Source organism: Caballeronia sp. NCF2, from assembly GCF_023631205.1.
Classification (GTDB): Bacteria; Pseudomonadota; Gammaproteobacteria; order Burkholderiales; family Burkholderiaceae; genus Caballeronia; species Caballeronia zhejiangensis.
The window spans coordinates 56,981-283,432 of the sequence record NZ_JALQDN010000001.1 but is presented as its reverse complement, the minus strand read 5'-3'; the positions used below and the strand labels follow the sequence as shown (position 1 = coordinate 283,432).

Below are 226,452 nucleotides of genomic sequence, written 5' to 3'. Positions count from 1 at the left end.
CCATGACCTGCATCGCGTCGAGTTCTTCGGTGACGCGCATCACGCCGATCTGCGCGGTGATCGCCGAACCCGAGCGGCCCGCGACGAGAATCGCGGAAAGCACCGGCCCGAGCTCGCGGATCACGGAAAGCCCGAGAATATTGACGATGTACTGGTTCGCCCCGAACGCCTGCAACTGCTGCGCGGACAAGTAGCTCAACACGATGCCGATCAGGAACGCGACGAGCGCGGTGATCGCGAGCGCCTGTGCGCCGGCGCTGTAGATGTTCGCGGAGATTTCCGTCCACGGAATGCGCTGCGGGCGCCGCACCAGCCCGATGAGATCGAGCACGAAGGCGCCGAACATCGCGAGGCCGCCGTACAGGTGATCGAAGAAACCGAAGATGAGCTGGCCGAGCCGCGTGACCGGATCGACGCGATCGACGGCTTCGGGTTCCTCGCGTTCGGCGTCGAGCAGCGCGACGCGCTCGAAGATTTCGCGCTGCGTGTCGGACAGCGCGATGGTCGCGGGCATCTTGCGTCCCCACACGCGCCAGAGCGCCTGGCCGCCGACGTGATCGAGCCGCTCGACGGAAAGCAGATCCCACTGGCTGATCGCCTCGCGCCCGATGGCGCGCAGACGCCGCGTGACGCCGCTCTTCGCGCGATCGCGAGCGAGCGCGAGCGCGGTCCACTGGCCCGATAGCCGGACCACCTTGCCCTGCAGACCGGCTTCCACTCTTAGGCGCGGCGGCGTGTCGAAGTCCAAGGATCGATGGCGCGATGAGACGCGGTTAAAGGGGAGAGGACATTGTAGCGAAGAGTGTCGGGGGGACGCGGGGATGGTGGCAGGCGGGTTTCGGCTGGAAGGCGCAAGGATCGGAATTTCCGTGTTGCGGTGCACTTGAGTCGCTGAGCCATCATGGTTTCGACAACTCTGGTGCAACCGCAATGGACAAACGACTCGATCCGCTTATTTCCGAACTCGGATTCGCTCGAAGAGGCTGAACTGTATGACGCCTGGTTCCGCGCGGAGGTAGAAGCGTCACTTGCGGACCCGGAGCCGTCGATTCCCAACGATCAAGTATTCGCGGAAATGGATGCGCTCGTGGCGGCCAAGCGAAAGGCACGGAATGCTCGTTGATTGGCGGCCGCGCGCACGGAGACAACTCAGGGAAATCTACGAATACATTGAAGAGCGTGATCCGCAAGCGGCCGACAATCTACTTTCGATGAACAGGGAAGCAGTCCGGACGTTAGCGGATGTTCCATACATCGATCGTCACGGGGGGGTGTCGAATACCAGAGAGATGGTGGTTCATCCGAATTACCTGGTGGTTTACCGTGTGACGCACCGCGTCACTGTACTCGACTCGCTGCATGCACGGCGGCGGTATCCAAGCGACAAGACGCGCTGAAGCGGAGTTTCACGGGCTTCGAACACGCATCCCACGGCTACAATACCCGCCATGACCCCCTCTCCTTTCGCCCCCTTCGCCCCCGACGCGCCCTGGCGCATCGACCGCTCGCGGCTTGCGACGCTTGCCGAGCGGCCCGCTCGCGACTGGACCATCGACATCGTCGACGAAACGGGCTCCACCAACGCCGACGTTTTGGAGCAGTTGCGCGCCTCGCGACGCGACGGCACGCCTGCACCCGTCGTCCGCGTCGCGTACTCGCAATCCGCCGGTCGCGGGCGGCGCGGGCGCGCGTGGCTCGCCGAACCGGGCAATGCGCTGCTGATGTCGGTCGGCTGCGTGCTGCGGCGGCCGATCGAAGGGCTGTCGGGTCTGAGTCTCGCCATCGGCACCGCCGTCCTCGATGCGCTCGCGCGTCTGCCGCTCACGCCATCCGCGCGTCCTGCGCTGAAATGGCCGAACGACGTCCTGCTCGACGACGGCAAGCTCGCCGGGATTCTCATCGAAACCGCGTGGAACACGCCTGACGCGACCGCGGTCGTGATCGGCATCGGCATGAATCTGCACGGCGCGGAACAACTCGCCGCGCAGGTCGACGAAGCCAACCGGCTCGCCGCGCAATCCGCGCCCGGCGCCGCGCCGGCAGCGCTCGCGCGGGCATGGCCCGACGCCAATCTCACCGACACTCTCGCCGCGCTCCTCAACGCGCTCGACGCAGCGCTGCCGCGCTTCGAAGCCGAGGGCTTCAGGCCGTTCCGCCAGCGCTGGCTCGACGCGCACGCGTGGGCCGGACGTGAAGTCGCGCTGATCGACCAGGGCATGGAAGTGACGCGCGGCATCGCATCGGGCGTCGACGAGGGCGGCCAGTTGCTGATCGACGCGCCCGAAGGCCCGCGCGCCGTCACGACCGGCGAACTCACGCTGCGCCTTGCGAAGGAACGTCCGTGAACGCGTCGGGAACCGAGGCGCCGTATCTGCTCATCGATGCGGGTAACAGCCGCATCAAATGGTCGCTCGTCGATGAAGCCGGCGCGTCGCTCGCGAACGGCGCATTCGAGCACGCGCATCACTCGACCGTCGCCGACGACGCCGCGCTCGACGATTGGTCCGAACTTCCCGCGCCGGCGAGCGCGTGGATTTCGAACGTCGCGGGCATGCCGGTACAGAACCGCATCCAGCGCCTGCTCGACGCGCGCTGGCCGACGCTGCCGCGCACCGTGGTCCGCGCGCGCGCCGAGCAGTGCGGCGTGATCAACACCTATGCCGATCCGGCCCGACTCGGCAGCGACCGCTGGGCCGGCATGATCGCAGCGCGCGCGGCGTATCCGGGCGAGCATCTGCTGGTCGCGACCTTCGGCACGGCGACGACGCTCGAAGCACTGCGCCCCGACGGCGTGTTCACCGGCGGCCTCATCGCGCCCGGCTGGTCGCTGATGATGGAATCGCTCGGCAGCCATACGGCGCAATTGCCGACGCTCGACGCGGCATCGGCGCGTGAGGCGCTGAGTCAGACGCGCAGTCTTTTCGCCACCGACACCGCCGCCGCGCTATCCGCCGGATGCCTGCTCGCGCAGGCGAGCCTGATTGAGCGTGCGTGGCGCGACCTCAAGGCCGACTGGCGCGCCGACGTCCGGCTCGTGCTGGGCGGCGGCGCGGCAAATGAAATCGCGGGCGCGCTCGACGTGCCGCACACCCGACACGATTCCCTCGTGCTGTCCGGCCTCGCGCTCATCGCGCGCGACGCGACGGCGCGCCACTCATCCTGACTTTTCTGATTTGATTGACGGACGGAGCCCAAGAATGCTGCGCTGGCTGATCGCCCTTCTGATTCTCGCCAACTTGCTGATGTTCGCGGTCATGCGCGGCATGTTCGGCCCGCTTCCCGCGGCCGGCGTGCGCGAACCGCATCACTTATTGCAGCAGGTTCATCCCGAGGCGCTCGCGACGCGCCCGCTGAGTCCCGAAGAAGCGTTCGATCAGCCGCGCGTCGGCGGACCGGCGCCTGCCGCCAACGTGCAGACCGCGCCGCTCGGGCAGTGATCGCGCGCGTGCGAATCAGCTCTGCGCGCGGACTTTCTTGAGGAGCGCGGTCGTCGATCGATCGTGCTCGAACGCGATGGCGAGCGCCTTGCCGCCCCAGCCGCGCACGAGTGCCGATTCGGCCAGCTTGTCCATGTCGTAGTCGCCGCCCTTCACGAGCACGTCGGGGTGCACGGCTTCGATCAATTGCAGCGGCGTCGTTTCCTCGAACTTCACGACCCAGTCGACGCTCTCCAGCGCGGCGAGCAGCGCCATGCGGTCATCTTCCCGATTGATCGGGCGATCGTCGCCCTTGCCTAGCGTGCGTACCGACGCATCGCTGTTCACGCCGACGATGAGCGTCGCGCCGAGCGCTTTGGCATCAGCGAGATAGGTCACGTGGCCGCGATGAAGGATGTCGAAGACGCCGTTGGTGAAAACGACGGGACCGGCGAGCGTCGGACGGCGCGCGGCGAGCACTTCGCGCGTGATGATCTTGCGTTCGAAAATAGCGGGCATGACGGCGCTCGTTGCGATGTGCTGAAAGCGCGCATTGTGCCACGGCGCTTCGCACGGGAAAAATGCAAAACGGCTCGCCGGTGCTGACCGGCGAGCCGTCCGTTCATCGAAGCCGAAACTCAGGCCGGCTGTTCAGCCCCGCCGCCCGGCGCGGCCTGCAGGCGCTGCGTCACTTCCTTGCGATAGCGATTCAGTTCCTGCGCGGTCACGAACGAACGCTCGAACAGAATCGACAGGTTGTGCAGAATGCGCTCGACGACCTTCTTCTCCCAACTGTCGTCGAAGCGGATCTGGTCGTCCAGCCAGCGCTCGAGCCATTCGGGATCGGGCAAACGCGACTGCACGGTGTCGCGCGGGAAGAGCGCCTGATTCACATGCAGGTTGGTCGGATGCAGCGGCTTTTCCGTACGGCGCGCGGACGCCATGAGCACGCCGATCTTCGCGAACGCCGCACGCGCGGTGTCGCCGGCGTTGACGAGCGCCTTCTTCATGTAACGCAGATACGCGCCGCCGTGACGGGCTTCGTCGCGCGAAATGGTTTCATAAATGTGCTTGATGACGGGTTCCGTGTGCCACTCGGCCGCGCGGCGATACCAGTGATTCAGGCGGATTTCGCCGCAGAAATGCAGCATCAGCGTTTCGAGCGGCGGCGCCGGATCGAACTCGAAGCGCACCGCGTGCAGCTCTTCTTCGCTCGGCACCATGTCGGGCTTGAAGCGCCGCAGATACTCCATCAGCACCAGCGAATGCTTCTGCTCCTCGAAAAACCACACGCTCATGAACGCGGAGAAATCGCTGTCGTGGTGGTTGTCACGCAGGAACATTTCGGTTGCGGGAAGAGCGGACCATTCGGTGATCGCGTTCATCTTGATGGTTTTGGCCTGCTCGTCGGTGAGCAGGGAAGCATCGAATTTGTCCCAGGGAATGTCCTTCTCCATATCCCAGCGGACGGATTCCAGCGATTTATAAAGTTCCGGATAAAGCATGGTGTTCATAGTCCACCCCTGATGCCACTTATGCGACGTTATATCTGTATTGACTTTCGGCCGGAACGTGCAGACATGCCTTGCACGCGCGCAGCCAAGCTTTCAATTTTACGCGGGATTCGGTCGGCCGAAGACGAAATGCGACAACGAAGCGCGACATTCGGCGCTGCGGCAACGCGTCGCGTCCCGCGTAAACACTGCACTCCCCGTGCAAATGTTGCTGTTGTGCGTCTTGTTCTACCGTGGGTGAGGAGCGAAACCTGTGCCTGAGGTATGTTCAAGTGGCGCCGAACTGCCGCCGGAACCGCGCCGGCCGCGCAGTATGACGTGCGCGCATGACAACGATGCGATGCGCGCTTGATGCGGATTTCCGCGCCAATGCCCGACGTTTCGGGCGTCGTCGATCATAGCACGGTGGATTGACGCCAATCCGCGACGGTCTCATCGATCGGGGTCAACCCCGCGATGTGATGCACGCCGTCGTCGAACTTGCGGCGCAGCGCCGGGCTGCTGCCGCCAACCCAGATGCGGACGTGCGGCGGCAGCAGGTTGCGCAGGTCGGTCAGCCCGTTCGAAATGGACTGCGCCGGCAGCACCGCCGTGAACGACAGCGCGACGATATCGATCTTGTGCACCGACACGGCATCGACGATATCGTGCAGCGGCGTCTGCAATCCCAGTTGCACGCATTCGCACTCGGATAGCGTGAACATCGCCTCGGCCATCAGGATGCCGAGGCCGTGACCTTCGCCGGAAAGCGTCGTGAGCAGCACGCGCGGACGGCCGTTGCGCCCGCGCACGGCATCCGAGAGCGGACGTATCAGCGTGCGCAGCGTCGACTGGATCGCCTCGCTGAACAGATGTTCGTGATAGACCTGCAACGTGCCCGCCGCCCACGCATTGCCGATGCGTGCCGACAGCGGCGCCGCGACATCCAGCACGAAGCGTTCGAGGCCGTCGCGCGTTGCGCGCTTCAGCAGGCCGAAGCGGAAATCGTCATAAGCGCCCGCGCGCAGCAGTGAGATCAGATGGTCGAGCTCGGCGTCCGGCGCGTCCTGGCCGACGCCCGAGCTTTCGGCCAGTTGCTGCAGCGCGTCGATCGATTGCCCGAGCACTTTGCTCGGCCGATGTCCCGCGTCGAGCAATCGCTTCACGAGCCGCAGCTTCGTCACCTGTTCCTGCGGATACAGCCGCTCCCCGCCGGAAGTGCGCATCGGCTGCGGAAATCCATACCGGCGTTCCCAGACACGCAAAGTGTCCTTCGTCAGACCAATCTCCTGAGCGATGGCGCCGATGCCTATGCCGGTCGCGCCCGCCGTTGCGGCGCTTGGCGGCACGGGTTCCGGACGCTCGGGGCCATCGGAGATCGAATCCGAATCGAAATCTTGTTCTGATGAATTTGTCATGGACAGATCGGTTCGAACGAAATATCGCATTCGATGCAGATTGCGTGCCCAACGCCGATGGATGGACAAAGATTCCGCACCGTCAAGCTTTCATCATAGACAAAATCGAAATGTGCGTCGGTGCTGAGATGCGTTTCGGCTACGGAAATGTGCGCGTCGAGGGGAATTGGCGAGCGCGGCGGCGCTATGCGCGCCGCCGGTCGTAGTGAGGGAAGTGAGCGCGCCGGAACGCGCGTAGTCAGCCGGGTTTCTTGCGCGGCGCCGTCTTGCGCGCGGCCGCCTTCTTCGCGGCCGCCGCGTCGGGCCTTTCATCGGCGTCGTTGGCGGGCTGCTCCGCGGCGCTCTCACCAGCGGCGGCCGGCTGCGCGCCCGCGGCGCCCATCGGGTGGAGCGGGCCGCTCATGCCGGGCTGAATCATCGCGAGATGCGCAAGCTGATTGAACTGCGATTGCAGCACGTTCCACCAGCCGGTCGGATCGAAGCCGGGCGGCGGCGCTGAAGTCTGCCCCGAAGCGTCTTCGCCTTCAGCCGATGCCTCGCTCGCGGGCGCGGCGCCCGACGCTTCCTGCTTCGGGGCATCGGTCTTCGCCGCGCCGCCCATCGGCCATCCGGCTGACGCGGCCTTCGCATTCTCCGCCGCCGCGGTGTGCGCGCTCTCGACGGACGTCTGAGCGAACGCGCCGAACGCGCGCAGCGTCGCGAGCGTCGCGCGCTGCACTTCGAGCGCCTGAATCGCCGATTGCAGCATGTTGAGATTGAGCTTCAGCCAGTGCTCGACGGCGCGCATGTCGGTCACGCGCTTGTCGAGTTCTTCGATGTTGGTGAGCGGAGCGAGCATGTCGGACATCATCGAGAGGGAGGGGCCCATGCCCTGCCCGCCGCCGGGCATCGCGGCGGCGAACGGATTCAGGCGCATCAGTTCCCACATCTTGCCCATCATGTCGGCCTGGCCGAATCCGGGAAAACCGGGAATCGTGTAGGGCGGCGTGCCGCCGGCGTTATCGGTCATTCGACTCTCCTTGTTTTCGTGTGAGGTTCGCGCGGTTCAGAACGGCGCGCCGCCCGGGAAATCCGGCGCGCGCCGTTCGCGCAGCGATCGCATGCCTTCGTGCACGTCCGGCCCCGCGAAGCCCATGAATTCGAGCGCGAGCGACGTATCGAAAGTCGGCCCCGCCGAGCGCAGCCAGTTGTTGAGCGCGTACTTGGTCCAGCGAATCGCGGTCTGCGAACCTTGCGCCAGACGGTTCGCCACTTCGATTGCCTTCGGCATGAGTTCGTTCTCGTCGACGGCGAGCGACACCAGCCCGATGCGTTCCGCTTCCTCGCCGCTCACCGGCTCGCACAGCAGCAGATAGTACTTGGCCTTCGCCATGCCGCACAGCAGCGGCCAGACGATCGCCGCGTGATCGCCCGCCGCGACGCCGAGCCGCGTATGCCCATCGATGATGCGCGCCGACTTCGACGCGATCGAAATATCGGCGAGCAAGCCCGCGACCAGCCCCGCGCCGACCGCCGCACCGTGCATCGCGGAGACGATCGGCTTGCCGCAGTTGATCACGTTATAGACGAGATCGCGCGCCTCGCGCCACACGCGCGCGCGCACGTCGAAATCGTTCGCCATCTCTTCGACGAGCCCGAGATCGCCGCCCGCCGAAAAGCCCTTGCCTTCGCCGCGAATGAGCGCGACGCGCGTGTCCGGATCGCGATCGATGTCGCGCCAGATATCCGCGAGCTCGCGATGCATGTTGGCGTCGGCGGTGGACAGGCCGCTCTTGTTCGCCCCCGCGCCGGGCATGACGACTTCGAGCACGCCATGCGGATGGCGGCGCAGTTCGAGCGACTTATAGCCCGAATACATGGATAGATCGCTCATGGTCTCGTCGATTGAAGGTTAGCGCGGCTGATAGACCCACTTGCCGTCGCGGATCTCGACCATCACGCGCGCGCGCTGATCGAGGCCGATGTGATCGTTGGGCGACATGTTGACCTGCCCGTTGGTGTCGGAGAAATTCTTCGTGCCTTCGAGCGCATCGCGCAGCGCAGCGCGAAACGCCGGCGTGCCGGGCGCGCCCGCTTTCATCGCGATAGGCACCGCGCGATTGAGCAGCATGCCCGCGTCCCACGCATAGGAGCCGAACGCCGAGACCGTGCCCGCGCCCTGCTTCGCCTCGTACAGTTTGATGTATTCGAGTGCGAGCCGCTTGGCCGGATGGTCGTCGGGCAACTGCGCGGCGACGAGCACCGGGCTCGCGGGCAGGAACGTGCCGTTGCAATCCGCGCCGCACACGCGCAGGAAGTCGCGGTTGCCGACGCCGTGATTGTGATAGACCTTGCCTTTGAAGCCGCGCTGCGCGAGCGTTTTCGGCGGCAGCGCGGCGGGCGTGCCGGCCGCGCCGACGACCACCGCATCGGGCTTGGCCGCGAGAATCTTCAGGATCTGCCCGGTCACGCTCGGATCGGTGCGATTGAAGCGTTCATTCGCGACCACTTCGATCTTGTGCAGCTGCGCGAACTTCGCGACTTCGGCGTAGAAGGTCTCGCCGAGCGCGTCCGCCTGGCCGATGTACGCAAGCGTCTTCACGCCATGATTGCTCGCATGCGCGATGATCGCGGAGGCCATCATCGCGTCGGTTTGCGGCGTCTTGAAGACCCAGCGGCGCTTGTCGTCGACAGGCTCGATGATCTTCGCCGACGACGCCAGCGAGATCATCGGCGTTTGGCCTTGCGCGACGACATCGATCATCGCGAGCGAGTTCGGCGTGATTGACGAACCGATGATCGCATCGACCTGATCCTCGCTGATGAGCTTCTTCGTGCTTTGCACGGCCTGCGTGGTGTCGGAGGCGTCGTCGAGCACGATGTAGTCGACGGGCTTGCCACCCATTTCCTTCGGCAAGAGCGCGACGGTATCGCGCGCGGGAATGCCGAGCGACGCGGCCGGCCCCGTAAGCGACAGCACGAGACCGATCTTCACGTGCTGCGCCGTCTGCGCGAATGCCGCCGTTGCCACCGTCGCGGCGGTGAGCGCGAATGCCGCGCCCGCCAGAAATTTCCACTTGCCTGCCGCCATCGAAGTCTCCTTTTTTTGATCGTTCTTGTGCTGCCCGAAGAGCAGCCCGGCAAAGTGTAAGGCGAGGCTTGGGCGCGCCGCATCGGGCGAAACCCGTTCAATGCTCCGGTTGCACGACCGCCTGATCGATTGCGCCGAAGATCGACTTGCCTTCTTCGTCGAACATTTCGATCTTCACGCTGTCGCCGAATTTCATGAACTCTGTCTGCGGCGCGCCGTGCTCGATCGTCTCCAGACAGCGCTTCTCGGCGATGCAGCAGTAGCCGCGCTTCGTGTCCTTGTTCGAGATCGTGCCCGAGCCGACGATCGAGCCCGCGCGCAGATTGCGCGTCTTCGCCGCGTGCGCGATGAGCTGGCCGAAGTGGAACACCATGTCGGTGCCGCAGTCCGGCTGGCCGACTTTCCTGCCGTTCCAGTGCACGATCATCGGGCGATGCACGCGCCCTTCGCGCCACGCGTCGCCGAGTTCGTCGGGCGTCACGGCAACCGGCGAGAACGCGGTCGCGGGCTTGCTCTGGAAAAAGCCGAAGCCCTTCGCAAGTTCGGCGGGAATGAGATTGCGCAGCGACACGTCGTTGACGAGCATCAGCAGGCGCACGCTGCGAAGCGCTTCGTCGGGCATCGCGGCCATGTGTACGTCGGACGTGATGACGGCGACTTCCGCTTCGAAGTCGATGCCATACGATTCCGTCGCGCACACGATGTCGTCCGTCGGGCCGATGAAGTCGTCGCTGCCGCCTTGATACATCAGCGGATCGGTCCAGAATTCGGGCGGCATTTCCGCTTTGCGCGCCTTTCGCACGAGCTCGACGTGATTCACGTACGAGGAGCCGTCCGCCCACTGGAACGCGCGCGGCAACGGCGCCATGCAGGCTTTCGGATCGAACGAAAAGCTGTTGCGCGCGCGGCCGGCGTTCAGCGCTTCGTAGACTTCCATGAGTTGCGGCGCGTAAAAGGTCCAGTCGTCGAGCGCGCGTTGCAGCGTCGAGACGATTCCATCGGCGATTGCGGCCGTGCGCAGGTCGCGCGAGACGACGATCAGCTGGCCGTCGCGCGTGCCGTCCTTCAAGGTTGCAAGTTTCATGGAGCAGTGCCGGGTGAGCGTGGTGACGCGGGTGACGTTAAAGGAAATGTATTTTACGATGGTGAATCCGCCGCCGGCACTCGGCCGAACGGCATAGGCCTTTTCGCACATGCAACCCACCTCTCTCACCGACGACGAAGACACCAGCGACGCCGCCGAAGAAAAAACGCGCTCCGGCATTCAGTCGATCGAAGTCGGCTTCCGGCTGCTCGACGTCCTCACCAACGAGCCGCGCGCGATGATGCTGCGCGATCTCGCCCAACGCGCGGGCATGAGCCCGGCAAAGGCGCATCGTTATCTGGTGAGTTTTTTGCGGCTCGGCGTCGCATCGCAGGATCCGGTTTCCGGGCGCTACGAACTCGGCGGTTTCGCGTTGCAAATGGGCCTCGCGCGGCTTGCGCGCGTCGATGGCGTGCGGCTGGCGCGCATCGCGCTCGCGGAACTGCGCGACCGGCTGGATCAGACGGTCGGCATCGCGGTGTGGGGCAATCAGGGGCCGACCGTCGTGCACTGGATGGAATCGAGCCATCCGGCGAAGGCATCGCTCAAGCTGGGCGACGTGATGCCGCTGCTTTCATCCGCGACGGGTCTGCTTTTCGCCGCGTATCTGCCGCGCAGCAAGACGCAGCCGATGCTCGATCGCGAGCTCGCCGCAATGAAGCAGACGATGGCCGATGTCGAGCCGCTTCTCGCCGAGGTGCGCGAGCACGGCGCGGCGCGCGTCGAAGGCATGCTGCTGCCGACGATCCACGCGTTCTGCACGCCGGTCTTCGATTCGACGGGCGAACTCGCGCTCGGTCTCATCGCGCTCGGGCACGAAGGCACGTTCGACACGCGCTGGGGCGGCGAAATCGACTCTGCCTTGCGCGAGTGCGCACGCGGCCTGTCGTACGAATTGGGGCACAAGGCGAGCGAGCGCTGAAAACGTCCGTCGAAGGGCCCAGGAACATCGTTTCCCTCGCGCATGTCTTATGCCTTTCGCCCGATCGTCCGTAACACGCGCTTTTCACGCTTTCCACGATGTCACTGTTTCAATTCCGCCGTCCTCGCCCCGCGTCCGGCGAGCCGCCCGATGCCGCTATCGAATCCGCCGCGCCCCGCCGCTGGGGACGCTGGGTGCTGGCCGTGCTCGTCGTTGCGGGCCTGCATCTGAGCGCGATGCGGTGGATCGAGCACAACCGTCAGCCGGCGAGCGCGCCGCCCGAAACGCCGCCCGTGCAGGTGGAATTGCTGACGCCCAAGCCGATCGCGCCGCCCGCGCCGACGCCGCCCGCGCCGCCGAAACCGGCCGCGTCTCCGGAACCCGTCGCGCCTCCGAAGCCCGCCGCGCCTGCGCCGAAGCCTTCGCCCGCTCCGGTGCTGAGCGCTGCGACGCCAGAGCCCGACGCGCCCGCAGCCGCTTCCGCTCCCGCGCAAATGCCGCAGGCTCAAGCGCCGTCGCTCGCTTCGCAGACCGCGCCGCAATCCAACGCTGCATCGGGCGACAAGTTCAGCGTCCCGCCCACGGGCGATTTACGTTACGACACGCTCGTGAACGGCATGATGAATCAGACCGGCACGATCCACTGGAGCAACGACGGCCAGCATTACGAAATGATCGTCTCGATCCCGCTGCCTTTCGTCGGTCCGTATGTGTATTCGAGCAAAGGCCATATCGACGGCTTCGGCATCGCGCCGGAACAGTATTCGGAACAGCGCGGCCGCCGTGCCGCCGATATCGCCATCTTCAATCGCGAAACGAAGCAGATCGTCTACACGAAAACGCCGCAAAGCCAGCCGCTCGCGGACGGCGCGCAGGACCGCTTCAGCGTCGTCATGCAGTTGGCGAGCCTCGTGCGCGGCGCGCCGGACAAGTACAAGCCGGGCGTCACGCGGCAATTCAGCGTCGCGGATAACGACAGCAACGAAATCTGGCCGATAGAAACCGTCGGCGACGAAACCGTGGAGGCGCGCGGCGGCTTTACGACGGCGCGCCACTTCACGCGCCTGCCGCGCAAGGAAGGCGACCGCCGCAAGCTCGATATCTGGCTCGCGCCGTCGATCGGCTGGCTGCCCGTGCGGATTCTGCAAACCGAGCCGAACGGAATGCAAATCGAACTGCTCTGGGCAGGCAAGCTCGCCGCGCCGCCGGCGGCGGCACAGGATGTCACCTCGGGCACGCAAGCTGCGTCTGATGAATCCGCGCCCGCCATGCCGAGCACGCCCGCCGCGGACAAACCGTAACGGGGCCGTCACACTCCGTCATGTCAGGCACGAGCGCATTCTTTACGGAGCCGATATGCAGTTGACGATCAATCGCATCGATACACGCTATGTTCTCGACAACGAAGGCGGCGGTCCCTGGCTCGTCTTCATCCATCAGCTCGCCGGCGATCTTTCGATCTGGGATCAGATGGCCGGCTACTTCCGCGACGACTTCACCGTGTTGCGCTACGACCTGCGCGGACACGGCGAAACGACCGTGTCGCCGGATTCGTTCACGATCGACGATCTCGCCGACGATCTCGCGCAACTGCTCGACAAACTCGGCGCGCCTTCGGCGCATGTGGTCGGGCTGTCGATAGGCGGCATGGTCGCGCAGAAATTCGCGATCAACCATGCCGACAAAGTGGATTCGCTGACGGTCGTGGGCGCGCCCGCCTTTATTCCCGAGGACGCGCGTCCGACATTCGCGCAACGTGCAGCATCCGTGCGCGAACACGGGACAGCGAGTATCGTGGAAGCCACGCTCGAACGCTGGCTCACGCCGGAGTTCCGCAAGGCGCACCCTGAAGTGACCGAGCCGATCGCGGACACGATCGCGCGCACGCCCGTCGAGGGTTTCGCGCGCGCGGCGGAGGCGATCAGCCGTTTCGATGCGCGAGATAAACTGGCTTCCGTGAAGCAGCGCACGCTCGTCGTCGCGGGTGAAAAGGATGTTGGCACGCCGCATGCTGCTTCAAAGGTTGTCGCAGACACGGTGCCGGGCGCACGCTTCGAATTACTTAACGCCGCGCACCTTGCACCGGTGGAGGAATCGCAGCGCTTCTCCGCTTTATTGGGGAACTTCTTGCGCGGTTCGAGTTGATTCTTCCTGTTTTTGTTGCAAAAGAAAGCCTCGATACAACCGGCATCACGTCGAGGCCACCCCTTGAATTCCAACCCAATCGCTCCAACTACGATTCAGGATTGCCACGGAGCAAACAAGGAATAAGGAGTGTCGCCATGCAAATGATCTACAACAGCCCCAACTATTGCGTCGTCGAATTTCCGCCGCAAGACAACCACCTCGCCATGAAGGCGGGCGGCTACGAGATCGTCGACAAGAACACGCAGCGGGAGATCTTCATCGACGGCGCGCTCGCGGCGAAGTTTCGCGAGCACGTGCAACAGTTGATCGCCGAAGAGCCGTCGCTCGAGGATGTCGATGAATTCCTCGGCCAGTTCGATATCTTGATGAATCAACCCGTCGTGCTTCACTGATGCATGCACGCGCGCGTGCGGCGCCATGCCGCTCGCGCCCGCCGCCGCCCGGACCAGCGGCACAGGCGACACTCGCCACTTCCCAAAGACCCCGCCCGCGCCAGGCGGGGTTCTTTTTTTGCCCGCCCGGAATCGCGCACGCGCCCGCCCATCGGGAGCGACCGTTGCGCGCTGCGGCTACAATGTCAGGCTATTTCACATTTGGTGCAGGCCTCGTCCGTCATGACCCAGAACGCCATTCCGAAAGCCCCCGCGCGCGCCTATACGCGCGGCGCCGCGCTGCCCGCGCTGCTGCAAAAGCGCATCCTGATTCTCGACGGCGCGATGGGCACGATGATCCAGCGCTACAAGCTCGACGAAGCCGCGTATCGCGGCGAGCGCTTCAAGGACTACGGCCGCGACATCAAGGGCAATAACGAACTGCTGTCGATCACGCAGCCGCAGGTGATCCGCGAGATTCACGAGCAGTATCTGGCTGCGGGCGCGGACATCCTCGAAACGAACACGTTCGGCGCGACGCGTGTCGCCCAGGCCGATTACGGCATGGAAGACCTCGCCGCCGAGATGAACATCGAGTCGGCGAAGCTTGCGCGCGAAGCCTGCGACAAATACTCGACGCCCGACAAGCCGCGTTTCGTCGCGGGCGCGATCGGACCGACGCCGAAGACCGCGAGCATTTCGCCCGACGTGAACGATCCGGGCGCGCGCAACGTGACCTTCGACGAACTGCGCGACGCGTACTACGAGCAGGCGAAGGCGCTGCTCGATGCGGGCTGCGATCTGTTCCTCGTCGAAACGATCTTCGACACGCTCAATGCAAAGGCCGCGCTGTTCGCGCTCGATCAACTGTTCGAGGACACCGGCGAACTCGTGCCGATCATGATCTCCGGCACCGTCACCGATGCATCGGGCCGCATTCTCTCCGGGCAAACGGTCGAGGCGTTCTGGAACTCGCTGCGTCACGCGAAGCCGCTCACGTTCGGCCTGAACTGCGCGCTCGGCGCGGCGCTGATGCGTCCGTACATCGCCGAGCTGGCGAAGCTGTGCGATACCTACGTGTCCTGCTACCCGAACGCGGGCCTGCCGAATCCGATGAGCGACACCGGCTTCGACGAGACGCCGGACGTAACGTCCGGATTGCTGAAGGAATTCGCGTCCGCCGGGCTCGTCAACGTCGCGGGCGGCTGCTGCGGCACGACGCCGGAGCACATCGCGGAAATCGCGAAGGCGCTCGCCGAAGTGAAGCCGCGCGCTTTCCCCTCGCAATACCGCGACGCCGCCTGAATCAGAGAAGAGAACAAGACATGACCGATCACACGATGCGTCTTTCCGGCCTCGAGCCGTTCAACGTCACCGAGGGCTCGCTTTTCATCAACGTCGGCGAGCGCACGAACGTGACCGGCTCGAAGGCGTTCGCGCGCATGATCCTGAACGGCCAGTTCGACGAAGCGCTCGCCGTCGCGCGCCAGCAGGTCGAGAACGGCGCGCAGGTCATCGACATCAACATGGACGAAGCGATGCTCGATTCGAAAGCCGCGATGGTGCGCTTTCTGAATCTGATCGCGTCGGAGCCGGATATCGCGCGCGTGCCGATCATGATCGACTCGTCGAAGTGGGACGTGATCGAAGCGGGCCTGAAATGCGTGCAAGGCAAGGCGATCGTCAATTCGATCTCGCTGAAGGAAGGCAAGGAGCAGTTCGTTCATCACGCGAAGCTGATTCGCCGCTACGGCGCGGCATCGGTGGTGATGGCCTTCGACGAGCAAGGCCAGGCCGACACGTTTCAGCGCAAGACGGAAATCTGCAAACGCTCTTACGACATTCTCGTGAACGAAGTCGGCTTCGAGCCCGAAGACATCATCTTCGATCCGAACATCTTCGCAATCGCGACGGGCATCGAAGAGCACAACAACTACGCGGTCGATTTCATCGAAGCGACACGCTGGATCAAGCAGAACCTGCCGCACGCGAAAGTGAGCGGCGGCGTGTCGAACGTGTCGTTCTCGTTTCGCGGCAACGATCCGGTGCGCGAGGCGATTCATACCGTGTTTCTGTATCACGCGATTCAGGCTGGCATGGACATGGGCATCGTCAACGCGGGCCAGCTCGGCGTGTATGCCGATCTCGACGCCGAGTTGCGCGAGCGCGTGGAAGACGTCGTGCTGAATCGTCGTGAGGACGGCACCGACCGTCTGCTCGAAATCGCGGACAAGTTCAAGACCGGCGCCGCGAAGAAGGAAGAAAACCTCGAATGGCGCAATCAGCCGGTCGAGGCGCGTCTGTCGCATGCGCTCGTGCACGGCATCACGAACTTCATCGTCGAAGATACGGAAGAAGTGCGGCAGAAGATCGACAAGGCCGGCGGTCGTCCGATCAACGTGATCGAAGGCCCGCTGATGGACGGCATGAACATCGTCGGCGACCTGTTCGGCGCGGGCAAGATGTTCCTGCCGCAAGTCGTGAAGTCGGCGCGCGTGATGAAGCAGGCGGTCGCGCACCTGATCCCGTTCATCGAAGAAGAGAAGAAGCGTCTCGCCGATGCCGGCGCGGACGTGCGGCCGAAGGGCAAGATCGTCATCGCGACCGTGAAGGGCGATGTGCACGACATCGGCAAGAACATCGTGTCGGTCGTGCTCCAGTGCAACAACTTCGAAGTGGTCAACATGGGCGTGATGGTGCCCTGCGCGACCATCCTGCAGAAGGCGAAGGAAGAAGGCGCGGACATCATCGGGCTGTCGGGACTGATCACGCCGAGCCTTGAAGAGATGGCTTATGTCGCGTCCGAAATGCAGCGCGACGAATACTTCCGCGGCAAGCAGACGCCGCTGCTCATCGGCGGCGCGACGACTTCGCGCGTGCATACCGCCGTGAAGATCGCGCCGCATTACGAAGGGCCGGTCGTGTACGTGCCGGATGCGTCGCGTTCGGTATCGGTGGCGTCGAGCCTGTTGTCGGACGAAGGCGCGGCGAAGTATCTCGACGAACTCAAGAGCGACTACGAGCGCATCCGCACGCAGCACGCGAACCGCAAAGCGCAGCCGATGGTCACGTACGACGAAGCGCGCGCCAACAAGACGAAGATCGACTGGAGCGCCTACGCGCCGAAGAAGCCGAGCTTCATCGGGCGGCGCGTGTTCAAGAACTACGACCTCGCGGAACTGGCGAATTACATCGACTGGGGTCCGTTCTTTCAGACGTGGGATCTCGCCGGTCCCTATCCCGCGATTCTCAATGACGAGATCGTCGGCGAGTCGGCGCGGCGCGTGTTCTCCGACGGCAAGTCGATGCTCTCGCGCCTCATTCAGGGCCGCTGGCTGACGGCGAACGGCGTCATCACGCTTTTGCCCGCCAACACCGTGAACGACGACGACATCGAGATCTACACGGACGAATCGCGCTCGCAAGTGGCGATGACGTGGCGCAATCTGCGTCAACAAAGCGTGCGTCCGGTCGTCGATGGCGTGATGCGCCCGAACCGCTCGCTCGCCGATTTCGTCGCGCCGAAGGATTCGGGCGTGAAGGACTACATCGGCATGTTCGCGGTGACGGCGGGCATCGGCGTCGATAAAAAGGAACAACAGTTCGAAGCCGATCACGACGACTACAGCGCGATCATGCTGAAGGCGCTCGCCGACCGTTTCGCGGAAGCCTTCGCCGAAGCGCTTCATGCGCGCGTGCGCCGCGAATTGTGGGGCTACGCCGCGAACGAGACGCTCGACAACGATGCGCTGATCGCGGAGAAGTATGTCGGCATTCGTCCGGCGCCGGGTTATCCGGCGTGCCCGGATCACCTCGTCAAGCGCGACATGTTCGAAGTGCTTCAGGCGAACGAGATCGGCATGAGCGTGACCGAATCGCTCGCGATGCTGCCGGCCGCGAGCGTCTCGGGCTTCTATATCGCGCATCCGGACAGCACGTACTTTTCGGTGGGCAAGATCGGCGACGATCAGCTCGCGAGCTACGCCGAACGCATGGCGATCTCGACCTCCGACGCGGAACGCGCGCTCGCGCCGTTGCGCTAAGGCATCGTGAAAACGACATATCGCGCAAGTGATAGCCGGAATATGCACGGAACAGGCGGGAAATTTTTGAATTCCGTAGACTTGTCAGCGCGATAAGCCGTCGACATGACGGCCAACGCATTCTTTTCGTCAACGGAGAAAGTCGCATGAAGAAGATGACGTCCGCCGTAACCGTAGCGATCACCGCGGCTTTGCTCGCCGCGTCGAGTACCGCCGCTTTCGCGCAGGCGAGCAGCACCGAGGCTTCGTCGTACTCGCCGCCGCAAACCGAGCACAAGAAGAAACCGAAGAAGCCGAAGAAGCAACATCCGCCCGCGAAACCCGCCGGGCCGGAAGGCGGCCAGTCGCAGTAACACGCCGCAGCGCGACTGAAGCCGTCAGACGTTTCGTCGGAAGAAAAAAACCCGCATCGGAAACGATGCGGGTTTTTCTTTGTGTCGCTGCGAATCGCGCGCCTCAGACGCCCCAGAGAATGTCCTTGTCGTGCTTTTGCGCTAGGCGAAGCATGTCGAGGAAAGGAAACGCGCGCTGCGCGAGCCCGATGGGAAGCTCGTGCGGCTCATGTCCTTCTTCGCCTTCATGAAAACGGCCGTCGTGCTCGGCGCGCTCTCTCTTGTCGGTGACGACCGCCGCTTCGAGCTTCTGAATGGCGGCGGGAATTTCATCGTGCGTGATGACGCCCCGCGCCGTGAGCTGCTTGCCGATGATGCCGAGCAAGTACTCCGCGAGGTTCTCGAGCATGATGACATCCGGTGCGGCCGGGGATTTGAATGTGATCAGCATGGCATGGTCCTTTTGTTTATGTTGGGTCATAGGCGGTTTGCAAACGAAACGCGCAGACGAGCCGGTCTCCCTGACAACATGACGACACCCTGATTCGACATATTAGCACCTGCTAAAATCCCCGCTTTATGTGGTGGCCGGTTCCGTTCGCCTGCCAACACCACATGCGGGGCCAACGCGTCGCGAAGACGTCCTTCCGAGCCGGCATGCACGCCGGAACGCGCCCCGTCAGCCCTCGCTCCACTGGATCACATTCAGCATGCTGCCCGCACATAAACACACTCTCGAAACGCTCATCACCGACGCGGTCAAGCAGGTCGCGCAAGCCACGCAAGGCGCCAGCGAAGCGGCCTTCGTCACGCCCACGATCGTCCTCGAACGACCGAAGGTCGCGGCGCACGGCGACGTGGCGTCGAATGTCGCGATGCAGCTCGCCAAGCCGCTGCGCGCGAATCCGCGTCAGCTCGCGCAGCAGATCGTCGATGCGGTGCTCGGCCTGCCGGCCGCGAAGGGTCTCGTCGAGAGCGCCGAAGTGGCGGGTCCGGGCTTCATCAATCTGCGTCTTTCGGCGACGGCCAAGCAAGACGTGATCCCGGCCGTGCTCGGCGAAGCCGCCGCGTTCGGCCGTTCGACGCGCGACGCCGGCAGGCACGTGCTCGTCGAATTCGTATCGGCGAACCCGACGGGCCCGCTGCATGTCGGCCACGGCCGTCAGGCGGCGCTCGGCGATGCGCTCTCGAACCTGCTTGAAACGCAGGGCTACGACGTGCATCGCGAGTTCTACTACAACGACGCGGGCGTGCAGATCGGCAATCTCGCCACGTCCACGCAACTGCGCGCGCGCGGCCTCAAGCCGGGCGACGAGCAGTGGCCGGAAGCGGCGTACAACGGCGAGTACATCGCCGATATCGCGCGCGACTACATGGCGGGCGAAACCGTCGCGGCGAAGGACGGCGAACCGGTGAAGGGCAAAGGCGACGTCGAGGACCTCGAAGCCATCCGTCATTTCGCGGTCGCGTATCTGCGTCACGAGCAGGACATGGATCTCACCGCGTTCGGCGTGAAGTTCGACCAGTTCTATCTGGAGTCGTCGCTGTACAAGGAAGGCCGTGTCGAGAAGACGGTCGCGGCGCTCGTCGATGCCGGCAAGACGTACGAGCAGGACGGCGCGCTGTGGCTGCGCACCACCGACGACGGCGACGACAAGGACCGCGTCATGAAGAAGTCCGACGGCACGTACACGTACTTCGTGCCGGACGTGGCGTATCACGTGACCAAGTGGGAACGCGGCTACACGAAGGTCATCAACATCCAGGGCTCGGACCATCACGGCACGATCGCGCGCGTGCGCGCCGGCTTGCAGGGACTCGGCATCGGCATTCCGAAGGGCTATCCCGACTACGTGCTGCACAAGATGGTCACCGTCATGCGCGACGGCCAGGAAGTGAAAATCTCCAAACGCGCGGGCAGCTACGTGACGGTGCGCGATCTGATCGAATGGTCGGGCGGACTCACGCCGGGCCACGAAACCGCGCCCGATCAGATCGACGAGGACACCATCCGCCGCGGCCGCGATGCCGTGCGCTTCTTCCTCATTTCGCGCAAGGCCGACACCGAATTCGTGTTCGACATCGACCTCGCGCTCAAGCAGAACGACGAGAATCCGGTCTATTACGTGCAATACGCGCACGCGCGCATTTGCACGATCCTGAACGACTGGAAGGAGAAGTTCGGCGGCGACATTTCGAAGGCAGCGCAGGCCGATCTCTCGCCGCTGTCGAGCGACCGCGCAATGGCGCTGCTCAACAAGCTCGCCGAATTCCCCGAAATGCTCGCGCACGCGGCCGACGAACTCGCGCCGCACGCCGTCGCGTTCTATCTGCGCGATCTCGCTGGCGAATTTCACTCGTTCTACAATGCGGAGCGCGTGCTCGTGGACGACGAAAAGGAACGCACCGCGCGCATCGCGCTGCTCGCGGCGACGCGTCAGGTTCTCGAAAACGGTCTCGCGACCATCGGCGTTTCCGCTCCTCAAAAGATGTGACCCTTCTGCCGCGCACGCACGAATTCAGAATTTTCGGCGTGCGCAAGCAGATGCCTGGCGCGGGCTTGTCTTGAGCCGCCGCTATAATCGTCGCCCAACCAGAAGACTTTCTCGCAGGTGATTCATACGATGGCAAAACCACGCCGCACATCGAAGCAGTCGAAGCAAACGGGGGGAACGTTTATCGGTATCGTGCTGGGCCTGATCGTCGGCCTCGCGATTGCCGTAATCGTCGCGCTGTACATCACGCGTGCGCCCACGCCATTCGTGGCGAAGGTCGCGCCGCCGCCGTCCGAGGCCAACTCCGCGCCTGCCGCCGCGCAACCGTACGATCCGAATCGTCCGCTGCAAGGCAAGACGCCGGGCCAGGCGGTGCCGCAAGCCGCGCAGCCCACGCCGCCCAACACCGCGCCGGGCCAGACCAACAATCAGACGCAGTCGTCGGGCATGCTCGACGAGCCGCAGATCGTCGAAGTACCGCCGTCGGGCGCAACGGCATCGGCTCCGAAGACCGCGAGCACGGCGCCCGCGAAGAAGCCCGAAGCCGCACCGGGCGCGCCCGCCGCGACGAGCAACGCGAACGCCACGCCGCCGAAGGGCGGCTCGGCGCCCACGACGGCGAAGACCACGCCGCCCGCGCCCGGCGAGCCGAACACGGGCTACTTCCTGCAAGTCGGCGCGTACAAGACGCAGGCGGATGCCGAACAGCAGCGCGCGCGTCTCGGCTTCCAGGGCTTCGAATCGAAGGTCACGCAGCGCGATGCAGGCGGCGTCACGTACTATCGCGTGCGGATCGGGCCGTTCGCGAAGTTCGAGGACATGAACACCGCGCGCCAGCGTCTGTCCGATGCGGGCGTCGATACCGCCGTCATCCGTTTCTCGAAGCAATAACGCAGCAAACGAAGTCGAAGCGCCGCGACGCTTAAGCGTGGCTTAAGCGTCGTATGTCCCACTTATGGGCCTGCTTTTGTTCCGTCGCGTTTCCATTGCGTATCTCTTCAATCATGAAAAAAATCTTTAGCGCGTTGGCTCTCTCCCTCGGCATCGCAGCCGCATCCCTGAGCGTCGCGAATTCCGCGATGGCCGCGCCCACCGCCGGCAAGGATTACACCGTGCTGCAGGCGGCTCAGCCGATCGCCGCGCCTGCGGGCAAGGTCGAGGTCATCGAGTTCTTCTGGTACGGCTGCCCGCATTGCAACGAGTTCGAGCCGTACATCGAGGCATGGGCGAAGAAGCAAGGTCCGGACGTCGTGTTCAAGCGCGTGCCGGTGGCATTCCGCGACGACTTCATTCCGCACTCGAAGATGTATCACGCGCTCGACGCGCTCGGCGTCGCGGAAAAGGTCACGCCGGCCGTGTTCAACGAAATCCACGTGAAGAAGAACTATCTGCTGACGCCGCAGGCGCAGGCGGACTTCCTCAAGACGCAGGGCGTCGATCCGAAGAAGTACATGGACGCGTATAACTCGTTCTCGACGCAAAGCGCCGTGCAGCGCGACGCCAAGCTCCTGCAGGACTACAAGATCGACGGCGTGCCGACGGTCGTCGTGCAGGGCAAGTACGAAACCGGCCCGGCGATGACCAACAGCCTGCCGGGGACGACGCAGGTCATGGACTTCCTCGTCCAGCAAGTCCGCGACAAGAAGCTGTAAGCACCGACGCTCCGCATGACCGCAGTTCGTTTGAAGGTCTTTATCACCGGGGCGTCGAGCGGCATCGGCCTTGCAATGGCCGAAGAGTATGTGAAGCGCGGGGCCATCCTCGGCCTCGTCGCCCGCCGCGCCGATTCCCTCGCCGCATTCGCGGCCCGTCATCCGCAAAGCTCCATCTCGATCTATCCCGCCGATGTGCGCGACCCCGACGCGCTCGCCGATGCCGCGCGCCGCTTCATCGCGGAGCACGGCACGGCGGATGTCGTCATCGCGAACGCGGGCATGAGCCGCGGCGCGCTGACGGGCCACGGCGATCTCGACACCTTCCGTGCAGTGATGGACGTGAACTATTTCGGCATGGTCGCGACGTTCGAGCCGTTCGTCGCGTCGATGACGGCCGCGCGGCGCGGCACGCTCGTCGGCATCGCGAGCGTCGCGGGCGTGCGCGGGCTGCCCGGCGGCGGCGCGTACAGCGCGTCGAAATCGGCGGTGGCGAAATATCTGGAATCGTTGCGCGTGGAGATGCGCCCGCTCGGCGTGGCCGTCGTCACGATCGCGCCGGGCTACGTGCGCTCGGAGATGACCGCGCACAATCCGTATCGCATGCCGTTCCTGATGGACGCCGACCGCTTCGCCGCGAAAGCCGCCGACGCGATCGAACGCAAGGTGCGCTACGCGACGTTTCCATGGCAGATGCGCGTCGCGGGCATGCTGATGCACGTCCTGCCGCGCTGGCTCTACGACGCGCTCGCCGAACGCGCGCCACGCAAACCACGCGCGGACGAATGACGTAAAAAAACCGGCTGCGCGCAAACGCAGCCGGTTTTTTATCGGGCGAACGTCCGAACGGTCAGAACGCGACGTAGGCCGAGCTGTTCGGCAACTGGTATCCGACGTAGACATGCCGGCCGAAGAAGAACGGCAAGCCGAAGTCGAAGAAGTTCGACATGCCCAACTGACCGCCGAGACTGTTGAAGGCGAACTTGTTCTTGCCTTGCGTCAGCGTGCTCGCGTTGGCGAGCAGGAACGGCACGGTGGCGCTGTTGCCTTCGCTGCCTTTGATCGTGGTCGACAGCGACTGCGTCGCGCTCGGGCAATAGAACGCCGACGATCCGTTGCACAGCGGAAAACTATCCTGGAAGAAGTTGCCGTTCGACCCGGTGTCGAAGAACGTCTTGTACGTCTTGCCCTTGTACGTGCCGGTCAGGTCGCCATAGGGATCGGTGCCGTACTTCGTCACGTTGCTGATCCCGTTGTTGCTCTGCGTGCCGATGCCGAATATCAGCACGCCGGTCGCGGTGGCCGCGCCGTTATCGGCAACGGGCGGCAATTGCACGATCACGCCGTTGTTGTTGACCGCGAACTTGGTGACCGGATTCGTCACTTGCTGCGCCAGCGGCACCGCGACACCCGAGCAATTCGCGCCGTTGGTGCACGAGAAGTACATCGCGTTGAGCGCCGTGCTCGCGCAGCCGTCGCCGCAGTCGTAGGCCTGCGGGCCGATGCCGAGAATGCCGTTCGCGCCGATGTCGGCGGTCGAATTTTCGTCGCTGCCGGACGGACAGCCGTTGTCGCCGGTCGGCGCCGCGGATGCACTCAGATCGCCGATGATCTGAATCGGCACGCCCGACGCCACTTCCGTGCCCATCTTCACGTCGGCCGTGCGGACGGTGCCCCACGTGTAGCCGTCGGCGAAACCGGCGCATTCGGCGAGCTGCCCGCCGTTCGACGCGCGCGAGGTCGGCAGGCTGCCGAGCACGTTCTGCGCCGCCGATCCGAGAATGCGCAGGCCGAAGGACGCCGTGTCGACCTGAATGTTGTCGATCGTCTGACACACCGACGAGCCCGGCGCGCACACCGTCACCGATACGTTCGGAATGTTGACGAAGCCCGCGGCGCCGGAGTTGACGTTGATCGCCACCGCGTTCGTGCCGTTGGGCGCGATCGGCTGCGCGTTCGCGGTGCTCGTGGTCGAGCCGCCGCCGCTGGAACCGCCCGAGCCGCCGGAGCCGCCCGACGAACCGCCGCCGCTGCTGGAACTGGAGTCGTCGCCGCCGCCACCGCCGCAGGCCGCGAGCATGACAGAAAGGCAGAGCACGCCGAGCCAGCGGGCAAGGCCGCCGCGCCGGGACGAAGAGAGAGCGGGATGGCCGAGTGTCGTTCTATGCATACTGGGTCTCCCGTCGCTTACTGGATGTCGCTGGCGGACACGCCGGCAGGCAACGATTGCGGCAAATACGCGCTGCCCGCGAACGAGCCCATGTGACCGCCCGAATCCACGACGAGTCCGGAATCCTGCACGCTGACCGGCCCGCGGCCGCCGCGCGCGGCGCGTTGCGCCTTCAGGCCCTGCTGATACTGCGGGAAATAGCTGCCGAGCAGGCTGGCGAGATCCGGCATGCGGGGACCGTGCCACGCGATGCCGAACACGACGCCTTCCGTCGACAAATATTCGTTGATGACCGTTCCGCTCGCGAGCGTGGTCGTGCGAACGGTGTAGTTCGACGCCGATGTCGTCGATGCGCTCGATGCGCCGCTTGCGACGGCCGCACGCGCGACCGCGGCCGTGGATGATTCCGCCGTGGCGCCTTGCGGCGCTGCCATCGGCTGGCCGCCGAGCACGGCGTAGGCGGGCGCTGCCGCGCTCACGCCGAGCGCGCCGGCAACGATTGCCAACGCGCTCATGAGATGCCCATGACGGGATTGCTTCGGTGCCTTCACTGGGCCTCCTATCGGTTATCCGCCGGCCCCGCCACTTGATTCAGAGACCGGTGCTTGACGATTGAGTGACAGATGCGCCACCGCCTTTCGCCCCAAAATCGTGCGGGCGCGAACATCGTCAGTATGCCAGCCAGGTGGAACCGTCCTAACGTTCGCAAGCGCACGAAATAAAAGACGCGAAGCGCAATGGTATGCGCTTCGCGTCATCTCGCAACTTCGATGCCGGCCTAAGTTACGAAGGCTTACAAAATCACCCTCAAAATCCCAGGCTGGCGAGCAGATCGTCCACTTGTGACTGATCCTGCACGACGTCGCTGCGTCCTTCGGTATTGATTTGCGGACCGTTCAGCAGGCTTTCCGGACTGCCGGTCGACACTGCCGACATCAGCGCCGCCGCCGATGCAGCGAACTGCTCGCGGCGTTCCGGCGCGATGTTCTCGAGCAAAACGCCCAGCAATTGCTGCTCGATCAGATACACGACGTCCGTAATCTTTTTGATGACCTGGCCGGTCAGATCCTGGAAATCCTGCGCGAGCATGATTTCGAGCAATTGGGCATTGGTCGCCTGCGTGCGCTCCGGCACGCTCTGCAGGAACGAGCGCGTCTGCGCGAGCAGTTCCCCCGCCTCGCCCTGCGCGAGCGGCGCGCCGTACCACTTCGCCCAGCGCGCGTCGAGCGCCTGCGCTTCGGTTTGCAGCGATTCCTGCATCGGCTTGGCAAGCTCGATCGCGTTGAGCGCGCGCTCGGCGGCCTGCTCGGTCATCGTCGCGACATATTTCAGGCGGTCGCGCGCGTCGGGCACGGCTTGCGCGGCGGCCTCGACCTGCTTGTCGAGGCCGAGCTCGCGCATCGAATCGCGCAGCGTGCGCGTCAGTTGGCCGATGCGCGCGAGAATGCGGTCGCTCGACGGATCGCCTTCGCTTTCGGCAACCGCGGCGACCGCGGCTGCGAGTTCAGTGGTCAGATCGTTCAAGATCAGCTCCCCGCTTTGGCCATCTTCTCGAGAATCTTGGTGAGCTTCTCGTCGAGCGTGGCGGCCGTGAAAGGCTTCACCACGTAACCGTTCGCGCCCGCTTGCGCCGCCGCGATGATGTTTTCCTTCTTCGACTCGGCCGTCACCATCAGCACCGGCAGATGCGAGAGCGTCGCGTCCGCGCGGATCTGCTGAAGCATCGACAGGCCGTCGAGGTTCGGCATGTTCCAGTCGGTGATCACGAAGTCGAATCCGCCGCCGCGCAGACGCGCGAGGCCCGCCGCGCCGTCTTCGGCTTCGTCGACGTTGCCGTAGCCCAGCTCCTTGAGCAGGTTACGCACGATACGGCGCATCGTCGGAAAATCGTCGACGACGAGGATCTTCATGTTCTTGTCCATCATGACTCCAGTGTGTTCTCAATGCGGCGGCGCCGCTTAAATCCAAAGTTCAGACGCGCTGTACGCGTTCGCCCATCGAGGCAAGCCGCGCCATCACGCGCCGGCTCATTTCAGAGAGCGGCGCGATTTCGCTCGCACCGCCCATTGCAATCGCTTCGCGCGGCATGCCGAACACCACGCAACTCGCTTCGTCCTGCGCGAGCGTGTAAGCGCCCGCCTGCTGCATGTCCAGAAGACCGGCGGCGCCGTCGCGGCCCATGCCGGTCAGGATCACGCCGATCGCGTTCTTGCCCGCGTGCTGCGCCGCCGAACGGAACAGCACGTCGACCGAAGGCCGATGCCGGTTCACGGGCGGCGCATCCGACAGATGCGCGACATAGTTCGCACCGCTCCTCGCGAGCACCAGATGCGCGTGGCCGGGCGCGATGTACGCGTGGCCCGGCAACACGCGCTCGCCGTGCTCGGCTTCCTTCACGGTGATGCGGCACAGCCCGTTCAGGCGCTGCGCGAACGACTTCGTGAAGCCCGGCGGCATGTGCTGCGCGATGAGCACCGCGGGCGCATCGGGCGGCAGCGGCACGAGCACTTCGCGGATCGCTTCCGTTCCGCCCGTCGAAGCGCCGACGATCACGAGCTTTTCCGTCGACACGAGCGGATTGTTGAAATGCGGCGCGGGCTTGTGCGTCGCCGCGTTCGCCGGCGCGCTCGCCGCGTGCGTCGTCTGCTTCACGCGTGCCCGCGATGCGGCGCGCACCTTGTCGGCGAGCTTTTCCGCGTAATCGAGCATGCCGTCGCGGATGCCGACTTTCGGCTTCGTGACGAAATCGACCGCGCCGAGTTCCAGCGCGCGCAGCGTGATTTCGTTGCCGCGCTCGGTCAGCGACGACACCATCACGACCGGCATCGGTCGCAGGCGCATCAGCTTTTCCAGGAAGTCGAGGCCGTCCATGCGCGGCATTTCGACGTCGAGCGTGAGCACGTCCGGGTTATGCAGCTTGATGAGCTCGCGCGCGACGAGCGGATCGGGCGCGGTCGCGCAGACGTGCATGTCGGGCTGCGCGTTGATGATCTCGGTCATCAGGCTGCGCACGAGCGCCGAATCGTCGACGCACAGCACTTTGATCTTTGGCGCTGTGTTCATGCTTCCTCCACGGTCTTGAGACGCGACGTGAACAACTCGACGCGCGGGCGCTTCGCCGCCGATGCATTCGTCGTGAACGACTCCACACGCGGTTTCGCGTTCGACTGAAACAGCTCGACGCGCGCACGCGCTTTCGCGAGCCGCTCCGCGCGCTCTTCCGGCGTGCGCTGCACGAGCGCCTGCTCGCGCTCGACGACCACCGGGTCATGCGCCGTCTTCAGCTTCTTGACCATCACCTGACCCGAGCGCGGCATGAACGCGACCTTGCGCGGATGCGCGCCCTGCAAGTCCTCGGCGACGATGCGAATCTTTTCCAGCGCGAGATAACGCCGCACGAACTCCGAATTGCGATCGCCGATGTTGATGGTCGTCATGCCCGCGAGCACCGCGCCGCCGCCGAACACCTTCGCTTCGAAGCGCTCGCGCCGTCCGCCGCGCTTGATGAGCTCGTTGATGAGCACTTCCATCGCGTACGCGCCGTAGCGCATCGAATCCGACGATGCGTGCGACGCGTCGGAACCGTCATCGGGCAGCATGAAGTGATTCATGCCGCCGATGCCCGCCGTGCGATCGTGGATGCACGCCGCCACGCATGAACCCAGCACCGTGACGAGCACCATGTCTTCGCTCGTCATGTAGAACTCGTTCGGCAGGAGCTTCACGCCCTGCTTCTTGAAGTGATTGTCGAAATAGAGATTCGACGCCATTGGCAGACCGCTCATGCCGGCTCTCCCGCGAGCGCGCGCTTCGATCCGCTCGCAACCTTCGTATCGCGCGTGAGTTCGTACACGGTCTGGCCGCGCAGCCTGAACGCCTGCGACACATACGTGAAGTTCTCCGAATGCCCCGCGAAGAGCAGCGCGCCCGGCTTCATCAGCGGCTCGAAGCGCGTGAGCACCTGGCCCTGCGTCGGCTTGTCGAAGTAGATCATCACGTTGCGGCAGAAGATCGCGTCGAACGGGCCTTTCACGTCGTAGCGCGCTTCGGTCAGATTCACGCGGCCGAAGTTCACCATCGCGCGCAACTCGGGGCGCACTTTGACGAGACCCGCGTGCGCGCCCGTGCCCTTCAGGAAGAAGCGCTTGAGACGCTCGACGGGCAATGCCTTCACCTGATCGAGCGAATACACGCCCGCTTCGGCTTTCGCGAGCACTTGACTGTCGATGTCGCTCGCGAACACCGTGCACTGGCGCGCGGCGTGTTCGCCCAACGCTTCGACGAGCGTCATCGCGATGGAATACGGCTCCTCGCCGGTCGACGCCGCCGAGCACCACACCGAGAACGGCTGCTGCCGGCGCTTCACGAAGTCCGCGAGAATCGGAAAGTGATGCGACTCGCGGAAAAACGCCGTCAGGTTCGTGGTCAGCGCGTTGACGAACGCTTCCCATTCGGCGTTGTCGTCGTTGGTTTCTAGACGGTCGAGATACTGCTTGAACGTATCGATGCCGCAGGCGCGCAGCCGGCGCGCGAGGCGGCTGTACGCCATGTCGCGTTTGTGGTCCGACAGCGAGATGCCTGCGCGGCGATGAATCAGCTCGCGAATGCGGGCGAAATCCGCCGATGTGAATTCGAAATCGCGCTCGACTTCCGTGCCGCGCACATTGGCGGGCAAGTCGACGCGCGCGTTGCGCGTTGCCATCATGATGTTTCGTGCTTCCTTGACGTCGTCCCCGACGTCCGATGTGGCGTGTTCGTCGCGCTCGACCATGCGGACTCGCGCTTTTCCTGCGTGTCGATCGTGCTGCGCGATGCCTGCATGGCCGTTTTCGTTCCGGTCCGGTTAAAAGGTTTCCCAGTCGCCGTCGTCGGCGGTCGTCGCTTTCGCACGCGGTGCCGCAGCGAGCTTGGCAACGCTCGCCGGCTTGATCGCCGGCTTGACTGTTTCCTTGACTGCTTCCTTATTAACGGCCGCTTCCGGCGCAACTTTTGGCGTCTCGACAGCTTTCGCTTTCGCTGCAACCGAAGACGTCGACGGTTCGACGCGCGCCGCCGGCGCAAGACGCGCCACGGCCGTCGATGCGCTCGTGCGCGCCGGCGCTGCCGCCGCGCCTTGCACGCGCCATTGCGCGACCACGTCCTTCAGCTGACGCGTCTGCTCTTCGAGCGATGCCGCAGCGGCGGCCGCCTGCTCGACGAGCGCGGCGTTCTGCTGCGTCACGCTGTCCATCTGCGTGACGGCGCGATTGACCTGCTCGATGCCATCGGACTGTTCCTCCGACGCCGCGCTGATCTCGCCCATGATGTCGGTCACGCGGCGCACCGCCTGCACGATCTCGCTCATCGTCTGACCGGCGCGCGCGACGAGTTCCGTGCCGCTGTCGACCTTCGCGGCCGAATCGCCGATGAGCGCCTTGATTTCCTTCGCCGCCGCCGCGCTGCGTTGCGCGAGCGAGCGCACTTCGCCCGCCACGACCGCGAATCCCCGCCCTTCCTCGCCCGCGCGCGCCGCTTCCACGGCCGCGTTCAACGCGAGAATGTTGGTCTGGAACGCGATGCCTTCGATCACGCCGATGATGTCCACGACCTTGTTCGAGCTCGATGCAATGGCGTGCATCGTTTCGACGACCTGCTCGACGACTTCACCGCCGCGCGAAGCGATATCCGACGCGTTCACCGCGAGCTGGCTCGCCTGGCGCGCGTTGTCGGCGTTCTGCTTCACCGTGCTCGTGAGCTCTTCCATGCTCGACGCCGTTTCCTGCAGCGACGCCGCCTGCTCTTCCGTGCGCTGCGACAGATCCGTGTTGCCGCTCGCGATTTCATGCGCGCCGACATCGATCGATTCCGCGCCGCGATGCACCGCGCCGACCATCGTCGTCAGATTGCCGCGCATGCGCTCGATACCCGCGAACAGGCGGCCGATTTCGTTGCCGCTTTCGCTCTGCGCGGACTGCGTGAGATCGCCGCGCGAGATGCGGTCGAAGTGATCGACGGCCTCGTTGATCGGCTTCACGATCAGGCTGGAGAGCGCCATGCGCGTGCCGATCAGCATCAGCACCGCGAGCACGAGCACCGCGCCGATCGTCATGTTGAGCGCCGCGATATTCGACGACGTGCTGGCGCGCGAGCTTTCCGCGTGCGCCTGATGCGACGCGACCGCAGCCGTCACGGCCTGATCGAACGCGACGAACATCGGGCTGATCTTCGTGTCCGCGATCGCGTGATACGCGGCCAGGTCGTTCGCCCGGATCGCGGTGAATTCCGGCTCCACTCCGGTCTTCACGAGCGTCTCGTGCTGGGCGACGAGCGCATCGAGCGTGTCCTTCGGGAGCATCGGCTTCGGCGTATCGAGATAGAGCTTCCAGTTCTCGTTGCTCTTGTCGAGCAGATACTGGCCGCGATCGATCGCCTTCTTCGCTTCTTCCGTATTGCCCGCTTCGGCGAGCGAACGCACGCGGTCGAGTGTCACGCGCGAGCGCAGCAGATACGACGACGTTTCTGAAAGCGCGCGCATCGCGACCATGTCTTCCTGCGCGAGCGACGCGAGCGACGCATTGGCCGAGTTCAGTCCGACGAGCGCGAGTGCGCCGATGAGCGCCGCGCAACCGACGAACAACAAGCCGACGAGCGTGAGCGTCGTGCGGATCGACAACTTCTTCAGCATGGCTTCTTCCTGCTTCCTGAATACGTTTTTATGCGCCGACGGAGTCGATCAACTCCATCTCGCGGCTCGTCATGAGCTTCTCGATGTCCATCAGGATCAGCATGCGGCCGTCGACCGTGCCGAGGCCCGTCAGATATTCGGTCGCGAGCGTGCCGCCGAATTCCGGCGCGGGCATCACCTGTTCCTGCGTGAGCGTGAGCACGTCCGACACGCCGTCGACGACCATGCCGACCACGCGATGCGCGACGTTCAGGATGATGACGACCGTCTGGTTGTCGTACTCGACGCGGCCCAGATTGAACTTGATGCGCATGTCGACGATCGGCACGATGATGCCGCGCAGATTGATCACGCCCTTGATGAACCCGGGCGCATTCGCGATGCGTGTAACGTTGTCGTAGCCGCGGATCTCCTGCACTTTCAGGATGTCGATGCCGTATTCCTCGGCGCCGAGCGTGAACACGAGGAATTCCTGTCCGGCTGCTTCCGTGTTTTGCGTGTCACGACGCGAAGGCGCAGCGGTTTGAATCGATTGAACGTCTGCCATGAAAGACTCCTTCGGTATTAGTGAGCGTGCGCGCCGTGCTGTGCGCGCGATTCGCGGTTGAGCGCGGCCACGTCGACGATCAGCGCGACGCTTCCGTCGCCCAGGATGGTCGCGGCGGAAATGCCGTGCACCTTGCGGTAATTCGTTTCGAGGTTCTTGACGACGACTTGCTGCTGGCCGACGAGCTCGTCGATCAGCATTGCGAAGCGGCGTCCTTCCGTCTGCATGATCGTGACGATGCCCTGCGTCGGCTCGGTGCGCGCGCCTTCGACATCGAACACGCGATGCAGCGCGACGAGCGGCAGATATTCGCCGCGCACGCGCACGACGCGCTCGCCGTTCGCGACCGTGTAGATGTCCTCGGCGACCGGTTGCAGCGACTCCATCACGAAGTTGAGCGGCAGAATGAAGATCTCGTTGCCGACCTTCACCGACATGCCGTCGAGAATCGCGAGCGTGAGCGGCAGCACGATCTTCGTCGTCGTGCCCGCGCCCTGGCGCGACATGATTTCGACGTGGCCGCCCATCGACTGGATGTTGCGCTTCACCACGTCCATGCCGACGCCGCGGCCGGAAATGTCCGTCACTTGTTCGGCGGTCGAGAAGCCCGGCATGAAGATGAGTTGCCAGACTTCTTCGTCGCTCATCGATTCGGAAACCTGCATGCCCTGCTTCTGCGCCTTCGCGAGAATCTTGTCGCGGCGCAGGCCCGCGCCGTCGTCGCTCACTTCGATCACGATGTTGCCGCCGTGATGCGCCGCCGAGAGCACGAGCTGGCCGGTCGTCGACTTGCCCGCCGCGCGGCGCGCTTCCACGGTCTCGATGCCGTGATCGAGCGAGTTGCGCACGAGGTGCGTGAGCGGATCGATGATGCGCTCGATCAGGCTCTTGTCGAGTTCGGTCGCCTGACCGAACGTGACGAGTTCCACTTCCTTGCCGAGCTTGCCGGCGATGTCGCGCACGAGGCGCGGGAAGCGGCTGAAAACGTAATCCATCGGCATCATGCGGATGGACATGACGGCCTCTTGCAGATCGCGCGCGTTGCGCTCGAGCTGCGCCATGCCGTTGAACAGGCGGTCGTGCAACGCGGGATCGAACGTGCTCGTGGTTTCCGCGAGCATCGCCTGCGTGATGACGAGTTCGCCCACCAGGTTGATGAGCTGATCGACCTTCTCCACGCCGACGCGAATCGAGCTGCCTTCCGCCGATGCCGCAGCCTGGGGGCGCGCTTTCTTGTCCGCGTCGCTTGCTGCGGACTTTGCCGGCTGAGCGACGGACGGGTCTTTCGAGCCCGCCGCCGTCGCCGCTTCTTCCTTCACTGCTTCCTTGCCAGCGGCGGATGCGGGCGCCGCGTGCGCCTGCGATTGCTTCGGCTCTTCGTGTATCGTGGGTTGCGCAATCTGCGTGGCCGTCGCTTCCAGGCGCGCCGGCTGGGCTTCTGCGGATTGCGCCGCTGCATCGCCGCGGCCGATCGTGATCTGCTTTTCATCGATCACGAAGCAGCACACAGCGACGATATCGTCGGCGGGGACGTCCGAGTCGAGCCATACCACGTACTCGGCGTCCGCTTTCTTTTCTCCGACGATGCTTCCCAGGTTCCCCAGCTCCTCGATCAGAGTCGCCAGGTCCTTCTCGCCCACCCCCCGTAGCGTAATTTTCAGGTGGGGTCCAACTTCCGCGTGCGGCGCGCCGGTGTGTCCCGGCGTCGCGGCAGCGGTTCCTGCATTCGTTCCATCGGCGAGCTCGAACGCGCCGTCCCAGTTGCCGTCGTCCTCGATCGCGTCCATCGCCTGCGAAAGCACGTGGGCGGGCGGCGCATTCGGGCCGTCGTAGGCCGGCGCGGCGTTCGCGCTCGCGGCGGACGCGACGTTCGCGTCGGCGCCCGGCAGCGCGGGCGGCTCGATCCGGCCGGACGGTGCGCCTTCGGCCTGTTCGTTCTTCAGACGCTCGAGCTTCGCGCAGATCGCGGCGGCCGCGGCCGCATCCGGCTCCGCGCTCGCGCGATACGCGGCGAGCTGATCCGACAGCACGTCCTTCGTCGCGAGGAACGTGTCGATCATGTCGCGGCGCAGGACGAGTTCGTTGTTGCGCGCGCGGTCCAGCAGCGATTCGAGGATGTGCGTCGTTTCGGTGAGCGCGGTGAAACCAAACGTCGCCGCGCCGCCCTTGATCGAGTGCGCCGCGCGGAAGATCGCCGCGAGGTCTTCCGGATCGGGATTCGCGATGTCCAGAACGAGCAGCAGTTGCTCCATCTGCGCGAGCAGTTCGTCTGCTTCGTCGAAGAAGGTCTGGTAGAACTGGGTAATGTCGAGTGTCATGCTTGAGTCACCATCGGCGCGTGCGTGCGCGAGTTGTCTTGTGCGTTCGCTTTAGTGCTGCGTTTCTTCGGAGAGCGCGGCGACCAGTTCCGTCAGCAGGTCCGGATCGAGCGGCTTCTCGATCCAGCCTGTCGCGCCCGCCGAGCGCGCCGCGTCCTTGAACGGCTCGCCGCCTTCGGTCGTCAGCACGAGAATCGGCGTCGCCTTGTATGCGGGATTTCCGCGCAGCGCCACGATCAGATCGAGCCCGCTTCTGCCCGGCATGTGCTGATCGGTCAGAACCAGATCGAAGCGCTCCGCGAGCGCCCACTCCAGCCCCTCGTCGCCGTCCGACGCAACGGTCACTTGGTAACCCGCCGCCGCCAGCGTCGCCGAGAGGATTTGCCGCATCGCGGCTGAATCGTCGATTGCCAGAATGTGTTTGATCATGTTTGTCTCTTGCCGGGATGACGGTCGAAACGTGTCGACACTTGAGCGTCTTTTTCGAGGTTTTTGCTCACTTCGCCGCGGGTCTCACCGCGACGCCGGGAATGAGCTGGCCGAGCGCCGACGACGGATTGCCGTTCGCGTCCGTGCCGTTGTCGAGCGTCGCGCCGCGTGAGCCGTCGTCGCGCAGCATCGACAGCTCCGTCTTGCGATTGAGCACGATCACGCTGATGCGCCGGTTCTCCGGATCGAGCGGATCTTTCTTGTTCAGGTTTTGCGTCGATGCGAGTCCGAGCACGCGCATCACCTTTCCTTCGTCCATGCCGCCCGCGACCAGCTCGCGCCGCGACGCGTTCGCGCGGTCCGCGGACAGCTCCCAGTTGCTGTAGCCCTTGTCGCCGCCCGCGTACTTCACGGCGTCTGTGTGTCCCTGCACGACGATGTGATTCGGCACGTCGTTGAGCGAGCGGCCGATCTCGCGCAGGATGTCGCGCATGTACGGCTGCACGGCGTCGCTGGAGAGCGCGAACATCGGGCGCTTCTGGGTATCGACGATTTCGATGCGCAAGCCCTGTTGCGTCGATTCGATGCGGATCTGCTGCTTGAACTGGCGCAGCGTCGGATTGGCCTCGATCGCGGCCATGAGCTTCACCTGAAGGTCGTGCAGGCGCACCTGCTCGCGCCGTTCGAGCTCGCCCTGCGCGGACTTGAGCAGTTCTTCGTCGGTGTCGGACGAGGCGCGCTGCGCGAGCTGCGTGGCGCCATCGGTCTTGCGCGCGGCGCCTGCGTCGGTGCTGGAAATGTCGCGGCCGCCGCCCATGATGATGCTGTTGTCCATGCCGACGGTCTTGCCGCCGACCATCGCGGCCTTGAGCGGCATCTGAAAATATTCGGCGATGCCGCGCCGCTGCACCGGCGACGTCGACGAAAGCAGCCACATCAGCAGGAAGAACGCCATCATCGCGGTCATGAAGTCCGCGTAGGCGAGTTTCCACGCGCCGCCGTGATGGCCTTTCTTGCCCGCGACGACGCGCTTGATGAATATCGGGCGATCGGTATCGTTGCTCATCGCTGTGTCTCGACTATGGCGGAAGTCACTTCGACTTGACCTTGCGCACGTGTTCTTCCAGCTCGGAGAACGACGGGCGCTCCGTCGAGAACAGCACCTTGCGGCCGAATTCCACCGCGATCGCGGGGGCGTAGCCATTCAGGCTCGCGAGGATCGTCACCTTGATGCACTGGAACATCTTGGTCTGCTCCGCGACGCGCTGTTCCGCGACGTTCGCGAGCGGTCCGATGAAGCCGTACGAAAGCAGAATGCCGAGGAAGGTGCCGACGAGCGCCTGCGCGATCATCTCGCCGAGAATCGCGGGCGGCTGATCGGCGGAGGCCATCGTGTGCACGACGCCCATCACCGCCGCGACGATGCCGAACGCGGGCATCGCGTCGCCGACCTTGGTGAGCGCGTGCGCCGGCGCTTCGCCTTCGACGTGATGCGTCTCGATTTCCTCGTCCATGAGGCTTTCGATCTCGAACGCGTTCATATTGCCGCTCACCATGAGGCGCAGGTAATCCGTCAGGAATTCGACGATGTGATGGTCCGCGAGAATCTTCGGGTACTGGCTGAACACCGGGCTCTTCGCCGGATCTTCGATATCCGCTTCGAGCGCGAGCGTGCCTTCCTTGCGCGCTTTCGCGAGCAGCACGTAGAGCAGGCCCATCAGCTCCATGTACATGCTCTTGTCGTACTTCGCGCCCTTGAAGAGCGTCGGCAGCACCTGAATCGTCGCCTTGATGGTCTTGACGTTGTTGCCGAGGATGAACGCGCCGACGCCCGCGCCCGCGATCATCAGAATTTCGACCGGCTGCATGAGCGCGCCAAGGTGGCCGCCTTCGATGGCATAGCCGCCGAAGACGGACAGCAATGTCACGAGCGATCCAATGAAAATCAGCACAGTCGAGTCCTCACGTTTGATGCGGTAAGACCGCCGTTAAGTGGTTTACGGCACTCGACCGGAAAACTTTGGGGCACGGTCAAACCGCTGTACGTTCCGTGCGGTTTGCCGCGCGGCCTTCTCGCTGTTTCGCAAAATCTGCGTCTCAATCGCTGAAATCTCGAACTTTTCCTAACGGCGAAACAAAATTTTCCCGTTCGACACGAAACATCACATTTCCTGCCGATAATACGAACGCGCGTTCAGTTTTGTTGGAGACGCGAAGTCGTGAAATCGGAGAGAACGATGACAAGACCAATGAAACAGGCCAGCGCGCTCGCGCTGACAGTGACCGCGAGTTCATTCGCGCATGCGGGTTTCGACTGCAGCGGTTCGCGCGGCGGCTGGCGTATGCAGACATCGGATAGCTGGACCGGCTCCGACAAACTTGCCCACGTGGCCGCGTCCGCGCCGTTCGGCGCGCTCGGCGCCTATTTGACGCGCGGCTCGGACCATCCGGTCGTCTACGGCACGTTGATCGGCACTGCGCCGGGCTTGGTGAAGGAAATCGTCGACGGAACCTGCCGCACGGACGGCTTCTCCTACAAGCATCTGGCCGCCGACGCGCTGGGTGCGTGGATCGGCGCATCGGCGACGCATTGGGCGATCATGTATCAGCGCACGCCGCACGGGATGACCGTCGGGCTTTCGTACCACGATCGCTTTTAGACGGACGCGGGCGCGGATCAGGCGGCGATCCGCCCCGCTTCGCGGTCCGCGCCCGCCTTGCGCGTCTTGCCCGCGCGCGATGGCGGCTGGCAGAGGCCGCACACGTAACCGGCGCGCAGTTCGTATGCATGTGCGACGAAACGTCCGCGGCAGCGCGTGCAGACGTTGGTCTGGAGCATGCCGGATTCGAAGTAGCGCACGAGCGTCCACGCGCGCGTGAGCGACAGCACGGGTTCGTCGCCGTACAGCGCCGCGTGTTCGAGATAGAGGCGGTAGCTTTTCACGATCGCGTGAATCGTCGGCTGGCTCTTGTCGTTGGCCGCCATGAAGCGATAAATGCCGTTAAACAGCGACGAATGGATGTTCGGCTGCCACGTCATGAACCAGTCCGTCGAGAACGGCAGCATGCCCTTGGGCGGCGACACGCCTTTCAGTTCCTTATAGAGCTTGATGAGACGGTCGCGCGACAGGCTCGTTTCCGCTTCGAGCAGTTGCAGGCGCGCGCCGAGCTCGATCAGCTCGATCGCCAAAGTGATTTCGCGGACCTCCGCGACCACGCTTTTCGTCGCCATCGGGCTTCGCGCGCGGCGTCAGCCGATCTGCTCGACGGGACTGTCCGCCAGCACAATCGCCGCGTGGGCGTGCGCGAGCGCCGCGCTGCGGTCCTTGTCGGCGAGCGAAGAAAGGATCGCGTGGTCATCGAAACGAAAGCGGCACAGCAAATGGCTCGACGACGCCACTTTCACTGCCTGCGCGAGCGTCAGCGAAGCCAGAACTTGCGCAACCTGCTCCGAAAGGCCCAGGCGATACATCGCCGAGATGCGGTCTTCCTGAAGAAGCCGCTGAGCGAGGAGTAAGTACGACAGGTTCACCTCGCGGATTTCCGCGAGCGTACTCGTAGTGCTGGTCGTCATCTTTTTCCCCGAATCGAAACGTGGCTGGTCAGGCCCGGCGGGAACGTTTGCTCGAATTCGCAAAGAAACGCGAATGCGGCCCCGCGCGTGTTGTCTGTTGTCGATTCGATTGTCGCCGATGCCCGCCGCCGCGCCTGTCGGATAAAGCATCCGACGCTGCGACGGAGTTTCGCGAAGAATCGTGTAGGAAAATTTCTTACAAGCCGGCCGCTTCGATGCCGCTCGGCAGACATGCGTTATCGGCACGTATTCGTCTGGCTTAATAGCCGCGCCCCGTATTTTTACGACGGGCGCGCGCTGTCGCGCCTTTCAGGCCGCAGGAACGCGAATTGCTCATTCACGCCGCCCGGCGCGTCCGACGCTTCAAATCCGCCCTCATCGCCGCCATCGATGCAATTTCTGACTTCGTAACAGCACATGTATCGCGCTGTAACAACGATAAGCGATTGAAAAATGAAGTGAAATGCCGGTCTCGATCCCGATAATGATCGGTAAGGGATAACCCGGTCGCGATGTTTTTTCATCTCCGGGCCTGTCTCGGGCGGCGTCCAACCACACGCGGCCCGCCCGAATGGCATGCGTTGAGCGCTCGACCGGAGCGTGACTGCAATGCCTTACCTACATGGAGAGTCACGTTATGCGAATCGCACAAATTGCACCGTTGCACGAAGCAGTTCCTCCGAAGTTTTACGGCGGCACTGAGCGCGTCGTGTCTTATCTGACGGATGCGCTCGTCGAACTCGGCCACGATGTAACGTTGTTTGCCAGCGGCGATTCGCAAACCAAGGCGACGCTCGAACCCGTGTGGCCGCGTGCGTTGCGTCTCGATCCGACCGTGCGCGACGCGCTCGCGCCGCACATGCTGCTGCTCGAAACCGTCCGCCAGCGCGCGCACGAGTTCGACGTGCTGCACTTCCACCTCGATTACATGCCGTTCCCGCTGTTCACGCAGATGGACACGCCGTTCGTGACGACGCTGCACGGCCGGCTCGATCTGCCGGAACTGCAGCCGATCTTCAACACGTTCACGAAGGCGAACGTCATTTCGATCTCGGACAATCAGCGCGGGCCGCTGCCGCAGGCGAACTGGCTGAACACCGTTTATCACGGTCTGCCGAGCCAGTTGCTGACGCCGCAGCCCCACAAGAAGCCGGAATATCTGGCGTTCCTGGGCCGCATCTGCCCGGAAAAGCGCGCCGATCTCGCAATCAAGATCGCGGCCCAGAGCGGTCTGCCGCTGAAGATCGCCGCCAAGGTGGACAAGGTCGACCAGGAATACTTCAAGTCGACGATCGAACCGCTGCTTTCGCAGGCGCACGTCGAGTTCATCGGCGAGATCAATGAAGCGCAGAAGCCGGAATTTCTGTCGGGCGCGAAGGCGCTGCTCTTTCCGATCGATTGGAACGAGCCGTTCGGCCTCGTGATGATCGAGGCGATGGCCTGCGGCACGCCGGTGATCGCGTTCAATCGCGGTTCGGTGCCGGAAGTCATCGACCACGGCGTGACGGGCTTCATCTGCGAGGACGTGCAAGGCGCGGTCGGCGCGCTGCAACGTCTCGACGAGCTGTCGCGCACGGAAATCCGCGCGCAGTTCGAGCGCCGCTTCAGCGCGCAGACGATGGCGCAGAACTACGTCGAAAGCTACACGGCGATGCTTCAGGCGGCGAAGCGCCCGGTGTTGCGTCAGGTCGCGGTGGGCTGATTGCCTTCCTGACCAGATTTGCTGGAACTGCCGCCCGCTTGCCGGGCGGCACTTTTTTTGCGCGCTTGTTAAGACATTCGCTAAGGAATGATCCGAAGTTTCGGTGCAATGCCCGTGAATTGAGAGCCGATCGACCATTTTTGACAGTTCGCCAAAGACACCGCGCTTAAACTGCGCTGCGCAAAAGCGCGTCACGCGTTCTTGTTTGAAATCAACGGCTTTTCATCTTTTTCACGAAGGCAGAATCATGCATTTGTCGAAGCGTCTCGGCGCTGAAATTTTCGGTACTTTCTGGCTCGTGCTGGGCGGCTGCGGAAGCGCCGTGCTCGCCGCGGCCTTTCCTGAACTCGGCATCGGATTCGCCGGCGTTTCGCTGGCATTCGGTCTCACCGTCCTGACGATGGCCTACGCCATCGGCCACGTCTCGGGCTGCCACCTGAACCCGGCCGTGAGCATCGGGCTCGCGACGGCGGGCCGCTTTCCGGTGCGCGATCTCGTGCCGTACATCGCGGCGCAAGTGATCGGCGCGACGCTCGGCGCGTGGGTAATCTATCTGATCGCCACGGGCAATCCGAGCTTCGACTTCGCGTCGAGCGCATTCGCCGCGAACGGTTTCGGCGAGCACTCGCCGGGGCATTTCTCGATGGCCGCCGCGCTCATCGCCGAAATCGCGATGACGTTCTTCTTCCTCTTCGTGATCCTCGGCGCCACCGACGAGCGCGCGCCGAAAGGCTTCGCGCCGCTTGCCATCGGCCTGTGCCTGACGCTCATCCATCTGATCTCGATTCCGGTCACGAATACGTCGGTGAATCCGGCGCGCTCGTCGAGCCAGGCGTTCTTCGTCGGCGGCTGGGCGCTCGATCAGCTGTGGCTGTTCTGGATTGCGCCGATCGTCGGCGCGATTCTCGCGGGCGTGCTTTATCCGTTGCTGACGCGTCAGAAGTAAGTCACGGCGGCAGCAAACGGCGGCAAGCAAAACGGGCGCGAAATGCGCCCGTTTTTGTTTTTGCGCCACAGCGCGCATACGAAAGATTAAACGCGCGCGACAAATGTAATGCCGAATTACGCAGCCTGCTTATGAATTTCCGTCACGCGATGCCAAGGATCATTTCGCGCGCCGCCGAAGGCTTGAAGGATAAGGCTTCCAGCGATGTCGACGGCGCCGCCGCGCTTGCGAACTCCCTTACGCCGTCCTTGCACACGGTAACAAGTCCTCGAAGCATGTAAGACGGCGGGCGCTTAAATTGGACCCATGCGACACACGTCGCCTTAAAGGAGAAACACAATGAAGCGCATCGTCACCCACATGCTTGTCGCGACTGGTCTTGCTATCGGTGCTGTCGGCGCGGCTCAGGCTCACAGCGATCTGCACATCGGCGTCTCGCTCGGCGCGCCGGCTTATGTGGCGCCGGCTCCGGTGTACGTGCGTCCGGCGGTTCCGGCGTATCGCGCGCCGTACTATCGCCACGAAGCGCCGCGCTGGTATGGCCGCGATCATCGCGACTATGGCCGATACGACCGCGCGGGCTGGAACCACGGCGGCTACGGCAACAACTGGGGCCATCGCGGATAAGCGGGACCGACCGCGGATCGAGGTCCGCGGCCCGCCGTGACGGATATCAGTCGGGCGTCTGTCCCGGCGACGCGAGTTCGTCGCGAATGTCGAACAGCTTGCGCAGCTGATGCGCGACGCCCGCCTCGAAGTTGTACCCAATACGCGGCACGTTCGGCAGGCGCTTGATCAGATCGGGGTTCGCGTTGTTCATCATGAACGGATGCCCGGCGGTTTCGAGCAGATCGATATCGTTCATGTTGTCGCCGAACGCGACGCATTGCGCGGTATCGACATCGAGCCGCTCCAGCACGAAACGCAGCGCGCGCCCTTTCGATACGTCCGACGTCATCACTTCCAGACAGTCCGGCAGCGAATACGTGACGTAGAGCGAATCGCCGAACTCCCGTTCGAGGTTCGCGGCGGTCACCTTCAGATCGGCCGGATCGCCGATATACAGCACTTTCGCGATGTTCTCGCCATCATGCTCGCGCAGATCCATCACTTCGTACTTGAAGCCGGAATCCTGGTGGAAGACCAGCAACTCGGGCGCGTGACGGTCGATGAGCCAGGCGTCGTCGGCAAAAAGATTGACGATGACGCGCTCGCTGCCCGCGATCTCGGGCTGCACGAGACGGCGCACGGCGGCGGGCTCGAGGTCGCGCGAATAAATGCGCTCGTCGGCCGGCGTATGCACGCGCGCGCCGTTGGACGTGATGAGATACGCGTCGACGCCGAGCACATCGCGAATGCCGGCGACGTCGCGATAATGCCGGCCCGTCGCGATGACGATAGGCACGCCGCGCGCCGCGAGCGCGCGCACGGTTTCGGCGGTGAAGGGATCGAGCTGGTGGTCGCTGTTGAGAAGCGTACCGTCGAGATCAGTAGCGATAACCGAATACATGACTGCCTTTGTGGTGCCGCGAAGGTCGGTATTTTATCGCGCCGCACCGTCCGCAGCCGCGAAAGCGGACGCCGCGCGTCGCGCCAGTTCGAGCGCGCCCGCTGCGGAATCGGCGCGTGGCGCACGCATGCGTTCGCGCAACATGGCCGGCACGAATGGCTCGTAAGGCGCGGCCAGCCCGCCGCACAGCGCGACGGGCAGCACGCCGGCGGAATCGAGCGCCGCGACGAATTTCGCGATTTCCTGCCCCGCCTGATCCAGCAGACGCGCGGCCTCGGGATGGTCGCGGAACTCGAACACGGTGGGCGCAAGCGTCGCATAAGCGGTTTGATTCGCGGCGCACAGCCAGACGACGAGACTGTCGCGATCCGTCGCGCCAGTGTGGGCGAGCATTGCGCGCGACCAGCCATCTGCGGGCGCGCGGCCGTCGAGCACGCGCTGCAGATGCACCACCGCGCGCAGGCCGAGCCACGCGCCGCTGGCTTCATCGCCGCTCGGAAAGCCGTAGCCGCCCGCGATTCGGCAAACGCCCGATTCGTCCAGCGACGCCGCGATGCTGCCCGTGCCGAGCGCGACGATCACGCCGGATTCCCCGCCGTGCGCGCCGAGCACGGTCGTATAGGCGTCGCTTTCCACGCTCAACGCGCGCACGTCCGGCGCCGCGCCGAGAAACGCGGTGAGCCAGTCCGCGTTGTTGACGCCCGCCAGGCCACAGCCGAGTGCGCAGTTGCGCCAGTCGAACGGCAGCGCGGCGGCCTCGAATGCGCGCGCGCACGCGTCGCCGATCGATTGCCACGCGCGCGCCACCCCGAGCCCGAGCCCCGAAGGTCCGCCGCTCGCGCGCGCCAGTTCGTTGCCGTGCGCGTCGGCGAGAATCACGCGCGTGCCGCTCCCGCCGCCGTCGATGCCGAGCAGGAAGCCGTCAAATGCCGAAGTCGAAGATGTAGTCATGGGCCCAAGCTTACCGGCGGCCGCGACGCGCGCCAATTGGCCGAATGGCATAGATGGCGCGATACGGGCGATCCGTTATGCTGACGCGATTCAAAATAATGATGAGGACTCGCAATGGCAGACGCCGAACACACCCGCTGCGCCTGGGCCACGACCGACGCGATGATCGAATATCACGACGGCGAATGGGGCGTGCCGTCGCACGACGACCGGCATCTGTTCGAAATGCTGGTGCTGGAAGGCGCGCAGGCGGGCCTTTCCTGGTCGACGATCCTCAACAAGCGCGAGGGCTATCGCGCGCTCTTCGCGGGCTTCGACATCGACAAGGTGGCGCGCTTCACCGAGAAGGACGTCGAGCGGATCGTGCAGGACGCGCGCATCGTGCGTAACCGGGCGAAGATCGGATCGGCGGTGCTCAATGCACGCGCCGTGAAGCAGATCCAGCAGGAGCACGGCTCGTTCGCGGATTTCGTCTGGTCGTTCGTCGACGGCAAAACGATCGACACGCCGCGCGATGCGAAAAATCCCACGCCCGCGTCCACGCCGGAATCGGACGCGCTCAGCAAGGCGCTCAAGAAATACGGCTGCAAGTTCGTCGGCACGACGATTTGCTACGCGTTCATGCAGGCCACCGGCATGGTCAACGATCACGCCGTGGGTTGCATGTCGCGAGAAAAACCTAAGACAAAACGGAAGACCGTTGCAAAAACCCCGCTTTGATCGATTCCTATGCGGAAAAATTTTGCCTTTTGACAACATCGTGTAGCGTAATTTACGCGATCTAGGGTAAATCCTTATAGATGACGGTTTTTTTGCAGTGAAGCACGGGCAATTGCCCGAACTGCAAGGCTTTTGGCCGGGTTTTCCGCACTGCACGAACGTACGAGCCGTGTAAAAATGGCTTCCTCGCGTGCGCTGGCGCACCTTTTTACCGTTCCGAACCGTTATAACTGACGGTGTACGGATCGTCACTGAGTGTAGAAATCCGACGCGAGCACACAGGGCGCAGTCAGACCACACGCCCAGGCCGGGAAAACCGCCGTGCTCGGAGCAGAGGCCGGGCGGCGAGCGTCGATTCTGTTGCGCCATATTTGCAACGACGCTGCCGCTTTCGGTAAGCAGGTGCAGGTTCTCGAATACTTAAACGTATGGCCGCTGCGCAGGGGCGCAGGGGAGAAGATCATGAAAAGCTTGAACTTCCTGACGCATCAGGAGATTTTCAACAGCGCAGTCCAGCATCTTTTCGGACAAGGGCAAGCGGCTTTGCTGCCGCGGGGCGGCGGCGCCTATCGCGGATACTGCGGCGGCTGCCCTGTCGGGAGCTTCATCAAGCCGCGCGACTATGTCACCGCGATGGAAGGCGTGCCCATTCGCTTCATCGCGAAGCCGCCCGAGCAGCTGCCGGCGTACATGGATGTCGGCGTCGTGGCGCTGAAGCGGGCGCTGCTCCGTTCGCGCATCAACGTGTTCGATCCCAACACCGTCGAGCTGCTGTCGTGCCTGCAGAACGTGCATGACGTCTTCGGCAAATGGGAATGGCGCGAGCGTTTGACGTCGATCGCGCGTCAGTTCGGGTTGTCAGCCGAACTTCTTAAAACGGCCGCGTGATATTGCAGGTGCTGTGATGTTGAGCCCTATTACGATGTTGAGCCCGAAGGACATTTACGAGCGCGTCAGCGAGCACTTGCTGACGCAGCGCGCGGTCTCGGAAGACGACAACGGTTCGTGCAGGCTTCGCAGTCCGGAAGGCCGCAAGTGCGCGATCGGGTCGCTCGTGCGCGACGATGTGTACGAGCCGGAGCTGGAAGGCGTCGGCATTTCCTACTATCGGCATGCGCGGGACGGCGGTCTGCTGCGGGCGCTCTACGCATCGAACGTGAATGCCTACGATCCGAACATCATCGATCTGCTGATCGAGCTGGAGGAAGTTCACGACTACGCCGAAATCGAAGAGTGGCCGGCGTTGCTCGCGGCGCTTGGCAGGCGTCACGCGTTCGTCTGAACGCCCTCGCTAAAAAAGGCAATAGAAACGAAAACGGCGGTGCGCCCTTACGGGTCGCACCGCCGTTTTGCCGTTCGGCGCGAGGATCCGAAAACCCTCGCCCGAACAAGACGCTTAGTGCATCTTCTTCGGCAGCATCTGGCTGCGCAGGCGCTTGCGCAGGCGCGCGACAGCGGCGGCCTTCTTGCGCTTGCGCTCGGTGGTCGGCTTTTCGTACGACTGGCGCTCGCGCAGTTCGGCGATCAGGCCATTGCGCTCGATGGTGCGGCGGAAACGCCGAATCGCGACATCGAACGGCTCGTTTTCTTTGAGGACGATAGTGGTCATGTAAATCCTGGTTTGCTAAACGTATTTTCAAGCGCGCGACGACTGCGAGTTGCCGCGCCCCGGCACTCCGATCGTCCGCCGGACGTGAGAACGGCGCGACGGACACGAGCAAAGCGGCCACGGAGGCCGGAAAAGAGAGCGTTGAGATTCAGCCGCGGAAGCGGCAGGCGCTTTCGAAAGAACCACACGAAGGCGCGTTTCAGAGCCGTTCGCCGCTGTTGGTTGACGTTGTCATTTTCAGCGGCGAAGGCAGGAAATCGGGCACATTTCTCGATTCGGGCGCGATGTTACCAGAACACCGCGCCATTGCCAACTCCCGCGCGCCGGCCAACTCATTGATGCAACAGAACTATTTCTGCCACGCGCTGGCTTCGTCGAGCAGATGGATATCGTCGGCTGCGAGTTGCAGGCGCGTCGCGGCGGCCAAGCTCTCCAGTTGCGCGACCGACGTGGCGCTGGCGATCGGCGCCGTCACGCTCGGGCGCGCGATCATCCACGCGAGCGCGACCGTCGCGGGCGCCGTGTCGTTGCGTTTCGCGACTTCGTCGAGCGCGTCGAGAATCTCGAGGCCGCGCGGCGTCAGATACTTTTCGACGCGCGAGCCGCGCGCCTTGTGCTGCGTGTCCGCCTTCGACCGATATTTGCCCGACAGAAAGCCGCTCGCGAGCGCGTAATACGGCACGACGGCGATCTTGTGCTGTTCTGCCACCGGTTCGAGACCGGTCTCGTAGCCCCCGCGGTCGTAGAGGTTGTATTCGGGTTGCAGAATCTGATACGCCGGCAAGCCCGAATCCTTCGCGACTTTCAACGCCTCTTCTAGCCGCTCGCCCGTGTAGTTCGACGCGCCGATCACCCGCACCTTCCCCGCCTTGATGAGCGTCTGATACGCGTCGAGGGTTTCGTCGAGCGGCGTGGTTTCGTCGTCGTAATGGGAGAAATAGACGTCGATGTAATCGGTCTTGAGACGCCGCAGCGAATCGTCGACGGCCGCCGCGATGTTCGCCGCCGAGAGCCCGGCGCGCGTGGACAGCTTGCCGACTTTCGTCGCGAGCACGACCTGGTGGCGCTTGCCGCTTTCCCTGAACCACTTGCCGATGATCGTCTCCGATTCGCCGCCCTGATGCCCGTCGACCCAGGCGGAATAGACGTCGGCCGTATCGATGAAATTCAGGCCGTGGTCGACGAACGCGTCGAGGATCGAGAACGACGTGCGCTCGTTGGCAGTCCAGCCGAACACGTTGCCGCCGAAGACGAGCGGCGCAACTTTCAGTTCCGATGTGCCGATATTGCGTGTCTGCATGTGCGCTCCGAATGCGTCTAGAGGGACCAAAAAGCATACGCGCGAAATCGGCGCCTTGCCGGGCAAGGCTTCGCGGCCTCGCAACAGAATTCGTTACACAAATCGTTTGCGCGGGCCTTAAGTTTTTTTCGAGGGGCCCGATAACCACAAGTAGGCGGCCGGCTATCACCGAGCGCAGGACCGCCAGGCAACTTACTCGGTGCTTTAGCCAAAGCCAGATACAGTCTCCCAGGAGAGAACAAAATGATCGGTATCAACAGCAACATCAACTCGCTGGTTGCACAGCAGAACCTCAACGGCACGCAAAGCGCGCTGTCTTCGGCGATCACCCGCCTCTCGTCGGGCAAGCGCATCAACAGCGCTGCTGACGACGCAGCAGGTCTCGCGATCTCGAACCGGATGCAAACGCAGATCAACGGCCTGAACCAGGGCGTTTCGAATGCGAACGACGGTGTGTCGATTGCCCAGACGGCTTCGAGCGCGCTTTCGTCGATGACCTCCAGCCTGCAGCGTATCCGTACGCTGGCCGTGCAAGCCGCTAGCGGCTCGCTCTCGTCGAGCGACCAGGCTTCGTTGCAGAAGGAAGTTTCGCAGCAGATCGCCGAAGTGAACCGTATCGCTTCGCAAACGACGTACAACGGCCGCAACATTCTTGACGGTTCGGCTGGCAGCCTGAGCTTCCAGGTCGGCGCGAACGTCGGTCAGACGATCAATCTGGACCTGAGCCAAGACATGGGCGCGAACTCGCTCGGCGGCGGCATGGTGCAGAAGGGCAACACGCTCGGCACGTTCTCGAACCTGTCGCTGTCGTCGAGCGGCGCCTACGCCTCTTCCGGCGCGACGATCACCTCGATCAACGTGCTGTCGGACGGCAAGGGCGGCTTCTCGTTCACCGACCAGAACAACGTCGCGCTGAGCTCGACGGCCGTCACGGCCATCTTCGGCTCGGGCACCGCAGGCACGGGCACGGCTGCAGCACCGCACGAAAACACGCTGACGTTCAGCACGAGCATTGCCGGTTCGATGGGCGCATCCGTGAGCTCCGCGATCACCACCCTCAACGCGTCGATCAACAAGATCAACAAGCCGGACACGGTCGCGAACCTCGACATCAGCACCACGACGGGCGCCAACGTCGCGCTGGTCTCGATCGACAACGCACTGCAGACGCTGAACAACGTGCAGGCAACGCTGGGTGCAGCCCAGAACCGTCTGAGCGCAATCGCTTCGTCGCAGCAAGCCGAATCGACCGACCTGTCGTCGGCTCAGTCGCAGATCACCGACGCGAACTTCGCGCAGGAAACGGCGAACCTCAGCAAGGCTCAAGTGCTGCAACAGGCTGGTATCTCGGTGCTCGCGCAAGCGAACTCCCTGCCGCAGCAAGTTCTGAAGCTCCTCGGCTAAGCGGTACGCCAAGGTAGCACCCGACGCCGGATCTTCATCCCGAAGATCCGGCGTCGGGCCGTCCCGGCGACGAAACCACGTTTCGATCTCTTGCGTGTGCGCCCGCGTTCACGAGCGCACACGCAAGAGTTTGTTTCCCGCAACGAGCAGTTGACTGCGATCACGCGCAATCAGGCGACAGCGCGATACACGGAGTTACCCGATGTCCACGATCAGTACGGCCACCACGGCGGCGACCGCCGCGCAGACCCAGGCGTCCGCGAACGCGGCGCTTGCCGAAGCAGCGCAATCCATCATCAGCGGCGCGACGGGCAACTCGTCGATGGACGTCAACGCGCTCGTTACCGCGATGGTCAACGCGAAAACGGCCGGCCAGAGCGCATCGCTCGCCGCCGCGCAATCGAACGACAACACGAAGCTCTCGGCGATCGGCACGCTGTCGTCGGCGCTCTCGACGCTGCAAACCACGATGACGAGCCTGACCGACGGCTCGCTGATGTCGACCTTCACGACCAACGTGACGGGCACCGGCATCACCGCATCGGGCGCCGCCGGCGCCGTGGCGGGCAGCTACGACGTGACGGTCTCGCAGATAGCGAAGGCGCAATCGCTGACGTCGACCGGCTTCGCGACGGACGAAAAGCTCGGCACCGGCACGATGCAGATCAGCGTCGGCTCCAAGTCGATGTCGCTCAACATCACGAGCAGCAACAACACGCTTTCGGGCATCGCCGCCGCGATCAACAACGCGTCCGGCAATCCGGGCGTGAGCGCGACGATCGTGACCGGCACGGACGGCCAGCATCTGGTGCTCAACTCCACGACGACGGGCGCGTCGAACGTCATCTCGACCACGATCACCGGCGCGGCCAGCGGCAGCGACCTGAACAAGCTCGGGGTCTCGTCGACGGCCGGCGCAAACGGCGCGGCGTCCACGATTTCCGACGATTCCGTCACCAACGGCTGGTCGCAAAGCGCGACCGCGCAGGACGCGATGTACAAGGTCGGCGGCGTCGCGGGCACGAGTTCGAGCAACACGGTCACGAGCGCGATCAAGGGCGTGACGCTGAACCTGACGGCGGCGGCGGTGACGACCCCGGCGAGCACGCAGACGGTCACGATCTCGCAGGACACGTCGTCGATTTCGAGCGCGATTTCGAACTTCGTCAGCCTCTACAACACGGTCGTCTCGACGATCAACTCTTATACGTCGTTCAACAGCAGCGCGTCCGCGGGCTCGCAGGGCGGCGTGCTGCTCGGCAACTCGGCGGTCAACACGATCAAGAATCAGCTTTCGGCGATCATCGGCAGCGCGGTCGGCAAGGGCAGCGGCTCGATCTCGCTGGCGTCGCTCGGCATCAGCCAGGTTTCGTCGCTCGATGCGACCGCGGAGCAGCCGGCCGGCACGCTGACCATCGACAGCGACAAGCTCACCGACGCGCTGACGAACAACGCAACCGGCGTGTCGCAGCTTTTCAACGCGATCAACGGCGTCGGGGCGCAGCTGACCGACAAGATTTCGAGCTATCTCAGCACGGGCGGCCTGCTCACGTCCGAGACGGATTCGATCAACAAGGATCTCGCCAACATCTCGACGCAGCAGACGACGCTGACCAACTACGCCGCGCAGCTCACGTCGGACTACAACGCGCAGTTCACGGCGCTCAATACGCTGATGGCGAGCATGAACCAGAACACGCAATATCTGACGGCGCTCTTCGGCGGCACGAACAGCGCGGGCGCGATGGCGACCAACAAGTCCTAAAAGCGGAGAACCGGCACGATGAACCAGGACGCTCTCGTCGAACAACTGTTCGCACTGACGAAAGACATGGAAACGGCGGCCACGCTCGCGGACTGGCCGCGCGCAGCGGAGCTCGATGCCGCGCGCACGCCGCTTTTGCAGGCGCTGACGCGCGAGCAGAGCCCGCAGGCGCTCGCGAAAATCCGCGAAATCCAGGGTATCGACGCTGCCGTGCTCGCGGACGCGAGCGCGACCCGCACCGGTCTCGCCGCCGAATATCACGCGGCGATGAAGCGCGTGAACGCCGTCAACCGCTACCAGCAAGGCGCGCGGTTCTAGAAACACCGCGCTTTCGCTTCAGTTTTCCCCCGATGCCCGCTTCACGCGGGCATTTTTTCGCCCGCTGGCGATCCCCCGAATTACGGCGGCTTTCCCGCTCATCTCCGCGCTTCGGTTTGGCGGCCTCGCTTGGATAATCAGTTCAATCGCAAGGAGCACGCCGAAGATCATGAGCATTTCCCTACAGGTTCCGGACGCCACGACGCTGACGCCGGAGCAACAGTTCGAGCAGGACATCGCGACCGTCATGCAGTCGGCGCTGGAGAATCATCACGCCGGAAATCATGCCGACGCCGAAGCGCTCTATCGCGCGATTCTCGATCACAAGCCGGATCACGCGGACGTGCTGTACAACCTCGCGGTTCTCTTTATCCAGACGCAACGTCCGGACGACGCGGTGCCGCTGTTCGAATCCGTGCTCGGCCTGCGTCCGGACAACGGCCAGTACTGGGTCTCGTACATCGACGCGCTCGCGCGCACCAATCAGACGCAGGCTGCCTGGTTCGCGGTTGAAATGGCGCAGCAGCGCGGCGCGCGCGGTCCGGCGATGGACGGCCTGATCGAGCGCCTGTCGCACCCGAATGGCTACGCGGCGGCCGTGCTCGCCGAGGCCTCGCAGCTCGCGCGCCTCGCGCCGAAGACCGTCGATGGCAGCGCGGACGACGCGTCGCAATCGACCGCCGGCAAGCGCGGCAATCCCACGCCGCAGGACCTGAACCAGTTCGCGTCGCTCTACAACAAGGGCCGCCACGAGGAAGCGATCAAGCTGGCGCGCGTGCTCGTCGAACGTTATCCGCATCACGTCGGCGCGCAGCGTTCGCTCGGCCTGGCGCTGTACTCGCACGGCCGCTTCGTCGAAGCCATCGAGCCGCTCGGCCGCACGGTCGAGCTGGAGCCCGCGGACCAGCATTCGCGCATGCTGTTCGCGAGCGCGCTGCAGGTTCATGGCGACAACGTCGGCGCCGAGCGGCAGTGCCGTCTGGTGATCGCGCGCGACCCGAATCACGCGGAAGCGCATCGCGTGCTCGGCGTGTCGCTGTCGGCGATGCGCCGTCACGCCGAAGCCATCGAAGCCTGCGAACGGGCGATCGAGCTCGCGCCGAAAAACGGCGACATGCACGGCGCGCTCGGCGTCGTGCTGATGGACGACGGTCAGATCGCGCGCGCCGAAGGCACCTTCCGCAAGGCGCTCGAGTGCAACCCGATCGACTTCATTTCGCACAGCAATCTGCTGTTCTGCCTCACGCACCGTACCGATCTGACGCCCGTCGCGCTCTTCGACGAACATCGCGAATTCGACCGCCGTCACGGCGATCCGGCGCGCCGCCTGTGGCGCGCGCACGAGAACGCGAAGGATCCGCACAAGACGCTGCGCGTCGGTCTCGTGTCCGGCGACTTGTTCCGCCACGCCGTCGCATCGTTTCTGGAACCCGTGCTCGCATTGCTCGCGAAGGATCCGGGCATCGAGATTCACGTCTACAGCACCCATGCGCGCGAGGATTCGACGACGCAGCGCCTGCGCGGCCACGCGCCACGCTGGAACGTCGTCTCGGGCTTGCCGGACGATGCGTTCGTCGAGAAAGTGCGCGCCGACGGCATCGATATCCTGATCGACCTGTCGGGCCATACCGGCCGCAACCGCCTGCGCGCCTTCGCACGCAAGCCCGCGCCGGTCCAGGCGTCGTGGATCGGCTATCCGCAGACGACCGGCGTCAGCGCCATCGACTATTACTTCGCGAACCGCACGCCGCATTTCTCGCCGATCGACGACCAGTTCGTCGAAAAGATCGCGTACCTGCCGGCGGCGGCGCCGTTCCTGCCCGATGCGAATTCGCCGCCGGTCAATCTGCTGCCCGCGCTCCACAAGGGCTACGTCACGTTCGGCAGCTTCAACCGCGTGTCGAAGCTGCGCCGCGAAGTGATCGCGCTGTGGGCGCGCGTGCTGCACGCCGTGCCGGATTCGAAGATGCTGATGGGCGCGATGCCCGACGACAGCGCCGTCGCCGAACTGGGCAAGTGGTTCGCCGAAGAAGGCATCGCCGCGGACCGGCTTTCGCTGCTCAAGCGCTCGAACGTGTCGGTGTATCTGCAGCAGCATCATCAGGTCGATCTGTGTCTCGACACCTTCCCGTATGCGGGCGGCACGACGACGCTGCACGCGCTCTGGATGGGCGTGCCGACGCTGACGCTGCTCGGCGACACGATGCCCGGCCGCGCGGGCGGCACGTTGATGAGCCAGGTCGGACTCGAATCGTTCATCGCACGCGACGCGGATGAATTCGTCGCGAAGGGCGTCGCGTACGCAAGCGATCTGAATGCGCTCGCGGCCCTGCGCACCGGCATGCGCGAGCGCTGCTCGGAATCGGCGCGCTTCCGTCCGGACGTGATCGCCGCGAGCATGAGCCACGCGCTTCGTCACATGTGGCAGCGCTGGTGCGCCGGCCTGCCCGCCGAATCTTTCGATACCGAACTCCTCGCCGCCGCGCCCGCCGCAGCGAATTCAGCAGCCACCACGCAAGGTTGATCATGAGCGCCATTCCTCTCTTTCGCGAGCAGCCCGCCATCGACGAGCGTATCTTCGTCACGCAGCCGCATCTGCCGCCGCTCGACGAATTCGTTCCGTATCTCGAGAAGATCTGGGAAAACAAGACGCTGACCAACGGCGGCCCGTTTCATCAGCAGCTCGAACAGGCGCTGTGCGAATACCTCGGCGTGCAGCACCTCGCGCTGTTCTCGAACGGCACGATGGGTCTCGTCACCGCGCTGCAGGCGCTGCGCATCACGGGCGAAGTGATCACCACGCCGTATTCGTTCGTCGCGACCGCGCATTCGCTGCTGTGGAACGGCATCAAGCCGGTGTTCGTCGACGTGGACCCGGTCACGCTGAATCTGGATCCGCGTCAGATCGAAGCCGCCATCACGCCGCAGACCACCGCGATCATGCCGGTGCACTGCTACGGCCAGCCGTGCGACGTCGAAGCGATCCAGGCGATCGCCGACAACTACAACTTGAAGGTGATCTACGACGCCGCGCACGCGTTCGGCGTGCGCAACGAGGCGGGCAGCATCCTCACGCACGGCGACCTGTCGGTGCTGAGCTTCCACGCGACGAAAGTCTTCAACACGTTCGAGGGCGGCGCGATCGTCTGCCCGGACGCGAAGGTGAAGCAGCGCATCGACCATCTGAAGAACTTCGGCTTCGTCAACGAGACGACCGTGGTCGCGGCCGGCATCAACGGCAAGATGAGCGAAATCAATGCGGCATTCGGCCTGTTGCAGCTTCAGCACATCGATCGCGCGCTCGCGCGCCGTCAGGAGATCGACGCGCTGTATCGCACCCTGCTCGCCGACGTCGACGGCATCGTGCCACTGCCCGGTCTCGCGGGCGGCGCGACGAACCACTCGTATTTCCCGGTGCTCGTGCAAAGCGACTACAAGCTGACGCGCGACGAGCTGTATCAGCGTCTGCGCGATCACGAGATTTTCGGCCGCCGCTATTTTTATCCGCTGATTTCGGATTTCCCGATGTATCGCGGCCTGCCCTCCGCGCAGCCGAGCCGACTGCCGAACGCGCAGGAAGCATCGCGCAAGGTGCTGTGCCTGCCGATCTATCCGGCGCTCGCGGACCGCGACGTCGAGCGCGTCGTGGACGTGATCCGCGCGGCCAACGTCTAAGGCCCAGCAGCCCGGCGCACGCAGGATCGACCCATGCACGTGTTTCTTCTCTTCAGCGGCACCAACGATCGCGCCGTCGTCGCGCTGCTGCGCGCGATCGGCAAGCTCGGGCAACAGGCGGCGGTGATCGCGCGTTCGGCCGCCGATCCGGTTCTGTCGAGCGCGTATCGCGATCTCGTGGTCGCCGTGCGCGAAAACGACACGCTCTCGGTCCCGCTGCTCGCCGGTTATATCGCGCAGGCGAAGGCGAAGTTCGGCGCGCGCCGCGTGACGCTCGTGCCGATCTCCGAATTCTTCAACACCTTCCTGCTGAATCACAAGGAAGCGCTGGAATCCATCGACGGCGTGCATGTGCCGCTCGTCGATCCGTCGCTGTACGCGAAGCTCACGAACAAGGCGAGCGCCACCGAGTTCTTCGCGCGCGAAGGCATCGCGCCGCCGCCCGAATACGCGGGCATCGACGATGCCGTGGTGCCTTTCGTCGCCAAGCCGAAATGCAACGTCGACGGCAAGCGCGTGCTTTATCCGGTGCTCGTGAAAAGCGACGCGGACCTCGCCGCTTTCAAGGCGAGCGAAGATCCGTCGCACTATTTCTTTCAGCACTTCGTGACGGGACGCAGCTTTTATCTGCTCGCCTATTTCGCGCGCACCGGCGAAGTCTTCTGCTCGTCGCAGGAAAACCTCGCGCAGCAGCCCGGCGGCAAGTCGATCGTGCTCGCGCGCACCGCCGATTTTCATGCGAGCGATATCGGCGTGAAGCTGCGGCAGGCGCTTTCGCAATGCGGCTATTTCGGCTTCGCGATGATCGAATGCATCGTCGGGGACGACGGCGCGTACTTCATCGAAATGAATCCCCGTCCGTGGGGACCGCTCGACCTGTGCCTGAACCACGACTGCGGCATCGTCGAAGCTTTCGTGGGCGACTGGGCGACGGAAGATGCAACCGCTTATCAAGGCCGGCGCCTTTCGCGCGCACGCCACGCCACGTATCTGTGGACGGGCGGCATCGTGAACACATGGCGCCGGCGCCGGACGACCGTGCATCGCTATGGCAGCGAAGCGCGTCTCGCGGGCGCTGCGTTGCGCGCCCTGGCCGGCGACGTCTATCTCGCAAGCGACAGCTGGCGAATCTTTTACAAGGAACTATGGAAATGACCTCTGGCGCCACCGCAGTCAAGGAGCGGCTCGCTCAACTCTACGGAGAAGTCTCCAAGCACTCGGGGTATCAGACGATCCCCGACTTCGTCGCGAGTACGCTCGGTTATCAGGAGACCATTCAGAGCCAATGGCGCGGCGACCGCAACCGCCTCGACTGGATTCTCGCGCATCGCGCGCCGCAAGCCGGCGAGCGCTGGGCCGACTTCGGCGCGAATACGGGCTTCTTCACGTACACGATCGCGCATGCGCATCCCGATGCGCGCGTGACGGCGATCGAAGCGAACGCCGAACACGCGAGGTTCCTGCGCGAACTCGGCGACGCCTTCTCGATCGGCAATGTCGACGTGCATCACGAAGCGCTGCCCTTCGATGGCCTCGACAAGCTGTCGGACATCGACGTGCTTTTGCATCTGAATGTGCTGCATCACGCGGGCGCGGATTTCGACCGCGAATATGTGACCGGCGCGCACGACTTTCCGGCGTATGCGGTCGCTTATCTGAAGAAGCTGCGTCAGGCGTCGCGCTCGCTCGTGTTCCAGCTCGGCTGCAATCTGTGGGGCGACAAGACGCATCCGCTGCAGCCGGGCGCGACCGATGCGGAGCGTCTCGCGTATGTGTCGAAGCTGCTGACGGACGCCGGCTGGCGCATTCGCGATCTCGCGTACGCGAAGAAGACGACCGACGCGCCGATCGCCTATGCCGATCTCGGCAAGGACGTCATCGAAGCGCTGAACGGCCAGCACGGACAAGCCGAACTGCGCCTCTTCGCCGACGCGCTCGCGCCGTATGCGCTGGAACAGCACATCGGCGAGTTTTATCGGCGCGCGATTTACATCGTCGATTAATTGACGGACGGCACTAAAGTTATCGGCGCACCTGCCGATAACCCCTATAAGAACAACAAGAACGACGTGCCGGTTTTCTCGGCGCGCTGCTTCGCTCTTCGATGCCCGCCTCGCGCGGGCATTCTTCTTTGTGCCGCAGCTTTGTCAGCGCCCGAGCGTCAACGCGAGATAGGCCGCGTACAGCACGCCGTTGCCGAGCAGCGCCCACAGCACGACGCCGTTCTCCTTCGCATTGAAGCGCAGCCACGCCGCCGCCGCGAGCGTGATGAGCACGCCCGTCAGCACTTCGATACGCGGCTCCCACGGCGTCAGCATGATGCCGATGGCCGGCAGCAACGTCCCTTGAAACACCATCGCGCCGGTGATGTTGCCGAACGCGAGCGTGTCCTTTCCTCGGCGCGCCCACAGAATGCTGTTCACTTTCTCGGGCAGTTCCGTCGCGATCGGAATGATGATGAGCGACAGCAGCAGCGCCGAAATTCCCAGCGCATGCGACACGCCCTCGACGCCGTGAATGAAGCCCTTCGCGCCGCCGACGAGCAGCACGATGCCGAAGAAAAACTGCAGCATGATCGTGCCGAGCGACGTTTTCAAACCGAGACGCGAAGCGAACAAGGCCTCGGGCGCTTCCGTTCCGTGTCCGCCCTCGACGAGCTTCGCCGAAGCCTTGAACGTCGAAATCACATAAACGATATAGAGCGCGACGAGCCCGACCGCGAACAACGCGCGCACTTGCCACGCGTGATGCGGCACGAACATCGCGGCGCACGCGATGAGAAACGCGACCAGAAAGAAGTTCAGATCGCGCACGAAGCCGCTGCGCTCCGGCACGATGCGCCCGCTCATGCCGCGCGACTTGAGGATCGCGAACGTCATCAGACACGTCGAAAGCGTCGCGAGCATAAGCGGCGCGCCGAGAATCGCGCCGACGCCGATCTCTTCGTTGACCGCACGGCTCGTCGTGCCGCCGAGCAGCGCGATGATCGGCACCGTCGTCTCGGGCAATGCCGTGCCGACCGCCGCGAACAGCGATCCGGTCACGCCTTCGGAAATGCCGAGCCGTTCGCCGAGATGTTCGAGCGCATTCGTGAATAGCTCCGCCGCGACCAGGATGATCGCGAGCATCAGCGCGAGTTCGAGAAAGAGCATCGTCATGCGGCACCTCGCATCGAAACATGCGACGGGTGCGCGAGCGTGCGCGGGAAACGGGGATGTTGTAGTTGTGGGGACACGATGATTCCACGGCCGGACGTCGAGCGAACCACGATGCGCCACGCGCCGTCCGGCCAGGAACGACATAGCGCATCGATGGTCTCGCCAAACCGTTCCGGTCGAACGCGCCACGGCAGCAGGGCCGAGGATGTTGACGCGTTCTCCTTCGCTCGCGAAGGAAGGCTACTCCCCAAAGAAGGCGCAAGTTTAGCCCGATGCGCCCCGTTTCGGCAACCCGCGGAATAAGCGTATGCCGATCGGATCGTTGTCGTCGACGGATGCATCCGCTAATCTGGCCGCGCCGGGCGCGTCGCTTGCTGCGCGTGCTCAAGCTCATCCACGAACAAAAATGAAGATCACGGGAGATCTCATGCGTCTGAAACTCTTCGCCGCGGCCGCCGCGATGGCCATGCTCGCCGCGCCGATGCTCGCGATGTCCAAGCCGCTCACCGTCTGCACCGAATCGAGCCCGGACGGCTTCGATGTCGTGCAATTCAATTCGCTCGTAACGACCAACGCATCGGCGGATGTCATCTTCAATACGCTCGTCTCCTACGACGAAGCCGCGAAGAAGGTCGTGCCCTCGCTCGCGGAAAAGTGGGACGTGACGAGCGACGGGCTCACGTACACATTCCATCTGCGCCCGAACGTTCAGTTTCAGACGACCGATTACTTCAAGCCGACGCGTCCGCTCAATGCCGACGACGTCGTGTTCACGTTCTCGCGCATGCTCTCGGACGACAATCCGTGGCACAAGATCGCTGGCGCGAGCGGCTTTCCGCACGCGCAGTCGATGGGCCTCGTGAAGCTCATCAAGGCCGTATCGAAAGTCGATGACCATACCGTGAAGTTCGAGCTCAACGAGCCGAACGCGACCTTCGTGCCGATCCTCACGATGGGCTTCGCATCGATCTATTCGGCCGAATATGCGGACAAGCTGCTGAAGGCGAACCAGCAGGTCGATCTGAACAGCAAGCCGATCGGCACCGGCCCGTTCGTGCTGAAGAGCTACACGAAAGATTCGGTCATCCGCTACGACGTGAATCCGTCGTACTGGGGCGCGAAACCGAAGATCGACCGGCTGATCTACGCGATCACGCCCGACGCCGCCGTGCGCGCGCAGAAGATCAAGGCGGGCGAATGCCAGATCGCGCTGTCGCCGAAGCCGCAGGACGTCATCGACGCGAAGAAGGACAAGTCGCTGAAGGTGAGCGAAGCGCCCGCATTCATGACGGCGTTCGTCGCGCTCAACACGCAGAAGAAGCCGCTCGACAATCCGAAGGTGCGTCAGGCGATCAACATGGCCTTCGATCGCACGACCTACATGAAGACCGTGTTCGACAACACGGCGACGCAAGCGGTGAATCCGTATCCGCCGAATACGTGGAGTTACGACAAGAGCATCGAGGCGTACAAATATTCATCCGCCGATGCGAAGAAGCTGCTCGCCGATGCGGGCTTTCCGAACGGTTTCGACACGACGATCTGGGTACGCCCGAACGGCAGCGTGCTCAATCCGAATCCGAAGGCGGGCGCGGAATTGCTGCAAGCCGATCTCGCGAAAATCGGCGTGAAGGCGCAGGTGAAAGTGATCGAATGGGGCGAACTCATCAAGCAGGCGAAGCAGGGTCAGCACGACATGCTGTTCATGGGCTGGGCGGGCGACAACGGCGACCCGGACAACTACATGTCGCCGCTTTTCAGTTGCAACGCGGTGAAGTCGGGCATCAACTTCGCGCGCTATTGCGATCCGCAACTGGACAAGCTCATCGCCGATGGCAAGTCGACCGCCGATGTCGCCAAACGCACGAAGTCGTATGTCGATGCGCAGAAGATCATCCACGATCAGGCGCTGTGGATTCCGCTCGTCTATCCGACGGCGGCGGCGCTCACGCGCGCGAACGTCAGCGGCTATAACGTGAGTCCGTTCGGGCGCGTGAATTTCGGCGCTGTTTCCGTGCAGTAAGCGAAGTCAGGCCGGCGTGAAGCGGATCACGCCGTCAGCGCCGGTCTGACGTTTCAGCGTGCCATCGAGCCAAAGCAGATTCAGATGCGCGAGCGCTTCGCCGAGCGCGAACGTCATCTGATGGATATCGAGCTTGCGCTTGAACATGAGCGGGACGATGTCTGCGGCGCTGCATGGCTTTTGAGCGCACGCGTCGCGCACTTCCGCCAGCCGCGCGCGATGATGCTCGCGCAATTGCCCGATGCGCGTTTGCACGCCGCGAAACGGCTTGCCGTGTGAGGGCAGCGCGAGCGTATCGGCGGGCATGGTTTCGTAGCGGCCGAGCGATTCCAGATACAGCGCAAGCGGATTGCCTTCCGGCTCGACCGCGAACACCGACACGTTTGTCGAAATGCGCGGCAACACCATGTCGCCGGAAATGAGCAACTTGTCGGCGGCGCAGAAAAGCGCGCTGTGCTCCGGCGAATGGCCGTAGCCCGACACCACTTCCCAATTGCGCGCGCCGATACGCATGACATCGCCATCGCGGATACGCCGATATTCCGGCGGAATCGACGGCACGAGCGTCGGGTAATAGCTATCGCGCTTGCGCAGCGCATCGAGCGACGCTTCGTCGGACAGGCCGTGCGCCGCGAAATGCGCCGCCGCTCGCTCGCCGCCCGCGTTCGAGCCGTCGCCGGCGGCCATCACGCGGCCCATCGCGTATTCGCCGAGCGACATCCACAGGCGCACGTTCCATCGATTCTTGTCGCCGCCCGTGCAGATCCAGTCGGCAAGTCCCAGATGATCCGGATGACAATGCGTGACGATCACACGCAGCACCGGCTTTCCATCGAGCACGGAATCGAACACGCGCTCCCAGTTCGCGCGGATCGTATCGCTCGAAATGCCGCAATCGACGACGGTCCAGCCTTTCACACCGTCGATTTCATCGGCGAGCAGCCACAGATTGATGTGATCGAGCGCGAACGGCAGCGGCATGCGCAGCCAGAACACGCCCGGCGCCACTTCCATGACGCCGCCCGATTCGGGCAGCCGGTCCGCGAAAACATAGTCGAGCTGGTGTTCGAGTGCGTTCATTCGGTGCCTGCCTCCGGGTTTGCGCCGCGTTGCAATTTGGCCAAGTTGACGATAACGTAAACGTCCATTCTAACGTTGCGCGCGCATTTGCGCTGCCGGCCGGCAATGACCCAACCGACGCATTACACGATCACCGAACTGGCGCGCGAGTTCGACATTACGCCGCGCGCCATTCGCTTTTACGAAGATCAGGGGCTGCTCGCGCCGAAGCGCGAAGGCTCGAACGGCCTGCGGCGTGTGTATTCGGCGCGCGATCGCACGCGCCTCAAGCTCACGCTGCGCGGCAAGCGGCTCGGTTTCACGCTGTCGGAAATCCGCACGCTGCTCGATCTGTATGACTCGCCTACCGGCACCGCGACGCAGCTACAGGCTTTCGTCGATACGATCGCGGCGCATCGCGAAGTGCTGCAGCGTCAGCTCGAAGACTTGAACACGACGCTCGCCGAACTTTCCGCGTATGAGGAACAGGGCCGCGCGCTGCTCGCGGCGGGCGCGGAAAAGCGTGCGCGCAAACCCAAAGCGGCATAACGCGTGACTCCCGCACAGGAAGCGCAGGGTCGATATGAATCATTTCCCCAAGCTGCTCTCGTCGCAAATCGGCTTCGATGTCGCCAAGACGATACTCGAAGGCTTCGAGCATCATTACCGCGTGTTCCGCGAAGCCGCGATCAAGGCGAAGGAGCTATTCGAGCGCGGCGACTGGCTCGCGTTGCAACAACTGGCGCGCGATCGCATCGCGTCGTATGACGATCGCGTCACGGAATGCGTGACGGCGCTCGAAGACGAATACGACGCGGAGAATATCGAGGACGACGTGTGGCAGCAGATCAAGCTGCATTACATCGGCTTGCTGACGACGCATCGTCAGCCGGAATGCGCGGAAACGTTCTTCAATTCCGTGTGCTGCAAGATCCTGCATCGCTCGTACTTCAACAATGACTTCATCTTTGTGCGGCCGGCCATTTCGACGGAATACATCGAGAACGACGAGCCCGCCGCAAAGCCGACGTATCGCGCGTATTACCCGGAAAAGGACGGCCTCGCCGCGACGCTCGAACGCATCGTCACGAACTTTCAGTTGGAACCGCCGTTCGAGGATTTGCCGCGCGACGTGCAATGCGTGATGCAGGCGCTGCGCGAAGCCTTCGGCGATATCACGCCCGCGCCGAACTTTCAGATTCATGTGCTTTCGTCGCTGTTCTTTCGCAACAAGGCGGCGTATGTCGTCGGGCGGATCATCAACGGCGATGCGCTGCTGCCCTTCGCCATCGCGATCCGGCATACGAAGCCCGGCTTGCTCGCGCTCGATACCGTGCTGCTCTCGCGCGAGCAGGTGCTCATCATCTTCAGCTTCTCGCATTCGTATTTTCTCGTCGATATGGAAGTGCCGTCGGCGTTCGTGCAATTTCTGAGCACGATCATGCCGCGCAAGCCGAAGGCCGAAATCTATACGTCGGTCGGTTTGCAGAAGCAGGGCAAGAACGATTTCTATCGCGACTTGCTGCATCATCTGTCGCATTCGAGCGATAAGTTCATCGTCGCGCCGGGCATCAAGGGACTCGTGATGATCGTCTTCACGCTGCCGTCGTTTCCTTACGTGTTCAAGCTCATCAAGGACGCGTTTCCGCCGCCGAAGGAAACCACGCGGCAGAAGATTCAGGACAAGTATCAACTCGTGAAGCGGCACGATCGCGTTGGCCGAATGGCCGATACGCTCGAATATTCGAGCGTCGCGCTGCCGGTCGCGCGCCTCGACGACGCGCTCATCCGCGAACTCGAAAAGGAAGCGCCTTCGATGATCGAATACGAAGGCGACAAGCTCGTCATCCGACATGTGTATATCGAGCGCCGCATGGTGCCGCTCAATCTCTTCCTGCAGAACGGCAACGCCGACGACGTCGATCACGGCATCAAGGAATATGGCGACGCGATCAAACAGCTGATTCAGGCGAACATCTTCCCCGGCGACATGCTGTACAAGAACTTCGGCGTGACGCGGCACGGTCGCGTGGTGTTCTACGACTACGATGAAATCGAGTATCTGACCGATTGCAACGTGCGCCGCGTCCCTGCGCCGCGCACGGAAGAGGACGAGCTGTCCGGCGAACCGTGGTATACCGTCGGGCCGCACGATATCTTTCCCGAAACGTACGGCACATTTTTGCTCGGCGATCCGCGCGTGCGCGAAGCGTTCATGCGTCATCACGCGGATTTTTTCGATCCCGCGTTCTGGCAGCATCACAAGGAACAACTGCTGCGCGGCGAACTCGCCGATTTCTTTCCCTATGACCGGGACGTCCGATTCTGCATCCGTTACCCGGAGCGTTTCGACGAGCCCGGCCGATCGGACGCGCGCGCCGCGTGAAGCGCGCGGTCCGGCTTTTGACTTTCGAACATGAAACACATTGACGATAAAACGCCGCTTGCTCACCTGTTCGCAAACAATCAGGAATGGGTCGAACGCAAGCTCGCCGAAGACGCCGCATTCTTCGAGCGCCTCGCGCATCAGCAGACGCCCGAATATCTGTGGATCGGCTGCGCGGACTCGCGCGTGCCGGCCAACGAGATCATCGGCTTGCCGCCGGGCGAAGTCTTCGTGCACAGAAACATCGCGAACGTCGTCGTGCACTCCGATCTCAATTGTCTGTCGGTGATCCAGTTCGCCGTCGATCTGCTGAAGGTGAAGCACATCATGGTCGTCGGCCATTACGGCTGCTCGGGCGTGGGCGCGGCGCTCGTCGGGCGGCGCGTCGGTCTCGCCGATAACTGGCTGCGCCATGTCGAAGACGTGCGCGAAAAGCACGGCGCGCTGCTCGACGAATGGCCGATGGGCGACGCGCGCCATCGCCGTCTCGTGGAGCTGAACACGATCGAGCAGACCATCAACGTCTGCCGCACGACCGTCGTACAGGACGCATGGGCGCGCGGACAGGAGCTCACCGTGCACGGCTGGACCTACGGCGTGCACGACGGCCGCCTGCGCAACATGGGCATGATGATCGGCGCACCGGCCGAGATCGATCCGGTTTATCAGTCGTGCGTTGCCGCGATGACTCGCAGCGGCGCGCATTCCGCGGAAAACGATGTCCTCGCGTCAGATGCGGCACTTGCCGAACGCTTGGGCGACGTTCCCGAAGTGATCAAGGGCGTCATCAAGGAGCTGAAACATGAGTGAGACAAGGAACGATCCGATCGTCATCGTGTCAGCGGCGCGCACGCCGATGGCGGCGTTTCAGGGCGATTTCGCGTCGCTGACCGCGCCGCAGCTTGGCGCTGCTGCGGTGAAGGCGGCGGTCGAACGCGCGGGATTGAAACCCGAGCAGATCGACGAAGCCATCATGGGCTGCGTGCTGCCCGCCGGTCAGGGTCAGGCGCCCGCGCGTCAGTCGGCGCTCGGCGCGGGCTTGCCGCTATCCACCGGCTGCACGACGATCAACAAGATGTGCGGCTCGGGCATGCGCGCGGCGATGTTCGCGCACGACATGCTGCTGGCCGGATCGGTCGACGTGATCGTCGCGGGCGGCATGGAAAGCATGACGAACGCGCCGTATCTGCTGCCGAAAGCGCGCGGCGGCATGCGCATGGGTCACGGTCAGGTTCTCGATCACATGTTCCTCGACGGCCTCGAAGACGCTTACGAAAAAGGCCGTCTGATGGGCGCGTTCGCGGAGCAATGCGCTTCGTCGTATGCGTTCTCGCGCGAGTCGCAGGATGCGTTCGCGGTCGAATCGTTGCGGCGCGCGCAGCGAGCGAACGACGATGGCTCGTTCGACTGGGAAATCGCGCCCGTGACGGTACAGGGCAGGAAGGGCGATACGGTGATCGGGCGCGACGAGCAGCCGTTCAAGGCGAACATCGAGAAGATTCCGTCGCTCAAGCCCGCGTTCGCGAAGGACGGCACGGTGACGGCCGCGAATTCGTCGTCGATTTCCGATGGCGCGGCGGCGCTCGTGATGATGCGCGAATCGACCGCGATGCGGCTCGGCGTCACGCCGATCGCGCGTATCGCCGGACACAGCACGTTCGCGCAACAACCGGCCTTGTTCACGACGGCGCCCGTCGGCGCGATCAGCAAGCTCTTCGAGAAAAACGGCTGGCGCGCGGGCGATGTCGATCTGTATGAAATCAACGAAGCGTTCGCCGTCGTGACGATGGCCGCGATGCGTGAGCACGATCTGCCGCATGACAAGGTCAATGTGAACGGCGGTGCGTGCGCGCTCGGGCATCCGATCGGTGCGTCGGGCGCGCGGATTCTTGTGACGCTGCTCGGTGCGTTGAAGGCGCGTGGGCTGAAGCGCGGGGTGGCGAGCTTATGTATCGGCGGTGGGGAGGCGACGGCGATGGGGGTGGAGTTGGTTTGAGTGTTCCGGGCCGGTCCGGCGCGAGCCGGGCCGCATTCATTCCTATTCGAAGGGATTCAGCATCTCGACGCCCATTCGCTCGAAGTCTCTGACGTTGCGCGTGACCACCATCAAATCCGTGGAAAATGGCCGTTTCGCCTATGCGCTTGTCCAAAACGGGCTCAGGGTGCGGCGCGCGCAGGTTTCCCCATAGCCTGACGATCTCCTTGCCCGCCGGCAGGATTCTCGTGTCGTATTCTCGCAGGACGTTGTTCACCCACGATTCGAGCTTTTCGGCCTGCCGTTTATCGCCTCTTCGGCGCACCCGCTCGACGCCCTGTCGAAGTTCCGCGACAGTCACGACGGAGAGATGAACGCATCTCTTATCGAGCTTGGCTTGCCGGAAGAACACGCGAACGCCTTCATTGGCGCGTTCTTCGAGTCTCGTTTCACTGATCACGTTCGTATCAGCCAGATACATCGGAGGCTCCTCGTTTCGGATGACGATCGAAGAAGTCGTCCTCCACGTCGAGTTTCGGAAAGTTCAGCAGATGATCGATGAAACGGCTGTTGTACTCGGGACTGTCGATGTATTCCTCGGCCGTCCCTTTGCGGCTTTCGATCTCGAGCTTGCGACGGATGGCAGCCTGTTCCGCGTATTCGCGAATCTCCTCGGCGGTTATATTCCAAGGTAACTCGGCCTTGATGATCTTGAACATGCTCGGCTCCTTATCGATGTTGCGACAGTCGTCACTCTATCGAATTCAATAAGCACGACTAGTCATCCAAACGAAATAAGCGAAATCTCACTCACCCCGCCAGCGACATCGCCACGGCCCGCTTGAACGGCGTCAGCTTCTCTCCGATCCGCAGCATCGCATCGCGCGCGATCCGCGCCGGCAACGAGTCGCGCGTATAAACCTCCGTGATGAATCGCGTGATCAGATAAAGCGGACGCGTTTCCTGCCGATGCTTCGCTTCATATCGCGCGAGCAGCCCATCGCCGGCGATGTCGAGCCCCGCCGCCTGCGCGTCGCGAATCGCGCGCGTGAGCGTCTCGATGCCGGCCAGCCCGAAGTTGAACCCGTGCGCCGTGACCGGATGCATGCCGACCGCCGCATCGCCGACCGTCGCAAAACGCTTCGCCACGAAGCGCTTCGGATAAACCGACACCAGCGGATAAACATGCCGCGTCGTGCGCAGCGCCATCGTTCCGAGTCTGCGCTCGAAGCGGCGTTCGATCTCGCGATTGAACGCATCCTCGTCGAGCTTGCTCAGGCGCTCGATGTCGCGCGCCTCGAGCGTCACCACAACCGACGACCGATGCGCGCCCGTCTCCGGATCCGGATTCATCGGCAAGAGCGCGAGCGTCTGCCGGTGGCCGAACCATTCCCACGCCGCGTGATCGTGGGGCACGTCGTGCGTCATGCAGCAGACCAACATCGACCTGCCGAAATCGTGCATGTCGGCGGCGATGCCCATCATGCGGCGCGTCGCGGAGAACCGGCTGTCCGCCGCGACGACGAGCCGCGCCGCGATCGTCTCGCCGCTTTCGAGCCGCACGCGCGCGCCACATGCGTCGGTATCGAGGTCGGTCACGCGTTCGGACGTCATGATGCGGACGTCCGCGCTCACTGCTTCGAACGCGGCGCGCCGGATCAGATGATTCGACACGAGCCAACCGAGCTCGTCGTGACCGGAAAGCGCATGACCGATTTTCATCGCGAACGGCGACGATCCGTTGAAAACGCGCGCATCGGCCAACTGCGATTTCGCGTGCGCGTCGATGCGCTCCCACACGCCGAGCGTCTTGAGAAACGCGACGGATTTCTGCGTCAACGCGATCTCGCGGCCGTCGAAGGCGGGCTCGCGCAGCGCGTCGTGGCTTTGCTGCTCGACGAACACGATCGACAAACCCGCGCCGCTCAGCGCGTTCGCGAGACACAAGCCCGCCGGCCCCGCGCCGACGATCACGACATCGGTTTGCATCATCTTTCCGATCCTGCTGTTTGAAAGCGCACAACGATAGCCGAAAGGCCGAACGGCGATCCGCGACAGCGGGTCGCGCGTTATATTCACGAAGTCTGTTCACACAAGGAACATGTCGCTCATGAAAACGGTTCTGATCGTCGGCGCGTCGCGCGGCCTCGGCCACGAATTCGCACGCGAATATTGTCGCGACGGCTGGCGCGTGCTCGCCACGGCCCGCGATAAAACCTCGCTCTCGGCGCTCGACGCGATGGGTGCGCAAACCTTCCCGCTCGACGTCACGCAGCCCGAGCAGATCGCCGCGCTGGCCTGGCAACTGGACGAGGAAAAGCTGAATGTCGCGATCGTCGTGTCGGGCGTGTATGGACCGCGCACCGAAGGCGTCGAGACGATCGGCGCGGAGGACTTCGATCAGGTCATGCACACCAACGTGCGTGGTCCGATGCAACTGATCCCCGTGCTCCTGCCGCTAACCGACGCCGCGAACGGCGTGCTCGCGGTCGTGTCGAGCAAGATGGGCAGCATCGCCGAGACGAGCGGCACGACCGGCTGGCTGTATCGCGCGAGCAAGGCGGCGCTCAATTCCGCGCTGAAGGTGGCGTCGCTGGAATCGCGGCATTCGGCGTGCATCGCGCTGCATCCGGGCTGGGTTCGCACGGAAATGGGCGGGCCATCGGCGGCGATCGACGTCGCGCGCAGCGTCGCCGGCATGCGCGCGGTGATCGCCGAAGCGGGCGCGCTGCGCGAGGAATTCAATGGGACTTTCGTGCAGTACGACGGCACGAAGATCGAATGGTGAACAAGGAGTGAATGTGACCTATCAGGTACACGGCGTTTCGGCATCGGGCAACTGTCACAAGGTTCGCCTCGTCCTCGAACAGCTCGGCCAGCCTTATGTCTGGCACGAAGTCGACATGATGAACGGCGCAACTCGCACCGACGAATTCAAAAAGCTGAATCCGAACGGCAAGGTGCCGGTGCTCGTCATCGACGAGAACACGACGCTCTCCGAATCCGACGCGATTCTCTGCTATCTCGCCGACGGCACGCCGCTCATGCCCGACGACCGGCTCGAACGCGCGCAAGTGCTGCAGTGGATGTTCTTCGAGCAGTACAGCCACGAGCCGTATGTCGCGGTGGCGCGCTTCATCCTGCAGTTTCAGAAGAATCCCGGCGACGCGCGTCTGCCGGAGAAGATCGCCGGTTCGTATCGCGCGCTCGACGTGATGGAACGGCATTTGTCGACGCGCACGTTTTTAGTCGGCGAGCGCTACACCGTCGCCGATATCGCGCTGTACGCGTACACGCATGTCGCGGATCAGGCGAATCTCGATCTGTCGCGCTATCCGGCGATCCGCGCGTGGCTCGAACGCGTGCGCAGCCAGCCGCGCCATGTCGTCATGCCGGGTGTCGATCAATGAAGTTCGTGGAATGTCCGTGCGGCGGCGCCGCGCCCGGCCAGCGGCCTGACGCGCGCGCGCCGCGTTACGACGCGTGTTGCGGACGATTCATCGAAGGCGGCGAAAAGCCCGCGAACGCAATGGAACTGATGCGCTCGCGCTACACCGCCTACGTGCTCGGCGACACCGCGTATCTGCGCGCGACCTGGGCCGAAGCGACCTGCCCGCCCGATCTCGACGCCTCCGACGCCGGCACGCGCTGGCTCGGCTTGCAGATCAAACGCCACACGCCGACCGACGCGAATCACGAGGAAGTCGAGTTCGTCGCGCGCTACAAGGTCGGCGGGCGCGCGCATCGTTTGCACGAAGCCAGCCGCTTCACGCGAGACAGCTTCGGAAACTGGATTTATGTCGATGGTCAGATTAAAGAAAACTAAATATTCCTTTAAGAAATATGCTGTGGCACGCGGTATTAATTTCCTAAGAATTTCCTTACAGATTAAACAGTTACGGGGTTTCTCTTATTGTGCAGTGCAATTTTGAACGGTTAATCTGTGTTCACGTCAGGGCGCTGTCATTCCCGTGCCCGGACACTCGCAGCGAAGCCCCGTTTTGAAGCCAATTGTCATGCCTTTTCAGGGCATGACTCCCGGAATCCGCAGCCGATACTGCTCTCATCGAGCAGCGCGATAGGTTTGTGACTTCAAAAAGACGTTCGGGGCTCGCCGTATCAACGTCCTTTGGAAGCGCAGTCGGAGTTCACGGATGGCGATCAGAACCTGGTTGGTCGGATGCAGCATGGTGTGCGCGCTCGCGGCATCGCTCGTCACGTCCGCCGTGCGTGCCGAACCGGTCGGCGGCGTGCGTCAATCCGAAGGTCTACAGGCGCCCGCATTCGGCCAGACGCTCTCGCAGATTCCCGATTCGCTCGATGCCGGCCTGCCCGTCGTCGCGATCGGACTGAACGAAAGCGTCATCGAGATTCCCGAAGCCGACATCTCGCTCGAAACCACCGTGTTCAAGCCGGACGGCGCCGGCCCGTTCCCGATGATCGTCTTCAATCACGGCAAGCTCCCCGGCGATTCGCACGCGCAACCGCGCAATCGCCCGGTCGCGCTCGCGCGTGAATTCGTGCGCCACGGCTATGTCGTCGTCGTGCCGAACCGGCGCGGCTTCGCGGGCTCGGGCGGCGATTACACCGGCCACGGCTGCGACGTCGAGGCGAACGGGTTCGCGCAAGCGCAGGACGTCGCCGCGACCATCGCCTATATGAGCCAGCAAGCGTATGTCGACAAGACGCATATCGTCGTCGCGGGCACGTCGCACGGCGGTTTGACGACCATCGCCTACGGCGCGCGCGATGCCGTCGCGGCGCCCGGCGTGCGCGGTCTCATCAATTTCTCGGGCGGGCTGCGTCAGGACGAATGCGGCGACTGGCGGAAGAATCTCGTCAACGCCTTCGGCGATTACGGGCAGAACGTGCGCCTGCCGTCGCTGTGGCTCTACGGCGACAACGATTCGGTCTGGGACGGCGACTTGTCCGCGCAGATGTACACCGCGTTCACCGCGCACGGCGCGCGCGCCAACATGGTCGATTTCGGCAGCTACAAGAACGACGCGCATCGGCTCGTCGGCGACCGCGACGGCGTGCAGATCTGGTGGCCGCGCGTGAAGGCCTTCCTCGCGCAGATCGGCATGCCGACCGCCGTGCAATATCAGGTGGCCGAGCCGCGCATGCCGAACGCGACGCACTTCGCGGACCTCGATTCCGTGCAGGCCGTGCCGTTCGTCGATGAAAACGGCCGCGCCGGTTATCGCAACTTCCTTTCGCAGTATTCGAGCCGCGCGTTCGCCGTGTCCGATTCGGGCGCGTGGTCGTGGGCCGAAGGCGGCGACGATCCGATGGCCGTCGCCATCGCGAGCTGCCAGAAGCAGAGCGCCGATCCGTGCCGGCTGTACGCGGTGAATAATCGCGTCGTCTGGAACGATCAGGCCGCCGAGACGCAGACGGCGTCACGCTAGAACACCTTTTCCGCCTGTCGGGAACGCCGGCCTTCGCGCCGGCGTTTTTGCGTCGATCGCACGTTAAGCGACCCATTTGGCCGACGTTGCACGCGATAGCGCGTTTTCGCATTTCCATTGCGCGCGCACGCATGTCCAAAAAACCTTCCGAATACGGAAGGTCGGCCATGTTTTAGGGATAATTGACTCGCGCAGTTTTCACGCAGTTTCCCCGTAACGCAGGCGCCTGGCGCTTGCCCGATGTATCCGGCCCGCATCGCGCGCGCGGGCCTGGGAGCCGTTTTTGAACACAGAAGCCAATCAGGACTGGGTTGCCCGCTCGCTTGCGGCCGTGTGGCATCCGTGCACCCAGATGAAACATCACGAGCGCGTGCCGCTCGTGCCGATCGCGCGCGGCAAGGGCGCGTGGCTCTACGACCACGAAGGCCACCGCTATCTCGATGCGATCAGTTCGTGGTGGGTCAATCTCTTCGGCCACGCGAACGACGACATCAACCGCGCGCTCAAGGATCAACTCGACACGCTCGAACACGCGATGCTCGCGGGCTGCACGCACGCGCCGGCCGTCGAACTGGCCGAGCGTCTTTGCGCGCTCACCGATCGCACGCTCGGCCATGCGTTTTTCGCGTCCGATGGCGCGTCGGCGGTCGAGATCGCGCTGAAGATGAGCTTTCACTTCTGGCGCAATCGCGGCGCAAGCGAGAAGCGCGAATTCGCGTGTCTCGCGAACAGCTATCACGGCGAAACGATCGGCGCGCTCGGCGTGACGGACGTCGCCATTTTCAAGGACGCTTACGATCCGCTGATCCGTCACGCGCATGTGGTCGCGTCGCCGGCGGCGGTCGGCGTCGACGAAGCCATCGCCGCGATGCGCGCGCTCTTCGGGCAGCGCGCGTCGCAGCTTGCGGCCGTGATCGTCGAGCCGCTCGTGCAGTGCGCGGCCGGCATGTCGATGTACGACGCGTCGTATCTCACGCGTTTGCGCGCGCTGTGCGACGAATTCGGCGTGCATCTGATCGCCGATGAAATCGCGGTCGGCTGCGGGCGCACCGGCACTTTTTTCGCGTGCGAGCAGGCGGGCATCTGGCCTGATTTCATCTGCTTGTCGAAGGGCATCAGCGGCGGATACTTGCCGCTTTCGATCGTGCTCACGCGCGACGACATCTACGCCGCGTTCTACGACGACGACGTCACGCGCGGCTTTCTGCATTCGCATTCGTACACGGGCAATCCGCTCGCGTGCCGCGCCGCGCTGGCGACGCTCGATCTGTTCGACAGCGCGAAGGTGCTCGCGGAAAACAAACGCAAATCGGCGTTGCTGGGCGAGGCGTTGCGCGCGCGCGTCGGCGAGCACGAACGCGTGAAGAATCTGCGCAATCGCGGCACGATCTTCGCGTTCGATGTCGATATCGACGACAAGACGTTCTCGCGCCGCTTCTTCGCAAACGCGTTGCAGCGCGAACTGCTGATGCGCCCCATCGGCACGACGGTCTACATGATGCCGCCGTACATCCTCTCCGACGACGAACTGCTGCTCCTCGCGCAACGCACGCGCGAAACGCTCGACGCCACGCTCGCGGGGGTCGCAGCATGAGCACGACAGCGAGAGCGCTGTACGAAACGCTCGAACAGGGCTTGAACGATATCGATGCGCGCGGCCTGCGGCGTCGCCGCAAGACGATCGACGGCGCCTGTTCCGCGCACATGACCGTCGATGGCCGCGCGATCGTCGGCTTCGCGAGCAACGATTATCTCGGCCTCGCCGCGCACGATGCGATTCGCGCGGCGCTCGCCGAAGGCGCGTCGCTTTTCGGCGCGGGCAGCGGCGGCTCGCATCTGCTGGGCGGCCATTCACGCGCGCACGCGCAACTCGAAGACGATCTCGCCGCGTTCTCGGGCGGTTTCGTCGACAACCCGCGCGCACTTTACTTCAGCACCGGCTACATGGCGAACCTCGCGGTCGTCACGGCGCTCGCCGGACGCGGCACGCTCGTGTTTTCGGACGCGCTCAATCACGCATCGCTGATCGACGGCGTGCGCCTGTCGCGCGCGCAAACGCAGATTTATCCGCACGCCGACATCGACGCGCTCGACGCGATGCTCGACGCCTCCCGCGACGAAACAGCGACGAAGCTCATCGTCACCGACACGGTGTTCAGCATGGACGGCGATATCGCGCCGCTCGCGCGTCTCGTCGAGCTTGCGGAGAAGTACGGCGCGTGGCTCGTCGTCGACGACGCGCACGGCTTCGGCGTGCTCGGCCCGCAAGGACGCGGCGCGCTGGCGCATTACGCACTGCGCTCGCCGCATCTCGTCTATGTCGGCACGCTCGGCAAGGCGGCGGGCGTGTCGGGCGCGTTCGTCGCGGCGGATGAAACCGTCATCGAATGGCTCATTCAGCGCGCGCGTCCGTATATCTTCACGACGGCGTCCGCGCCGGCGGTCGCGCATGCGGTGTCGAAGAGCATCGAAATCATCGCGGGCGATGAAGGCGACGCGCGCCGCGCGCACCTCGCGTCGCTCATCGACACCACGCGCGCGATGCTGAAACGCACGCGCTGGATGCCGGTCGATTCGCATACCGCCGTTCAGCCGCTCGTGATCGGCGGCAACGACGAAACGCTGGAAATCGCCGCCGCGCTCGACAAGCAAGGCCTCTGGGTTCCGGCGATTCGTCCGCCGACGGTTCCGGCGGGCACGTCGCGCCTGCGCATTTCCCTTTCCGCCGCGCACAGTGAGGACGATCTCGCGCGGCTCGATCACGCGTTAAACGCTTTGAATACGCTATGACCGCTTTATCCCTGTTCGTCGCCGGAACCGATACGGAAATCGGCAAGACGCTCGTCTCTTGCGCGCTGCTGCACGGCTTCGCGCGCGCGGGCCTTTCCGCCGCCGCGATGAAGCCGATCGCGTCGGGCGCGGTCGAGCGCGACGGCGTGCTGCACAACGAAGACGCCGATCAGCTCGACGCCGCCGCGAACGTCGCGCTGCCGAACGACATCCGCACGCCGTTCATGATGCGCGAGCCGATCGCGCCGCATATCGCTGCGGCGCGCGAAGGCGTGGCGCTCGACATCGGGCGCATTGTGCGAGCGCATCAGTTCGGGATGACGAAAGCGGATATCGTCGTGGTGGAAGGCGTCGGTGGTTTTCGCGTGCCGCTCACCGACACGCACGACACCGCCGATCTCGCCGTCGCGCTGAATCTGCCGGTCGTGCTCGTCGTCGGCATGCGGCTCGGCTGCATCAGCCATGCGTTGCTGACGGTCGAAGCCATCGCGTCGCGCGGCCTGAAGCTCGCCGGCTGGGTGGCGAATCGCGTCGATCCGAATATGCTGTATCCCGACGAAAACATCGCAACACTGAAACAACGCATCAAGGCGCCGCTCATCGGCGTGATTCCGCATCTCGCGGCACCCGATGCAACGCGCGCCGCCGATTCGCTCGATATCGGCGCTCTGACCGACTCGCTTCATCAAAAGGATTGAATACATGACACAGCAAATCGCCACTGAGACCACCTCGAAAACCACGCCGCAACCGATGCAGCGCTGGCGCGTCGCCGATGTCGTCGCGCTGTACGAACTGCCGTTCAACGATCTGCTCTTCCGCGCGCAGACCGTGCATCGCGAACACTTCGATCCGAACGCGGTGCAGTTGTCCACGCTGCTGTCGATCAAGACGGGCGGCTGCGAGGAAGATTGCGCGTACTGTCCGCAGTCGGTGCATCACGACACCGGCCTCAAGGCCGAAAAGCTGATGGACGTCGATGAAGTCCTGAAGGCAGCCGAAGTCGCGAAGTCGAACGGTGCGACGCGCTTTTGCATGGGCGCGGCGTGGCGCAATCCGAAGGATCGCCATCTCGAGCCGATCAAGGACATGATTCGCGGCGTGAAGGCGATGGGCCTCGAAACCTGCGTGACGCTCGGCATGCTCGAAGCGCATCAGGCGCAAGGCTTGCGCGACGCCGGCCTCGATTACTACAACCACAATCTCGACACGTCGCCGGAGTTCTACGGCCAGATCATTTCGACGCGCACGTATCAGGATCGCCTCGATACGCTCGAACACGTTCGCGACGCGGGCATCAACGTGTGCTGTGGCGGGATCGTCGGCATGGGCGAATCGCGACGCGAACGCGCGGGACTGATCTCGCAGCTCGCGAACATGGAGCCGTATCCGGAATCGGTGCCGATCAACAATCTCGTGCAGGTCGCGGGCACGCCGCTCACCGGCGTCGACGCGCTCGATCCGTTCGAGTTCGTGAGGACGATCGCGGTCGCGCGCATCACGATGCCGAAGGCGATGGTGCGTCTGTCCGCCGGACGCGAGCAGATGGATGAAGCGTTGCAGGCGCTGTGCTTCGCGGCGGGCGCAAACTCGATCTTCTACGGCGATCAGCTTCTGACGACGAGCAACCCGCAAGCCGAAGCCGACCGCAAGCTGATCGAGCGCCTCGGCATGCGCGCGGAAGCCGCGCAGAACGCCGGCGCGCCGGAAGCCGAACGCGGTTGCGGACACAAGCACGCGAACTAAACGGAAAACGGACGCGGCCATGAAAATCATCTTCTACGAGAAGGGCGCCGATATCGACGCGTGGCTCGGCGGCCTGAAACGCGAGTTGCCCGATGCGGACCTGCGCGTATGGGAGCCGGGCGACACCGCGAGCGCCGACTACGCGATCGTGTGGCGCGCGCCGCGCGAGCTCTTTGCGAATCGTCCCGATCTTCAGGCCGTGTTCAATCTCGGCGCGGGCGTCGACGCGATTCTCGATGTCGAGCGCCGCGAACCCGGCACGCTGCCGCCGAACGCGAAGCTCGTGCGTCTCGAAGACACCGGCATGGCGCAGCAGATGGTCGAATACGCGACGTACTGCGTGCTGCGCTACCTGCGCCGCTTCGACGAATACGACGCGCTGCAACGCGAAGGCCGCTGGGAAAAACTGCCGCAGCACGCGCGCGAATCGTTCACTGTCGGCGTGCTCGGGCTCGGCGTGCTCGGCGCGGAAGTCGCGAAGGGTTTGCTGAAACTCGGCGTGCCCGTGCGCGGATACAGCCGCACGCCGAAGACGATCGAAGGCGTCCACGTTCACGCGGGCGCGGACGAATTCGACGCGTTTCTCGACGGCGTAAAAGTGCTCATCAATCTGTTGCCGCACACGCCGGACACCGAAGGCATTCTGAACGCGCGCACGTTCGGCAAGCTCGCGCGCGGCGCGTATCTGGTGAACGTGGCGCGCGGCCCGCATCTCGTCGATGCCGATCTCATCGCCGCGCTCGACAGCGGCCAGATCGCCGCCGCGACGCTCGATGTCTTCCACACCGAGCCGCTGCCGCAGGAACATCCGTTCTGGACGCATCCGCGCGTGTCGGTGACGCCGCATATTTCGGCGGAAACGCTGCGCGAGGAAAGCATCGTGCAGATCGCCGGCAAGATCAAAGCGCTCGCGCGCGGCGAGCCGATCAGCGGCATCGTCGATTTCAAGCGCGGGTACTGAGACCACATCGAAAGGAGACAGAGACATGATTCCGTCAAAAGTGAAAATCGTCGAAGTCGGGCCGCGCGACGGCCTGCAGAACGAAAAGGAATTCGTGCCCACCGAAACCAAAATCGAGCTCGTGAACCGGCTCGCGCGGGCGGGCATCGTGAACGTGGAATCGACATCGTTCGTGTCGCCGAAATGGGTGCCGCAAATGTCCGACGCCGCCGCACTCATGGCCGGCATCGAGCGCCGTCCGGGCACGATCTACTCCATGCTCACGCCGAACATGCGCGGCTTCGAAGGCGCGCTCGAAGCCAAAGCCGATGAAATCGTGATCTTCGGCGCGGCGAGCGAGGCGTTCTCGCAGAAGAACATCAATTGCAGCATCGCGGAGAGCATCGCGCGCTTCGAGCCGGTCGCGAAAGCCGCGAAGGACGCCGGCATGCGGCTGCGCGGATCCATCTCGTGCGCGCTCGGCTGTCCGTATCAGGGCGAAGTGAGCATCGAATCGGTCGTGGATGTCGTCGAACGCATGAAAGCGCTCGGCTGCGACGAGATCGATATCGCCGATACCATCGGCGTCGGCACGCCCAAACGCACGCGCGAAGTGCTCGCGGCAGCGCAGAAAGCGTTTCCGCGCGAGCGCCTTTCCGGACATTTCCACGACACGTACGGGCAAGCCATCGGCAACATTTATGCGGCGCTGCTCGAAGGCATCGAGATCTTCCACGCGTCGGTGGCGGGGCTCGGCGGCTGTCCATATGCGAAGGGCGCGACCGGGAATGTCGCGACCGAAGACGTCGTGTATCTGATGAACGGGCTCGGCATCGAGACCGGCGTCGATCTGGATCAGCTCGTCGATATCGGCGATTTCATTTCGCGCGCGATCGGCAAGCCGAGTTCGTCGCGTGCAGGAAAGGCGATCTTCACGAAGAAACGCGACGGCGCCGCCGCCTGCGTCTGAACAACAAAGGACAAAGATGATCGATCAATTGCCCGATTCCGCGCGCCGCGTCGCGCTTTTGTTGAAGGAACGCGGCCATCCGCATGACGTCGTGATGCTGCCCGAAACCGGCAAGACGTCGGCGGAAGCGGCGGCCGGCCTCGGCTGCGAGGTCGCGCAGATCGCCAAGTCGATTCTGTTTCGCCGCAAGGAAGACGACGCGCCCGTGCTCGTGATCGCGAGCGGCGCGAATCGCGTCGATGAAGCGAAGGTCGCGGCGCGCGTCGGCGCTCTGGCGCGCGCGGACGCGAAGTTCGTGCGCGAGAAGACCGGCTACGCGATCGGCGGCGTGTGCCCGATCGGCCATGCGGTCACGCCGGTCACGCTCATCGACGAAGACCTGCTCGCGCTCGACAGCCTGTGGGCGGCGGCCGGGCATCCGCACGCGGTGTTCAATCTGTCGCCGCAGGAATTGATCGAGCTGACGGGCGCGCCGGTCGCGGACGTCGCGTTGCGCGAGACGGCGGAATCGTGACGAATGTGACGGACATTGCGTCGCCGTGCGTCGATGTATGCCGCATGAATCCGGAGACCGGTTTCTGCGACGGCTGCTTTCGCAACATCGGCGAAATCGCCGCGTGGTCCTCCCATGACGATGACGCGAAACGCGCGGTGCTCGCGCGCGTCGAGAGCCGTCGTCAGGGCGCGCGCGTGGTGACGCTCGGCGAATCGTTCGACGCGACGCTCGCGCTGCCGCCCGATTCGATCAAGCACTTCGCGACGCTCGTCAACGATCTCAACCCGCTGCATCACGACGACGCCTACGCGCGCGCAAGCCGTTTCGGTGCGCTGATCGCATCGGGCACGCAGCCGACCGCGCATCTGATGGCGATGCTCGCCACGCACTTCTCGCAATACGCGCAGCCGCTCGGACTCGAATTCGGCATCAGGCTGACGCGCGCGGTGAAAGCGAACGACGTGCTCGCGATGTCCTGGCGCGTGACCGAAGCGAAGTGGAAAGCGAGTCTGAACGGAGATCTCGTGAAGCTGGAAGGCGACGCGCGCAATCAGCTCGGCGAAACGGTGATGAAGGCGACGGCGACCATCGTCGTGATGCCGCTGGAGACACGCGCGTGAGAACGCTGCCGGAGTCGATGACGGTCTTCGAGCGCGGCTGGCTCTCGTCGAACAACGTGCTGTTCAGAAGCGCCGAAGGCACCGCGATCGTCGATACGGGCTATGTATCCCACGCGCCGCAAACGCTCGCGCTGGTCAAACAAAAGCTCGGCGCGCGCAAGCTCGATCTGATCGTCAACACGCATCTGCATTCGGATCATTGCGGCGGCAACGCGCTGCTCCAGCGCACGTACGCCTGCGACACGCTGATTCCCGCAAGCGAAGCGCACGCGGTGCGCGCGTGGGACGAAGACGCGCTCACGTTTCGCGCGACCGGCCAGCGCTGCGATCGCTTCGATTTCACGGGCACGATCGCGCACGGCGCGACGCTCGCGCTCGGCGGCTTCGACTGGAACGTGCTCGGCGCGCCGGGCCACGATCCGCATTCGCTGATGCTCCATTGCCCCGAGACGCGCGTGCTCATCAGCGCGGACGCGTTGTGGGAAAACGGCTTCGGCGTGATCTTTCCCGAACTCGAAGGCGACAGCGGTTTCGCGGAAGAACGCGCGGTGCTCGAACTCATATCGACGCTCGACGTCGATATCGTGATTCCCGGCCACGGCGCGCCGTTCACGGACGTTGCGCGCGCGCTCGAGGTCGCTTCGTCGCGACTCGATTACTTGCAGGCCGATCCCGCGCGCAACGCGAAGAACGCGCTCAAGGTGCTGATCGTCTTCAAGTTGATGGAAGTGCGCACGATGACGCTCGATGCGCTCGTCACGATGACGCAAGACGCCCGCGCGATGCGCGCCGCCGCCGATGCGCTCGCGCCATCGGGCGAATGTCATACGCTCGTCGAGAAAATCGTCGGGGAACTGGCGCGCGGCGGCTCGGTGAACGTGAGCGGCGAAACCGTGTCGGTGGCCTGAACCGCCCGAGTGCACAAAAAGAAAGCCGCTTGTCAGCTACGGCAAGCGGCAGAATCATATGGACGTGATCAACGTCCCAAGTATCGTATCGCGACACTATTTCACGTGCATCGGTGCTTTCCCTACAAAATTGTAACGACACCTGAATTCACGTAAAGCCCAATGCCGGCGCGGGTTTCAGGGCGCATCTGCCTCGAAGAACGCGAGCATTTCCGCGAGCAGCATGTCGGGCTGTTCCTCGGGAATGTAGTGCCCGCACGGCAGCGCGCGGCCGCTCACGTCGCGTGCGACGCGCCGCCATTCGTCGAGCGCGTCGAAGCGCCGTCCGATGACGCCTTGCTCGCCCCACAGCACGCGCAGCGGACAGGCGATCTTCATGCCGCGTTCGAGATCGGCGCGTTCGTGTTCGAGGTCGATGCCCGCCGACGCGCGATAGTCCTCGCACGTCGCGAAGATCGCACCCGGCGCGGCAAACGCGTCGCGATACGCCTGCAACGCATGCGGCGCGAAGGGCGCAAATCCCGCTTGGCCACTGCCCAATAGCCGATCGATATATGCGTCCGGGTTGCCGCCGATCAGCAATTCCGGCAGCGGCGACGGCTGGATCAGCATGAACCAGTGGAAGTTTGCAGTCGCGAATTCGCGGTCGGTAGCGTCGTACATCGCAAGCGTCGGCGCGATGTCGAGCAGCATCAGACGATCGACGGCGTCGGGGAAATCCATCGCCATGCGATGCGCGACCCGCGCGCCGCGATCGTGCGCGCAGACGAGAAACTGTTCGAAGCCGAAGTGACGCATGACCGCGACCTGATCGCCGGCCATCGCGCGCTTCGAATACGGCGTGTGATGCGTGTCGCTTTCCGGCTTTCCCGACGCGCCGTAGCCGCGCAGATCGGTGGCGATCACCGTGAAGTGCTTCGCAAGCTCGCCGGCGCACTTGTGCCAGATCTCGTGCGTTTGCGGATGTCCGTGCAGGAGCAAGAGCGGCGGCCCGTCGCCGCCTTTCATCCCGGCGATCTCGACGCCGCCCGCATCGACGCGAAACGGCTCGTAGTCTTTGAACGACATTGTGTTTTCTTGTTCGTGGCGTTGCGGACCATTGTAGGCGCGCTCGCGCAGTCGCCGATGCCGCGGGGAGCGTGGAAACGCCGAAACCGAATACTTCTTCGGGAAATGGCGGATGTTTCGGCGGCGATGTCGTGCATATAATCGAACGATCGTTCGCTGGCCACGCGTGCCTTCCGGAAAATGATCGTGCGTGCCGGATCGCGCGCCAGTTCTCTAGAATGGTTTAACGCTGCTCGGACACACTCAGGAGATTCGTGCCATGGCTCTGCCCGCCATCTTGCAGCACCTCAGCTTGCCCGTCGTCGGCTCGCCGATGTTCATCGTCAGTTATCCCGAGCTCGTGCTTGCGCAATGCAAGGCGGGCATCGTCGGCTCTTTTCCGGCGTTGAACGCGCGTCCCGCCGAACTGCTCGACGAATGGCTCACGCAGATTCAAAGCGAGCTCGCCGCGCACAAGGCCGCGAATCCCGATGCCGTGATCGGGCCGATCGCGGTCAATCAGATCGTTCATCAGTCGAATGCGCGGCTCGAACAGGACGTGCGCGTGTGCGTCGAGCATGAGGTGCCGATCTTCATCACGAGCCTGCGCGCGCCGGTCAAGGAGATGATCGACGCCGTGCATTCGTACGGCGGCATCGTGCTGCACGACGTCATCAACTTGCGGCACGCGCAGAAAGCGCTCGAAGCGGGCGTCGACGGCCTCATTCTCGTCGCGGCGGGCGCGGGCGGTCACGCGGGGACGACGTCGCCGTTCGCGCTCGTCGGCGAAGTGCGGCGCATGTTCGACGGCCCGATCGTGCTGTCGGGCGCGATCGCCAATGGCGGCTCGATCCTCGCGGCGCAAGCGATGGGCGCGGACCTCGCCTACATGGGCACGCGCTTCATCGCGACGAAGGAAGCGCACGCGCTCGAGGAATACAAGCGCGCGATCGTCGATGCAACCGCCGCCGACATCATCTACACGAATCTCTTCACGGGCGTGCATGGCAACTACATCCGCGAGAGCATCGTCAATGCGGGACTCGATCCCGATGCGCTGCCCGTCTCCGACAAGAACGCGATGAACTTCGCCGAAGGCACGAGCAAGGCGAAGGCGTGGAAGGAAATCTGGGGCGCGGGCCAGGGCGTCGGGCTGATGGAGGACGTGCCGAGCGTCGCGGAACTGGTCGAGCGTCTGAAGCGCGAATACGACGACGCGAAGGCGCGCCTCGCGATCGGCTGATTTTTTGTGCCGCAGAAAGCAAAACACCGCGCCCTTGAGCGCGGTGTTTTCGTTCGATGCGAAACGCTTTAGAACTTCGCGCGGAGACCGACGCCGAAGGTATCGCCCGTCGACATACCCGTGTACTTGTCGTTCAGGTACGCGGCGTAGACGTCGGTGCGCTTCGACAGCGGATAGTCGTAGCCGAGCGCCCAGCTCTTGTGCGTCTGATCGAGACCGCCGTTGCTGCGCGAGTACGCATACGACGCCATCACCGTGCCCGGGCCGAGCGGAACCGTCACACCGCCTTGTCCGGTGTTGACGTGGAACGTGCCGGGGCCTTCGTAGTCGTTCTTCGTGTACATGTACTGCGCGAAGAACTTGACGTACTTCATGTCGTACGACGCGCCCAACTGGCCGACGCTCTGGCTCTTGTAGCCCGGCGAAGCGAAGCCGTCCACCGACGTCAGATCGCCCGGGGTGTTGTTGAAGTTCACGTACTGATAGACGCCCGTCGCCGCGAACGGACCGTGGAAGTACAGGAACTGCGCGCTGTACTTCTTCGAGCGGCCGTCGCCGGCGGTGTTGCCGAAGCTGTACATCACGCTGCCCGACAGACCGTTGAAGTCAGGCGACGTGTACTGGACCGAGTTGTTCCAGCCCGAATCGCCGATCACGCCCTGATCCGTGCGGTACGTCGGGAATGTGCCCGCGCCGAGGAACACGTGATAGACCATCGGCGAGAAGACGTACGAATCGACGAACGGGTTGAACAGGATCGTCGAGACGAAGAGTTGCGTCGTCAGGCGGCCCGCGGTGAACGTGCCGATCGGACCTTGAATGCCGACGTATGAGTTGCGCGCGAAGAAGGTGTCGCCCTGGAAGCGTCCGTACTGACCGTTCTGCGCGCGGAAGAAGCTTTCCAACGTGAAGATGGCCTTGTAGCCGCCGCCGAGATCCTCGGCGCCCTTCAAGCCCCAGTACGACGTCGACATGCCGCCGCCGCTCACGTTCCAGGCACGATCGCCGCCGGGAAATTTCTGCGCGCCGACCCATTCGTCGACCTGTCCATATAGCGAAACGCTCGATTGCGCGTGCGCCGTGCCCGCGGCGAAGAGGCCGAACATCGCTGCGGCGACCGCGGTGGCCTTGACCGTTGTTTTCACCGTAGTCATTGCACGGTTGACGGTTGACTTCATGAACTCTCCTGTTCTTTGTCGAAAATTGAAATCTTTGCGGGCGAGTTGCGTTGCGCTCGCCTCGTCTGACCGGCATAACGGTTTAGTGGGCGAAGAGGCATCGCGTGTGGAGCGGCACCATCTTTACGGACCATTTTTCCGGTCAAAAATGTTTTTGGTTATTGCGGGTATAGCGGTTCGAATACTTCCCGCCCCGCCCGCGCGCAGGAAGGGACGCTTTGCCTCAGGCTCGCGATGGCCGGATCGACAACCGGCGAGATGCGCAGCGAGTACCGGCGCGCCTCTCCAAGCGTCGAAAGGCGTTTGAAATTAAGAATTTCGGACATTTTCCCGCGCAGGCCGCATTGTCCTTGCGCGGAAAAAAGAGCGGAACGTCTGGGGGAAATTCGATGCGCAACTGTGGCGAGATTACGTCATCGTGACAGCGAAGCTAGACGCGCAAACAGTTTTGCGCTCCGCGCGGTGAACGCGGCGAAACGGAGGTCAGCTCAGGAAGACTGCGGAGCGTTCAGTTGCGGTAGTTCGCGTTCGTCGGCGCGCGACCGTCGTCGGCCGGACGGCCGGGGGGGCGCGGCAGGCTGCGCTCTTCGTTGTAGCGCGTGATGTCGGCGCGAATCGAGCCCGCGCCACGCAGCGGCACCGTTTGATCGCCCCGCGGGCCCGGACGCACTTCGGCGCTAACGGGCGTCAAGCCGTCTTTGGCGGCGACCGGCGTGTAATGCAGCGATTGCCTGCTGGCGCCGGAATCGGTGAGGACTGTCGACGGCAGCCACTCGACGCGCGGCCCGGCAAGCGCGAGCGAACCCGCCACCGCGAGCGCGCCAAGCGCTACGGATGCGAAAAGCCGGGTAGTGTTGCGAATGCCTGTGAGCGCCATGTCGAAACAGCCTGCGTCCGACCGATATTTCCGTCCGTGAATGGAAAGCGGAGACTTTCGCTTCAGGCGGACAACCGGCGGCAGTCGGAACATTCGGGGCCTTGCATCGAGCGATGCATAAACCCGCCAACCGGTGTATTCAACAATTTATTTCGCGCCGGGAAAGCAGTCGAGCCAAAAAGTGTTAGGCCCGCTCGATGGTTGTAACACCATGTTACGTCAGAGTTTTTCGCTGCCGCCGAGCATTTCGGACGACCAAACATATGAAGAACAAATGTGCTGGACAGAAGAATCTGAAAGCCGCGAGATTGGCTCGCGCGCGGCCCGAGTTTTGCTGCAGCGGTCATTCGGCCTGCCTCGTGCACAGGTCGTTTCATGTGGACGTGTCATCAATCGATCCAGTAAATGAATTTGCCAATTTAATCGGGTGCGAGCGAAAATCATGGTTTTTCCTGACTTGACGCAAAAAACGCCCCGCCCAGCGGCCGGCGTGTCCAAGTACGAGACTCTTTGATGGCACGGCCCAAACTTCTTCCCGACAACTTTACGCTGGCGCTCGTCGGCACCGTCATCGTCGCGAGCTTTCTGCCCTGCCGCGGCGGCGCGGCGGTCGCATTCAACTGGATCACCGATATCGCCATCGGCCTCTTATTCTTCCTGCATGGCGCGAAGCTTTCCCGCGAGGCGATCATCGCCGGCGCGACGCACTGGCGGCTGCATCTCGTCGTGCTGCTCAGCACCTTCGCGCTCTTTCCACTGCTCGGGCTCGCGCTCAAACCGGTGCTGACGCCGCTCGTGACGCCGGCGCTCTACACCGGCATCCTGTTTCTGTGCACGCTGCCGTCCACGGTGCAGTCGTCGATTGCGTTCACGTCGATGGCAAAGGGCAACGTGCCGGCCGCCGTGTGCAGCGCGTCCGCGTCGAGCCTGCTCGGCATTTTCATCACGCCGGCGCTCGTCGGGATCGTCGTGAGCAATCACGGCGCGACGACCGGCTCGCCGTGGCACACCGTCGGCAACATCACGCTGCAACTGCTCGTGCCGTTCATTGCCGGGCAATTGCTGCGGCCGGCCATCGGCAAGTGGATCGACAGGCATCGCGCGATGCTCAAGTTCGTCGACCAGGGCTCGATTCTGCTCGTCGTGTACGTCGCGTTCAGCGAAGCCGTGAACGAAGGCATCTGGCATTCGATTTCGCTCGGGACGCTCGCGGGGCTGCTCGCGGTCAATATCCTGTTGCTGGCGGCGGCGCTGTTCATCACGGCGTTCACGGCCAAGCGCCTCGGCTTCTCGCGCGCCGACCAGATCACGATCATCTTCTGCGGTTCGAAGAAGAGTCTCGCGTCCGGCATTCCGATGGCGAAGGTGATTTTCGCGTCGCACGCGGTCGGTGCGGTCGTGCTTCCGCTCATGCTTTTCCACCAGATTCAATTGATGGTGTGCGCGGTGCTCGCGCAGCGTTGGGGCGCACGCAAGACTGCGCCCGAAGCCGCGCGCGAGAACAAGGCCGTCGGAGCGCCCGCCCGCCGCTGATTCACGCCCGTCCGCGAACGGCGCCCGCTGGTTCGCCATATTCGATCCCTTTCCAGAAGGCCGCCGCGTGCGGCCTTTTGCGTCATTTGAACCCGGCCACGCTCAAGCGACCATTCAGCCAAGCGGCATAAGCCAGAAAGCCTGACTTTTCACATCGATTCGTCGGAACGCGTTGCCGCGCGTCCGGCACTTTGGCCTACGTCTTTGGGCTGAATGGTGCTCGGGCATGTCCCTTGCCACACTCTTGTTCAAAACCGGGCAGAAACGGACACGGCGCGCCATGTGGACACAACGCATCAAACTTAAACAGCGGATGGACCGATGAACTGCGTCGAACAGCATGCGACGGCCTCCGCCTTGCGCGACTTTCTCGGCAAGTTGCCGTTTCAACGCGGCAACGCCGAAGAAACAGGCCGCGCGCTTCATGCGCTGATCGGCGCGGGTCTCGATCGCCTTCCCTTGCCGGGCCGGGAAAACACGGCTGAGCGCTGGCGCGCGTTGGGCGCGGTCGCAGCCTTCGACCTCTCTTTGGTCAAGCTCTACGAAGGCCACACGGACGCGCTCGCCATCCTCGCCGAACTGGGCGGCCCGCCACCCGACGACGGCAGCGCGTGGGCCGTCTGGGCAGCCGAACCGCCGAGTGCGCGCTTGTTGGCGCTGGGTGACGCCGGCTCACAGATCGTCGCGCTGGACGGCACGAAGGCATGGTGCTCCGGAGCGGCATCGGTCACGCATGCGCTCGTAACCGCGTGGAACGAGCGCGACGAACCGGTTCTCGCCGCCGTCGATCTGCGGCAGAACGGCGTGAAAGTCACCGGTTCCGGCTGGCAAGCGGTCGGCATGGAGGCGAGCGCGAGCGTCGACGTGCGCTTCGAGCGAGTACGCGCGCAGTTGGTCGGTCCGCCGCGTGGTTATCTCGAGCGCCCTGGTTTCTGGCAGGGCGGCGCGGGCATTGCCGCGTGCTGGTTCGGCGCGGCATCGGGCATTGCAGCGTTCGTCGCGCGCGATACAAAGCATCGCGCGGGGCCGCACAAGCTCGCGCATCTCGGTGCGATCGATACGGCGCTATCCGCGACGGCCGCGTTGCTGCGCGAGACGGCGGCGTTCATCGACCGCGAGCCGCAGGCCGACGCCATGGTGCCGACGATGCGTGCGCGCCTCGCGGCCGAACATGTGGCAACGCTGGTCGTGGAGCGCGCGGGCCGCGCGCTGGGCGCCGGCCCGCTCTGCCGCGACGCGCACTTCGCGCAGTTGATGGCCGATCTGCCGGTTTTCATTCGACAAAGCCACGCCGAGCGTGACGAAGCATCGCTCGCCGAGCACGTCATAGAGGAGGGAAGGATTTCATGGCAAGTGTGACCACGCAAGCGCCTACCGACGAAACGGCCACTGACCGCGCCATACGCGGCGAAGGCACGCCCGAAGCCGCATGGCAGGGATGGGCGCGTCTGAATGCGCTGCCCGAAGTGGATCCGGCGGAACTGGTGCCGCTCGGCAGCCGGGCCGTCGTCGTTGCGCCACACCCCGACGATGAAATCCTCGGCACCGGCGGCCTGCTCGCTCGACTGTCGGAGATCAGCCGGCACATTCTCATCATCGCCGCAACAGACGGCACGGCAAGTCACCCGAAGTCATCCGAATGGCCGCCGGAACGTCTTGCACGCGTACGTCCGCAGGAAACGAGGGCTGCGCTGCAACGGCTGCATCTGCGTCAGGTCCAGGTAGTCCGGCTCGGGCTCCAGGACGGCGATCCTGACCAGATCGAATCGAGTTTGTCAGGATGCCTGTCGGAGTACCTTCAACCGGGCGACATAGTTTTCACGACATGGCGCTATGATGGTCACCCCGACCACGAGGCGGCCGGGCGCGCCGTTCAGTCCGCGGCACAAGCGCTCGATCTGCCTTGTGTGGAGGTGCCGCTCTGGACCTGGCACTGGGCGTCGCCGGACGATACGCGCGTGCCATGGAGCCGTGCTCGCCGCATCGTGCTCGACGGCGCCACGCATGCCCGGAAGCTCCGGGCCGTGCAGGCTTTTCGGAGCCAGCTCGACCCCGACGCCACCACCGGACAAGCGCCAGTGCTGCCCGAGCATGTGCTGGCAAGGCTTACACGGCCTTTCGAAGTCGTACTCATATGAACAACACCAACAACAATACTAAGCAGTACTTCGATACTCTTTATCGAGATAACGACGATCCCTGGAAAATCAGGCATCGATGGTATGAACGGCGCAAACGCGCGCTCCTGCTCGCCTCGCTTCCGCACGAACGCTATGCGCGCGCATTCGAGCCAGGCTGCGGCAACGGCGAACTGACGGCGCTGCTCGCGCCACGCTGCGACGAGCTGATCGCAACCGACATCGCCGAGGACGCCGTCGCGCTCACGCGGCAACGCGTCGCGGAATATCGGAACGTCGATGTCCGGCAGATGCTGCTGCCCGACTGCTGGCCCACCGGCAAGTTCGATCTCGTCGTGATCAGCGAGATCGGCTATTACCTCGACGAGCCGCAGCTATGGCACATCGTCGAGCACATACATCAAAGCTTGTCGCATGACGGCGCGGTCGTCGCGTGTCACTGGCGTCGGCCGATCGAAGGCTGGCTTCAGAACGGCGACGAAGTCCACGCAAAGCTGCGCGGCCGCATGAGTCTGCCGCTGCTAAGCCACTATTGGGACGACGATCTGATCCTCGACGTATGGACGCCCGACAAGCGCTCGGTTCACGACCGCGAAGCCTCGGCGTAATGTTTCCATATTTTTACTAAACAAACAATTCGCAAGGAATCGCATATATAACAATGGCCTACTGGTTTTCTCCAATCTTCGCGGACGCTAAGTTCGAGGCTTTTACTATACAATCGCCTCGAACAAGTGAACCTGCCGGGCGCGCGCAACATCGCGCCTGAGCGGCAAACAGCCGAGAAAAGCGGAGACAGAGAACACCACGATGGCCACCACCATTCGCGATGTCGCGCGCGCGGCAAGCGTCTCGATCGGGACGGTTTCGCGCGCGCTCAAGAATCAACCAGGCTTGTCCGAGGCGACGCGCGTGCGCGTCGTCGAAGTGGCGCAGCAACTCGGCTACGATTCGGCTCAGTTGCGCACGCGCATTCGTCGCGTGACCTTTCTGCTGCATCGGCAGCACAACAATTTCGCCGTCAGCCCTTTCTTTTCCCATGTGCTGAACGGTTTCGAGGAAGCGTGCCGCGAGCGGCGGCTCGTGCCATCCGTGCTCACGGCCGGTCCGACGCACGATCTCGCGCAGCAGATGCGCCTGCACGCGCCGGACGCCATCGCGGTCGCGGGTTTCGTCGAGCCGGAACTGCTCGCGCATCTTCATTCGCTCGCGCGGCCCACCGTGCTGATCGACCTGCGCGCGCCGGGATTCCGCTCCGTCAACATCGACAATGTGACCGGCGCGTCGCTCGCGATGCAGCATCTGTTCGCGCAAGGGCGGCGGCGCATCGCGTTCATCGGCGGATCGCTCGCGCATTACAGCATCGCGCAACGCGCGCTCGGCTATCGGAAAGCATATTTCGATGCCGGCCAGCTTTTCGATCCGACGCTCGAGGTCATGACGCAGCCGGGTCTGACCGCCGATCAGGCCGCCGCCGACGCGATGGAACGCCTCATCGCGGAAGCCCGCGCGCAATCCGGTCCCCTGCCCGACGCCGTTTTCGCCTATAACGATGCAGCGGCCCTCGCCGCGATGCGCGTCTGTCTCGCGCACGGCTTGCGCGTGCCGGACGACATCGCGTTCGTCGGTTTCGACGACATTCCGGCCGCCGCCCAAAGCACGCCGCCGCTCTCGACCGTGACCGTCGACAAGGAAGCGCTCGGGCGCCGCGGTGTCGAATTGCTGTTGGAAGATCAATCGAGCCCGCCGAGCCAGGCCGACACGCTCGTCGCCGTCAATTTCGTTCCTCGCGCGAGCTCGGGCACGAAACAGGACATCAGCACGCCATGAACATGACCGCCTCACCTGCCCTCGCGGAACCGGCGCCAGCAGAACGCGCGATCGATTTCCGCAGCCGCGACTTCCTGCTCTCCCACGTACGCGACACGCTCGCGTTCTACGCGCCGAACGCGCGCGATCCGTCCGGCGGTTTCTTTCATTTCTTCAAGGACGACGGCAGCGTCTATAACCGCACGACGCGCCATCTCGTCAGCAGCACGCGCTTCGTCTTCAACTACGCGATGGCCTTCCGCCACTTCGGCGACGCGCGCTATCGGGACGACGCGCATCACGCGTTCAGATTCCTGCGCGACGCCCACTGGGACGCCGCGAACGAAGGTTACGACTGGGAAATCGAGTGGCACGACGGCCAGAAGCGCACGCTCGACGGCACGCGCCACTGCTACGGCACGGCGTTCGTGCTGCTCGCATGCGCGCACGCGGCGATGGCGGGCATCGACGAAGCCAGGCCGATGATCGACGAAACCTTCGCGCTGATGGAAAAGCGTTTCTGGGACGCCGACGCCGGCCTCTACGCCGACGAAGCCACGCCCGACTGGCGGCTTTCGGACTATCGCGGGCAGAACGCGAACATGCACGCGACCGAGGCGCTGCTCGCGGCTTACGAGGCGACGGGTCACGTCAATTATCTGGATCGCGCGGAAAAGATCGCGGGCAACATCACGCTGCGGCAGGCGAAGCTGTCGCACGGCATGGTGTGGGAGCATTTTCATCGCGACTGGTCGGTCGACTGGCATTACAACGAATCGGACAGTTCGAACATCTTCCGTCCGTGGGGTTTTCAGCCGGGTCATCAGATCGAATGGGCGAAGCTGCTGCTGATTCTGGAGCGGCATCGCGCGCTGCCGTGGCTCTCGGCGCGCGCCGTCGAACTGTTCGACGCCGGCTTCAACCGCGCGTGGGACAGTCGTCACGGCGGCCTCTACTACGGCTTCGGCCCGGACGACACCATCTGCGACCACGACAAGTATTTCTGGGTGCAGGCCGAAGGCTTCGCGGCGGCGGCGCTGCTCGGCGCGCGCACGGGACGCGAGCGTTTCTGGGATTGCTATGACGAACTCTGGCGCTATAGCTGGGAGCACTTCGTCGATCACGAATACGGCGCGTGGTATCGCATTCTGACGTGCGACAACCGCAAGTACGGCGACGAGAAAAGTCCCGCCGGCAAGACCGACTACCACACGATGGGCGCGTGCTACGAAGTGCTGAACGCGCTGGCCCCGACTTCGACTCAACGGTGACAAGCATGGCAAGCGAGCAAACCACTTTTCCGCAATTCGTTTCCGCGGGCGACATCCTCACCGACATGATCCGCACGGACGTGTCGAGCTGGCTTTCGCGTCCGGGCGGCGCGGGCTGGAACGTCGCGCGCGCGGTCGCGCGGCTCGGCCTGCCGACGGCCTGCGCCGGCTCGCTCGGCACGGACAATTTCTCCGACGATCTGTGGGACGCGAGCGTCGCTTCGGGCCTCGACATGCGCTTCATGCAGCGCGTCGAGCGTCCGCCCTTGCTCGCGATCGTCCACAAGACGCAGCCGCCCACGTACTACTTCATGGGCGAGAACGGCGCCGATCTCGCGTTCGATCCGTCGCGGCTGCCGCAAGGCTGGATGGAGCGCGTGAAGTGGGCGCATTTCGGCTGCATCAGCCTCGTGCGTCAGCCGCTCGGCGCGACGCTTGCCGCGCTCGCCCGTCAGTTGCGCGAACACGGCGTGAAGATCAGCTTCGATCCGAACTATCGCAATCTGATGGAGCACGGCTACGAGCCGATCCTGCGCAACATGGCGGGCCTCGCCGATCTGATCAAGGTGTCCGACGAAGATCTGCACATGCTGTTCAAAGGCATGCCCGAAGCCGACGCGCTCGCGAAAATCCGCGCGATGAACCGCCAAGCCACCGTGCTCGTCACGCGCGGCTCGTCGGAAGCCACGCTCTATGCCGGCGACGAGCAATACAGCGCGCGTCCGCCGAGCGTCGAAGTGGCCGATACGGTCGGCGCGGGCGATGCGTCCATCGGCGGATTGCTCTATAGCTTGATGGCGCGTCACGGCGAATGGCCCGAACATCTGAAGTTCGCGCTCGCGGCGGGCGCGGCGGCGTGCCGTCATTCGGGCGCGCATTCGCCGTCGCTGGATGAGGTCGAGGCGTTGCTGAAATAAGCGTCGCACGCGTTACATATCAGCGTGCTAGCATGGATTCGTCCTTGCCTGGAGGCGAATCCATCATGGAAGACACCACCTACACGAAAGGCATCTACACCGCGACGATCGGCGTGCGCGCCATCGACGGCGGTCAGTACCAGGGCCTCGTCTCGCTCGCACGCGACGACGGCGAAGATACCGAAGCGACGCTCTACGAAGTGGAAGCCGCGTCGGGCAACGAAGAAGAAGCGCTCAACGAAGCGCGCGCGCTCGCGCACCGCATCCTCGGGGAAATCGAGTTGTAGCCACGCTGCATGGCCGCATCGGAGGACAACATGCCGGAGCAGATCTTCCTTTATGGCGTCTACGCCATCCACGTGAGGCCGGTCGAGCTGCAGGGCTCGCGCTGGGACGCGGAGTACGAGATCCGTCATCACGACAAGGCGGTGCAGACGTGGACGACCGTCGGCGGCGACGACGGTCTCGCCGATCGCGCCGAAGCCGTCGAGCTGGCGCATCGGCGCGCGGTGTCGGATATCGAAGCCGGCGCGGGCATTCCCAAGCCGCGCGCGTTTCCCTAACTCTCGCTCGACGAATGCACGACGCCCGCGTGGCTGTTCAGCGCCAGCCGCTCGGCCTCGCGATGATCGATCGCTGACGCGCGCTCGTAGCCCTCGCGCCCGAGCGCGCGTTCGACGTAATCGAAAAGCACGCCCTGCGGCTCGATCAGCTTCGCCTTGAACGCGATCTGCAGCGTGCTCGCCGCGAGAATGTCCGCGGCGGTGAATTGCTCGCCGAGCAGCCACGGCCCCTCTTCCAGCGCGTTTTCGATCGCGTGCTCGACGCGCGCGAGATCGCCCCATCCGAAACTCACCGTGTTGCCTTGCGCGCCGGTCACGCGTTCGGCCATCGCGGGTTCGAGACACGAACCGGTGAAAAACATCCACTGCAGAAAGCGCCCGCGCGACGGATCGTGCAGCGGCACGCCGAGCGTCGTTTCCGGATAGCGATCCGCCAGATACAGCAGCACCGCGCCCGATTCGGCCACGCGCACGCTGCCGTCTTCCAGCGCGGGCAGCTTCGACATCGGATTGACGCGGCAGAAGTTCGGATCGTTCTGCGCGCCGGCTCGGATGTTCACGAACTCGAGTTGATACGGCACGCGCATTTCTTCGAGCATCCACAGCGCGCGAAAGGCGCGCGTCTTCGGCCAGTAAAAGAGCTTCATCGGCTGCAATCGGGTTGGCTGTCGAGGCATTCAGGTTAGCCCTTTCGCGCGCCGACGCCCGATCCGGGTTTACGCGAAGCACGGACAGATCGAGGAAATTTCTCTCGCGTATCTCGAAAATCAGCCCGATGTTTCTCGGCGCGACGGTATTCGCTGCGAGTAAGCAAAAACATTCCGCTTTTGTCGGCAAAGAATGTCGCATTGCCTCGCATACCTACAAGACACGGAGATCTCATGAACGCGCGCGTCCCCGCCGATGCCTTTTTTCCTCCCGCGCTGTCGGACTATCAACTCGGCGACAACCTCTCCGCCACGAAAGGCCGGATCTTCCTCACCGGCACGCAGGCGCTCGTGCGTCTCGTTTTGATGCAGCGCGAACTCGACCGCGCCGCCGGCCTGAACACCGCTGGCTTCATCAGCGGATATCGCGGCTCGCCGCTCGGCATGGTCGATCAGCAATTGTGGAAAGCGAAGAAACTGCTCGCGTCGCACGATGTGCGCTTCTTGCCCGCGATCAACGAGGAACTCGGCGGCACGGCCGTGCTCGGCACGCAGCGCGTCGAATCGGACGCGGAACGCACCGTCGATGGCGTGTTCGCGATGTGGTACGGCAAAGGCCCGGGCGTCGATCGAGCAGGCGATGCGCTCAAGCACGGCAACGCGTACGGCTCGTCGCCGCACGGCGGCGTGCTCGTCGTCGCGGGCGATGACCACGGCTGCGTGTCGTCGTCGATGCCGCATCAGAGCGATCAGACGATGATCTCCTGGCACATGCCGGTGGTGAATCCGTCGAACGTCGCTGACATGCTGGAGTTCGGCATCTACGGCTGGGCGCTGTCGCGCTTTTCGGGCGCGTGGATCGGCTTCAAGGCGATTTCGGAGACGGTCGAATCCGGCTCGACCGTCGATCTCGATGCGCTCAGGCTCGACTGGCAAGCGCCGCAAGATTTCACGCCGCCGGCGGGCGGCCTGCACAACCGCTGGCCCGATCTGCCGAGCCTCACGATCGAAGCGCGTCTCGCGGCGAAGATCGAGGCCGTGCGCCACTTCGCGCGCACGAACAGCATCGACAAATGGATCGCGCCGAGCCCGCGTGCGAACGTCGGCATCGTGACGTGCGGCAAGGCGCATCTCGATCTGATGGAAGCGCTGCGCCGCCTCGATCTCACCGTCGACGATCTCGACCGCGCGGGCGTGCGGATCTACAAGGTCGGGCTGTCATATCCGCTCGAAACGACGCGGCTCGAGACCTTCGTCGAAGGTCTGAGCGAAGTGCTCGTCATCGAGGAGAAAGGCCCGGTCATCGAGCAGCAGATCAAGGATCATCTGTATAACCGCGTCGACGGCGCGCGGCCGATCGTCATCGGCAAGAACGCTCGCGACGGCGCGCAACTGCTTTCCGCGCTCGGCGAATTGCGTCCGTCGCGCGTGTTGCCGGTGTTCGCGGACTGGCTCGCGCGTCACAAGCCGGCGCTCGATCGCCGCGACAAAGTGGTCGATCTGGTCGCGCCGCAAATCCTGTCGAATGTCGCCGATGCCGTGAAGCGCACGCCCTATTTCTGCTCGGGCTGCCCGCACAACACCTCGACGAAAGTGCCGGAAGGCTCGGTCGCGCAGGCGGGCATCGGCTGTCACTTCATGGCGTCGTGGATGGAGCGCGACACGACCGGTCTCATCCAGATGGGCGGCGAAGGCGTCGACTGGGCGTCGCACTCGATGTTCACGAAAACGCCGCACGTCTTTCAGAATCTCGGCGACGGCACGTACTTTCATTCCGGCATTCTCGCGATTCGTCAGGCCGTGGCGGCGAAGGCGAACATCACGTACAAGATTCTGTATAACGACGCCGTCGCGATGACGGGCGGCCAGCCCGTCGACGGCAGCATTTCCGTGCCGCAGATCGCGCGTCAGGTCGAAGCCGAAGGCATCGCGCTGCTCGTCGTCGTGAGCGACGAGCCGGAGAAATACATCGGTCACGAAGATCAGTTTCCGCGCGGCACGACGTTTCATCATCGCGGCGAGCTGGACGACGTGCAGCGCCGTCTGCGCGACACGCCGGGCGTCACCGTCCTCATCTACGATCAGACGTGCGCCGCCGAAAAGCGCCGCCGCCGCAAGAAAGGCGAGTTTCCCGATCCGGACAAGCGGCTTTTCATCAACGAAGCCGTCTGCGAAGGCTGCGGCGATTGCGGCGTGCAATCGAATTGCCTGTCGGTCGAGCCTGTGGAAACGGAACTGGGACGCAAGCGCCGCATCGATCAGTCGTCGTGCAACAAGGATTATTCGTGCGTGAACGGCTTCTGCCCGAGCTTTGTCACGGTCGAAGGCGCGAAGCTCAAGAAGGCCGAAGGCCACGCGTTCGATCCCGCCGAACTCGCGCGCCGCGTCGATGCCTTGCCGCTGCCGCAAGGCCAGCTCGATAACGCGCCGTACGACATCCTCGTGACGGGCGTCGGCGGCACGGGCGTCGTGACGGTCGGCGCGCTCATCAGCATGGCAGCGCATCTGGAAGGCAAGAGCGCGTCGGTGCTCGATTTCATGGGCTTCGCGCAGAAAGGCGGCTCGGTGCTCTCGTTCGTGCGCTTCGCCGCGACCGATGCGCTGCTCAATCAGGTACGCATCGACACGCAACAGGCGGACTTGCTGCTCGCGTGCGACATGGTCGTCGGCGCGAGCCCGGAAGCGCTGCAGACGGTGCGGCACGATCGCACGAAGATCGTCGTGAACACGCACGCGATTCCGAACGCGAGCTTCGTGCAGAACCCCGAAGCGAATCTTCACGCGGATGCGCTGCTCGACAAGATGCGTCACGCCGCCGGCCCCGCCGCGCACGACGCGATGCGCAGTTGCGACGCGCAAGCGCTCGCCCAGCGTTTTCTCGGCGACACCATCGGCGCGAACATTCTGATGCTCGGCTTCGCGTGGCAGCTCGGCCTCGTGCCGCTGTCGCTCGCAGCGTTGATGCGCGCGCTCGAACTGAACAACGTCGCGGTCGCGGCGAACAAGCTGGCGTTTTCGATCGGCCGTCTCGCCGCGCACGACATGAAAGCGCTCGAATCGCTGACCGCATCGACCCAGCAGAAGCGCATCGTCATGGCGGATATGCCGCTCGCGGAACTCATCGGCGATCGCGAAGCGCGCTTGCTCGCGTATGGCGGCAAGAAGTTCGTCGGGCGCTATCGGTCGCTGCTCGCGAAGGCATCGGCGAATGAGGACGTGAAGCGCGCCATCGCGATTTCGTTTTACAAGCTGCTCGCCGTGAAGGACGAATACGAAGTCGCGCGCCTGCACGCGGACCTGGCGTTCCGCGCCGCGCTCGGCGCGCAGTTCGAAGGCACGGCAGGCTCGGATTACGCGGTGAAGTTCAACTTCGCGCCGCCGGTTCTGTCACACGGCGCGCCGAAGAAGAAAGTGTTCGGCCAGTGGATGTGGCCGGTGCTCGACGGCCTCGCGAAGTTTCGCGCGCTGCGCGGCACCGCGCTCGACGTCTTCGGACGCACGCTCGAACGCCGCATGGAGCGTCAGCTCGCCGACGACTTCGAGATCACCATGACGCGCGCCTTGTCCCGCCTGAACGCCGACAACGCGAAGGACGTGCAAGCCCTCGCCGCGCTGTTCGAGAAAGTGCGCGGCTACGGACACGTCAAGCTCACGAACGTCGCGATGGTCAAGCGCAGCGAACGCGACATCGCGGCGCGCATCGGCATCGAAGCGGCGACGGGCGACGCGGTGCGCGCCTCCATCGATTCGATGAAGGGCGCGGCATCGCTGAAGGGGATTCCGGTCGTCGTGGCGAAGTAATCAGTCGATATCGTCGGGCAGCCAGTCGATATCGCCGCACAGCACGCAGCGCTTGCCCTGCGCGCGCGTCTCCACGGAGAGCGTGACGCAGGGCATCGCTTCGTTGATCGACAGATACGGCTTCGTCACGTGCACGCGCTCGGGATCGCCGAGCGCCGCGCGGAAGTACGGACGGCGCAGCCAGTTCGCGCCCTGCGCATCGATGAGCGGCAGAAAGCGCGCTTCGTGCGCGGCGCGGTCGGCGCGCAGCACGACGTTGCGGCCGGCCTGCTTGCCGTTCTGATCGAGCAGAAAACAGCGCGCGGCGTTATCGAGCGCGAGGAAATTCCAGCACACTTCTTCGAGCGGCTCCCCCGCCGCGAGCCGCTCGGCCGCGCGCTCGAACGCGCGGATATACGGCTGAAGCCTCGTCGCGACGCGCCGTTCGCGCGCTTCGGTCTGCAGTCGGTAGCGCTCGGTCAACTCGCCGATCACGTTTTGCGCGTGCGCGCTGTCCGCGAGACCCGGATGCGGCCGCGCGAAGAAAAATCCCTGCACGAAATCCGCGCCGCTCGCGAGCGCGAGTTGCGCCTCGTGCTCGGTCTCGACGCCTTCGATCAGCACGAGCTTGCCCGCCTGATGCAGCAACGACACGATGCCCGACAGCACCGCCTCCATGTTCTGCCGCTGCTTGAGCGAGCGAGCGGACAGCGGCGCGTGAACGTTGTGGCCGGCGTGCGAAAGCATGACGCGATCGAGTTTGACGATGTCCGGATCGAGCTGCCAGATCCGTTCGATGTTCGTATGTCCCGCGCCGAAATCGTCGAGCGCGATGAGAAAGCCGTGGTCGCGGAACTGCTGCACCGCGAGCGCGAGCCGCTCGATATCCTCGGCGCTTTGCTCGAGCACTTCCAGCACGACGCGGCGCGGCTCCAGATTCAGGCGCTTCAGATTCGCGAGCAGCGCGGCGGCGTGATACGGCTCGGTCAGCGCGCCCGGATGCACGTTGAGAAAGAGCCATTCGTCCTTCGCGCCGAGCATCCTGAAGTTTTCCAGATGCAGCGCCTGCGCGAGCCGGTCGATCTGCAACGCCTCGCCGACGCGCGATGCCTGCCCGAACACATCGAGCGGCGACACCGGGCGATCGAGCGCATCGTGCGCGCGCAGCAAGCCCTCGTATCCGACGGCGCGCATGTGCGACAGACTGAACACCGGCTGAAAGACGCTCGATAACGTCAACTCGCCGTGTTCGACCGAATAGCGATCGAAGCCCGATGTCACGCCTAGCTCGAAGCTGCGCGCGGAAACCGTCGTCTTCTCGGGATTTGCGATCATCATGCCGATGCCCTCGCCTGAACGCCGTGGCGAAACGCACTCGGCTGCGTGATGCCCCATACCATTGTCATAAGAACTGCCCTCGGTGATCTCGCCGGGAGTCTCTCTGTCCCGTGGCTTTCGGTAAAGCAAGCTCCATGCGCAGAGCGCGCTGCGCGCAGCCGGTGTTTTGCGTCCCGCGTGCACCGTCAGCAGGCGATTTCAGGTGCACGCGCACCGTCGCGGTGCGAAAGCCGGCGGCGCGTCCGCTGCCCGCATCGCGAGCAAACGCTAAACTTTGCGCTCATCGAAACAATGCTAGACGCCGCGCGCACAGCCGTTCGTGCGTCTGGTGCAGTAGCGCACACATGGAAATCGTTTTTACCGTTCTCATTCTTCTGCTGGCTGTCGCGCTTTCGGGATTCGGACTGAGCCTGCTTCCGATCAAGCTGCCGCTGCCGCTCATCCAGATCGCGATCGGCGCGTGCCTCGCGTGGCCGGGCTTCGCGCTGCACGTCACGTTCGATCCTGAACTTTTCATGCTGCTCTTCATTCCGCCGCTGCTGTTCGCGGACGGCTGGCGCATACCGAAGCGCGAGCTGTACATGCAGCGCCGCGCGATCCTGATGCTTGCGCTCGGGCTCGTGTTCATCACCGTCGGCGTGCTCGGCTATTTCCTGCACGCGATGATTCCGTCGATGCCGCTGCCCATCGCGTTCGCGCTCGCCGCCGTGCTTTCGCCGACCGATGCCGTCGCGTTGACGGGCATCGCCGGGCGCAACCGGATTCCCGCGAACCTGATGCACGTTCTCGAAGGCGAGGCGCTGATGAACGACGCGTCGGGCCTCGTCGCGCTCAAGTTCGCGATCGCGGCCGCGCTGACGGGCGTGTTCTCGCTGCGCGACGCGACGGTCAGCTTTTTCATCATCGCGGCGGGCGGGTTGGCGATCGGCGCGGCGATCAGTTGGGCCGTCACCGAGATTCCGTCGCGCCTGCTGAAATTCTCCGACGACGACGATCCCGCCGCGGGCGTCATCCTCACGATCCTGATTCCGTTCGCGTCGTACGTGATGGCCGAGCACGTTGACTGCTCGGGCATTCTGGCGGCGGTGTCGGCGGGCATGATGATGAACATTCAGAGCTTGCGCGAAGGCATTCCGAGCGCGGTGCGCGTGCGCATGACGAGCACCTGGACGATGATCGAATTCGTCTTCAACGGCATGGTGTTCATCCTGCTCGGGCTGCAGTTTCCGCACATCATCGGGCAGGCGCTGATCGAGGCGCATCACGACGGCAACGCGCAGGTCGGACTGCTCATCGGCTATGTGTTCGCGACGCTGATCGCGCTTTATGCGTTGCGTTTCGTGTGGGTGTATTCGCTGCGCTGGGTCGCCGCGCGCCGTACGGCGAAGCAGGGCCTCGACAGCGCCGCGCCCGGTTTTCGCACGCTGGCGCTGACGACGATCGGCGGCGTGCGCGGTGCCGTGACGCTGGCGGGCGTGCTGTCGCTGCCCGTGACGCTCGCCGGGCGCGATCTGGCGATTTTCATCGCGTCGGCGGTGATTCTGGCGTCGCTCCTGATCGCCGTCGTCGGCTTGCCGCTGATGCTGCGCGGCATCGAGCGCGAGAAGAATCCGCATGCGGTGGAGGAGCGCATGGCGCGTCGTCGCGCGGCGCAGGCCGCGATTCGCGCGATCGACGATACGCATGATGAGCTCATCGAACAGATGGACGAAGCCGCGTCCGCGCGTTGCGCCGATTCGACCGCGCGCGTGATGAGCATGTATCGCAGACGGCTGGAATCGCTCGGCGATGAAGAAGCGTCGCGCAAGGCCGCGAAGAAGAGCGAAATGGTGGAGACGCGGTTGAAGATGGCGGCGTTGCGGGCCGAGCGAGCGGAATTGCTGAAGCTGCGCTCGTTGCAGCATATCAACGATGAAACGCTCAATAAGCTGATGCGGGAGGTGGATCTTTCGGAGACTGCTATTGTGAATCGGAAGCGGGGGGCGGGGGCGTAGGGGTTTGGGGCTTCTTGTCGCGATCTTGATTTTTATTGGCCTCGTTTCTGTGCGGCGCAAAGCAGGAATTTTTCTATCTTCCTTACATGGGCCATGCGAATTCCCGAATAGATACGACTAACGCTGAGTAAAAAGTTCGCAACGCGCGAGACGCTAAAGCGAGTTACGCTTTCCCTTGCGACTGTCTCGCCTCGCCTGAGCGCGCAAGAACAATCTGATTCTCTCGTCCGGCGCGGGCGATTGATCTTCGCAAGGGCGGTGCGTCAAGAATTGACACACATATCAAGCGGCTTGCGCTACCCTTCGTAGGGCTAACGAGTCTGATCGGAAACAATGGCAACTTCGGACTAGGAAAGCGCGGCTTCTCGCGTACGTCATCGTCTGAATCAACGACGCTCCGAAGTTAAGCACTGCTTCTGACTCGCCAACGGCGGTTTTTTTTATGCCGGTTACGTGCGTTCAGCCACGAAGGAGGAATACTTGAATCGAAGCGACGAATACTTTGAAAGGCGTGACCATGCCTTTCAAGGACAGCATCAACCTTATTTTCTGGAGATACGCAGCGCACAAAGCTCGGCCATTGCCGACGTTTTCAGTATCGAGGGCGAAGAAGCGATCGGACGCGAGAGCCGCTACACAATCCAGTTCACGCATACCTCGCACGATTTGTCTCAGCGTGAATATCTTGGCAAGCGCGGCTCGTTGCTTATTCAGCCGCCGCGACGACTCAGACCCGAACCGCCACGTCACAAATACGGCGTCGTGACGGGCTTCTCCAAACTTTCGACCTCGAAGAACCAAAGCGTCTACGAAGTCGTATTGGAATCGCGGCTCGCGCTTCTGCGAAACACGCCGAAGGTTCGCTTCTTCTTCGACAAGAGCGAGCCCGAGATCATGCAACAACTCTTGCAGGAGCACGGCTTCAACAAGATTTGGGCGCGCGTCGAAATGAAACTGTATCGGACGTATGGAAAGCGGCGCATCGTCACGCAGTGGAAAGAGTCTGATCTGGCATTCCTCAAGCGGATGTGCGAACGCACCGGCATCTGGTTCGTCTGCGAGGAAGGCGAAGACTGCGAAGTCGTGCGCTTCGGCGATGACTTCACGCATTATCGCCGTGATGCAGCGCGTGATAATCGCGCGTTTGGATTACCGTTCCGTCCTGAAGCCGGCATGGACACACAGGGTTCGGAATCGGTGAAGTCGTTGGAAATGCACGCAGTGAGCATTCCGACTGCCTATCACGTGCGCAGCTATAACTACCGGCAGGCGCCGTACCCGATCGAGGCGACCGAACAGATTCGCGCCAAGACGGACGACACCAGCACTTACGGCGAGGCGTCGACGGCCAGTCTGGCCATCGAAACCAAAGAGGACGCACGGTGCGAAGCACTATTGCGTCGCGAAGCCGCAGAAGCCGCGCAGATCGAATATCGGGGCACGGGCGATGCGTTGGATGTCACGCCCGGCACAGTCATCGCGTTCACCAATCACACGCTCGCGGATGCGAAATATGGCTTGCTGATCGTGAGCATGAAGTGCAGCGCTTCACGCACGCAAGGATATAAGGTCGAATTTACCGCGATGCCTTCCGATCGCCTGTATCGGATGCCTTTGCGTGAGTCGGAATGGCCGCGCATCCAGGGCACGATAACCGGAACGATTGCGTCGACGGAAGGTTATAGCGGTCCTTACATCGATCCGCACGGCGAATATATCGTTCAGTTCCACGATGACCGGGAGAAACGCGTCGCGGGTCTGAATAGCTGTCTGCTGCGACTCGGCAAGCCTTTCGCGGGGAAATGGCAGAGCGGCTTTCATATGCCCTATATACCGGGTACGGAGGTGGCCGTCGCGTTTTTCGCGGGTAATCCGGATCTGCCATATATCCTGCATGCGCTGCATAACTCGCAAGATACCGACCCGGTTCATCAGCAACACAAGTGGCGCACGCGTAACGTCGTCATCCACACGATTCGCAATAACACGATTCAAGTCGAGGATCGGGAGAATCAGGAACACATCAAGATTGCGACGGAGCCAGGTAAGTCGCAACTGAATCTCGGGCATACGGTTAGTAATGGGGACCAGGTTCGCGGACTCGGTTTTGAGCTGCGCAGCGATGCGAAAGGAGCCGTTCGAGCGGGTCAGGGGCTGTTGATTTCCGCCGAGGCGCAAAGCAAAGCGCAAGGACAGATCACGGATACGGCCGGTGCAACGGCATTGTTCGAACGCACGCAAGCGCAAGCCGATGCGTTGGCGCAAGGTGCGGTTGCATCGAAGGCGGAAGTCGCGGATTTGAAGGCCGAGAATCAATGGCTCCGGAACGAACTCGCCGACATCAAGAAGCAGGTTATTGCGCTGTCCGCGCCGCATGGGATCGGGCTCGCTACGCCGGATCGCGTGATGATCGGCGCGGGTAAAGACGTGAGTGTGGCGACTTCTCGCGGATTCAATGTCAGCGCGTTCAAGAACGTGGCGATTGCCGCACACAATGCGGCAGTATCGTCAAAGCGACGACGCAAGGAATGGACATCGCATGAGCATGGATTGGCGCATTCCTTCCATACCCGAGTTCAAGCACTGGAAATACCCTTCGCCGTGGATTCCGGCCGTTGCACTAATCGTTGTCGTCATCGCGGGCTTCATCCTCACGATCCTGAACTGGAAACAGGGCGAAGCGATCTTATCGGGCACGTTCTTTCTCTTCGCGTTGGTGGTGCCTTTACTGCTGTGGGGCGCGTTCTGCGCCTTGCTGTATCAGTCCTACGAGGATTGGAACACGCGTGTCGACTGGTGGAACTACCTGTGCAAGGACCATTTCGCCGACTGGCGTGATTGGGCGCGCTGGGATCTGGCCTTGCTCGATACCGTGACGCTGACGCCTGAAGTGCAACTCGCTGAACGCATGGCCGCGCTGGACGGGACGCCGCCCGCGAACGGCGGCAAATCGCCGAAGCTGGCGCAGCGCGACTTCGCCGCGTTGCTTACGCAGCTTGTCGAACCGTTGATGCCGCATCTCGCGCGCTTCGCAGGGAAAAGCACCATCCACATTGCGCTTCAGACGTCACATGAGACGCACGTCGCGCAACTTCGCGGCGTGCTGCAAGCGCTCGAAGTGCCGAACCTCGAGCACATCGCTGTGAGCCGCGTCGAAGCGAACGAGTGTTCGGCGTTGCTCGATACGTGGATGACGAACCAGACCGTCCGCTATGACTACGACCATGACCGGCGCAAGAGAACGCCGGACCTGTGCCTTCTGCTCGCGTGTCAGCTTCAGGAGGAAGGCGCGGCACCTTGCACGGAAGCGGCCGTCGCGCTGCTGTTCGCTTCATGGAATCTGCTTCGCGCGAAGAAGCTCAAGCCCAAGGCGCGGCTCTTTCGCTCGATGCCCACGACAACAGACGACATACCTGACGCCATCAAGACGCTTGTCACTGCCGAGCCGACACCGGTCAAGCGCCTGAAGCACATGTGGATAAGCGGTCTGTCCAAACCCGACGGGCACGTGATGCGCGCAGCGGTGAAGGACAGCGAGCCGGAATTGACCTTGCTCGACCTCGAGCATGCAATCGGCCTTCCGGGACCGGCCAGCCCGCTGCTGATGCAAGCACTCGCGGCTGAATTGATGCAGTACGGGCAAGGTCCGCAGGTCGTAGTCACGCCTGCCGCCGAAGGTGTCCGGCTGAATTTGATCGGCAAGGACTATGCACCGATCGCGCGCGCCGTCGAGCCGAACCTGAGCCTGATTCAAATGTCGACTTCATACGGCTTCGTTTGCCTGACCGTGTTGCTGCTGATCTTGGGCGAAGCGGGCGAGTTCGGCCCTGGCTGGTTTTGGGGTATCGCGGCCGCGGGGCTAGTCTTTCTGTTGATAGTTCAGCCCGCTGCGCAGATCTTCAAGCGGCGCGCAGTGACTCAGGAGTTCTACGAGCGAGCGCGTTCGGGGGGATGAAATCGATCAGGAAGTGCGGATGGATCGGCTGAGGTGGCGACGCGCGCTGTGGCGCGTCGATCGCTGAGCCAGCGCGTCTACGACGGACGCGCTTGCGCGGTTTGAGGGACGTCATCCACCGATGCCGCCCCGTACGAGCGCAATGTCCTCAAACCCAAGAAATTGAAACCGAGCGGCAAAAGCCCTCAAACCACTCCCGCCCCCCGCCGCCGCAACAGCGCATAAAAGATGATAGCGCCGAACGTAGCCGTCCCGATGCCACCGAGAGCGAACCCACCGAGCTTCAGCGTGAAATCCCCGGTCCCGAGCACGAGCGTCACCGCCGCAACGATCAGATTCCGGTTATCCGAAAAATTCACCTTGTTGACGACCCAAATGCGCGCGCCCGTCACCGCGATCAGCCCGAACACGACGATCGACACACCGCCGAGCACCGGCCCCGGAATCGTCTGAATCAGCGCGCCGAACTTCGGCGAAAACCCGAGCACGATCGCGAACAGCGCCGCGATCACGAACACGAGCGTCGAATAGATCTTCGTGACGGCCATCACGCCGATGTTCTCGGCATACGTCGTCACACCGGTGCCCCCGGCAAAGCCCGATGCAATCGTCGCCAGCCCGTCGCCGATGAACGCGCGTCCGATGTACTTGTCGAGACTCTTGCCGGTCATCGCGCCGACAGCCTTGATGTGCCCGAGATTCTCCGCGACGAGAATGATCGCGACCGGCGCGATCAGCGTCATCGCCGGGGCTTCGAAGACAGGCGCGGTGAAGTGCGGCATGCCGAACCACGCAGCGTTCGCGACGATCGAAAAGTCGATCGGCTTGCCCATGCCCATCCCGTTCGTGAGCGCCGCATAAATGATGTACGCGATCGCGAGACCGATCAGGATCAGCAGCCGCTGCGCCATCCCGCGCGCGAACACCGCGACGCCGCCCACGCACAGCACGGTGACGAGCGCCATCCACGATTCGAAGCTGCTGCCCATCACGCCTTTCACCGCGATCGGCGCGAGATTCAGCCCGATCACGCAGACGATCGCGCCCGTCACGACCGGCGGCATCAGCGCTTCGATCCACTTCGTGCCGACCGCCGCAACGATCAATCCGATGATCGTGTAAGCCACGCCGCACGCAATGATCCCGCCGAGCGCCACCGGTATGTTCAGGTTCGGGCCATGACCGCTGTATCCCGTCACCGCGATCACGAGGCCGATGAACGCGAAGCTCGAACCGAGATAACTCGGCACGCGCCCGCCGACCAGCACGAAAAACAGCAACGTGCCGATGCCCGACATGAAGATGCACAGATTGGGATCGAAGCCCATCAAGAGCGGCGCGAGCACGGTCGAGCCGAACATCGCGACGACGTGCTGAATGCCCATCGCGATCATCTGCGGCCAGGCGAGGCGCTGGTCGGGCCCGACGACGCGACCCTCCTGGGCGTCCGGCTGGACCGGCCAGCGCGGGAAATAGGAATCGGACATCGGCGGGGCTCCTTGGCGGCGGTGAGGCGCCGCTCCGTGCGGCGCGCTCGATCTGAAAAAATCAGGCGCGAGTGTACGGAGCGGGCTCTCGGGTGGCAAGCGAGCCGATATTACGACCGTTTGGCCGTCGCATGCCCGCGACGCGTCACACTTTTCCCGCGCCGGAGACGTCGCGCTCCAGCTCGAAAACCGCGACCGCGCTCTTCAATTGCTCGGCCTGATCGGCCATCGCGCCCGCCGCGGCGGCGGCCTGTTCGACGAGCGCCGCGTTCTGCTGCGTCACCTCGTCCATCTGCGCGACCGCGCGATTCACCTGCTCGATGCCCGCGCTCTGCTCATGCGATGCCGACGAAATCTGCGCCATGATGTCCGTCACGCGCTGCACGGCCTGCGTGACTTCGGCCATCGTCGCGCCGGCACGCTCGGCGAGCGCCGCGCCGCTGTCCACGCGCGCCGTCGACGCTTCGATCAGCTCCTTGATTTCCTTCGCCGACGTCGCGCTCCGCTGCGCGAGCGAGCGCACTTCGCCCGCGACCACCGCGAAGCCGCGCCCTTCCTCGCCGGCGCGCGCCGCTTCCACGGCCGCGTTCAGCGCGAGTATGTTCGTCTGGAACGCGATGCCTTCGATCACCGCGATGATGTCCGTCATGCGCTTCGAGCCCGACGCCAGTTCCCGCATGTTGTCGACGACCTCGCCCACGAGCTCGCTGCCGCGCGCCGACACATCCGACGCGCCGCGCGCGAGCCCGCTCGCTTCGTCCGCGTTGCTCGCGTTCTGCCGCACGGTCTGCGTGAGCTGCTCCATGCTCGACGCGGTTTCTTCCAGCGACGCCGCCTGCTCTTCCGTGCGCTGCGACAGATCGGTGTTGCCCTGCGCGATTTCGCGCGATGCGTACAGGATCGAATCGCTCGAATGCCGAATCCCGCCGACGATGTCCGCGAGCTTCGCGCTCATGTTGCCGAGGCTCGCGAGCATGCTGCTGTCGTCGCCCGGACGCGTGGCGACGCGCGTCGCCAGATCGCCGCGCGCGATGCGGTCGGCGATATCCGCCGCGTACGCCGGCTCGCCGCCGAGTTGCGCCGACAGACGCCGCCCGATCAGCACCGCGAGCAACGCGCCCGCGACCATCGCGCCGAACACGAGCGCGAGCATCACGACGCGCATCGTTTCATACTCCGATGCCGCGCTGCTGCGCGCCTCGGTCGCGCGCTTGCGCTTGAAGTCGGCGAGACGCTCAAGCGATTCGCGCGCCTTCTCGCTCGCGGCGATCGCGCGCGCGATGAGGCCCATCTGATCGACGTCGACGGGCATCGCTTTCTTACCCATCTGCATCAGCACGATGTCTTCCCACGCGGCGACGGACTTGCTGGCCGCATCGTAGAGCGCGAGGCTTTCTGCCGAGCGCATCGTCGGGCGCATGCGCTCGAACGCGCGGTGCATGCTGTCGAGCGATCCGGCCATGCCTTCCTTCAGCTTTTCCTTGCCGGCATCGTCGGCGAAAGTGAGGTTGGCGGCGGCGAGATCCGTGTTGAGCTTGTGCTTGTTGATTTCCTCGACCCAATAGAGGCCGTCCATGTGACGGTCGCCGATTTCCTCGATCAGGAAGTTCATCTTCGAGAGCGAAACCACGCCGGTGGCGCCCACGCACGCAGTGAACAGAATCACGACCGCGAAAGACAGCAAAAGCTTGCTGAGCACGGACAGGCGGTCAAACCATTTCATCGAAGTCTCCTCTTTCACGCCCCGCGGACGACGCCCGCGGACGGCGCGGCGCAAACTTCGGTTCGCGCACAGAGTGGCTCTACGGCGCTCGCTGCAAAATTCTTGAGCGCGTATGAAGGAGATAACGCCGGCGAAATGGACGCTGAAACGAGGACGAAAGAACCGCGAAAGCTCGTCCGAAAGAAATCCGCAAATTGCTGCTAAGTAGCAGACAACCTAAGCAAATTCCTAATTGGGAATTTTCTGATTTGGGCGCCCAACGCTGCAACGTATGCTTTGTCCATGCGTGTTCCATGTACGCGCATGTCGTTGCAACTCTCCGATTTCCGCCCTTGGCACCCGGCTTGGGCGGTTCTTTTTTTTGGGCGCCCGTTTTCGTCGATGCGATTTTCGAACGCATCGATATCGAACCGACGCCCGAGCTTCCTCGGGCGTCATCCGCCTTACTGCCGCACCGGTTTCTTCGCCAATTTGCGCTGCAGCGTGCGCCGATGCATGTTGAGCGCGCGCGCCGTCGCGGAAATATTGCCGTTGTTCTCCGCAAGCGCGCGCTGGATGTGCTCCCATTCGAGCCGCGCAACCGAAAGCAGCGTCGGGTTCTCGATCGCCTCTTCGGCCGTCTGCTCGCTCGCCTGCTCGTGCAGCGCGGAAAGAATCGATTCGACGTTCGCCGGTTTCGCGAGATAGTTGTCCGCGCCGTCCTTCACCGCCTGCACGGCCGTCGCGATGCTCGCGTAGCCGGTCAGCACGAGAATGCGCGCGTCCGGTTGCAGGTCGCGCAGCGGCGCGACGAGGCGCAGGCCGGAATCGTTGCCCAAGTGAAGATCGACGGTGATCATGCCGAATTTGTGCTGGTTGGCGAGCTTCAGCGCTTCGTCCGCATTGTGTGCCTGATGCGGCGTGAAACCGCGCCGTGTCAGGCCGCGGGCGAGAATGCCGGCAAAGACTTCATCGTCGTCGATGATCAGGAAGTTGGTATCGCTCATGTGTTTCTTCTCCAAAATGCCGCTCGCGTGCGCCTGAGTTCGAGTTCAGGCCGCGCCGCTTCGTTCAGTTCTTGCCGTCTGCGCGGGCGCCGCCACCGCGCCGCGATTCGGCAGGCGCAACACGGCGCACGTGCCGCGCGGCTTGCCGTCGATCAGTTCGATCGAACCTGCGAGCCGCGCCGCCGCCGCAAACGCCAGATATAACCCGACGCCGTGTCCGCCCTGCGTGCTGTCCACCGGTCCGGCGCCCAGCGTGCCGCGCAGCGCGGCAGGAATGCCCGGACCGCGGTCGCACACGTCGAAGCGCACGTAATCCAGTTCGTCGACGGTTTCCGCCGACGCCTGCAGCGTCACCGATTCGCTGCTCGCGCGCGCGGCGTTGTCGAGCAGGATCGTCAGAATCTGTCCGACGGCGACGGCATCGTCGATCGACGCATCCGCGGGCGTCCGGTCGATTTGCGCGAATTTCACCTGCGGATGCCGCAGACGCCATTGCTCGATGAAACTCGACAGCCACTCGTCGAGCGCCTGGCGGCTCGACGGCCCGGTCGCGCGGCTGCGCAGGCGCGCGAGCGCGGACGTGCACAAAGCCATCTGCTGTTCGAGCAATTCGAAATCGGCCGCGTAGGGCGCGAGGTTCTTGTCGTGCGCGGCGGAATCGCGCAATTCCTCCGACAGCATCGCGATGGTCGAAAGCGGCGTGCCCATTTCGTGCGCGACGGTCGCCGCCTGCACGCCGAGCGCGACGGCCCGCTCATCGCGAAGATGACGCTGCTGCGCGTCGGCGAGCGCGGCGTCGCGCACGCGCAGCGCCCGCGACATGCGCGCGACGAACCAGCCGATCAGCACAACGCTCACCATGAAGTTGACCCACAGGCCCGTGCGGAAATAATCGAACAGATTGGCCGGATTCTCGATGTTGAGCGGCACATAGTTGTAACTAAGCAGCGCGTAACAGGTGACGGCGAAGAGCGCGAGGCAGGTCATCATCGTCCACGGCAGGACGGCGGCGGCGATCGCGAGCGACGGCAGATAAAGCGTGACGAACGGATTGGTCGCACCGCCGGACAGGAACAGCAGCGCCGACAGCGCGCCGAGGTCGACGAGCATCTGCCCGAACAGTTCGAGATTGGTTTCCGGACGCGCCCGCGCGACGCGCATCCAAGTGAGGCCGTTGAAGACCATTTCGAGCGCGATGACGAGCAGCATCGCGGGCAGCGGAAGCTTCGCGCCGAAGAATATCTGGACGACGGCGATGGTCGTCAGCTGGCCGATGATCGCGAGCGAGCGAAGCCAGAAAAGATGACCGAGATTGACCCGTCCGGTGTTGGTTATGCGATGCATCTGATTGAGTGCGTGTTAGCGCGTGCGCGCTCCGTGCGACATTATCCCGTTTGCATCCCGCCTGCTGCGACATCTGGCGCGATTTGTCGCACCTCGGCACGCGCTCTGCTAACTGGAAGTCGTGCCGCGCCCGGCTTCCGTTGTGAGACACGCGGGACACAGACAACGAATGCCGGGCCGCAATCGATCCAGCGGCAACGCGGGCAGCGACGCGCACCAGCAGGACGCATCGCCCGCGAGCGCGCCGCAGCGAAACGTCGCGCCGCAGCGTTCGCAAACCTGCGCGCCCGGCGCTTCGCGTTCGTTCGTTTCCGTGGATGGGTTCATCATCTTGTCATCAATCTGCCGAAACGATGATCGCACGCCGGAACGCCCGCCGGAAAACGTGGCGCGACCGCGGCAATTCGTCCTGCCGCGGAGCGTCGGTCCTGTACAATTCGGCGTGTTTAAACGCTCCTCGCCTCATTTGCCGCCATGTCCGAGCTACCCGACCTCACGCAAATCGCGCCGACCCTGAAGGCTGAAATCCTGGCCGAGGCGCTGCCCTACATCCGTCAGTATCACGGCAAGACGGTCGTGATCAAATACGGCGGCAATGCCATGACCGAAGAGCGCCTGAAGCAGGGCTTCGCGCGCGACGTCATTCTGCTGAAGCTCGTCGGCATCAATCCGGTGATCGTGCATGGCGGCGGCCCTCAGATCGATCAGGCGCTGAAGAAGATCGGCAAGCAGGGCACCTTCATTCAAGGCATGCGCGTCACCGACGAAGAGACGATGGAAGTCGTCGAGTGGGTGCTCGGCGGCGAAGTGCAGCAGGATATCGTCACGCTCATCAATCACTTCGGCGGCCACGCGGTCGGTCTGACCGGCAAGGACGGCGGCCTGATCCACGCGCGCAAGCTGATGATGCCGGACCGCGACAATCCGGGCCAGTTCATCGACATCGGTCAGGTCGGCGAGGTCGAGGCGATCAATCCGGCGGTCGTCAAGGCGCTGCAGGACGACGCGTTCATCCCGGTCATTTCACCGATCGGCTTCGGCGAAGACGGCCTCTCGTACAACATCAACGCGGACCTCGTCGCGGGCAAGCTCGCCGTCGTCCTGAACGCGGAGAAGCTCGTCATGATGACGAACATCCCCGGCGTGATGGACAAGGAAGGCAATCTGCTCACCGATCTTTCCGCGCGCGAGATCGACGCCCTCTTCGCCGACGGCACCATCTCCGGCGGCATGCTGCCGAAGATTTCGTCCGCGCTGGATGCCGCGAAGAGCGGCGTGCGCTCGGTGCACATCATCGATGGCCGCATCGAACATTCGGTGCTGCTCGAAATCCTGACCGAGCAGCCGTTCGGCACGATGATCCGCTCGCATTGAGCTTGTTCCCTTGCTAAAGACGCCCGCCTTCGCGCGGGCGTTCTTACGATAACGGCGCACGATGACCGCGCAACGCATTTCCCGCCGACGCCGCGTCAAGACGCGCGGCCCCGTCTGGCTCTTCGATCTCGACAACACGCTGCATCACGCGTCGCACGCGGTGTTTCCGGCGATCAATCGCGGCATGACGCAGTACATCATGGATCGCCTGAACGTCGACGTCGACGAGGCGAACCGGCTGCGCGTCGGCTATACCGTGCGTTACGGCGCGACGCTGCTCGGGCTCGTGCGGCATCACGGCGTCGATGCCGCCGACTTCCTGCACGAGGTGCACACGTTTCCCGATCTTGCGTCGATGCTGCGCGCCGAACGCGGCCTCACGCGCATGCTGCGCGCGCTGCCCGGACGCAAGATCGTGCTCACCAACGCGCCGACGCTCTACGCGCGCACGGTGCTCGCGGAACTGGGCATCGCGAAGCTGTTCGAGCGCGTGATTGCCATCGAAGACATGCGCAGCGGCCACCATTGGCGCGCCAAGCCGGATGCGCCGATGCTCCGCCACGCGATGCGCCGCGCGCACGTGCGTCTCGAGGACGCGATTCTCGTCGAGGACACGCGCGGGCATCTGAAGTCGTATCGGCGGCTCGGGATTCGCACCGTGTGGATCGTCGGACATCTGCCGGTCGCGAAAACGTCAAACGGCGGGCTGTCGATTCGCAAGCCCGGTTCCGGGCGGCCGCACTATGTGGATCGCACGGTGCGCTCGCTGCGCGCGCTGACGCAATCGCGCCGATTGCCGCTACATCCGAAATAAGCGGCGCGCGAGTATGTCCTCGAGGTCCGAGCGTGCATCGACGACGAGATGCACGTAAATCGTGTCGCCATCGACCTTGTAGATGATGCGGTTCGTGCCGCTCGGCACTTCGTAATAGCCCGACATGCGAAAGTCGACGAGCTCGGGCGGCGTCGAGCCGTTGCGCGGCGCGGCTTCGATCTCGGCAATGGTTTCCGCGAACTTGTTGCGCGTAGCGGCCCACGCCGTGCCGCCGAACTTGTTGATGACATAGCGCCGGAAATCCTGCAGATCCCGACGCACCGGATCCAGGAAAACGGTCTTCATTTGAAGCCTTCCTCGCGGTCCATGCGCTCGATCTCGGCGAAGACATCGCCGGCGCTCACGCAGTGGCCGGCTTCGATGGTCTTCTGTCCCATCGCGAGAATCTTCAGCAAGGCAAGCGTCTGATGCAGGTCTTCATAGGACTGCACATCCTGCACGACGACCCTGCCTTCACCGTTCTGCGTGATGAGCATCGGCTCGCGGCTCTCGACGATATTGCGGATCATCTCGGCCGCGCGGCTCTTCAGGTGACTGAGCGGTCTGACCCGGCTCGGTTTCATGTCCTTTCCTCGGGACGACGAGGCGATTAGACAATATAGACGCTAAAGCGGGCCGCATCCAAGGCGCGGCAGATGGCGGCATTATTGACGGCGTTATGACGTTTTCCGCTATACTTCCCCGCTAACGAGATTTTCTCGAACATGAACAGTGCGCCGATTTGCTGACTCGATTGCGGGCGCGCGAACCTCAGTGATCTTTCGCGGGGTTCACTATAAATGCGGCTAAAGAGGTCGTCAGCCGCGCTCGATTTCTCAGGCAGCGCATCGCCGACACCGTTTAGCCGCCAGGTCAAAGGCGGAATGAATGGAATCGATCGGCATCGTCACTCCCCAAACAATGCGCTTCACCGAGCCGCTGCGGATGCAGAACGGCTCGTCGCTCGGCGACTACGAGCTCGTCGTCGAAACCTATGGCGAACTGAACGCCGCGCGCTCGAACGCCGTGCTCGTGTGCCATGCGCTGAACGCGTCGCATCACGTCGCCGGCATTCACGCCGATAACCCGAAGAACGTCGGCTGGTGGGACAACATGGTCGGCCCCGGCAAGCCGCTCGACACGAACCGCTTCTTCGTCATCGGCGTGAACAATCTCGGCTCGTGTTTCGGCTCGACCGGACCGATGAGCATCGACGGCGCAACCGGAAAACCGTATGGCGCGAGCTTTCCCGTCGTCACCGTCGAGGACTGGGTGAACGCGCAGGCGCGTCTCGCGGACCGCTTCGGTATCGAGCGCTTCGCGGCCGTGATGGGCGGCAGCTTGGGCGGCATGCAGGCGCTCGCGTGGAGCATGATGTATCCGGAGCGGCTCGCGCATTGCATCGTGGTGGCGTCGACGCCGAAGCTGTCCGCACAGAACATCGCGTTCAACGAGACGGCGCGCTCCGCGATCCTCTCGGACCCCGACTTCCACGGCGGCGATTACTACGCGCACGGCGTGAAGCCGCGCCGCGGCTTGCGCGTCGCGCGGATGATCGGCCACATCACGTATCTGTCGGACGACGACATGGCCGTGAAATTCGGTCGCGCGCTGCGCCGTGCCGAAGGCGCGCTCGACGCGTACAACTTCAATTTCGATGTCGAATTCGAAGTGGAGTCGTATCTGCGCTATCAGGCCGACAAGTTCGCCGAATACTTCGATGCGAACACGTATCTGCTCATCACGCGCGCGCTCGATTATTTCGATCCCGCGAAAGCCTTCGACGGCGATCTAACGAAAGCGCTTGCCAATACATCGGCGAAATATCTCATCACCAGCTTTACGACCGACTGGCGTTTCGCGCCGGCGCGCTCGCGCGAGATCGTGAAGGCGCTGCTCGACAACAAGCGCACGGTGAGCTACGCGGAAATCGACGCGCCGCACGGCCACGACGCCTTCCTGCTCGACGACGCGCGCTATCACAATCTGATGCGCGCCTACTACGAACGCATTGCCACGGAGATCGGCGCATGAACCAGCACACTCTCGATTCCCTCGCGCTGCGCTCGGACTTTCGCGCGATCGCCCGCTGGGTCGAACCGCGCTCGACGGTGCTCGATCTCGGCTGCGGCGACGGTTCGCTGCTGTCGCTGCTCGGTGAAGAACTGGAAGTGAAGGGCTACGGCATCGAAATCAACGATGCCGGCGTGCTCGCGTGCGCGCAAAAAGGCGTGAACGTGATCCAGCAGAATCTCGAAGACGGCTTGCGTCTCTTCGAAGACGACAGCTTCGACTTCGCGATCCTCTCGCAGACGCTGCAGACGATCCATCAGACCGCCGCGATCCTGCGCGAAACGGTGCGCGTCGGACGCGAATGCATTGTGTCGTTTCCGAATTTCGGTTACTGGCAGCATCGGCTTTCGGTGATTCAGGGACGCATGCCGGTGTCGAAATCGCTGCCTTATCAATGGCACAACACGCCGAACGTGCGCGTGCTCACGATCAAGGACTTCGAGGCGCTCGCGCCGGAAGTGGGCATCGAGATTCTGGATCGCGTGGTGCTGCACGGCGGGCAGTCGGTCCGTTGGGGCGCGAACTGGCGTGGTAGTCTTGCGGTCTATCGCGTGAAGCGCCGGTAACATCGACCGGCGGGTTCCCGCATCGACAACTGCCCGTTATCTGACATGCCCGATACGCCACACGAGGCGCCCGCTCTAACTGCTCACGAAGATCATCCCGGATGGCGCGCGTTCCTCAACAAGCGCATCCTCATTTGCGTCTTTCTCGGCTTTACGTCCGGATTGCCGCTCTTCACGCTTTATAGCCTGTTGCAGGCGTGGCTCACGACCGCGCACATCAACGTCAAGGAGATCGGTCTCTTCGCGCTGATCGGACTTCCGTACACGTGGAAATTCGTCTGGTCGCCGCTGATGGACCGTTTCATTCCGCGCTTTCCCGGCTGGAGTCCGGGCAGGCGGCGCGGCTGGATGTTCGTCACGCAAGTGCTCGTGATGATCGCGATCGGCTCGTTCGGCTTCTTCTCGCCCGAGCAGAATCTCTGGGCCGTCGCCGCGATCGCCGCGCTCGTCGCGTTCTTCAGCGCGAGTCAGGATATCGTCATCGATGCCTATCGCCGCGAGCTCCTCGCCGACACCGAACAAGGGCTCGGCAACGCGGTGCACGTCAACGCATATAAGGTCGCGGGACTCGTGCCCGGTTCGCTGTCGCTGATTCTCGCGACCGTCCTGCCGTGGAAAAGCGTCTTTCTGATCACCGCCGCGTTCATGCTGCCGGGGCTCATCATGACGCTCGTCGTGAAGGAGCCGCAGATTCATGGCGCGCCGCCGAAAAATCTGCGCGAGGCGATCGTCGAGCCCTTTCACGAGTTCGTCACGCGTGACGGCTGGCGCGCGGCGCTGCTCGTGCTCAGTTTCATCTTCCTGTACAAGCTCGGCGATACGATGGCCACCGCGCTCGCGACGAAGTTCTTCATCGACGTCGGATTCTCGCTCGCGCAGATCGGCGTGATCGCGAAAGCGGTCGCGTTCTGGGCGAGCATCGCGGGCGGCTTGCTCGGCGGCATCGCGCTCGTGAAGATCGGCATTGCGCGCGGCTTGTGGATCTTCGGCATTCTGCAGATCGTCGCGACGCTCGGCTTCGCATGGCTCGCGAAGATCGGGCCGTCGCCGTTCGCGCTCGGCGTGCTGTACGGCTTCGAAACCTTCGCGACGGGTCTCACGCTCGCGACCTTCACGGCGTATATCGCGAGCACGACCGACCCGCGCTACACCGCGACCCAATTCGCGCTCTTCACGAGCCTCGCGGCCGTGCCGCGCACCTTCGCGGCGGCGGGCAGCGGCTACATCGTGAATGAAACCGGCTGGTTTCCGTACTTCATGATCTGCGTCGCGCTGTCCATTCCGGGCATGTTACTGTTGCCCAAGATCGCGCCCTGGAGAATTCGACGATGACGGTTTCTTTCAAGCTTCGCGCCTTGGTTTGCGCATGGACATGGGCGTCGCTCGCGCCTTCGTCCGCGCATGCCCAGGACGAACAAAAGACGCCGCCGCCGTACTCCGCACCGAACAACCAGATCCGTTTCGGCAATACGGCGCTGTTTCGCAACCTGATTGCGCCCGCGACGCTCGAAGCGCAGGCCGCCGACGAATACGCGCAGGTCATCCACGATGCCGAGCGCAACAAGACGCTGCTCCCCGATACCAACCCGCTCGTCAAACGCGTGCGCGATATCGCGAATCACGAGATTCCGTTCGCGCTCAAGTGGAACGATCGCGCGAAGAGCTGGAAGTGGGAGATCAACGTCATCAAGTCGGCCGACGAGCGCATGGTCTGCCTGCCGGGCGGGAAGATCGTCGTGTACAGCGGGCTGATCGACAAGCTGCATCTGAACGACAACGAGATCGGCATGATGATCGGCCATGAAATCGCGCACGCGTTGCGCGAACATGCGCGCGAGCGGCTCGGGCGGCAGCAGGCGGCGCAGCTCTCGTCGAACGGCATGCCGCAGCTTTTCGGCTTTTCGAATTACGCGTCGCAGCAGCCCGATATCGGCGATGAACTGCTGACGATGCGCTATTCCCCCGCCGACGAAACCGAAGCCGACGTGATCGGCAGCGAGATCGCGTCGCGCGCGGGCTACGATCCGCGCGCGGCCGTCACGTTGTGGAACAAGATCGATTCGGGCACGCGCCGCGCGGACGATGGCTTCATCTGGCTACATCCGTACGGGCCGGATCGCCGGCAGGATCTGCTCAAACGCATGCCGGACATGATGCCGCTCTATGCGAAGGCGGTCGGCAAGACCATCGATCAGTTGCCGAATTACGCGGGAATGGGGCGGTTCAAGAAGAGCGGGCGCTAGCTCACTTCTTCTTCGCGATCTTCCAGTCGTAATCGATCGTCAGCGGCGCGTGGTCGCTGAACTTGATATCCCGGAAAATCGACGTCTTCTTCGCGGTCGCGGCGACTTCCTTCGTCGCGATCTGATAATCGATACGCCACCCGACGTTCTTCGCATACGCCTGGCCGCGATTGCTCCACCACGTATATTGCTCGGGACGCTGATCGAGCGTGCGGAATACATCGACATAACCGACGTCCTCGAAAAGCTTCGTGAGCCACGCGCGTTCTTCGGGCAAACAACCGGAATTCTTCTGGTTGCTCTTCCAGTTCTTGATGTCGATTTCCTTGTGCACGATATTCACATCGCCGCACAGGATGACTTCGCGCTCCTTCGAAAGCGCGTCCAGATGCGGCATGAACTCGTCCATGAAGCGATACTTCGCCTGCTGACGCTCGTCGCCGCTCGAACCCGACGGCACATACACCGACACGACCGACAACTTGCCGAAACGCGCTTCGACATAGCGCCCTTCCGGATCGAACTCTTCCGAACCGAAGCCGATGATCACGTCATCCGGTTCGTGGCGCGTGTACAGACCGGCGCCGCTGTAGCCCTTCTTCACCGCGTGCTGGAAATAGCCCTGGAAACCGTGCGGCGCGAGAAATTCCGGCGTCAGATCGTCCTGCGAGCATTTGATTTCCTGAACGCACACGACGTCGGATTTCTGCTCTCCGAACCAGTCGAAGAAACCTTTCTTGGCGGCCGAACGGATGCCGTTGAGATTGGCGGTTATCACGCGAAACATGTTCTTCCTTTTTGATCTTGATTATTCGACCTTCACGCCCTTCAGCGATTCTTTCGCCGGCGGGAATTCGAGCTTCATGTCCTGCATCGTGCGCAACAGCAGCTCTGCGACCATCACGTTGCGATGCGTCTTCGAATTGCCCGGAATGATGTACCAAGGCGCGTAATCCGTCGATGTCGCCGCGAGCGCGTCGGCGTATGCGGCCTGGTAGTCGTCCCATTGCTTGCGCGCTTCGAGATCGGAGACGTCGAACTTCCAGTGTTTCGTCGGATCGTCGATGCGCGCCTGCAGTCGCTCGCGCTGCTCGTCCTTCGAAATGTGCAGGAAGCATTTGACGATGGTGGTGCCGCTGTCAGCGAGCAGCGCCTCGAATTCGCGAATATGCCGATAACGCCGTTCGCATTCGTCGGCATCGATCGACTTCAGCACGCGCGGCACGAGCACGTCTTCGTAGTGACTGCGGTTGAAGATCGCGAATTCGCCGGCCATCGGCGCCTGCGCGTGCACGCGCCACAGAAAATCGTGCGCGGCCTCGCGCTCGGACGGCGCGCGAAACGGCACGATGCGCAAGCCGAGCGGATCGACATCGTGAAACACCGCGCGCACCGTGCCGTCCTTGCCGCTCGTGTCCATGCCCTGCAGCACGAGCAGCACGCGCCGGCGGCGCTGCGCGTGCAGTTTCTCCTGAAGATCGTCGAGCTGCACGCCGATCGCCGTGAGACGCTCGCGGTCGATGTCCTTCGTGCCGCTGGAAAACGGCTTCGCGGACGGATCGATCGCGCTCAGGTCGAATGGCTTGCGCTTCTTGCCGGCGTCGAAGAAAGGCACACGGAAGTCGTCGAGTTCGGGTTTTTTTGCCATATTTTTGTGATCACCAAAAAGAAAGGCCGTCGCCTAGCTTAACCGGCAACGGCCCTGTCTTTCACGCACCGAAACAATCAGCCGAGTTTCTTCTTCAAAAGCTCGTTCACCTGCTGCGGATTCGCCTTGCCCTTGGTCGCCTTCATCGCCTGACCGATCAGCGCGTTGAACGCCTTCTCCTTGCCCGCGCGGAATTCCTCGACGGACTTCTGGTTTGCCGCAAGCACCTCGTCGATGATCGCTTCGAGCGCGCCGGTGTCGGAAATCTGCTTCAAACCCTTCGCGTCGATGATGCGATCCGCGGCGGCCTCGTCGGTCGCCTTCTCTTCCCAGATCGTCTGGAAAATGTCCTTCGCGATCTTGTTGGAGATGGTGCCATCGGCGATGCGCTGAATGATGAGCGCGAGCTGCGCGGCCGATACCGGCGATTCGCTGATATCGAGCGATTCGCGATTCAGTTGCGCGGAGACGTCGCCCATCATCCAGTTCGCGGCGATCTTCGCCTGGGCCGCGCCCGCCTTCTGCACGAGCGCTTCGAAGTAGGACGCCATCGCCTTCGACGAAGTCAGCACGCCCGCGTCATACGGCGTCAAACCGTACGTGTCGACGAAACGCTTCTGCATGTCCGCCGGCAGCTCGGGCATCTCGCCCTTCACGCGATCGATCCACGATGCATCGATCACGAGCGGCATCAGATCGGGATCGGGAAAATAGCGGTAATCGTGCGCGTCTTCCTTGCTGCGCATCGAACGCGTTTCGCGCTTGTCCGGGTCATAAAGACGCGTTTCCTGAACCACCGTGCCGCCGTCTTCGATCAGCTCGATCTGACGGCGCACTTCGTACTGGATCGCTTCTTCGAGAAAGCGGAACGAGTTCAAGTTCTTGATCTCGGCGCGCGTGCCGAATTCCTTCTGGCCGACCGGGCGCACCGAGACGTTCGCGTCGCAACGGAACGAGCCTTCCTGCATGTTGCCGTCGCAGATGCCGAGCCACACGACGAGACCGTGCAGTGCCTTCGCATACGCGACCGCTTCCGCGGCGCTGCGCATTTCCGGCTCAGTGACGATTTCGAGCAGCGGCGTGCCCGCGCGGTTCAGGTCGATGCCCGTCATGCCCGCGAAGTCTTCGTGCAGCGACTTGCCTGCGTCCTCTTCGAGGTGCGCGCGCGTCAGGTTGATGGTCTTCTCGTACGCTTCCTTGCCCGCCTTCTCGTTGGCCGGCACCTGAATCGTGATCTGCCCGCCCTGCACGACCGGAATCTCGTACTGGCTGATCTGATAGCCCTTCGGAAGATCCGGATAGAAGTAGTTCTTGCGCGCGAAGATGCTGCGCGGCGCGATGTGCGAACCGATCGCGAGACCGAAGCGGATCGCGCGCTCGACGGCGCCGCGGTTCATCACAGGCAACACGCCGGGCAACGCGAGATCGACGGGGCTCGCCTGCGAATTCGGGCTCGCGCCGAACTGCGTGGGCGCGCCGGAAAAAATCTTGGAGACGGTGGAAAGCTGCGCGTGCGTTTCCAGACCGATGACGACTTCCCACTGCATGTTCACACTCCCGATGCCAATGCCGATGCAGGTGCCTTGCGGTGCCAGTCGGTCGCGCGCTGATAAGCGTCGGCGACCTGGAGCATCCGGGCTTCGTTGAAATAGTTGCCGATGATCTGCAGACCGACCGGCCGATTCGCATTCGCGCCCGCGCCGAAACCGCACGGCACGCTCATGCCGGGCAGGCCCGCGAGGCTCACGGAAAGCGTGTAGATATCGGCGAGATACATCTGCACGGGATCGTCGGCCTTCTCGCCGAGATTCCACGCGACCGACGGCGCGACCGGTCCCATGATGACGTCGCACTGCTTGAACGCTTCCTGGAAATCGCGCGCGATGATGCGGCGAATCTTCTGCGCCTGCAGGTAGTACGCGTCGTAATAACCGTGCGACAGCACGTACGTGCCGACGAGAATCCGCCGCTTCACTTCCGGCCCGAGGCCTTCCGCGCGCGACTTCTTGTACATGTCGAGCAGATCGCGGTACTCGGCCGCGCGATGCCCGTAGCGCACGCCATCGAAGCGCGACAGATTCGACGATGCCTCCGCCGGCGCGATGATGTAGTACACGGGAATCGAAAGCTCGGTCTTCGGCAGCGACACTTCGACGAGCGTCGCGCCGAGCGCTTCGTATTGCTTCAATGCGGCGTCGATGGACGCGCGCACGTCGTCGGCGAGACCCGCGCCGAAATACTCCTTCGGCATGCCGATGCGCAAGCCCTTCAGCGGCTTGCCGGCATCATCGCTGCCGTTCCACGTCTTGCCGAGATAGCGCGTGTAGTCTTCGTTCTCGCGTTGAAGGCTCGTGGAGTCGCGCTCGTCGAAGCCGCCCATCGCGTTCAGGAGCAGCGCGCAGTCGTGCGCCGTTTGCGCCATCGGGCCGCCCTGATCCAGCGACGACGCGAACGCGATCATTCCATAACGCGAAACGCGGCCATACGTCGGTTTGATGCCGGTGATGCCGGTGAACGAAGCGGGCTGGCGGATGGAGCCGCCGGTGTCCGTGCCGGTCGCCGCGGGCGCGAGACGCGCGGCCACGGCAGCAGCCGAACCGCCCGACGAACCGCCCGGCACGGCCTTCATATCCCACGGATTCTTCACCGCGCCGAAGTACGAATTCTCGTTGGACGAGCCCATCGCGAACTCGTCCATGTTGGTCTTGCCGAGCGTGACCATACCGGCGTTCGCGAGGCGATCGACGACGGTCGCATCGAACGGACTCGAATAGTTTTCGAGCATGTGCGAGCCGGCGGTCGATGTCCAGCCGCGCGTGACGAAGACGTCCTTGTGCGCGATCGGCAAGCCGGTGAGCGCGCCCGCGCGGCCTTCGGCGATGAGCGCGTCGGCGGCTTTCGCCTGTTCGAGCGTGAGCGCGGCGTCGACGCCGATGAACGCGTTCAATTCCTTCGCGCCCTCGATGCGCCGCAGATACGACTGCGCCAGTTCGACCGCGGATACTTCCTTCGAGTCGAGCGCGGCGCGCAGTTCGGTCAAGCTTTTCTGATGCATTGCAGTTTCCTGATGAGCGCGGTGTGAATCACGCGCTGACGCTGAATGTTTGATGCTTATTCGATGACTTTGGGCACGAGATAGAGTCCGTCTTGCACGGCGGGCGCGCAACGCTGGAACTCTTCGCGTTCGACACGCTCTGAGACAGCGTCGTCACGCAGACGCAGCGCGACTTCCTCGATCTGCTCGATCGGGTGCGCGAGCGGCTCGATGCCGGTCGTGTCGACGGCCTGCATCTGCTCGACGAGACCGAAAAAATCGTTGAGCCGCGTGAGCGTGGGCTCGGCTTCGTGGTCGGGCAATTCGAGCCGCGCGAGGTGCGCGATGCGTTTTACGTCGGTCAGGGTCAAAGACATGGATTCACCGGAGAAAGCGTGGACAGCCTCAATCTCGAAAACTTTCGCTGCAGCAGCCAGTTGCGATCTTGAAAGGAGCCCTCGGAAACAGGTCTGGCGATGGCAAAAACTGCCATCCTTTTCCTATAGATACCCACAAATTATAAGGTATCATTACACGTTCGACTCACCTCTGGAACGGCTTGTCGGCGGCTTTCTCCCGCATTTGATGGATTCCGAGAAACGTTTGCGTCCAGCGTTCCGTTCTGCAGTAGATTTCTTCCCGGATTTGCCCTTCCCGGCGAGCGTTCGCCGCCCCGGCAAACCGTTATTTTTTCCGCTGCCGTCCCCGGCGCTCCTCGCGACGAACGGCCACCCAGCGAGACAGGATTTTTGAATGTTCGGTTTTTTGCGCAGCTATTTCTCCAACGACCTGGCGATTGACCTCGGCACCGCCAACACGCTGATCTACATGCGCGGCAAGGGCATCGTCCTCGACGAACCTTCGGTCGTTTCGATTCGCCAGGAAGGCGGCCCCAACGGCAAGAAGACCATTCAGGCGGTCGGCAAGGAAGCCAAGCAGATGCTCGGTAAAGTGCCGGGCAACATCGAGGCCATCCGCCCGATGAAGGACGGCGTGATCGCCGACTTCACCGTCACCGAGCAGATGATCAAGCAGTTCATCAAGACCGCTCACGAATCCCGCATGTTCTCGCCGTCGCCGCGCATCATCATCTGCGTGCCGTGCGGCTCCACTCAAGTCGAGCGCCGCGCGATCAAGGAAGCGGCACACGGCGCGGGCGCCTCGCAGGTCTATCTGATCGAAGAGCCGATGGCCGCGGCAATCGGCGCGGGCCTGCCGGTTTCGGAAGCAACGGGCTCGATGGTCGTGGACATCGGCGGCGGCACGACGGAAGTCGGCGTCATCTCGCTGGGCGGCATCGTGTACAAGGGCTCGGTGCGCGTCGGCGGCGACAAGTTCGACGAGGCCATCGTCAACTACATCCGCCGCAACTACGGCATGCTGATCGGCGAGCAAACAGCCGAAGCCATCAAGAAGGAAATCGGCTCGGCGTTCCCCGGCTCCGAAGTGAAGGAAATGGAAGTCAAGGGCCGCAATCTGTCGGAAGGCATTCCGCGCAGCTTCACCATTTCGAGCAATGAAATTCTCGAAGCGCTGACCGACCCGCTGAACCAGATCGTGTCGTCGGTGAAGATCGCGCTCGAACAGACGCCGCCGGAACTCGGCGCGGACATCGCGGAGCGCGGCATGATGCTGACGGGCGGCGGCGCGCTCCTGCGCGATCTCGACCGCCTGCTCGCGGAAGAAACCGGCCTGCCGGTGCTCGTCGCCGAAGATCCGCTGACTTGCGTGGTGCGTGGCTCGGGCATGGCGCTCGAGCGCATGGACAAGCTCGGCAGCATCTTCTCGTACGAGTGATCTGCTGCTTCGGGCGTCCGGATATCGACGCAACGCCGAAGCACGCTTGCAAGCACCCGCGTAACGCGACGCGCGCACGGCCCGGCCTCTGTCCGGGCCGTTGTCGGAACAGCGTAGGGCAGGTTTCGCCGCCGGCGAAGTGACCTGCAGCATCGATCCATCCGTTCACGCCCTCGGCGCCGACCATGGAATACAGTCCGCCGCCCCTTTTCAAGCAAGGCCCTTCCGCGCTCGCGCGCCTGATTTTCTTCGTGGTGCTCGCCATCGCGCTGCTCATCTCGGACGCTCGCTTCAGCACGCTGGAAATCGTTCGCGGGATGCTCGGCGCCGGGCTGTATCCGTTGCAGCGCGCGGCGCTGGTGCCGCGCGACATCTTCATGGGCGCCGCCGATCTCGCCGTGACCAGCGCGACGCTGCGCAGCGAAAACCGCAAGCTCAGCGACAAGAATCTGGAGCTTTCCGTCAAGGCGGGCGACGCGGCCCAGCTCGCCATCGAGAACGCGCATCTGCGCGCGCTGCTGAATCTGCAATCGCGCGCAACGACCGAAGAAACGCCCGCCGAAATTCAATACGACACGCGCGATCCGTTCACGCAGAAAGTCGTGATCGGCAAGGGTTCGCAGCAGAATATCCAGGACGGCGCGCCCGTCGTCACCGAAGACGGCGTGATCGGTCAGGTGACGCGCGTGTTTCCGCTGCAATCCGAAGTCACGCTGCTCACCGATAAAGACCAGGCCGTGCCCGTCCAGATCTCGCGCACCGGCTTGCGCAGCGTGATTTACGGCACGCCGAAGGGCGACACGCTCGATCTTCGCTTCGTGCCGATCAGCGCCGACGTCCAAGCCGGCGACGAACTCGTGACGAGCGGCCTCGACGGCATCTATCCGCCGGGACTGCCGGTCGCGAAGGTGCTGCGCGTCGACAAGCAGGCGGATACGGCGTTCGCGCGCGTCGTCTGCGTGCCGATCGCGGCCGTGCGCGGCGCGCGCCAGTTGCTCGTGCTGCACTACAACTTGAATCAGCCGCCGAATCCGGTCGAAGTCGAAGCAGCCGCGGCCGCCAAGGAAGCGAAGGAAAACAAGGGCAAGAAGAAGCCCGCGCCGAAGGCTGCGGCCGCAACGGGCGCGAGCGGCGCTTCCGCTCCGGTGCCGGGTTCTGCGCCAGCGGCTGCAACACCGGCAGCGCCCGCGCCCGCGAAGCCGTCGGAGAAGGCGGCCGAGCCGAAAGCTGCATCGGGCGCGGCGGCGAAACCGTCGAAGAAGGCGCATGCGCCGAAACCCGCATCATCGGGAGCCGCGCGATGAACCGCCCGCAATACATCCTGCAGCCGGTCAATCCGTACTTCATCACGTTCAGCCTGGCCGCCGCGTTCCTGCTGAACCTCATGCCGTGGGGACGGCTCATCGGCGTGCCGGATTTCGTCGCGCTCGTGCTGCTGTTCTGGAACGTGCATCAACCGCGCAAGGTCGGCATGGGCATCGCGTTCATGCTCGGCATCCTGATGGACGTGCACAACGCGAATCTCCTTGGCGAACACGCGCTGGCCTACACGCTGCTTTCGTACGGCGCGATCACGATTCATCGCCGCGTGCTGTGGATGACACTGCCCGTGCAGATGTTCGTCGTCGCGCCGCTGCTGGTGGGCGCGCATCTCGTGCCTTTCATCATCCGCCTGATGACGGGCGCCGCGTTCCCCGGCTGGAGCTATCTCATCAACGGATTCGTCGAAGCGCTGCTCTGGCCGATCGCGAGCTTCCTCCTGCTGATGCCGCAACGCCGCGCCGCCGACCCGGACGATACGCGTCCAATCTGAGTCTTGCCGCGCGGCGCCGGGTCGGCGAAAAAACCGCCGCGCGCGAACTACACTTGAATCGCGAGCACACCGCGAAAGCTGCATGACCGAAATCAAGAACACCGAGCAACAGTTGTCGAAGTTCCGCCTGCGCGTCGCGGCGGCGGGACTGTTCGTGTTCATCTGCTTCGGGCTGATCGGGCTGCGCTTCCTCTATCTGCAGGTCTGGCATTTCAGCAAATACTCGTTGCAGGCAAACGAGAACCGCATTTCGGTCGCGCCGATCGTGCCGAATCGCGGGATCATCACCGACCGCAACGGGGTCGTGCTGGCGAAGAACTATTCGGCGTACACGCTCGAAATCACGCGCTCCAAGATCAACGGCACGCTCGACGAAACCATCGACGAGCTGTCGCAAGTCATTCCGATCGACGCGCGCGACCGCCGCCGTTTCAAGAAGCTTCTCGAAGACTCGAAGAATTTCGAAAGCCTGCCGATTCGCACGCGTCTTACCGACGAGGAAGTCGCCAAGTTCACGGCGCAGCGTTTCCGCTTTCCCGGCGTCGAAGTGCGCGCGCGCCTGTTCCGCCAATATCCGCTCGGCACGACCGCAGCGCATGTGATCGGCTATATCGGGCGCATTTCGCAGCGCGATCAGGAGCGCATCGACGACGCGAGCGACGCCAACGACGAAAGCTCGGATCACTATGATCCGCGCCTCGACGCCAACAACTACAAGGGCACGGATTACGTCGGCAAGATCGGCGTCGAGCAGAGCTACGAAACGGAGCTGCACGGCCTGACCGGTTTCGAGGAAGTGGAAGTGACCGCGGGCGGCCGTCCGGTACGCACGATGTCGCGCACGCAGGCGACGCCGGGCAACAATTTGCAGTTGTCGCTGGATATCGGCTTGCAGCAGGTCGCGGAGCAGGCATTCGCGGGCAAGCGCGGCGCGCTCGTCGCGATCGAGCCATCGACCGGCGACGTGCTCGCATTCGTCTCCGCGCCGAGTTTCGATCCGAATTCTTTCGTCGACGGCATCGATCAGCAAACCTGGGACGCGCTCAACAATTCGCCGGATCATCCGCTCTTGAATCGTCCGCTGCACGGCACGTATCCGCCGGGCTCGACTTACAAGCCGTTCATGGCGCTCGCCGCGTTGTCGCTGCACAAGCGCACGCCGGGCTGGGGCTTCCAGGATCCGGGCTACTTCACGTTCGGCGGCCACACGTTCCGCAACGACGTGCGCTCGGGTCAGGGCTGGGTGGACATGAACCGCGCGATCGTCGTGTCGAACGACACGTACTTCTACATGCTCGCGCGCGATCTCGGCGTCAATGCGATGGCCGGCTTCATGAAGCCGTGGGGCTTCGGCCAGATCACCGGCATCGATATCGCGGGCGAGGCGAAGGGCATTCTTCCGTCGACGGAATGGAAGCGCAAGGCGTACCGCAAGCCCGAACAGCAGAAATGGTACGAAGGCGAAACGATCAGCCTCGGCATCGGACAGGGCTACAACTCGTTCACGATCCTGCAACTCGCGCACGCGACGGCGACGCTCGCGAATAACGGCGTCGTGATGAAGCCGCACCTCGTGCGCAACATCGAGAATCCGATCAACAAGGACCTGCGCGCGGTCGTGCGCGATCCGAGCAACAAGATTCCGGTGCAGCAGAAGGACATCGACGTCATCAAGCACGCAATGGAAGGCGTCGTGACGAACGGCACGGCAGCGAAGGTTTTCGCGGGTGCGCCCTATCTCGCGGCGGGCAAGACGGGCACGGCACAGGTTTATTCGCTGCAGGGCGCGAACTATCGGGGCCACGGCGGAACCGCCGAGCATCTGCGGGACCATGCGTTGTTCATCGCGTTCGCGCCGGCGGAGCAGCCGAAGATCGCGATCGCGCTGATCGTCGAAAACGGCGGCTGGGGCGCGGAGTCCGCCGGTCCGATCGCGCGCAAGGTGCTCGACTATTACCTCGTCGACCGTCTCAAGCCGGGCGCAGAAGCGGCGGCGGTCGCAGCGGCGGCTTCGGCCACGACCGAAGCGACCGTGCCGGTCATCGGCGGCACGCAACCGCCCGCCGCCGTCGCGCTGCCCGCGTCGGTCGCGAATTCGTCGCCGGCGTTTTCGCCGCAAGCGGCGTCGAATCCGGATGTCGCGAAGGCGGCGTCGGCGCCTGCGGCATCCGCTCCGAAAGTCTCGAAACCGCGCGCTGCGTCGGCGCCGCCCGCTGCGCCTGCAGCTGCGGTGCCTGCATCGACGCCCGGCCGATCGCCCGCGCCGAAGAAGCGCCCGAGCGAGCCGACGCCCACCATGGTGCGCAGCAACCAAAACGACGGGGTGCGCGTTCTCGCGCCGTCCGGCGGCATCGACGAGTAAAGGAAACCGCCATGCAACTGCACGTCCAATTCGACAAGCGCGAGCTGCTGGACCGCGCCAAGCGCATGTTCGCGGGCTTCGACAAGCCGCTCGCGCTGATCGTGTTCCTGCTGCTCGGCGTCGGAATCGTGACGCTCTATAGCGCCAGCCTCGACATGCCGGGCCGCGTCGAAGACCAGTTGCGCAACATCATGCTGACCTTCGGCCTGATGTGGATACTCGCCAACATTCCGCCGCAAACGCTGATGCGCTTCGCCGTGCCGCTCTACACGGTCGGCGTCGCGTTGCTGATCGCGGTCGCCGCGTTCGGCCTGACGCGCAAGGGCGCGAAGCGCTGGCTCAATGTCGGCGTGGTGATCCAGCCATCGGAAATCATGAAGATCGCGATGCCGCTGATGCTCGCGTGGTACTACCAGAAGCGCGAAAGCAACATTCGCTGGTGGGATTACATCGTCGGCTTTCTCATTCTGATGCTGCCCGTCGGCCTGATCGCGAAGCAGCCGGACCTCGGCACCGCCGTGCTCGTGTTCGCGGCGGGCATGTTCGTCATCTATTTCGCGGGGCTGAGTTTCAAGCTGATCCTGCCGGTGCTGATCGCGGGCGTCATCGCGGTGGCGGGCGTCGCGACCTTCCAGGAAAAGATTTGTCAGCCCGAAGTCGTCTGGCCGATGATGCACGACTACCAGAAGCATCGCATCTGCACGCTGCTCGATCCGACTTCCGATCCGCTCGGCAAAGGCTTCCACACGATTCAGGCGGTGATCGCGATCGGCTCCGGCGGCACGCTCGGCAAGGGCTGGCTGAAGGGCACGCAGGCGCACCTGGAGTTCATCCCCGAGAAACACACCGACTTCATTTTCGCCGTGTTCTCCGAAGAGTTCGGGCTCGCGGGCGGGCTCGTGCTGCTCTTTCTTTATATGGCGCTCATCGCGCGCGGACTGTTCATCGCGGCGAACGGAGCGACCTTCTTCGGGCGATTATTGGCGGGATCGCTCACGCTCGCGTTCTTTACTTACGCGTTCGTCAACATCGGCATGGTGAGCGGGATTCTGCCGGTGGTCGGCGTGCCGCTGCCCTTCATGAGTTACGGCGGAACCGCGCTGACGACGCTCGGCGTCGCGGCCGGGCTCATCATGAGCGTCGCGCGGCAAAAGCGGTTGATGCAGAGTTAGCGGGCTATCTTCCGCCACTGAGCCGCGGCTTCGACCGCGGTTTTTTTTATCGACGCGCGCCGTCACTGCGGCTTTTGCTGCTCGAGTTCGGTGCTGAGCTGCAGATACTTGAGCTTCGCCGCCGGATCGCCCTGCGCGGCCGCTGCCGCGTAATAAGCCCGCGCGACATTCAGATTGCGTTCGACGCCATCGCCGCCGCGCTCGTAGAACGATCCCGCGACGTATTGCGCCGTCATGTCGCCGCCTTCCGCAGCCTTCTTGTACCAGGTGAACGCCTGTGTGTTATCGCGCGCGGTGCCGCGTCCGTCGAGGAACTGGTTGGCGAGCGCGAGTTCGGCCTGTACGTGACCCTGATTCGCCGCGCGCAGGAACCAGCGATGCGCCTCCGCCGGATCTTTCTCGACGAACTGGCCGTCGTCGTACATCTTGCCGTACACGTATTGCGCGTGCGTCATGTTGGCGTCGGCGGCGCGGCGCAGCCATTTCTTGCCTTCGGGCACATCCGCCGGGCCGCCCTCGCCGTTGAGCAGCATCATCGCGTAGTTGAATTCGGCGAGGCGGCTGCCTCTTTGCGCCGCACGCCGAAACTCCGAGCGCGCCGCGACGAAATTGCCCGCGTTGTAATCGGCGACGGCGTTTTGCGTCGCGATGTCGGTCGGCTTCGGCGCGTTGTCGGCGCGGGCCGCACCGGCGAGCGCCAGCGCGATGATCGCAGCGGCGGCGGCTTTCATGATCTCGCCTCCTGCAACGCCTGACGCGTCGCCTTTAACAGCCACATTACATCCGCGCCGATCGCGACGAGCTTGACGCCCGCCTGCGCGTACTGCTTCGCGCTCGCGGCATCGAGTGCGAAGATGCCGCTCGCGATGCCCGCGCGATTCGCCGCGTCGACGATCTTCGTGATCGCCGCCTGCACATCCGGATGCTTGCCGTCGCCGAGATGACCGAGGCTCGCGGCCAGATCCGCCGGCCCGATGAACAGGCAATCGACGCCCGGCGTCGCGGCAATTTCATCGACGGCTTCGAGCGCCGCGACCGATTCGATCTGCACGATCGTCGCAATCTGCGCATTCGCGCTCGCCATGTAATCGCGACGCATACCGTATGCCGCCGCGCGCACCGCGCCCGCCACGCCGCGCAGGCCGTGCAGCGCCGCTTCGGTCGGATATTGCGTCAGCCTCACGATGCGCGCCGCCTCTTCCGCCGATTGCACGTTCGGGAACATCAGCGTGCGCGCGCCTGCGTCGAGCGCGCGCTTGACGAGCCAGCCTTCGTTCGCCGGCACCCGCACGATCGGCTCGCTCGGCAGATGCGCGGCGGCGATCGCGCGCAACTGGGCGACGACGTCGGCGCTATCGTTCGGCGAGTGCTCCATGTCGATGCAGAGCCAGTCGAAGCCCGCGTGCGCGAGCGCTTCGGCGGCATCGGCGCTGCCGAGCGACAGCCACAGGCCGAACAACGTGCCCGGTTCGGAGAAGCGCTGCTTGAGGGGATTGGTGAAGGTGCTCATCGCGCGTCTCCTTCGAGCGGTTGAAGGACGGCCACGCGCGGCCACTGGAAAAACGGATGAAGTGACGGCATGCGTGCGCTCCGTGTCTCGCCGCCTCGGAGGATGGGCGACTCATCGGACGATCATACCGTGACAAAAGCACGCGCGCCGGAGGTGCTTCCGGCCGCGCGCACGCCTGAAATCAGCCGCGCGCGACGTCGGCCCAGCAGTTCGGCGTTTCGTACAGACGCACGCGCTTCAGCTTGAGATTGACGCCGTAGTGCGCGTCATAGACTTCCGCGAGAATGTTGAACGCGACGGCCGCGAGGTTCTCGACGGTCGGAATGCGATCGAGCACGACGGTCTTGTGATCCGACAGCGTCTGCAGAAATTCGCGCACCTTGACATCGCCCTCGTAGACGATGAACGCGTGATCCCATTTGTTGACGAGATGCTCCATCGCGAGCGCTTTCACGTCGGCGAAGTCCATCACCATGCCGCGATCGGGCGCGCCTTCCACATCGACGAGATCGCCTTGCAGCGTGATTTCGAGCACGTAGCGATGCCCGTGCAGATTGCGGCACTGGCTGCGGTGATCGGGAATGCGGTGGCCCGCATCGAATTCGAGTTTTCGGGTAATCGTCTGCACGGCGTTCAGGGGATATTCAGGTATTTGTGCGTCTGCATCGACAGCCGCCACTTCGGATGCCGCTTGCACCAGTCGATCGCGAGCTTCGTGTTGATGTCGCGCGATGCGTTGTCCATCGGTTGCACGAGAAAGTATTCGAAGTCGAGCTTTTCGTACTCGGCAAGACGCTGGTTGTCCTGCGGCACCACGACTTTCAGCTCGTTGCCTTTCGTCACGACAAGCGGCGCGTCGGCTTTCGGACTCACGCAGATCCAGTCGATGCTCTCGAGCACCGGCAGCGAACCGTTGGTTTCGATCGCCATTTCGAAGCCGGCTTCGTGCAGCGCATCGACGAACGGCTGGTCGATCTGCAGCATCGGCTCGCCGCCCGTGCACACGACGAACTTGTGCGCCTCGCCTTCCGGCCACAGCGATGCGATCTTCGCGACGAGTTCCGCCGGCGTTTTGTACTTGCCACCGTTTTCGCCATCGGTGCCGACGAAATCGGTGTCGCAAAACTGGCAGACAGCGTCCGCGCGATCTTCCTCGCGTCCCGACCACAGATTGCAGCCCGCGAAACGGCAGAACACGGCCGGACGCCCGGCATTGGCGCCTTCGCCCTGCAACGTGTAGAAAATTTCCTTTACCGCGTACGTCATGACTGCTCTGTGAACCTCTAAAAAAATCAGACCGGCGCGGTATCGACCTGCTCGCCCGCGCGATACGCCTCATAACCACGTTTGCGCAGTTTGCATGCCGGGCATTGGCCGCAGCCGAAGCCCCAGTCGTGCAATTCCGCGCGCTCGCCGACATAGCAAGTGTGCGTCTCGACGCGCACCAGTTCGACGAGCGCCTCGCCGCCGAGCGTTTCCGCGAGCCGCCAGGTATCGGCCTTGTCGAGCCACATCAGCGGCGTTTCGAGCGCGTAGCGCGTTTCCATGCCGAGATTGAGCGCGACTTGCAGCGCTTTCATCGTGTCGTCGCGGCAATCCGGATAGCCGGAGAAGTCCGTCTCGCACATGCCGCCGACCAGCACCTTCAGCCCGCGCCGATACGCCACTGCTGCAGCAATCGTCATGAACAGCAGATTGCGGCCCGGCACGAACGTGTTGGGCAGGCCGTTCGCGGTCGCCTGAATCTCGATCTCGCGCGTCATCGCGGTATCGCTGATCGCGCCGAGCACGGACAGATCGATCATGTGATCTTCGCCCAGCCGTTCGGCCCACTGCGGAAACTCGCGCACGATCGCGGCGCGAAAGCCTTCGCGGCACTCGAGTTCCACGCGATGGCGCTGTCCGTAATCGAAACCGAGCGTCTCTACCGTCTTGTAACGTTCGAGCGCCCAGGCGAGGCACGTGGCCGAGTCCTGGCCGCCGGAGAACAGCACGAGCGCGCTGTCTTTAGCGTCTATCCGAGTCACCGTGAAAACTCCGTACTCCGTGAATTTGATGGCGTCGCACGCCGCACAGGCAGTCGGAGTGACCGGACTTCGCGACGAGCGGCGCGGGCAAGACGCCCGCGAGTCCAGTATAGGCCGGCGGCCTTCGCCCGGAAGCGCACGCCTTTTATGCCGCCGATAGCGGAATGCGAGACGGATGACCAGCGCCGGACGAATGTTCCGGCGCGTCGCACGAGCAATTCGGAGCGCCGAAAAGAAAAGGACTTGCGGGGTCCGAGGACGAGGCAAGTCCTTAATTCGGCGCGAATTTTAACACGGAGGGCAGTTGTTCGCCGAGCTCGGCGCGCTGGCGCGCGGGGAAGCGGTAATTCGTGCCATCATCGGTAGAAATAAATCGGCAATTCCGGCGAAGTCTCTAAACCCGCCAACACGCGCGCCGTTATACATGTAACAAAATGGCGCGGCCTCGTTACAGTTTCAGGTATTTTTTTCCTTTCGTTGCAGGACACTGGCGCGCCATCAAAGCCCCGTCGACTGACGGCCGCCGTTAATTCGCACTTCGAAGTTACTCGGCTTGAAACCCTCCCGCAGGGTTAAGCGGGACCGCAGGTCCGTTTCCGATCCGCCCTTTCGGCTCGCGGCGCTCCTGAAGACGTACCTACTTCACCGATACACAACATCTCCATTAGTAGTACATACAATGAAAAAATACATTCAGACCAGCTTGCGCGTCATTGACGCATTACGAGCGCCCAAGGCGAGGCTTATCAGCGCTGCCGTGGCAACCAGCGTGGTGCTGGCAGCGTGCGGAGGCGGCGGCAACGACGCGCTCGACACCGCATCGACCACAGCCGCGGCGAGCCGCAAGGCGGCGGCCGCGACAACCACGAGCACGATCTTCTACGGCGCCAACGGTCACAACAACGAAGGCGGCGCGTACGACATCTCCAGCCCGGCAGTGCAGCTCTCGCAGTTGCAGGATCTCGGCGTGAAGCTGTATCGGAACGAGGTGTACAACCAGTCATCGGCGAACAAGCTGGCAGGCATCGCGAAGACGATGGCAGCGGGCGGCGTGACCGTGTATCCCGTCATGCTGATGAGCATCGACTTCAACACCGAGACCGACGCGTATAACGCCGGCTATCAGTTGGGCGTCTGGACGGCCACCGCCTACAAGTACCCGTACTACGAAGTGTCGAACGAACTCGACGCGATGACGATTTACAACAACGTCGACGGCGTCTATCCGCAGCAGTTCGACAACGCGAAATTTCAGATCGCGCGCGGCGTCATTCGCGGCATGATCGCCGGCGTGAAGTCGGTCGATACGAACGGCAAGATCATCATGGGCGGCGGTACGTGGATGCATTACGCCGTGGATCAGATGCTCGCGGCCGGCACCCAGCCGGACGGCACGACGGGGCACCCGGTCGTGAACTGGGACATCACCGCGTGGCACTGGTATTCGGATATGGGCGACATCACCAACGCGTGCGGCGGCACGGGTTGCCATGACGTACTCGGAACACTGCAGCAGTTCGGCAAGCCGATCTGGCTCAACGAATACGGCGTGCGTCCGTGGTATGGCTCGGATCAGCAGATCGCGTCGTATCTCGTCGGCAACAAGATGATGGCGCAGTTCGTCGCGCTGGCGTCGAAGTACAACATCCAGGCGATTCAGACGTACCAGTTGTATGACGATCCCGCAGGCGGCGAAGGCGCGTACGGCCTGCTGAAGAACGACGGCAAAACGCAGAAGGCGTCTTACACCGCGTTCAAGAATTTCGTCGCGGCCAATCCGAAGTAAGCGCCGGATCGCTGAAAAAAGAACGCGCAGTCGGCTTACACGGACTGCGCGTTTTTCACATGCGGAAAATGAAAAAGCCCGAGAGCGATAACACTCTCGGGCTTCTTGCATTCTGGTGGCCTGGGACGGAATCGAACCATCGACACGCGGATTTTCAATCCGCTGCTCTACCAACTGAGCTACCGGGCCAACGAAGAGGTGAAACTATAGCAGAGACTATCCCGCGCCTCAAGCCCCTTTGCGCATTTTTCTGAAAATGTCCGGGGCCGCGCTCACACCTCGTTCTTGTTCTTCCCAAGATCGACGCCGAGCTGCTTCAACTTGCGATACAGGTGCGTGCGCTCCAGCCCCGTCTTTTCGGCGACGCGCGTCATGCTGCCGTTCTCGCGCGCAAGGTGATATTCGAAGTACGCGCGTTCGAACGCATCGCGGGCGTCGCGCAACGGAATATCGAACGAGATCGACGCCGTCTGCCCAGGCTGATTCTGCGCCGCGCCGCTCGCCGCCGCATCGTTCGATGCATTCAGCGCCGATGCCGTCGGCAGCGCAGCCGCGACCGGCACGCCCGATGCGTTCACGCTCGACGGAGGCTTCGCCGCCGTCGCCGCGGGCGCCGCCGCAGTGCCGTGCGCGAGTCCCTGCTCGACGGCCTTCAGCAGTTTCTGCAGCGCGATCGGCTTTTCGAGGAAGTTGAGCGCGCCGATCTTCGTCGCCTCGACGGCCGTGTCGATAGTCGCATGCCCCGACATCATGATGACCGGCATCGTGAGCTTGCCCTGCGCGGCCCATTCCTTGAGGAGCGTTACGCCGTCGGTATCGGGCATCCAGATGTCGAGCAAAACGAGATCGGGCGTTTGCTGTAGACGGTAGTCGCGCGCGTGCTGCGCATTTTCCGCCACTTCCACAACATGGCCTTCGTCGCTCAGGATCTCGGAGAGCAGTTCCCGGATCCCCATTTCATCGTCTACCACCAGGATGGTTGCCATTTACGCTGCCCTTGTCTGCACTGTTGCTTTTGTCGTTCCATGATTCGCCGGCGCACCGGAGCCAGGCGTCGCGCCGGGCGCCGCGGTATCGTCCGCGAGTTGTAGAAACAGAATCGATATCTGCGCGCCTTCGATCACATCCGCGCTCTTCGAGCGGTTGCGTATGTCGATGCGCGCGCCGTGCTCGTCGACGATCTTCTTCACGGTCGCAAGTCCCAGGCCCGTGCCTTTCGCTTTCGTCGTCACGTAAGGCTCGAAAGCACGCGAAAGAATACGCGCCGGAAAGCCCGAGCCGTTGTCCGACACAGTCAGGCGAACCGCGACGCGCGCATGACCCGATGCATCGGGCTCGCCATATTCTACTGTCCTCGTTTCGAGCAGCACGCGCGGCTCCGCGACTTCGGCCACCGCATCCTGCGCGTTCTGCAACAAGTTGTGGATGACCTGGCGGATCTGCGTCGCATCGCCGCGTATCACCGGCAGCTTCGCGAGATCGACTTTGATCGGCGTCTTGCCGTCCTCGATGCCGTACAACGTCAGCACTTCCGCGACGAGATCGTTCAGTTGCAGATTGCCGAGCACCGCGGGCGGCGTGCGCGCGTATTCGCGGAAGTCGTCGACCATCTGCTTCATCGCCTGCACCTGATTGACGATGGTCGTCGATGCGCGCTTCAGCACGTCCGCATCCGGCGGCGCGAGCTTGTCGGCGAGCTTCATCTGCAGACGTTCGGCTGAAAGCTGAATAGGCGTGAGCGGATTCTTGATCTCGTGCGCGAGACGCCGCGCGACTTCGCCCCACGCGACGGAACGCTGCGCGGAGATGACATCCGATATGTCATCGAACACGACGACGTAGCCCGTGGTTTCCGCGTCGTCGGTGTCGCTCTCGGTCACGCTCAACAACTGCGTGCCGCGCACGAGCAACGTGAGCGGATCGCTCTCGCCCGGCACCGTCACCGCAACCTGCTGCTGCCAGTGACCGCGATCGCCGACAGGATGATCGCTGCCGACCGCCGCCGCGTCGCGCTCGGCGAACGCCTTTTTGACCATCGCGCCGAACTCGGCGAGCACCTCGATCTGATCGAGCGGCTGATTCAGCAACGCGGCGAACGGTTGGCGGAAGATGCGCTCCGCGCCGCGATTCGCGGTGGAGAGACGGAACTGCCGGTCGAACACGAACACGCCCGCGGTGAGGTTCGCGAGAATGCTCTCCAGATACGCCTTCGAATGCTCCAGTGCGATGCGATTGTTCTCGACCGCCGCGCGCGCCTCGGAAAGCTGGCGCGTCATCGCGTTGAAGGACTGCGTGAGAAAGCCGAGTTCGTCGCGTGAATTGATCTCGCGTTTGGGCGTGTAGTCGCCTTCGGCCACTTCCTTCGTGCCCTGCGCCAGCAGGAACAACGGCCGCGCGAGCTGATTGCCGAGCGCGAGCGCGAGCATCATCGCGATGAAGGTCGCGAGAAAAAGCGCGAGCGTCAGCGTGCCGATATACATCTTGCGCAAGCCGGTGCGCCCGAGCCGCTTCTCCTGATATTCGCGATACGCGCGCTGCACGGCGTCGGCGTTGCGCGCGAGCTCCTGGCTCACGGGCTGCTCGATCTGCAGGAAACGGTCGACGTGCTGAAATTCGGTGGTTGTCGTCGGATCGGGAATCTTCGTGAGCACGCGCAATCGCAATGCGCCCTTCGGCCCGTTCGATTTCGGATCGCCGTCGATCTCGCCTTCGATCGCGCCGTACGGATGATCCTGCGCCTCCCGCAGCATCGTGCCGGTCGGCTCGTTGGCCGGCAGGAGCGCGTAGTAATTGCCCGATGCCTGCGCGACCGTGCGCAATCCGGGCACGCGTTGCGAACTGTTGTTCGCCGCGAGATCCTCGCGGTTGTACTGATCGCGCGGCCGCTCGAACACGACGGCGTCCTGCACGCCGTACTGATCGCGCAGCCGCAAAAGCGATAGCGTGAGACTCGATGGATCGGCGCTCGCGAGCTGATCGCTCATCTGCCGGCCGCGGTTCTTGAAATCGGCGAGCGATGTCTGGAGCATGCCGCGCCCGAGCGTCAGACCGGAGGTGAGCGCGGTTTCGACATTCACGTCGAACCACGACTCGATGCTGCGCGACACGAACTGATACGAAACCACATAGATGATCGCGCCCGGCACCACGCCGACGAGCGCGAAGATGAACGCGAGCTTGGCGAGCAGGCGCGTGCCGAAGCGCCCTTGCCTCACCCTCGACACGATGATGATGAACAGGCTGATGACGATCAGCATGAAGACCATCGCCACCGCGACATTCGCCGCGTAGAGCCAACCGTAGTAGCGGTCGAAGAACTCGGTGTTCGCGCTCGCGAGCGCGAGCATCACGAGCAGCAGGACTGCCGTGAGCGCCACCGTGGAGACCAGCAAGCGGACGACGAAACTCTTCATGTCCGTGCGGCCGCGTCGAAATCTATTTCGCACGTTCTGCCGCCGTAAAAGTAAAACGCTTCCAGTCCGAGGAAAGGTTCCAGTCGCGATTGTTCACCGCGTCGATCTGGAACGGCTTGGGCATCAATGCGATGTCGAGCTGCATACGCACCGATGCGGTATAGGTTTCGCCGCCATGCACCTGATTACGGTCGATGACATGCCACGAAGTCACATGCTTGATGACCGCGAGCGCTTCGTTCAACGATGCGAAGCGCAACTGCAGGCCGCCCGTCGACACGCGATATTCGTTCGTGAGCGGTTGAAATGACAGACGGATGCTCTGCGACACGTTGACCGGCTCTTCATCGAACCAGTACCAGCGCGGTCTCGACAGGTTGAAGTCGATCGTGAAATAGAGCGGCACGCTGCGGTTCACGGCATCTTCGAGGCTGTTGTTCAGGTCGAAGTCGAAATGCGCGTCCAAGCTCCAGCCGGCATTGTCCGCTTGCAGCGACGCGCGCTGCACGGCGATCGTCTCGGCGAACGCGGAATCGGCCGCGGCGAACGTCAGCCAGAGCGTCAGCGCAGTCCAGATGACGGCCGCGAGCCGAAGCGGAAAAAAGCGTTTGATCGTCACCGTTTCTGAAAGCGCGCGTAGAAGAATCCGTCGTGGTCCGCGAGAGTCTCCGCGTCCCGATGCGGGCTCGCGAGATTTGTACTGTCCGGTGAACCTTGCGCCGCGACCGCGCTTGCGCGCGCCGCTGTCGGCAACAATTGGCCCGGCGCGTCCAATCGTACCGCATCTTCATGTGCGGTTCCAAACCAGCGGGCCTGCTCTTCGCCCTCCTCGGGAAAGATGGAGCACGTCACGTAGAGGAGCTCGCCGCCCTTCGCGACGAGCGGCCACAGCGCGCTCACGATGCGCCTTTGCTCGGCGACGAGCGCATCGATATCCGATGCGCGCCGCAGCCAGCGAATATCCGGATGACGCCGCACGATGCCCGACGCCGAGCACGGCACGTCCGCGAGAATGCGGTCGAAGGGCGCGCCGTCGAACCATTGCGCGGGATCACCCGCGTCGCCGATCTTGATTTGCGCGTCGAGTTTCAGACGCTGCAAGTTTTGTCCGATGCGGCCAGAACGCTCGGCGTCGCTTTCGAGCGCGATCAGATCGACGTTCGCGAGTTCGAGAATGTGGCCCGTCTTGCCGCCCGGCGCGGCGCAGGCATCGAGCACGCGCATGCCGTCCTTCACGCCGAGCAGTTGCGCGGCGAGCTGCGCGCCGGCGTCCTGCACCGACACGACGCCTTCGTCGAACCCGGGAATGCGATCGACGGGCATCGGCGTTCTCAGGCGCACCGCGTGCAGGCCGGCGGCGGCGGCTTCGATACGCGCGTCGCGGAGGCGCGCGAGATAGTCGTCGACGCTCGCGTGCCGCGCGTTCACGCGAAGCGTGAGCGGACCTTGCGCGTTACCCGCTTCGAGGATGCGCTCCCAGGCATCCGGCTGGCCGCGCTTCACCGCGTCGATCCACCATTGCGGATAATTCCAGCGCGCGACTTCGCTTGTGCGCGCTTCGTCGATCAGCATGTCGCGCTCACGCAGAAAATTGCGCAGCACCGCGTTCACCAGGCCCTTCGCAAACGCGAATTCGCGGCGCGCGGCGATCGCGCTCACCGCCTGATCGACCACGGTGAAGGGCGAGTAAGCGGCATGCGCTTCGTCGTCGGTCAGCAGCGCGAACGCGCAGACGAGCACGTTCGCCACATGCGGCGGCGGCGCCTTCTTCACGAGCCTGTGCAGCAGCGCATCGGCGAGCGCGAGACGGCGCATGGTCCGATACGCGATGTCCTGCACCGCCCCGCGCGCGCTCGCGTGCTTCGCCGACGCGACGACCGTCTGCAACGCCGCCGGCAGCGCCGAGCCCGCGCGCACCGCGCCGACGGCCTGCGCCGCGCTGTCGAGCGCTAACGCGAGCGAATCGGGCGCGAGACGCAACGCGCTCAGACGGAAATGCGCGGCGGCGGGCCGGCGGGAAGGCTTGTCGGTCATGGCGAAACGGGGACGGTCAACGGCGACGCGCAGAGTTCGCGCGAACGGGGAATTGTAACGTGCGGGAATTGCGCGCCCGGACGGCGGCGGCCGAACAGGAAAAAGGCCGCTCCGGCGTAACCGGAACGGCCTTGCTTTACGACGTTGCAGGTTTTAGAAGCGGCCGGTGCGCGCCATTTCCATCAGGCGGGCGACGCGCTCTTCGGTCGCCGGGTGCGTCGAGAACAGATTCGCGATGCCGCCGCCCGACAGCGGATTCATGATCATCATCTGCGCAGTCGCCGGATGCTGCTCGGCGGTCGGGAACGGCACGCCGGTCGCGTATGCGTGAATCTTCTCGAGCGCACTCGCGAGCGCTTGCGGATCGCCCGAAATTTCCGCGCCGCCGCGATCGGCTTCGAATTCGCGCGCGCGGGAAATCGCCATCTGGATCAGCGCACCCGCGATCGGGGCGAGAATCGCCACCAGAATGCTCGCGATGGGATTTGCCGGACGACCTTCGTCGTCGCGACCGCCGAAGAACATCGCGAAGTTCGCGAGCGCCGAGATCGCGCCGGCCATCGTCGCGGAGATGGTCGAGATGAGGATGTCGCGGTGCTTCACGTGCGCCAGTTCGTGCGCCATCACGCCGCGCATTTCACGCTCGGACAGCACGCGCAAAATGCCCGTGGTCGCCGCGACCGCCGCGTGCTCGGGATTGCGGCCCGTGGCGAACGCGTTCGGCGCGTCTTCGTTGATCAGATAGACGCGCGGCATCGGCAATTGAGCGCGCGTCGCGAGCTCGCGCACCATGCGATAAAACTGCGGCGCGGTGGTTTCGTCGACCTCCTGCGCGTTGTACATGCGCAAGACCATCTTGTCCGAGAACCAGTACGAAAAGAAATTCATGCCGAGCGCGACGATCAGCGCGAGCATCATGCCCTTCGATCCGCCGATCATTCCGCCGATCACGACAAAGAGGGCCGTGATCGCAGCCATCAGCATCGCGGTTTTGACCCAGTTGAACATGTCCGGAGCTCCTCTCCCTGTATGCAGTGCGCGAAGTGCGCGGTTGCCCCGGCCAACATGACCGGGACGACAATTGTAAGCAAAATGTTAGATAGTGGCAGCCGGCAATAATTCAATCCGAGATTGCGCGATTTATCGATGCGTCGTCGCGAGTTTGATACCGAGTCCGACGAACGCGCTGCCGACCCCGCGATCCAGCCACTTCTTCACGCCCGATTTGCCCGCGAAGCGCTCGGTGACGCTGCCCGCGATCCACGCGACGAAGCTGTTCCAGACCGTGCTCATCGCGATGAACACGACCCCGAGCGCGAGAAACGCGAGCGTCTTGTGCTGGCTGTCGGCGGCGACGAACTGCGGAAAGAACGACACGAAGAACAACACGACCTTCGGATTCAGCACGTTCGTGACGAAGCCTTGCGCGAAAAGCTGGCCGAGCGATTTCGGCGTGGCTTTTTCGTTTTGCGTCTCGCGCGCGGTTTCGGTGTCGTCGTGCTTCGCGAAAATGAGGCGCACGCCGAGATAAATCAGATAAATCGCGCCGGCAATCTTGATGACCGTGAACGCCGTCGCCGATGCAGCGAGAATCGCCGTCAACCCGAAGGCGCACGCGAGCGTATGGACGATGCAGCCAGCGGAAATCCCGAGCGCCGAAACGATGCCCGCGCCGCGTCCTTGAGCGACGCTGCGTCCGACGATGTAAGCCGTATCGGGGCCGGGCGTGACGTTTAGAAGAAAGACGGCGACGAGAAAGAAGGTGAAACCGGTAATGCCGAGCATCGAAAAACTCCAGACAGACAGGCGCGCGTTGACAACGATTTATTTTAGCGCTGCGTCTGTCCTGCCGTCCTTCACTGCAGCGTGAAACGCTGGCCCTTCGCGAGCGGCGCGCCCGCGAGAAATTCCCGCGCGGGCAAGCGCTTGCCGCCCGGTTTCTGAAGTTGCGTGAGTTTGAGCGCGCCGCTGCCGCACATAACGACGATACCGTCCGGGGAAACATCGGCGATGGCGCCCGGTTCGCCCGCACCGTCGACCGGTTGCGCCGCCCAGATCTTGATCGGCGCACCGTCGAGCGTGCCGAACGCGCCGGGAAACGGATCGAACGCGCGAATCTGGCGCGCGAGCTCTTCCGCCGGACGACGCCAGTCGAGCGCGGCTTCGTTCTTCGCGATCTTTTCCGCGTAGGTCGTGCCTTCGTCCGGCTGCGGCGTGGACGGCAATGCGCCATCGCGTTCGAGATCGCGCAGCGCGGCGACGATCAACTCCGCGCCCATCTGCGCGAGCCTGTCGTGCAGCGTGGCGGTCGTGTCGTCGGCGAGAATCGGCGTGCGCGCCTCACGGATCATCGCGCCGGTGTCGAGGCCGGCGTCCATCTGCATCAGCGTGATGCCGGTTTCTGCGTCGCCCGCTTCGATCGCGCGATGGATCGGCGCCGCGCCACGCCAGCGCGGCAACAGCGAAGCGTGAATGTTGATGGCGCCGCGCGGCGGAATATCGAGCACCTCCTGCGGCAGGATCAGCCCGTATGCGGCAACGACCATCACGTCGTGCGGCGTGGCCTTCAGCAAATCGATGGCTTCCGCCGCTTCCTGCGGATACTTGCCCGCGCGACGCAGCGACGTTGGCTGCGCGACCTTCAGACCATGCTCGACGGCGAAGCGCTTGACCGCGCTCGCGGTCAGCTTCATGCCGCGTCCGGCGGGCCGGTCGGGCTGCGTCAAAACCAGCGGCACGGAAAAACCGGCTGCGTGAATGGCCGCGAGCGCGGCGGCAGCGAATTCCGGCGTACCGGCGAAAACCACGCGCAGCGATTGAGTCATCGGTTACAGCGCCTTTTCCAGCTTTTTCATCTTGCCGCGAATGCGCGTCTGCTTAAGCGTCGACAGATATTCCACGAAAACGTGGCCAGCCAGATGATCCATCTCGTGCTGGATGCACACCGCGAGCAAGCCGTCGCAATCGAGCTCGAAGGTTTCGCCCTTCTCGTTCAGCGCCTTCACGCGCACCTTGTCAGGGCGCTCGACGAAGTCGTAAATGCCCGGCACCGAAAGACAGCCCTCTTCCCATTCCTTCTTCTGCTCGCTCGTCCAGACGAGCTCAGGGTTGATGAAGACCATCAGCTGGTCGTGCGCGTCCGAGACGTCGATCACGATCACGCGCTCGTGCACATCCACCTGCGTCGCGGCAAGGCCGACGCCGGGCGCGGCGTACATCGTCTCGGCCATGTCGGCGACGAGCTTGCGGATGCGGTCGTCGACCACGGCGACAGGTTTCGCCACCTTGTTCAGACGCTTGTCCGGGTAGTTGAGTATCTTGAGCAGAGCCATGATTCGGATTGTCTACGCGCGCCGCGACGCGTGTAAATCGGCCATTCGGCCAGGTTGCGGGTAATGGGGCGGCATGCCGAAGATATGCGGGTGAATCCAGTGGATTCAACGCCGCCGGCAAGCGGCCGATGGGCGTCGCTGCGGGCTTTCAAACGTGCCTGAGCGACCTTTCTTTATCTATTCCGGATCAAAAATCTTAACATGACGACCGCCGACCTGCCGACCGAGGAAGCCGCCTCCCCACTCGATGCCGACGAACTGCGCGCCTGGCTGCGGCTCGCGCACGCCAAAGAGCTGCGCCCGCTCGCGCTGCGCACGTTGCTCGGTACTTTCGGCGGTCCGCGCGAGGTTTTGTCGGAGAGTTTTGCGACGCTCGCGGAAACCACCGACGCCCGCACAGCCGAAGCCGTGCTCGCGCCACCCGCGGACATCGAAGGCGTTTCGTTCGACCACTATATTGAAGCGGCTTTGGCGTGGGCATCCGAACCGGGCAACCACGTCCTGACGCTCGCCGACGCCGCCTATCCGCAAGCGCTGCTGACGATGCCCGATCCGCCGCCGTTGCTCTATGCGAAGGGCCGGCTCGATCTGCTGCAGGCGCGCGCGGTGGCCATCGTCGGCAGCCGGCATGCGACGCCGCAAGGTCTGGAGGACGCGCGCCGCTTCGCCCGCGTGCTGTCGGATGCGGGACTTGCGGTCGTGTCGGGGCTCGCGCTCGGCATCGATGCGTCCGCGCATCGCGGAGCGCTGGAGGGCGCGACCGGCACGGTGTCGGTCATCGGCACGGGCGCCGATCTCGTGTATCCCGCCGCGCATCACACGCTCGCGCACGAAATCGCCCGCGACGGCGCGATGCTCTCCGAATGGCCGCTCGGCACGCCCGCGCGCTCCGCCAACTTCCCACAGCGCAACCGGCTGATCGCGGGATTGTCGGGCGGCGTGCTGATCGTCGAAGCCGCGATGCGCTCCGGCTCGCTCATCACCGCGCGGCTCGCCAACGAAATGGGGCGCGATGTTTTTGCGATGCCTGGCTCCGTCCACGCGCCGCTTTCGCAGGGTTGTCATCGGCTGATAAAGGAGGGCGCGAAGCTCGTCGAAACGCCGGAAGAAGTGCTCGAAGAGTTCGGTTTCTCGTCGGCGCAGGCAAGCGCGGCGGGGTCGGCGGCAAAGCGCGGGAGGCTGCGGCCGGTGAGCGCATCGTGGGCATCGGCGGCATTGCACGACACGCCGATGAACGCCGATGCCGCGCGCGTGCTCGGCGCGCTCGGCCATGCGCCCGCGACGCTTGAAATCCTCGCGACGCGCACCGATCTGGACGGGGCGGCGTTGCAAGGCGCGCTGCTGCAGCTCGAATTGTCGGGCCAGGTGGCCGCGCTCGCGGGCGGTCGCTACGCGGCGGTGCAGCGCTCGTGATTCCTCGTCGTGCTACATTCGCGGAAAAATGAGCCGTCCCCGCAGCCGATACCAATAAGGATCTCGCACCCGTCATGTCCGCGCTGAATCTCGATACCGACGCCGATCTCATCGCGGAACGCATCGCCGTGCCCGGCACGCTGTTCGTCGCCTGCCTGTGCGCGGAATGGTGCGGAACGTGCCGCGAGTATCGCGAAGGGTTCGACAAGCTGGCGGACGCGCATCCGGACGTCTGCTTCGCGTGGATCGACATCGAGAATCACGCCGACCGTTTCGACGATCTCGACGTGGAAAATTTTCCTACCATCCTGATCGAGGACTCGGTCACGACGCGATTCTTCGGCACGGTTCTGCCGCAGGCTTCCATCGTCGACCGGATGCTCACCGATCTGACCGCGCTGCCGGGCATGGTCGGTGCGCCGAAACTGCGCCCGGCGCTTGCTACGGCCTGATTGCGACGCCCGCGAAACGCACCTTTCGCGTCTCTCGCAACGCGCTTCGCGGGCCGGATATCGAAACGCCCGGATTCGCGGTTCGGCGCCCGCCGCGCAAAGCGTGTGCTATAAAGCGGTCGTTAAAGCAGTCCAAACCGGGCCGCTGCCAGTTACCAACCCTTTTGAGTCATGTCCAAAGCCCTGATCATCGCTGAGAAGCCTTCCGTCGCGAACGACATCGCGCGTGCGCTGGGCGGCTTCACCAAGCATGACGAGTACTACGAGAGCGACGACTACGTGCTCTCGTCCGCGGTCGGCCATCTGCTCGAGATCGCGGCGCCCGAGGAGTACGACGTCAAGCGCGGCAAATGGAGCTTCGCCAATCTGCCGGTCATTCCGCCGCATTTCGACCTGAATCCCATCGCGAAAAGCGAGTCGCGCCTCAAGGTGCTGACGAAGCTGATGAAGCGAAAAGATATCGACCGCCTCATCAACGCATGCGACGCGGGGCGCGAGGGCGAGCTGATTTTCCGTCTGATCGCGCAGCATGCGAAGGCGAAGCAGCCGGTCCAGCGCCTGTGGCTGCAGTCGATGACGCCCGCCGCGATCCGCGAAGGCTTCGCGAACCTGCGCAGCGACGCCGACATGCAGCCGCTCGCCGACGCCGCACGCTGCCGCTCGGAAGCGGACTGGCTCGTCGGCATCAACGGCACGCGCGCGATGACCGCGTTCAACAGCAAGGGCGGCGGTTTCTTCCTGACGACCGTCGGCCGCGTTCAGACGCCAACGTTGTCGATCGTCGTCGAACGCGAAGAGAAGATTCGGCGATTCGTGCCGCGCGATTACTGGGAAGTGCGCGCCGAGTTCATCGCCGCGAAGGGCCTGTACGAAGGCCGCTGGTTCGATCCGAAGTTCAAGCGCGTCGAAAACGATCCGGAGCAGCGCGATTCGCGCCTGTGGAGCCTGCCGGCGGCGGAATCCATCGTCGCGGCGTGCCGCGGCAAGACCGGCACCGTGACCGAGGAATCGAAGCCGTCGACGCAAATGTCGCCGCTGCTGTTCGATCTGACCAGCTTGCAGCGCGAAGCCAACAGCCGCTTCGGCTTTTCGGCGAAGAACACGCTCGGCCTCGCGCAAGCGCTGTACGAAAAGCACAAGGTTCTCACCTATCCGCGTACCGACGCGCGCGCGCTGCCCGAGGACTACCTGAACACGGTCAAAGACACGATGACCATGCTCAAGGAGAGCAACAACTATCTGCCGTTCGCGAAGCAGGTGCTCGACAAGGGCTGGGTGAAGCCGAACAAGCGCATCTTCGACAATTCGAAGATCAGCGACCACTTCGCCATCATCCCGACGCTGCAGGCGCCCAAAGCGCTGTCCGAGCCCGAGCAGAAGCTGTATGACCTCGTCGTCAAGCGCTTCCTGTCGGTGTTTTTCCCGGCGGCCGAATATCTCGTGACGACGCGCATCACCGAAGTTTCCGGGCATCACTTCAAGACGGAAGGCAAGGTGCTGGTCGAGCCCGGCTGGCTGCAGGTCTACGGCCGCGAAGCCGCGGGCGAGGAAGGCAATCTCGTGCCGGTGCAGAAGGACGAAAAGGTCGATGTCGAAAAGGTCGAGGCGCACGGTCTCGTGACCAAGCCGCCCGCGCGCTACAACGAGGCGTCGCTGCTTTCGGCAATGGAAGGCGCGGGCAAGCTCGTCGAAGACGAGGAACTGCGCGACGCGATGGCCGCGAAAGGTCTCGGCACGCCGGCGACGCGCGCGGCGATCATCGAAGGTCTGCTCGGCGAGAAGTACATGGTGCGCGAAGGCCGCGAGCTGATCCCGACGGCCAAGGCATTCCAGTTGATGACCTTGCTGCGCGGTCTCGGCGTCGAGGAGCTCACCGCGCCCGAATTGACGGGCCAGTGGGAGCACAAGCTTTCGCAGATGGAGCGCGGCAACCTGCATCGCGATGCGTTCATGCAGGAAATCGCGCGCATGACGCAAACCATCGTCAAACGCGCGAAAGAGTACGACTCCGACACGATCCCCGGCGATTACGCGACGCTCGAAACGCCGTGTCCGAATTGCGGCGCGCAGGTGAAGGAGAACTATCGCCGGTTCGCGTGCACGAAGTGCGAGTTTTCGATTTCGAAGATTCCGGGCGGACGTCAGTTCGAGATTCCTGAAGTCGAGGAATTGCTGCGCGAGAAGACCATCGGGCCGCTGTCGGGCTTTCGCAGCAAGATGGGCCGTCCGTTCTCGGCGATCCTCAAGCTCGCGTTGGACGACGAAATCAAGAACTACAAGCTCGAATTCGACTTCGGTCAGGATTCCGGCGGCGAAGACGGCGAACCGCCCGATTTCTCCGAGCAGACGCCGGTCGGCGCATGTCCGAAATGCCAGTCGCGCGTGTTCGAACACGGCATGAGCTATGTGTGCGAAAACTCGGTGTCGAATCCGAAGACTTGCGACTTCCGCTCCGGCAAGGTGATCCTTCAGCAGGAAATCACCCGCGAACAGATGGAAAAGCTGCTGGGCGCGGGCCGCACCGATCTGCTGACGAACTTCAAGTCGTCGCGCACCGGACGCAACTTCAAGGCATTCCTCGTGAAGCAGCCGGATGGCAAGATCGGCTTCGAATTCGAGAAGAAAGAGGCCAAACCGGGCGCGAAGACGGCGGCGAAGCGCGGCGCGACAGCGGAAGCTCAAGCCGACAGCGGCGACGACAACGGCGACAGCGATGTCGCAGTCGCCGCCAAGACCACGTCCGCGAAGACTGCAGCCAAGAAAGCGCCCGCGAAGAAGGCGGCAGCGAAGAAAGCTCCGGCGAAGAAGACGAGCTGATCGTTCTCGGAGTCCGTCAGAAAGAAAACCCCCGCGAGAAACGTCGCGGGGGTTTTTTATTTGCGGCTGGCGCGAGCCTTTCAGAAAGGCGATGCCGCCGGCACACGCCCTCGCGTACGCGACGGTTTCGATAGCTTCGGCGCGAGCTCGCCGTCGATCGGGCGCGCGCGCGGCGCGGGCGTCGCCGGTTCGTCGGCGTGCTCGTAGTGCGAATGCGCCACCGGCCTGCCGCGGCCATCGCGAATCCACTGCTCGCCGAGTTGATGATTCGGCGTCTGGCTGAAATGCTCGACGAGGTGATCGATGAACGTCCGGACCTTCGCCGGCAAATGACGGCGGCTCGGATACGCGACGTTGATCTCGACCTGCGGCAATTGATAGTCGCCGAGCAGACGCACGAGCTGGCCGCGCGTCGTGTCGTTGCCGATCAGATAGCTCGGCAAGATCGCGATGCCCATGCCGAGCAGCGCGAACTGCCGCAGCATCTCCGTGTTGTTCGCGATGATCACGTTCTGCGGCCGCACACGCACTTCGCCTTCCGGACCGGTGAACACGCGCTCGTCGCCCCAGTATTCCGACGGCAAGCTCAGGCACGGATGTTCGAGCAGATGCTCGGGGCGCGTCGGCGTGCCGTGCGTTTCGAGATACGCGGGTGTCGCGCAGACAGTCATGCAGCCCGTCGTCAGACGCCGCGTGACGACGCTTGCGCTTTTCACCTGCCGCGCGATCACGATGCCGACATCGAAGCCTTCCTCGACCAAATCGACCTGACGATCCACCAGCGTCACGTCCGGCACGACTTTCGGATAACGCTGCGCATACGTCTGTAACACGGGCGCGAGATTATGCAGACCGAACACGACGGGCGCGACGATCCTGAGCGAACCGAGCGGTTCGTGATTGCGCGCCACCACCATTTGTTCGACGTCTTCCAGTTCGTCGAGGATTTGCCGCGCCCGCTCCAGATAAACCTGGCCGGACTCGGTGAGCGAGAGGCTGCGCGTCGTGCGGTTGAGCAAGCGCGTGCCGAGGCGTCCTTCCAGGTCCGCGACGTGCCGCGTAGCCACCGCATTGGAGATGTCCATCGCGCTTGCGGCACGGGCGAAACTCCCGAGATCCGCGACGCGGACGAATACTCTCATCGACTGCAAATGATCCATAAGACAACTCCTGCCGCTAGACGGCTCGAATTCTGCTGCAAAGCAATTCAGGATTATCCTAGGACCGGCGTTTTTGTGCAGAAGTTGCCCGGAAGCACAAAAAAATCGAAAAAAATCTGGATGTTAGGCGCGTTACGCGGATGAAAGATCACCGATTGTTGCGATTTGCACAACACCAAGATCAGTGCAATCCGATTGATGGAATTTTGAAAGCACTTGCCGCGTCAATTTCGGCGGTGTACGCGAGGAGCAAATCGGGTCCGTCGCTGCGGGTCCGATAAAAAGGGATTGATTCAGTTTTCGATATAAATCCGGCGCGCGAGCGCGCCGGATGCGGCGCTTATGCGGCGAGGCGCTTCTCCATACCGGCCTTGGCGTCCGGCAAAGCTTCCGGCAAACCGTGCTTGAGCTTCGAAAAAAGCTCGTCGTGGAGCGCGAGTTCGTCGCGCCAGGCGGCATCGCTGACGGAGATGACCTGCTCGAACTGCTCGCGCGAGAAGCCGAGCGCGCCCCAGTCGATGTCCTCGTAGCGCGGCGAAATGCCGAACGCGTGCTCCTCGCCCTTCGCGGTGCCTTCGATACGGCCGATCATCCAGTTCAGCACGCGCATGTTTTCGCCGAAGCCCGGCCAAACGAACTTGCCGTCGTCGCCCTTGCGGAACCAGTTGACGCAGAAGAACTTCGGCGCTTTCGCGTTCGTCGCTTCGAGGCGCTCGCCCATTTTCAGCCAGTGGCCGAAATAATCGGCCATGTTGTAGCCGCAGAACGGCAGCATCGCGAACGGATCTCGGCGCACGACGCCTTGTTGCCCCGCGGCGGCGGCGGTGGTTTCGGAGCCCATCGTCGCGGCCATGTAGACGCCTTCCTTCCAGTCGCGCGCTTCAGTGACGAGCGGCACGGTGTTGGAGCGGCGTCCGCCGAAGATGAACGCATCGATCGGCACGCCAGCCGGATTTTCCCAATCGGCATCGATCGACGGACATTGCGACGCCGGCGCGGTGAAGCGCGCGTTCGGATGCGCGGCTTTCGCGCCGGTTTCCTTCGCGATTGCCGGCGTCCAGTCGCGGCCCTGCCAGTCGATCAGATGCGCGGGCGGCGTGTCGGTCATGCCTTCCCACCAGACATCGCCGTCGTCGGTCAGCGCGACGTTCGTGAAGATCACGTTTTCCTTCAACGTGGCCATCGCGTTGAAGTTGGTCTTTTCGCTCGTGCCGGGCGCGACGCCGAAATAGCCCGCTTCCGGATTGATTGCGTAGAGACGCCCGTCGCGGCCCGGCTTGATCCACGCGATGTCGTCGCCGATGGTCGTGACCTTCCAGCCGTTCAGGTCGCTCGGCGGAATCAGCATCGCGAAGTTGGTCTTGCCACACGCCGACGGAAACGCCGCCGCGACGTGATACTTGCGCCCCTGCGGCGAGGTCACGCCGAGAATCAGCATGTGCTCGGCGAGCCAGCCTTCGTCGCGGCCCATCGTCGAGGCGATGCGCAGCGCGAAGCATTTCTTGCCGAGCAGCGCGTTGCCGCCGTATCCCGAGCCGAAACTCCAGATTTCGCGCTTTTCGGGAAAATGGACGATGTACTTCGTGTCGTTGCACGGCCAAGGCACGTCCTTGCGCCCATCGGCGAGCGGCGCACCGACGGAATGCACGCACGGCACGAACTCGCCGTTCTCGCCCAACACGTCGTACACGGCGCGTCCCATGCGCGTCATGATGCGCATGTTCGTCACGACATACGGGCTGTCCGACAATTCCACGCCGATATGCGCGATCGGCGAGCCGAGCGGGCCCATCGAGAACGGCACGACATACATCGTGCGGCCGCGCATGGACCCGTCGAACAGGCCGTCGAGCGTGACGCGCATTTCCTGCGGATCGATCCAGTTATTCGTGGGGCCGGCGTCTTCGCGCCGCTGCGAGCAGATGAACGTGCGATCTTCGACGCGCGCCACGTCCGAGGGATCCGAGCAGGCGAGGAAGGAATTCGGGCGCTTCTCGGGATTGAGCTTCTTCATCGTGCCGGCTTCGACCATCTGCTGGCAGAGCCGATCGTATTCTTCCTGCGACCCGTCGCACCATTCGATGCGATCCGGCTTGGTCAGGGCCGCGATTTGCTGGACCCATTCGATGAGTCTTCGGTGCCGGACATAGGCCGGCGCTTCGATTTCGACGGCGTTTTTATGGTTGTCTTCGACTACTGCGGGCTGGTTCATCGAGCTGTCTCCGTTCTTCTGCAATGAAAACCAATGGCCCCACTGACGCTGCATGCGAGAGGCGTGTGCGACTCGAACCGCCGGGCGCTTTCATGAATTTTGCAGCGCTGCTTTACGCGCTTTCATCGCATGAAATGCGGTTCGCGAGCCAATGCGGCGTCACGGGCATGAATCCTTACGCAGCAAACCGTACCTTTTCGCGGCTTGCGTCGCAAAGGAACAAACTGTTAAAAAGAGATACTAAGTGGCCTGTCTCCTCGCGGATCATCGTGTTTTCCGCTACTTGTGCCGAATTTCTTTATTTTGGCGCGGCCTGACGAGGCTCCTGAAAAATGGGAGTCAAGCATAACACTGCATTGCATGAACTCGTTGATGCAGCGCAATAACGACGAATAGAGCGCAATTTATCGGTATTTACCCGAATTTAACGCTACATTCTCGCCTTCGATTAAAAAGCAGCACGTTTGATGCCTAACAAAAGCCACCCAATGCCCATGAAAATCGCCATTCTCGACGACTACCAGGATGCCGTCCGGAAGCTCGATTGCTTCCATCTGCTCGATGACCATGAGGTGAAGGTCTTCAATAACACGGTGCGTGGTCTCGGACAGTTGGCCAGCAGACTCTCGGAAGTGGACGCGCTCGTGCTGATTCGCGAACGCACGCGCATCAGCTCGCAACTGCTCGACAAATGTCCGAAACTGCGCATGATCAGCCAGACGGGACGCGCGGGCGGCGGGCATATCGATATCGATGCGTGTACGGAACGCGGCATCGCAGTGCTCGAAGGCACAGGTTCGCCGATCGCACCCGCCGAACTGACGTGGGCGCTCATCATGTCGGCGCAGCGGCGCATTCCGCAGTACGTCGCAAACCTGAAGCAAGGCGCGTGGCAGCAGTCGGGGTTGAAGACATCGGCGCTGCCGCCGAATTTCGGCTTGGGCCAAGTGTTGCGCGGACAGACGCTCGGCATCTGGGGCTACGGCAAGATCGGCAAGCTCGTCGCGGGCTACGGCAAAGCGTTCGGCATGAACGTGCTCGTCTACGGACGGGAGCATTCGGCAAGCGCCGCGCGCGAAGATGGATTCGCGGTCGCCGAAAGCCGCGAGGCGCTTTTCGAACAGAGCGACGTCCTCACGCTGCATCTGCGTCTGACGGACGAGACGACTGGCATCGTCAAGCAGGACGATCTGATGCGTATGAAGCCGACCGCGCTGTTCGTCAACACGAGCCGCGCCGAACTGCTCGAAGAGAACGCGCTGCTCAACTCGCTGCACCACAACCGGCCGGGCATGGTCGCCGTCGATGTGTTCGAAAGTGAGCCGATTCTGCAAGGCTACGGCCTGCTGCGTCTGGAGAACGTGATCTGCACGCCGCACATCGGCTATGTGGAGCGCGAGAGTTACGAGCTGTATTTCGGCGCGGCGTTCAGGAACATCCTCGCGTTCGATGCGGGCGATACCTCGAGCGTTTTCAACAAGGAAGCGCTTCACCACGCGCGCCGCCGTTGAGTTTCGTCGCGGCGAAGATCAGAGCGTCGACATTTCGATCGACGGCTCGCAGCGCACCGGAAAATTCACCGAGTTCGCGATGAAGCAAAAGCGGTGCGCCTCTTCGTGCAGGCGCGCCGCGAGACCGGCGTCGCTGCCCGCGCCGATCGTCACCTTCGGACGCAGCAGCACATCGACGAAACGTCCGTCGCCCTTCGATTCCTCCTGCATCGTGCCGATGGCTTCATCGACATAACCGGTCACCGCGATCTTGTTCGTCGCGCACAAGTGCAGATACCAGAGCATGTGGCACGACGAGAGCGACGCCACGAACAACTCTTCGGGATTGTGACGCGCGGGATCGCCGCGAAACGCCGGATCGCTCGACGCCTCGATCGCCGTCTTCGTGCCGACGCGCACGAGGTGATCGCGCGAATACGCGTCGTAAGCCGATGTGCCGGAACCGAGATTGCCGGTCCAGTCGACGGTCAGTTCGTACGTGTGTTTCTTCGCCACGGTCTGCTCCTCAAGCGAGATGCGAAGCGGTTTCCATCAGGCGCGGAAGACGTTCCAGGAAGTCTTCGCCGTCCGCGCGGCCCAGATCATAAGCATTTTGCATTTGCGCCGGACTCGTATAGTCCCAGCTCGAAATCGGCACTTTGCGCGACGGCTGGATGTAAAGGCGCTTCTGCTCGCCGTGCGGCACGACGAACATGCGCTCGCGCGGATAGAGGCGCGTGACCATCACGAGGACGAGTCCCGGCGATGGATCGAGCGCGGAGACGGGCACGTTGTCGACCATGCCGCCATCGAGAACCGGGCGGCCGTTGCGCCGGAGGATCGGCGTGAACGGCGGCGTGCTCGACGATTGCAGGATGAGATCGGCGAGATCTTCGATCGTCGCGCATTCCTGCGCCTTCACGAATTCCGGATGAAAGCCGAGCGCCTGGCCGAGCGTCGGATGCAGCGTCTTGCGCACGTATTTTTCGATGTTGTACGCGATGAGGCCCGCCGCGACCGCGCTGCGCGCGCCGAGCCAGCGCGGCAGATGCGACACGCCGATGCGGATCTCGGGCGCCGACGCGAGTTCGTGGAAGCGGTTCGCGAAGATGTCGAGCAGCGCCTGGCGATAGATGCGGTAGTGCGGAAACACCGATCGGCCGCGCAGCAGGTTGCCCCAGTAGGCGTTGCGCGTGTTGTCGCGCAGGGCGTGGGCATAGTAGTCCATCACCCAGCGCGACTGGTTCGTGTAGAGCATGCACGCCGTGGCCGCGCCCGCCGATATGCCCGCGATGATGCGCGGCCTGAGATCCAGTTCCGGCTGGATGACGTCCCAGAAGCCGGCTTGCCACCAGCAGCGGTTTCCGCCGCCGGCGAATACGACTTGGTCGAACATTTATTTGTCGTTCACTTGTTGATGAGCGCGTAGGTAGTCGTGGCGTGCGCGGCGAGTTCGCCTTGTTCGTCGTGCATCTCGATTTCGCCGAAGACGAGATTGCGGCCGCGGCGCTGGATGTGCGCGGTGATCAGCACGTCGCCGGTTTTGACCGGGCGCATGAATGTGGTGTTGAGGGAGACGGTGGTCATCGGCTGGAACCCGCCGAGAATGTGCGAGACGGCGATGACCATCGCGGTGTCGGCGGCGGCCATGAAAACTTGCCCACAGATGACGCCGCCCGCGTGACGCAGATGATCCGAATACGGCAAGCGCAGCGTGACGGCGTTTTCGGCGATGGATTCGGGCGCGAGGCGCAGTTCCTTGACCCACGGCGCGAGGATGTCGTCGAGCAAGGCGCGGATGGCGGTTTCGTCCATGGTTCTTCTTTCGCGATGCGGTGGCTGAAGATGCGTCATGATACCGGGGCGTCGCGCGCTCGCAGACGCCCTTCAGGGACGGTTTCGTCAGAAAGTTAAGAATTTTCGCTGCGAGGGCTTGCGCTTCTGCAAAAGCTCCCGCTATAATTTCGCTTCTGTTGGGGCGTTAGCTCAGTTGGTAGAGCAGCGGACTCTTAATCCGTAGGTCGAGTGTTCGAGTCACTCACGCCCCACCAAAGAATTCCGAAGCCCGGTTAGCGAAAGCTGACCGGGCTTTTTGCTTTTCGTGCGCGTCGGATCAGCACGGCGTCTTTCTCATGCAACGACCGTCGCGCGCGCAGTGCATCGCAAACCCGGCCGAACGTAGCGACCTCCAACCGGGTTGATTTCGTTTGTCAGTTGTCGCATACACCTCGCCGACAACCTACGCGTCGACAATTCTCAAAGCACTTCGAACCAGGCCTTGATCTTGAGGGCCATCAACTTTCGACGCTCCTCCAGAAAGACGTCATATTCGTCGACATTTCCATACAGCATGGAGACCGGAACGCAGTTGGCTTCAAGATTTGCGATGAGATCCTCTCGCTTGTCGATGCACTACTAACTACTTGCCCCATCGCGACATCCGTTCGGGTTGAATTCAGACATCCGAATCAGATTGCCGACGCGCCCGCCCAGCCGCGGGCGCTCACTTGAAGCCGAATTATAGACTCCGGCTCTGGAGTTATCGGACTCTCAAACCACCTCCGCCCCGCGCGCCTGCAACAACTCCCGCAACACCGAGCGATGACACCGCGCCTCATCCTCGCAATAACACCCGACCGAAAAGTTCGCGGTATGCGACAACGCCGCCAGCAAATCGAGCGTCTTGCTCGCATCCGACTCAGCCATCTCCGCTTTGAACTTCTTCACGAACGCGCGCCAATCCTTGTCGTTCTCGGCATGAAGCGCCTGCGTCACCAGTTCCGGCGTCGGCGCTAGCACCGGATACCACACGTCATAAAAATCGCGCTTCGCGAACTCGGCCTTCGGCACGCCGCGCGGCGGCCGCCGCACCGTGCCGATCCGCAATCCCTCGTTCTCCGCGCGCGGCGTTCCCAGTCTCACGATCCGTATCGTCATCATCGGTCTCCTTCGATGAACCAAAGCCGTAAAAGCATAACCGCTGACATCGCTTTGAAAGCTCCCGGGCACCCATCCAGCGAAACCGCGAATCTTCCCGTATCGTTTCGGATTATTCTCCGTCCGCTTACATCCGGAATGCCCGTCGTGCCCACCGAAGAACGCTCGCAAGACCTGCCTCACGACCCCGACGCCCCGATGACCCCGCTCGAGCGCCGCGGCATGGCCGCGATCCTGCTCTCGGTCGCGCTGGCGACGCTCGACACCGCCATCGCCAATACCGCGCTGCCCGCGATCGCCGCCGATCTGCACACGACGCCCGCGGCCTCCGTCTGGATCATCAACGCCTATCAGCTCGCGATGGTCGCGACGCTGCTCCCGTTCGCCGCGCTTGGCGGCATTCTCGGGCATCGGCGCGTCTATCTCGGCGGGCTGATCGTGTTTCTGATCGCGTCGGCGGTATGCGCGTTTTCGTGGTCGCTGCCGACGCTCGTCGCCGCGCGCCTGCTGCAAGGCCTCGGCGCGAGCGCGATCATGAGCGTCAACGCGGCGCTCATCAGCGCGATTTTTCCGCCGCACCGGCTCGGACGCGGCGTCGGGCTGAATGCGCTCGTCGTCGGGATCGCGTTCGCGATCGGGCCGACGGTCGCGTCGATCGTCCTCTCGCTCGGCACCTGGCCGTGGCTCTTCGCGGTCAACCTGCCGGTCGGCGTGTTCGCGTTGATGATCGCGTGGCCGTCGCTGCCGCAGACGAAGCGCGCAGCGCACGGCTTCGATCGTTTCGCGGCGCTCCTCAACGTCGTCACGTTCGCGTCGCTGATCTTCGCGCTCGGCGAAGCGGCCCAGCGCGCGCCGGCGCACACCGTGCTCGCGTCCTTCGGCGTCGCGCTCGTCGCGGGCTTCCTGCTGCTGCGACGCGAACGCGGCCATCCCGCGCCGATGCTGCCCGTCGATCTCTTCCGCCGCCCGATGTTCGCCCTTTCGACGATGACCGCCATCTGCTCGTTCGCCGCGCAAGGGCTCGCGTTCGTGTCGCTGCCGTTCTTCTTCGAAAGCGTGCTCGGTCGCAGTCAGGTCGAAACAGGATTTCTGATGACGCCGTGGTCCGCGCTCGTCGCGCTCATGGCGCCGATCGCCGGACGTCTTTCCGATCGTCACGCGCCCGGTCTGCTCGGCGGCGTCGGGCTGGCGATTCTATGCGTGGGAATGGTTTCGCTCGCGATGCTGCCCGCAGAGCCGCATGCGCTGGAGATCTGCATTCGCATGGCGATTTGCGGCGCGGGCTTCGGTTTCTTTCAGTCGCCGAATCTGAAGGCGTTCATGTCGAGCGCGCCGCGCGAACGCAGCGGCGGCGCGAGCGGCATGATCGCGACGTCGCGTCTGATCGGACAAGCGACGGGCGCGGCGCTCGTCGCGTTGTGTTTCAGCATCGCCGGAAAGCATGGCCCGGCGCTCGCGTTGTCGCTGGGCGCGGCGTTCGCGGGCGCGGGAAGCATCGCGAGCGGATTGCGGCTCGTCACGCGCAAACAGTCGTCCGAGCGTATCGTGGGAGACGCGTCGCGCGAGGCGTGAGCGCGCTCACATTCGGCGCACTTTCACTTTGCGGCCTTTGAGCTTGCCCGCGCTCAGCTTGCGCACGGCGTCGTCCGCGACCTTTCGCTCGACGGCCACGTAGGTGACCATGTCCATCACGTTGATCTTGCCGATCTGCTTGCCGTCGAAGCCCGCTTCGCCGGTGAGCGCGCCGAGCACGTCGCCGGGGCGAATCTTGTCCTTGCGGCCGCCGAGAATTTGCAGCGTCGCCATCGGCGGCTTCAGATGACCCGGTTCCGCCGACGTCAGTTCGTCGAGCGGATGCCATTCCACTTCCGCGCGCTGCGCCTCTTCGATCGCGCCGACGCGCCCCATTTCGTCCATGCTCGCGAGCGACAGCGCCCAGCCTTCCTCATCGCCGCGACCGGTGCGGCCAATGCGATGCACATGCACTTCCGGGTCCGGCGTCACATCGACGTTGATCACCGCTTCCAGTTGCGCGATGTCGAGCCCGCGCGCGGCGACATCGGTGGCGACGAGCACCGAGCAACTGCGATTCGCGAACTGCACGAGCACCTGGTCGCGCTCGCGCTGCTCCAGTTCGCCGTGCAAGGTCAGCGCTTCGAAGCCTTGCGCGGACAGAACGTCGAGCAGATCGCGGCATTGCTGCTTCGTGTTGCAGAACGCGATCGTACTGACCGGGCGATAGTGATCGAGCAGCAAGCCGACGGCATGCAGGCGCTCGTGATCCTCGACCTGATAGAAGCGCTGCTTGATCTTCGCGTTGCTGTGCTGTTCCTGGAGCTTGATTTCGCGCGGATTGCGCAGGAACTGCTGGCTCAGTTTCGCGATGCCTTCCGGATACGTCGCCGAAAAGAGCAGCGTCTGACGATCTTTCGGGCATTGGCGCGCGACCGACGCGATATCGTCGAAGAAACCCATGTCGAGCATGCGATCCGCTTCGTCGAGGACGAGCGTGCGGACCGCATCGAGCGAAAGCGTCTCGCGCTGCAGGTGATCCATGATGCGTCCCGGCGTGCCGACGATGATATGCGCGCCGTGCTCGAGACTCGCGATCTGCGGGCGCATCGGCGTGCCGCCGCACAGCGTCAGCACTTTCACGTTCTCTTCCGCGCGCGCCAGGCGGCGGATTTCCTGCGTGACCTGATCGGCGAGTTCGCGCGTCGGACAGAGAACGAGCGCTTGCACCGCGAAGCGGGTCGCATCGAGTTTGGCGAGCAGCGGCAGCGTGAAAGCAGCGGTCTTGCCGCTGCCCGTTTTCGCCTGCGCGATGAGATCGTGGCCCGCGAGCGCCGGCGGCAGGCTCGCGGCCTGGATCGGCGTCATCGACAGATAGCCGAGCTGCTGCAGATTCGACTGCATCGCCGGCGAGAGCGGCAGGCTGCTGAAAGAGGTGTCGGTGGTCATGTCGGTTATCGCTTGCCGTGCGGCGTGATGTCCTGGACTTGCTCGTAGGTCACGTCGCCGTCCTTGGTCTCGTGGCGCGTGACGTAGTTGCGCGCGCCGCACATCGGGCAGCGGAACAGCAGGCCTTGGCCCTCGTTGTGAATATCGACGTCCGACAGCGCCCAATCGGCGCCGCAGGACTGGTTTCGGCAGGTGAACATGTTCGTATTTCTCGGTTCGTGGCGCGTTCGTGCGCTCAAAGGCGAAAGTGTACGCGTGTCTCGTGGCGGCGCGGTCGGCGCAAGTCCGCAAGAAATGCTAAAGCGGGTCGTGCTACGTTTCCTGACATCGGGTTTTCTTTCCTTTCGGAGCTGGCGATGAGCGAAAAGTCTTATGAGACGCGGCTCGCGCGCGTGGTCGCGTATATCCACGATCATCTCGACGACGCGCTCGATCTCAATCGGCTCGCCGAGGTGGCGTGTTTGTCGCCGTATCACTGGCATCGGATTTATCACGCGTTTTATGGAGAGACGGCGGCGGCGACCGTCCGACGCTTGCGGCTGCATCGCGCGTCGAACGAGCTTTTGCAGGGCGCCCTGCCGATCGATTCGATCGCCGAACACGCGGGTTACAGCAGCGTGCAGGCGTTTTCGCGGGCGTTTCAGGCGAGTTATCGGATTCCGCCGGCGCAGTTTCGCAGTGAGGGCGGCGCTTCGAGATTCGTTCCTTTGGATGAAGTTCGATCAGGAGATACGGCGATGCATCAGGTCGATATTCGTAGTCAGCGTGGATTTACGGTCGCGGCGATGGAGCATCGCGGGTCGTACATGAATATCGGGCGGGGGTTCGAGATGCTGTTTCACTGGCTCGCGGTGCGCGGGCTGGTCGATCCGCGGGCGCGCTCGCTCGGGATTTATTTCGATGATCCTTCCGCCGTCGCCGAAGACGATTTGCGCTCGATGGCTTGTTGTGAGCTCTTCTCCCCCGACGATGTGAAGTTCGAAGCACCGGTTTCGCGGGTGGAAGTCGCGGGTGGGGAGTTTGCGGTGCTCACGCATATCGGGCCGTATGCGCAGCTTTGTTTTGCGTATCAGTGGTTGTATGGGGAATGGTTGCCGCGCTCCGGGCGTGAAACCGGAGAGGCGCCGGTTTTCGAGGTTTATGTGAATGATCCGAGGGAGACCGCGCCGGGGGATCTGGTGACGGAGATTTGGTTGTCGTTGCGGCAAAGCGCGTGATGCGCGAAAAGAAAAACCCGTGCCGCTTGCGCGGACACGGGTTTGGATGATGCAGAGACAATCAGCAATCAAACATCAATATTCCCCGCGCGCAGCGCGTTATTCTCGATAAACGCCCGACGCGGCTCGACATCATCACCCATCAGCGTCGTAAAGATGCCATCCGCCGCGATCGCGTCCTCGATCTGCACGCGCAGCAAACGCCGCACGTTCGGATCCATCGTCGTTTCCCACAGCTGCTCGGGATTCATCTCGCCCAAGCCCTTATAGCGCTGCTTCGAAACGTTGCGCTCGGCATCCGCGATCAGCCACTTCATCGCGCTCTTGAAATCCGTCACCGCCATCGAGCGCTCGCCGCGCTTGATCAACGCGCCTTCGCCGATCAAGCCCTTGAAGGTATCCGCCGTCGAAACGAGCTGCTTGTAATCCGCGGTCAGCTGCAGGTCTTCGTCGAACACCGTGACCTTCACGTTGCCATGATGACGCCGCTTGACATGCAGCGAGCGCAGCTCACGCACCTGATCGTAAGCCGGTTCGACGCTCACTTCCGGCTTCAGCGGGTCGGCACGCAGACGCTCTTCCAGACGCTTCGCCGATGCCTCCGCCGCTTCTTGCGACGACAGATCGATCACCACGCCGTCCATCACGGCCTCCAGCGAAGCCGCGTCGTAAATGCGGCTGAGACGATCGACGACGGCCTGCGCCAGCAAATAAGCACGCGCGAGCTCGCCCAACGCATCGCCGGAGATCGGATCGGCGCCTTCGCTCGGGATGAGCTCGGACCCTTGCAACGCCAGCTTCAACATATGCTGGTTGAGCTCGTGCGCGTCCTTCATATAGCGCTCGTCCTTGCCCGCCTTGATCTTGTAAAGCGGCGGCTGCGCGATATAGATGTACCCGCGCTCGACGATCTCCGGCATCTGCCGATAGAAGAACGTGAGCAGCAGCGTGCGGATGTGCGCGCCGTCGACGTCCGCATCGGTCATGATGATGATGCGGTGATAGCGCAGCTTGTCGAGGTTGTAGTCGTCCTTGCCGATGCCGCAGCCGAGCGCCGTCACCAGCGTCACGATCTGCTCGGAAGACAGCAGTTTGTCGAAGCGCGCCTTCTCGACGTTCAGCACCTTGCCGCGCAGCGGCAGGATCGCCTGGAACTTGCGGTCGCGTCCCTGCTTCGCCGATCCACCCGCCGAGTCGCCCTCGACGATATAAATCTCGGACTTCGCCGGATCCTTCTCCTGACAATCCGCGAGCTTGCCCGGCAAACCGATGCCGTCGAGCACGCCCTTGCGACGCGTCATCTCACGCGCCTTGCGCGCGGCATCGCGAGCACGCGCGGCATCAACGATCTTGCCCGTGATGATCTTCGCGTCGTTCGGCGTTTCCTGCAGATAATCTTCCAGCGCCTTCGCGACGATTTCCTCGACCGGCGCGCGCACTTCCGACGACACGAGCTTGTCCTTCGTCTGCGAGCTGAACTTCGGCTCCGGCACCTTCACCGACAGCACGCACGACAAACCTTCGCGCATGTCATCGCCGGTGGTCTCGACCTTCGCCTTCTTCGCGATGTCGTTATCGGTGATGTACTTGTTGATGACGCGCGTCATCGCCGCGCGCAGGCCCGTCAAGTGCGTGCCGCCGTCGCGCTGCGGAATGTTGTTAGTGAAGCACAGCACGCTTTCGTTGAAGCTGTCGTTCCACTGCATCGCCACTTCGACGGTCACGTTCTCGCGCTCGCCGACCGCGTGGAATACGGTCGGATGCAGCACCTGCTTCGCCTTGTTGATGTACTCGACGAAACCCTTCACGCCGCCCGCGAACGCGAAATCGTCTTCCTTGCCGGTGCGCTGATCCGTCAAGCGAATCCGCACGCCGTTGTTCAGGAACGAAAGCTCGCGCATGCGCTTGGCGAGAATGTCGTAGTGGAATTCGACATTGCCGAAGATAGTCGCGTCCGCCAGAAAGTGCACTTCGGTGCCGCGATTTTCCGTTTCGCCGACGACCGGCATCGGCGAATACTGCACGCCGTCTTCCTCGACGAGCTCGCGGTTCTGCACGACGCCGCGCGCGAACTCCATGAAGTGCTTCTTGCCGTCGCGGCGCACGGTCAAGCGCAGCCATTCCGACAGCGCGTTCACGCACGACACGCCCACGCCGTGCAGGCCGCCCGACACCTTGTAGCTGTTCTGGTCGAATTTGCCGCCCGCGTGCAACTCGGTCATCACGATTTCGGCGGCGCTACGCTTCGGATCGTGCTTGTCGTCGCGCTTCAGACCCGTGGGCACGCCGCGGCCGTTGTCGGTGACGGAAATCGAGTTGTCCGCGTGAATGACGACGTGAATGTCGTCGCAATATCCGGCGAGCGCTTCGTCGATGGAGTTGTCCAGCACTTCGAAAACGAGGTGATGCAGACCGGTGCCATCCGACGTATCACCGATATACATGCCCGGCCGCTTGCGCACGGCCTCCAGACCCTCGAGGATCTGGATCGACGATGCGCCGTAGCTGTTGTCAGGCTTGTTGTCGGGTTGCGAATTTGTGTTTTCAGTCATGGATTTTTTCCGGTTCTGCGTCACTGCTTCGACACTGCTTCGATAACGCTGCGATTACTGCTCGAACTTTTCAAAACACCTTAAAAACGCCAAAGGGGCGCGCCGCCCCTTGGAGTGTTCTCGGTATTGCGTGCGTCAGATACGCATCGGCATCACCACATACTTGAATTCCTCGTTCTCGGGAATCGTGATGAGCGCGCTGGAATTGGCGTCGCCAAGGCTCACCTTGAGCGTGTCGACCTTCAGATTCGCGAGCACGTCGAGCAGATACGTGACGTTGAATCCGATATCGACGGAATCGCCCTGATAAGCGATTTCCAGTTCTTCCTGCGCCTCTTCCTGGTCCGCGTTCGTGGACATGATCTTGAGCTGGCCCGGCTCGACGAGGCAGCGCACGCCCTTGAACTTGTCGGACGTGAGAATCGCCGCGCGCTGCAGCGAGCGCTGCAACTCTTCGCGGCCGATCTCGAACGTGTTCTTGTGCGACTTCGGAATCACGCGCTGGAAGTCGGGGAACTTGCCCTCGACGAGCTTCGACACCAGTTCCACCTGACCGAAGCTGAACTTCACCTGCGTCGCGGCGATGTCGATCTTCAACGAGTCGTCGATGTCTTCGAGCAGGCGCTGCAACTCGAGAATCGTCTTGCGCGGAATGATGACTTCCTGACGCGGGAACGAACCTTCGATCTTCATCGACGAGAACGCGAGACGGTGGCCGTCGGTCGCGACCGCCATCAGCTGGTCGCCATCCACCACGAGCAGCATGCCGTTCAGGTAGTAGCGGATGTCCTGCTGGGCCATCGCGAAATAAACCATGCCGAGCAACTGGCGGAACGTCTTCTGCGGAACCGAAAGGCTCGCGCCGAAGTCAGTAGCCTGGTTGACCGTGGGAAATTCGTCGGCGGCGAGCGTCTGGAGCGCGAAGCGGCTCTTGCCCGAACGCACCGTGAGACGCTTGTCGGAGAGGTCGAGCACGACTTCGCCCGAAGGCATCGCGCGCAGAATGTCGAGCAGCTTGCGCGCTGCGACCGTCGTGGCGACCTGATCGCTGCCGACGCCGAAATCGGCGCGCGTCGTGATCTGGAGTTCGAGGTCGGTCGAGAGGAACGACACATCGGCGCCGTTCTTGGTGATGAGCAAATTCGCGAGGATCGGCAACGTATGGCGGCGTTCTACGATGCCGCTCACGGTTTGCAGCGGCCTTAGAAGATTATCTCGTTCGGTCTTGACCAGTTGCATAGAGTTCCTTCGTTGATGTGACGGCCTGTCCGCCGGTTTCGCCACCAGATTTGCCCGACGGACAACCTCGTAACACGCGTTGCCGGCCCCCCGCCGGTCACTCGCGAAAACTGCGCTCGAATGCCGCCCAGGCCACGGACGGCTAAACCTATATTGTGCCTCAAAACGGAACCGCTCCCTAAAAATGGGGACGTTTTCGTTAAAAAACAGGCCGCCGGGCGCAATAAATGACGCGTGCGTTCCTGGCAAAGCGTCGATCGGTCGCTTAGCCCTTCAGCGTCTGTTCGAGCACGTGCAGTTCGTGGTTCAACTGCGCATCGGTGCCGCGCTCGGCCGCGATCTTGCGCACCGCGTGGAGCACGGTCGTGTGATCGCGTCCGCCGAACAGTTCGCCGATCTCGGGCAGGCTCTTTTGCGTCAGTTCCTTCGCCAGATACATCGCGATCTGGCGCGGGCGCGCAATGTTAGCCGGCCTCTTTTTCGAATACATGTCGGCGACCTTGATGTTGTAGAAATCGGCCACCGTCTTCTGGATGTTCTCCACCGAGATCTGCCGGTTCTGCACCGTCAGCAGGTCTTTGAGCGCTTCCTTGGTCAGTTCGATCGTGATGTCGCGGCCATGGAACTTCGAATACGCGAGGATCTTGCGCAGCGCGCCTTCGAGCTCGCGCACGTTCGAGCGCAGATGCTTCGCGACGAAGAACGCGACGTCCTCCGACAGGCTCACGCCTTCCGACAGCGCCTTCCTCATCAGAATCGCGACGCGCATTTCCAGTTCGGGCGGCTCGATCGCGACCGTGAGACCGGAGTCGAAGCGCGAGATCAGGCGATCGTCGATGCCGGAGATTTCCTTCGGATACGTGTCGCTCGTGATGATGACCTGCGCCTTGTTCGCGACGAGCGCCTCGAACGCGTAGAAGAACTCTTCCTGCGTGCGCGACTTGCCGGAGAAGAACTGAATATCGTCGATGAGCAGCAGATCGAGCGAGTGGTAATAGCGCTTGAAGTCGTCGAACGCCTTGCGCTGGTACGCCTTCACGACATCGGACACGTATTGTTCAGCGTGGATGTAGCGGATGCGCGCGCCCGCCTTGTCCATCAGCAACTGATTGCCGATGGCGTGAATCAGGTGCGTCTTGCCGAGACCCACGCCGCCATACAGAAAGAGCGGGTTGTACGAAATGCCGGGGTTGTCCGCGACCTGAATGGCCGCCGCGCGCGCGAGCTGGTTCGCCTTACCGGTGACGAAGTTGTCGAACGTCAGCACCGGATTCAGCTTCGAGCGCTCGTAGGCGGAATCGTTTTCACCCGCGGCCGAAGGCGCGCCGCCCGGACGCCACGTGCGTCGGCCGGCAGCGGCTTCGTTGGCGTCGAGGCTCGGCAGGTCGAGATCGGCCTGATCTTCCTGCGTGGCTTGCGCCTGCTGTGCCGCTTCTGCGGCGAGCGCGTTGATGTGCGCGGTGGCGTTCGCATGCGCAACGACCGTCGGCGACTGAGGCGCGGCCGCAGCCGACGCCGGGGCGCGCGGCGCGACGGGCGCGCTCGCGGTCGGACGTGGCGCGGCATTCGGTCCGCCGCCGATGGCGTTGCGCGCGGTCGCTTTCGGATCGAGGACGAATTGCACGTCGATGGGCGCGCTGAAGAAGTCGCGCGCCACATCGGCGATGCGGCCCGAGAACTGGCTCTTCACCCAGTCGAGCTTGAAGCGATTGGGAGCGGCGATGCGCAAGGTGTTCGCGCCGGCATCGAAGTCGACCGGGGTCAGCGGCTTGATCCACGTGACGTACTGCTGCGGCGTGAGTTCGCGCGCAAGCAGTGCGGAACAGTGTTCCCAGAAATCGTTCATCGAATGCGGTCGTTATGGTTTGCTCCGCACCTGCGGGCCGTGCTTGCCGAACGTTCGGACAAGTCCCGGCACGGCCGAGCAGGGATGCTCCGGAGGCTTACGCCGCAAGGGTTTGCGGGCGGACGGCGGGCCGAAGCAGCGGGCGGATATTTGGGAGTAAGGCGAGATTCTAACGCCAAACGAGGGTGGCGCGCGAGTTATCCACAGGGTCAAATCAGCACGTCGGACGCGGTGGAAATGCGCCGGAATACGCGTTCGGTGGCGCTAAACTATTGACGGTCAATAGGAAAACGGTTTAAATAGCGGGTTCCGCGAAAACAGAATTCCTGAACCTCCGGCCATCGCGCTTGCAGTGACCACACTGGAGCCTTAGCCCGCGCGGTCAATCAACTCAAGTGAGAGCACCATGAAACGTACTTACCAACCTTCCGTTACCCGTCGCAAGCGCACCCACGGCTTTCGCGTTCGCATGAAGACCGCTGGCGGCCGCAAGGTCATCAACGCTCGCCGCGCGAAGGGCCGCAAGCGCCTGGCCATCTAAGTCTGCCGAGTGTTCGCTCGCGGTTGGATGTCGCACTCGACGGCGAGCCGCTCACGCGCCGCATAGAAGTCTTGAGACAGGACATCGTTCAGTTGCCGGCGCAGGCCGCGTTCCCCAAGGCCGCAAGGCTGCTGAAAACGGATGAGTTCTCATCCGTTTTTCGTTTGCGCCCCTGGCGCCGTTCGCCGCATTTCGTTCTGTACGGCAAGCCGTCCGGAAAGGAAGCGCGGCTCGGGCTGGTGATCGGCAAGAAGCAGGCGCCGCGCGCCGTCACGCGCAATCTGATCAAACGGCTTGCGCGCGATGCGTTCCGGCTGCGTCGCACGCAGTTGGACGGATTCGACATTCTCGTGCGGCTGCACGCGAAGATCGACCGCAAGGCAATGCCGAGCGCGAGCTCCCCGCCGCTTCGGGCGCTCGTCGGCAGCGAGCTGGAAACTTTGTTCGACCGTGCCGTGCGCGAAGCCGCGCGCCGCAGGGCCGAAACCGTGGCGGCGCCGCCCGAGGCGCCCGCCGTCGACGAATCATCCGGCCCGTCAGGGTCATGAAGCGCGGATTGCGCAGACTCGCCTCCACGGCAAGTCCGGCGCGCGGCGCGAAGCTTATGCAAACGGCACTCATCGCGTTGTTGCGCTTCTACAAGGTTGCTGTGAGCCCTCTGCTCGGCAACCGGTGCCGCTTTTATCCTTCCTGTTCCGACTACGCGCGCGAGGCAATCCAGTATCATGGCGCCGCGCATGGCACGTATCTCGCCGTGAAGCGGCTTTGCCGCTGCCATCCTCTTTCGGCGGGCGGCGTCGATCTCGTGCCGCCTCCCAACGCACAAGAATCTGGCGCGGACGCCACAAGCCCCGGGCAAGACAAGCTTTCAACACCAAACGGCGCTAAAGCGCTTTCCGATCGACACTGAGACAACGCATGGATATCAAACGCACCGTCCTATGGGTCATCTTCTTCGTGTCAGTTGTCCTGCTGTTCGACAACTGGCAACGCGACCATGGGCGCCCGTCGATGTTCTTCCCGAGCGCGACGCAACCGGCGAAGACCGCCAGCAACCCGGCACCGGGCTCGGCCGCATCCGGCGCGCAGCCGTCCGAACTGCCGAACGCGCCCGCGGGCACGGCCGCTCCCGGATCGACGACGCCGCCCGCCACGGCGCAATCGCAGCTCGTCAAGTTCACGACGGACGTGTATTCCGGTGAAATCGACACGCGCGGCGGCACGCTCTCCAAGCTTTCGCTGGTCAAGGAAGGCGACGGCAAGCAGCCGGACCTTTACATCACGCTGTTCGATCACACCGCGAACCACACGTATCTCGCGCGCACGGGCCTGCTCGGCGGCGATTTCCCGAATCACAACGACATCTTCACGCCCGTTCCCGGCCAGACTTCGCTGACGGGCGACGAAAAGACGCTGAAGATCGCGTTCGAATCGCCCGCGAAGGGTGGCGTGAAGGTCATCAAGACCTACACGTTCACGCGCGGCAGCTATGTGATCAACGTCGATACGAAGATCGAGAACGTGGGCACCGCGCCGGTCACGCCGAAGCTCTACATGGAGCTCGTGCGCGACAACACGCCGGTCGAGACGCCGCGCTTCTCGCATACCTTCATCGGGCCGGCGGTCTACACGGATCAGAAGCACTTCCAGAAGATCGACTTCTCCGACATCGACAAGAACAAGGCAACGTTCGAGACCTCGTCGGATAACGGCTGGATCGCGATGGTGCAGCACTATTTCGCGTCCGCGTGGATTCCGCAGCAAGGCGTGAAGCGCGACATCTACGTGCAGAAGATCGACCCGGACCTGTACCGCGTCGGCGTGACGATGCCCGCGCAGACCATCGCGCCGGGACAGACCGTGAACGTCGATGCGCGTCTCTTCGCCGGTCCGGAAGAAGAGCGCATGCTCGAAGGCATCGCGCCGGGTCTGGAGCTGGTGAAGGATTACGGCATGGTGACGATCATCGCCAAACCGCTCTTCTGGCTGCTCGAGAAGATTCACAGCTATGTCGGCAACTGGGGCTGGGCGATCGTGCTGCTCACGCTGCTCATCAAGGCCGTGTTCTTCCCGCTGTCGGCGGCGAGCTACAAGTCGATGGCGCGCATGAAGGAAATCACGCCGCGCATGCAGCAGATCCGCGAGCGCTTCAAGAGCGATCCGCAGAAGATGAACGCCGAACTGATGTCGCTGTACAAGACCGAGAAGGTCAATCCGTTCGGCGGCTGTCTGCCGGTCGTCGTGCAGATTCCGGTGTTCATCTCGCTGTACTGGGTGCTGCTGTCGTCGGTGGAAATGCGCGGCGCGCCGTGGATCGGCTGGATTCACGATCTGTCGCAGCAAGACCCGTATTTCATCCTGCCGGTGCTGATGGCCGTCTCGATGTTCCTGCAGACGAAGCTGAACCCCACGCCGCCGGACCCCGTTCAGGCCAAGATGATGATGTTCATGCCGATCGCGTTCTCGGTCATGTTCTTCTTCTTCCCGGCCGGTCTCGTGCTGTACTACGTGGTGAACAACGTGCTGTCGATCGCGCAGCAGTACTACATCACGCGCATGATGGGAAAGAGTAAGAAGGCGGCGTAAGCGCTGCGTCTGCTTTTGATGCGAAAACGCCCGGCTCTGGCCGGGCGTTTTGTTTTGGTGGAGTGGGAATTTACCGCTTCATCGATCCGTAGAACTGCTCGACGAGCTCCTCGAGCAAGTATCGATGATGCGGCGACAGCGCTTCGATCTTCGTCGCCAGTTCGAGCGTCTCCTCGGACGCGGGATATTGCTCGTCGCGCGCAAGCGGCTTCGGCGTGACCTGCGGATTGCCGCTCGGCGGCGGCCCGTAGTGCAGCCAGTGCTGGTCGACCTTGAACCAGTCGGCGAGCGTCTTCAGCTTGTCGGCGGTCGGGATCGAACGCGCGGTGAGCCACTTGTGCGCCGTCTGCGGCGAAACGGGCTCGCCTTGATAGCGCAGGTTGAAGTGCAATGCGAGATCAGTCGCTCCGCGCATCTTTTCGGGTGCGCGGGTCATCGAGAATTTGAGCCGCTCGGAGAAATCGGCCTTTTCTTGTGGTGTAGGCATGGGCTGGATTGTGCGAGGCAATCGCTGCTTACCAGTCAACCAATTGCGCTACTTTTGGCGCGAGGCTGCGCCTCTTTATCTTGATTAAGTGTTGTTGTTGATTGCCGTTTGGCAGCGAGCTTGCATCATATCGCCAATCGCTGCGCGGCTTGCGTTCTTCAATGCACGAAGTTTCGCTTTCCGTTTCGTTGGGATCCTCTATCTCAAAAAAGATAATTCATATGGGACGCTTCCGACAGCGCTGGACAAAGGGAATCAGACGCCGCGATACAATGCCCGCACTTTGAAACCATCACATTGCGCATCGACATGCTGAGCAACGACACCGATCCAATCGTCGCAATCGCCACCGCACCGGGGCGTGGCGGGATCGGCGTCGTGCGGCTGTCGTTCGGTCGCGCAGGCGAGGCCGCCGCGCAAAAGGCGATGCACGCGTTGTGCGGCCAGGCGCTCGCGCCGCGTCATGCGAGCTACGTGCCGTTTAGCGACGGCAACGGCGAAGCGCTCGACCGCGGCATCGCGCTCTATTTCCCCGCGCCCAACTCCTACACCGGCGAGCATGTGCTGGAGTTGCAAGGACACGGCGGCCCGATCGTGCTGCAACTCGTCCTGCAACGGGCGATCGAAGCCGGCCGCGATTTCGGCCTGCGGCTCGCCGAGCCGGGTGAATTCACGCGACGCGCGTTTCTCAACGACAAGCTCGATCTGGCGCAGGCGGAGGCCGTCGCCGATCTGATCGAAGCGAGCACCGAAGCCGCCGCGCGCTCGGCCGGGCGTTCGCTGGAAGGCGCGTTCTCGCGCGAGATCCATGCGCTGGTCGAAGACGTGATTACGCTGCGCATGCTCGTCGAAGCGACGCTGGATTTTCCCGAGGAAGAGATCGACTTTCTCGAAGCCGCGGACGCGCGCGGGAAGCTCGCGCGCATCCGCGAGCGGCTCGACACGGTTCTCGCCGACGCGCGTCAGGGCGCGCTTTTGCGCGAGGGTCTGTCGGTCGTGCTCGCGGGCCAGCCGAACGTGGGCAAGTCGTCGCTGCTGAATGCGCTCGCGGGCGCGGAACTGGCGATCGTCACGCCGATTGCCGGAACGACGCGCGACAAGGTCGCGCAGACGATTCAGGTCGAAGGCATTCCGCTGCACATCATCGACACGGCGGGGCTGCGCGAGACGCAGGACGAGGTGGAGCGCATTGGCATCGAGCGCACGTGGGGCGAAATCGAGCGCGCTGATGTCGTGCTGCATCTGCTCGATGCGCGCGAAGGCGTGACGCCGGAAGATCAGGCCATCGCGGCGCGCTTTCCGGCTGGCGTGCCCGTCGTGCGAGTGATGAACAAGACAGACCTCGCGGGCGCGCCGTCATCTGTGCGCGATGCGGAAGGTCACGCGCGCGAAGTCAATCTGTCGGCGAAAACCGGCGATGGCATTTCGCTGCTGCGCGACGAGCTGCTGAAGATCGCGGGCTGGCAAGCGGGCGCAGAGAGCGTGTATCTCGCCCGCGAGCGCCATCTGATCGCGCTGCGCGAGGCGCGGGAACATCTCGCGCTCGCCGCCGGACATGCCGACCAACAGTCGCAAGTGCTCGATCTTTTCGCGGAAGAACTGCGGCTCGCGCAAGACGATCTCAACGCGATCACGGGCGAATTCACTTCCGATGACTTGCTCGGCGTGATTTTTAGCCGCTTCTGCATCGGAAAGTAGACGTCCAAATAACTACGCGCCCGCCGGTTTGCCGAGCTCGCGCAATTCCACGCTGAGCTTTTCGCTTTCTTCCGGCCGTCCGTGAAACGCGGCAGGCGTGTTCTGGAACATCTCGATCCGGTACACGCCATCGCAAAGCGACAGCACCATCGTCTGAACCGCGCTCAGACTCGGCTCGAGCGCCGTCGCGCCGCGCGGCCACATGCCCGCGACGGCACGCAGCAGCAACGTCTGCCCGTTCGCCATGCGCCTCACCTCGCGCACCTTCGCGACGAAACGCGGCGTCGGATGCTGGGCGAATATCGGCTGAAGATGCGCCTCGATGCAGGCGCGCCCGTCGATGGCGCTGCCGTCGAAACCGACAAGACTGCCGCGCTCCGTGAAGCGCGCCGCCATCGCGGCCGCGTCCTGCCTGTTCCAGTCGTCGAGCAGGCCGAAATACACGCGCCGCGCGCTTGCGGTCCAATCGTCCGGCTGACTCATGCTGCTTTTTTCCATGCCGCGGCGAAAATGCCCGCGCCCATCAGGAGCGCGCCGCCGGTGCGGTTCACCGCGCGCTGCACGGAAGGCTTGCGGATCGCCTTGCGCGCGCCGGACGCGAGCAGCGCGTAGGCGAACGCGTTGGCGGCCGCCAGTCCGACGAAGGTTGCTTCGAGAATCGCGATCTGCGACACGCTCGCCGCGTGGGGATCGACGAATTGCGGCACGAACGCGACGAAGAAAATGATGCTCTTCGGGTTCAACGTCGTGACGGCGTACGCGTGGGCCATGATTCGGCTCGTGCGCAGTTCGCCGGTAGGCTGGACCGCGTCCGTATCGACCACCGGCGCGCGCCAAAGCTTGATGCCGAGGTACACGAGATACGCCGCGCCGATCCACTTCACGACCATGAACAATTCAGCCGATGCCGCCAGCACCACGCCGAGGCCGAGCATCGATGCGGTCATCGCGGTAAGGTCGCCGAGCGCGACGCCGATGGTCGTCGCGAATGCGTACTTGCGGCCGTGGCCGAGCGCGTAGGACACGACGAGCAGCACGGTCGGGCCGGGAATCGCGACGAGGATCGCCGACGCGATCGCGAACGGCAGCCATTGGGCAAGGGTCATGCTTGATCTCCAGAGTTCGATGCGTCGATTTATCCATGAACGCCGAACGCTTGCAATAGGCCGATTGGCCATCTTGACGCGCGCAGAGCGCATCGGTCGTTATGTATTGGATCAGTCTCACGGGCGTCTAATGCAACGCACCACGCGCGCGCGGCAGGCAAATTGTCACAGTCCTTCCGGCATAAGAGCGAGCTTTCATTTCTTTTCGCGCTTCGTTTTCGCGATTTTTAACTGGATTTCAATTGCCGCTTCACTTGAAAAGCGCCTGCGACATTCTGACGTGTTGCGGTCGCACATAACATATGCTTGCAAGTTTGCCTCCGTCAACTAGCATGAGTTTTGCGGTCAGCCGCTTTTAAATACATAGCTAATTTCGAAACGGTTTCGTTTGGGGGCTATACATGAAAAGACGCGTCGGTATTCTCTTCGCGATGATGGGTTTGTTTGCAACCGTTTCCGCAGCGCAAGCCCAGGACGGCGTTATTCAGCCTCAGCAGACGTTCACTTTCAGACCAAACTCGTATGGCTGCTTATCCAAGGACAAGTTCGATTCGGCCGATCAACACGCGAAAGCCGGCGAGCATCAGAAGATGCAGCAGTTCTTCGAGGGTTTCGAATGCATTTCGACTCCGGTCGATTCGCATTTTCGCGTGATTCGCGTGGTGGGCCATGACATCGAATTCGTCAACGCCTCAAATAGCGACACGCAAGGTATGTGGACCGCGGATCGTTTCATCGATCAATAAGCGGTTCCTCGCAGAATATCTAGCCGACGATCCGGCGCGATTATTGAATTGCGCCGGAAGCGGGATTTATCCGTGAATTGATCGTCGGCAACAGGCCATCAATCCATTCCGCCGCGATCGAAGCACGATCGTGCGCGTCGGCGTCTTCCAAATTTCCTTCGATTCCCCGCACAATGTCGGTTTGGCGCGCAAACGCTCGCGCCATCTCGACAATTCTTTTCCGCTGGCCGAAAGACCGGCGTCCGATGCTAAATGGCTCTCAAATCCACGATCTACAAGGCAGACCTGCAAATTGCCGACATGGATCGCCACTACTACGGCGATCATTCCCTGACCATTGCGCGCCATCCCTCGGAGACGGACGAACGGATGATGGTGCGCGTCGCCGCGTTCGGCATGTTCGCCGACGAGCGTCTCGAATTCTGCAAAGGCTTGTCCGACACGGATGAGCCCGATCTGTGGCAAAAGGATCTCACCGGGCAGATCCAGACGTGGATCGAAGTCGGCCAGCCGGACGAACGGCGCATCTCGAAGGCGAGTGGCCGCTCGGAGCGCGTGATCGTGATCGCGTATGCGGGAAAGACCGCGGATATCTGGTGGAACGGCGTGAAGGGCAAGGTCGAACGGTTGCAGAACGTGACGGTCTGGTCGCTCGCGGATGGCATCGCAGAAGCGCTCGGCAAGCTGGCCGAACGGACGATGCGTTTGCAGATGATGGTGCAGGACGGCGACGTCACGCTAGGCAGCGAGACTGCCGACGCCGTCGCGATCCGCTGGAACGTTCTGAAGGACGGCGCGGCCTGAACATCAGACGTCGGGCCGACCTTTGAACTCGATCATGTTGCCTTCCGGATCGAAGAAATAGAGCGACGGGCCGAAGCCTTCGGCGCCGTATCGTCGCGCCTCTTCACCGATGCGCGCGCCATGCTTTTCGAGATGCGCGCGTAACGTGTCGGCATCGAACGGTTCGACGCGCACGCACAGATGATCCATATTGCGACCCGCGCCGGGCTGACCGCTCTCCGGCCGATCGATTTTCGCGCCGACGGCCAGCAGATCGACCAGCGAACGGCCCGCGCGCATCTGCACGAGGCCGATATCGCGCTGCTCCTTCTCGACCGGACAACCTAATACGACGCGATAGAAGTCCACCATGCGGTCGAGATCGGCGCAGCGGATGACGACGTGGTCGATTTCGCGGATTTCGAAGTGCATGCGGGCCTCGCATGTTTTGTATGGCGATCAGTTTAGCCGGTTGGGGAAGTGCAGATGGGTGCAGAAATGGGAAAGGGCCTGGGGTTTGAGACAGGCCCTTTGGATTCGTGGTGGAGAGGAGGGCTCCTGAACTGTTGTAAAAACACCAAAGCAATAGTACCGAATATCTGGTGGCGACTCTTCAACGTGCCCCATGACATGCCCCAAAGTCGGTTAGGCTGGGAATCCTGCCAAGAATTTTCGACCGCAGAAATTGCAACAGCACTACTAAGGCACCCCCGCTTGAGTAATTATCGCCCGATATGCTCAAACGGGTATGCCTATTCTTTTGCCCGGAAGCTGTTTGATTGTCGGGGCGCGTCGCGTTCCGGCCGACGACATGTTCATATATTGCCCTCGCGCAGGCGACTTAAAACTTCAGCCGCCTCTGCGTCGCATGCTCGTCCATCTGTCGGGCCATGTCTTCCCACGAATCCGCAATACGACGACACAGCCGTTTGGCACGATGCCACATTTTGCCAACGCTCCGACACCCCTCATCGGGCAGTCAGCCTGTCGGAAACTCTGCACCGGTCAGCTCAATTCCACAGCCGACGGGCAGTGGTGCCGCAATATCTCGGTCTTTGCATCGGCCGCTTGCGGGGCATCGCAATCGATGTATCAGAGTCGTTCTCAAGTTTTAACTGGACTGCCGGTATGTCGCGATATTGGGGGCTCACAGTCAATGGATGTCGGCACAGCGAGAATTCCCGCTTAGACACACGCCAATTGCTGCTCGTTGACCACGAGCTAACTTATGGCTCTGCGCTGTACGCTTGCACAATTCGCGCGAGCGTCCCACAAGGCGTGATGCCGGTGACCATGCTCGGCAAAAAACTCACCTTGCCGAAATGAGTCTATCTTGCTCCAAATGCTCTCGTGCCGCCATCCTGGTGGAAGCCCGCCGCCGATTAAAACTTCCAGCAATTTCAGGTCGCCGTCATAGTCATAGCAAATAACCGGATTGTCTCGACGGGGAAAACGTCGGAGCCACTCCTGGACTTCCCGCCGGAGCTCCAGATATGGCATGGACCGCGCCGCGGGCATGCCGAGTTGCGGCAAGACCACTTCCTGCACAAAGCCGCTGCAGCGGGAACGGTCAAAGTCGCTCGACTCCCCGTAAAACTCTGTGCCATTTTCAGCAACAAGCGCGATGCTAATCAGCTCCCGGTCCTGCAGGTTCGTGAATTCGGTATCTATAAACACGCGCATGCTCATGATTGAGTCGTCTGATGTCGGGACGTTCTAGGGTACAGGTCCGGCCGGTCTATGCCTTGGACCAAGCTCCATTGACTGTGAGCCGGCGCACGGGCGGACAGCTTGACCTAACTACGGTTTTCGTTTCAAAGCACAACTGCATCCACCCGAGTGGAATGCGCCCGCACCCAGTGTCGAGCGCCGCTCGGAGCACGACCGCAACGAGCTCGCGGCGCGATTTCACAACCGCCAGGACTTCGCGCAGTCCGTTCTTCACGATGGCGCGCCACGCGTCTGGCGACACGATGCCCAGCTTCTCTTGGACAACTTCGGCACCATCCGCCTCAGCTTGTGCGACGGCTCCACGACGGGCGGTCCTGGCCGTCCCGGTGTAGCTCAAAATGTGCTTCCCCTTAGTGGCACGTGCATACTCAGCGAATAGCCTTTTCGCGGTACGCACGATGGCCGCATCATCTATTTGCGCCGCAACGCGGAGCAAATCCATCGGCGTCAGGCTCTCGACCTTCCGGCAGTAGCCCATATTCTTCGTGTTGTAGCTCACAGCCCGCTGGGCGTCCACGTGCCCGATGATTGCGACGGCCGCTTGCGCCTCTTCGCAAATCGCGATGCCGGCCTCCTTTCCAGCCTGGCGCCAATGGCCCGAGACGATGCTGAATGCGTCGTCCAGTGCCGCACGCCATGAATGACCCTTGATTTCCTCGGCATGCGCCACATCACACAGAAAGCTGACGTGGAAGTGGGGGTGCCAGCCGTGCGCGCCCAGCGTCATCTCGAATCGCCGTACACATCCAACAACGCCCAGCTTGCGAGCGAGCTCCTTCCAGATGGGCCTGCTGCGAAGACACTCCCAGACCGAATCTAGGCGCTCCAGGACATCCGACAGGGGTTCGCAGACCAAGTGCGGAACAGTAAGCACTGAATCGACGAGAATGCCGCCGGACTGATAGTGGTCTTGAACAATGCGGGAAACTATCCGCCGCTCCTTGGCCATTTTTCGAGCATGGCAAACAGGACAGGTGTGTCCCGCATCGCAGACCATGAGCCCTCCAAGATGAGTGCCGCCGCGCTCGGTTGTACCGACAGATACCGACGAGGCACCCAGGCGGTGACGCATGCACGCAGTTACGCGGCTGTCAGGAAGAATCTCCCGAACGATGTTCTGGAGAGCAATGTTTTCGCGTTTGCTTCCATCCCGATTCAAGAACGGGATGGCAGACAAGACTTGCTTGATGTTCGACATGGACGCACTCGATGTGCGTCGCAGTCCAGCTATTCAGGTAGCTGACCTCATATCTCGCCATTGGGCGGCTCAAAACATGTCCTCGCGCTGGTTTGCGACGAGTTAGACAATGCGGTCACCGGCTTTGGTAACCGCGGATTTTTAGTATAGGAACGCCTTGCCGTGTCATATGCCGCGAAGAAATGCGTTGTCTTGACTGGTGATTTTTCGGAAAGGAAAACACACCAGTCAAAACTGCCATGGATTGGGGTGTGTTTTTTGCAATTTGAGAAATTGCTCAGCTTGCTACGCTGGATTGGCCGGCACGACGCGCAAATGCCTCTCGGCCCTGAGCTTTAACGAGGTCGACGGTTTCATGATTCTTGGAAGCCCTCTCGTGTATGGCACTACGCCACCGACTTCTTTCATCAACGGTATCAGGTGAGCCAGTTCTGGAAATGTCGCCGCAAAGATTTTCTCATCACGCAACACAATCGCTGGGGGGATAGTTGTGCCGGAGCTCATATCGAGGAAGACCGGGCTCGCGTTCAGGCCGGATTCTCGAAACAGGCGTACGTGCTCAAGAAACTGTTCAGCCGTCGGAACGTCATCATCTTCGTCCAAGATTCGCAGATGACAGGCGTCTTCGACTGTCAGTTCAGGGGTGAGTTTCGCCTGCAGCACTGCTAACAACGGTGTGCCAGTCTGGCTCATTGGAGCCGGTGGCACGAACTTCTGGGTGATACGCGGGCATCCGGGTGTGTATGGCACGACACCACCGCTTTCTTCGAGTAGGTTCGCGAGATGCTTGAGTTCGGGTCGACTTTTTCTGAACCAGCGCTTGTTCTCAAGCACGATTGCCGGCGGCAGTGACCCAATGGCCGGTTTCGCTTTCAGGCCGTAGTCACCAAGCAGGCGACGTTCCCCGCGCTGCTGGTGAGTCAGCTCCGCTTCGGGCGTATTGAGGTGGCACATCTGCTCAATGGTCTTTTTTGATACCCACGAGACCTCAATGTCGAGAATCGCGCGCAACGGGTAATCGCTCTCGGCCGTGCCGCGAGCTTTGGCTTGACGGCGGATGGGAGCCTTCGGCTTGATTGGCGTGGTCGCGTGAGGGGTCTCAGCCGCGGATGCGCTGGTCACGAGCCTTAAGAATGGCTTGCGCTGCTGCAGGGTATCAGTCATAGCGGTCTTAACGAATGTCGTTGTTCTGTTCCTCGAGGGTCGGCTGTATTTACCGTGCAGATGATTCCGTATAGCGGTAACTTTCCGGAAAAATCAGCGCGCGACCACGATTTACGCGCGTGCCATGCGAAACAACCACGGCTCATGTTCCGCATGAGCGCGTCAATGTGTATGCACATTGATTGCGGTGGTGCCAAGCAGATAGGCGAGGCAATTCACTCATCTTTTAGCAGTTTCTTTACCGCGTAGGTAATCACGGCCGCGCGACTCATACCCATGCCATTCGCATAGCCGTCGAGTTCATCGAGCACGGTCGGGTCGATAGACACGGAGATGATGTTCTTCTTGCCAGACTTGCGGATAGTCTTGGCACGGACTGCGGCCGCCGCTGGCGCGACGGCGCCAGCATCCGGAGCGCTGCCTATAAATGCTTCAGCTGAAGCAGGCTTGACGCGTGAAATGACTGCCATGGAGAGCTCCTTATTGTCGGGTATCAGTTGAAGACGGCGGCAAGCAACGCCTGCATTTCAGCAATAGCCTTGCTATCTCGATTTGCTTTCAGCTCAAGTACGCCCAGACCGGCGCCGCCAGCATCCGCGAAGGCCTTGCGGCGCCCCAGAAAGGCACGCAACAGTTGTATTCCTGCTGGCACGGCTTGACTTGCGACATCGTTGTCGCTGCCCCGAGCGTCCGCCATCGATAGCAGCGCGTAGGCATCTACCTCTTTGATTGCGCGAGCTTCTGCCAGGAGGACGCTCATGTCATCGAGTGACCAGACGTCAAATGAGCGCGGAAGGAACGGAATGATGACTTTGTCTGCGAGCAGCAGGGCTGCGCGCAAAGCAGTGTTGTCGCGGCCACCGGCATCAATCACGATGTCGTCGTAGAGCGATGCAGCGCGTTGCACTTGCTGCCTCAGCACCTGACCGTCCACATATTGCGCTACCGCGATGAAGGGCATGCGGTCGCCGCGGTTGGCCAGTGCTGCCAGCAAGCTTCCTTGGCGGTCACCATCCACGGCAAGCACGTTGCCGCCCTGGACCGCCCGGCCAATTGCCAGATTCAGGGCTACGGTCGTTTTACCGACACCACCTTTCGTGTTCAGAACAGCAATGATGCTCATGCCCTTCTCTCTGAGTAGTAGTTGATGTAAACGACTGGAACCTTTCTGTGTTCTTTGCAGAGAGATTCGTGAACGCGTCTTCTACATTGGTATAGCGCGAGCAGCCGTGCATGAAACACCCGGCGCCTGTCGTGAATGGTCAGCCGTAAGAGGGGCGAACGAAAATCAGGCGGCCCATTTGTCGAAACCTGGGCGCCCCACCAGGTCTTGTGCATCGAAATAGGCGAGCGCCAGCTTGCGCATTTTGCCGCCGAGCTTTTGCGTGAACGCGCGAACGGTGGTAAGGCTGCGCACGTTCAGCAGTTCGCGTACTTGGACGAGTTGTGCTGCTGTCAGGCGCTCATGTAGCAGGTCGACACCGCAGATGTCGATGACGGTCGTCTCGGTGGGGGTTAGTTCGGTGGACAGTTTGTTCAGAAACGCCACAACATTCAGGTCATCGACCTGTGCGCCGGCGCTAACGAAGCTGTTGATGGTCATTTCGGACGAGTCTTGCGCCGCATCGGTCATCAGCGCTTCTGCAGACAGTTCACGCTCCTGCTGATGTCGCCAGTTGGGACGACGGCTTCCAAGTATCGAGCTCGCGACGGTCCGCACGACTTGATTGCCCAGCCAGCTCGAGATTCCGCTCTTGCTGGGGTCGTACGACTGGGCCCACATGACCGCGAGAGCGAACATCTCGCACAGGGCATCAGGCAGCTCGTGCCAAGCGACGCCTGCACAGCGCAATTTGTACTCATAGAACCTGCGGTTGTTCTTGAACTCGGCTTCGATGAGCGCGACGGCAGATTGGGCGGCAGCCTTTGCGGTAGCTTCGACGGGGCACGCGTGCGAAAAACGGGCGCCGTTAGCGTCGGGGGGTAGGCTTGACTGAGAGTGTGCTGCCCGCTGACAGATTGGGCGGGCGCTGAGCGCGTATTCCGGACGGAACTGGGCAGGAGATACTGAGTTGGCGGTTCTGGTTCGCTGCATGTCGATTCTCCATGGTTATCGCACACGCAGGCTTGCGTGATAGCGTCAAAGGACCCATGGAGGGCGACGGGGGATGCCCGTCAATTATCGACCGTATGTGTCGGTGCCTTGCGGCAACCTTGCATCAGGATTCGACATCCTATGCGCAAACATTAAGCATGTCAATGCGCTGGGCGATGGTGTTATATGGCGGTCGCCGTGTTGAGGATGCGCATTGTGGAAATATCGCGTACGACGCGTTCCTGTCTGTGTCCAGGATAATTTCCTTGTTCGCCGTCTCCGGGTCCGTCGCATTGACCGCACTTTTCCTATACGGGAATAGACGCCCGTTGGGCGGTAACCGCGGAGGAAAGGCAGATGGCGAACGAAAGTGCTGGGCGCGCACACGAAGCGCATCTCATGAAAGAGTTAAACGAAGTGGCCTACGCGCTCTACAAGTTGCAGCCGACTGTCAGCATTGCCGTGCCGGTCGGCGGGCTAATGGCGAGGGTCGATGTGTATCGGGCAAAGCCACGCAGCGCCGAGGTGCTGCAAGACGCGTTGCGGGAGCTCGACATTCTTGAGAGCAATTTTGCTGCTGAGCTCGCTTTGCCCGTGGTGGGTTGGCGAGCGACGCTCCAGAGCTGGTGGCACTGCTCACGGCTGGAAATGCTCTCTCAGCGCGCAGACGCGCTGTTGCAGCAAGTGACTGACGAGCAGTCGATACTCATCACGTATCACAACATGCCGCCATTGGCGGTGCAGGCGGTCAAGGTCAAACTGGCGGTGGTAGCGTTGATTGCTGCTGGCGAGCGATAGCGGCAAAAAACTCAAAGGGCTCTCACCTTGCAGTGGAGCCCTTTTTTGCATTGACCGCCGGGTCAGAAGCCGTTGTTGCTGTCGAAGACAGTAGAACCGTAGGTGTTGCCGTGAATGTCTACATTCCCAACCATCGGCAGGCCGTTGATGTTTGTCGACGGTGACGGGTCCGGCGAAAACTGCCAATCGTCGACGCTCGTATCTGCGGCGAATCTGTGTCCGCTATCGAACGCGGCTACGCCATATGAGATGCCGTCGGTGTCCGTGGTTTCGGCGGCCATCGGGACACTCGTCACCTGTTGATTCCCCGCGTGAATCGTTCGGCCGCGATTCTTGCGGTGGGTAATGAGCGGGTTGTTCATGAAGCCACTCAGCACAACTTCGAGCCTCGCCTGGCGGTCCGTCAGACGCTGAAATCGGTCCTCGAATTGCTTGCGTAGTGTTCGGTCAGTAGTGCCTGCCACACTTTCGACTTGCCCCAAGTACTGTCGCGCTTTCGCCAGAAAAAGATATTGAATCAGCGCATCGCGGTACTGCGAATATGCATCCATTTGGCGCGCGGTGGCGTCTGTTGTTAGGTCGGTCGCGGGCATCTGGGCTCCTTGTTTGGGTGGATTGGAAAATTCCGACATCGCGTCGGGATTCACGGGACCATACCCACGTTTAGCGGCACGGAGGTCGATTCGACAGAATCGCTCAGTTTCCACTCGGACAGCAATGTCCATGGAAGCTTGCTGCAAGTTATACGGAGCGATTGCATAACGCGCGAATATTGCGAAGCCAAACAAATTGCATTGATATACAGTTGGGCGAAATCGGCACATCAAGGAGCGAAAGTGCGTCATCCAGACCTATCCACGCAACTGCTCGTCTGCCTTCGCGAAGGTGTTAATGAACGACAGTACGTGCGCATGTGTCGGCTCTACCGCCGGTGGCTCTACAGTGCGGAGCCAGGTGACGTCGAGCGACTCATTTCTCAATGCCCCACCGAGCTCCTCAACAATCTGCTGGTGTTGCTGCGAGACCTGCTGATGCACTTCCCGCGAGCAGTCCTTGGCATCCCCTGCCTTGTGCAACACAGCTGGTCAGACACCCTGGACGGCGACCTATTCGAGGCAGATAACATTGCCTTGCCGGAGGCATCCAGCGAGATTAAGGACGTCGCGCCTGGAATCGAGTTCATCGGGTGGGCGATGCCCGGTTCCACTTTCACGTCGACTGGCCGGCAGCCAGTGCTTGATGCGGTTTCGGTGGTACCGTGTGCCGCTGTTGGGGCTATCGCACTGTTTAAGGCGACGGATGAATACCTGGTCTACGGCGACAGCATGACCAGTGATGACGATGACCAAGGGCTCTGCATCTCAGACTTCTGGTGGGCACGACTGATGGCAGAGGTTCCGGGCAATCTGATGCTGCAGACTCACCGCCTCATGCCGTACCCGGAGGCCGTCGAAGCTGCCCGCATCATGTGCGATACCGCAGGCGTAGAGCTGTTCGACACGGACCGCCCCAACTTCGCGCGACAGCTCGACATTGAAGAAGCAAAGGACAAGGCGCGGCATTTCAATCGCCTGAAAGCTCAACTCTGAGCGGTAATTCTCGCTATAAAAAAGGGCCCCTCGAGGGGGCCCAACATACCGCCACAGAGAGGAAAACGAGTCAGTACGTTACGCAGCTTGCGGCCGCCGCCGTCGGCGCGTGCGGTATGTGTCCGCTGACTTGCTGCTGGGGCAGCACTGGAGTTACCGGCGGGAATTCATCGTCGTAATCGCCGAGGTACTCCTCGGCGGTGGCCTCGTATTCGATTTCATACTCATCCTTCCTGGACGCTTCCATGCAGGAGTTCGGCTTCTGGTTCATGACCTTCTCATTTCCAGGTTAACTGATTTGCGAGATGCGACTACCTACGTATAGCGCTGACCGACGGCAAAAGACAGATAAGCAGTATGGTCGGCAGCGATGTGCAAGTGAGACGTCGGAGAGCCGCTGCAGGCTGCATGACTATTCTCTAACGTCGGAGCGGTCGCACACCCTATTCATTTCTGGGCCCTTCGCCGCTCCTAGTAACGCCCCGAATCCGACAGGCCAGCTTGCTTTGCGCCCCAGGTGCCCTGCTCCCCGTCCGCGAGCATCCAAGCAGCCCTGCAGCACACAGCTTGCGGTCTGCCCCAACTAGGCGCTCTCCGCAGGTCGCCGGCGCGGCGTTCGGGTGGCCTGGTGCCTGCTTTGCGAGCGGCGCAGCACGAGACTCCTGCGCCACTACGCCTCGCCGGCGCTGCGCCACGCCAGTCGCCGCCGCTCCACCTTCATTCTCATCCTGATTGGCGTGCCCTCATCTTGAATGACGCGTGGCAGCAGGCAGTGACTGGCCATCCGGGCTTGAGACTCCTCGGCTGGCCTAGCAGCCCGGAATCGCGTGGCCCTTACACAATTGTGATGGTGTGGTGCTGTGCATCGAACATCATCTTGTTTCTCGAAATTCCATCCCCGCTTCGCGACATGACCGCGTAGCGGCCAAGTCTCGCACGAGAGGCCCGCGGATAGTCAGGAATCTGCGGAGAGTTCTGAATCGATGGAGCTGGCTCTAAGCATGGCGCGTGTTTGATTTGTTCGCCCGCTGAAAGTGGTGCTCATTCAGCAGGCGAACACTTGATTGTGCAGCCATCGTCTGCACCACCCATCACCCGGAGCCTGACGAGCGCGGTTTACTGACGCGCAATCAGCCCCGCCATCGGTTTCGGAGCCAGAGCCGCATCAAACGCCATCTGTTTGCAGTTTGATGGGGCTCCAGCGTAGTATTCGGCTGAACTCGGGACGGGTGGTCGTGCCGCGTCGCGGGGATGTGAAAAGGACCGGCGCGAAACGTATTGCGAGCCTGAACGAGATGACATGAAATGCAACTATTGCCTCGCCTCTGCTGCCCAAGAAAATAGAATCTCACAATGAAGTCAGATACCCAAACAATAGCCTCGCGATTTCTGGACGCACTCGATGGTGCGAGCCTTTCAACGGATGCGGGTGTTCAGGCGGTCCTCTACTATATTGCCGCATATCCGGGACAAATGGCATCGGATATAGCAGCCTCCACAGGATTTACCGAGGCGCGAGTTGAGGCATACATTGCCGCCCTCGCCCCCTTTATAACCGACCGCCACTCTGGGTATGAGCTCAACTCAAGGGGCGAGGATGTTTTATCGGGGAAATTGGTGTCCTCGACATCCTTGACGCCAGCCCAGCTCGCGCGGTGGGAGGAAGTGAAAGAAATCGTCATGGACACGCTGCCGGACGGCCGGGGTCCAAATACGGTCAGGCAGTTGATGGAGAAACATTTTGATGTCTATCGGGGTTTAGTAAAATCAAGCTCCCGTGATGAGCCGCAAATGCTGGCCGATTATCTTAACCAAGCGAACAGAGGGATAACAATACATGAGCCCGGCGCTACGCCTGCTGTCTTTTTTCCCAATCTGAAGAGTACATTCGAACTCGAAGACGAGGACGAGGAGGTGATTCGGGGTGCGCTTGCTGCGGGACTCACGTTCTGGTGATGACTGAATAAAACTCTACTTACGGTCCGGAGCCCGCGCTCTGCAGGAAGCGAGGGTTGGCGGATTGCTGCGTGGCGAGACGTTACGTCGCATCATGTGCTGAGTCTTGGCCCGCCACGTGCGGGCTTTTTCTTGCGCGGATTTGGCTGCGAACGACCGTGTCCCCCACGGATTCATCGTGCTAGGATTGCAACTCGCTAGCACAATGCTAGCGTTCCACTAGCAAGGGAGCGCGATGGCCGTAATGAAATCTCAGGTGGTCAGTGTCCGGGTGGAGCCGCACATCAAGGCTGCACTGCAGTCGGCTGCCGAGCGGGAGATGCGTAGTTTGGCAAACATGGTGGAAGTGATGGTCGTCGCTTACTGCCGTATGCAAGGCTATCCGCTTGATGGTGTTCCGGAAGGTACGCTGCCCAACGCTACAGTGAGAGAGCCGCAACGTGATTGAGTCGCGCGAGTCTCTTCTGTCTCGATTGGGGTTTCGATTTGGTATCAATGGTCCACACGCTGCTCGGACCATGATGCTGGATGACCTGCGCCTGTTGCTGTCGCACACCTCGCCGCAAGCCACGCGCTCGGATTACGCCGCGGCTGTGGTGGATGCCAATGTGCTGGGCAAGCCCACTCGTAAGGCGCGCGAGCTCGCATTCCGGCATCTGGCGGCACTGTATGCGCTGGACGCCAGTAACCCAATTTTTCGTGCGATGCGTCGTCTATGGCCGCTGAACGACGATGCACAGCCGCTGCTGGCCCTCGCAGTCGCGTTAGCACGCGACCCGTTGCTACGAGCCACCCAGACATTCCTTTTGGCGCAGCCCCCAGGCGGAGTGGTCGGACGCGAGGCAGTCGAGAGTCTCATTGACGCTAAAGACCCTTGCCACTTCAGTCCAGAATCATTGAAGGCCTTTGCGCAGCGCATTGGCGGAACCTGGACCGCAGCGGGCTACCTGCAGGGCAAGGCCAGGAAGATACGCGTCGTGCCGAAATTCCATCCCGAATCCGTCGCGCTGCTGCTGTTTTTGGGTTATCTCGAAGGTCGTACAGGCCAGCGGCTCTTCTCATCCGAGTGGACGGCCTTGTTCGGGGCAGCGCAGGATGAACTGGAAGCGCTCGTCAGCGCAGCATCTCATCGAGGGCTGCTCGTTTTCATGAACGCAGGCGGCGTGAAGGAAGTGCGCTTCCCGGGTTACCTCACCCCCGAAGAAGAACAGGTTCTCCAGGAGGTTTCGCATGTCATCTAAGGTCGCCAAGCTGGTGTCCGCCTACCGCCAACACCTGACCGTGCCCTGGCAGGCAGGGCTCGCGGCCATCCAGCGCGTCATCTTCGCCGTCTACGATAAGGCAGACGAACTGCGCCTGCGCGCCAACGTCGGCGAATTTGAACTTGCTTCTCAGCAAGCAGGTAAGCAGTGGTTATTGCTGGATGTGACGAATGCCTTCCCTGAATGGATGGCGGCGCAGGAATACCGCGATGCTTACTTCGAAGCTCCCGAAGACTTAGCCGGCTATCAGGCTGGCGAACTCACCGAATTCGTGGCCGACCTCAACGCCAAGCTGAAAGGCCGCATTAGCTGCGAAGCCGGCCCCGATACTGTCGTGGCATTGCTGGGAGTTGGTACGCTTTTCGGTTTGGCGCGAGTTTCATCAGTGGTTGAAGGCATCAAGGAAGCCGTTGAGGGACGGCTTTTGGTGTTCTTCCCCGGTGAGTACCACCCCGAAAACCACACGTATCGCCTACTGGATGCCCGCGATGGCTGGAATTACCTCGCGGTACCGTTGCTCGCTCAAGACTGATACCTGATACCCAGAACAAAATTAAGGACCGCCATGCTGAACCGGGAAATTTACAACAAGCCTCCGAAGGAAAATCGCCTCGTTAATAACGGTGTTGCGGAGGTTTCTGAAGACCATTCTGATGCTGCTCAGGCCATCCTGCGTTACGAGCTGGAGACCTTCGTCTGTGACGGTCAGTATGAGAAGGGTCTTGAGACCATCCTCGATAAATTTCTGCTCAATCTGGATGCTGGCACCGAACAGCCAGGCGTCTGGATTTCTGGTTTTTATGGTAGCGGCAAATCGCATCTCGCGAAGATGCTGCGCACGCTCTGGACCGACTACCAGTTCGCCGATGGTGCCACAGCTCGCAGTCTCGCCAGTTTGCCCACTGGTGTGTTCGACCAACTAAAAGAGCTTAGTACACAAGGAAAGCGCTACGGCAGCTTGCACGCTGCAGCCGGCAAGCTCGGCGCCGGAGCTGGTGACAAAGTACGACTGGCTCTGCTTGGCATCGTATTCAAATCCAAGGGGCTACCCGAGCAATACAACCAAGCTCAACTTGTTTTGTGGATGCAGCGCGAGGGCGTATTGCCGACCGTCGATGCAGAACTCCAGGCGGCGGGTCGCTCGCTGGCTCAGGAGCTGCCGCACATGTACGTGTCCGGCCACCTGGCCAAGGCATTGCTCAAAGCCCGGCCTGACCTCGCGCACACCGAAGCTGATGCCCGCAAGCTTCTCAAGGAACAGTTCCCTCAGGTCACTGACGTTACCAGCGAGCAGATGACCACCGCGATTGCCGACGCGCTGTCTGTCGAGGGCAAGTTCCCGCTGACGCTGGTTGTTCTGGACGAGGTGCAGCAATACATCGGCACCGACGCCGAAAAGGCTTTCCAGGTCCAGGAGGTTACCGAAACCCTGTCCAAGCACTTCAACGGCAAGCTTCTCTTCGTCGGTACTGGTCAGTCTGCACTCTCCAGCATGCCCAATCTACAGCGGTTGATGGGCCGTTTCCCGGTGCAGGTGATGCTCGGCGACTGGGACGTCGAGAACGTCACCCGCCAAATCATTCTGGCCAAGAAGCCGACTGCCCAGCCAGAGGTGGAGAACGTCTGGCGTGCCAACCTTGGTGAAATTTCGCGGCACCTGCGCGGCACGAAGCTCGAGTACGTCACTGACGACGAGGACGTCATGACCTCCGACTACCCGCTGTTGCCGGTGCGTCGTCGTTTTTGGGAGCGTGTTCTCCGAACCATCGATACTACCGGTACGGTGTCGCAACTGCGTAGTCAATTGCGCGTGGTGCACGAGGCTGTGCTCGCATCTGCCGATGCCCCACTGGGTCACGTGGTTTCCGGCGACTTCCTCTACGACCAGATTGCCGCGAACCTGGTTTCTACAGCTCAGTTGCCGAAGGAGGTGTTCGAGAACGTCCAGCGCTTCGCTGCTGGCGATGCCGACAGCCAGTTCAAGGCGAGGCTGCTCAAACTCGTCTATCTCATCAACAAGCTTCCGGCCGATGCGGCTCTGGACATCGGCCTCAAGGCAACCGAAGACGTGTTGGCTGACCTGCTGGTAACCGACCTCGCGGCCGGCTCCGCAGAGTTGCGCAAGAAATTGCCCGCTCTGCTGGACGAACTCCAGAACAAGGACCGTCTTGTCATGGCACTGGTGGGCAGCAGTGGCACCGAATACCGGCTGCAGACACGAGAATCCAGCGCCTGGTATGACGAGTTTCGTGCCCAGGAGGCTGAACTGAAAGCAGCGCCGCAGCGCATAGAGCAAAAGCGTTCGACGTTATTGAAGGAGCGTTTTGGTGAGGTGCTAAAGAAGGTGCGCGTTGTGCAGGGTAAAGACAACGTTGAGCGTCGCCTCGCGCCCACCTATGACGACACGCTGCCCAAGGACCATGCCCAGAACCTCTATCTGTGGATACAGGATGGCTGGCAAGCCGAGGAGAAGTCTGTCATCGCTGAGGCCCGGGCAAAGTCGGCAGATAACCCTACATTGTTCGCATTCCTGCCCGCACAGCATAAAACCGAACTCGCCAACGCCATTGTGGCGCTGGAAGCCGCGCGCACGACTCTGCAGAAGAAGGGCAGTCCCTCTACCGAAGAGGGACGCGATGCGCAACGCTCAATGGAAAGCCGTCTACGCACCGCGGAAAAGGAGCTAAGTGAGCTGCTGGACCGGCTCTTCGGCGGAGTGCGCGTGTTCCAGGCCGGTGGCCAGGAAGCGCAGGACGGCAATGACCTTGCTGACCGCATCAACCGCGCAGCCAAAGCTTCTGCGATTCGCCTGTACAGCCAGTTCGATGCGGCCGACCACGACCAGTGGAGCAAGGTGCTGGACGAGGCTCGCAAAGGTAATCTGGAAGCCCTGAAGGCCGTGGGGCACAGTCAGGAAGCTGACAAGCACCCGGTCTGCCAGAAGCTGCTTGCCTACATTGGCCCCGGCAAGAAGGGGGCCGAGATTCGCGATAACTTTGATGCGCCACCGTATGGCTGGCCGCGTGATGCCATTGACGGTGCCCTGTACGCATTACTGGCCGCTGGTCATATCAAGGCGACGGATGCATCGTCCAAGGCTGTCGATGCAAAAAGTCTTGACCGTGCCAAGCTGACGCAAACGACTTTCCAGCGCGAAAGCGTCAATATCACGCCGCCGCAACTCATCAAGATTCGGTCGTTGTTCAGTACGGTGGGCGTGCCATGCCAGCCGAAGGAAGAGTTGGCTAAGGTGCCCACGCTATTGGCCAAGCTCCGAGAGCAAGCTGCCAAGGCGGGCGGCTCCGCGCCCGCGCCGCAGATGCCCAAGCCAGCGTTCATCGAAACCATCGAAGGCCAAACGGGCAACGCGCAGCTACTGGCCCTCTTTGAGGGCTTTGATGAAATCGTAGGTCTGTCCAAGTCTTGGGTTCAAACAGCAGATGCTATTGCCAAGCGCCTGCCTGTCTGGCACCAGCTAACCGAACTGTTGCACCACGCCAAAAGCCTCGGCCCCTATGCGGAGCTGAAGGCTGAAACGGATGCAATCGAGGCACAGCGCAGCTTGCTGGCCGAGCCCGACCCGGTGCGCCCGCTGCTCGACAAGGTTGTGGACCTGCTGCGCCAGGCGCTGGGGGCGAAGCTCGATGCGTTTGAGCATGCTTTCGCGCAGCAGCAGGCGCAATTGCAGGCCGACGCCGATTGGGCAAAGCTCACCGATGCACAACGCAGCGAGTTGACACAGGCCCATCATCTAAACGCGCCGACTACGATTGCTCTGGGCACGCCCGACCAGTTACAGGATGCGCTCGATGAATGCGACCTTGACCATTGGGTGACCAGAACCCAGGCGCTGACGAGCCGCTTTGAGGCCGCTCGCCAAGCTGCGGTGCAATTGCTCAAGCCTAACGTGGTGCACGTGACTATTCCACGCCGAACCTTGAATGATGAGACCGAGCTGAAGACCTGGTTGGTGGAGGTCGAGGCCCTGTTGGCAGCAAAACTCAAGCAAGGGCCAGTGGCTCTCTGACATATAACCAACGGCGCGGGTAGTCAGCTCTTCAAATACCCACGCTTCGTTGCCGATAAGACAACAAGGTCATGACACACAGCATCAACAATCAACCGCTACCAAAATCGCTACGTACCCAACTGGAAAATACCGTCAAGGCGGCCCGGGAAGTGGCGGAAAAGGCGGCCAGTGGAGCGCTGGCCCAGATGGCGGTGGCGGAAGCGAAGGCGCCTGACTATCTGACCGACGAGTCCAAGGCTCTGCGCCGACGTCTGCGTGCTCACGGTCGCGCATTGGGTGATGCGAAGTTCAGTGACGACACGCAAGCCGTCCAACACCTGGTGTGGGAGGTGGCCTATGAGCACTGGCATCGCATGTTGTTTGCCCGTTTCCTCGCGGAGAATGGTCTGCTGTTGTGGGAGCCAGGTGCTGCGGTGTCGCTTGATGAGTGCGAAGCGCTCGTGCAGGAGACTGACCCGGCGATGAATCTGGGTGCCAAGACCAAGTGGGAATTAGCGGGCAAGCTGGCCGCTCGTATGCTACCGCAGGTATTCAAGCTCCGTAGTCCAGTGTTCGAGTTGGCCTTCGCGCCGGAACATCAGCGTGAGATGGAACGCCTGCTGGCTGCATTGCCCGACGAGGTTTTCAAGGCCAGCGATAGCCTGGGGTGGGTCTACCAGTTCTGGCAGTCCAAGCGCAAGGACCAGGTGAATGCCTCGGAAGTGAAGATTGGCGCCGACGAGCTGCCCGCAGTCACCCAGCTTTTCACCGAACCGTATATGGTGGACTTCCTGCTCCACAATACTTTGGGGGCTTGGTGGGTAACGCGCTATCCAGAAAAGGAATGCCCTGTCCCCCTTAGCTATTTGCGAACGCTCGATGACGGTACACCGATTGCCGGCCAGCTTGAAAGCTGGCCCGACAAACTTGCCAATTTTAAATTGTTGGACCCATGTTGTGGCTCGGGACATTTTCTGGTCGCGGCCTTCCTACTGTTAGTTCCAATGCGTATGGCAACAGAATGCCTATCCGCCTCGGATGCGGTGGATGCCGTTTTGACTGAAAACATTTTTGGCCTGGAAATCGACCCTAGATGTGTCGAAGTGGCTGCGTTTGCTCTTGCTTTCACCGCGTGGCGATACCCCGATGCCGGTGGGTACAGAAATCTGGACAACCTAAACATCGCTTGCACTGGTCTGCCTATCTCAGCAAGCGAGTCTGAGTGGTTGGCGTTGGCTAATGGTAATCGAAGTATAGAGGTGGCACTATCTGAACTCTACAGGTCGTTCAGCAACGCACCAATACTAGGAAGTTTAATTGACTTCCGGCGAGGACTTACGGGAAGTCAACTCTTTGATACAGATTGGGATGATGTTCAGCCTTTTCTGGAGGCGGCAATTACCAACGAGGCAGGAGCTGAAGTCGGTGAATTAGGAGTGGTCGCCAAGGGTATTGCGCACGCGGCAAAGTATCTCGCCGGGGAGTATCACCTTGTAGTAACCAACCCTCCATACCTTGTACGTGGCAAACAGTCGGACAAATTGCGCGAGTACCTGACCTATTACTATCCAGCAGGGGATGCGGACCTCGCGACCGTTTTCCTGGAAAGATTCAAAAGCTTCTTGGCGGAGGGCGGGATTCACGCATCCGTAACTCCGCTGAATTGGTACTATATCAAGTCCTATAAGGGGCTTCGCGACGACCTACTTCACGATACATGTATTCGCGTCGCGGCAAAGGTGGGGTCGGGAGCTACCGCGAAGGCAAGTTGGGACGTTTTGCGGGCTCTCGCGATAGTCTCCAAGCAGACTGCATTGCCAGACGGAACCGTGGCGGGGTTGGAGGCGCCTGCGTCGGACGAGGATGGTCGAGCCAAACAACTTAGGACCGGAAAGATAAATGTCGCTACGGTTGAAAAAATCCGTGAAGCGCCCGATTCGAAATTTGTTTTTGAGTCAGATTCATCGTCGGGGCGACTCGAAAACTACGTGTGGTCATATCAAGGTCTTGCGACGGCCGATTTCGCGCGCTACGGACGCAAATTTTGGGAAATTCGGCTCCCCGATGCGGAATGGGTGTTTCAGCACAGCACATTCCCTAGCATTTGCAATTATGCTGGCTTGGAGCACGTTTTGCATTGGCAAAAGGGTGTCGGCGCCTTGGCTGCCAGCCCGACTGCGCGTATTCAAGGCCTCGGGGCACTTGGGAGGAAAGGCGTTGTCGTGACACAGACAAGAACCCTCCCTTCGTCACTGTATCTCGGCGAATTCTTCGATAACAATGTGGCCGTGCTTGTGCCGACGGATGAAGAAAACTTGGCGGCAGTTTGGGCCTATTGTTCGTCGGAAGAGTACTACGTAAATGTCCGAAAACTCGACGAAAAGCTCGGTGTAACCAATGCGACGCTCGCCAAAGTTCCGTTCGACTTAAAGCATTGGCAACGAATTGCCGCTGAACGTTTCCCCGAAAATGTCTTGCCTGAGCCGTATTCAGACGACCCGACGCAGTGGATATTTCACGGCCATCCGCAATTTGCAAATGACTCGTTGCAGGTCGCTGTAGCGAGGCTGCTTGGATACCGCTGGCCCGCAGAGTCCGATTCGACGATGGTCATTTCGGACAGAGCGCGTGCGCTTGCGAATCTTTGCCACAAATTTACAGACCTACTAGACGACGATGGCATTGTTTGCTTTCCCTCAGTTCGAGGTGAGAAGCCTGCTCATGAGCGCTTGCTGAACTTGTTAATTGCAACTTGGGACACTATCACGCCTGGCAGTTGGAAGCCCAACACGTTGGACAAACTATTGGCTAACGCCGACAGCGCTGGGAAGGGACTGGATGCGTGGCTGCGCGATAAGTTTTTCGAACAGCATGCCAAGATTTTTCACTATCGCCCCTTCATTTGGCACATCTGGGATGGCCTCAAAGACGGCTTCGGGGCGCTCGTGAACTACCACCAGCTCGACGCCAAGAATCTGGAGCGCCTCATCCATACGTACCTGGGCGACTGGATTCGCCAGCAAGAGGCGGGCGTGCGCGATGGCGTCGACGGCGCCCAAACTCGCCTGGCCGCTGCCCAGGACCTGAAGCGGCGCTTGGAGCTCATCCTCGAAGGTGAACCGCCCTACGACATCTTCGTGCGCTGGAAGAAGCTCTCCGAGCAGCCCATCGGCTGGAACCCTGACCTCAACGACGGCGTGCGCCTGAACATCCGCCCCTTCGTGGCTGCGGAGGTCCTGCGCCACAACAAGAAGCCTAAGCTCAACATTTCGTGGGAAAAAGACCGCGGGAAGGACTTTGAAAGTGCACCGTGGTACCCGGTGTTCAAGGGAGAGCGCATCAATGACCATCATTTGACGGTGGCGGAGAAGAAAGCCGCTATAGGGGACGAGAGATGCTGCTCACCAGCCTGAAGATTGAACACTACCGGGGCATCAAGGCACTTGAGCTTTCGCTGGGTCCGACGACTGTTCTCGTGGGCGAGAACAACTGTGGCAAGACCACCGTGCTTCATGCCTTGCGTGCGTGCCTGTCTGCGTTGCGGTCCTCAGGACGTGCTTCTCCATTCGAGGAGTTCGACCTGCACTTCGACAGCCGGAGTGCAGACCCGACCACCGCACCACCCATTGTTATCACGCTGACCTTCGAGGAAGCGAAGGCGGGAGAGTGGCCGGACGACATCGAGCAGCGTCTCGGCGGGGATGGCGGGGTGATAGTGCTGGTGCCACCCGATGACCGAAGTCGTGTCCAATTGCGCGTCAGCGCCCAGTACTCTCCAGTCATCCAGGAAATCGAGACTACATTTGAGTTCCTCGATGCCGTTGGAAATCCGTTGCCTGCGAAGAGCCGCGGTCGCCTGACAGGCTTGCAACAACTTCGGCCTTTGTTCTACCTCTCGGCTCTGCGTGACGCTGGCAAGGAGTTTTCCCGCACGTCGCAGTTTTGGTCCCCCTTCGTCAAGAATTCGCAGATTGACGAGGCGACGAAGGCTGCCATCGAAACGCAGCTCGAGGACATCAACGCACAAATCATCGAAGCTCACGGAACGTTCAAAGGTGTCCGCGAGCATCTGGCTAAGGTGCAAGAGCTGGTGGCACTCGGTGGACAAGACGTTGTCAGCGTCGATGCGGTTCCTGCACGGGTGTTTGACATGCTGAATCGTACCCAAGTGAGCATTGCGTCGGCTACAGGCGCACGCTTACCTATAGGGCGACATGGAGAGGGTACGCAGAGTCTGACTGTTCTGATGCTGTTCGATGCCTTCCTCAAATCAGAGCTGGCTAGGAAGCAAGGCGTCAAGGAATCGAAGCCCATCGTCGCGCTGGAGGAGCCGGAAGCCCACCTGCATCCGAATGCAGTTAGGGCGCTCTGGAAGACCATTGAGGATATTGATGGCCAGAAGCTTGTCGCCACACACTCGGGTGACTTGCTGTCAGAGGTTGACGTCCATGCGATTCGGCGCTTGCACAAAAAAGACGGGCAGGTTGCCGTTGGAGCGATACACCAAGGGCTTCTTGACGAACGTCAGTTGCAAAAATTTGATTACTTCGTGCGCAGAACTCGCGGCGAATTATTCTTCGCCAGGGTGTGGATTCTGGTCGAAGGAGAGACAGATGTAATCATCCTGAGTGGCGCAGCCAGAGCACTAGGAATTGAGGTAGAACAAGCTGCAGTTCGTATAGTCGACTATGCGCAGAGTGACCTTTCTATTTTCATCGCTGCGGCTGACTCGCTCGGCATCCTATGGCACGTCTTTTCGGATGGCGATGCCGCGGGAGCGAAAAACCTGAAGAAGGCACGTGACGCTCTCGCAGGTAGGCCGGAGAAATCCCATTTGACGTTACTTCCGAATGGTGAGCCTATCGAGCCATTCTTGTGTAGGAATGGTTTTGTCGAAATCTATGAAGAGCATGCCAGCCCGCAGAATCGCCCGCGTTACATAACAGTCGACAAAGACAATGATGCGTACCCGAGCCAGCTATATCAGTGTCTTCCCAATAACGGGAAACCATCGGCTGCCCACGCAGTTGTTGCCTCAATGATTACTCGTGGCAGAGATTCCGTGCCCACGGAAATTGCCGAATGCTTAGGGACAGCAATGAAGCTTGCGGAGGGTAGGTGATGGACTTCCTGGCCAAACTCAATGACAGCCAACGCGCCGCCGCGATGTGGAACGAGGGGCCGCTGTTGGTCCTTGCTGGTCCCGGTTCCGGCAAGACAGCGACTTTGACTGCCCGTGTGGCACGCCTCGTCGAACAGAGTCGCGACGAGTCATATCGGATTCTATGTTTGACCTTCACCAGGAAGGCCGCTGCGGAAATGCGCGAGCGTCTGTTGAAGTTGGTTCCAGATGCGCGGGACCGGGTCCTGCTAACCACGTTTCACTCGTTTGCTACCGACATCCTGAGACAGCACGGCAGCCATTTTGGACTGAGCCCTGACTTCGAGATTCTTGAGGAGTCTGAGCGTGTCGGGCTTCTAAGGTCGGTGCTGGCAGAGAAGTCGGACGAGCTCACCAAGTTCGTTTCGGCAGAGAAGGCGTTGACCGCCATAGACTTTCTTCTCCGTAACGTTACCCCTGAAGCCCAGGTTCCATCCTTGCTGAAGGATGCAGAGGCGGGCCTGCAGCTTCAAACGCTGTTCGTCCGCTACAAGGAATTGCTGAAGCAGCAGAATTGCTTGGACTACGGGTCCATCTTGTACTTCTGCGAGGAGTTGCTTCGCGAACGCCCTCGCGTTAGCAAGCAGCTTCGGACGGTGTATCGGTTTGTCTGCGTGGACGAATTTCAGGACACAAATGCAGCGCAGTACCGGGTGCTTCGGGTCTTGGTTCCCGACAGGGACGCCAACGTCTTCATCGTCGGCGACGACGACCAGACCATATATCAATGGAACGGTGCGAGTCCGGCCCGTGTGAAGGAACTCGAGCAGCACTATGACTTGACCACCATTCAGCTCCCGGAAAACTACAGGTGCCCCCCAGAAGTGGTGGCGCTTGCGAATGCACTTATCGTCCACAACGGTGAGCGGTCGCCGGACAAAAAACCGTTGCTCCCGATGAAGGTTGGCTCTAGCACGAACCCTATCCAGCTTCTGTCGTTTGAAGATGACCAAAAGGAGGCAGAGGGTATTGCTGAATGCGTGGCTGCTCGGCTGAAGAACGGCGCACGTCCTGCCGATATTGTTGTCCTGGCGCGCGCAACCAAGCTCTTGGAGCGGGTCCAAAGGGCGCTGGACGCGCTGTCAGTGCCGAGCCATGTCCAACGACGGAAGTCCCAGTTCGAGAGTGCGCCGATGCGGTTCGTAATGTCGGCGCTGAAACTAGCGTTGGTACGGTCCGACGACGATTTGGCCTCGATGGTAACCAAGGCTCTGTCCGACTGCGTGGAGCAAGACTCCAGTGAAGAGGACCTCGCTGGATTTTCCGCCGCACTCAACGGGGACCAATTAGAGGCGCTTGGCGCGCTAGTAGCTGACAGTCCCGCCGTGGCTAAAGAGCTTCAAGACGCTGTCTTGGTGCTGGTTCAGGGACGATATGCCGAATTCATCCAGGAGACTCTGGCGTACTTCGACGCCGTCGAAAGCGCTGGCCGAGACGGAGTAGACGAGCAGTACGCCGAGTACACAACGGAGCGAAATGTTTGGCAAAACATCATTCGTGAGATTGGCGGCGAGGATGAAGCTTACTCTCTGTCATTGGGACAGTTCCTACAAGAGCTTGCGCTGGCGAACAAGACCCCAGAGGCACCCTCAAACTCAGTGCGCTGCCTGACTATTCACAGCTCAAAAGGACTGGAGTTTCTGCATGTTTATCTGGTCGGCATGTCCGAAGACCAGTTGCCGTCCTTCCAAAGCAAGAAATCGGGAGACGATAGTCGGGAGATGCAGGAAGAGCGCCGCAATTGCTTTGTTGCGATTACTCGAACGATAGAAACGCTGACCATGAGTTACGGTGAAAGGTACAACGGATGGCGCAAGGCGCCGTCTCGGTTTCTTTTCGAGATGGGCGTGTTGGCGTCAGGGGGCGAAGTTTGAGAGAACAAGACTCACTGAACTGGACTCCTTCAGGGAGCAAGCAACGTAAGCCCGGTCTGCACGGTGTTTAAGATGGCTGCAACGCGACAACAACCTTCATCTCCTGTCCAACTCGGCACTGCGCTGGCATCTGCGCTGCAAGCTGCGGCTAAGGGTAACTCGCTCACGGCCACACCTGCTGCGGCGGTTCTTTGGCCGGACAAGGAGGGGCAGTGGCTGGCCGCCTTGCCGGACCTTAGGAATCTGATGCCCAGCTTGTGCATGCTCGGTGCCTACGACCCTGCCAAGCGGACCGGCCCCTCGGTTTGGCTTAAGTGCGCCATTGCCGGTCTGGTTCCTGAGGTTCAATTCGACAGTGTGCCCGTGGTCTATCTGCCCGGCGTTAGCCGTGCGGAACTGCGTGCCATTGAAAGCTGCCCGCGCGACCTGCAGCCGCTCGCTGAGTTGCAGTATCGTGGCGTGTTCTGGAGCCAGGCCAATGCCAAGGACTGGACTCTGAGTGCCTTTCTTGCCTCGAAGAACGGCGGCCTGGGATTGGATGTGGCACAAGACAAGGCTACTCAGGAGGCATTGCGGCAAGCGCTTCAGACCGGCGTACTGCTGGAATGTAGCTTGGAAGACCTCAAGGGGCGCGCTATCACTGCGGAGTGGTTGTTGGGCCTGCTGGCACCCAACCCCACCCGAGACCTGCTGCAGTGGATGAACGAGCCGGAGGCGACCCGCAAGCAGTGGGGCGATGTGTTGTGGGAAGTGTTTGCGAAACGCTGCAAAGCAGACTACGGCTTTGACCCGGTAGCGGACGGCGTATTAGTGGCAGCAGAGCGACTGGCGAGGCGCGAAGGTAAATGGGCTGCGGCTTTTGTGCTCTATAGCGATTCTTTCGGCAGCTTCCCGAACGTCTTTAACCTGCTAGCCAAGTTGCAGACACCACAGATGGGCCTGTTCCCGGAACACGCTCATCTGTCTGGCTATCCCCAAGCCAATGAGCTAGAAGAGTCGGCTTTGCGCGGCGCCTTGTCCTCATGCGCCTCCATGGACGCATCTGCGGCGCGTGCCGCAGTGTTAGAGGCTGAGCAGGAACACGGCCATCGCCGGAATTGGCTATGGGCGCGAATGGGGAAGTCGCCTTTGGTCGCTGCACTTCAGCACCTAGCGGATGTTGCCAGTCGAAGCGCCACCGCCCCCATCGGGCAAACACCGGCCGAACTTGCACAGAGCTACCAGGAGACGGGCTGGCCGGTAGACCATGCCGCGCTACAGGCGCTGGCATGCGTCCATACCAAGAGTGACCTGGGAGCAGTCGGCGCTGCGCTTCGAGCCATGTATCTTCCGTGGATGGAGGAGGCTGCGCGCAGACTACAGGAAGCGGCAAAGGCGTCAGGTGGTCTGCCGCCGATGCATTCTACCCAGACTACGGACATAAACGCCGGGACGTGCGCCATCTTTGTGGACGGTTTGCGATACGACGTGGCGGTACAACTGCAACAGCGCCTTTCGGTTTTAGGCCCTGCCAGCCTTTCGGCCCGCTGGACCAGCCTGCCTTCAGTCACGGCTTCTGGGAAAGCGTGGTGCTCGCCTGTGGCAACTTACATTACCGGCACTGCCGAGGATGTCGAGTTTGAGCCTCGGGTTTCAGCAGATGGAAAGCCCCTTTCTTCACCCAATCTCCGAAAATTATTGTCGGAACATGGCGTGCAGCCGCTGTACCAGCATGAATCCGGAGACCCTCAGGGGCGAGCCTGGACTGAAGCCGGAGACCTTGACCACTACGGACATGAGCACGGTGTGCGTCTCGCGCGGGACCTGGATACGCAGTTGGGCCAAGTGGTTGAGCGGGTCAGCGAGCTACGTGACGCCGGCTGGAAGCGGATTCGCATCGTTACAGACCACGGCTGGCTTCTGATGCCTGGAGGGTTGCCCAAGTCGGATTTGCCGAAGCACCAGGTCGAGACACGTTGGGGGCGTTGTGCGGTCCTGAAAGACAGTGCGCACGCCACTCCGCTGACCTTTGGCTGGGATTGGTGCAAGGACGTGCAAGTTGCGTACGCACCGGGAATTTCAAGTTTTACCGCCGGCGTTGAGTACACCCACGGTGGCATCAGTCTGCAGGAATGTCTGGTTCCCTTGATAGAGCTGGACTTTGCGAGTGTCGCTGGGACGACGGGTTCGGTGACGATTCAGTCGGTGACGTGGAAAGGGCTGCGGTGCACCGTCATCGTGGAAGGGGCGTCAGCAGGCCACCGTGTCGATATTCGTACCAAGGCTGCACTGGCGTCCAGTTCGTTGGCTGCTAGCGTCAAATCGCTGGAAGGTGGCAAGGCTAGTATTGCAGTTGCCGATGACGAGCATATGGGCTCTGTGGCGCTCGTGGTGGTGCTAAGTGCCGACGATGAAGTGCTTCAGAAACAGGCCACTACAGTAGGAGAGCAATAGTTATGCAACTCGACGAATTGGACCGTAAGGCCACAACGGCCTTCGAAGGCTATGTCGTGCGGAAGGATTTGGTTCGCACCTTTAGCCGCCAGTTCCCGGTGCCCACCTACGTTGTGGAGTTCCTCCTAGGCAGGTACTGCGCAACAACCGATGAAGCCGAGATTCAGGAGGGGCTTGACATCGTGCAGCGGCAGTTGGCTTCGCGTACTGTCAAAGCGGGTGAGGAGGAACTGTTTAAAGCTCGCGCGCGCGAGTCCGGCTCCGTGAAAATCATCGACATCATCACTGCTCGCCTGGATTCGAAGACCGACTCGTACGTTGCTAGTTTGCCCAGCTTGCGTCTGAACGACGTCCGCTTGACGCCCGAGATGGTGAAGGACAATGAGCGCATTTTGACCGGCGGCTTCTACGCCGAAGTCACGCTCGGCTACGACGCGTCAATTGCTCAGGAAAAAGGTGGCCGACCGTTCGGTGTGGACGCACTGCGCGCTATTCAACTCTCGAAGCGCGAAGTACTGGACGTGCTGGCCAAGGGGCGCGAGAGCTTTTCGACGGCCGAGTGGCGTGACCTGCTGCTTCGCAGCGTTGGCTTTGAGCCAGTAGCCTTGCCCGAGCGGGCCAAGGATGCGCTGCTGCTGCGCATGGTTCCTTTCGTCGAGCGCAACTACAACCTGGTTGAGTTGGGTCCGCGTGGCACTGGCAAGTCTCACCTATTCCAGCAAGTCTCGCCCTACGCGCACCTGATTTCCGGTGGCAAGGCTACAGTAGCGCGGATGTTCGTCAACAACGCCAACGGGCAGCGTGGCCTGGTGTGCCAGTACGACGTGGTCTGCTTCGACGAGGTATCCGGCGTTTCCTTCGACCAGAAGGACGGCGTGAACATCATGAAGGGCTACATGGAGAGCGGTGAGTTCTCGCGTGGCAAGGAGAGCATCCGTGCCGACGGCTCCATCGTGCTAGTGGGTAACTTCGATGTCGACGTCGAGCACCAGCAGCGTGTCGGCCATCTGTTCGGCCCGCTGCCCCCTGAGATGCGCGACGACACGGCCTTCATGGACCGCATTCACTGCTTCCTGCCGGGCTGGGACGTGCCTAAGCTGAACCCGAGCGTGTTTACCGAACACTTCGGCTTGGTGAGCGACTTCCTGTCCGAGTGCTTCACCCAGTTGCGCAACCAGAGCCGTGTCCCAACGCTACAGGGCCGCGTCTATTGGGGCGGCGCCTTATCTGGCCGCGACCTGAATGGCGTCAACAAGACTGTCAGCGGTCTGCTCAAGCTGCTCTACCCGAACGCTGAAACGCCAGTGAACGATGAAGACCTGGAGTGGGCGGTGCGGCTGGCCCTCGAGGTGCGGCGCCGCGTGAAGGAGCAGCAGAAGCGCATCGGCGCGGCCGAGTTCCGCAACACGCATTTCAGCTACACCATGGGCGCGGAAGGTGTCGAAAAGTTTGTGAGCACGCCCGAACTGCAAAGCCAGGGCGGCATTGGCGATGAACCGCTGGAGTGCGGACAGATTTGGACGCTGAGCCCCGGCGGCCAAGAAGAGCACCCGGGGCTGTTCCGTCTTGAGGTCACCGAGGGACCGGGTAGCGGCGTGAGGGTGCTTAACAATCCGGTGCCCGCGGCTTTCAAGGAATCGATTCGCTGTGCCGAGCAGAATCTCTATGCAAGGGCGCAGCAACTGGTGGGAGACCGAGACCCAAGGTCGCACGAGTTTTCTGTCCAGCTACGAGGATTCGATGCCGCCAAGTCGGGCGCCAAGACTGGTGTGGCGGCACTTGTGGCGCTGGCTAGCGCGCTGCTGAAGAAGTCGGTTCGCGGTGGTGTGGTAGTAGTGGGCGAAGTGACCTTAGGCGGCACTATCGAGCCTATCCACAACGCGGTGACCTTGGCCGAAATAGCCGTTGAAAAAGGGGCTAATTCTCTACTGCTGCCTGTCTCGTGCCGGCGTCAACTCTTTGACTTGTCGGACGAGATGGCGACCAAGCTGGACATCGAGTTCTACCAAGACGGCCGGGATGCCCTTCTAAAGGCGCTTACCGAATAGCGTTGTAAGGACATGGTCACCGCTTTGCGAAGGCCAATCGGCAAGCCAAGCATTCCACGTTTATTGGCCTCGCTGCGGGTCAGAGCGAACGACTTCCGGTTATGCCACCTCGACTTGTGGTAGCATAACCGGAAGCCAACTGCCTCTGGAGGCGCACTTGACGCACGCTCTGCCCGGCATTCCCCCGCTCCATAATGACGCTGCAAGCTCGATTATCAGCGACTCTGAACTCGTCGCAAGCCGATTGAAAGTGTTGCAGCCGAGTCTCGACGAAATGTTGCTGCGGGAGGCCAACGAGCACGGCTACCGTCATCGCCTCGAGGCAACGCCTCTGCACGCCCCGACTGCTGCCGGGACCTACCATTGGAATGGCACCGTGTACGCGTTGCGGTCGTCATTAGCCGAACGCAAATGGGCACCCCAGGACCTGAGAAACTGCCCCTTCATTGTTTCGCCGGACAAGACCGTTGCAATCGCGGTTATGACCGGTGACATGGACACCGGACTCGAGAAGGGGAACCCGACTAACCAAGCGCAGAAGGGCGTGGTGCTCAAGCAGGCGGTCGCCAACAACCAGCAGCTCGAGCTCTTCAACCCGTCCGCGGTCTCCAACGACCTCGCCCGCACGAAGGACGCGACGCAACTTTGGATTTTGCTCTATCACGTTGCGACAGGCGCGGACGGAAAGCCTGAACTCCGGGCCGAGCTCTCGTTGCCTTCCCGCTTCGAGCGTAAGCGTATTGTTGGATGGAAGGAGCGAATCATCCTCGCGGCAATCCGACCTGACGGTGAAGCCGTCATTGAACAGGACCAGCCGACCGGACCTATTGATGTTCCTGTCTTGCGCCGTTCCGGCACTTCGTAACTGAGAGCCAATGTTTGTTAACCCGTCGAGACTGGAATTTGCACGCACCCGTCGTGGGTGGACGAAGGCGCGCCTTGCGAAAGAGCTTGGCCTGCAAGTGCGTTCTATTCAGGGATACGAGTCTGGCGAGTATGCACCGGAACCGGAAAAACTCGCGTTGATTGGCGACCTCCTCCGTTTTCCGGTCGAATTCTTTTCGGGCGATGACTTGCCGACAATCTTGCCGGAGTCAGCGAGCTTTCGCTCGATGTCGAAGATGTCTGCTACCCTGCGGCACACAGCGTTGGGGGCGGGCGTGACCGCATTTGTTCTGAACGATTGGATTGAGGCGCGCTTCTGTCTTCCCGAAACAGATATGCCGGATTTGAGTGACCTTTCGCCAGAAGATGCAGCGGCGACACTGCGAAGGATGTGGGGACTCGGAGAGGCGCCTATCGGTAATCTCATTCATCTTCTCGAGTCGAAAGGAGTGCGCGTCTATTCGCTCGCAATCGAAGCGCGTGAAGTCGACGCTTTCAGCGTTTGGCACCAAGAACGCCCGTTTGTCTTCCTCAATACCATCAAATCCGCAGAACACAGTCGATTCGATGCGGCTCACGAACTTGGACACCTTGTTCGTGACCGACATACGATGCTTCATGGCGACGCGCATAGTCCGGAAATGGAACGACAAGCAAACGCGTTCGCCTCGGCATTTCTGATGCCGCGAGCCAGCGTTCTTGCACGCAATCCCAATCTGGTAACGATAGACAAACTCATTCAGTTGAAGAAGACGTGGGGCGTGTCGCTCGCGGCCTTGGCATACCGGATGAATCAGCTGGGATTGTTCTCAGAATGGGCTTACCGCAATCTCTGCATTCAAATAGCGAGGAATGGCTATCGTACGTCGGAACCCAGTCCGATGCGGTCAGAAGTATCACAGATGTTACGCAAGGTTTTTGATGCGCTGCGCGCGGACGGTATTAGTCGGAGCGCGATTGCACGTGACCTTTGTATGGCGAAGGAAGACATCGACAATCTAACCTTCGGGCTGGCGTTGTCTAGCGTCTCGCTCACGGGTTTGTAAACGGCATTATTTACAGCGCCGTAGCGCGAGCGGCGGTTGAAGCTCAGAGTCGGACGCGCGGAGTAATGTAACGTCGCCTTTTCGTAGACTTGTGCTGCCATGGCCGGATGTATCCTCGTCCGGCCATCTTGGTATGCCTCCCCCTCACAGAGTCTTCCGTGCGCACCCCGCCCAGTCCACGTCGACAGTTGACGCGCATATCGCGCTGTTGCGCTGTTGCGACAGTGCAAGGTGACGTTGACAAATCAATAAACCGAGATTTGCCTTTAAAAAATGAAAAATAGGCTATTTTATATTATACGAAATAGACAAATAAGGCATTTCACGCTATACGTTTTTCATTAAAATGCGAAAAACGTCATTTCACGCTATACCATGCTGCATTGGTGGTTATTTATATTTCGCATTGGAAAATAGCTGATGATGCAAACTCCATCTGACGAACGGAGTGTGCATTGAAAGAAAAAACTAGGTTTGAAGTAGTCGAAGACATCGAGGAAAACTCGAGTATTTACGAAAGCGAGATAAAAGTTCGAGTCACAATTCGTCGCGACCTTGAATATAAGCCTTCTCAGTTTACGGCGGGTCCGTATTGCCTCGACGTGCGGGTCGGCCACCAACATCTCTCGCACTACGGGTTGTCCGAAATGTGTGCTCGCGAGTTGGCGTGTCGCCTTTTGCTTCGACATGTCAAAGGAATCGCTCCGATACTGCATTAACCAGCGCGTGTCATCGGGCGCGGCGTCTCCCGCAATGTTTTTCGCGACATGTCGCCGCTATATATCCTTGTGGACGGGGTCCTTCATCCCGGACCCTGAGACAACCGAACAACTACATTCACCAACACCGCCATGACGGATAGCCCCTTGCAACACAAGCCGCTCTTACGCATTGTCACCAGCGAGTCGATATTTGGCTCATCTCAAGCACGCACAGCCGTCAAGCCAAAGGCCCCTGTTCGCCGCCGGACCAAAGCTACCGTTGCTACGGCGGGCGATTATCCGCTGCGGGCCATTCTCGACATCCCAATCCCGTGGGTGTCAAAGCGGACCGTAGAACAATTGTGTCATCTCGATACGCCAGACGCTGCACTAACGGACGAGCAGCGCAAAGAGCGTTGCCTGCTTCGCGAATATGGACTGGAAGTGAAACAGGCAATTGGTGCATTGCCTGCGGCAATCGTACTGACAAGGAAGCGCTTGTTCAGGAGAACCCTGTCTAAATTCAAGCATCTCGCGAACCTACTCGAAGAGAGCGGTGGCGTCGTGCCATACACCCCTGGATACCCGCGCATCGACACGGAGTCCTCTCCACCCGCGCCGATGAGCCAGTCCGGCACTCCACTGTTGGCGGTGCTGCAGGCAAAGCTCACGCCCGATTTGACCGTCGAGCAGGTCTGTCACATTCCTATCGCTGAAGAACTGCTATCACCCAGGGCGGAATTCTTCTTGGAAGATATGCGCCTCCTTCGGGAAGCGGGCCTGGGCACGGCTTATTTTGATGAAGCGAGGTTGCCTGGCACAACCATCCCAGAAGGGATTGTGCTGGTAGATGAGAGAGCATTTGCAGCAACGTTCCCCGAACTGGCTCACCTTATTCCCCTGCTGAAAGAGGTAGAGGGTGTGGTTCCGTACACGCGGGGGCTTCCTCGAATTATAAGGCGTTCGACAACACCGAGAGTCGGGACGCATCTGCGATTGGTGTCAACCAGTCGAGCATAGGCCGGCGGGCTTTCAACTCCCGCGCAATCGCGAAACGCACGCTCCGGCCTGGCCAGTTTTGGTCGGGGCGTTCTTCGTTTCTATGGAGAGCCCCCAAGGGCGTAGCCAACCGCTCTGGGCGGCTTAACATATGTCGTTAAAAAAGCCCGCACTTCGGCGGGCGAGTTCTACTCCGTTGCAAGTCGCCACGCTTCCAGTCGCAATAGCTGATAGAAACGTTCTTCGTCTCTCGTTTCCGTCAGCCTGAATGTCAGCGCGTGCTCTGCCTTTCTAAGTTCAACAATCAACGGGAGGGCATCGAACTTTGCAGTCCAGCCTGCGCGCTTGAATTGGCCGATAGCGCCGGCCGCCCGTAGGTACAGGAGCGAGTGAGCTTCAAACTCCTTCGTAGGTTTTTCGCCCGGCGGCAATAGAAGCCTCCCATACGGGTCTTCTTGAACATCGGGCAGCGTTCGCTTTGCGCCAGTCCACGGATTGAACGACCAGACCGTATGCCGGTGGTAGTCGCGCCAGGTTGCTGCCACCTCCGGCACAACGCCTCGCTTGCCCGTTGAGGGGCAAAATATCATCTCCGTAATTTGCACCTTGCTCTCCGTATTCCCTTGAAGCAGGAACGTCTCCTGCACCTCGGTATAGAGCGTGAAAGGAAGGATGATTTACATGCCGACAGCGCGAGCATGCGCGTAGAGTTCGTTGAGCTGCTCAGCCATAGACCGCGCCGCGCGAAGTCGAGCAAGGATGGCTTCGGCTCCGAGACTTGTGCACGTGCTGTTCAGGAGCCGTTTGTACGGTGTGAGGCGATTCGTCACTCCATTGAGCGTGTCTGCGTCCATATGAGGCCGACGAGTCTGGCGGTCCTGGAGGCATCTTGACGTAGCGATTCCGTATGCCTTGCGCGAAGGCTACGGAATCCTTAATGTTTCACGCTGGGGCGACTCCCGTACCACCTGCCGACGCCGGCCCTTCTCGCATTCAGCCGTGCGCTACGCCGCGGCCCGAGCGAGCTGCAGTAATTCACACTCTTCGTGGCCTCAGGCCCCAGCTCACAAGCCGAAGGCGCGACCGACTGCAAATCCCTCACGCCAGGCTCCGCGTGACGGTTAGACGGTTAGACGAAAGCGCTGCGCACACAATCAAGTATCTCCTGCTGGAAGAGTTCCCTTCCTGCACGCGCGAATAACCAATACGCGCTTTGCGCAAAGCCAGCTCAACGATTCAAGCCCCCCAGAAATTCCTAACTATCCAGGGGGCTCTCACGCAATGCCTCGGCGGCGACCGACAAGCAGCCTAACTGGCACAAGACGTGTTCGATGCACCTCGACAGACGAGTTGCTGAATTTCACTGGCCCTCCACGCAACGCACCGGGGACCAAGTGAAACCGGCGGGGGATAGCGGCCTTCTTTCACTCCCGCGTACCAGGTTGCACGGGAAACCGGAATGAGCGCCAGCACTTCGGGAAGACGCAATAGTGAGTCATGCTGATTTTGCATGAAACAATCTCCAAATAATCGCCCTGGAGATATTTCCTCAACCCACGAATCATTATCGTGGAGCCACTCCATCATTTTTCCTCAAAGCTGCCGGAGTCGGGCTTGCCGGCAGCGGTCATCCAAAGCGGACGCGCGAAGTGCTATCGGCCCTCACGGGGGCCGATAGGCAACCCGGGTTCAGCCGCCGCGCCCGGCTCAACGCCGTCACGCAGCCGGTCCAGATAGTCCGCCCATTGCTGCATCATCCGTTTCCGGTCATCGAGAAACCGTGTCCGGTTATAGGCGTATCCCAGAGCATCTGGCACGCGGTGAGCCAGCTGGTGCTCAATAACTTCCGGTGCGAAACGCAGCCCTTCATGCAGGATGGTGCGCGCCATGGCGCGAAATCCATGTCCGGTCTGTTCTTCGCGGGTACTAATTCCGGCACGCTGCAGTGCCCTGTTCAAGGTCGCGTTCGACATGGGCTGCGTTCTGTCGTCTCGCCCGGGAAAAACAAACTCCCCTCGTCCCGTCAAAGGTTGCAGTTCGCGGAGGATGGCAACGGCCTGAGCCGGAAGCGGCACAATATGAGGCAACCGGTTTTTGCTCGTAACGTAACGCCATTCAGCTGCGTCCAGATGTACTTCTTCCCAGCGCATCGTCCGCAGTTCGCCCGGCCGGCAGAACAGATAGGGCAGAAGCCTGAGCGCGCACTTGACGGGAAAGGTGGCGCTGACCGCATCCATCCTGCGCAACAGCGGACCGACGCTTTCGGGTTCGGTGATGGCTGCAAAGTGGCCCGGTCTCGCCGGCGGCAAGGCCCCTTTCAGATGAACGGCCGGATTTTCCTGCGCCTTGCCTGATGCCACCGCATAGCTGAGTACTGCGGAGCAGTTCTGCAACGCCCGATGGGCGGTGTCACGTGCGCCGCGGCCCTCGATTCGCCGCAGGCATTCCAGGATGTCGGGCGCCTTGATGTCCGTAATCGCCTTCTGGCCGAGCCACGGAAACAGGTCCTTCTCCAGGCGAGCCTTGACCTTGACGCGGTGGGACTCGGCCTTATCCGACATCATCCGCGCGTACCAGTCGTTGGCAACGGCTTCGAACGTGCTGGCTGCCTGGAACTGTTTCGCGGCTTCGAGCAGCTGTTTGTTTCCGCTGGGGTCGACGCCTGTTCTCAGCAGCTTGCGCGCGTCGTCCCGTTTTTCTCTTGCATCTTTCAGTCCGACTTCCGGATATTTTCCGAACGCGAGCCGCTTTTCCCTTCCCTCAAACCGGTACTTCCAGCGCCAGAGCTTCGAGCCATTGGGGAACAGCTCGAGATAGAGGCCGCCGGTGTCGTGCATGCGATACGACTTGTCACGCGGCTTCGCGTTTTTGATTGCGACGTCCGTGAGCGGGCGGCGAGCGCTGCGCTCAACTGCGTTTGAATGCTGCACAGGGAAAAGCAGCGTCACGTCGGGCTGGCGAACAACAACGTCATGCAGGGTTTGCATGTGACCATCTCCACAATAAAGCCCTTGGAGATATGTCCTCAATCCACACCCTTGAGCGTGGAGATACTGCCTCAATAGTTTCCTCGAAGCCGCCGGAGCAGGGCTTGCCAGCAGCTGTCGTACATCGACGACGGAACGCAGTATGGCGCGCCGTCAAACACGCCGTCAAGCACTTTTTTGAGCATTAATTGCGCAAATACTCTAGTTTTCGCGCAGTTTGTCCAAATAGTCCGCCCATTCCTGCATCATTTTTCTCCGCTCATCCAGAAACTTGGTCCGGTTGTACGCCGTGCCCAGCGCGTCCGGGACGCTGTGTGCGAGCTGGTGCTCGATGATTTCTGGCCGGATGCCGAGCCGTTCATGCAGGATGGTCCGGGCCATGGCCCTGAAGCCATGCCCGGTCTGCTCGTCGCGGGTACTGATGCCCGCGCGCTTTAGCGCAACATTCACCGTGTTGCTCGACATCGGCTGTTGCTTGTCGTCCCTGCCCGGAAACACATAGTCCCATCGCCCGGTCATGGGTTGCAGTTCACGCAGTATGGCGACGGCCTGCGTCGCAAGTGGAACCAGATGAGGCGTCTGGGTCTTGCCGACGATGTAGCGCCATTCCGCTGTGTCGAGATGGACCTCGTCCCACCGCATCGAACGCAACTCGACAGGGCGGCAAAACAGATACGGCGCCATCCTGAGTGCGCATTTGACGGGAAAGGTCGCGTTCACGTCATCCATCTTGCGCAGCAGCGGGCCGATTTTCTCGGGTTCCGTGACCGCCGCGAAGTGGCCAGGTCTCGCCGGCGGCAGGGCGCCTCTGAGATGTTCGGTGGGGTTGCCATGAGCCTTGCCGATGGCCACTGCGTACCGCAAGACCGCCGAGCAGTTCTGCAGTGCCCGGTGCGCCGTATCGCGTGCACCACGGGCCTCGATGCGCCGCAGGCAGGTCAGTATTTCGGGCGCCGTGATGTCCGCGATAGGCCGCCTGCCGAGCCACGGGAAGATGTCGTTCTCGAGTCGCGCGATGACCTTGTCCTTGTGAGACGGAGCCTTGTCGGCCATCATGCGCTCGAACCATTCACGCGCGACCGCTTCGAAGTTGTTGGCAGCACTAGCGAGCCTCGCCGCCCTGGCGGCCTTCCGGTGCTCGCTCGGGTCGACGTCGTCGGCCAGCAGCTTGCGCGCCTCGTCGCGCTTGGCGCGCGCGTCTTTCAGGGTGACTTCCGGGTACCGTCCGAAAGACAGGCGCTTCTCTTTGCCGTCGTAGCGGTACTTCAGTCGCCACAGTTTCGACCCGGCAGTCGTCAACTCGAGATACAGCCCGCCCCCGTCCCACAGGCGCTGGGTCTTATCGATTGGCTTGGCATTTTTGACAGCGAGGTCAGTGAGTGGCATCTGGGGGCATCCTGAGCTGGGGGCAGCGCACCTATGCCCCTATGCTGCCCCCACTCTGACCGAAATGCCACCCGATGTCGCTGGACGACGTTGGACGTAAAAAAGGCTGGAATCCTTGTGCATCAAGGGTTTCCAGCCTTCACAATACTTATTCAGACTTGAATTTGGTGGAGAGGAGGAGGATCGAACTCCCGACCTTCGCATTGCGAACGCGACGCTCTCCCAGCTGAGCTACCCCCCCAACGAATCAAAATTGTACCACAGCAAAATCGCCGTCAGGCAAGCCTTCAGACGACTTCAATCAACGCTCACTTCTGCGGCGCCCCCGCCAGAATCCAAGACACGACCGTCTTGATATCCGCGTCGTTCATCTTCGGGTGCGAAGGCATCGGAATCGAGCCCCACACCCCCGCGCCGCCGTTCTTCACCTTCTTTTCAAGCATCGTGCTCGCCTGCGGATCGCCCTTGTACTTCTCGGCGACCTGTTGAAACGACGGCCCCACAAGCTTGCGATCGATCGCATGACAACCCATGCACGCGTTGCTGCGCGCGATCGCCATCGCATTCGCGGATGAAACCGTCTGCTCCGCAGCAGACACACCAAAAGACGCGGCAACGATCACCGCGCCGACAATCGAACGCATCATGTTCATTTCACCGTCGAAGCCGGATTGGCATTCCCCGGACGCACATCCGAGTTCTTCACGGGCGCGGGCGATTGCGTATCGAGCGGACGCGACGTCACGCCCGAATCAGGCACCGTGCCAACCGTCGCCTCAGCCGGCGCGCTTGCCGCCGGCGCCACGCTCGTGCCCGACGCGGCCGCCGCTTCCAGCGCTTGCGCCTCTTCAGGCTTGATGTACTGGAACACCTTCACGACCTGCTCGACGCCCGGCACGCGCGCGGCGACATCCGCGCCATGCGCGCCTTCGTCCGGCGTGACGAGCCCCATCAGATAAACGACACTGCGCTCGCACACCACCTTGTAGTCGTTCGCGTGCAAGTCCTTCTCGCCGACCATCGCAGTCTTCACGCGTCCTTCAAGGTAGGAATCGTTCGCGCGCGATGAGTACGAACTCGCGCCCTGCACCGACAGCTCGTTGACGATGCTGCCGACGTTATTGATGTCGCGCACCACCGCCTCGGCCTTCGCCTTCGATGCGTCGTCCGGCACTTCGCCCGTCAGCAACACGCGCCGGTTGAACACGGTCACGTTGACATGCGACGTATCGGGCACGTTCTCGTTGATCCGCGAAAGCGCCTTCACCTGAATCTCGCGATCTTCGGTCTGCGCGCCGAGCGTGCGGCGATCCGTGGCGATCAACGTGCCGCCGGCCGCCGCGCCGACGACCGCGAGCGCGCAGCCCTGCAACGTCAATGCAACTCCCGACAACATGCCCACCATCAGCGTGGCCTGGGCCAGCGTCGCCTTGACGCGTGTCTTGTTCATCAACTCCGTTCCCCCTTTCAGTTTCAGTCGTCGCCGAGCAGCATCGCATCGATGCCGTCGCACAGACAATGAATGGTCAGCAGATGGACTTCCTGGATGCGCGCCGTTCGTTCGGCCGGCACGCAGATATGAATATCGGTTTCGGCGAGCACGTCGGACATCGCGCCGCCGCCCTTGCCCGACAACGCGATCACGATCATCTCGCGCTCGTGCGCTTCCTGAATCGCAGCGAGCACGTTCACCGAGTTGCCCGACGTGCTGATCGCAAGCAACACGTCGCCCGACTGGCCGAGCGCGCGGACCTGGTTCGAGAAGATCTGCTCGAACGCATAGTCGTTGCCGATGGCCGTGAGTATCGAGGTGTCCGTGGTCAGCGCAATCGCCGGCAAGCCCGGACGCTCGCGTTCGAAGCGGCCGATGAGTTGCGCGGCGAAGCGCTGCGCATCGGCAGCCGAGCCGCCATTGCCGCAAACGAGAATCTTGTTGCCGTTCGCGAGCGCGCCAAAAAGCGTATCGACGGCGGCCGCGATCGGAACCGCCAGCGCGTCGAGTGCTTCGAGTTGAAGTGCCGCGCTGTCGCGGAATTGCTGTTGAATGCGTTCGACTGACATCGACTCTCGATCATCGGCCGCGACGTGCGCGGTGTGTGGCTTGAACGCTCAAGGCGTCGGTTGTTGCGCAGTTTACCGCATGCATCATGCGATGAACCGCAGTCACGCCTCGTCGGCGCGAAACGCATCGGGCAGCCAATGGATGCGGCCCGCATCGAATGCGACGACGTCGAAACGGCACGCAGGCAACGCGCCGCGCCATGTCGTCAGGAAATGCTGCGCCGCATGTACGAGGCGCGCGCGCTTCTTCGCATCGACGCTTGCGACGGCATTCGCGTAACGCCTGCTTCTTCTCGCGCGGACTTCGACGAACACGAGCGCGCCGCGTTCATCGAGCATCACGAGATCGATCTCGCCGCCGCGACACGTCACGTTGCGCGCGACAAGACGCATGCGCTGCCGCTGCAGGAACGCGAGCGCGTGCGACTCGAAAGCGTCGCCGAGCGTTTTGGACACGGCTCCTCCGTAAAAGTTGTCGGCGGGCCACCGAATCGCGCATGGCAAAATGACGACCTTTCCTTCGACGCCCGCGCTCATGCTTCAGATCTCCGAACTCGCCGCTGGGCAGCACTATCCGACAGGCGCGCTGTATATCGTCGCAACGCCGATCGGCAACGCGGCGGACATCACCGTGCGCGCGCTCCACGTGCTCGGACTCGCGGATCGCATCGCCGCCGAAGACACGCGCAACACCGCGCAACTGCTCGCGCGCTATGGCATTTCGAAGCCGTCGATCGCCGTGCACGAGCACAACGAGCGCAGCGCCGCCGAACGCGTGATCGAGCATCTCAGGAACGGCGAGCGCATCGCGTGCGTATCCGACGCGGGCACGCCCGGTATCTCCGATCCCGGCGCGCGTCTCGTCGATGCCGTGCGCGAGGCCGGCCTGCCGGTCATCCCGCTGCCGGGCGCGAGCGCGCTCACGACCGCATTGAGCGCGGCGGGCGCGTTCGTCGGCGGCTTCTCGTTCATCGGCTTCCTGCCGACGAAGGCGAAGCAACGTGCGTCGGAGCTGAAGAAACTCGCAAGTCTTCCGATGGCGCTGGTGTTCTACGAGGCGCCGCATCGCATCGTCGAAACCGTGCGCGCGCTCGGCGACGCGTTCGGCGGCGAACGGCAACTGCTGATCGCCCGTGAGCTGACGAAGTTACATGAGAGCCTGCATCGCTGCACCCTGGCCGAAGGGCCAACGTGGCTCGAAGCCGATGCGAATCGTCAACGCGGGGAATTCGTCCTGGTCGTCGAAGGCGCGCCCGAAGCGCACGACGCCGACGACGCCCACGACGCGCTGCTGTCGACGCTGCTGGAAGAGTTGTCGGTGAAAAGCGCGGCGCGCATCGCGGCGACATTGACGGGCGCGTCGCGCAATGCGCTGTATGAACGCGCGCTGAAGCTCGCCAAACGCGACGAGAAATAAAAACGGGCCGTTGCGATAACGGCCCGTCGGGTTCTGCGAAGCTGTCGGCGAGATCAGTTCACGCTGTCGTCGGCCAGCGCCTGAGCCTGCTCTTCGCGCGCCGCACGCGCTTCCTGCTGCGTGAGACCTTCGATCTTCACCTTCTGCGTGCCGGCGCCGCGCATGCCGAGCACCGCCGCCGCTGCATACGACAGATCGATCACGCGTCCGTGCACATAAGGGCCGCGATCGTTGATCTTCACGACGACGGTCTTGTGATTCGCTTCGTTCGTCACGCGCACCCACGACGCGAGCGGCAGCGTGCGATGCGCTGCGGTCATCGCGTTCATGTTGAACTTCTCGCCGCTCGCGGTCTTGCGACCGTGGAACATGCGTCCGTACCACGACGCCTTGCCCTTCTGCTCGAAGTTGCTGGCGTCGGGACCGGTCGTGATCGGCTCGGCGTCGGAAAGCGACTGCGCCGGTTGCGCCGGCTTCTCGGCGGGCAGCGCGGAAAGGTGCGAATCGAAGGCGAGCGGCGCCGTCGAGCGGGCACTGCTCGTGCTGAAGGAGTTTGTGTTCTGAGGATTGGATGCGACATCGCCCGAACCCGGCGCGGCGCAACCCGCCAGCACGCCAACTGCTAGCAGGCTCCCGACATGTCGAATAAATCGAGCATTCATAGACGTGTTTTCAACGATAAAGGAGCGGCCGCGCTGCGCTGGTCGGCGCGCGCAAGGCTGCTCGAGGCTTTGCCGTGCAAAGCAGAACGCCGCTCGCTGAAGCGAACGGTGGACTGTGCTCGGATGCGGCGCACTCGTGCCGCAAACGCCCGGTTATTGTTCACGTCTGGCGCAACCTGTCCCCGGCAGCCTGACCAGACCCCACAAGCCGCCATCGAACGTGGCATCACGTTCGTGCGCTGGTGAAGCCAAGTGAGCGCAGGAACGGCGGCGTAGGCCCCATCCGGCGTGACGGCGGCAAAGGCCATCTGACAGACGCGCGGCGTCTGGCCGGACAAGACGTGTGCACCTACTGGAGGTGCGTGAGTTGCAATTGCGAGGCTTTTGGCCCCCAACAGCGTACTGACAGCGATTGTAAAAACGCACTAGCGTTTTGGCATTCGCCCAATGACGGCATGGTTCGATCCATGCACAAGTAGTGCCATTATACAAAAAAACCGTGGTCCGGCTCATCGGACCCATCGAATTGTCATTGATTTTCGCTATGAGCGTAAGAATTGCCGCTTTTTTGAGCAAAGCCGTCGGGGCGCGCGCTGCCGTCGGACCCGTGGTCGCACCGGTACAATGAACGTTTTTACAGGCCCGCGCGCATCGACGTGAGTCATATGAAAGTCATTCTCGTTCCCGTAACGCCCTTTCAGCAGAACTGTTCGATCGTGATCTGCGAAGCGACCCAGCGCGCCGCCATCGTCGATCCGGGTGGCGACATCGAACGCATCATCGCGGAAGTCGAACGCCAGGGCGTGACCGTCGACAAGATTCTTCTCACGCACGGCCATCTCGATCATTGCGGCGGCGCCAAGGCGCTCGCGGACCATTACGGTATACAAATAGAGGGACCGCATCGCGAAGATGCGTTCTGGATCGATCAGTTGCCCGCGCAGACTCAGCGCTTCGGTTTTTCGAACGCCGAAGCCTTCACGCCGGAACGCTGGCTCGACGACGGCGACGCCGTGCAGTTCGGCAACGAGTCGATGGAAGTCTATTTCTGCCCGGGCCACACGCCGGGTCACGTCGTATTTTTCAGTCGGGAGCACAATCTGGCGTTCGTCGGCGACGTCCTGTTCGCCGGTTCGATCGGCCGGACCGATTTCCCGCGCGGCAATCACGCGGAACTCATCCGCTCGATCCGCGAAAAGCTCTGGCCGCTCGGCGACGATGTCACCTTCGTTCCCGGACACGGCCCGGCATCGACGTTCGGCGAGGAACGGCGCAGCAATCCTTTCGTGCGCGACGGCGCGGCAACGGGTGCGACAGCGTGAACGCAATTCCCGAAATCTACGTCAGCACCGATGTCGAGGCCGATGGCCCGATTCCCGGACCGCATTCGATGCTGAGCTTCGCGTCCGCGGCCTACACCGCGGACAAGCAGCTCATCGGCACCTTCTCCGCGAATCTCGAAACGCTCGAAGGCGCGACGCCGCATCCGGTTCAGGCGGCTTGGTGGAAGACGCAGCCCGACGCGTGGGCCGCATGCCGCAAGGATCTGCAGAAGCCGGAAATCGCCTTGCCGGCCTATGTCGAATGGGTGGAAGCGCTGCCCGGCAAGCCCGTGTTCGTCGCGTATCCGGCGGGCTTCGACTTCACGCATATGTTCTGGTACATGATGCGCTTTGCCGAGCGCTGCCCGTTTTCGTGGTCGGCGCTCGACATCAAGACGCTCGCCTTTGCGATGACCGGCCTGCCGTATCGCAAGGCCATCAAGCCGCGTCTGCCGAAACACTGGTTCGACGAGCTGCCGCATACGCACGTCGCGCTGGACGATGCTATCGAGCAAGGCGCACTCTTTTGCAACATGCTGGCCGACCTGCGGATCTCGCAGGAGAAGCTGGCCAGGCTTGCGAAGGAATCCGGCGACGACACTGAAGGTAAAACCGCGCCCTGAGGCGGGGGAGTTAGGGAAACTCCCTCAGTGCGGGCGCGTTTGCATTGCGTTTCTTTTTCGACGCCTCTACTATGAGAGTCAAATCGCGACCGAACGGAGGCGCAGTTGACTCTCGATACATTCTCACAAAAAATCTTGCGTCTCCTGCAGCTGGACGCACGCCGCTCCGTTCAGGAAATCTCCGACCAGGTCGGCTTGTCGAGCACGCCGTGCTGGCGTCGCATCAAGGACATGGAGCAATCGGGCGTCATTCAGCGCTATACCGCGCTGCTCGATCGCGAAAAGCTCGGTCTGCATGTCTGCGCGCTCGCGCATATTCATTTGACACGGCATACGGAAGGCGGCGTCGAGCAATTCGAACGCGAAATCGCCACTTGCCCGGAAGTCACCGAGTGCTATAGCACGACCGGCGAATCCGATTACATCCTCAAGATCGTCGCGCCCGATATCAAGGCTTACGACGCCTTTCTCCACGATCGCATCTTCAAGATTCCTGCCGTCGCTCAGGTGCGAACGAGCGTTGTGCTCCGAGAGATCAAGTTCGACACGCAATTGCCGCTCTGACGGATTGCGTTTAGCGCCGCGTTTCTAATGCGCGCTTGGACCGTTGGTTCCAGCGCGCGGAATCGGTGCGTCCGTTGGAAGAGCCTTGTAATGCAATGGGCGAACGCGCATCCAATTCCCTTTCAGCCAGTCGATAAAAATCAAACTACCCAGCACGCCCGGCCTGATACGGGCGAAATATCCTGATGGTTGGCGATCCAGGTTCGCTCGCGAGCCAGCATTGCGACGCGAACCGTGAACAGCAATCCGCCGAGGAAATTAATGCCGAAATTCGACGGCAGAACCACGATGATCCGAGTTGCCGAAAGTCCGCTATCTGGCGCAATATTCCTTCAGGAGACGTCCCGGTTTTTCGGCCTGCGCGCTGTTGACGCAAGCGCGGTGTAATGTGTCTCCGGTCTTCGAACTTCGGCAAATGACGAAACACCGTTCATCTGATCGCACAAATGAAAAAGCCGCGTCACGTAACGCGGCTCTTCGAATGCATCGATTGATGCTTTGCAATTACTTGCCGATCAGAAAATTATCCCGATCCTGCCCGGCGATCCACTTCGGCGGCTTGCCGCGACCCGACCACGTGCTGCCACTTTCGGGATCGCGATATTTCGGCGCCACGCCCGAGCGGCTGCGCGCGGCCTTCGCGCCTTTTGCGCCACGGCCGCCAGCCAGTTCCTGAAGCGTGATGCCATAATCCGACATTTTCTGCTTGATCTCATTAAGCACTTCCGCGTATTCGCGCGACTTCGCTTCTTCAATCTGACGTTCGAGAGACTCGCGTTGTGCGAGGAGTTCCTTGTATGAAGGCATGGCAATTCCCTAAGTGGTTTGCTGACTTGCGAATCGGCGCGCTCGCTTTCAGTTATCAGTATAGCCTCGGACTGGCACGCAGATTAACACAGTTCCCAATAACGCGGCATGTGCGAATCGCCACTTATTAAAAGTTTAGCAATTTTCTTCGTAACAATTGCCGAAAGCTCAGAAGGTTCGCTTGTTCGCTCTTCGGACTTAAAAAGCTCTGCCAGTCGCGACGACGACTCGACGATGGCATCGGATGAAAACAAAGACAAACGAGTCAGTCGCAAAGTTTCATGAGATGGTAACTTGCCACGAAAAAGCCGCTCTGCAGCGCGTTCCATGCGGTTGAAATCGGGTCGCAACGTCTCGGATTTATCTCGTTCAAATATTACGTTGACGCTCAAAACAATCGATAACCGCGGCCTTCAAATCCTCGTTCGTCAGTTTCGGGTAATCGAATGTAAAACGATTGCGGATGTCGGCGAGCAGCAAATCGCAGCCGTACCGGTCTATCCCCAATAATCCGAGATTCTCCGGACGGCCGCTGTAAGCATCGAAATATTTGCATAACGACGATTCGTCGTCCGCCGAAAGCGGCGGCAGCGAATCCAGTTCTTCTCCGCCGAGCCATCCCATCGCGCCGAATCCGCCTATATAACGCATGCGCTCGAGCGACATCACCCAGAAGGAAAAATCGCCGAGTTTCAGATAGCGTGCCGCATCCGGGTGATACCGCAAATAGCGCCGCGCGAGCTCTTCGCAATCTTCGGGCGCGGCGGGCGCGAAACTGCCGAGCATCGTCAGGCGCTGGCCTTCCAGCACGCCGCCATCCGCCGCGTGGGAAACCAGAAACCCCGCGCGCGCATCGGCCTGAAGATTGCGCGTGTGCTCGGCGAGATGGCTGATGAGCACCATCGGCACATGGCGCTCGGTCGGCGCGAACGGCAGCGCCGTCGGATAGGGAAAGCCGCGCGGCTCGCGGGTAAGCGTGGCGAGCGTGCCTTCGGAGACGCGATGCAGCAGATGCAGCGGCGCTTGCGACGGGATGTTCATCCGGGCCTCGTGCGTGGGTGAATGGTCGGACGATGGTAATGCAGCAGGTCCGAGCGTGTCGCCTGGCCGTTCGATAGAATCGAAAGCCTTCGCGTTCGATGGCAACATGTCCGGTTGTCATCGCATCCCGCGCAACTTCAAAGAACGATTTCATTCGTGTCCGATTCGACCACTGCCTCCGCCGCCTGCGAATCCAATCCGACGCTCGCGCTACATCGCACTCTTCCGCATGCCACACGCGTACGCGCGCGCTACGCGACGATGGCCGTCTTCTTCATCGCGGGCATGATGTACGCCTCCTGGGGCGTGCACGTTCCCACCGTGCGCGACAAGTTCGCACTCAGTCCCGGCATGCTCTCGTTCGCGTTGCTGGCGGTCGCGGGCGGCTCGATCTTCGCGATGCTCACCGCCGGATCGTGGATCGCGCGCGCCGGCACGCGCACCGCGTGCATGGCGGGCGGCATCACGATGATGATCTGCGGCTCGCTGATCCTCGTGACGCCTTCTTACTGGATGCTGCTCGTCGTGCTCGCGATTTTCGGCTTCGGCATGGCGACGCTCGATGTCGCGATGAACGCCGAGGCCAGCGCGGTCGAGCAGGCTCTGGCGCAGCCGATCATGTCGTCGCTGCATGGCATGTTCAGCATCGGCGGGATGGCGGGCGCGGCCGCGGGCGGCGCACTGCTCGCGCACGGACTCGCGCCGGCGGCGCATCTCGCGCTCGCTTCCGGTGTGAGCCTGCTCGTACTGCTCGTATCGATGCCCGCCGTGCTGCCGCACGTTCCGCATCACGACGAGCACGCGAAGGCGTCGTCATCGAATCGCTGGCGCTCGGGCGCGCTGTGGGCGCTCGGCGGCCTCGCGCTCGTCGCGCTGATCGCGGAAGGCGCGATGTACGACTGGGCCACTGTATATATGCGCGATGTCGTCGAAGCCACGCCGTCGGTGTCGAGCGCCGCTTACGCCGCGTTCTCGGGCGGCATGGCGGCCGGCCGCTTCGGCGGCGACGCGGTGCGCGCGCGTTTCGGCGCGCCGCAACTGATCTTCGGCAGCGCGGGGCTTGCGTTCATCGGCATGGTGATGGCGCTCTTGCTGCCGAACACCATCGTCACGATGACCGGCTTCACGCTGATGGGCTTGGGCCTCGCGAACATGATGCCGGTGCTGTTCGCAGCAGCGGCGCGCGTCGAGGGCGTGACGCCCGCGGAAGGGCTCGCGCAGGTCGCGGGCCTCGCGTATTTCGGGCTGCTGCTCGGGCCGGTGTTGATCGGCGGCGTTGCACAGATCAGCAATCTGCCGATCGGGCTGTGCGTCGTCGCGGCGTGCTGCTTCGTCATCACGCTCATCGGACCGCGCATTCTCAGGCGCTGGAAGATATGAAAAAGCGCGCGGTCCTTTCGGAACCGCGCGCTTCTCTGGACTTCGAGAAGTCCGAAGGAAATTACATCTTCACGACGTCGAGCAGCGTCTTCTTGCCGCCCTTGTAGTTGTACAGCGAGATCACGCCGTGCTTCAGATCGCCCTTCGAATCGAAGGTCGTCTCGCCGATCACGCCCTTGTAGTCCGTGTTCGGCATCGCGGCGACGATCTTCGCCGGATCGGTCGAGTTGGCGCGCTTCATCGCGTCGACGATGATGTACACCGCGTCATACGTGAACGGCGCGTAGATCTGGATCGGCTGGCCGAAGCGCTTCTGGAACTTCTCCGCGAACTGCTTGCCGCCGTCCATCTTCTCGAGCGCCATGCCCGCTTCCGAGCACACGACGTTGTCGGTCGCATCGCCTGCGAGATCCGACAGCTTCTCCGTACAGACGCCGTCGCCCGCGAGAACCTTGGCGCGCAGGCCGAGCTGCTTGGCTTGCTTGGCGAACGGGCCGCCGGTTGCGTCCATGCCGCCGTACATCACGGCGTCGGGGTTCTCACCCTTGATCTTCGTCAGAATCGCGCGGAAGTCGACGGCCTTGTCGTTGGTCGCGTCGTGCGAGATCACCTTCAGGCCGAGCGACTTGGCGGTCTTTTCGAACTCGTTCGCGAGACCCTGGCCGTATGCCGTCGAGTCGTCCACCACGGCGACGCTCTTCACCTTCAGGTTCTTCGCGGCGTAGTTGGCGAGCGCCGGACCTTGCTGCGCATCGGTCGCGACGACGCGGTACGTCGTCTTGAAGCCTTGCTGCGTGTAGGTCGGGTTCGTCGCCGACGGGGAAATCTGCACGATGCCCGCGTCGCTATAAATCTTCGACGCCGGGATCGACGTGCCGGAGTTCAGGTGACCGACGACGCCCACGACCTTGTCGTCGACCAGCTTCTGCGCGACTTGCGTCGCCGTGCGCGGGTCGGCCGCGTCGTCTTGCGCGTCGAGTTCGAGCGTGACCTTCTGGCCGTTGATCGTCAGGCCCTTGGCGTTGATCTCTTCGACTGCGAGCCGCGCGCCGTTTTCGTTATCCTTGCCCAGGTGAGCAATGCCGCCGGTCAGCGGAGCGACGTGACCGATCTTGACGACCTGGTCGGCTGCTGCGGACGTTGCCAACGTCGCGAAGAGCACGGCTGCGGCGCTGATCGGCAACAGTTTGTGAAGCTTGGTGTTCATGTAAGTCTCCAGTTTCGGTCCCAAAAACAACGTAATCGCCCTGTGCCCCGTCTTTCATCACGATCGCTCAGTCCCGTGGACGACCACGCCGGATGCATCGTCATGCACTTGGCAAGTCCTTCCGGCAGGCCGTTCGTGGCAGCCGCCATCCGCACTGCGCGCAAGTGTAGGGTTGTCAAATTAATTTAGGGAAGTTTTTTAAGATAGTGGTGTCACTACCAATTAACGGCCAGTTGTGATGCGCCGCCGTTTGTGGTGGCGTTCGCGTGAAGAAGCCCTGTGCATGCGGGTTTGCGCGACATCGGCGCGCAAAGGTTTGGCCGTCATTCGAGTCTGGCAGACGCGCGCCGATAATCCCTGCCCATCGGCACCATTAGCCTGTTTTTTAATGACTGTTTTTAGCTGGCGTTTAGATCGGCGCCTCTAAAAACCGGCTGCGCGTCAAAGCGCGTGCCAGAGGGCCCGCGGGCGTTCAGGGCGACTGAAAGGGAAAGCTGGCAAACTCACACGCCTGCATTCCCACACACAAGGAGTTTGACGTGACCGTTTCCACGACTTCACGCTGGATCGACATTCCGGCCGATGGCGGCAGCTTCCAAGGCTATCTCGCGCTGCCGAAGACGGGCACCGGACCCGCCGTGATCATCCTGCAGGAGATCTTCGGCGTGAACGGCCACATTCGCAGCGTCGCGGATCAATACGCCGCCGATGGCTACGTCGCCCTCGCACCCGATGTTTTCTGGCGCACGCAGCCGCGCGTCGAGCTGGGTTACGAAGGCGCGGATCGCGAAAAGGCGATGGAACTGCTGCAAAAGACCAAGCTCGATGCCGCTGTCGCGGACGTCGGCGCGGCTGCGAAAGCGCTGCGCGCGCTGCCCGAAGTGACGGGCAAGATCGCGGCGATCGGCTATTGCTTCGGCGGCCGGCTCGCGTATCTCGCGGCGGCCGAGGGTTCGGTGGATACGGCGGTGGCCTATTACGGCGGCGGCATTCAGAACGCGCTCGACAAGGCCGATCAGGTCAAGGTGCCGATGCAGTTCCATTACGGCGAACTCGACGCGCACATTCCCGCCGATGCCGTCGATGCCGTCCGTCAGAAGTTCGCGGGCCGCGAGGATTCGGAACTGTATGTCTACGCGCAAGCCGACCACGGCTTCAACTGCGGCGATCGCGCGTCGTATAACGGGAAGGCGTCGGCGCTCGCGCACGGACGCACGCTGACCTTCCTCGGCGCTCATCTGTAATAGAAGCACCTTTCGCAAGCGCGCCCTGAACGGCGCGCTTGCTATATCAGCGCGGGCAATCCTTCGACGAGCAGAAAGGCGGCGAGCACACCGAGCAATGCGCCGAACACGCGCAGTACGTTGTTTCTCAGATGCGTCGCGCAGGGAATGGCCCCGAGGAACAGCGCGCCAGCGAGCGCCATCGGGATGATCAGAATGAAGTCGCCGATCGTGAAATACGTCGTCATGGTGCGTCTCCCATCGTCCTGCTTCTGGCTTTATCGTCGCGTGTGAAAAGCTGCATCGACGATTCGAGTATAGGCCGCGCCAACGAAGGCGTTAGCCCAACTTCGTGCGACGGCAAACCACGAAAACGTACGAAAGCCTTGCGCGACAAGGACTTGCAGGCACCTATTTTTAAGCGGACGCGGAAAAACCCTTAGCTTCGGCTTATTTCAATCGGCTTTCGATTGTTCAGACGACAGCGTGCTCGCGCCGGTTCAGATGCACCGCGCCCGCAATCCCGACGAGCAGCAGCGCGCCGATCAGCCCGGCGACGCCCTTCCATCCGAACGCGGTCCAGAAGTGCCCTCCGTACGATCCGATCAGACTCGACCCGATGTAATACGCGAGCAGATAGAGCGCGGCCGCCTGGCCTTTCGCTTGCATCGCGAGCCGTCCGACCCAGCCGCTCGCGACCGAGTGCCCTGCGAAAAAGCCGAACGTCAGGCACGCGATACCCGCAATGATCACCGGCAGCGCGTTCGACAAGGTCAACGCGATGCCGAGCATCATCAGCACCAGGCTTGCGATCAGCACGCGGCCGCGCCCGAAGACATCGGCCATCTTGCCGGACCACGGCGACGCGACCACGCCCGTCAAATACACGGTGAAGATCGCGCCGATCTGCGTCTGATTCAGGTCGAACGGCGCGCCCAGCAACCGATATCCGACGTAGTTGTAAAGCGTGACGAAACTGCCCATCAGCACGAAGCCGATGAGAAACAGAAACGGCAAACCGCGATGCCGCAGATGCCCGCCGAGCGAGCGCCGATGATGCGCGAACCCGACGCCGCGCCGCGGCTTGAAGCGTCGCGACGGCGGCAGCAGCGAGCGGAACGCGAGCGTGGCGAGCAGACCCAGCAGCCCGATTCCGCCGATAGCGACGCGCCAACCGAAAAGATCCGCGAGGATGCCGCTGATCACGCGCCCGGCCATGCCGCCGATGGCCGTCCCGCCGACGTAGAGTCCCATCGCGAGACCGAGGCCTTCGGGATGCACTTCCTCCGCGAGATACGCCATCGCGACCGCGGGCACGCCGCCGAGCGCGAAGCCTTCGAGCGCGCGCACGACGAGCAGCGCGTGCCAGTCCGGCAGCACGGCGGCGATCACCGTCAGCACCGACGACGCGAGCAGCGAAAGCGTCATCAGCCGATGACGGCTCCAGCTTTCCGAGACGAATCCCGCGATGAAGATGGCGATCGCCAACGCCGCCGTGCTCACCGACACCGCGAGCGCGCTGACCGCCGGACTGACGCCGAACGCCTTCGTGAACTCGGGAAGCAACGGCTGCACGCAGTAGAGCAGCGAGAAAGTCGCATAACCGGCGAACAGCAACGCGAGCGAAGCACGCCAATAGGCGCGCGAGCCGCGTTCGAGATACCGAGCGGCATCGGCGGCCCGGTTTGCGTTAGCATCCACGAATGAAGTCTCTGCTGAAAAAACTCTCGACGATACGCCGATCCTCAGGGTTTTGCCTGATAAGCAAGCCGCGATCCGGCCACGTAGCCCATTAATTGCTGCTATTCGTCTGCGATCGGCAACATAACGAAGCGAATGGCGTCGCGCCGACGCGCCGCCATGCGCTAAAGTTAGAGCACAATCGTTCATGAAAGCCGCGCGTGTCGCGCTTCCCGCAACAGCGACGCGGCGATTGTCTGGTGCACGAGCCGTGAAAAGCCTGTGCTTGGTGAAAACATATGACCGGCGCTTCAATCCCAGCCGGCGTTGAAACGGGGATTCATCATGCAAATCGGTTCGATTGTCCGCTCCGTGCATATTGCCGTGCCTCAGGGCGCGCGCGGCATCGTGATGCGCATTCTCGGCGACATGGCCATGGTCGCCTGGTACGCGGGCGAGCCTGGCGTAACCAAACTGCTCAATACCGAGCCGTTCTTTCTCGAAGACCTGATCGATACGGGCGATGTCGTGCGCCCGTCGAACACGGTCGTGCACTGAGAAGCGACGCGCCGCATTGCGGCACAATGCCGGGATGAACTCGATCCATCCCGACTCCCAGGGCGCGCCCGCCGACGACGCGCCGCCCTTCTCCGGCCTCACGCCCGATTGCGTACTCGATGCAGTCGACCGCGTGCTGATGCCCGCAGGCGCGCGTACCGATGGCCGCCTGCTGCCGCTCAACAGCTACGAAAACCGCGTCTATCAGGTGGGCGTCGAGGACGGCGCACCGATCGTCGCGAAGTTCTATCGGCCGAAACGATGGTCGAATGCGGCGATTCTCGAAGAGCACGCGTTCGTCGCGAGTCTCGTCGCGCGTGAGATTCCGGCCGTGCCCGCGCGCGCGCTCGATGGCACGACGCTGCACGAATTCGACGGCTTTCGCTTCTCCATCTTCGAGCGGCGCGGCGGACGCGCGCCCGACCTCGATCGCAGCGACACGCTCGAATGGCTCGGGCGCTTCATCGGGCGGATTCACGCGGTGGGCGCGGTCGAGCCGTATCGCGAGCGGCCGACGCTCGATATCGACACTTTCGGCTATGAACCGCGCGAGTTCCTGCTGACGCACGGCTTCGTTCCCGCCGATGTGCGCGAAGCGTGGGAAGCCGTCGTGTCGATGGCGCTCGAAGGCGTCGCGCAATGTTTCGAGCGCGCGGGCGATGTGCGGCACGTGCGTCTGCACGGCGACTGTCATCCGAGCAACGTGCTGTGGACCGACGCGGGCCCGCATTTCGTCGATTTCGACGACAGCCGCATGGGCCCGGCCATTCAGGACTTGTGGCTGCTCTTGCCCGCCGGACGCGCGGATGCATCGCGCGCGCTCACCGATCTGCTCGCCGGTTACGAAGATTTTTGCGAGTTCGATCCGCGCGAACTGCATCTGATCGAAGCGCTGCGCACGCTGCGGCTGATTCATTATTCGGCGTGGCTCGCGCGCCGCTGGAACGATCCGGCGTTCCCCGCCGCCTTCCCGTGGTTCAACACGCAACGTTACTGGGAAGACCGAATCCTCGAATTGCGCGAGCAAGTCGGCGCGATGCAGGAAGGCCCGCTTTGGCCCGTTTGAAATTTTTTGTGACATTCGCGGACTGTCAGGCGATCGCAAAGCGTTGAAAAGCGCTTTTCGGCATGTAATGATAACAATTCTCATTTGCCCGCCTGACATCGATCGCCGCGCGCGCGTGCGCGTTTAGCGATCGGGGCGCGGCTTTGCCTGCCAACGCCCGAATTCTGGAGAGACGCGTGAACGCGCCTGAAACCCTCAATACGCCGCCGTCCGCGACGGGCGGCTCGACGCATTACCGTCCGCATGGGCGTCTCATCGACGATGCCGAGCAGATCGTCCGCAAGAATCGCTCGCGCCGCTCGACCTTCCTGAAGTGGCTGCGCAAGGTGCATGGCTGGGTCGGTTTGTGGGGCGCGCTGCTGGGCCTGCTGTTCGGCGCGACGGGTTTTCTGCTGAATCACCGCGCGCCGCCGCTGCGCATTTCGACCGGCGAGCCGCAGGTTTCGCAGATGCAGATGCCGCTGCCCGCCGAAGGCTTCAAGTCGCCGCGCGACATGGGCGCGTGGCTGAAGAAGGAACTGAAGATCGACGGCAATCTCGGACGCGCGCGCAAGGAACCGGCGCATCCGGTCGGCTGGGGCGACAAGAGCACGATGCAGCCGGAACAATGGTCGGTGATGGTGGCATCGCCGGGCGGCAGCGTGATGGCGGAGTACTGGGTCGGCAACAATTTCGTGTCGGTGAAGCGCACCGAAAACACCTTCCTCGCGATGATGACCAACCTGCACAAGGGCGTTGGCCTAAGCGTGGGCTGGGTGCTGCTCATCGATACGTTCGCGGGCAGCATCATCCTGCTGTCGCTTACCGGCGTGCTGCTGTGGACCGAGCTGAACAAGAAGCGCACGGCGGGCGTGGTGATCGTGGCCGCGTCGCTGATTGCGGCGATTCTTTGCGGGTTGATTTGAGGGATTCGGGACGTCGATCACGCGGCCGACGTCCCCTTCCCCTTCCGCGGGTTATGCCGCGTCAGCCACAAATAAAGCCCGCTCCCGAGCACGACGATCGTCAGCACATCGAACGCGGCCCAGAAAATCTTCAGCGGCATGCCGCCGAAATCGCCGAAATGCAGCGGCTGCGAGCCGAGCAGCACCTTCAGATACCACGGCAACTCGCGTGAATCGGTGAGCGCGCCCGTCGATGCATCGACGAGCACAGGTCGCATGATCCGCGTCGTCAGAATGCCGTCGCCGCGCATCCACACGGCATAGTGATGCGGGCTCGCGAAGCGCGTCCCCGGAAACGCGACGAACGACGGAATCATCTCGGGCGCGACGCGTCGCGCTGTCTTCACGGCATCGTCGATGGAAGCGCGCACGACGACCGGCGGCTTGTCACGATACGGCGCGACCATCTGCGCGAGCTGATCGTTGCGCCATGCTTCGAGCATGAGATCGGCGAGCGTGTTGATCGAACCCGTCGCGCCGACGAGCAACGCCCACCCGAGCGTCAACATGCCGATGGCGTTATGCCAGTCGAGCCACACGATCCGCCGCTTCTTCTTCAGGCGCACGCGCCCGAGCCCGACCTTTCGCCAGAACGGCAGATACACGACGATACCCGACACGATCGCCGCGAGAAACACGACGACCATCGCGCCGAGAAAGAGCTTGCCGAAGAGCCCGGCGAACATGTCGACGTGCAACTTCAGCAGCACGAACTTGAGCGAGCCTTTGCCGGGCGGCATGCCGAGGGGCTGGGCGGTGCGCGCATCGACGGTCGTACTGAGCGTATCGTCGGGCGGCGTGTCGGCTTTCGGCGCGGTGACGACGACCGGCAAAAGCGGATCGTCCGGCTCCCAGATCATGTATTGCGGCACATGGCCCGGATGCTCGCTCAGCGCCGCGCGCAACACCGCGTCGTAGCTCGCGCGCGCATTCGCCTGCGATGCAGGCAGCGCTGGCGCTTCGATCGCATCGCCGGTGAGGATGTCGAGTTCGTGGCCGAACACGAGCGGCAAGCCGGTCAGACACAGCAGCAACATGAACGCCGTGCAGACGAGACTCGTCCACCGATGCACGATCGACCATACGCGCAGCGCGCGCTGGCTCATGTGGCGCTTGTTCGCGGACGAGCGCGAGTCGGGCGATGCATCGGCGCGGGCGGCTGCGCGCTGGTCATCGCCGGTCAAAAACTTGCCGGGCATTCGACTAAATCGTTGAGCTGAAAGGGAAACGGCTGCGCGTCAGCCGAAGCCGGCCACGCAAATGAGAATGATTATTATATAGCCGTCGCGCCCGTCCGGGCCGCGTTTCGTCAGGATTTTGTAATAATCAGACGCCGCAGACTTCGCTTTTTCCCGCAACCTCGCGCGCCGCTTTCGCGCCTTCCACCTGCAACAGTTCGGGCAACGACACGCCGTTCTTCGCCGCCGTGACTTCCGCGAGAATCGACACCGCGATTTCCGGCGGCGTCCGGCTGCCGATATAAATGCCTACCGGCCCATGCAACCGCGCCAGTTCGGCCTCGCTGAGATCGAACTCCTTCAGACGCTCGCGCCGCGCCGCGTTGTTGCGCCGCGAACCGAGCGCGCCGACGTAGAACGCGGGCGTCTTCAGCGCTTCCATCAGCGCGAGATCGTCGAGCTTCGGATCGTGCGTGAGGGCGATGACCGCGCAGCGTTCGTCGAGCTTCATCTCCATGACCGTGTCGTCGGGCATGGTTCGCACGATCGTCGTGCCGGGCACATTCCACTCTTCCGTGTATTCCTCGCGCGGATCGCACACGGTCACCTGATAATCCAGCCCGACCGCGATACTGCACAGATAGCGCGACAACTGCCCCGCGCCGATCACGAGCATCCGGTAACGCGGGCCGTGAATCGTCAGCAGATGCGCGTCGTCGAAGAGCACGCCGTCGGTGGCCTGCGCCGGTTCGAGGCGCGCCGCGCCCGTGGCCATGTCGAGCGTGCGCGCGACGAGCCTGCCGCTTTCCACCGCCGCGCACAATTCCGAGATGCCGCTTTCCATCGTCAGCGGCTCCAGCACGAGCTGGATCGTGCCGCCGCACGGCAAGCCGAAGCGATGCGCCTCTTCCGCGCTGATGCCGTACTTCACCGCTTCCGGCTTCGTCTGCTCGATGCCCCGCTGCCGCACGCGATCGATGAGATCGTCCTCGATGCATCCTCCCGACACCGAACCGACGACGTGGCCATCGTCACGCACGGCGAGCATCGCGCCTTCGGGTCTCGGCGACGAGCCCCATGTCTTCACGACCGTCACGAGCAGCACGCGATGTCCCTCTTCGAGCCATCGCGCGCTGTTCTTCAGGACTTCGAGATCCACGCTGTCCATGATTTCTTTCCCTTTTCCTTCTCTTCTGCGCCGCTTTCGTCTTGGTCGGCGGCTGCATCTTGCGATTCCTGGCCGCCTTGCAGCTGCGCGCTGAATCGCTTGAAGAATTCTCCCGCGATCTTGCGCGCCGCGCCGTCGACGAGCCGCGAGCCGATCTGCGCAAGCTTGCCGCCGACCTGCGCGTTTGCACTGTAACTGAGCTTCGTCGTGTCGGCTTCGTCGCCGGGTTCGAGGTTCACGGTCGCGCTGCCCTTGCTGAAGCCGGCCGCGCCGCCCTGCCCTTCGAAGACGATCGTGTAAGTATGCGGGGCGTCGATATTCGTCAGCTCCATTCTTCCCTTGAAGCGCGCTTTCACCGGACCGACCGCCGCCGTCATCGCGACGTTGTAGGCGTTCTCGCCATCGGCGTCGATGCTGTCGCAGCCCGGAATGCAGACCTTCAGGATCGACGTGTCGTTCAGCGCTTCCCACGCGCGCGCCTGCGGCACCGGCAACGTGTGTGTTTCGGTCAGTTCCATCTCGTGTCTCCAGTGTGCCGTGACAGCGCGGCCAGTTCGGCTCCGACCGCGCCGAGGCTGTCGAGGTTATGTGCCGCGAGCATTGCATCGACGTGTGGCAGGATCGCGCGCA

Annotated in this window: 214 protein-coding genes, 3 tRNA genes, 2 pseudogenes and 1 riboswitch (2 of these 220 only partly in view); of the genes and pseudogenes, 113 read left to right on the top strand and 106 right to left on the bottom strand. The window is 62.5% G+C overall.

The window, feature by feature from the left end:
* Positions 1 to 748: the 5' portion of an MlaE family ABC transporter permease gene (locus NCS02_RS01355; RefSeq protein WP_008351824.1), read on the bottom strand. It extends 380 nt beyond the left edge of the window; the window shows 748 of its 1,128 coding nt (coding positions 1-748); its start codon is at positions 746 to 748; the stop codon falls past the left edge of the window.
* Positions 749 to 901: 153 nt separating this feature from the next.
* On the opposite strand from NCS02_RS01355, the gene relB reads away from it, so the two are divergent.
* Genes relB through NCS02_RS01330 form a run of 5 tightly spaced genes read left to right on the top strand, consistent with a single transcriptional unit; the run spans position 902 to position 3,437 of the window.
* Positions 902 to 1,123, top strand: coding sequence for a type II toxin-antitoxin system RelB family antitoxin (gene relB / locus NCS02_RS01350; RefSeq protein WP_241814077.1), 222 nt, complete (start codon positions 902 to 904; stop codon positions 1,121 to 1,123).
* Positions 1,080 to 1,397 carry a type II toxin-antitoxin system RelE/ParE family toxin gene (locus NCS02_RS01345; RefSeq protein WP_350029151.1) on the top strand — a complete coding sequence of 106 codons (318 nt, stop codon included), beginning with the start codon at positions 1,080 to 1,082 and terminating at the stop codon, positions 1,395 to 1,397. The genes relB and NCS02_RS01345 overlap by 44 nt, the downstream gene beginning before the upstream one ends.
* A gap of 51 nt (positions 1,398 to 1,448) precedes the next feature.
* The gene (locus NCS02_RS01340) at positions 1,449 to 2,345 is read left to right on the top strand and encodes a biotin--[acetyl-CoA-carboxylase] ligase (protein ID WP_175979745.1); all 897 of its coding nucleotides are present in this window, start codon (positions 1,449 to 1,451) and stop codon (positions 2,343 to 2,345) included.
* Positions 2,342 to 3,163: a type III pantothenate kinase gene (locus NCS02_RS01335; RefSeq protein ID WP_250522860.1), complete on the top strand. Its 822-nt coding sequence runs from the start codon at positions 2,342 to 2,344 to the stop codon at positions 3,161 to 3,163. The genes NCS02_RS01340 and NCS02_RS01335 overlap by 4 nt, the downstream gene beginning before the upstream one ends.
* Positions 3,164 to 3,197: 34 nt before the next feature.
* Positions 3,198 to 3,437, top strand: coding sequence for a hypothetical protein (locus NCS02_RS01330; protein WP_008351832.1), 240 nt, complete (start codon positions 3,198 to 3,200; stop codon positions 3,435 to 3,437).
* Between the two features lie 15 nt (positions 3,438 to 3,452).
* Here NCS02_RS01330 and rfaE2 read toward each other — a convergent pair whose 3' ends face one another.
* The 7 genes from rfaE2 to NCS02_RS01295 form a co-directional block, all read right to left on the bottom strand.
* Positions 3,453 to 3,935, bottom strand: coding sequence for a D-glycero-beta-D-manno-heptose 1-phosphate adenylyltransferase (gene rfaE2, locus NCS02_RS01325; RefSeq protein WP_250522859.1), 483 nt, complete (start codon positions 3,933 to 3,935; stop codon positions 3,453 to 3,455).
* 119 nt (positions 3,936 to 4,054) lie between these two features.
* Positions 4,055 to 4,930, bottom strand: a complete 876-nt coding sequence (locus NCS02_RS01320) for a ferritin family protein (protein WP_033536551.1) — start codon at positions 4,928 to 4,930, stop codon at positions 4,055 to 4,057.
* Between the two features lie 395 nt (positions 4,931 to 5,325).
* Positions 5,326 to 6,327 (bottom strand): MerR family transcriptional regulator, encoded by a 1,002-nt coding sequence (locus NCS02_RS01315; RefSeq protein ID WP_239294312.1) that lies wholly within the window; start codon positions 6,325 to 6,327, stop codon positions 5,326 to 5,328.
* A 238-nt stretch (positions 6,328 to 6,565) separates the two neighbouring features.
* Positions 6,566 to 7,336: a PhaM family polyhydroxyalkanoate granule multifunctional regulatory protein gene (locus NCS02_RS01310; protein WP_250456630.1), complete on the bottom strand. Its 771-nt coding sequence runs from the start codon at positions 7,334 to 7,336 to the stop codon at positions 6,566 to 6,568.
* A gap of 36 nt (positions 7,337 to 7,372) precedes the next feature.
* A complete protein-coding gene (locus NCS02_RS01305; RefSeq protein WP_250522858.1) occupies positions 7,373 to 8,200 on the bottom strand; it encodes an enoyl-CoA hydratase/isomerase family protein in 828 nt (275 codons plus the stop codon).
* An 18-nt stretch (positions 8,201 to 8,218) separates the two neighbouring features.
* Positions 8,219 to 9,397 carry an ABC transporter substrate-binding protein gene (locus tag NCS02_RS01300; RefSeq protein WP_034470460.1) on the bottom strand — a complete coding sequence of 393 codons (1,179 nt, stop codon included), beginning with the start codon at positions 9,395 to 9,397 and terminating at the stop codon, positions 8,219 to 8,221.
* Positions 9,398 to 9,494: 97 nt separating this feature from the next.
* Complete coding sequence (locus NCS02_RS01295) at positions 9,495 to 10,481, bottom strand: fumarylacetoacetate hydrolase family protein (protein ID WP_175979741.1); 987 nt, start codon at positions 10,479 to 10,481, stop codon at positions 9,495 to 9,497.
* A 109-nt stretch (positions 10,482 to 10,590) separates the two neighbouring features.
* Between NCS02_RS01295 and NCS02_RS01290 the strand changes: the two genes are divergently transcribed.
* The 7 genes from NCS02_RS01290 to NCS02_RS01260 all read left to right on the top strand — a co-directional run bounded on the left by NCS02_RS01290 (position 10,591) and on the right by NCS02_RS01260 (position 18,318).
* A complete protein-coding gene (locus NCS02_RS01290; RefSeq protein WP_250481438.1) occupies positions 10,591 to 11,403 on the top strand; it encodes an IclR family transcriptional regulator in 813 nt (270 codons plus the stop codon).
* 98 nt (positions 11,404 to 11,501) lie between these two features.
* Positions 11,502 to 12,704, top strand: coding sequence for a DUF3108 domain-containing protein (locus tag NCS02_RS01285; protein WP_250522857.1), 1,203 nt, complete (start codon positions 11,502 to 11,504; stop codon positions 12,702 to 12,704).
* A gap of 55 nt (positions 12,705 to 12,759) precedes the next feature.
* Complete coding sequence (locus NCS02_RS01280; protein WP_008351848.1) at positions 12,760 to 13,548, top strand: alpha/beta fold hydrolase; 789 nt, start codon at positions 12,760 to 12,762, stop codon at positions 13,546 to 13,548.
* Between the two features lie 137 nt (positions 13,549 to 13,685).
* Positions 13,686 to 13,943 (top strand): BTH_I0359 family protein, encoded by a 258-nt coding sequence (locus NCS02_RS01275; RefSeq protein WP_008351849.1) that lies wholly within the window; start codon positions 13,686 to 13,688, stop codon positions 13,941 to 13,943.
* Positions 13,944 to 14,165: 222 nt separating this feature from the next.
* Positions 14,166 to 15,227, top strand: a complete 1,062-nt coding sequence (locus tag NCS02_RS01270) for a homocysteine S-methyltransferase family protein (protein WP_008351850.1) — start codon at positions 14,166 to 14,168, stop codon at positions 15,225 to 15,227.
* Positions 15,224 to 17,965: a methionine synthase gene (gene metH / locus NCS02_RS01265; protein ID WP_284504228.1), complete on the top strand. Its 2,742-nt coding sequence runs from the start codon at positions 15,224 to 15,226 to the stop codon at positions 17,963 to 17,965. The genes NCS02_RS01270 and metH overlap by 4 nt, the downstream gene beginning before the upstream one ends.
* A gap of 146 nt (positions 17,966 to 18,111) precedes the next feature.
* On the top strand, positions 18,112 to 18,318 hold the full coding sequence (locus NCS02_RS01260) for a hypothetical protein (protein WP_008351852.1): 207 nt from the start codon (positions 18,112 to 18,114) through the stop codon (positions 18,316 to 18,318).
* A 103-nt stretch (positions 18,319 to 18,421) separates the two neighbouring features.
* Here NCS02_RS01260 and NCS02_RS01255 read toward each other — a convergent pair whose 3' ends face one another.
* Positions 18,422 to 18,748 carry a DUF1840 domain-containing protein gene (locus NCS02_RS01255; RefSeq protein ID WP_008351853.1) on the bottom strand — a complete coding sequence of 109 codons (327 nt, stop codon included), beginning with the start codon at positions 18,746 to 18,748 and terminating at the stop codon, positions 18,422 to 18,424.
* A 259-nt stretch (positions 18,749 to 19,007) separates the two neighbouring features.
* Here NCS02_RS01255 and argS point away from each other — a divergent pair, with 259 nt between their 5' ends.
* The 4 genes from argS to NCS02_RS01235 all read left to right on the top strand — a co-directional run bounded on the left by argS (position 19,008) and on the right by NCS02_RS01235 (position 23,233).
* Positions 19,008 to 20,792 (top strand): arginine--tRNA ligase, encoded by a 1,785-nt coding sequence (gene argS, locus NCS02_RS01250; protein WP_034470443.1) that lies wholly within the window; start codon positions 19,008 to 19,010, stop codon positions 20,790 to 20,792.
* A 129-nt stretch (positions 20,793 to 20,921) separates the two neighbouring features.
* A complete protein-coding gene (locus NCS02_RS01245) occupies positions 20,922 to 21,683 on the top strand; it encodes an SPOR domain-containing protein (RefSeq protein WP_008351857.1) in 762 nt (253 codons plus the stop codon).
* Positions 21,684 to 21,796: 113 nt separating this feature from the next.
* On the top strand, positions 21,797 to 22,444 hold the full coding sequence (locus tag NCS02_RS01240; protein ID WP_034470441.1) for a thiol:disulfide interchange protein DsbA/DsbL: 648 nt from the start codon (positions 21,797 to 21,799) through the stop codon (positions 22,442 to 22,444).
* 15 nt (positions 22,445 to 22,459) lie between these two features.
* Positions 22,460 to 23,233 carry an SDR family oxidoreductase gene (locus tag NCS02_RS01235; protein ID WP_250438901.1) on the top strand — a complete coding sequence of 258 codons (774 nt, stop codon included), beginning with the start codon at positions 22,460 to 22,462 and terminating at the stop codon, positions 23,231 to 23,233.
* Between the two features lie 61 nt (positions 23,234 to 23,294).
* On the opposite strand, the gene NCS02_RS01230 is transcribed toward NCS02_RS01235, so the two are convergent.
* The 13 genes from NCS02_RS01230 to motA form a co-directional block, all read right to left on the bottom strand.
* Positions 23,295 to 24,614 (bottom strand): DUF3443 domain-containing protein, encoded by a 1,320-nt coding sequence (locus NCS02_RS01230; protein ID WP_034470435.1) that lies wholly within the window; start codon positions 24,612 to 24,614, stop codon positions 23,295 to 23,297.
* Positions 24,615 to 24,631: 17 nt separating this feature from the next.
* Positions 24,632 to 25,165, bottom strand: a complete 534-nt coding sequence (locus tag NCS02_RS01225) for a DUF2844 domain-containing protein (RefSeq protein ID WP_239294313.1) — start codon at positions 25,163 to 25,165, stop codon at positions 24,632 to 24,634.
* Between the two features lie 256 nt (positions 25,166 to 25,421).
* Positions 25,422 to 26,138 carry a protein phosphatase CheZ gene (gene cheZ, locus NCS02_RS01220; RefSeq protein WP_250522855.1) on the bottom strand — a complete coding sequence of 239 codons (717 nt, stop codon included), beginning with the start codon at positions 26,136 to 26,138 and terminating at the stop codon, positions 25,422 to 25,424.
* A gap of 2 nt (positions 26,139 to 26,140) precedes the next feature.
* Positions 26,141 to 26,536, bottom strand: a complete 396-nt coding sequence (gene cheY, locus NCS02_RS01215) for a chemotaxis response regulator CheY (protein WP_008351870.1) — start codon at positions 26,534 to 26,536, stop codon at positions 26,141 to 26,143.
* A gap of 49 nt (positions 26,537 to 26,585) precedes the next feature.
* Entirely contained in the window at positions 26,586 to 27,677 is a 1,092-nt protein-coding gene (locus tag NCS02_RS01210; RefSeq protein ID WP_008351872.1) for a protein-glutamate methylesterase/protein-glutamine glutaminase, read from the bottom strand.
* Positions 27,674 to 28,399 carry a chemoreceptor glutamine deamidase CheD gene (gene cheD, locus NCS02_RS01205; RefSeq protein WP_250522854.1) on the bottom strand — a complete coding sequence of 242 codons (726 nt, stop codon included), beginning with the start codon at positions 28,397 to 28,399 and terminating at the stop codon, positions 27,674 to 27,676. Before cheD ends, NCS02_RS01210 begins: the two co-directional genes overlap by 4 nt.
* Positions 28,396 to 29,319, bottom strand: coding sequence for a CheR family methyltransferase (locus NCS02_RS01200; protein WP_033536589.1), 924 nt, complete (start codon positions 29,317 to 29,319; stop codon positions 28,396 to 28,398). The genes cheD and NCS02_RS01200 overlap by 4 nt, the downstream gene beginning before the upstream one ends.
* A gap of 138 nt (positions 29,320 to 29,457) precedes the next feature.
* Complete coding sequence (locus NCS02_RS01195) at positions 29,458 to 31,278, bottom strand: methyl-accepting chemotaxis protein (protein WP_250522853.1); 1,821 nt, start codon at positions 31,276 to 31,278, stop codon at positions 29,458 to 29,460.
* 28 nt (positions 31,279 to 31,306) lie between these two features.
* Positions 31,307 to 31,825 carry a chemotaxis protein CheW gene (gene cheW, locus NCS02_RS01190; RefSeq protein ID WP_008351879.1) on the bottom strand — a complete coding sequence of 173 codons (519 nt, stop codon included), beginning with the start codon at positions 31,823 to 31,825 and terminating at the stop codon, positions 31,307 to 31,309.
* 17 nt (positions 31,826 to 31,842) lie between these two features.
* Positions 31,843 to 34,143 (bottom strand): chemotaxis protein CheA, encoded by a 2,301-nt coding sequence (gene cheA, locus NCS02_RS01185; RefSeq protein WP_250522852.1) that lies wholly within the window; start codon positions 34,141 to 34,143, stop codon positions 31,843 to 31,845.
* 51 nt (positions 34,144 to 34,194) lie between these two features.
* Positions 34,195 to 34,572: a response regulator gene (locus NCS02_RS01180; RefSeq protein WP_008351883.1), complete on the bottom strand. Its 378-nt coding sequence runs from the start codon at positions 34,570 to 34,572 to the stop codon at positions 34,195 to 34,197.
* A gap of 67 nt (positions 34,573 to 34,639) precedes the next feature.
* Positions 34,640 to 35,638 carry a flagellar motor protein MotB gene (gene motB, locus NCS02_RS01175; protein WP_008351884.1) on the bottom strand — a complete coding sequence of 333 codons (999 nt, stop codon included), beginning with the start codon at positions 35,636 to 35,638 and terminating at the stop codon, positions 34,640 to 34,642.
* Between the two features lie 25 nt (positions 35,639 to 35,663).
* Positions 35,664 to 36,524 (bottom strand): flagellar motor stator protein MotA, encoded by an 861-nt coding sequence (motA, locus tag NCS02_RS01170; protein WP_008351887.1) that lies wholly within the window; start codon positions 36,522 to 36,524, stop codon positions 35,664 to 35,666.
* A 285-nt stretch (positions 36,525 to 36,809) separates the two neighbouring features.
* On the opposite strand from motA, the gene NCS02_RS01165 reads away from it, so the two are divergent.
* Positions 36,810 to 37,232 carry a YfiM family lipoprotein gene (locus NCS02_RS01165; RefSeq protein ID WP_250522851.1) on the top strand — a complete coding sequence of 141 codons (423 nt, stop codon included), beginning with the start codon at positions 36,810 to 36,812 and terminating at the stop codon, positions 37,230 to 37,232.
* Between the two features lie 17 nt (positions 37,233 to 37,249).
* Here NCS02_RS01165 and flhC read toward each other — a convergent pair whose 3' ends face one another.
* Positions 37,250 to 37,804, bottom strand: a complete 555-nt coding sequence (flhC, locus tag NCS02_RS01160; RefSeq protein WP_250522850.1) for a flagellar transcriptional regulator FlhC — start codon at positions 37,802 to 37,804, stop codon at positions 37,250 to 37,252.
* Between the two features lie 18 nt (positions 37,805 to 37,822).
* Positions 37,823 to 38,146 (bottom strand): flagellar transcriptional regulator FlhD, encoded by a 324-nt coding sequence (gene flhD, locus NCS02_RS01155; protein ID WP_008351892.1) that lies wholly within the window; start codon positions 38,144 to 38,146, stop codon positions 37,823 to 37,825.
* Positions 38,147 to 38,783: 637 nt separating this feature from the next.
* Here flhD and NCS02_RS01150 point away from each other — a divergent pair.
* The 3 genes from NCS02_RS01150 (at position 38,784) to NCS02_RS01140 (ending at position 41,421) form a co-directional block, all read left to right on the top strand.
* A complete protein-coding gene (locus NCS02_RS01150) occupies positions 38,784 to 39,848 on the top strand; it encodes a glycosyltransferase family 4 protein (RefSeq protein WP_008351894.1) in 1,065 nt (354 codons plus the stop codon).
* A 247-nt stretch (positions 39,849 to 40,095) separates the two neighbouring features.
* On the top strand, positions 40,096 to 40,794 hold the full coding sequence (aqpZ, locus tag NCS02_RS01145; protein ID WP_008351895.1) for an aquaporin Z: 699 nt from the start codon (positions 40,096 to 40,098) through the stop codon (positions 40,792 to 40,794).
* 339 nt (positions 40,795 to 41,133) lie between these two features.
* Positions 41,134 to 41,421, top strand: coding sequence for a hypothetical protein (locus NCS02_RS01140; RefSeq protein WP_008351896.1), 288 nt, complete (start codon positions 41,134 to 41,136; stop codon positions 41,419 to 41,421).
* 46 nt (positions 41,422 to 41,467) lie between these two features.
* On the opposite strand, the gene NCS02_RS01135 is transcribed toward NCS02_RS01140, so the two are convergent.
* Entirely contained in the window at positions 41,468 to 42,304 is an 837-nt protein-coding gene (locus NCS02_RS01135; RefSeq protein WP_008351897.1) for a Cof-type HAD-IIB family hydrolase, read from the bottom strand.
* A 33-nt stretch (positions 42,305 to 42,337) separates the two neighbouring features.
* Complete coding sequence (locus tag NCS02_RS01130; protein WP_250522849.1) at positions 42,338 to 43,255, bottom strand: glucosamine kinase nucleotide-binding domain-containing protein; 918 nt, start codon at positions 43,253 to 43,255, stop codon at positions 42,338 to 42,340.
* A gap of 114 nt (positions 43,256 to 43,369) precedes the next feature.
* On the opposite strand from NCS02_RS01130, the gene NCS02_RS01125 reads away from it, so the two are divergent.
* The 3 genes from NCS02_RS01125 to NCS02_RS01115 all read left to right on the top strand — a co-directional run bounded on the left by NCS02_RS01125 (position 43,370) and on the right by NCS02_RS01115 (position 45,257).
* Positions 43,370 to 43,975 (top strand): DNA-3-methyladenine glycosylase I, encoded by a 606-nt coding sequence (locus NCS02_RS01125; RefSeq protein WP_250522848.1) that lies wholly within the window; start codon positions 43,370 to 43,372, stop codon positions 43,973 to 43,975.
* A 462-nt stretch (positions 43,976 to 44,437) separates the two neighbouring features.
* The gene (locus tag NCS02_RS01120; RefSeq protein WP_250522847.1) at positions 44,438 to 44,863 is read left to right on the top strand and encodes a hypothetical protein; all 426 of its coding nucleotides are present in this window, start codon (positions 44,438 to 44,440) and stop codon (positions 44,861 to 44,863) included.
* A 16-nt stretch (positions 44,864 to 44,879) separates the two neighbouring features.
* On the top strand, positions 44,880 to 45,257 hold the full coding sequence (locus NCS02_RS01115) for a hypothetical protein (protein ID WP_239294315.1): 378 nt from the start codon (positions 44,880 to 44,882) through the stop codon (positions 45,255 to 45,257).
* A 114-nt stretch (positions 45,258 to 45,371) separates the two neighbouring features.
* On the opposite strand, the gene rpsU is transcribed toward NCS02_RS01115, so the two are convergent.
* A complete protein-coding gene (gene rpsU / locus NCS02_RS01110; RefSeq protein WP_008351904.1) occupies positions 45,372 to 45,584 on the bottom strand; it encodes a 30S ribosomal protein S21 in 213 nt (70 codons plus the stop codon).
* 349 nt (positions 45,585 to 45,933) lie between these two features.
* On the bottom strand, positions 45,934 to 46,884 hold the full coding sequence (locus NCS02_RS01105; RefSeq protein WP_250522846.1) for an aldo/keto reductase: 951 nt from the start codon (positions 46,882 to 46,884) through the stop codon (positions 45,934 to 45,936).
* Between the two features lie 243 nt (positions 46,885 to 47,127).
* On the opposite strand from NCS02_RS01105, the gene NCS02_RS01100 reads away from it, so the two are divergent.
* The 7 genes from NCS02_RS01100 (at position 47,128) to NCS02_RS01070 (ending at position 56,049) form a co-directional block, all read left to right on the top strand.
* Positions 47,128 to 48,288 (top strand): flagellin, encoded by a 1,161-nt coding sequence (locus NCS02_RS01100; protein ID WP_250433509.1) that lies wholly within the window; start codon positions 47,128 to 47,130, stop codon positions 48,286 to 48,288.
* Between the two features lie 202 nt (positions 48,289 to 48,490).
* Positions 48,491 to 50,053 (top strand): flagellar filament capping protein FliD, encoded by a 1,563-nt coding sequence (fliD, locus tag NCS02_RS01095; RefSeq protein ID WP_250522845.1) that lies wholly within the window; start codon positions 48,491 to 48,493, stop codon positions 50,051 to 50,053.
* An 18-nt stretch (positions 50,054 to 50,071) separates the two neighbouring features.
* The gene (locus NCS02_RS01090) at positions 50,072 to 50,371 is read left to right on the top strand and encodes a flagellar protein FliT (protein ID WP_250433483.1); all 300 of its coding nucleotides are present in this window, start codon (positions 50,072 to 50,074) and stop codon (positions 50,369 to 50,371) included.
* A gap of 169 nt (positions 50,372 to 50,540) precedes the next feature.
* On the top strand, positions 50,541 to 52,895 hold the full coding sequence (locus NCS02_RS01085) for a tetratricopeptide repeat protein (RefSeq protein ID WP_250522844.1): 2,355 nt from the start codon (positions 50,541 to 50,543) through the stop codon (positions 52,893 to 52,895).
* A 2-nt stretch (positions 52,896 to 52,897) separates the two neighbouring features.
* On the top strand, positions 52,898 to 54,046 hold the full coding sequence (gene vioA / locus NCS02_RS01080) for a dTDP-4-amino-4,6-dideoxy-D-glucose aminotransferase VioA (protein WP_250433479.1): 1,149 nt from the start codon (positions 52,898 to 52,900) through the stop codon (positions 54,044 to 54,046).
* 33 nt (positions 54,047 to 54,079) lie between these two features.
* Positions 54,080 to 55,201 (top strand): ATP-grasp domain-containing protein, encoded by a 1,122-nt coding sequence (locus NCS02_RS01075; RefSeq protein WP_250433467.1) that lies wholly within the window; start codon positions 54,080 to 54,082, stop codon positions 55,199 to 55,201.
* On the top strand, positions 55,198 to 56,049 hold the full coding sequence (locus tag NCS02_RS01070; protein ID WP_250433464.1) for a class I SAM-dependent methyltransferase: 852 nt from the start codon (positions 55,198 to 55,200) through the stop codon (positions 56,047 to 56,049). Before NCS02_RS01075 ends, NCS02_RS01070 begins: the two co-directional genes overlap by 4 nt.
* A gap of 144 nt (positions 56,050 to 56,193) precedes the next feature.
* On the opposite strand, the gene NCS02_RS01065 is transcribed toward NCS02_RS01070, so the two are convergent.
* Entirely contained in the window at positions 56,194 to 57,204 is a 1,011-nt protein-coding gene (locus tag NCS02_RS01065) for a sodium:calcium antiporter (RefSeq protein ID WP_034470401.1), read from the bottom strand.
* Between the two features lie 88 nt (positions 57,205 to 57,292).
* A riboswitch (yybP-ykoY riboswitch) is annotated at positions 57,293 to 57,468 on the bottom strand.
* A gap of 163 nt (positions 57,469 to 57,631) precedes the next feature.
* On the opposite strand from NCS02_RS01065, the gene NCS02_RS01060 reads away from it, so the two are divergent.
* Entirely contained in the window at positions 57,632 to 59,227 is a 1,596-nt protein-coding gene (locus tag NCS02_RS01060) for an ABC transporter substrate-binding protein (protein ID WP_250522843.1), read from the top strand.
* A gap of 6 nt (positions 59,228 to 59,233) precedes the next feature.
* On the opposite strand, the gene NCS02_RS01055 is transcribed toward NCS02_RS01060, so the two are convergent.
* A complete protein-coding gene (locus NCS02_RS01055) occupies positions 59,234 to 60,307 on the bottom strand; it encodes an MBL fold metallo-hydrolase (protein WP_250522842.1) in 1,074 nt (357 codons plus the stop codon).
* Between the two features lie 105 nt (positions 60,308 to 60,412).
* On the opposite strand from NCS02_RS01055, the gene NCS02_RS01050 reads away from it, so the two are divergent.
* Genes NCS02_RS01050 through NCS02_RS01035 form a run of 4 tightly spaced genes read left to right on the top strand, consistent with a single transcriptional unit; the run spans position 60,413 to position 64,668 of the window.
* Positions 60,413 to 60,835 (top strand): MerR family transcriptional regulator, encoded by a 423-nt coding sequence (locus NCS02_RS01050; RefSeq protein ID WP_008351922.1) that lies wholly within the window; start codon positions 60,413 to 60,415, stop codon positions 60,833 to 60,835.
* A gap of 34 nt (positions 60,836 to 60,869) precedes the next feature.
* Positions 60,870 to 62,672: a bifunctional isocitrate dehydrogenase kinase/phosphatase gene (gene aceK, locus NCS02_RS01045; RefSeq protein ID WP_008351924.1), complete on the top strand. Its 1,803-nt coding sequence runs from the start codon at positions 60,870 to 60,872 to the stop codon at positions 62,670 to 62,672.
* Positions 62,673 to 62,702: 30 nt separating this feature from the next.
* Positions 62,703 to 63,482, top strand: coding sequence for a carbonate dehydratase (can, locus tag NCS02_RS01040; protein WP_250481431.1), 780 nt, complete (start codon positions 62,703 to 62,705; stop codon positions 63,480 to 63,482).
* The gene (locus NCS02_RS01035) at positions 63,475 to 64,668 is read left to right on the top strand and encodes an acetyl-CoA C-acetyltransferase (protein ID WP_250480219.1); all 1,194 of its coding nucleotides are present in this window, start codon (positions 63,475 to 63,477) and stop codon (positions 64,666 to 64,668) included. Before can ends, NCS02_RS01035 begins: the two co-directional genes overlap by 8 nt.
* Before the next feature lie 172 nt (positions 64,669 to 64,840).
* On the opposite strand, the pseudogene NCS02_RS01030 reads toward NCS02_RS01035, so the two are convergent.
* The 3 genes and pseudogenes from NCS02_RS01030 to ubiM form a co-directional block, all read right to left on the bottom strand.
* Positions 64,841 to 65,128 (bottom strand): annotated as a pseudogene (locus tag NCS02_RS01030) (PIN domain-containing protein); the annotation flags it as partial.
* The gene (locus tag NCS02_RS01025) at positions 65,115 to 65,366 is read right to left on the bottom strand and encodes a hypothetical protein (protein ID WP_250438849.1); all 252 of its coding nucleotides are present in this window, start codon (positions 65,364 to 65,366) and stop codon (positions 65,115 to 65,117) included. The gene NCS02_RS01025 and the pseudogene NCS02_RS01030, both read right to left, overlap by 14 nt.
* Positions 65,367 to 65,457: 91 nt before the next feature.
* Positions 65,458 to 66,639 carry a 5-demethoxyubiquinol-8 5-hydroxylase UbiM gene (gene ubiM / locus NCS02_RS01020; protein ID WP_250522841.1) on the bottom strand — a complete coding sequence of 394 codons (1,182 nt, stop codon included), beginning with the start codon at positions 66,637 to 66,639 and terminating at the stop codon, positions 65,458 to 65,460.
* Between the two features lie 118 nt (positions 66,640 to 66,757).
* Between ubiM and NCS02_RS01015 the strand changes: the two genes are divergently transcribed.
* The 13 genes from NCS02_RS01015 (at position 66,758) to NCS02_RS00955 (ending at position 78,528) form a co-directional block, all read left to right on the top strand.
* Positions 66,758 to 67,435, top strand: coding sequence for an SDR family oxidoreductase (locus NCS02_RS01015; protein WP_008351935.1), 678 nt, complete (start codon positions 66,758 to 66,760; stop codon positions 67,433 to 67,435).
* 13 nt (positions 67,436 to 67,448) lie between these two features.
* On the top strand, positions 67,449 to 68,057 hold the full coding sequence (locus tag NCS02_RS01010; RefSeq protein ID WP_008351936.1) for a glutathione S-transferase family protein: 609 nt from the start codon (positions 67,449 to 67,451) through the stop codon (positions 68,055 to 68,057).
* Positions 68,054 to 68,473, top strand: coding sequence for a YchJ family protein (locus tag NCS02_RS01005; protein ID WP_250518002.1), 420 nt, complete (start codon positions 68,054 to 68,056; stop codon positions 68,471 to 68,473). The genes NCS02_RS01010 and NCS02_RS01005 overlap by 4 nt, the downstream gene beginning before the upstream one ends.
* Before the next feature lie 328 nt (positions 68,474 to 68,801).
* The gene (locus NCS02_RS01000) at positions 68,802 to 70,058 is read left to right on the top strand and encodes a dienelactone hydrolase family protein (protein WP_034470383.1); all 1,257 of its coding nucleotides are present in this window, start codon (positions 68,802 to 68,804) and stop codon (positions 70,056 to 70,058) included.
* Positions 70,059 to 70,341: 283 nt separating this feature from the next.
* Positions 70,342 to 71,652, top strand: coding sequence for an adenosylmethionine--8-amino-7-oxononanoate transaminase (locus NCS02_RS00995; protein ID WP_250520895.1), 1,311 nt, complete (start codon positions 70,342 to 70,344; stop codon positions 71,650 to 71,652).
* Positions 71,649 to 72,848 (top strand): 8-amino-7-oxononanoate synthase, encoded by a 1,200-nt coding sequence (gene bioF / locus NCS02_RS00990; RefSeq protein WP_034470377.1) that lies wholly within the window; start codon positions 71,649 to 71,651, stop codon positions 72,846 to 72,848. Before NCS02_RS00995 ends, bioF begins: the two co-directional genes overlap by 4 nt.
* Entirely contained in the window at positions 72,845 to 73,546 is a 702-nt protein-coding gene (gene bioD / locus NCS02_RS00985) for a dethiobiotin synthase (RefSeq protein WP_250522840.1), read from the top strand. The genes bioF and bioD overlap by 4 nt, the downstream gene beginning before the upstream one ends.
* Before the next feature lie 4 nt (positions 73,547 to 73,550).
* Positions 73,551 to 74,594: a biotin synthase BioB gene (bioB, locus tag NCS02_RS00980; protein WP_250522839.1), complete on the top strand. Its 1,044-nt coding sequence runs from the start codon at positions 73,551 to 73,553 to the stop codon at positions 74,592 to 74,594.
* A 19-nt stretch (positions 74,595 to 74,613) separates the two neighbouring features.
* Positions 74,614 to 75,555 (top strand): 2-hydroxyacid dehydrogenase, encoded by a 942-nt coding sequence (locus tag NCS02_RS00975; protein WP_008351949.1) that lies wholly within the window; start codon positions 74,614 to 74,616, stop codon positions 75,553 to 75,555.
* Between the two features lie 25 nt (positions 75,556 to 75,580).
* The gene (locus NCS02_RS00970; protein WP_250522838.1) at positions 75,581 to 76,504 is read left to right on the top strand and encodes a hydroxymethylglutaryl-CoA lyase; all 924 of its coding nucleotides are present in this window, start codon (positions 75,581 to 75,583) and stop codon (positions 76,502 to 76,504) included.
* A gap of 16 nt (positions 76,505 to 76,520) precedes the next feature.
* Complete coding sequence (locus NCS02_RS00965; RefSeq protein ID WP_008351951.1) at positions 76,521 to 77,018, top strand: YbaK/EbsC family protein; 498 nt, start codon at positions 76,521 to 76,523, stop codon at positions 77,016 to 77,018.
* A 44-nt stretch (positions 77,019 to 77,062) separates the two neighbouring features.
* Positions 77,063 to 77,620, top strand: coding sequence for a DUF1289 domain-containing protein (locus NCS02_RS00960; RefSeq protein WP_250520923.1), 558 nt, complete (start codon positions 77,063 to 77,065; stop codon positions 77,618 to 77,620).
* Positions 77,617 to 78,528: an MBL fold metallo-hydrolase gene (locus NCS02_RS00955; RefSeq protein ID WP_175979727.1), complete on the top strand. Its 912-nt coding sequence runs from the start codon at positions 77,617 to 77,619 to the stop codon at positions 78,526 to 78,528. Before NCS02_RS00960 ends, NCS02_RS00955 begins: the two co-directional genes overlap by 4 nt.
* 177 nt (positions 78,529 to 78,705) lie before the next feature.
* Here NCS02_RS00955 and NCS02_RS00950 read toward each other — a convergent pair whose 3' ends face one another.
* A complete protein-coding gene (locus NCS02_RS00950) occupies positions 78,706 to 79,596 on the bottom strand; it encodes an alpha/beta fold hydrolase (protein WP_250433427.1) in 891 nt (296 codons plus the stop codon).
* 259 nt (positions 79,597 to 79,855) lie between these two features.
* Between NCS02_RS00950 and NCS02_RS00945 the strand changes: the two genes are divergently transcribed.
* Positions 79,856 to 80,818 carry an NAD(P)H-dependent flavin oxidoreductase gene (locus NCS02_RS00945; RefSeq protein WP_008351955.1) on the top strand — a complete coding sequence of 321 codons (963 nt, stop codon included), beginning with the start codon at positions 79,856 to 79,858 and terminating at the stop codon, positions 80,816 to 80,818.
* A gap of 68 nt (positions 80,819 to 80,886) precedes the next feature.
* Here NCS02_RS00945 and NCS02_RS00940 read toward each other — a convergent pair whose 3' ends face one another.
* The gene (locus NCS02_RS00940) at positions 80,887 to 81,996 is read right to left on the bottom strand and encodes a porin (RefSeq protein WP_008351956.1); all 1,110 of its coding nucleotides are present in this window, start codon (positions 81,994 to 81,996) and stop codon (positions 80,887 to 80,889) included.
* A 508-nt stretch (positions 81,997 to 82,504) separates the two neighbouring features.
* Entirely contained in the window at positions 82,505 to 82,873 is a 369-nt protein-coding gene (locus tag NCS02_RS00935; protein ID WP_008351958.1) for a hypothetical protein, read from the bottom strand.
* A 513-nt stretch (positions 82,874 to 83,386) separates the two neighbouring features.
* Here NCS02_RS00935 and NCS02_RS00930 point away from each other — a divergent pair.
* The 9 genes from NCS02_RS00930 to NCS02_RS00890 all read left to right on the top strand — a co-directional run bounded on the left by NCS02_RS00930 (position 83,387) and on the right by NCS02_RS00890 (position 91,104).
* On the top strand, positions 83,387 to 84,406 hold the full coding sequence (locus NCS02_RS00930) for a bile acid:sodium symporter family protein (RefSeq protein ID WP_033536558.1): 1,020 nt from the start codon (positions 83,387 to 83,389) through the stop codon (positions 84,404 to 84,406).
* Positions 84,407 to 84,727: 321 nt separating this feature from the next.
* On the top strand, positions 84,728 to 85,765 hold the full coding sequence (locus NCS02_RS00925) for an acyl-CoA dehydrogenase family protein (protein WP_250522837.1): 1,038 nt from the start codon (positions 84,728 to 84,730) through the stop codon (positions 85,763 to 85,765).
* A complete protein-coding gene (locus NCS02_RS00920; protein ID WP_034470357.1) occupies positions 85,753 to 86,544 on the top strand; it encodes a PIG-L deacetylase family protein in 792 nt (263 codons plus the stop codon). The genes NCS02_RS00925 and NCS02_RS00920 overlap by 13 nt, the downstream gene beginning before the upstream one ends.
* A complete protein-coding gene (locus NCS02_RS00915) occupies positions 86,541 to 87,152 on the top strand; it encodes a class I SAM-dependent methyltransferase (RefSeq protein ID WP_008351966.1) in 612 nt (203 codons plus the stop codon). Before NCS02_RS00920 ends, NCS02_RS00915 begins: the two co-directional genes overlap by 4 nt.
* Before the next feature lie 202 nt (positions 87,153 to 87,354).
* Positions 87,355 to 88,374 carry a LacI family DNA-binding transcriptional regulator gene (locus tag NCS02_RS00910; protein ID WP_008351968.1) on the top strand — a complete coding sequence of 340 codons (1,020 nt, stop codon included), beginning with the start codon at positions 87,355 to 87,357 and terminating at the stop codon, positions 88,372 to 88,374.
* On the top strand, positions 88,371 to 89,624 hold the full coding sequence (locus tag NCS02_RS00905; RefSeq protein WP_250522836.1) for an AGE family epimerase/isomerase: 1,254 nt from the start codon (positions 88,371 to 88,373) through the stop codon (positions 89,622 to 89,624). Before NCS02_RS00910 ends, NCS02_RS00905 begins: the two co-directional genes overlap by 4 nt.
* 5 nt (positions 89,625 to 89,629) lie before the next feature.
* A complete protein-coding gene (locus NCS02_RS00900; RefSeq protein ID WP_008351973.1) occupies positions 89,630 to 90,541 on the top strand; it encodes a carbohydrate kinase family protein in 912 nt (303 codons plus the stop codon).
* A gap of 65 nt (positions 90,542 to 90,606) precedes the next feature.
* On the top strand, positions 90,607 to 90,828 hold the full coding sequence (locus NCS02_RS00895; protein ID WP_008351974.1) for a hypothetical protein: 222 nt from the start codon (positions 90,607 to 90,609) through the stop codon (positions 90,826 to 90,828).
* A gap of 30 nt (positions 90,829 to 90,858) precedes the next feature.
* Entirely contained in the window at positions 90,859 to 91,104 is a 246-nt protein-coding gene (locus NCS02_RS00890; protein ID WP_008351976.1) for a hypothetical protein, read from the top strand.
* Here NCS02_RS00890 and NCS02_RS00885 read toward each other — a convergent pair.
* Positions 91,101 to 91,751 carry a glutathione S-transferase family protein gene (locus NCS02_RS00885; protein ID WP_008351977.1) on the bottom strand — a complete coding sequence of 217 codons (651 nt, stop codon included), beginning with the start codon at positions 91,749 to 91,751 and terminating at the stop codon, positions 91,101 to 91,103. The two genes, NCS02_RS00890 and NCS02_RS00885, sit on opposite strands and share 4 nt — an antisense overlap.
* 234 nt (positions 91,752 to 91,985) lie before the next feature.
* Here NCS02_RS00885 and NCS02_RS00880 point away from each other — a divergent pair, with 234 nt between their 5' ends.
* The gene (locus tag NCS02_RS00880; RefSeq protein WP_250522835.1) at positions 91,986 to 95,552 is read left to right on the top strand and encodes an indolepyruvate ferredoxin oxidoreductase family protein; all 3,567 of its coding nucleotides are present in this window, start codon (positions 91,986 to 91,988) and stop codon (positions 95,550 to 95,552) included.
* Here the strand turns inward: NCS02_RS00880 and NCS02_RS00875 are convergent, their stop codons facing one another.
* The gene (locus NCS02_RS00875) at positions 95,553 to 96,869 is read right to left on the bottom strand and encodes an EAL domain-containing protein (RefSeq protein ID WP_008351986.1); all 1,317 of its coding nucleotides are present in this window, start codon (positions 96,867 to 96,869) and stop codon (positions 95,553 to 95,555) included.
* A gap of 344 nt (positions 96,870 to 97,213) precedes the next feature.
* Between NCS02_RS00875 and NCS02_RS00870 the strand changes: the two genes are divergently transcribed.
* The 3 genes and pseudogenes from NCS02_RS00870 (at position 97,214) to NCS02_RS00860 (ending at position 102,818) form a co-directional block, all read left to right on the top strand.
* Positions 97,214 to 98,863, top strand: a complete 1,650-nt coding sequence (locus NCS02_RS00870; RefSeq protein WP_250522834.1) for a Na+/H+ antiporter — start codon at positions 97,214 to 97,216, stop codon at positions 98,861 to 98,863.
* 453 nt (positions 98,864 to 99,316) lie between these two features.
* Positions 99,317 to 101,119 (top strand): annotated as a pseudogene (locus tag NCS02_RS00865) (type VI secretion system Vgr family protein); the annotation flags it as partial.
* A 199-nt stretch (positions 101,120 to 101,318) separates the two neighbouring features.
* The gene (locus NCS02_RS00860; RefSeq protein ID WP_502800859.1) at positions 101,319 to 102,818 is read left to right on the top strand and encodes a KPHS_23130 family T6SS system protein; all 1,500 of its coding nucleotides are present in this window, start codon (positions 101,319 to 101,321) and stop codon (positions 102,816 to 102,818) included.
* A gap of 185 nt (positions 102,819 to 103,003) precedes the next feature.
* Here the strand turns inward: NCS02_RS00860 and NCS02_RS00855 are convergent, their stop codons facing one another.
* The 5 genes from NCS02_RS00855 to NCS02_RS00835 form a co-directional block, all read right to left on the bottom strand.
* A complete protein-coding gene (locus NCS02_RS00855) occupies positions 103,004 to 104,305 on the bottom strand; it encodes a solute carrier family 23 protein (RefSeq protein ID WP_250522831.1) in 1,302 nt (433 codons plus the stop codon).
* Between the two features lie 145 nt (positions 104,306 to 104,450).
* On the bottom strand, positions 104,451 to 106,028 hold the full coding sequence (locus NCS02_RS00850) for a methyl-accepting chemotaxis protein (RefSeq protein ID WP_250456655.1): 1,578 nt from the start codon (positions 106,026 to 106,028) through the stop codon (positions 104,451 to 104,453).
* 443 nt (positions 106,029 to 106,471) lie between these two features.
* Positions 106,472 to 107,014 (bottom strand): response regulator transcription factor, encoded by a 543-nt coding sequence (locus NCS02_RS00845; protein WP_008351997.1) that lies wholly within the window; start codon positions 107,012 to 107,014, stop codon positions 106,472 to 106,474.
* Between the two features lie 45 nt (positions 107,015 to 107,059).
* Positions 107,060 to 108,358, bottom strand: a complete 1,299-nt coding sequence (locus NCS02_RS00840) for an ATP-binding protein (protein ID WP_008351999.1) — start codon at positions 108,356 to 108,358, stop codon at positions 107,060 to 107,062.
* Positions 108,359 to 108,466: 108 nt separating this feature from the next.
* Positions 108,467 to 108,688: a cysteine-rich CWC family protein gene (locus NCS02_RS00835; RefSeq protein ID WP_008352000.1), complete on the bottom strand. Its 222-nt coding sequence runs from the start codon at positions 108,686 to 108,688 to the stop codon at positions 108,467 to 108,469.
* A gap of 144 nt (positions 108,689 to 108,832) precedes the next feature.
* Here NCS02_RS00835 and argB point away from each other — a divergent pair, with 144 nt between their 5' ends.
* Both argB and NCS02_RS00825 read left to right on the top strand, forming a co-directional pair.
* Positions 108,833 to 109,732, top strand: a complete 900-nt coding sequence (gene argB, locus NCS02_RS00830) for an acetylglutamate kinase (RefSeq protein ID WP_008352001.1) — start codon at positions 108,833 to 108,835, stop codon at positions 109,730 to 109,732.
* 61 nt (positions 109,733 to 109,793) lie between these two features.
* Positions 109,794 to 110,546: a pyrimidine 5'-nucleotidase gene (locus NCS02_RS00825; protein ID WP_008352002.1), complete on the top strand. Its 753-nt coding sequence runs from the start codon at positions 109,794 to 109,796 to the stop codon at positions 110,544 to 110,546.
* Here the strand turns inward: NCS02_RS00825 and NCS02_RS00820 are convergent.
* Positions 110,532 to 110,852: a type II toxin-antitoxin system RelE/ParE family toxin gene (locus NCS02_RS00820; RefSeq protein ID WP_008352003.1), complete on the bottom strand. Its 321-nt coding sequence runs from the start codon at positions 110,850 to 110,852 to the stop codon at positions 110,532 to 110,534. The two genes, NCS02_RS00825 and NCS02_RS00820, sit on opposite strands and share 15 nt — an antisense overlap.
* A complete protein-coding gene (locus NCS02_RS00815) occupies positions 110,849 to 111,130 on the bottom strand; it encodes a type II toxin-antitoxin system Phd/YefM family antitoxin (protein WP_034470337.1) in 282 nt (93 codons plus the stop codon). The genes NCS02_RS00820 and NCS02_RS00815 overlap by 4 nt, the downstream gene beginning before the upstream one ends.
* Before the next feature lie 304 nt (positions 111,131 to 111,434).
* Between NCS02_RS00815 and metX the strand changes: the two genes are divergently transcribed.
* From metX to NCS02_RS00795, 4 genes are read left to right on the top strand one after another with little or no spacing between them, the layout of a single operon-like run.
* The gene (metX, locus tag NCS02_RS00810) at positions 111,435 to 112,580 is read left to right on the top strand and encodes a homoserine O-succinyltransferase MetX (RefSeq protein ID WP_008352005.1); all 1,146 of its coding nucleotides are present in this window, start codon (positions 111,435 to 111,437) and stop codon (positions 112,578 to 112,580) included.
* Positions 112,577 to 113,185: a methionine biosynthesis protein MetW gene (metW, locus tag NCS02_RS00805; RefSeq protein WP_008352006.1), complete on the top strand. Its 609-nt coding sequence runs from the start codon at positions 112,577 to 112,579 to the stop codon at positions 113,183 to 113,185. Before metX ends, metW begins: the two co-directional genes overlap by 4 nt.
* A gap of 45 nt (positions 113,186 to 113,230) precedes the next feature.
* Positions 113,231 to 114,517, top strand: a complete 1,287-nt coding sequence (locus NCS02_RS00800; RefSeq protein ID WP_008352007.1) for an AmpG family muropeptide MFS transporter — start codon at positions 113,231 to 113,233, stop codon at positions 114,515 to 114,517.
* Entirely contained in the window at positions 114,514 to 115,428 is a 915-nt protein-coding gene (locus NCS02_RS00795; protein ID WP_250435426.1) for a M48 family metallopeptidase, read from the top strand. Before NCS02_RS00800 ends, NCS02_RS00795 begins: the two co-directional genes overlap by 4 nt.
* 1 nt (position 115,429) lies before the next feature.
* On the opposite strand, the gene NCS02_RS00790 is transcribed toward NCS02_RS00795, so the two are convergent.
* The 5 genes from NCS02_RS00790 to gatC form a co-directional block, all read right to left on the bottom strand.
* Positions 115,430 to 116,215 carry an exodeoxyribonuclease III gene (locus tag NCS02_RS00790; protein WP_250480198.1) on the bottom strand — a complete coding sequence of 262 codons (786 nt, stop codon included), beginning with the start codon at positions 116,213 to 116,215 and terminating at the stop codon, positions 115,430 to 115,432.
* A gap of 21 nt (positions 116,216 to 116,236) precedes the next feature.
* Positions 116,237 to 117,076, bottom strand: a complete 840-nt coding sequence (locus NCS02_RS00785; protein WP_175979711.1) for a PPK2 family polyphosphate kinase — start codon at positions 117,074 to 117,076, stop codon at positions 116,237 to 116,239.
* Positions 117,077 to 117,153: 77 nt separating this feature from the next.
* On the bottom strand, positions 117,154 to 118,623 hold the full coding sequence (gene gatB, locus NCS02_RS00780) for an Asp-tRNA(Asn)/Glu-tRNA(Gln) amidotransferase subunit GatB (protein ID WP_250435423.1): 1,470 nt from the start codon (positions 118,621 to 118,623) through the stop codon (positions 117,154 to 117,156).
* Between the two features lie 2 nt (positions 118,624 to 118,625).
* Positions 118,626 to 120,131, bottom strand: a complete 1,506-nt coding sequence (gene gatA / locus NCS02_RS00775) for an Asp-tRNA(Asn)/Glu-tRNA(Gln) amidotransferase subunit GatA (RefSeq protein WP_250522830.1) — start codon at positions 120,129 to 120,131, stop codon at positions 118,626 to 118,628.
* A gap of 56 nt (positions 120,132 to 120,187) precedes the next feature.
* Positions 120,188 to 120,487: an Asp-tRNA(Asn)/Glu-tRNA(Gln) amidotransferase subunit GatC gene (gatC, locus tag NCS02_RS00770; RefSeq protein ID WP_008352020.1), complete on the bottom strand. Its 300-nt coding sequence runs from the start codon at positions 120,485 to 120,487 to the stop codon at positions 120,188 to 120,190.
* Between the two features lie 376 nt (positions 120,488 to 120,863).
* Between gatC and NCS02_RS00765 the strand changes: the two genes are divergently transcribed.
* The 5 genes from NCS02_RS00765 to rodA all read left to right on the top strand — a co-directional run bounded on the left by NCS02_RS00765 (position 120,864) and on the right by rodA (position 127,254).
* Positions 120,864 to 121,907: a rod shape-determining protein gene (locus tag NCS02_RS00765; RefSeq protein WP_004189550.1), complete on the top strand. Its 1,044-nt coding sequence runs from the start codon at positions 120,864 to 120,866 to the stop codon at positions 121,905 to 121,907.
* 185 nt (positions 121,908 to 122,092) lie between these two features.
* Positions 122,093 to 123,211, top strand: coding sequence for a rod shape-determining protein MreC (mreC, locus tag NCS02_RS00760; RefSeq protein WP_250480196.1), 1,119 nt, complete (start codon positions 122,093 to 122,095; stop codon positions 123,209 to 123,211).
* Positions 123,208 to 123,720 (top strand): rod shape-determining protein MreD, encoded by a 513-nt coding sequence (gene mreD, locus NCS02_RS00755; protein ID WP_008352165.1) that lies wholly within the window; start codon positions 123,208 to 123,210, stop codon positions 123,718 to 123,720. Before mreC ends, mreD begins: the two co-directional genes overlap by 4 nt.
* 82 nt (positions 123,721 to 123,802) lie before the next feature.
* The gene (gene mrdA / locus NCS02_RS00750; RefSeq protein ID WP_250522829.1) at positions 123,803 to 126,082 is read left to right on the top strand and encodes a penicillin-binding protein 2; all 2,280 of its coding nucleotides are present in this window, start codon (positions 123,803 to 123,805) and stop codon (positions 126,080 to 126,082) included.
* Between the two features lie 11 nt (positions 126,083 to 126,093).
* Positions 126,094 to 127,254 carry a rod shape-determining protein RodA gene (gene rodA / locus NCS02_RS00745; RefSeq protein ID WP_008352167.1) on the top strand — a complete coding sequence of 387 codons (1,161 nt, stop codon included), beginning with the start codon at positions 126,094 to 126,096 and terminating at the stop codon, positions 127,252 to 127,254.
* Positions 127,255 to 127,316: 62 nt separating this feature from the next.
* Here the strand turns inward: rodA and NCS02_RS00740 are convergent, their stop codons facing one another.
* The 5 genes from NCS02_RS00740 to queC form a co-directional block, all read right to left on the bottom strand.
* A complete protein-coding gene (locus NCS02_RS00740) occupies positions 127,317 to 127,985 on the bottom strand; it encodes a tetratricopeptide repeat protein (RefSeq protein ID WP_034470327.1) in 669 nt (222 codons plus the stop codon).
* The gene (locus NCS02_RS00735; RefSeq protein WP_175979707.1) at positions 127,982 to 128,764 is read right to left on the bottom strand and encodes an HpcH/HpaI aldolase family protein; all 783 of its coding nucleotides are present in this window, start codon (positions 128,762 to 128,764) and stop codon (positions 127,982 to 127,984) included. Before NCS02_RS00735 ends, NCS02_RS00740 begins: the two co-directional genes overlap by 4 nt.
* A gap of 181 nt (positions 128,765 to 128,945) precedes the next feature.
* Positions 128,946 to 129,392, bottom strand: coding sequence for a 6-carboxytetrahydropterin synthase QueD (queD, locus tag NCS02_RS00730; RefSeq protein WP_008352173.1), 447 nt, complete (start codon positions 129,390 to 129,392; stop codon positions 128,946 to 128,948).
* 5 nt (positions 129,393 to 129,397) lie between these two features.
* Positions 129,398 to 130,030, bottom strand: a complete 633-nt coding sequence (gene queE / locus NCS02_RS00725) for a 7-carboxy-7-deazaguanine synthase (RefSeq protein ID WP_008352174.1) — start codon at positions 130,028 to 130,030, stop codon at positions 129,398 to 129,400.
* Positions 130,031 to 130,056: 26 nt separating this feature from the next.
* A complete protein-coding gene (queC, locus tag NCS02_RS00720) occupies positions 130,057 to 130,791 on the bottom strand; it encodes a 7-cyano-7-deazaguanine synthase QueC (RefSeq protein WP_008352176.1) in 735 nt (244 codons plus the stop codon).
* A 757-nt stretch (positions 130,792 to 131,548) separates the two neighbouring features.
* Between queC and NCS02_RS00715 the strand changes: the two genes are divergently transcribed.
* Positions 131,549 to 132,577 (top strand): glycosyl hydrolase, encoded by a 1,029-nt coding sequence (locus NCS02_RS00715; protein ID WP_250435417.1) that lies wholly within the window; start codon positions 131,549 to 131,551, stop codon positions 132,575 to 132,577.
* A 113-nt stretch (positions 132,578 to 132,690) separates the two neighbouring features.
* On the opposite strand, the gene NCS02_RS00710 is transcribed toward NCS02_RS00715, so the two are convergent.
* From NCS02_RS00710 to def, 9 genes are all read right to left on the bottom strand, one after another.
* Positions 132,691 to 132,766 (bottom strand) — tRNA-Phe (locus NCS02_RS00710).
* Positions 132,767 to 132,849: 83 nt separating this feature from the next.
* Positions 132,850 to 133,563, bottom strand: coding sequence for a response regulator transcription factor EsaR (gene esaR / locus NCS02_RS00705; protein WP_250438795.1), 714 nt, complete (start codon positions 133,561 to 133,563; stop codon positions 132,850 to 132,852).
* On the bottom strand, positions 133,564 to 135,990 hold the full coding sequence (locus tag NCS02_RS00700) for a sensor histidine kinase (protein WP_284502244.1): 2,427 nt from the start codon (positions 135,988 to 135,990) through the stop codon (positions 133,564 to 133,566).
* A gap of 22 nt (positions 135,991 to 136,012) precedes the next feature.
* Positions 136,013 to 136,609 carry a DUF4390 domain-containing protein gene (locus NCS02_RS00695; protein ID WP_008352184.1) on the bottom strand — a complete coding sequence of 199 codons (597 nt, stop codon included), beginning with the start codon at positions 136,607 to 136,609 and terminating at the stop codon, positions 136,013 to 136,015.
* A complete protein-coding gene (gene rsmB, locus NCS02_RS00690; RefSeq protein ID WP_250522828.1) occupies positions 136,606 to 138,024 on the bottom strand; it encodes a 16S rRNA (cytosine(967)-C(5))-methyltransferase RsmB in 1,419 nt (472 codons plus the stop codon). The genes NCS02_RS00695 and rsmB overlap by 4 nt, the downstream gene beginning before the upstream one ends.
* 153 nt (positions 138,025 to 138,177) lie before the next feature.
* Positions 138,178 to 139,032: a zinc metalloprotease HtpX gene (htpX, locus tag NCS02_RS00685; protein WP_008352188.1), complete on the bottom strand. Its 855-nt coding sequence runs from the start codon at positions 139,030 to 139,032 to the stop codon at positions 138,178 to 138,180.
* A gap of 132 nt (positions 139,033 to 139,164) precedes the next feature.
* The gene (locus tag NCS02_RS00680; RefSeq protein ID WP_008352189.1) at positions 139,165 to 139,809 is read right to left on the bottom strand and encodes a LysE family translocator; all 645 of its coding nucleotides are present in this window, start codon (positions 139,807 to 139,809) and stop codon (positions 139,165 to 139,167) included.
* 71 nt (positions 139,810 to 139,880) lie between these two features.
* Positions 139,881 to 140,849 (bottom strand): methionyl-tRNA formyltransferase, encoded by a 969-nt coding sequence (gene fmt, locus NCS02_RS00675; RefSeq protein WP_250435413.1) that lies wholly within the window; start codon positions 140,847 to 140,849, stop codon positions 139,881 to 139,883.
* A 3-nt stretch (positions 140,850 to 140,852) separates the two neighbouring features.
* Positions 140,853 to 141,356, bottom strand: coding sequence for a peptide deformylase (gene def / locus NCS02_RS00670; RefSeq protein ID WP_008352192.1), 504 nt, complete (start codon positions 141,354 to 141,356; stop codon positions 140,853 to 140,855).
* A 201-nt stretch (positions 141,357 to 141,557) separates the two neighbouring features.
* On the opposite strand from def, the gene dprA reads away from it, so the two are divergent.
* From dprA to NCS02_RS00655, 3 genes are all read left to right on the top strand, one after another.
* Positions 141,558 to 142,769 (top strand): DNA-processing protein DprA, encoded by a 1,212-nt coding sequence (gene dprA / locus NCS02_RS00665; RefSeq protein WP_250522827.1) that lies wholly within the window; start codon positions 141,558 to 141,560, stop codon positions 142,767 to 142,769.
* A gap of 74 nt (positions 142,770 to 142,843) precedes the next feature.
* Positions 142,844 to 143,221: a thioredoxin family protein gene (locus NCS02_RS00660; RefSeq protein WP_175979698.1), complete on the top strand. Its 378-nt coding sequence runs from the start codon at positions 142,844 to 142,846 to the stop codon at positions 143,219 to 143,221.
* Between the two features lie 171 nt (positions 143,222 to 143,392).
* Positions 143,393 to 146,038 carry a DNA topoisomerase III gene (locus tag NCS02_RS00655; RefSeq protein ID WP_034470315.1) on the top strand — a complete coding sequence of 882 codons (2,646 nt, stop codon included), beginning with the start codon at positions 143,393 to 143,395 and terminating at the stop codon, positions 146,036 to 146,038.
* A gap of 80 nt (positions 146,039 to 146,118) precedes the next feature.
* On the opposite strand, the gene NCS02_RS00650 is transcribed toward NCS02_RS00655, so the two are convergent.
* Both NCS02_RS00650 and NCS02_RS00645 read right to left on the bottom strand, forming a co-directional pair.
* A complete protein-coding gene (locus NCS02_RS00650; RefSeq protein WP_008352196.1) occupies positions 146,119 to 147,198 on the bottom strand; it encodes a transcriptional regulator GvmR in 1,080 nt (359 codons plus the stop codon).
* Between the two features lie 340 nt (positions 147,199 to 147,538).
* A complete protein-coding gene (locus tag NCS02_RS00645) occupies positions 147,539 to 149,410 on the bottom strand; it encodes a phosphoenolpyruvate carboxykinase (GTP) (protein WP_250480190.1) in 1,872 nt (623 codons plus the stop codon).
* Between the two features lie 494 nt (positions 149,411 to 149,904).
* Here NCS02_RS00645 and NCS02_RS00640 point away from each other — a divergent pair, with 494 nt between their 5' ends.
* Positions 149,905 to 150,921 carry a D-2-hydroxyacid dehydrogenase family protein gene (locus tag NCS02_RS00640; protein ID WP_008352199.1) on the top strand — a complete coding sequence of 339 codons (1,017 nt, stop codon included), beginning with the start codon at positions 149,905 to 149,907 and terminating at the stop codon, positions 150,919 to 150,921.
* A gap of 18 nt (positions 150,922 to 150,939) precedes the next feature.
* Here NCS02_RS00640 and NCS02_RS00635 read toward each other — a convergent pair whose 3' ends face one another.
* The 3 genes from NCS02_RS00635 to NCS02_RS00625 are packed head-to-tail and all read right to left on the bottom strand — an operon-like array spanning position 150,940 to position 152,715.
* Positions 150,940 to 151,416 (bottom strand): OsmC family protein, encoded by a 477-nt coding sequence (locus NCS02_RS00635; RefSeq protein WP_175979696.1) that lies wholly within the window; start codon positions 151,414 to 151,416, stop codon positions 150,940 to 150,942.
* Between the two features lie 10 nt (positions 151,417 to 151,426).
* Positions 151,427 to 152,296, bottom strand: a complete 870-nt coding sequence (locus NCS02_RS00630; protein WP_250522826.1) for a patatin-like phospholipase family protein — start codon at positions 152,294 to 152,296, stop codon at positions 151,427 to 151,429.
* Positions 152,297 to 152,307: 11 nt separating this feature from the next.
* Positions 152,308 to 152,715 carry a PaaI family thioesterase gene (locus NCS02_RS00625; RefSeq protein WP_250438783.1) on the bottom strand — a complete coding sequence of 136 codons (408 nt, stop codon included), beginning with the start codon at positions 152,713 to 152,715 and terminating at the stop codon, positions 152,308 to 152,310.
* Positions 152,716 to 152,875: 160 nt separating this feature from the next.
* Here NCS02_RS00625 and NCS02_RS00620 point away from each other — a divergent pair.
* Positions 152,876 to 152,951, top strand: a tRNA-Lys gene (locus tag NCS02_RS00620).
* Positions 152,952 to 153,450: 499 nt separating this feature from the next.
* Here NCS02_RS00620 and NCS02_RS00615 read toward each other — a convergent pair.
* Positions 153,451 to 153,837: a DUF488 domain-containing protein gene (locus NCS02_RS00615; protein ID WP_034470746.1), complete on the bottom strand. Its 387-nt coding sequence runs from the start codon at positions 153,835 to 153,837 to the stop codon at positions 153,451 to 153,453.
* A 198-nt stretch (positions 153,838 to 154,035) separates the two neighbouring features.
* On the opposite strand from NCS02_RS00615, the gene NCS02_RS00610 reads away from it, so the two are divergent.
* Positions 154,036 to 155,409 carry an MFS transporter gene (locus NCS02_RS00610; protein WP_034470744.1) on the top strand — a complete coding sequence of 458 codons (1,374 nt, stop codon included), beginning with the start codon at positions 154,036 to 154,038 and terminating at the stop codon, positions 155,407 to 155,409.
* Positions 155,410 to 155,415: 6 nt separating this feature from the next.
* On the opposite strand, the gene dbpA is transcribed toward NCS02_RS00610, so the two are convergent.
* Together dbpA and NCS02_RS00600 are read right to left on the bottom strand one after the other, a co-directional pair.
* Complete coding sequence (dbpA, locus tag NCS02_RS00605) at positions 155,416 to 156,798, bottom strand: ATP-dependent RNA helicase DbpA (protein WP_250522825.1); 1,383 nt, start codon at positions 156,796 to 156,798, stop codon at positions 155,416 to 155,418.
* A gap of 5 nt (positions 156,799 to 156,803) precedes the next feature.
* Entirely contained in the window at positions 156,804 to 156,998 is a 195-nt protein-coding gene (locus tag NCS02_RS00600; RefSeq protein ID WP_250497168.1) for a hypothetical protein, read from the bottom strand.
* Between the two features lie 156 nt (positions 156,999 to 157,154).
* On the opposite strand from NCS02_RS00600, the gene NCS02_RS00595 reads away from it, so the two are divergent.
* Entirely contained in the window at positions 157,155 to 158,015 is an 861-nt protein-coding gene (locus NCS02_RS00595) for an AraC family transcriptional regulator (RefSeq protein ID WP_250522870.1), read from the top strand.
* Between the two features lie 68 nt (positions 158,016 to 158,083).
* Here NCS02_RS00595 and gyrB read toward each other — a convergent pair whose 3' ends face one another.
* The 3 genes from gyrB to dnaA form a co-directional block, all read right to left on the bottom strand.
* On the bottom strand, positions 158,084 to 160,567 hold the full coding sequence (gene gyrB / locus NCS02_RS00590; RefSeq protein ID WP_008352217.1) for a DNA topoisomerase (ATP-hydrolyzing) subunit B: 2,484 nt from the start codon (positions 160,565 to 160,567) through the stop codon (positions 158,084 to 158,086).
* A gap of 135 nt (positions 160,568 to 160,702) precedes the next feature.
* A complete protein-coding gene (dnaN, locus tag NCS02_RS00585) occupies positions 160,703 to 161,806 on the bottom strand; it encodes a DNA polymerase III subunit beta (protein WP_008352220.1) in 1,104 nt (367 codons plus the stop codon).
* 265 nt (positions 161,807 to 162,071) lie between these two features.
* The gene (dnaA, locus tag NCS02_RS00580; RefSeq protein WP_250522824.1) at positions 162,072 to 163,652 is read right to left on the bottom strand and encodes a chromosomal replication initiator protein DnaA; all 1,581 of its coding nucleotides are present in this window, start codon (positions 163,650 to 163,652) and stop codon (positions 162,072 to 162,074) included.
* Between the two features lie 406 nt (positions 163,653 to 164,058).
* Between dnaA and rpmH the strand changes: the two genes are divergently transcribed.
* From rpmH to yidC, 4 genes are all read left to right on the top strand, one after another.
* Positions 164,059 to 164,193: a 50S ribosomal protein L34 gene (rpmH, locus tag NCS02_RS00575; protein WP_004198824.1), complete on the top strand. Its 135-nt coding sequence runs from the start codon at positions 164,059 to 164,061 to the stop codon at positions 164,191 to 164,193.
* Positions 164,194 to 164,276: 83 nt separating this feature from the next.
* Complete coding sequence (gene rnpA, locus NCS02_RS00570; RefSeq protein ID WP_308196617.1) at positions 164,277 to 164,741, top strand: ribonuclease P protein component; 465 nt, start codon at positions 164,277 to 164,279, stop codon at positions 164,739 to 164,741.
* 56 nt (positions 164,742 to 164,797) lie between these two features.
* Positions 164,798 to 165,103: a membrane protein insertion efficiency factor YidD gene (yidD, locus tag NCS02_RS00565; RefSeq protein ID WP_250438780.1), complete on the top strand. Its 306-nt coding sequence runs from the start codon at positions 164,798 to 164,800 to the stop codon at positions 165,101 to 165,103.
* Positions 165,104 to 165,111: 8 nt separating this feature from the next.
* The gene (gene yidC, locus NCS02_RS00560) at positions 165,112 to 166,779 is read left to right on the top strand and encodes a membrane protein insertase YidC (RefSeq protein ID WP_008352228.1); all 1,668 of its coding nucleotides are present in this window, start codon (positions 165,112 to 165,114) and stop codon (positions 166,777 to 166,779) included.
* Between the two features lie 70 nt (positions 166,780 to 166,849).
* Here the strand turns inward: yidC and NCS02_RS00555 are convergent, their stop codons facing one another.
* Positions 166,850 to 167,266 carry a transcriptional regulator gene (locus NCS02_RS00555; RefSeq protein WP_008352229.1) on the bottom strand — a complete coding sequence of 139 codons (417 nt, stop codon included), beginning with the start codon at positions 167,264 to 167,266 and terminating at the stop codon, positions 166,850 to 166,852.
* A 309-nt stretch (positions 167,267 to 167,575) separates the two neighbouring features.
* Here NCS02_RS00555 and mnmE point away from each other — a divergent pair, with 309 nt between their 5' ends.
* The gene (gene mnmE, locus NCS02_RS00550; protein WP_008352230.1) at positions 167,576 to 168,964 is read left to right on the top strand and encodes a tRNA uridine-5-carboxymethylaminomethyl(34) synthesis GTPase MnmE; all 1,389 of its coding nucleotides are present in this window, start codon (positions 167,576 to 167,578) and stop codon (positions 168,962 to 168,964) included.
* 12 nt (positions 168,965 to 168,976) lie between these two features.
* On the opposite strand, the gene NCS02_RS00545 is transcribed toward mnmE, so the two are convergent.
* Together NCS02_RS00545 and NCS02_RS00540 are read right to left on the bottom strand one after the other, a co-directional pair.
* Complete coding sequence (locus NCS02_RS00545; protein WP_175979695.1) at positions 168,977 to 169,447, bottom strand: SgcJ/EcaC family oxidoreductase; 471 nt, start codon at positions 169,445 to 169,447, stop codon at positions 168,977 to 168,979.
* The gene (locus tag NCS02_RS00540; RefSeq protein WP_175979694.1) at positions 169,444 to 170,070 is read right to left on the bottom strand and encodes a LysE family translocator; all 627 of its coding nucleotides are present in this window, start codon (positions 170,068 to 170,070) and stop codon (positions 169,444 to 169,446) included. Before NCS02_RS00540 ends, NCS02_RS00545 begins: the two co-directional genes overlap by 4 nt.
* A gap of 401 nt (positions 170,071 to 170,471) precedes the next feature.
* Here NCS02_RS00540 and sap1 point away from each other — a divergent pair, with 401 nt between their 5' ends.
* Together sap1 and NCS02_RS00530 are read left to right on the top strand one after the other, a co-directional pair.
* On the top strand, positions 170,472 to 170,816 hold the full coding sequence (sap1, locus tag NCS02_RS00535) for a surface attachment protein Sap1 (protein WP_008352233.1): 345 nt from the start codon (positions 170,472 to 170,474) through the stop codon (positions 170,814 to 170,816).
* Between the two features lie 252 nt (positions 170,817 to 171,068).
* Positions 171,069 to 171,620 carry a YaeQ family protein gene (locus NCS02_RS00530; protein ID WP_033536561.1) on the top strand — a complete coding sequence of 184 codons (552 nt, stop codon included), beginning with the start codon at positions 171,069 to 171,071 and terminating at the stop codon, positions 171,618 to 171,620.
* Positions 171,621 to 171,623: 3 nt separating this feature from the next.
* Here the strand turns inward: NCS02_RS00530 and NCS02_RS00525 are convergent, their stop codons facing one another.
* From NCS02_RS00525 to NCS02_RS00495, 7 genes are all read right to left on the bottom strand, one after another.
* Positions 171,624 to 172,031: a VOC family protein gene (locus NCS02_RS00525; RefSeq protein WP_175979693.1), complete on the bottom strand. Its 408-nt coding sequence runs from the start codon at positions 172,029 to 172,031 to the stop codon at positions 171,624 to 171,626.
* A 789-nt stretch (positions 172,032 to 172,820) separates the two neighbouring features.
* Complete coding sequence (locus NCS02_RS00520) at positions 172,821 to 173,288, bottom strand: 3'-5' exonuclease family protein (RefSeq protein ID WP_250522823.1); 468 nt, start codon at positions 173,286 to 173,288, stop codon at positions 172,821 to 172,823.
* Positions 173,289 to 173,337: 49 nt separating this feature from the next.
* Positions 173,338 to 174,528, bottom strand: coding sequence for a rep family protein (locus NCS02_RS00515; protein ID WP_250522822.1), 1,191 nt, complete (start codon positions 174,526 to 174,528; stop codon positions 173,338 to 173,340).
* Positions 174,529 to 174,813: 285 nt separating this feature from the next.
* Complete coding sequence (locus tag NCS02_RS00510; RefSeq protein ID WP_250522821.1) at positions 174,814 to 175,692, bottom strand: hypothetical protein; 879 nt, start codon at positions 175,690 to 175,692, stop codon at positions 174,814 to 174,816.
* Between the two features lie 215 nt (positions 175,693 to 175,907).
* Positions 175,908 to 176,162 carry a hypothetical protein gene (locus NCS02_RS00505; RefSeq protein WP_250522820.1) on the bottom strand — a complete coding sequence of 85 codons (255 nt, stop codon included), beginning with the start codon at positions 176,160 to 176,162 and terminating at the stop codon, positions 175,908 to 175,910.
* Between the two features lie 23 nt (positions 176,163 to 176,185).
* Positions 176,186 to 176,815: an AAA family ATPase gene (locus NCS02_RS00500; RefSeq protein ID WP_250522819.1), complete on the bottom strand. Its 630-nt coding sequence runs from the start codon at positions 176,813 to 176,815 to the stop codon at positions 176,186 to 176,188.
* Positions 176,816 to 176,980: 165 nt separating this feature from the next.
* Positions 176,981 to 177,787, bottom strand: coding sequence for a hypothetical protein (locus NCS02_RS00495; protein WP_250522818.1), 807 nt, complete (start codon positions 177,785 to 177,787; stop codon positions 176,981 to 176,983).
* A gap of 357 nt (positions 177,788 to 178,144) precedes the next feature.
* Between NCS02_RS00495 and NCS02_RS00490 the strand changes: the two genes are divergently transcribed.
* Entirely contained in the window at positions 178,145 to 178,585 is a 441-nt protein-coding gene (locus tag NCS02_RS00490) for a hypothetical protein (RefSeq protein WP_250522817.1), read from the top strand.
* 62 nt (positions 178,586 to 178,647) lie between these two features.
* On the opposite strand, the gene NCS02_RS00485 is transcribed toward NCS02_RS00490, so the two are convergent.
* A complete protein-coding gene (locus tag NCS02_RS00485; RefSeq protein WP_250522816.1) occupies positions 178,648 to 179,178 on the bottom strand; it encodes a hypothetical protein in 531 nt (176 codons plus the stop codon).
* 243 nt (positions 179,179 to 179,421) lie between these two features.
* Between NCS02_RS00485 and NCS02_RS00480 the strand changes: the two genes are divergently transcribed.
* On the top strand, positions 179,422 to 180,174 hold the full coding sequence (locus NCS02_RS00480) for a hypothetical protein (RefSeq protein ID WP_250522815.1): 753 nt from the start codon (positions 179,422 to 179,424) through the stop codon (positions 180,172 to 180,174).
* 70 nt (positions 180,175 to 180,244) lie between these two features.
* On the opposite strand, the gene NCS02_RS00475 is transcribed toward NCS02_RS00480, so the two are convergent.
* Positions 180,245 to 180,445 (bottom strand): hypothetical protein, encoded by a 201-nt coding sequence (locus tag NCS02_RS00475; RefSeq protein WP_250522814.1) that lies wholly within the window; start codon positions 180,443 to 180,445, stop codon positions 180,245 to 180,247.
* Positions 180,446 to 181,527: 1,082 nt separating this feature from the next.
* Between NCS02_RS00475 and NCS02_RS00470 the strand changes: the two genes are divergently transcribed.
* The 13 genes from NCS02_RS00470 (at position 181,528) to NCS02_RS00410 (ending at position 202,569) form a co-directional block, all read left to right on the top strand.
* Positions 181,528 to 182,130, top strand: coding sequence for a hypothetical protein (locus NCS02_RS00470; RefSeq protein ID WP_250522813.1), 603 nt, complete (start codon positions 181,528 to 181,530; stop codon positions 182,128 to 182,130).
* 244 nt (positions 182,131 to 182,374) lie between these two features.
* Positions 182,375 to 182,578 (top strand): hypothetical protein, encoded by a 204-nt coding sequence (locus NCS02_RS00465; protein WP_250522812.1) that lies wholly within the window; start codon positions 182,375 to 182,377, stop codon positions 182,576 to 182,578.
* Positions 182,579 to 182,648: 70 nt separating this feature from the next.
* Complete coding sequence (locus tag NCS02_RS00460; RefSeq protein ID WP_250522811.1) at positions 182,649 to 183,371, top strand: hypothetical protein; 723 nt, start codon at positions 182,649 to 182,651, stop codon at positions 183,369 to 183,371.
* Complete coding sequence (locus tag NCS02_RS00455) at positions 183,361 to 183,924, top strand: BREX protein BrxB domain-containing protein (RefSeq protein WP_250522810.1); 564 nt, start codon at positions 183,361 to 183,363, stop codon at positions 183,922 to 183,924. The genes NCS02_RS00460 and NCS02_RS00455 overlap by 11 nt, the downstream gene beginning before the upstream one ends.
* Positions 183,925 to 183,957: 33 nt before the next feature.
* Positions 183,958 to 187,419: a BREX system P-loop protein BrxC gene (brxC, locus tag NCS02_RS00450; RefSeq protein ID WP_250522809.1), complete on the top strand. Its 3,462-nt coding sequence runs from the start codon at positions 183,958 to 183,960 to the stop codon at positions 187,417 to 187,419.
* A 71-nt stretch (positions 187,420 to 187,490) separates the two neighbouring features.
* Complete coding sequence (locus NCS02_RS00445) at positions 187,491 to 190,814, top strand: Eco57I restriction-modification methylase domain-containing protein (protein ID WP_250522808.1); 3,324 nt, start codon at positions 187,491 to 187,493, stop codon at positions 190,812 to 190,814.
* A complete protein-coding gene (locus NCS02_RS00440; RefSeq protein ID WP_250522807.1) occupies positions 190,796 to 192,523 on the top strand; it encodes an ATP-dependent nuclease in 1,728 nt (575 codons plus the stop codon). The genes NCS02_RS00445 and NCS02_RS00440 overlap by 19 nt, the downstream gene beginning before the upstream one ends.
* Positions 192,523 to 194,436: an ATP-dependent helicase gene (locus tag NCS02_RS00435; protein ID WP_250522806.1), complete on the top strand. Its 1,914-nt coding sequence runs from the start codon at positions 192,523 to 192,525 to the stop codon at positions 194,434 to 194,436. The genes NCS02_RS00440 and NCS02_RS00435 overlap by 1 nt, the downstream gene beginning before the upstream one ends.
* Before the next feature lie 72 nt (positions 194,437 to 194,508).
* Positions 194,509 to 196,869, top strand: a complete 2,361-nt coding sequence (gene pglZ / locus NCS02_RS00430; RefSeq protein WP_250522805.1) for a BREX-1 system phosphatase PglZ type B — start codon at positions 194,509 to 194,511, stop codon at positions 196,867 to 196,869.
* Positions 196,870 to 196,871: 2 nt separating this feature from the next.
* On the top strand, positions 196,872 to 198,917 hold the full coding sequence (brxL, locus tag NCS02_RS00425; protein WP_250522804.1) for a protease Lon-related BREX system protein BrxL: 2,046 nt from the start codon (positions 196,872 to 196,874) through the stop codon (positions 198,915 to 198,917).
* A 157-nt stretch (positions 198,918 to 199,074) separates the two neighbouring features.
* Positions 199,075 to 199,782, top strand: a complete 708-nt coding sequence (locus tag NCS02_RS00420; RefSeq protein WP_250522803.1) for a hypothetical protein — start codon at positions 199,075 to 199,077, stop codon at positions 199,780 to 199,782.
* Between the two features lie 10 nt (positions 199,783 to 199,792).
* A complete protein-coding gene (locus NCS02_RS00415; protein ID WP_250522802.1) occupies positions 199,793 to 200,848 on the top strand; it encodes an XRE family transcriptional regulator in 1,056 nt (351 codons plus the stop codon).
* A gap of 866 nt (positions 200,849 to 201,714) precedes the next feature.
* On the top strand, positions 201,715 to 202,569 hold the full coding sequence (locus tag NCS02_RS00410) for a hypothetical protein (RefSeq protein ID WP_250522801.1): 855 nt from the start codon (positions 201,715 to 201,717) through the stop codon (positions 202,567 to 202,569).
* A 167-nt stretch (positions 202,570 to 202,736) separates the two neighbouring features.
* On the opposite strand, the gene NCS02_RS00405 is transcribed toward NCS02_RS00410, so the two are convergent.
* The 9 genes from NCS02_RS00405 to NCS02_RS00365 all read right to left on the bottom strand — a co-directional run bounded on the left by NCS02_RS00405 (position 202,737) and on the right by NCS02_RS00365 (position 209,519).
* Positions 202,737 to 203,153, bottom strand: coding sequence for a hypothetical protein (locus tag NCS02_RS00405; protein WP_250522800.1), 417 nt, complete (start codon positions 203,151 to 203,153; stop codon positions 202,737 to 202,739).
* A gap of 703 nt (positions 203,154 to 203,856) precedes the next feature.
* A complete protein-coding gene (locus tag NCS02_RS00400; protein WP_250522799.1) occupies positions 203,857 to 204,060 on the bottom strand; it encodes a helix-turn-helix transcriptional regulator in 204 nt (67 codons plus the stop codon).
* 140 nt (positions 204,061 to 204,200) lie between these two features.
* Positions 204,201 to 205,535 (bottom strand): tyrosine-type recombinase/integrase, encoded by a 1,335-nt coding sequence (locus tag NCS02_RS00395; RefSeq protein WP_284504221.1) that lies wholly within the window; start codon positions 205,533 to 205,535, stop codon positions 204,201 to 204,203.
* Between the two features lie 201 nt (positions 205,536 to 205,736).
* Positions 205,737 to 206,921 carry a tyrosine-type recombinase/integrase gene (locus tag NCS02_RS00390; protein ID WP_250522798.1) on the bottom strand — a complete coding sequence of 395 codons (1,185 nt, stop codon included), beginning with the start codon at positions 206,919 to 206,921 and terminating at the stop codon, positions 205,737 to 205,739.
* Positions 206,922 to 207,086: 165 nt separating this feature from the next.
* Positions 207,087 to 207,162: transfer RNA gene (locus NCS02_RS00385), tRNA-Ala, on the bottom strand.
* A 67-nt stretch (positions 207,163 to 207,229) separates the two neighbouring features.
* Positions 207,230 to 207,574: a c-type cytochrome gene (locus NCS02_RS00380; protein ID WP_250522797.1), complete on the bottom strand. Its 345-nt coding sequence runs from the start codon at positions 207,572 to 207,574 to the stop codon at positions 207,230 to 207,232.
* Positions 207,571 to 208,371 (bottom strand): BON domain-containing protein, encoded by an 801-nt coding sequence (locus tag NCS02_RS00375; protein ID WP_008352287.1) that lies wholly within the window; start codon positions 208,369 to 208,371, stop codon positions 207,571 to 207,573. The genes NCS02_RS00380 and NCS02_RS00375 overlap by 4 nt, the downstream gene beginning before the upstream one ends.
* 23 nt (positions 208,372 to 208,394) lie before the next feature.
* On the bottom strand, positions 208,395 to 208,982 hold the full coding sequence (locus NCS02_RS00370; protein WP_175979691.1) for a phosphoheptose isomerase: 588 nt from the start codon (positions 208,980 to 208,982) through the stop codon (positions 208,395 to 208,397).
* 102 nt (positions 208,983 to 209,084) lie between these two features.
* Entirely contained in the window at positions 209,085 to 209,519 is a 435-nt protein-coding gene (locus NCS02_RS00365; RefSeq protein WP_250438621.1) for a YraN family protein, read from the bottom strand.
* Between NCS02_RS00365 and rsmI the strand changes: the two genes are divergently transcribed.
* A complete protein-coding gene (gene rsmI, locus NCS02_RS00360) occupies positions 209,518 to 210,399 on the top strand; it encodes a 16S rRNA (cytidine(1402)-2'-O)-methyltransferase (protein ID WP_175979689.1) in 882 nt (293 codons plus the stop codon). The two genes, NCS02_RS00365 and rsmI, sit on opposite strands and share 2 nt — an antisense overlap.
* A gap of 53 nt (positions 210,400 to 210,452) precedes the next feature.
* Here rsmI and NCS02_RS00355 read toward each other — a convergent pair whose 3' ends face one another.
* Positions 210,453 to 211,061, bottom strand: a complete 609-nt coding sequence (locus tag NCS02_RS00355) for a septal ring lytic transglycosylase RlpA family protein (protein WP_033536464.1) — start codon at positions 211,059 to 211,061, stop codon at positions 210,453 to 210,455.
* On the opposite strand from NCS02_RS00355, the gene NCS02_RS00350 reads away from it, so the two are divergent.
* The 4 genes from NCS02_RS00350 to NCS02_RS00335 all read left to right on the top strand — a co-directional run bounded on the left by NCS02_RS00350 (position 211,038) and on the right by NCS02_RS00335 (position 213,570).
* The gene (locus NCS02_RS00350; protein WP_250478973.1) at positions 211,038 to 211,307 is read left to right on the top strand and encodes a hypothetical protein; all 270 of its coding nucleotides are present in this window, start codon (positions 211,038 to 211,040) and stop codon (positions 211,305 to 211,307) included. The genes NCS02_RS00355 and NCS02_RS00350 overlap by 24 nt on opposite strands.
* Before the next feature lie 419 nt (positions 211,308 to 211,726).
* Positions 211,727 to 212,383 carry an MBL fold metallo-hydrolase gene (locus tag NCS02_RS00345; RefSeq protein WP_250435385.1) on the top strand — a complete coding sequence of 219 codons (657 nt, stop codon included), beginning with the start codon at positions 211,727 to 211,729 and terminating at the stop codon, positions 212,381 to 212,383.
* A complete protein-coding gene (locus NCS02_RS00340; protein WP_175979687.1) occupies positions 212,380 to 213,006 on the top strand; it encodes a 3'-5' exonuclease family protein in 627 nt (208 codons plus the stop codon). The genes NCS02_RS00345 and NCS02_RS00340 overlap by 4 nt, the downstream gene beginning before the upstream one ends.
* 105 nt (positions 213,007 to 213,111) lie before the next feature.
* Positions 213,112 to 213,570, top strand: a complete 459-nt coding sequence (locus tag NCS02_RS00335; RefSeq protein WP_008352298.1) for an Lrp/AsnC family transcriptional regulator — start codon at positions 213,112 to 213,114, stop codon at positions 213,568 to 213,570.
* Positions 213,571 to 214,074: 504 nt separating this feature from the next.
* Here NCS02_RS00335 and NCS02_RS00330 read toward each other — a convergent pair.
* Complete coding sequence (locus NCS02_RS00330) at positions 214,075 to 214,377, bottom strand: H-NS histone family protein (protein ID WP_008352299.1); 303 nt, start codon at positions 214,375 to 214,377, stop codon at positions 214,075 to 214,077.
* Positions 214,378 to 214,746: 369 nt separating this feature from the next.
* Entirely contained in the window at positions 214,747 to 215,418 is a 672-nt protein-coding gene (locus tag NCS02_RS00325) for a HugZ family pyridoxamine 5'-phosphate oxidase (RefSeq protein ID WP_175979686.1), read from the bottom strand.
* 156 nt (positions 215,419 to 215,574) lie between these two features.
* On the opposite strand from NCS02_RS00325, the gene NCS02_RS00320 reads away from it, so the two are divergent.
* The gene (locus NCS02_RS00320) at positions 215,575 to 216,798 is read left to right on the top strand and encodes an MFS transporter (RefSeq protein WP_033536476.1); all 1,224 of its coding nucleotides are present in this window, start codon (positions 215,575 to 215,577) and stop codon (positions 216,796 to 216,798) included.
* A 61-nt stretch (positions 216,799 to 216,859) separates the two neighbouring features.
* On the opposite strand, the gene NCS02_RS00315 is transcribed toward NCS02_RS00320, so the two are convergent.
* The gene (locus tag NCS02_RS00315; protein ID WP_008352302.1) at positions 216,860 to 218,005 is read right to left on the bottom strand and encodes a branched-chain amino acid ABC transporter substrate-binding protein; all 1,146 of its coding nucleotides are present in this window, start codon (positions 218,003 to 218,005) and stop codon (positions 216,860 to 216,862) included.
* 539 nt (positions 218,006 to 218,544) lie between these two features.
* Between NCS02_RS00315 and NCS02_RS00310 the strand changes: the two genes are divergently transcribed.
* Positions 218,545 to 219,249, top strand: a complete 705-nt coding sequence (locus NCS02_RS00310; protein WP_008352303.1) for a dienelactone hydrolase family protein — start codon at positions 218,545 to 218,547, stop codon at positions 219,247 to 219,249.
* Positions 219,250 to 219,290: 41 nt separating this feature from the next.
* Here the strand turns inward: NCS02_RS00310 and NCS02_RS00305 are convergent, their stop codons facing one another.
* Positions 219,291 to 219,476, bottom strand: coding sequence for a hypothetical protein (locus tag NCS02_RS00305; protein ID WP_008352305.1), 186 nt, complete (start codon positions 219,474 to 219,476; stop codon positions 219,291 to 219,293).
* A 226-nt stretch (positions 219,477 to 219,702) separates the two neighbouring features.
* Entirely contained in the window at positions 219,703 to 220,929 is a 1,227-nt protein-coding gene (locus NCS02_RS00300) for an MFS transporter (RefSeq protein ID WP_250522796.1), read from the bottom strand.
* Positions 220,930 to 221,253: 324 nt separating this feature from the next.
* Between NCS02_RS00300 and NCS02_RS00295 the strand changes: the two genes are divergently transcribed.
* From NCS02_RS00295 to NCS02_RS00285, 3 genes are all read left to right on the top strand, one after another.
* Positions 221,254 to 221,466: a hypothetical protein gene (locus tag NCS02_RS00295; RefSeq protein WP_008352308.1), complete on the top strand. Its 213-nt coding sequence runs from the start codon at positions 221,254 to 221,256 to the stop codon at positions 221,464 to 221,466.
* Between the two features lie 34 nt (positions 221,467 to 221,500).
* Entirely contained in the window at positions 221,501 to 222,532 is a 1,032-nt protein-coding gene (locus tag NCS02_RS00290) for a serine/threonine protein kinase (RefSeq protein WP_239294357.1), read from the top strand.
* A 176-nt stretch (positions 222,533 to 222,708) separates the two neighbouring features.
* Positions 222,709 to 223,437, top strand: a complete 729-nt coding sequence (locus NCS02_RS00285; protein WP_250522795.1) for a PepSY-associated TM helix domain-containing protein — start codon at positions 222,709 to 222,711, stop codon at positions 223,435 to 223,437.
* A gap of 17 nt (positions 223,438 to 223,454) precedes the next feature.
* On the opposite strand, the gene NCS02_RS00280 is transcribed toward NCS02_RS00285, so the two are convergent.
* The 4 genes from NCS02_RS00280 to NCS02_RS00265 all read right to left on the bottom strand — a co-directional run.
* Positions 223,455 to 224,675 carry a PepSY-associated TM helix domain-containing protein gene (locus tag NCS02_RS00280; RefSeq protein WP_250522794.1) on the bottom strand — a complete coding sequence of 407 codons (1,221 nt, stop codon included), beginning with the start codon at positions 224,673 to 224,675 and terminating at the stop codon, positions 223,455 to 223,457.
* A 127-nt stretch (positions 224,676 to 224,802) separates the two neighbouring features.
* Positions 224,803 to 225,822: an XdhC family protein gene (locus NCS02_RS00275; RefSeq protein WP_250522793.1), complete on the bottom strand. Its 1,020-nt coding sequence runs from the start codon at positions 225,820 to 225,822 to the stop codon at positions 224,803 to 224,805.
* Positions 225,795 to 226,340 (bottom strand): SRPBCC family protein, encoded by a 546-nt coding sequence (locus NCS02_RS00270; protein WP_008352328.1) that lies wholly within the window; start codon positions 226,338 to 226,340, stop codon positions 225,795 to 225,797. The genes NCS02_RS00275 and NCS02_RS00270 overlap by 28 nt, the downstream gene beginning before the upstream one ends.
* A protein-coding gene (locus tag NCS02_RS00265) for a vWA domain-containing protein (protein WP_033536462.1) crosses the window boundary here: on the bottom strand, positions 226,331 to 226,452 show its end. 1,072 nt of this gene lie beyond the right edge of the window; only the last 122 of its 1,194 coding nucleotides appear in the window; its start codon lies beyond the right edge, outside the window; it ends in the stop codon at positions 226,331 to 226,333. Before NCS02_RS00265 ends, NCS02_RS00270 begins: the two co-directional genes overlap by 10 nt.

Excerpts from the sequence above, each read along its gene's own strand:
- NCS02_RS00950 (WP_250433427.1), bottom strand. The coding sequence starts at position 79,596 with ATGTCGTTCAAAGACTACGAGCCGTTTCGCGTCGATGCGGGCGGCGTC.
- NCS02_RS01090 (WP_250433483.1), top strand. The coding sequence starts at position 50,072 with ATGAACCAGGACGCTCTCGTCGAACAACTGTTCGCACTGACGAAAGAC.
- NCS02_RS00270 (WP_008352328.1), bottom strand. The coding sequence starts at position 226,340 with ATGGAACTGACCGAAACACACACGTTGCCGGTGCCGCAGGCGCGCGCG.
- NCS02_RS00875 (WP_008351986.1), bottom strand. The coding sequence starts at position 96,869 with ATGATGATCGCAAATCCCGAGAAGACGACGGTTTCCGCGCGCAGCTTC.
- cheW (WP_008351879.1), bottom strand. The coding sequence starts at position 31,825 with ATGGCAGACGTTCAATCGATTCAAACCGCTGCGCCTTCGCGTCGTGAC.
- NCS02_RS00280 (WP_250522794.1), bottom strand. The coding sequence starts at position 224,675 with ATGCCCGGCAAGTTTTTGACCGGCGATGACCAGCGCGCAGCCGCCCGC.
- NCS02_RS00740 (WP_034470327.1), bottom strand. The coding sequence starts at position 127,985 with ATGAAAGCCGCCGCCGCTGCGATCATCGCGCTGGCGCTCGCCGGTGCG.
- NCS02_RS00485 (WP_250522816.1), bottom strand. The coding sequence starts at position 179,178 with ATGCCCGCGACCGACCTAACAACAGACGCCACCGCGCGCCAAATGGAT.
- NCS02_RS00390 (WP_250522798.1), bottom strand. The coding sequence starts at position 206,921 with ATGCCACTCACTGACCTCGCTGTCAAAAATGCCAAGCCAATCGATAAG.
- NCS02_RS00515 (WP_250522822.1), bottom strand. The coding sequence starts at position 174,528 with ATGTCGAACATCAAGCAAGTCTTGTCTGCCATCCCGTTCTTGAATCGG.
- NCS02_RS00540 (WP_175979694.1), bottom strand. The coding sequence starts at position 170,070 with ATGACCCTTGCCCAATGGCTGCCGTTCGCGATCGCGTCGGCGATCCTC.
- NCS02_RS01200 (WP_033536589.1), bottom strand. The coding sequence starts at position 29,319 with ATGATGGCAACGCGCAACGCGCGCGTCGACTTGCCCGCCAATGTGCGC.
- NCS02_RS00440 (WP_250522807.1), top strand. The coding sequence starts at position 190,796 with ATGCTGCTCACCAGCCTGAAGATTGAACACTACCGGGGCATCAAGGCA.
- NCS02_RS01120 (WP_250522847.1), top strand. The coding sequence starts at position 44,438 with ATGAAAAGCTTGAACTTCCTGACGCATCAGGAGATTTTCAACAGCGCA.
- NCS02_RS01105 (WP_250522846.1), bottom strand. The coding sequence starts at position 46,884 with ATGCAGACACGCAATATCGGCACATCGGAACTGAAAGTTGCGCCGCTC.
- NCS02_RS00275 (WP_250522793.1), bottom strand. The coding sequence starts at position 225,822 with ATGGACAGCGTGGATCTCGAAGTCCTGAAGAACAGCGCGCGATGGCTC.
- NCS02_RS00610 (WP_034470744.1), top strand. The coding sequence starts at position 154,036 with ATGACCCCGCTCGAGCGCCGCGGCATGGCCGCGATCCTGCTCTCGGTC.
- NCS02_RS00960 (WP_250520923.1), top strand. The coding sequence starts at position 77,063 with ATGAATCCGGAGACCGGTTTCTGCGACGGCTGCTTTCGCAACATCGGC.
- NCS02_RS01150 (WP_008351894.1), top strand. The coding sequence starts at position 38,784 with ATGCGAATCGCACAAATTGCACCGTTGCACGAAGCAGTTCCTCCGAAG.
- NCS02_RS00460 (WP_250522811.1), top strand. The coding sequence starts at position 182,649 with ATGATGCTGGATGACCTGCGCCTGTTGCTGTCGCACACCTCGCCGCAA.
- NCS02_RS00895 (WP_008351974.1), top strand. The coding sequence starts at position 90,607 with ATGGAAGACACCACCTACACGAAAGGCATCTACACCGCGACGATCGGC.
- queE (WP_008352174.1), bottom strand. The coding sequence starts at position 130,030 with ATGACGTACGCGGTAAAGGAAATTTTCTACACGTTGCAGGGCGAAGGC.
- gatC (WP_008352020.1), bottom strand. The coding sequence starts at position 120,487 with ATGTCTTTGACCCTGACCGACGTAAAACGCATCGCGCACCTCGCGCGG.
- NCS02_RS00970 (WP_250522838.1), top strand. The coding sequence starts at position 75,581 with ATGATTCCGTCAAAAGTGAAAATCGTCGAAGTCGGGCCGCGCGACGGC.
- flhC (WP_250522850.1), bottom strand. The coding sequence starts at position 37,804 with ATGGCGACGAAAAGCGTGGTCGCGGAGGTCCGCGAAATCACTTTGGCG.
- mreD (WP_008352165.1), top strand. The coding sequence starts at position 123,208 with ATGAACCGCCCGCAATACATCCTGCAGCCGGTCAATCCGTACTTCATC.
- NCS02_RS00490 (WP_250522817.1), top strand. The coding sequence starts at position 178,145 with ATGGCGAACGAAAGTGCTGGGCGCGCACACGAAGCGCATCTCATGAAA.
- NCS02_RS01085 (WP_250522844.1), top strand. The coding sequence starts at position 50,541 with ATGAGCATTTCCCTACAGGTTCCGGACGCCACGACGCTGACGCCGGAG.
- NCS02_RS01320 (WP_033536551.1), bottom strand. The coding sequence starts at position 4,930 with ATGAACACCATGCTTTATCCGGAACTTTATAAATCGCTGGAATCCGTC.
- cheD (WP_250522854.1), bottom strand. The coding sequence starts at position 28,399 with ATGAGCGGTCTGCCAATGGCGTCGAATCTCTATTTCGACAATCACTTC.
- dnaN (WP_008352220.1), bottom strand. The coding sequence starts at position 161,806 with ATGCAACTGGTCAAGACCGAACGAGATAATCTTCTAAGGCCGCTGCAA.
- NCS02_RS01330 (WP_008351832.1), top strand. The coding sequence starts at position 3,198 with ATGCTGCGCTGGCTGATCGCCCTTCTGATTCTCGCCAACTTGCTGATG.
- NCS02_RS00885 (WP_008351977.1), bottom strand. The coding sequence starts at position 91,751 with ATGAAGCTCTTTTACTGGCCGAAGACGCGCGCCTTTCGCGCGCTGTGG.
- NCS02_RS01300 (WP_034470460.1), bottom strand. The coding sequence starts at position 9,397 with ATGGCGGCAGGCAAGTGGAAATTTCTGGCGGGCGCGGCATTCGCGCTC.
- NCS02_RS00910 (WP_008351968.1), top strand. The coding sequence starts at position 87,355 with ATGGCCACCACCATTCGCGATGTCGCGCGCGCGGCAAGCGTCTCGATC.
- yidC (WP_008352228.1), top strand. The coding sequence starts at position 165,112 with ATGGATATCAAACGCACCGTCCTATGGGTCATCTTCTTCGTGTCAGTT.
- fmt (WP_250435413.1), bottom strand. The coding sequence starts at position 140,849 with ATGACTCAATCGCTGCGCGTGGTTTTCGCCGGTACGCCGGAATTCGCT.
- NCS02_RS00500 (WP_250522819.1), bottom strand. The coding sequence starts at position 176,815 with ATGAGCATCATTGCTGTTCTGAACACGAAAGGTGGTGTCGGTAAAACG.
- NCS02_RS01000 (WP_034470383.1), top strand. The coding sequence starts at position 68,802 with ATGGCGATCAGAACCTGGTTGGTCGGATGCAGCATGGTGTGCGCGCTC.
- NCS02_RS00680 (WP_008352189.1), bottom strand. The coding sequence starts at position 139,809 with ATGCTCGGCATTACCGGTTTCACCTTCTTTCTCGTCGCCGTCTTTCTT.
- relB (WP_241814077.1), top strand. The coding sequence starts at position 902 with ATGGTTTCGACAACTCTGGTGCAACCGCAATGGACAAACGACTCGATC.
- NCS02_RS01285 (WP_250522857.1), top strand. The coding sequence starts at position 11,502 with ATGTCACTGTTTCAATTCCGCCGTCCTCGCCCCGCGTCCGGCGAGCCG.
- htpX (WP_008352188.1), bottom strand. The coding sequence starts at position 139,032 with ATGTTCAACTGGGTCAAAACCGCGATGCTGATGGCTGCGATCACGGCC.
- NCS02_RS00925 (WP_250522837.1), top strand. The coding sequence starts at position 84,728 with ATGAACTGCGTCGAACAGCATGCGACGGCCTCCGCCTTGCGCGACTTT.
- NCS02_RS01165 (WP_250522851.1), top strand. The coding sequence starts at position 36,810 with ATGACAAGACCAATGAAACAGGCCAGCGCGCTCGCGCTGACAGTGACC.
- dnaA (WP_250522824.1), bottom strand. The coding sequence starts at position 163,652 with ATGAACGATTTCTGGGAACACTGTTCCGCACTGCTTGCGCGCGAACTC.
- NCS02_RS00860 (WP_502800859.1), top strand. The coding sequence starts at position 101,319 with ATGTCAGCGCGTTCAAGAACGTGGCGATTGCCGCACACAATGCGGCAG.
- NCS02_RS01245 (WP_008351857.1), top strand. The coding sequence starts at position 20,922 with ATGGCAAAACCACGCCGCACATCGAAGCAGTCGAAGCAAACGGGGGGA.
- NCS02_RS01290 (WP_250481438.1), top strand. The coding sequence starts at position 10,591 with ATGCAACCCACCTCTCTCACCGACGACGAAGACACCAGCGACGCCGCC.
- NCS02_RS00870 (WP_250522834.1), top strand. The coding sequence starts at position 97,214 with ATGGAAATCGTTTTTACCGTTCTCATTCTTCTGCTGGCTGTCGCGCTT.
- vioA (WP_250433479.1), top strand. The coding sequence starts at position 52,898 with ATGAGCGCCATTCCTCTCTTTCGCGAGCAGCCCGCCATCGACGAGCGT.
- argS (WP_034470443.1), top strand. The coding sequence starts at position 19,008 with ATGCTGCCCGCACATAAACACACTCTCGAAACGCTCATCACCGACGCG.
- NCS02_RS01180 (WP_008351883.1), bottom strand. The coding sequence starts at position 34,572 with ATGATCAAACACATTCTGGCAATCGACGATTCAGCCGCGATGCGGCAA.
- NCS02_RS00640 (WP_008352199.1), top strand. The coding sequence starts at position 149,905 with ATGAAAATCGCCATTCTCGACGACTACCAGGATGCCGTCCGGAAGCTC.
- gatA (WP_250522830.1), bottom strand. The coding sequence starts at position 120,131 with ATGCATCAGAAAAGCTTGACCGAACTGCGCGCCGCGCTCGACTCGAAG.
- NCS02_RS00520 (WP_250522823.1), bottom strand. The coding sequence starts at position 173,288 with ATGAGCATGCGCGTGTTTATAGATACCGAATTCACGAACCTGCAGGAC.
- NCS02_RS01075 (WP_250433467.1), top strand. The coding sequence starts at position 54,080 with ATGCACGTGTTTCTTCTCTTCAGCGGCACCAACGATCGCGCCGTCGTC.
- NCS02_RS00465 (WP_250522812.1), top strand. The coding sequence starts at position 182,375 with ATGAAATCTCAGGTGGTCAGTGTCCGGGTGGAGCCGCACATCAAGGCT.
- def (WP_008352192.1), bottom strand. The coding sequence starts at position 141,356 with ATGGCTCTGCTCAAGATACTCAACTACCCGGACAAGCGTCTGAACAAG.
- NCS02_RS00765 (WP_004189550.1), top strand. The coding sequence starts at position 120,864 with ATGTTCGGTTTTTTGCGCAGCTATTTCTCCAACGACCTGGCGATTGAC.
- NCS02_RS00820 (WP_008352003.1), bottom strand. The coding sequence starts at position 110,852 with ATGAAGACCGTTTTCCTGGATCCGGTGCGTCGGGATCTGCAGGATTTC.
- gyrB (WP_008352217.1), bottom strand. The coding sequence starts at position 160,567 with ATGACTGAAAACACAAATTCGCAACCCGACAACAAGCCTGACAACAGC.
- NCS02_RS00345 (WP_250435385.1), top strand. The coding sequence starts at position 211,727 with ATGAAAGTCATTCTCGTTCCCGTAACGCCCTTTCAGCAGAACTGTTCG.
- NCS02_RS00375 (WP_008352287.1), bottom strand. The coding sequence starts at position 208,371 with ATGAACAAGACACGCGTCAAGGCGACGCTGGCCCAGGCCACGCTGATG.
- NCS02_RS00935 (WP_008351958.1), bottom strand. The coding sequence starts at position 82,873 with ATGGCGCTCACAGGCATTCGCAACACTACCCGGCTTTTCGCATCCGTA.
- NCS02_RS00965 (WP_008351951.1), top strand. The coding sequence starts at position 76,521 with ATGATCGATCAATTGCCCGATTCCGCGCGCCGCGTCGCGCTTTTGTTG.
- dbpA (WP_250522825.1), bottom strand. The coding sequence starts at position 156,798 with ATGACCACCGACACCTCTTTCAGCAGCCTGCCGCTCTCGCCGGCGATG.
- NCS02_RS00470 (WP_250522813.1), top strand. The coding sequence starts at position 181,528 with ATGAAGTCAGATACCCAAACAATAGCCTCGCGATTTCTGGACGCACTC.
- pglZ (WP_250522805.1), top strand. The coding sequence starts at position 194,509 with ATGGCTGCAACGCGACAACAACCTTCATCTCCTGTCCAACTCGGCACT.
- NCS02_RS01240 (WP_034470441.1), top strand. The coding sequence starts at position 21,797 with ATGAAAAAAATCTTTAGCGCGTTGGCTCTCTCCCTCGGCATCGCAGCC.
- NCS02_RS00505 (WP_250522820.1), bottom strand. The coding sequence starts at position 176,162 with ATGGCAGTCATTTCACGCGTCAAGCCTGCTTCAGCTGAAGCATTTATA.
- NCS02_RS01005 (WP_250518002.1), top strand. The coding sequence starts at position 68,054 with ATGAAGTTCGTGGAATGTCCGTGCGGCGGCGCCGCGCCCGGCCAGCGG.
- NCS02_RS00920 (WP_034470357.1), top strand. The coding sequence starts at position 85,753 with ATGGCAAGTGTGACCACGCAAGCGCCTACCGACGAAACGGCCACTGAC.
- NCS02_RS01280 (WP_008351848.1), top strand. The coding sequence starts at position 12,760 with ATGCAGTTGACGATCAATCGCATCGATACACGCTATGTTCTCGACAAC.
- NCS02_RS00850 (WP_250456655.1), bottom strand. The coding sequence starts at position 106,028 with ATGAAATGGTTTGACCGCCTGTCCGTGCTCAGCAAGCTTTTGCTGTCT.
- NCS02_RS00915 (WP_008351966.1), top strand. The coding sequence starts at position 86,541 with ATGAACAACACCAACAACAATACTAAGCAGTACTTCGATACTCTTTAT.
- NCS02_RS00930 (WP_033536558.1), top strand. The coding sequence starts at position 83,387 with ATGGCACGGCCCAAACTTCTTCCCGACAACTTTACGCTGGCGCTCGTC.
- NCS02_RS01135 (WP_008351897.1), bottom strand. The coding sequence starts at position 42,304 with ATGTATTCGGTTATCGCTACTGATCTCGACGGTACGCTTCTCAACAGC.
- NCS02_RS01270 (WP_008351850.1), top strand. The coding sequence starts at position 14,166 with ATGACCCAGAACGCCATTCCGAAAGCCCCCGCGCGCGCCTATACGCGC.
- NCS02_RS00975 (WP_008351949.1), top strand. The coding sequence starts at position 74,614 with ATGAAAATCATCTTCTACGAGAAGGGCGCCGATATCGACGCGTGGCTC.
- NCS02_RS00825 (WP_008352002.1), top strand. The coding sequence starts at position 109,794 with ATGACCGCGCAACGCATTTCCCGCCGACGCCGCGTCAAGACGCGCGGC.
- NCS02_RS00655 (WP_034470315.1), top strand. The coding sequence starts at position 143,393 with ATGTCCAAAGCCCTGATCATCGCTGAGAAGCCTTCCGTCGCGAACGAC.
- NCS02_RS01230 (WP_034470435.1), bottom strand. The coding sequence starts at position 24,614 with ATGCATAGAACGACACTCGGCCATCCCGCTCTCTCTTCGTCCCGGCGC.
- NCS02_RS01140 (WP_008351896.1), top strand. The coding sequence starts at position 41,134 with ATGAAGCGCATCGTCACCCACATGCTTGTCGCGACTGGTCTTGCTATC.
- NCS02_RS01305 (WP_250522858.1), bottom strand. The coding sequence starts at position 8,200 with ATGAGCGATCTATCCATGTATTCGGGCTATAAGTCGCTCGAACTGCGC.
- metX (WP_008352005.1), top strand. The coding sequence starts at position 111,435 with ATGGAATCGATCGGCATCGTCACTCCCCAAACAATGCGCTTCACCGAG.
- NCS02_RS00890 (WP_008351976.1), top strand. The coding sequence starts at position 90,859 with ATGCCGGAGCAGATCTTCCTTTATGGCGTCTACGCCATCCACGTGAGG.
- cheA (WP_250522852.1), bottom strand. The coding sequence starts at position 34,143 with ATGACACTCGACATTACCCAGTTCTACCAGACCTTCTTCGACGAAGCA.
- NCS02_RS00400 (WP_250522799.1), bottom strand. The coding sequence starts at position 204,060 with ATGCAAAATCAGCATGACTCACTATTGCGTCTTCCCGAAGTGCTGGCG.
- NCS02_RS01015 (WP_008351935.1), top strand. The coding sequence starts at position 66,758 with ATGAAAACGGTTCTGATCGTCGGCGCGTCGCGCGGCCTCGGCCACGAA.
- esaR (WP_250438795.1), bottom strand. The coding sequence starts at position 133,563 with ATGGCAACCATCCTGGTGGTAGACGATGAAATGGGGATCCGGGAACTG.
- NCS02_RS01065 (WP_034470401.1), bottom strand. The coding sequence starts at position 57,204 with ATGACGATGCTCTTTCTCGAACTCGCGCTGATGCTCGCGATCATCCTG.
- NCS02_RS01050 (WP_008351922.1), top strand. The coding sequence starts at position 60,413 with ATGACCCAACCGACGCATTACACGATCACCGAACTGGCGCGCGAGTTC.
- NCS02_RS00785 (WP_175979711.1), bottom strand. The coding sequence starts at position 117,076 with ATGGCAAAAAAACCCGAACTCGACGACTTCCGTGTGCCTTTCTTCGAC.
- NCS02_RS00355 (WP_033536464.1), bottom strand. The coding sequence starts at position 211,061 with ATGAATGCTCGATTTATTCGACATGTCGGGAGCCTGCTAGCAGTTGGC.
- NCS02_RS00330 (WP_008352299.1), bottom strand. The coding sequence starts at position 214,377 with ATGCCTTCATACAAGGAACTCCTCGCACAACGCGAGTCTCTCGAACGT.
- NCS02_RS00530 (WP_033536561.1), top strand. The coding sequence starts at position 171,069 with ATGGCTCTCAAATCCACGATCTACAAGGCAGACCTGCAAATTGCCGAC.
- NCS02_RS00615 (WP_034470746.1), bottom strand. The coding sequence starts at position 153,837 with ATGACGATACGGATCGTGAGACTGGGAACGCCGCGCGCGGAGAACGAG.
- flhD (WP_008351892.1), bottom strand. The coding sequence starts at position 38,146 with ATGACGACCAGCACTACGAGTACGCTCGCGGAAATCCGCGAGGTGAAC.
- NCS02_RS00290 (WP_239294357.1), top strand. The coding sequence starts at position 221,501 with ATGAACTCGATCCATCCCGACTCCCAGGGCGCGCCCGCCGACGACGCG.
- argB (WP_008352001.1), top strand. The coding sequence starts at position 108,833 with ATGTCCGAGCTACCCGACCTCACGCAAATCGCGCCGACCCTGAAGGCT.
- mnmE (WP_008352230.1), top strand. The coding sequence starts at position 167,576 with ATGCTGAGCAACGACACCGATCCAATCGTCGCAATCGCCACCGCACCG.
- motB (WP_008351884.1), bottom strand. The coding sequence starts at position 35,638 with ATGAGCAACGATACCGATCGCCCGATATTCATCAAGCGCGTCGTCGCG.
- NCS02_RS00700 (WP_284502244.1), bottom strand. The coding sequence starts at position 135,990 with ATGAAGAGTTTCGTCGTCCGCTTGCTGGTCTCCACGGTGGCGCTCACG.
- NCS02_RS00795 (WP_250435426.1), top strand. The coding sequence starts at position 114,514 with ATGACGGTTTCTTTCAAGCTTCGCGCCTTGGTTTGCGCATGGACATGG.
- sap1 (WP_008352233.1), top strand. The coding sequence starts at position 170,472 with ATGAAAAGACGCGTCGGTATTCTCTTCGCGATGATGGGTTTGTTTGCA.
- NCS02_RS00455 (WP_250522810.1), top strand. The coding sequence starts at position 183,361 with ATGTCATCTAAGGTCGCCAAGCTGGTGTCCGCCTACCGCCAACACCTG.
- brxL (WP_250522804.1), top strand. The coding sequence starts at position 196,872 with ATGCAACTCGACGAATTGGACCGTAAGGCCACAACGGCCTTCGAAGGC.
- NCS02_RS01310 (WP_250456630.1), bottom strand. The coding sequence starts at position 7,336 with ATGACCGATAACGCCGGCGGCACGCCGCCCTACACGATTCCCGGTTTT.
- rsmI (WP_175979689.1), top strand. The coding sequence starts at position 209,518 with ATGCTTCAGATCTCCGAACTCGCCGCTGGGCAGCACTATCCGACAGGC.
- NCS02_RS00325 (WP_175979686.1), bottom strand. The coding sequence starts at position 215,418 with ATGAACATCCCGTCGCAAGCGCCGCTGCATCTGCTGCATCGCGTCTCC.
- NCS02_RS01100 (WP_250433509.1), top strand. The coding sequence starts at position 47,128 with ATGATCGGTATCAACAGCAACATCAACTCGCTGGTTGCACAGCAGAAC.
- bioF (WP_034470377.1), top strand. The coding sequence starts at position 71,649 with ATGAGCACGACAGCGAGAGCGCTGTACGAAACGCTCGAACAGGGCTTG.
- NCS02_RS00510 (WP_250522821.1), bottom strand. The coding sequence starts at position 175,692 with ATGACTGATACCCTGCAGCAGCGCAAGCCATTCTTAAGGCTCGTGACC.
- NCS02_RS00600 (WP_250497168.1), bottom strand. The coding sequence starts at position 156,998 with ATGTTCACCTGCCGAAACCAGTCCTGCGGCGCCGATTGGGCGCTGTCG.
- bioD (WP_250522840.1), top strand. The coding sequence starts at position 72,845 with ATGACCGCTTTATCCCTGTTCGTCGCCGGAACCGATACGGAAATCGGC.
- mrdA (WP_250522829.1), top strand. The coding sequence starts at position 123,803 with ATGACCGAAATCAAGAACACCGAGCAACAGTTGTCGAAGTTCCGCCTG.
- NCS02_RS00800 (WP_008352007.1), top strand. The coding sequence starts at position 113,231 with ATGCCCGATACGCCACACGAGGCGCCCGCTCTAACTGCTCACGAAGAT.
- rpsU (WP_008351904.1), bottom strand. The coding sequence starts at position 45,584 with ATGACCACTATCGTCCTCAAAGAAAACGAGCCGTTCGATGTCGCGATT.
- NCS02_RS00495 (WP_250522818.1), bottom strand. The coding sequence starts at position 177,787 with ATGCAGCGAACCAGAACCGCCAACTCAGTATCTCCTGCCCAGTTCCGT.
- NCS02_RS01235 (WP_250438901.1), top strand. The coding sequence starts at position 22,460 with ATGACCGCAGTTCGTTTGAAGGTCTTTATCACCGGGGCGTCGAGCGGC.
- NCS02_RS00595 (WP_250522870.1), top strand. The coding sequence starts at position 157,155 with ATGAGCGAAAAGTCTTATGAGACGCGGCTCGCGCGCGTGGTCGCGTAT.
- NCS02_RS01195 (WP_250522853.1), bottom strand. The coding sequence starts at position 31,278 with ATGCTGAAGAAGTTGTCGATCCGCACGACGCTCACGCTCGTCGGCTTG.
- NCS02_RS00630 (WP_250522826.1), bottom strand. The coding sequence starts at position 152,296 with ATGTTCGACCAAGTCGTATTCGCCGGCGGCGGAAACCGCTGCTGGTGG.
- yidD (WP_250438780.1), top strand. The coding sequence starts at position 164,798 with ATGCAAACGGCACTCATCGCGTTGTTGCGCTTCTACAAGGTTGCTGTG.
- NCS02_RS01340 (WP_175979745.1), top strand. The coding sequence starts at position 1,449 with ATGACCCCCTCTCCTTTCGCCCCCTTCGCCCCCGACGCGCCCTGGCGC.
- brxC (WP_250522809.1), top strand. The coding sequence starts at position 183,958 with ATGCTGAACCGGGAAATTTACAACAAGCCTCCGAAGGAAAATCGCCTC.
- rsmB (WP_250522828.1), bottom strand. The coding sequence starts at position 138,024 with ATGACCGACAAGCCTTCCCGCCGGCCCGCCGCCGCGCATTTCCGTCTG.
- NCS02_RS00660 (WP_175979698.1), top strand. The coding sequence starts at position 142,844 with ATGTCCGCGCTGAATCTCGATACCGACGCCGATCTCATCGCGGAACGC.
- NCS02_RS00365 (WP_250438621.1), bottom strand. The coding sequence starts at position 209,519 with ATGAGCGCGGGCGTCGAAGGAAAGGTCGTCATTTTGCCATGCGCGATT.
- rpmH (WP_004198824.1), top strand. The coding sequence starts at position 164,059 with ATGAAACGTACTTACCAACCTTCCGTTACCCGTCGCAAGCGCACCCAC.
- gatB (WP_250435423.1), bottom strand. The coding sequence starts at position 118,623 with ATGCAGTGGGAAGTCGTCATCGGTCTGGAAACGCACGCGCAGCTTTCC.
- bioB (WP_250522839.1), top strand. The coding sequence starts at position 73,551 with ATGACACAGCAAATCGCCACTGAGACCACCTCGAAAACCACGCCGCAA.
- ubiM (WP_250522841.1), bottom strand. The coding sequence starts at position 66,639 with ATGATGCAAACCGATGTCGTGATCGTCGGCGCGGGGCCGGCGGGCTTG.
- NCS02_RS00445 (WP_250522808.1), top strand. The coding sequence starts at position 187,491 with ATGACACACAGCATCAACAATCAACCGCTACCAAAATCGCTACGTACC.
- NCS02_RS00305 (WP_008352305.1), bottom strand. The coding sequence starts at position 219,476 with ATGACGACGTATTTCACGATCGGCGACTTCATTCTGATCATCCCGATG.
- can (WP_250481431.1), top strand. The coding sequence starts at position 62,703 with ATGAAACACATTGACGATAAAACGCCGCTTGCTCACCTGTTCGCAAAC.
- NCS02_RS00905 (WP_250522836.1), top strand. The coding sequence starts at position 88,371 with ATGAACATGACCGCCTCACCTGCCCTCGCGGAACCGGCGCCAGCAGAA.
- NCS02_RS01070 (WP_250433464.1), top strand. The coding sequence starts at position 55,198 with ATGACCTCTGGCGCCACCGCAGTCAAGGAGCGGCTCGCTCAACTCTAC.
- NCS02_RS01345 (WP_350029151.1), top strand. The coding sequence starts at position 1,080 with ATGCGCTCGTGGCGGCCAAGCGAAAGGCACGGAATGCTCGTTGATTGG.
- NCS02_RS00415 (WP_250522802.1), top strand. The coding sequence starts at position 199,793 with ATGTTTGTTAACCCGTCGAGACTGGAATTTGCACGCACCCGTCGTGGG.
- NCS02_RS01315 (WP_239294312.1), bottom strand. The coding sequence starts at position 6,327 with ATGACAAATTCATCAGAACAAGATTTCGATTCGGATTCGATCTCCGAT.
- NCS02_RS00435 (WP_250522806.1), top strand. The coding sequence starts at position 192,523 with ATGGACTTCCTGGCCAAACTCAATGACAGCCAACGCGCCGCCGCGATG.
- NCS02_RS00625 (WP_250438783.1), bottom strand. The coding sequence starts at position 152,715 with ATGGACGAAACCGCCATCCGCGCCTTGCTCGACGACATCCTCGCGCCG.
- rodA (WP_008352167.1), top strand. The coding sequence starts at position 126,094 with ATGCAACTGCACGTCCAATTCGACAAGCGCGAGCTGCTGGACCGCGCC.
- NCS02_RS01125 (WP_250522848.1), top strand. The coding sequence starts at position 43,370 with ATGGCAGACGCCGAACACACCCGCTGCGCCTGGGCCACGACCGACGCG.
- NCS02_RS00645 (WP_250480190.1), bottom strand. The coding sequence starts at position 149,410 with ATGAACCAGCCCGCAGTAGTCGAAGACAACCATAAAAACGCCGTCGAA.
- NCS02_RS01115 (WP_239294315.1), top strand. The coding sequence starts at position 44,880 with ATGTTGAGCCCTATTACGATGTTGAGCCCGAAGGACATTTACGAGCGC.
- NCS02_RS00370 (WP_175979691.1), bottom strand. The coding sequence starts at position 208,982 with ATGTCAGTCGAACGCATTCAACAGCAATTCCGCGACAGCGCGGCACTT.
- NCS02_RS00545 (WP_175979695.1), bottom strand. The coding sequence starts at position 169,447 with ATGAGTCAGCCGGACGATTGGACCGCAAGCGCGCGGCGCGTGTATTTC.
- aceK (WP_008351924.1), top strand. The coding sequence starts at position 60,870 with ATGAATCATTTCCCCAAGCTGCTCTCGTCGCAAATCGGCTTCGATGTC.
- aqpZ (WP_008351895.1), top strand. The coding sequence starts at position 40,096 with ATGCATTTGTCGAAGCGTCTCGGCGCTGAAATTTTCGGTACTTTCTGG.
- NCS02_RS00945 (WP_008351955.1), top strand. The coding sequence starts at position 79,856 with ATGGCTCTGCCCGCCATCTTGCAGCACCTCAGCTTGCCCGTCGTCGGC.
- NCS02_RS00790 (WP_250480198.1), bottom strand. The coding sequence starts at position 116,215 with ATGTTTCGCGTGATAACCGCCAATCTCAACGGCATCCGTTCGGCCGCC.
- NCS02_RS00295 (WP_008352308.1), top strand. The coding sequence starts at position 221,254 with ATGCAAATCGGTTCGATTGTCCGCTCCGTGCATATTGCCGTGCCTCAG.
- NCS02_RS01260 (WP_008351852.1), top strand. The coding sequence starts at position 18,112 with ATGAAGAAGATGACGTCCGCCGTAACCGTAGCGATCACCGCGGCTTTG.
- NCS02_RS00815 (WP_034470337.1), bottom strand. The coding sequence starts at position 111,130 with ATGAAACCGAGCCGGGTCAGACCGCTCAGTCACCTGAAGAGCCGCGCG.
- NCS02_RS00735 (WP_175979707.1), bottom strand. The coding sequence starts at position 128,764 with ATGAGCACCTTCACCAATCCCCTCAAGCAGCGCTTCTCCGAACCGGGC.
- NCS02_RS00395 (WP_284504221.1), bottom strand. The coding sequence starts at position 205,535 with ATGCAAACCCTGCATGACGTTGTTGTTCGCCAGCCCGACGTGACGCTG.
- NCS02_RS00555 (WP_008352229.1), bottom strand. The coding sequence starts at position 167,266 with ATGCCTACACCACAAGAAAAGGCCGATTTCTCCGAGCGGCTCAAATTC.
- mreC (WP_250480196.1), top strand. The coding sequence starts at position 122,093 with ATGGAATACAGTCCGCCGCCCCTTTTCAAGCAAGGCCCTTCCGCGCTC.
- dprA (WP_250522827.1), top strand. The coding sequence starts at position 141,558 with ATGACGACCGCCGACCTGCCGACCGAGGAAGCCGCCTCCCCACTCGAT.
- NCS02_RS00525 (WP_175979693.1), bottom strand. The coding sequence starts at position 172,031 with ATGCACTTCGAAATCCGCGAAATCGACCACGTCGTCATCCGCTGCGCC.
- NCS02_RS00845 (WP_008351997.1), bottom strand. The coding sequence starts at position 107,014 with ATGAGCGATACCAACTTCCTGATCATCGACGACGATGAAGTCTTTGCC.
- NCS02_RS00650 (WP_008352196.1), bottom strand. The coding sequence starts at position 147,198 with ATGGATCATTTGCAGTCGATGAGAGTATTCGTCCGCGTCGCGGATCTC.
- NCS02_RS00350 (WP_250478973.1), top strand. The coding sequence starts at position 211,038 with ATGTCGAATAAATCGAGCATTCATAGACGTGTTTTCAACGATAAAGGA.
- rfaE2 (WP_250522859.1), bottom strand. The coding sequence starts at position 3,935 with ATGCCCGCTATTTTCGAACGCAAGATCATCACGCGCGAAGTGCTCGCC.
- NCS02_RS00855 (WP_250522831.1), bottom strand. The coding sequence starts at position 104,305 with ATGTCCGATTCCTATTTCCCGCGCTGGCCGGTCCAGCCGGACGCCCAG.
- NCS02_RS01130 (WP_250522849.1), bottom strand. The coding sequence starts at position 43,255 with ATGACTACATCTTCGACTTCGGCATTTGACGGCTTCCTGCTCGGCATC.
- NCS02_RS00315 (WP_008352302.1), bottom strand. The coding sequence starts at position 218,005 with ATGAACACCAAGCTTCACAAACTGTTGCCGATCAGCGCCGCAGCCGTG.
- NCS02_RS01295 (WP_175979741.1), bottom strand. The coding sequence starts at position 10,481 with ATGAAACTTGCAACCTTGAAGGACGGCACGCGCGACGGCCAGCTGATC.
- cheY (WP_008351870.1), bottom strand. The coding sequence starts at position 26,536 with ATGGACAAGAACATGAAGATCCTCGTCGTCGACGATTTTCCGACGATG.
- NCS02_RS01055 (WP_250522842.1), bottom strand. The coding sequence starts at position 60,307 with ATGAACGCACTCGAACACCAGCTCGACTATGTTTTCGCGGACCGGCTG.
- NCS02_RS01035 (WP_250480219.1), top strand. The coding sequence starts at position 63,475 with ATGAGTGAGACAAGGAACGATCCGATCGTCATCGTGTCAGCGGCGCGC.
- NCS02_RS01025 (WP_250438849.1), bottom strand. The coding sequence starts at position 65,366 with ATGTTCAAGATCATCAAGGCCGAGTTACCTTGGAATATAACCGCCGAG.
- NCS02_RS00840 (WP_008351999.1), bottom strand. The coding sequence starts at position 108,358 with ATGCATCGCATAACCAACACCGGACGGGTCAATCTCGGTCATCTTTTC.
- NCS02_RS01255 (WP_008351853.1), bottom strand. The coding sequence starts at position 18,748 with ATGCTGATCACATTCAAATCCCCGGCCGCACCGGATGTCATCATGCTC.
- NCS02_RS00835 (WP_008352000.1), bottom strand. The coding sequence starts at position 108,688 with ATGATGAACCCATCCACGGAAACGAACGAACGCGAAGCGCCGGGCGCG.
- NCS02_RS00380 (WP_250522797.1), bottom strand. The coding sequence starts at position 207,574 with ATGAACATGATGCGTTCGATTGTCGGCGCGGTGATCGTTGCCGCGTCT.
- metW (WP_008352006.1), top strand. The coding sequence starts at position 112,577 with ATGAACCAGCACACTCTCGATTCCCTCGCGCTGCGCTCGGACTTTCGC.
- NCS02_RS01210 (WP_008351872.1), bottom strand. The coding sequence starts at position 27,677 with ATGAACACAGCGCCAAAGATCAAAGTGCTGTGCGTCGACGATTCGGCG.
- NCS02_RS00880 (WP_250522835.1), top strand. The coding sequence starts at position 91,986 with ATGAACGCGCGCGTCCCCGCCGATGCCTTTTTTCCTCCCGCGCTGTCG.
- NCS02_RS00940 (WP_008351956.1), bottom strand. The coding sequence starts at position 81,996 with ATGAAGTCAACCGTCAACCGTGCAATGACTACGGTGAAAACAACGGTC.
- NCS02_RS00900 (WP_008351973.1), top strand. The coding sequence starts at position 89,630 with ATGGCAAGCGAGCAAACCACTTTTCCGCAATTCGTTTCCGCGGGCGAC.
- NCS02_RS01060 (WP_250522843.1), top strand. The coding sequence starts at position 57,632 with ATGCGTCTGAAACTCTTCGCCGCGGCCGCCGCGATGGCCATGCTCGCC.
- NCS02_RS01275 (WP_008351849.1), top strand. The coding sequence starts at position 13,686 with ATGCAAATGATCTACAACAGCCCCAACTATTGCGTCGTCGAATTTCCG.
- fliD (WP_250522845.1), top strand. The coding sequence starts at position 48,491 with ATGTCCACGATCAGTACGGCCACCACGGCGGCGACCGCCGCGCAGACC.
- NCS02_RS00475 (WP_250522814.1), bottom strand. The coding sequence starts at position 180,445 with ATGAACCAGAAGCCGAACTCCTGCATGGAAGCGTCCAGGAAGGATGAG.